The 228,115-nt window shown below is 69.5% G+C and carries 205 protein-coding genes, 9 tRNA genes, 5 pseudogenes and 1 riboswitch (2 of these 220 only partly in view); of the genes and pseudogenes, 145 read left to right on the top strand and 74 right to left on the bottom strand.

From position 1 onward, the window contains the following. From QFZ29_RS09665 to map, 5 genes are all read right to left on the bottom strand, one after another. Positions 1–642, bottom strand: partial view of a uroporphyrinogen-III synthase gene (locus QFZ29_RS09665; RefSeq protein WP_306893912.1) — the 5' portion only. Its footprint begins 498 nt before the window's first position; 642 of the gene's 1,140 nt are visible here — the first part of the coding sequence; it begins with the start codon at positions 640–642; its stop codon lies beyond the left edge, outside the window. Continuing rightward, complete coding sequence (cobA, locus tag QFZ29_RS09660) at positions 639–1,865, bottom strand: uroporphyrinogen-III C-methyltransferase (protein ID WP_306893911.1); 1,227 nt, start codon at positions 1,863–1,865, stop codon at positions 639–641. The genes QFZ29_RS09665 and cobA overlap by 4 nt, the downstream gene beginning before the upstream one ends. Next, positions 1,865–2,248, bottom strand: a complete 384-nt coding sequence (gene nirD / locus QFZ29_RS09655) for a nitrite reductase small subunit NirD (RefSeq protein ID WP_306893910.1) — start codon at positions 2,246–2,248, stop codon at positions 1,865–1,867. Before nirD ends, cobA begins: the two co-directional genes overlap by 1 nt. Further along, positions 2,245–4,830: a nitrite reductase large subunit NirB gene (gene nirB / locus QFZ29_RS09650; RefSeq protein WP_306893909.1), complete on the bottom strand. Its 2,586-nt coding sequence runs from the start codon at positions 4,828–4,830 to the stop codon at positions 2,245–2,247. The genes nirD and nirB overlap by 4 nt, the downstream gene beginning before the upstream one ends. Positions 4,831–5,086: 256 nt before the next feature. Next, positions 5,087–5,854 carry a type I methionyl aminopeptidase gene (gene map, locus QFZ29_RS09645; RefSeq protein ID WP_306893908.1) on the bottom strand — a complete coding sequence of 256 codons (768 nt, stop codon included), beginning with the start codon at positions 5,852–5,854 and terminating at the stop codon, positions 5,087–5,089. 72 nt (positions 5,855–5,926) lie between these two features. Between map and QFZ29_RS09640 the strand changes: the two genes are divergently transcribed. The 10 genes from QFZ29_RS09640 to QFZ29_RS09595 all read left to right on the top strand — a co-directional run bounded on the left by QFZ29_RS09640 (position 5,927) and on the right by QFZ29_RS09595 (position 14,198). Next, the gene (locus tag QFZ29_RS09640) at positions 5,927–6,439 is read left to right on the top strand and encodes a hypothetical protein (protein ID WP_306893907.1); all 513 of its coding nucleotides are present in this window, start codon (positions 5,927–5,929) and stop codon (positions 6,437–6,439) included. Between the two features lie 197 nt (positions 6,440–6,636). Beyond that, the gene (gene rplS / locus QFZ29_RS09635) at positions 6,637–6,984 is read left to right on the top strand and encodes a 50S ribosomal protein L19 (RefSeq protein ID WP_129522549.1); all 348 of its coding nucleotides are present in this window, start codon (positions 6,637–6,639) and stop codon (positions 6,982–6,984) included. An 86-nt stretch (positions 6,985–7,070) separates the two neighbouring features. Beyond that, positions 7,071–7,817, top strand: a complete 747-nt coding sequence (gene lepB, locus QFZ29_RS09630; RefSeq protein WP_306893906.1) for a signal peptidase I — start codon at positions 7,071–7,073, stop codon at positions 7,815–7,817. A gap of 1 nt (position 7,818) precedes the next feature. Next, complete coding sequence (locus QFZ29_RS09625; protein WP_306893905.1) at positions 7,819–8,511, top strand: ribonuclease HII; 693 nt, start codon at positions 7,819–7,821, stop codon at positions 8,509–8,511. Between the two features lie 6 nt (positions 8,512–8,517). Next, positions 8,518–8,841, top strand: a complete 324-nt coding sequence (locus QFZ29_RS09620) for a DUF2469 family protein (RefSeq protein WP_129522552.1) — start codon at positions 8,518–8,520, stop codon at positions 8,839–8,841. A gap of 106 nt (positions 8,842–8,947) precedes the next feature. Further along, positions 8,948–9,304, top strand: coding sequence for a YraN family protein (locus QFZ29_RS09615; protein WP_306893904.1), 357 nt, complete (start codon positions 8,948–8,950; stop codon positions 9,302–9,304). Beyond that, on the top strand, positions 9,304–10,845 hold the full coding sequence (locus QFZ29_RS09610) for a YifB family Mg chelatase-like AAA ATPase (RefSeq protein ID WP_306893903.1): 1,542 nt from the start codon (positions 9,304–9,306) through the stop codon (positions 10,843–10,845). Before QFZ29_RS09615 ends, QFZ29_RS09610 begins: the two co-directional genes overlap by 1 nt. Next, positions 10,842–12,131, top strand: coding sequence for a DNA-processing protein DprA (gene dprA / locus QFZ29_RS09605; protein ID WP_306893902.1), 1,290 nt, complete (start codon positions 10,842–10,844; stop codon positions 12,129–12,131). Before QFZ29_RS09610 ends, dprA begins: the two co-directional genes overlap by 4 nt. A 131-nt stretch (positions 12,132–12,262) precedes the next feature. Next, positions 12,263–13,174 (top strand): phosphodiesterase, encoded by a 912-nt coding sequence (locus QFZ29_RS09600; protein WP_306893901.1) that lies wholly within the window; start codon positions 12,263–12,265, stop codon positions 13,172–13,174. Positions 13,175–13,241: 67 nt separating this feature from the next. Further along, complete coding sequence (locus QFZ29_RS09595) at positions 13,242–14,198, top strand: tyrosine recombinase XerC (protein WP_306893900.1); 957 nt, start codon at positions 13,242–13,244, stop codon at positions 14,196–14,198. 3 nt (positions 14,199–14,201) lie between these two features. On the opposite strand, the gene QFZ29_RS09590 is transcribed toward QFZ29_RS09595, so the two are convergent. Next, complete coding sequence (locus tag QFZ29_RS09590; protein WP_306893899.1) at positions 14,202–14,801, bottom strand: murein hydrolase activator EnvC family protein; 600 nt, start codon at positions 14,799–14,801, stop codon at positions 14,202–14,204. A 259-nt stretch (positions 14,802–15,060) separates the two neighbouring features. On the opposite strand from QFZ29_RS09590, the gene rpsB reads away from it, so the two are divergent. The 9 genes and pseudogenes from rpsB to QFZ29_RS09545 all read left to right on the top strand — a co-directional run bounded on the left by rpsB (position 15,061) and on the right by QFZ29_RS09545 (position 21,838). Beyond that, complete coding sequence (gene rpsB, locus QFZ29_RS09585; RefSeq protein WP_306893898.1) at positions 15,061–16,107, top strand: 30S ribosomal protein S2; 1,047 nt, start codon at positions 15,061–15,063, stop codon at positions 16,105–16,107. A gap of 26 nt (positions 16,108–16,133) precedes the next feature. Next, a complete protein-coding gene (gene tsf / locus QFZ29_RS09580) occupies positions 16,134–16,964 on the top strand; it encodes a translation elongation factor Ts (RefSeq protein WP_129520777.1) in 831 nt (276 codons plus the stop codon). Positions 16,965–17,122: 158 nt separating this feature from the next. Continuing rightward, positions 17,123–17,854: a UMP kinase gene (gene pyrH, locus QFZ29_RS09575; protein WP_306893897.1), complete on the top strand. Its 732-nt coding sequence runs from the start codon at positions 17,123–17,125 to the stop codon at positions 17,852–17,854. A 33-nt stretch (positions 17,855–17,887) separates the two neighbouring features. After that, complete coding sequence (gene frr / locus QFZ29_RS09570; RefSeq protein ID WP_306893896.1) at positions 17,888–18,442, top strand: ribosome recycling factor; 555 nt, start codon at positions 17,888–17,890, stop codon at positions 18,440–18,442. 9 nt (positions 18,443–18,451) lie between these two features. Further along, positions 18,452–19,438, top strand: a complete 987-nt coding sequence (locus tag QFZ29_RS09565) for a phosphatidate cytidylyltransferase (RefSeq protein WP_306893895.1) — start codon at positions 18,452–18,454, stop codon at positions 19,436–19,438. Positions 19,439–19,458: 20 nt separating this feature from the next. Then, the gene (locus tag QFZ29_RS09560; protein ID WP_306893894.1) at positions 19,459–20,013 is read left to right on the top strand and encodes a DivIVA domain-containing protein; all 555 of its coding nucleotides are present in this window, start codon (positions 19,459–19,461) and stop codon (positions 20,011–20,013) included. A gap of 55 nt (positions 20,014–20,068) precedes the next feature. After that, positions 20,069–20,734, top strand: a complete 666-nt coding sequence (locus QFZ29_RS09555; protein ID WP_306893893.1) for a lytic transglycosylase domain-containing protein — start codon at positions 20,069–20,071, stop codon at positions 20,732–20,734. 57 nt (positions 20,735–20,791) lie between these two features. Further along, positions 20,792–21,100 (top strand): hypothetical protein, encoded by a 309-nt coding sequence (locus QFZ29_RS09550; RefSeq protein WP_306893892.1) that lies wholly within the window; start codon positions 20,792–20,794, stop codon positions 21,098–21,100. Next, positions 21,097–21,838: pseudogene (locus QFZ29_RS09545) on the top strand (alpha/beta hydrolase). Before QFZ29_RS09550 ends, QFZ29_RS09545 begins: the two are co-directional and overlap by 4 nt. A 61-nt stretch (positions 21,839–21,899) precedes the next feature. Here QFZ29_RS09545 and QFZ29_RS09540 read toward each other — a convergent pair. Together QFZ29_RS09540 and QFZ29_RS09535 are read right to left on the bottom strand one after the other, a co-directional pair. Continuing rightward, a complete protein-coding gene (locus QFZ29_RS09540; protein WP_306893891.1) occupies positions 21,900–22,964 on the bottom strand; it encodes an AI-2E family transporter in 1,065 nt (354 codons plus the stop codon). A 22-nt stretch (positions 22,965–22,986) separates the two neighbouring features. After that, positions 22,987–24,603, bottom strand: a complete 1,617-nt coding sequence (locus tag QFZ29_RS09535; RefSeq protein ID WP_306893890.1) for a DivIVA domain-containing protein — start codon at positions 24,601–24,603, stop codon at positions 22,987–22,989. A 209-nt stretch (positions 24,604–24,812) separates the two neighbouring features. On the opposite strand from QFZ29_RS09535, the gene QFZ29_RS09530 reads away from it, so the two are divergent. Both QFZ29_RS09530 and QFZ29_RS09525 read left to right on the top strand, forming a co-directional pair. After that, positions 24,813–26,678 (top strand): hypothetical protein, encoded by a 1,866-nt coding sequence (locus QFZ29_RS09530; RefSeq protein ID WP_306893889.1) that lies wholly within the window; start codon positions 24,813–24,815, stop codon positions 26,676–26,678. Beyond that, on the top strand, positions 26,675–27,613 hold the full coding sequence (locus QFZ29_RS09525) for a tetratricopeptide repeat protein (protein ID WP_306893888.1): 939 nt from the start codon (positions 26,675–26,677) through the stop codon (positions 27,611–27,613). The genes QFZ29_RS09530 and QFZ29_RS09525 overlap by 4 nt, the downstream gene beginning before the upstream one ends. 78 nt (positions 27,614–27,691) lie before the next feature. On the opposite strand, the gene glgB is transcribed toward QFZ29_RS09525, so the two are convergent. Next, positions 27,692–29,899 carry a 1,4-alpha-glucan branching protein GlgB gene (gene glgB / locus QFZ29_RS09520; RefSeq protein WP_306893887.1) on the bottom strand — a complete coding sequence of 736 codons (2,208 nt, stop codon included), beginning with the start codon at positions 29,897–29,899 and terminating at the stop codon, positions 27,692–27,694. Then, a complete protein-coding gene (locus QFZ29_RS09515) occupies positions 29,892–31,916 on the bottom strand; it encodes a maltotransferase domain-containing protein (protein WP_306893886.1) in 2,025 nt (674 codons plus the stop codon). The genes glgB and QFZ29_RS09515 overlap by 8 nt, the downstream gene beginning before the upstream one ends. An 82-nt stretch (positions 31,917–31,998) precedes the next feature. Between QFZ29_RS09515 and glgP the strand changes: the two genes are divergently transcribed. Continuing rightward, positions 31,999–34,587 (top strand): alpha-glucan family phosphorylase, encoded by a 2,589-nt coding sequence (glgP, locus tag QFZ29_RS09510; RefSeq protein ID WP_306893885.1) that lies wholly within the window; start codon positions 31,999–32,001, stop codon positions 34,585–34,587. A 63-nt stretch (positions 34,588–34,650) separates the two neighbouring features. Here glgP and ybaK read toward each other — a convergent pair whose 3' ends face one another. Then, the gene (gene ybaK, locus QFZ29_RS09505; protein WP_306893884.1) at positions 34,651–35,160 is read right to left on the bottom strand and encodes a Cys-tRNA(Pro) deacylase; all 510 of its coding nucleotides are present in this window, start codon (positions 35,158–35,160) and stop codon (positions 34,651–34,653) included. Further along, positions 35,160–37,223, bottom strand: coding sequence for a glycogen debranching protein GlgX (gene glgX, locus QFZ29_RS09500; protein WP_306893883.1), 2,064 nt, complete (start codon positions 37,221–37,223; stop codon positions 35,160–35,162). The genes ybaK and glgX overlap by 1 nt, the downstream gene beginning before the upstream one ends. A 79-nt stretch (positions 37,224–37,302) precedes the next feature. Here glgX and QFZ29_RS09495 point away from each other — a divergent pair, with 79 nt between their 5' ends. From QFZ29_RS09495 to gatB, 8 genes are all read left to right on the top strand, one after another. Next, a complete protein-coding gene (locus tag QFZ29_RS09495; protein ID WP_306893882.1) occupies positions 37,303–38,523 on the top strand; it encodes a cysteine desulfurase family protein in 1,221 nt (406 codons plus the stop codon). Between the two features lie 69 nt (positions 38,524–38,592). Beyond that, positions 38,593–39,699, top strand: coding sequence for a tRNA 2-thiouridine(34) synthase MnmA (gene mnmA, locus QFZ29_RS09490; RefSeq protein ID WP_306893881.1), 1,107 nt, complete (start codon positions 38,593–38,595; stop codon positions 39,697–39,699). Between the two features lie 144 nt (positions 39,700–39,843). Then, on the top strand, positions 39,844–40,545 hold the full coding sequence (locus QFZ29_RS09485; protein WP_306893880.1) for a hypothetical protein: 702 nt from the start codon (positions 39,844–39,846) through the stop codon (positions 40,543–40,545). A 64-nt stretch (positions 40,546–40,609) separates the two neighbouring features. Further along, on the top strand, positions 40,610–42,871 hold the full coding sequence (gene ligA / locus QFZ29_RS09480) for an NAD-dependent DNA ligase LigA (RefSeq protein ID WP_373426201.1): 2,262 nt from the start codon (positions 40,610–40,612) through the stop codon (positions 42,869–42,871). A gap of 46 nt (positions 42,872–42,917) precedes the next feature. Further along, on the top strand, positions 42,918–44,684 hold the full coding sequence (locus tag QFZ29_RS09475; RefSeq protein ID WP_306893879.1) for an alkaline phosphatase family protein: 1,767 nt from the start codon (positions 42,918–42,920) through the stop codon (positions 44,682–44,684). A 35-nt stretch (positions 44,685–44,719) separates the two neighbouring features. Continuing rightward, positions 44,720–45,019, top strand: a complete 300-nt coding sequence (gene gatC / locus QFZ29_RS09470) for an Asp-tRNA(Asn)/Glu-tRNA(Gln) amidotransferase subunit GatC (protein WP_306893878.1) — start codon at positions 44,720–44,722, stop codon at positions 45,017–45,019. Then, a complete protein-coding gene (gene gatA, locus QFZ29_RS09465; protein ID WP_306893877.1) occupies positions 45,016–46,551 on the top strand; it encodes an Asp-tRNA(Asn)/Glu-tRNA(Gln) amidotransferase subunit GatA in 1,536 nt (511 codons plus the stop codon). Before gatC ends, gatA begins: the two co-directional genes overlap by 4 nt. Further along, positions 46,551–48,065 carry an Asp-tRNA(Asn)/Glu-tRNA(Gln) amidotransferase subunit GatB gene (gene gatB, locus QFZ29_RS09460; RefSeq protein WP_306893876.1) on the top strand — a complete coding sequence of 505 codons (1,515 nt, stop codon included), beginning with the start codon at positions 46,551–46,553 and terminating at the stop codon, positions 48,063–48,065. Before gatA ends, gatB begins: the two co-directional genes overlap by 1 nt. A gap of 67 nt (positions 48,066–48,132) precedes the next feature. On the opposite strand, the gene QFZ29_RS09455 is transcribed toward gatB, so the two are convergent. Continuing rightward, positions 48,133–49,365: an acyltransferase family protein gene (locus QFZ29_RS09455; protein ID WP_306893875.1), complete on the bottom strand. Its 1,233-nt coding sequence runs from the start codon at positions 49,363–49,365 to the stop codon at positions 48,133–48,135. A 252-nt stretch (positions 49,366–49,617) separates the two neighbouring features. On the opposite strand from QFZ29_RS09455, the gene QFZ29_RS09450 reads away from it, so the two are divergent. The 8 genes from QFZ29_RS09450 to QFZ29_RS09415 all read left to right on the top strand — a co-directional run bounded on the left by QFZ29_RS09450 (position 49,618) and on the right by QFZ29_RS09415 (position 56,194). Continuing rightward, positions 49,618–50,274 carry a hypothetical protein gene (locus tag QFZ29_RS09450; protein ID WP_306893874.1) on the top strand — a complete coding sequence of 219 codons (657 nt, stop codon included), beginning with the start codon at positions 49,618–49,620 and terminating at the stop codon, positions 50,272–50,274. Between the two features lie 59 nt (positions 50,275–50,333). Continuing rightward, positions 50,334–51,656, top strand: a complete 1,323-nt coding sequence (locus tag QFZ29_RS09445; RefSeq protein ID WP_306893873.1) for a DNA polymerase IV — start codon at positions 50,334–50,336, stop codon at positions 51,654–51,656. 30 nt (positions 51,657–51,686) lie between these two features. Beyond that, positions 51,687–52,019, top strand: a complete 333-nt coding sequence (locus tag QFZ29_RS09440; protein ID WP_129520754.1) for a hypothetical protein — start codon at positions 51,687–51,689, stop codon at positions 52,017–52,019. A gap of 103 nt (positions 52,020–52,122) precedes the next feature. Further along, a riboswitch (TPP riboswitch) is annotated at positions 52,123–52,232 on the top strand. Between the two features lie 36 nt (positions 52,233–52,268). Continuing rightward, positions 52,269–52,907 carry an ECF transporter S component gene (locus QFZ29_RS09435; RefSeq protein ID WP_306893872.1) on the top strand — a complete coding sequence of 213 codons (639 nt, stop codon included), beginning with the start codon at positions 52,269–52,271 and terminating at the stop codon, positions 52,905–52,907. Positions 52,908–52,910: 3 nt separating this feature from the next. Further along, entirely contained in the window at positions 52,911–54,422 is a 1,512-nt protein-coding gene (locus QFZ29_RS09430; RefSeq protein WP_306893871.1) for an ABC transporter ATP-binding protein, read from the top strand. After that, complete coding sequence (locus QFZ29_RS09425) at positions 54,419–55,228, top strand: energy-coupling factor transporter transmembrane component T family protein (protein WP_306893870.1); 810 nt, start codon at positions 54,419–54,421, stop codon at positions 55,226–55,228. Before QFZ29_RS09430 ends, QFZ29_RS09425 begins: the two co-directional genes overlap by 4 nt. Then, positions 55,225–55,920, top strand: a complete 696-nt coding sequence (locus QFZ29_RS09420) for an ATP-binding protein (RefSeq protein WP_306893869.1) — start codon at positions 55,225–55,227, stop codon at positions 55,918–55,920. The genes QFZ29_RS09425 and QFZ29_RS09420 overlap by 4 nt, the downstream gene beginning before the upstream one ends. A 16-nt stretch (positions 55,921–55,936) precedes the next feature. Next, positions 55,937–56,194: a hypothetical protein gene (locus tag QFZ29_RS09415; RefSeq protein ID WP_306893868.1), complete on the top strand. Its 258-nt coding sequence runs from the start codon at positions 55,937–55,939 to the stop codon at positions 56,192–56,194. A 47-nt stretch (positions 56,195–56,241) separates the two neighbouring features. On the opposite strand, the gene QFZ29_RS09410 is transcribed toward QFZ29_RS09415, so the two are convergent. The 4 genes from QFZ29_RS09410 to orn form a co-directional block, all read right to left on the bottom strand. Further along, positions 56,242–57,504 (bottom strand): hypothetical protein, encoded by a 1,263-nt coding sequence (locus QFZ29_RS09410; protein ID WP_306893867.1) that lies wholly within the window; start codon positions 57,502–57,504, stop codon positions 56,242–56,244. Between the two features lie 24 nt (positions 57,505–57,528). After that, a complete protein-coding gene (locus QFZ29_RS09405) occupies positions 57,529–57,876 on the bottom strand; it encodes a metallopeptidase family protein (protein ID WP_306893866.1) in 348 nt (115 codons plus the stop codon). Between the two features lie 50 nt (positions 57,877–57,926). Next, positions 57,927–58,002 (bottom strand) — tRNA-His (locus QFZ29_RS09400). A 43-nt stretch (positions 58,003–58,045) separates the two neighbouring features. After that, entirely contained in the window at positions 58,046–58,666 is a 621-nt protein-coding gene (orn, locus tag QFZ29_RS09395) for an oligoribonuclease (protein ID WP_129520746.1), read from the bottom strand. A 96-nt stretch (positions 58,667–58,762) separates the two neighbouring features. On the opposite strand from orn, the gene QFZ29_RS09390 reads away from it, so the two are divergent. Next, the gene (locus QFZ29_RS09390; RefSeq protein ID WP_306893865.1) at positions 58,763–59,371 is read left to right on the top strand and encodes a phosphoglycerate transporter; all 609 of its coding nucleotides are present in this window, start codon (positions 58,763–58,765) and stop codon (positions 59,369–59,371) included. Between the two features lie 28 nt (positions 59,372–59,399). Here the strand turns inward: QFZ29_RS09390 and QFZ29_RS09385 are convergent. Beyond that, positions 59,400–59,472 (bottom strand) — tRNA-Arg (locus QFZ29_RS09385). 31 nt (positions 59,473–59,503) lie between these two features. Further along, positions 59,504–60,724 carry a cation:proton antiporter gene (locus QFZ29_RS09380; protein WP_306893864.1) on the bottom strand — a complete coding sequence of 407 codons (1,221 nt, stop codon included), beginning with the start codon at positions 60,722–60,724 and terminating at the stop codon, positions 59,504–59,506. A gap of 136 nt (positions 60,725–60,860) precedes the next feature. Here QFZ29_RS09380 and nadE point away from each other — a divergent pair, with 136 nt between their 5' ends. Further along, positions 60,861–61,682 carry an ammonia-dependent NAD(+) synthetase gene (gene nadE / locus QFZ29_RS09375; protein ID WP_306893863.1) on the top strand — a complete coding sequence of 274 codons (822 nt, stop codon included), beginning with the start codon at positions 60,861–60,863 and terminating at the stop codon, positions 61,680–61,682. 35 nt (positions 61,683–61,717) lie between these two features. Here the strand turns inward: nadE and QFZ29_RS09370 are convergent, their stop codons facing one another. From QFZ29_RS09370 to QFZ29_RS09360, 3 genes are all read right to left on the bottom strand, one after another. Continuing rightward, positions 61,718–62,362 carry a hypothetical protein gene (locus tag QFZ29_RS09370; RefSeq protein WP_306893862.1) on the bottom strand — a complete coding sequence of 215 codons (645 nt, stop codon included), beginning with the start codon at positions 62,360–62,362 and terminating at the stop codon, positions 61,718–61,720. 74 nt (positions 62,363–62,436) lie between these two features. Further along, complete coding sequence (locus tag QFZ29_RS09365; RefSeq protein ID WP_306893861.1) at positions 62,437–62,691, bottom strand: hypothetical protein; 255 nt, start codon at positions 62,689–62,691, stop codon at positions 62,437–62,439. 130 nt (positions 62,692–62,821) lie between these two features. Further along, positions 62,822–63,829, bottom strand: coding sequence for an aldo/keto reductase (locus QFZ29_RS09360; protein ID WP_306893860.1), 1,008 nt, complete (start codon positions 63,827–63,829; stop codon positions 62,822–62,824). A gap of 17 nt (positions 63,830–63,846) precedes the next feature. On the opposite strand from QFZ29_RS09360, the gene msrA reads away from it, so the two are divergent. The 5 genes from msrA (at position 63,847) to QFZ29_RS09335 (ending at position 67,910) form a co-directional block, all read left to right on the top strand. Beyond that, positions 63,847–64,371, top strand: coding sequence for a peptide-methionine (S)-S-oxide reductase MsrA (gene msrA / locus QFZ29_RS09355; RefSeq protein WP_306893859.1), 525 nt, complete (start codon positions 63,847–63,849; stop codon positions 64,369–64,371). 181 nt (positions 64,372–64,552) lie between these two features. Next, complete coding sequence (gene ssb, locus QFZ29_RS09350) at positions 64,553–65,107, top strand: single-stranded DNA-binding protein (RefSeq protein WP_306893858.1); 555 nt, start codon at positions 64,553–64,555, stop codon at positions 65,105–65,107. Positions 65,108–65,230: 123 nt separating this feature from the next. Then, positions 65,231–65,686 (top strand): DUF6993 domain-containing protein, encoded by a 456-nt coding sequence (locus QFZ29_RS09345; protein WP_306893857.1) that lies wholly within the window; start codon positions 65,231–65,233, stop codon positions 65,684–65,686. Between the two features lie 63 nt (positions 65,687–65,749). Beyond that, on the top strand, positions 65,750–67,432 hold the full coding sequence (gene ettA / locus QFZ29_RS09340; RefSeq protein WP_306893856.1) for an energy-dependent translational throttle protein EttA: 1,683 nt from the start codon (positions 65,750–65,752) through the stop codon (positions 67,430–67,432). Position 67,433: 1 nt separating this feature from the next. Next, the gene (locus QFZ29_RS09335) at positions 67,434–67,910 is read left to right on the top strand and encodes an acyl-CoA thioesterase (protein ID WP_306893855.1); all 477 of its coding nucleotides are present in this window, start codon (positions 67,434–67,436) and stop codon (positions 67,908–67,910) included. A gap of 3 nt (positions 67,911–67,913) precedes the next feature. Here the strand turns inward: QFZ29_RS09335 and QFZ29_RS09330 are convergent, their stop codons facing one another. From QFZ29_RS09330 to QFZ29_RS09320, 3 genes are all read right to left on the bottom strand, one after another. After that, positions 67,914–68,450, bottom strand: a complete 537-nt coding sequence (locus QFZ29_RS09330) for a hypothetical protein (protein WP_306893854.1) — start codon at positions 68,448–68,450, stop codon at positions 67,914–67,916. After that, positions 68,447–68,938 (bottom strand): Rieske (2Fe-2S) protein, encoded by a 492-nt coding sequence (locus QFZ29_RS09325; protein WP_306893853.1) that lies wholly within the window; start codon positions 68,936–68,938, stop codon positions 68,447–68,449. The genes QFZ29_RS09330 and QFZ29_RS09325 overlap by 4 nt, the downstream gene beginning before the upstream one ends. Positions 68,939–69,039: 101 nt before the next feature. Then, positions 69,040–69,921, bottom strand: a complete 882-nt coding sequence (locus tag QFZ29_RS09320; RefSeq protein ID WP_306893852.1) for an acyl-CoA thioesterase — start codon at positions 69,919–69,921, stop codon at positions 69,040–69,042. Between the two features lie 93 nt (positions 69,922–70,014). Here QFZ29_RS09320 and QFZ29_RS09315 point away from each other — a divergent pair, with 93 nt between their 5' ends. After that, positions 70,015–70,695, top strand: a complete 681-nt coding sequence (locus tag QFZ29_RS09315; RefSeq protein WP_306893851.1) for a hypothetical protein — start codon at positions 70,015–70,017, stop codon at positions 70,693–70,695. Here the strand turns inward: QFZ29_RS09315 and QFZ29_RS09310 are convergent. From QFZ29_RS09310 to pepN (QFZ29_RS09270), 9 genes and pseudogenes are all read right to left on the bottom strand, one after another. Next, positions 70,692–72,360, bottom strand: a pseudogene (locus tag QFZ29_RS09310) (FAD-binding dehydrogenase). The gene QFZ29_RS09315 and the pseudogene QFZ29_RS09310 overlap by 4 nt on opposite strands. 45 nt (positions 72,361–72,405) lie before the next feature. Continuing rightward, the gene (locus QFZ29_RS09305) at positions 72,406–72,819 is read right to left on the bottom strand and encodes a globin (protein ID WP_306896676.1); all 414 of its coding nucleotides are present in this window, start codon (positions 72,817–72,819) and stop codon (positions 72,406–72,408) included. Positions 72,820–72,872: 53 nt separating this feature from the next. Next, positions 72,873–73,976, bottom strand: coding sequence for a mechanosensitive ion channel family protein (locus QFZ29_RS09300; RefSeq protein ID WP_306893850.1), 1,104 nt, complete (start codon positions 73,974–73,976; stop codon positions 72,873–72,875). 11 nt (positions 73,977–73,987) lie between these two features. Further along, positions 73,988–76,576 carry an aminopeptidase N gene (gene pepN, locus QFZ29_RS09295; RefSeq protein ID WP_306893849.1) on the bottom strand — a complete coding sequence of 863 codons (2,589 nt, stop codon included), beginning with the start codon at positions 76,574–76,576 and terminating at the stop codon, positions 73,988–73,990. Positions 76,577–76,643: 67 nt separating this feature from the next. Further along, positions 76,644–77,357, bottom strand: a complete 714-nt coding sequence (locus QFZ29_RS09290; protein WP_306893848.1) for a response regulator — start codon at positions 77,355–77,357, stop codon at positions 76,644–76,646. Continuing rightward, a complete protein-coding gene (locus QFZ29_RS09285; protein WP_306893847.1) occupies positions 77,354–78,652 on the bottom strand; it encodes a sensor histidine kinase in 1,299 nt (432 codons plus the stop codon). The genes QFZ29_RS09290 and QFZ29_RS09285 overlap by 4 nt, the downstream gene beginning before the upstream one ends. A 10-nt stretch (positions 78,653–78,662) precedes the next feature. Then, on the bottom strand, positions 78,663–79,514 hold the full coding sequence (locus tag QFZ29_RS09280; RefSeq protein ID WP_306893846.1) for an ABC transporter permease subunit: 852 nt from the start codon (positions 79,512–79,514) through the stop codon (positions 78,663–78,665). Further along, positions 79,511–80,422 carry an ABC transporter ATP-binding protein gene (locus tag QFZ29_RS09275; protein ID WP_306893845.1) on the bottom strand — a complete coding sequence of 304 codons (912 nt, stop codon included), beginning with the start codon at positions 80,420–80,422 and terminating at the stop codon, positions 79,511–79,513. The genes QFZ29_RS09280 and QFZ29_RS09275 overlap by 4 nt, the downstream gene beginning before the upstream one ends. 111 nt (positions 80,423–80,533) lie before the next feature. After that, a complete protein-coding gene (gene pepN / locus QFZ29_RS09270) occupies positions 80,534–83,122 on the bottom strand; it encodes an aminopeptidase N (RefSeq protein WP_306893844.1) in 2,589 nt (862 codons plus the stop codon). A gap of 131 nt (positions 83,123–83,253) precedes the next feature. Here pepN (QFZ29_RS09270) and QFZ29_RS09265 point away from each other — a divergent pair, with 131 nt between their 5' ends. From QFZ29_RS09265 to QFZ29_RS09230, 8 genes are all read left to right on the top strand, one after another. Further along, on the top strand, positions 83,254–84,240 hold the full coding sequence (locus QFZ29_RS09265) for a DUF2332 domain-containing protein (RefSeq protein ID WP_306893843.1): 987 nt from the start codon (positions 83,254–83,256) through the stop codon (positions 84,238–84,240). Positions 84,241–84,249: 9 nt separating this feature from the next. Continuing rightward, positions 84,250–84,765: a ribose-5-phosphate isomerase gene (locus QFZ29_RS09260; protein WP_306893842.1), complete on the top strand. Its 516-nt coding sequence runs from the start codon at positions 84,250–84,252 to the stop codon at positions 84,763–84,765. 9 nt (positions 84,766–84,774) lie between these two features. After that, entirely contained in the window at positions 84,775–85,779 is a 1,005-nt protein-coding gene (locus QFZ29_RS09255) for an Fpg/Nei family DNA glycosylase (RefSeq protein ID WP_306893841.1), read from the top strand. A gap of 61 nt (positions 85,780–85,840) precedes the next feature. Continuing rightward, positions 85,841–86,485, top strand: a complete 645-nt coding sequence (locus QFZ29_RS09250) for an FMN-binding negative transcriptional regulator (protein ID WP_306893840.1) — start codon at positions 85,841–85,843, stop codon at positions 86,483–86,485. Next, positions 86,482–87,987, top strand: a complete 1,506-nt coding sequence (locus QFZ29_RS09245) for an amidohydrolase (RefSeq protein ID WP_306893839.1) — start codon at positions 86,482–86,484, stop codon at positions 87,985–87,987. The genes QFZ29_RS09250 and QFZ29_RS09245 overlap by 4 nt, the downstream gene beginning before the upstream one ends. A gap of 84 nt (positions 87,988–88,071) precedes the next feature. Beyond that, the gene (locus QFZ29_RS09240) at positions 88,072–89,625 is read left to right on the top strand and encodes a multicopper oxidase family protein (RefSeq protein ID WP_306893838.1); all 1,554 of its coding nucleotides are present in this window, start codon (positions 88,072–88,074) and stop codon (positions 89,623–89,625) included. After that, positions 89,606–91,021: a sensor histidine kinase gene (locus QFZ29_RS09235; RefSeq protein WP_306893837.1), complete on the top strand. Its 1,416-nt coding sequence runs from the start codon at positions 89,606–89,608 to the stop codon at positions 91,019–91,021. Before QFZ29_RS09240 ends, QFZ29_RS09235 begins: the two co-directional genes overlap by 20 nt. 71 nt (positions 91,022–91,092) lie before the next feature. Further along, positions 91,093–91,755, top strand: a complete 663-nt coding sequence (locus tag QFZ29_RS09230; protein ID WP_306893836.1) for a response regulator transcription factor — start codon at positions 91,093–91,095, stop codon at positions 91,753–91,755. Positions 91,756–91,809: 54 nt separating this feature from the next. On the opposite strand, the gene QFZ29_RS09225 is transcribed toward QFZ29_RS09230, so the two are convergent. From QFZ29_RS09225 to QFZ29_RS09215, 3 genes are all read right to left on the bottom strand, one after another. Then, positions 91,810–92,307: a Dps family protein gene (locus QFZ29_RS09225; RefSeq protein ID WP_306893835.1), complete on the bottom strand. Its 498-nt coding sequence runs from the start codon at positions 92,305–92,307 to the stop codon at positions 91,810–91,812. A gap of 133 nt (positions 92,308–92,440) precedes the next feature. Next, a complete protein-coding gene (locus tag QFZ29_RS09220) occupies positions 92,441–92,773 on the bottom strand; it encodes a YciI family protein (protein WP_306893834.1) in 333 nt (110 codons plus the stop codon). Between the two features lie 90 nt (positions 92,774–92,863). Further along, positions 92,864–93,445 carry a dihydrofolate reductase family protein gene (locus QFZ29_RS09215; RefSeq protein ID WP_306893833.1) on the bottom strand — a complete coding sequence of 194 codons (582 nt, stop codon included), beginning with the start codon at positions 93,443–93,445 and terminating at the stop codon, positions 92,864–92,866. Positions 93,446–93,594: 149 nt separating this feature from the next. On the opposite strand from QFZ29_RS09215, the gene QFZ29_RS09210 reads away from it, so the two are divergent. Then, positions 93,595–94,269, top strand: coding sequence for a cation transporter (locus tag QFZ29_RS09210; protein ID WP_306893832.1), 675 nt, complete (start codon positions 93,595–93,597; stop codon positions 94,267–94,269). 16 nt (positions 94,270–94,285) lie between these two features. Here the strand turns inward: QFZ29_RS09210 and QFZ29_RS09205 are convergent. After that, positions 94,286–94,359, bottom strand: a tRNA-Gly gene (locus QFZ29_RS09205). A 95-nt stretch (positions 94,360–94,454) separates the two neighbouring features. Between QFZ29_RS09205 and QFZ29_RS09200 the strand changes: the two genes are divergently transcribed. Next, a complete protein-coding gene (locus QFZ29_RS09200; protein WP_306893831.1) occupies positions 94,455–94,715 on the top strand; it encodes a nuclear transport factor 2 family protein in 261 nt (86 codons plus the stop codon). Here QFZ29_RS09200 and QFZ29_RS09195 read toward each other — a convergent pair. Continuing rightward, a complete protein-coding gene (locus QFZ29_RS09195) occupies positions 94,668–98,435 on the bottom strand; it encodes an SCO7613 C-terminal domain-containing membrane protein (protein ID WP_306893830.1) in 3,768 nt (1,255 codons plus the stop codon). The genes QFZ29_RS09200 and QFZ29_RS09195 overlap by 48 nt on opposite strands. Before the next feature lie 203 nt (positions 98,436–98,638). Here QFZ29_RS09195 and QFZ29_RS09190 point away from each other — a divergent pair. From QFZ29_RS09190 to clpX, 7 genes are all read left to right on the top strand, one after another. Next, positions 98,639–98,712, top strand: a tRNA-Pro gene (locus tag QFZ29_RS09190). 48 nt (positions 98,713–98,760) lie between these two features. Beyond that, complete coding sequence (gene tig / locus QFZ29_RS09185) at positions 98,761–100,185, top strand: trigger factor (protein WP_306893829.1); 1,425 nt, start codon at positions 98,761–98,763, stop codon at positions 100,183–100,185. A 73-nt stretch (positions 100,186–100,258) separates the two neighbouring features. Next, entirely contained in the window at positions 100,259–100,774 is a 516-nt protein-coding gene (locus QFZ29_RS20475) for a tetratricopeptide repeat protein (protein ID WP_444876251.1), read from the top strand. Positions 100,775–100,809: 35 nt separating this feature from the next. Continuing rightward, positions 100,810–101,397, top strand: a complete 588-nt coding sequence (locus QFZ29_RS09170) for an ATP-dependent Clp protease proteolytic subunit (protein WP_129521121.1) — start codon at positions 100,810–100,812, stop codon at positions 101,395–101,397. 26 nt (positions 101,398–101,423) lie between these two features. Beyond that, the gene (locus QFZ29_RS09165; RefSeq protein ID WP_129521120.1) at positions 101,424–102,092 is read left to right on the top strand and encodes an ATP-dependent Clp protease proteolytic subunit; all 669 of its coding nucleotides are present in this window, start codon (positions 101,424–101,426) and stop codon (positions 102,090–102,092) included. Between the two features lie 9 nt (positions 102,093–102,101). Beyond that, the gene (locus tag QFZ29_RS09160; protein ID WP_306893827.1) at positions 102,102–102,860 is read left to right on the top strand and encodes an AAA family ATPase; all 759 of its coding nucleotides are present in this window, start codon (positions 102,102–102,104) and stop codon (positions 102,858–102,860) included. 114 nt (positions 102,861–102,974) lie between these two features. Beyond that, positions 102,975–104,252 carry an ATP-dependent Clp protease ATP-binding subunit ClpX gene (gene clpX, locus QFZ29_RS09155; protein ID WP_306893826.1) on the top strand — a complete coding sequence of 426 codons (1,278 nt, stop codon included), beginning with the start codon at positions 102,975–102,977 and terminating at the stop codon, positions 104,250–104,252. A 39-nt stretch (positions 104,253–104,291) separates the two neighbouring features. Here clpX and QFZ29_RS09150 read toward each other — a convergent pair whose 3' ends face one another. Both QFZ29_RS09150 and sepH read right to left on the bottom strand, forming a co-directional pair. Next, the gene (locus QFZ29_RS09150) at positions 104,292–104,600 is read right to left on the bottom strand and encodes a hypothetical protein (RefSeq protein ID WP_306893825.1); all 309 of its coding nucleotides are present in this window, start codon (positions 104,598–104,600) and stop codon (positions 104,292–104,294) included. 159 nt (positions 104,601–104,759) lie between these two features. Beyond that, on the bottom strand, positions 104,760–105,833 hold the full coding sequence (gene sepH, locus QFZ29_RS09145) for a septation protein SepH (RefSeq protein ID WP_306893824.1): 1,074 nt from the start codon (positions 105,831–105,833) through the stop codon (positions 104,760–104,762). A gap of 195 nt (positions 105,834–106,028) precedes the next feature. On the opposite strand from sepH, the gene QFZ29_RS09140 reads away from it, so the two are divergent. After that, positions 106,029–106,322 (top strand): DUF4193 domain-containing protein, encoded by a 294-nt coding sequence (locus tag QFZ29_RS09140; RefSeq protein ID WP_129521115.1) that lies wholly within the window; start codon positions 106,029–106,031, stop codon positions 106,320–106,322. On the opposite strand, the gene QFZ29_RS09135 is transcribed toward QFZ29_RS09140, so the two are convergent. After that, positions 106,319–106,783, bottom strand: a complete 465-nt coding sequence (locus QFZ29_RS09135; protein ID WP_306893823.1) for a DUF3093 domain-containing protein — start codon at positions 106,781–106,783, stop codon at positions 106,319–106,321. The two genes, QFZ29_RS09140 and QFZ29_RS09135, sit on opposite strands and share 4 nt — an antisense overlap. Before the next feature lie 38 nt (positions 106,784–106,821). Here QFZ29_RS09135 and dut point away from each other — a divergent pair, with 38 nt between their 5' ends. The 4 genes from dut (at position 106,822) to acnA (ending at position 111,681) form a co-directional block, all read left to right on the top strand. Beyond that, complete coding sequence (gene dut, locus QFZ29_RS09130) at positions 106,822–107,280, top strand: dUTP diphosphatase (protein WP_129521113.1); 459 nt, start codon at positions 106,822–106,824, stop codon at positions 107,278–107,280. Continuing rightward, positions 107,277–107,906, top strand: a complete 630-nt coding sequence (locus QFZ29_RS09125) for a DUF3710 domain-containing protein (protein ID WP_306893822.1) — start codon at positions 107,277–107,279, stop codon at positions 107,904–107,906. Before dut ends, QFZ29_RS09125 begins: the two co-directional genes overlap by 4 nt. A gap of 8 nt (positions 107,907–107,914) precedes the next feature. Further along, positions 107,915–108,715: a DUF3159 domain-containing protein gene (locus QFZ29_RS09120; RefSeq protein WP_306893821.1), complete on the top strand. Its 801-nt coding sequence runs from the start codon at positions 107,915–107,917 to the stop codon at positions 108,713–108,715. A gap of 155 nt (positions 108,716–108,870) precedes the next feature. Next, complete coding sequence (gene acnA, locus QFZ29_RS09115) at positions 108,871–111,681, top strand: aconitate hydratase AcnA (RefSeq protein ID WP_306893820.1); 2,811 nt, start codon at positions 108,871–108,873, stop codon at positions 111,679–111,681. A gap of 58 nt (positions 111,682–111,739) precedes the next feature. Here the strand turns inward: acnA and QFZ29_RS09110 are convergent, their stop codons facing one another. After that, positions 111,740–112,924: a pyridoxal phosphate-dependent aminotransferase gene (locus QFZ29_RS09110; RefSeq protein WP_306893819.1), complete on the bottom strand. Its 1,185-nt coding sequence runs from the start codon at positions 112,922–112,924 to the stop codon at positions 111,740–111,742. Positions 112,925–113,102: 178 nt separating this feature from the next. On the opposite strand from QFZ29_RS09110, the gene QFZ29_RS09105 reads away from it, so the two are divergent. Continuing rightward, positions 113,103–113,912 carry a GNAT family N-acetyltransferase gene (locus tag QFZ29_RS09105; RefSeq protein WP_306893818.1) on the top strand — a complete coding sequence of 270 codons (810 nt, stop codon included), beginning with the start codon at positions 113,103–113,105 and terminating at the stop codon, positions 113,910–113,912. A 118-nt stretch (positions 113,913–114,030) separates the two neighbouring features. After that, a complete protein-coding gene (gene dxs / locus QFZ29_RS09100) occupies positions 114,031–115,980 on the top strand; it encodes a 1-deoxy-D-xylulose-5-phosphate synthase (RefSeq protein ID WP_306893817.1) in 1,950 nt (649 codons plus the stop codon). Between the two features lie 99 nt (positions 115,981–116,079). On the opposite strand, the gene QFZ29_RS09095 is transcribed toward dxs, so the two are convergent. The 4 genes from QFZ29_RS09095 to QFZ29_RS09080 form a co-directional block, all read right to left on the bottom strand. After that, entirely contained in the window at positions 116,080–118,218 is a 2,139-nt protein-coding gene (locus QFZ29_RS09095) for a 3-hydroxyacyl-CoA dehydrogenase NAD-binding domain-containing protein (protein WP_306893816.1), read from the bottom strand. Next, a complete protein-coding gene (locus tag QFZ29_RS09090; protein WP_306893815.1) occupies positions 118,215–119,426 on the bottom strand; it encodes a thiolase family protein in 1,212 nt (403 codons plus the stop codon). The genes QFZ29_RS09095 and QFZ29_RS09090 overlap by 4 nt, the downstream gene beginning before the upstream one ends. A 77-nt stretch (positions 119,427–119,503) precedes the next feature. Beyond that, positions 119,504–120,700, bottom strand: coding sequence for a ribonuclease D (locus QFZ29_RS09085; RefSeq protein WP_306893814.1), 1,197 nt, complete (start codon positions 120,698–120,700; stop codon positions 119,504–119,506). Further along, a complete protein-coding gene (locus tag QFZ29_RS09080) occupies positions 120,693–121,283 on the bottom strand; it encodes a DUF3000 domain-containing protein (RefSeq protein ID WP_129521103.1) in 591 nt (196 codons plus the stop codon). The genes QFZ29_RS09085 and QFZ29_RS09080 overlap by 8 nt, the downstream gene beginning before the upstream one ends. A gap of 117 nt (positions 121,284–121,400) precedes the next feature. Between QFZ29_RS09080 and QFZ29_RS09075 the strand changes: the two genes are divergently transcribed. Beyond that, a complete protein-coding gene (locus QFZ29_RS09075; RefSeq protein ID WP_306893813.1) occupies positions 121,401–122,588 on the top strand; it encodes an alpha/beta hydrolase family protein in 1,188 nt (395 codons plus the stop codon). A gap of 3 nt (positions 122,589–122,591) precedes the next feature. Here the strand turns inward: QFZ29_RS09075 and QFZ29_RS09070 are convergent, their stop codons facing one another. Beyond that, positions 122,592–123,029 (bottom strand): SufE family protein, encoded by a 438-nt coding sequence (locus QFZ29_RS09070; protein ID WP_306893812.1) that lies wholly within the window; start codon positions 123,027–123,029, stop codon positions 122,592–122,594. 47 nt (positions 123,030–123,076) lie between these two features. Then, positions 123,077–123,976: a sulfurtransferase gene (locus QFZ29_RS09065; RefSeq protein ID WP_306893811.1), complete on the bottom strand. Its 900-nt coding sequence runs from the start codon at positions 123,974–123,976 to the stop codon at positions 123,077–123,079. Between the two features lie 141 nt (positions 123,977–124,117). Between QFZ29_RS09065 and zapE the strand changes: the two genes are divergently transcribed. The 3 genes from zapE to QFZ29_RS09050 all read left to right on the top strand — a co-directional run bounded on the left by zapE (position 124,118) and on the right by QFZ29_RS09050 (position 127,192). Next, a complete protein-coding gene (gene zapE, locus QFZ29_RS09060) occupies positions 124,118–125,170 on the top strand; it encodes a cell division protein ZapE (RefSeq protein ID WP_306893810.1) in 1,053 nt (350 codons plus the stop codon). Between the two features lie 162 nt (positions 125,171–125,332). Continuing rightward, entirely contained in the window at positions 125,333–126,595 is a 1,263-nt protein-coding gene (locus tag QFZ29_RS09055) for an ammonium transporter (RefSeq protein ID WP_306893809.1), read from the top strand. Positions 126,596–126,829: 234 nt separating this feature from the next. Then, on the top strand, positions 126,830–127,192 hold the full coding sequence (locus QFZ29_RS09050; RefSeq protein WP_306893808.1) for a type II toxin-antitoxin system PemK/MazF family toxin: 363 nt from the start codon (positions 126,830–126,832) through the stop codon (positions 127,190–127,192). A gap of 25 nt (positions 127,193–127,217) precedes the next feature. On the opposite strand, the gene QFZ29_RS09045 is transcribed toward QFZ29_RS09050, so the two are convergent. Continuing rightward, entirely contained in the window at positions 127,218–127,577 is a 360-nt protein-coding gene (locus QFZ29_RS09045; RefSeq protein ID WP_306893807.1) for a VOC family protein, read from the bottom strand. Positions 127,578–127,707: 130 nt separating this feature from the next. Continuing rightward, a tRNA-Val gene (locus QFZ29_RS09040) sits at positions 127,708–127,780 on the bottom strand. A gap of 227 nt (positions 127,781–128,007) precedes the next feature. Here QFZ29_RS09040 and QFZ29_RS09035 point away from each other — a divergent pair. The 3 genes from QFZ29_RS09035 (at position 128,008) to QFZ29_RS09025 (ending at position 128,308) form a co-directional block, all read left to right on the top strand. Beyond that, positions 128,008–128,079, top strand: a tRNA-Gly gene (locus tag QFZ29_RS09035). A gap of 57 nt (positions 128,080–128,136) precedes the next feature. Then, a tRNA-Cys gene (locus QFZ29_RS09030) sits at positions 128,137–128,210 on the top strand. Between the two features lie 23 nt (positions 128,211–128,233). Next, positions 128,234–128,308: transfer RNA gene (locus tag QFZ29_RS09025), tRNA-Val, on the top strand. Between the two features lie 35 nt (positions 128,309–128,343). On the opposite strand, the gene QFZ29_RS09020 is transcribed toward QFZ29_RS09025, so the two are convergent. From QFZ29_RS09020 to QFZ29_RS09010, 3 genes and pseudogenes are all read right to left on the bottom strand, one after another. After that, complete coding sequence (locus QFZ29_RS09020) at positions 128,344–129,231, bottom strand: glycosyltransferase family 2 protein (RefSeq protein WP_306893806.1); 888 nt, start codon at positions 129,229–129,231, stop codon at positions 128,344–128,346. Continuing rightward, a complete protein-coding gene (gene rfaE2, locus QFZ29_RS09015; RefSeq protein WP_306893805.1) occupies positions 129,228–130,148 on the bottom strand; it encodes a D-glycero-beta-D-manno-heptose 1-phosphate adenylyltransferase in 921 nt (306 codons plus the stop codon). The genes QFZ29_RS09020 and rfaE2 overlap by 4 nt, the downstream gene beginning before the upstream one ends. 235 nt (positions 130,149–130,383) lie before the next feature. Continuing rightward, positions 130,384–130,524, bottom strand: a pseudogene (locus tag QFZ29_RS09010) (PfkB family carbohydrate kinase); the annotation flags it as partial. Between the two features lie 299 nt (positions 130,525–130,823). Between QFZ29_RS09010 and QFZ29_RS09005 the strand changes: the two are divergent. Continuing rightward, the gene (locus QFZ29_RS09005; protein WP_306893804.1) at positions 130,824–131,993 is read left to right on the top strand and encodes a glycosyltransferase family 9 protein; all 1,170 of its coding nucleotides are present in this window, start codon (positions 130,824–130,826) and stop codon (positions 131,991–131,993) included. Here the strand turns inward: QFZ29_RS09005 and QFZ29_RS09000 are convergent. Genes QFZ29_RS09000 through QFZ29_RS08970 form a run of 7 tightly spaced genes read right to left on the bottom strand, consistent with a single transcriptional unit; the run spans position 131,923 to position 138,533 of the window. Beyond that, positions 131,923–132,624: an SDR family oxidoreductase gene (locus QFZ29_RS09000; RefSeq protein ID WP_306893803.1), complete on the bottom strand. Its 702-nt coding sequence runs from the start codon at positions 132,622–132,624 to the stop codon at positions 131,923–131,925. The two genes, QFZ29_RS09005 and QFZ29_RS09000, sit on opposite strands and share 71 nt — an antisense overlap. Before the next feature lie 56 nt (positions 132,625–132,680). After that, positions 132,681–134,042, bottom strand: coding sequence for a PfkB family carbohydrate kinase (locus QFZ29_RS08995; RefSeq protein WP_306893802.1), 1,362 nt, complete (start codon positions 134,040–134,042; stop codon positions 132,681–132,683). Further along, positions 134,039–134,665, bottom strand: a complete 627-nt coding sequence (locus tag QFZ29_RS08990) for a D-sedoheptulose-7-phosphate isomerase (RefSeq protein WP_306893801.1) — start codon at positions 134,663–134,665, stop codon at positions 134,039–134,041. Before QFZ29_RS08990 ends, QFZ29_RS08995 begins: the two co-directional genes overlap by 4 nt. Continuing rightward, entirely contained in the window at positions 134,662–135,912 is a 1,251-nt protein-coding gene (locus QFZ29_RS08985) for a glycosyltransferase (RefSeq protein ID WP_306893800.1), read from the bottom strand. Before QFZ29_RS08985 ends, QFZ29_RS08990 begins: the two co-directional genes overlap by 4 nt. After that, positions 135,890–136,942 carry a glycosyltransferase gene (locus tag QFZ29_RS08980; protein ID WP_306893799.1) on the bottom strand — a complete coding sequence of 351 codons (1,053 nt, stop codon included), beginning with the start codon at positions 136,940–136,942 and terminating at the stop codon, positions 135,890–135,892. Before QFZ29_RS08980 ends, QFZ29_RS08985 begins: the two co-directional genes overlap by 23 nt. Beyond that, positions 136,939–138,000, bottom strand: coding sequence for a glycosyltransferase family 9 protein (locus tag QFZ29_RS08975; RefSeq protein ID WP_306893798.1), 1,062 nt, complete (start codon positions 137,998–138,000; stop codon positions 136,939–136,941). Before QFZ29_RS08975 ends, QFZ29_RS08980 begins: the two co-directional genes overlap by 4 nt. Beyond that, positions 137,997–138,533, bottom strand: coding sequence for a D-glycero-alpha-D-manno-heptose-1,7-bisphosphate 7-phosphatase (locus QFZ29_RS08970; RefSeq protein WP_306893797.1), 537 nt, complete (start codon positions 138,531–138,533; stop codon positions 137,997–137,999). Before QFZ29_RS08970 ends, QFZ29_RS08975 begins: the two co-directional genes overlap by 4 nt. A 112-nt stretch (positions 138,534–138,645) precedes the next feature. On the opposite strand from QFZ29_RS08970, the gene QFZ29_RS08965 reads away from it, so the two are divergent. Continuing rightward, the gene (locus tag QFZ29_RS08965) at positions 138,646–139,578 is read left to right on the top strand and encodes a glycosyltransferase family 9 protein (RefSeq protein WP_306896674.1); all 933 of its coding nucleotides are present in this window, start codon (positions 138,646–138,648) and stop codon (positions 139,576–139,578) included. Here QFZ29_RS08965 and QFZ29_RS08960 read toward each other — a convergent pair. Beyond that, complete coding sequence (locus tag QFZ29_RS08960) at positions 139,575–140,426, bottom strand: SigB/SigF/SigG family RNA polymerase sigma factor (RefSeq protein ID WP_306893796.1); 852 nt, start codon at positions 140,424–140,426, stop codon at positions 139,575–139,577. The genes QFZ29_RS08965 and QFZ29_RS08960 overlap by 4 nt on opposite strands. A gap of 111 nt (positions 140,427–140,537) precedes the next feature. Then, positions 140,538–141,137 (bottom strand): hypothetical protein, encoded by a 600-nt coding sequence (locus tag QFZ29_RS08955; RefSeq protein WP_306893795.1) that lies wholly within the window; start codon positions 141,135–141,137, stop codon positions 140,538–140,540. Positions 141,138–141,305: 168 nt separating this feature from the next. Between QFZ29_RS08955 and thrS the strand changes: the two genes are divergently transcribed. The 13 genes and pseudogenes from thrS to QFZ29_RS08890 all read left to right on the top strand — a co-directional run bounded on the left by thrS (position 141,306) and on the right by QFZ29_RS08890 (position 154,772). Continuing rightward, positions 141,306–143,252, top strand: a complete 1,947-nt coding sequence (thrS, locus tag QFZ29_RS08950) for a threonine--tRNA ligase (protein WP_306896672.1) — start codon at positions 141,306–141,308, stop codon at positions 143,250–143,252. Continuing rightward, positions 143,249–143,812 carry an HIT family protein gene (locus tag QFZ29_RS08945; protein WP_129521095.1) on the top strand — a complete coding sequence of 188 codons (564 nt, stop codon included), beginning with the start codon at positions 143,249–143,251 and terminating at the stop codon, positions 143,810–143,812. Before thrS ends, QFZ29_RS08945 begins: the two co-directional genes overlap by 4 nt. A gap of 99 nt (positions 143,813–143,911) precedes the next feature. Next, a pseudogene (gene pdxS, locus QFZ29_RS08940) lies at positions 143,912–144,830 on the top strand (pyridoxal 5'-phosphate synthase lyase subunit PdxS). Beyond that, positions 144,827–145,495: a pyridoxal 5'-phosphate synthase glutaminase subunit PdxT gene (gene pdxT / locus QFZ29_RS08935; RefSeq protein WP_373426200.1), complete on the top strand. Its 669-nt coding sequence runs from the start codon at positions 144,827–144,829 to the stop codon at positions 145,493–145,495. Before pdxS ends, pdxT begins: the two are co-directional and overlap by 4 nt. Before the next feature lie 22 nt (positions 145,496–145,517). Next, positions 145,518–146,051, top strand: a complete 534-nt coding sequence (locus tag QFZ29_RS08930; protein ID WP_306893794.1) for a DUF1697 domain-containing protein — start codon at positions 145,518–145,520, stop codon at positions 146,049–146,051. 81 nt (positions 146,052–146,132) lie between these two features. After that, complete coding sequence (locus QFZ29_RS08925; protein ID WP_306893793.1) at positions 146,133–146,891, top strand: YebC/PmpR family DNA-binding transcriptional regulator; 759 nt, start codon at positions 146,133–146,135, stop codon at positions 146,889–146,891. Positions 146,892–146,900: 9 nt separating this feature from the next. Next, the gene (ruvC, locus tag QFZ29_RS08920) at positions 146,901–147,509 is read left to right on the top strand and encodes a crossover junction endodeoxyribonuclease RuvC (RefSeq protein WP_306893792.1); all 609 of its coding nucleotides are present in this window, start codon (positions 146,901–146,903) and stop codon (positions 147,507–147,509) included. Then, positions 147,506–148,123: a Holliday junction branch migration protein RuvA gene (ruvA, locus tag QFZ29_RS08915; RefSeq protein WP_306893791.1), complete on the top strand. Its 618-nt coding sequence runs from the start codon at positions 147,506–147,508 to the stop codon at positions 148,121–148,123. The genes ruvC and ruvA overlap by 4 nt, the downstream gene beginning before the upstream one ends. Next, positions 148,120–149,151, top strand: coding sequence for a Holliday junction branch migration DNA helicase RuvB (gene ruvB / locus QFZ29_RS08910; protein WP_306893790.1), 1,032 nt, complete (start codon positions 148,120–148,122; stop codon positions 149,149–149,151). The genes ruvA and ruvB overlap by 4 nt, the downstream gene beginning before the upstream one ends. A 98-nt stretch (positions 149,152–149,249) precedes the next feature. Continuing rightward, positions 149,250–149,606: a preprotein translocase subunit YajC gene (gene yajC, locus QFZ29_RS08905; RefSeq protein ID WP_306893789.1), complete on the top strand. Its 357-nt coding sequence runs from the start codon at positions 149,250–149,252 to the stop codon at positions 149,604–149,606. Between the two features lie 64 nt (positions 149,607–149,670). Continuing rightward, entirely contained in the window at positions 149,671–151,416 is a 1,746-nt protein-coding gene (secD, locus tag QFZ29_RS08900; protein ID WP_306893788.1) for a protein translocase subunit SecD, read from the top strand. Next, positions 151,416–152,435, top strand: a complete 1,020-nt coding sequence (gene secF, locus QFZ29_RS08895; RefSeq protein WP_306893787.1) for a protein translocase subunit SecF — start codon at positions 151,416–151,418, stop codon at positions 152,433–152,435. The genes secD and secF overlap by 1 nt, the downstream gene beginning before the upstream one ends. Before the next feature lie 78 nt (positions 152,436–152,513). Continuing rightward, entirely contained in the window at positions 152,514–154,772 is a 2,259-nt protein-coding gene (locus QFZ29_RS08890; RefSeq protein ID WP_306893786.1) for a RelA/SpoT family protein, read from the top strand. Here QFZ29_RS08890 and QFZ29_RS08885 read toward each other — a convergent pair. The 3 genes from QFZ29_RS08885 to QFZ29_RS08875 form a co-directional block, all read right to left on the bottom strand. Then, positions 154,751–155,335, bottom strand: a complete 585-nt coding sequence (locus QFZ29_RS08885; protein ID WP_306893785.1) for a hypothetical protein — start codon at positions 155,333–155,335, stop codon at positions 154,751–154,753. The two genes, QFZ29_RS08890 and QFZ29_RS08885, sit on opposite strands and share 22 nt — an antisense overlap. A gap of 160 nt (positions 155,336–155,495) precedes the next feature. Further along, the gene (locus tag QFZ29_RS08880) at positions 155,496–156,728 is read right to left on the bottom strand and encodes a DUF349 domain-containing protein (protein ID WP_306893784.1); all 1,233 of its coding nucleotides are present in this window, start codon (positions 156,726–156,728) and stop codon (positions 155,496–155,498) included. 87 nt (positions 156,729–156,815) lie between these two features. Further along, positions 156,816–157,595, bottom strand: a complete 780-nt coding sequence (locus QFZ29_RS08875) for a peptidylprolyl isomerase (RefSeq protein WP_306893783.1) — start codon at positions 157,593–157,595, stop codon at positions 156,816–156,818. Between the two features lie 151 nt (positions 157,596–157,746). On the opposite strand from QFZ29_RS08875, the gene QFZ29_RS08870 reads away from it, so the two are divergent. From QFZ29_RS08870 to aroB, 10 genes and pseudogenes are all read left to right on the top strand, one after another. Continuing rightward, complete coding sequence (locus tag QFZ29_RS08870; protein ID WP_306893782.1) at positions 157,747–159,135, top strand: replication-associated recombination protein A; 1,389 nt, start codon at positions 157,747–157,749, stop codon at positions 159,133–159,135. Between the two features lie 206 nt (positions 159,136–159,341). Then, positions 159,342–159,965, top strand: coding sequence for a 30S ribosomal protein S4 (rpsD, locus tag QFZ29_RS08865; RefSeq protein WP_129521080.1), 624 nt, complete (start codon positions 159,342–159,344; stop codon positions 159,963–159,965). A 139-nt stretch (positions 159,966–160,104) separates the two neighbouring features. Continuing rightward, positions 160,105–160,308, top strand: coding sequence for a hypothetical protein (locus QFZ29_RS08860; protein ID WP_214870412.1), 204 nt, complete (start codon positions 160,105–160,107; stop codon positions 160,306–160,308). Positions 160,309–160,361: 53 nt separating this feature from the next. Then, a complete protein-coding gene (gene alaS / locus QFZ29_RS08855; protein WP_306893781.1) occupies positions 160,362–163,019 on the top strand; it encodes an alanine--tRNA ligase in 2,658 nt (885 codons plus the stop codon). Positions 163,020–163,024: 5 nt separating this feature from the next. Beyond that, on the top strand, positions 163,025–163,501 hold the full coding sequence (gene ruvX, locus QFZ29_RS08850; protein WP_306893780.1) for a Holliday junction resolvase RuvX: 477 nt from the start codon (positions 163,025–163,027) through the stop codon (positions 163,499–163,501). Positions 163,502–163,545: 44 nt separating this feature from the next. Next, entirely contained in the window at positions 163,546–165,129 is a 1,584-nt protein-coding gene (mltG, locus tag QFZ29_RS08845; protein WP_306893779.1) for an endolytic transglycosylase MltG, read from the top strand. Between the two features lie 4 nt (positions 165,130–165,133). Next, a complete protein-coding gene (locus QFZ29_RS08840; protein ID WP_306893778.1) occupies positions 165,134–165,952 on the top strand; it encodes a shikimate dehydrogenase in 819 nt (272 codons plus the stop codon). Between the two features lie 24 nt (positions 165,953–165,976). Continuing rightward, positions 165,977–167,198: pseudogene (gene aroC, locus QFZ29_RS08835) on the top strand (chorismate synthase). Positions 167,199–167,238: 40 nt separating this feature from the next. Further along, a complete protein-coding gene (locus tag QFZ29_RS08830; protein WP_306896668.1) occupies positions 167,239–167,709 on the top strand; it encodes a shikimate kinase in 471 nt (156 codons plus the stop codon). Further along, the gene (gene aroB, locus QFZ29_RS08825; protein WP_306893777.1) at positions 167,706–168,791 is read left to right on the top strand and encodes a 3-dehydroquinate synthase; all 1,086 of its coding nucleotides are present in this window, start codon (positions 167,706–167,708) and stop codon (positions 168,789–168,791) included. The genes QFZ29_RS08830 and aroB overlap by 4 nt, the downstream gene beginning before the upstream one ends. A 57-nt stretch (positions 168,792–168,848) precedes the next feature. Here the strand turns inward: aroB and QFZ29_RS08820 are convergent, their stop codons facing one another. Next, positions 168,849–171,101 (bottom strand): esterase-like activity of phytase family protein, encoded by a 2,253-nt coding sequence (locus tag QFZ29_RS08820; protein ID WP_306893776.1) that lies wholly within the window; start codon positions 171,099–171,101, stop codon positions 168,849–168,851. Positions 171,102–171,245: 144 nt separating this feature from the next. Between QFZ29_RS08820 and QFZ29_RS08815 the strand changes: the two genes are divergently transcribed. From QFZ29_RS08815 to nusB, 3 genes are all read left to right on the top strand, one after another. Next, a complete protein-coding gene (locus QFZ29_RS08815) occupies positions 171,246–171,686 on the top strand; it encodes a type II 3-dehydroquinate dehydratase (protein WP_306893775.1) in 441 nt (146 codons plus the stop codon). 138 nt (positions 171,687–171,824) lie between these two features. Further along, a complete protein-coding gene (efp, locus tag QFZ29_RS08810; protein WP_129521070.1) occupies positions 171,825–172,388 on the top strand; it encodes an elongation factor P in 564 nt (187 codons plus the stop codon). Then, positions 172,388–172,801, top strand: a complete 414-nt coding sequence (nusB, locus tag QFZ29_RS08805) for a transcription antitermination factor NusB (RefSeq protein WP_214870419.1) — start codon at positions 172,388–172,390, stop codon at positions 172,799–172,801. Before efp ends, nusB begins: the two co-directional genes overlap by 1 nt. Positions 172,802–172,860: 59 nt before the next feature. Here nusB and QFZ29_RS08800 read toward each other — a convergent pair whose 3' ends face one another. Next, the gene (locus QFZ29_RS08800; protein WP_306893774.1) at positions 172,861–173,739 is read right to left on the bottom strand and encodes an AraC family transcriptional regulator; all 879 of its coding nucleotides are present in this window, start codon (positions 173,737–173,739) and stop codon (positions 172,861–172,863) included. A 114-nt stretch (positions 173,740–173,853) separates the two neighbouring features. Between QFZ29_RS08800 and QFZ29_RS08795 the strand changes: the two genes are divergently transcribed. From QFZ29_RS08795 to QFZ29_RS08770, 6 genes are read left to right on the top strand one after another with little or no spacing between them, the layout of a single operon-like run. After that, a complete protein-coding gene (locus QFZ29_RS08795; protein ID WP_306893773.1) occupies positions 173,854–175,176 on the top strand; it encodes a cellulase-like family protein in 1,323 nt (440 codons plus the stop codon). A gap of 30 nt (positions 175,177–175,206) precedes the next feature. Continuing rightward, positions 175,207–176,535 carry an ABC transporter substrate-binding protein gene (locus QFZ29_RS08790; RefSeq protein ID WP_306893772.1) on the top strand — a complete coding sequence of 443 codons (1,329 nt, stop codon included), beginning with the start codon at positions 175,207–175,209 and terminating at the stop codon, positions 176,533–176,535. A gap of 11 nt (positions 176,536–176,546) precedes the next feature. Continuing rightward, complete coding sequence (locus QFZ29_RS08785) at positions 176,547–177,482, top strand: carbohydrate ABC transporter permease (protein ID WP_306893771.1); 936 nt, start codon at positions 176,547–176,549, stop codon at positions 177,480–177,482. Between the two features lie 3 nt (positions 177,483–177,485). Then, entirely contained in the window at positions 177,486–178,379 is an 894-nt protein-coding gene (locus tag QFZ29_RS08780; protein WP_306893770.1) for a carbohydrate ABC transporter permease, read from the top strand. After that, positions 178,376–178,960, top strand: coding sequence for a glycoside hydrolase family 36 N-terminal domain-containing protein (locus tag QFZ29_RS08775; RefSeq protein ID WP_306893769.1), 585 nt, complete (start codon positions 178,376–178,378; stop codon positions 178,958–178,960). Before QFZ29_RS08780 ends, QFZ29_RS08775 begins: the two co-directional genes overlap by 4 nt. After that, complete coding sequence (locus QFZ29_RS08770) at positions 178,858–180,483, top strand: alpha-galactosidase (RefSeq protein WP_306893768.1); 1,626 nt, start codon at positions 178,858–178,860, stop codon at positions 180,481–180,483. Before QFZ29_RS08775 ends, QFZ29_RS08770 begins: the two co-directional genes overlap by 103 nt. Before the next feature lie 46 nt (positions 180,484–180,529). On the opposite strand, the gene QFZ29_RS08765 is transcribed toward QFZ29_RS08770, so the two are convergent. Together QFZ29_RS08765 and QFZ29_RS08760 are read right to left on the bottom strand one after the other, a co-directional pair. Continuing rightward, positions 180,530–183,454, bottom strand: a complete 2,925-nt coding sequence (locus QFZ29_RS08765) for a tetratricopeptide repeat protein (protein ID WP_306893767.1) — start codon at positions 183,452–183,454, stop codon at positions 180,530–180,532. A 149-nt stretch (positions 183,455–183,603) separates the two neighbouring features. Beyond that, positions 183,604–184,584: a hypothetical protein gene (locus QFZ29_RS08760; protein WP_306893766.1), complete on the bottom strand. Its 981-nt coding sequence runs from the start codon at positions 184,582–184,584 to the stop codon at positions 183,604–183,606. Positions 184,585–184,942: 358 nt separating this feature from the next. On the opposite strand from QFZ29_RS08760, the gene QFZ29_RS08755 reads away from it, so the two are divergent. The 31 genes from QFZ29_RS08755 (at position 184,943) to QFZ29_RS08605 (ending at position 220,052) form a co-directional block, all read left to right on the top strand. Then, entirely contained in the window at positions 184,943–185,488 is a 546-nt protein-coding gene (locus tag QFZ29_RS08755) for a DoxX family protein (RefSeq protein WP_306893765.1), read from the top strand. Between the two features lie 145 nt (positions 185,489–185,633). Next, complete coding sequence (gene pyrR / locus QFZ29_RS08750) at positions 185,634–186,173, top strand: bifunctional pyr operon transcriptional regulator/uracil phosphoribosyltransferase PyrR (protein WP_306893764.1); 540 nt, start codon at positions 185,634–185,636, stop codon at positions 186,171–186,173. Then, entirely contained in the window at positions 186,173–187,123 is a 951-nt protein-coding gene (locus QFZ29_RS08745; RefSeq protein ID WP_306893763.1) for an aspartate carbamoyltransferase catalytic subunit, read from the top strand. The genes pyrR and QFZ29_RS08745 overlap by 1 nt, the downstream gene beginning before the upstream one ends. Further along, complete coding sequence (locus QFZ29_RS08740; RefSeq protein WP_306893762.1) at positions 187,123–188,466, top strand: dihydroorotase; 1,344 nt, start codon at positions 187,123–187,125, stop codon at positions 188,464–188,466. Before QFZ29_RS08745 ends, QFZ29_RS08740 begins: the two co-directional genes overlap by 1 nt. After that, complete coding sequence (locus QFZ29_RS08735) at positions 188,459–189,013, top strand: PH-like domain-containing protein (protein ID WP_306893761.1); 555 nt, start codon at positions 188,459–188,461, stop codon at positions 189,011–189,013. The genes QFZ29_RS08740 and QFZ29_RS08735 overlap by 8 nt, the downstream gene beginning before the upstream one ends. After that, positions 189,006–190,169: a glutamine-hydrolyzing carbamoyl-phosphate synthase small subunit gene (gene carA, locus QFZ29_RS08730; protein ID WP_306893760.1), complete on the top strand. Its 1,164-nt coding sequence runs from the start codon at positions 189,006–189,008 to the stop codon at positions 190,167–190,169. Before QFZ29_RS08735 ends, carA begins: the two co-directional genes overlap by 8 nt. Further along, positions 190,169–193,456 carry a carbamoyl-phosphate synthase large subunit gene (gene carB, locus QFZ29_RS08725; protein ID WP_306893759.1) on the top strand — a complete coding sequence of 1,096 codons (3,288 nt, stop codon included), beginning with the start codon at positions 190,169–190,171 and terminating at the stop codon, positions 193,454–193,456. The genes carA and carB overlap by 1 nt, the downstream gene beginning before the upstream one ends. After that, positions 193,453–194,331, top strand: coding sequence for an orotidine-5'-phosphate decarboxylase (gene pyrF / locus QFZ29_RS08720; protein WP_306893758.1), 879 nt, complete (start codon positions 193,453–193,455; stop codon positions 194,329–194,331). The genes carB and pyrF overlap by 4 nt, the downstream gene beginning before the upstream one ends. Beyond that, positions 194,324–195,247 carry a guanylate kinase gene (gene gmk / locus QFZ29_RS08715; protein ID WP_306893757.1) on the top strand — a complete coding sequence of 308 codons (924 nt, stop codon included), beginning with the start codon at positions 194,324–194,326 and terminating at the stop codon, positions 195,245–195,247. Before pyrF ends, gmk begins: the two co-directional genes overlap by 8 nt. Before the next feature lie 63 nt (positions 195,248–195,310). Beyond that, positions 195,311–195,568, top strand: coding sequence for a DNA-directed RNA polymerase subunit omega (gene rpoZ / locus QFZ29_RS08710; protein WP_129522629.1), 258 nt, complete (start codon positions 195,311–195,313; stop codon positions 195,566–195,568). A gap of 13 nt (positions 195,569–195,581) precedes the next feature. Then, a complete protein-coding gene (gene coaBC, locus QFZ29_RS08705) occupies positions 195,582–196,856 on the top strand; it encodes a bifunctional phosphopantothenoylcysteine decarboxylase/phosphopantothenate--cysteine ligase CoaBC (protein WP_306893756.1) in 1,275 nt (424 codons plus the stop codon). Continuing rightward, a complete protein-coding gene (gene metK / locus QFZ29_RS08700; RefSeq protein WP_306893755.1) occupies positions 196,853–198,046 on the top strand; it encodes a methionine adenosyltransferase in 1,194 nt (397 codons plus the stop codon). Before coaBC ends, metK begins: the two co-directional genes overlap by 4 nt. A gap of 2 nt (positions 198,047–198,048) precedes the next feature. Continuing rightward, positions 198,049–200,007 carry a primosomal protein N' gene (locus tag QFZ29_RS08695; protein ID WP_306893754.1) on the top strand — a complete coding sequence of 653 codons (1,959 nt, stop codon included), beginning with the start codon at positions 198,049–198,051 and terminating at the stop codon, positions 200,005–200,007. Positions 200,008–200,082: 75 nt separating this feature from the next. Then, a complete protein-coding gene (gene fmt, locus QFZ29_RS08690; RefSeq protein WP_306893753.1) occupies positions 200,083–201,036 on the top strand; it encodes a methionyl-tRNA formyltransferase in 954 nt (317 codons plus the stop codon). Then, positions 201,033–202,493, top strand: a complete 1,461-nt coding sequence (locus tag QFZ29_RS08685) for an RsmB/NOP family class I SAM-dependent RNA methyltransferase (RefSeq protein ID WP_306893752.1) — start codon at positions 201,033–201,035, stop codon at positions 202,491–202,493. The genes fmt and QFZ29_RS08685 overlap by 4 nt, the downstream gene beginning before the upstream one ends. 9 nt (positions 202,494–202,502) lie before the next feature. Next, complete coding sequence (rpe, locus tag QFZ29_RS08680) at positions 202,503–203,174, top strand: ribulose-phosphate 3-epimerase (RefSeq protein WP_306893751.1); 672 nt, start codon at positions 202,503–202,505, stop codon at positions 203,172–203,174. A gap of 9 nt (positions 203,175–203,183) precedes the next feature. Further along, positions 203,184–203,447 carry a phosphoribosyl-ATP diphosphatase gene (locus QFZ29_RS08675; RefSeq protein WP_306893750.1) on the top strand — a complete coding sequence of 88 codons (264 nt, stop codon included), beginning with the start codon at positions 203,184–203,186 and terminating at the stop codon, positions 203,445–203,447. A 44-nt stretch (positions 203,448–203,491) separates the two neighbouring features. Beyond that, the gene (gene hisG / locus QFZ29_RS08670; protein ID WP_306893749.1) at positions 203,492–204,331 is read left to right on the top strand and encodes an ATP phosphoribosyltransferase; all 840 of its coding nucleotides are present in this window, start codon (positions 203,492–203,494) and stop codon (positions 204,329–204,331) included. Between the two features lie 9 nt (positions 204,332–204,340). Then, complete coding sequence (gene hisF / locus QFZ29_RS08665) at positions 204,341–205,102, top strand: imidazole glycerol phosphate synthase subunit HisF (RefSeq protein WP_306893748.1); 762 nt, start codon at positions 204,341–204,343, stop codon at positions 205,100–205,102. Between the two features lie 63 nt (positions 205,103–205,165). Beyond that, positions 205,166–205,507: a phosphoribosyl-AMP cyclohydrolase gene (gene hisI / locus QFZ29_RS08660; RefSeq protein WP_306896666.1), complete on the top strand. Its 342-nt coding sequence runs from the start codon at positions 205,166–205,168 to the stop codon at positions 205,505–205,507. Positions 205,508–205,523: 16 nt separating this feature from the next. Next, positions 205,524–207,050, top strand: coding sequence for an anthranilate synthase component I (locus tag QFZ29_RS08655; protein WP_306893747.1), 1,527 nt, complete (start codon positions 205,524–205,526; stop codon positions 207,048–207,050). Beyond that, entirely contained in the window at positions 207,047–207,670 is a 624-nt protein-coding gene (locus tag QFZ29_RS08650) for a Trp biosynthesis-associated membrane protein (protein ID WP_306893746.1), read from the top strand. Before QFZ29_RS08655 ends, QFZ29_RS08650 begins: the two co-directional genes overlap by 4 nt. A gap of 125 nt (positions 207,671–207,795) precedes the next feature. Next, on the top strand, positions 207,796–208,026 hold the full coding sequence (locus tag QFZ29_RS08645; protein ID WP_306893745.1) for a DUF6704 family protein: 231 nt from the start codon (positions 207,796–207,798) through the stop codon (positions 208,024–208,026). A gap of 3 nt (positions 208,027–208,029) precedes the next feature. Next, positions 208,030–208,800, top strand: a complete 771-nt coding sequence (gene trpC, locus QFZ29_RS08640) for an indole-3-glycerol phosphate synthase TrpC (RefSeq protein WP_306893744.1) — start codon at positions 208,030–208,032, stop codon at positions 208,798–208,800. A gap of 1 nt (position 208,801) precedes the next feature. Beyond that, a complete protein-coding gene (gene trpB / locus QFZ29_RS08635) occupies positions 208,802–210,010 on the top strand; it encodes a tryptophan synthase subunit beta (protein ID WP_129521221.1) in 1,209 nt (402 codons plus the stop codon). Beyond that, positions 210,007–210,792: a tryptophan synthase subunit alpha gene (gene trpA, locus QFZ29_RS08630; RefSeq protein WP_306893743.1), complete on the top strand. Its 786-nt coding sequence runs from the start codon at positions 210,007–210,009 to the stop codon at positions 210,790–210,792. Before trpB ends, trpA begins: the two co-directional genes overlap by 4 nt. A gap of 58 nt (positions 210,793–210,850) precedes the next feature. Beyond that, positions 210,851–211,846 carry a prolipoprotein diacylglyceryl transferase gene (gene lgt / locus QFZ29_RS08625; protein WP_373426199.1) on the top strand — a complete coding sequence of 332 codons (996 nt, stop codon included), beginning with the start codon at positions 210,851–210,853 and terminating at the stop codon, positions 211,844–211,846. Between the two features lie 96 nt (positions 211,847–211,942). Continuing rightward, entirely contained in the window at positions 211,943–216,535 is a 4,593-nt protein-coding gene (gene gltB / locus QFZ29_RS08620; RefSeq protein ID WP_373426198.1) for a glutamate synthase large subunit, read from the top strand. Positions 216,536–216,588: 53 nt separating this feature from the next. Continuing rightward, positions 216,589–218,046 (top strand): glutamate synthase subunit beta, encoded by a 1,458-nt coding sequence (locus QFZ29_RS08615; RefSeq protein WP_306893742.1) that lies wholly within the window; start codon positions 216,589–216,591, stop codon positions 218,044–218,046. 74 nt (positions 218,047–218,120) lie between these two features. Then, on the top strand, positions 218,121–219,536 hold the full coding sequence (gene pyk, locus QFZ29_RS08610) for a pyruvate kinase (protein WP_306893741.1): 1,416 nt from the start codon (positions 218,121–218,123) through the stop codon (positions 219,534–219,536). A 63-nt stretch (positions 219,537–219,599) separates the two neighbouring features. Continuing rightward, a complete protein-coding gene (locus QFZ29_RS08605; RefSeq protein WP_306893740.1) occupies positions 219,600–220,052 on the top strand; it encodes an SRPBCC family protein in 453 nt (150 codons plus the stop codon). Between the two features lie 24 nt (positions 220,053–220,076). On the opposite strand, the gene QFZ29_RS08600 is transcribed toward QFZ29_RS08605, so the two are convergent. Next, a tRNA-Leu gene (locus QFZ29_RS08600) sits at positions 220,077–220,159 on the bottom strand. A gap of 36 nt (positions 220,160–220,195) precedes the next feature. On the opposite strand from QFZ29_RS08600, the gene QFZ29_RS08595 reads away from it, so the two are divergent. After that, positions 220,196–220,801, top strand: a complete 606-nt coding sequence (locus tag QFZ29_RS08595) for an ANTAR domain-containing response regulator (protein ID WP_129521215.1) — start codon at positions 220,196–220,198, stop codon at positions 220,799–220,801. A gap of 62 nt (positions 220,802–220,863) precedes the next feature. Here the strand turns inward: QFZ29_RS08595 and QFZ29_RS08590 are convergent, their stop codons facing one another. Further along, a complete protein-coding gene (locus tag QFZ29_RS08590; RefSeq protein WP_306893739.1) occupies positions 220,864–221,283 on the bottom strand; it encodes a hotdog fold thioesterase in 420 nt (139 codons plus the stop codon). 58 nt (positions 221,284–221,341) lie between these two features. Here QFZ29_RS08590 and polA point away from each other — a divergent pair, with 58 nt between their 5' ends. Together polA and QFZ29_RS08580 are read left to right on the top strand one after the other, a co-directional pair. After that, positions 221,342–224,038: a DNA polymerase I gene (polA, locus tag QFZ29_RS08585; RefSeq protein WP_306893738.1), complete on the top strand. Its 2,697-nt coding sequence runs from the start codon at positions 221,342–221,344 to the stop codon at positions 224,036–224,038. 90 nt (positions 224,039–224,128) lie between these two features. Beyond that, entirely contained in the window at positions 224,129–225,793 is a 1,665-nt protein-coding gene (locus QFZ29_RS08580) for a DUF885 domain-containing protein (protein ID WP_306893737.1), read from the top strand. Between the two features lie 10 nt (positions 225,794–225,803). On the opposite strand, the gene QFZ29_RS08575 is transcribed toward QFZ29_RS08580, so the two are convergent. Then, entirely contained in the window at positions 225,804–227,555 is a 1,752-nt protein-coding gene (locus QFZ29_RS08575; RefSeq protein WP_306893736.1) for a hypothetical protein, read from the bottom strand. Positions 227,556–227,559: 4 nt separating this feature from the next. Beyond that, positions 227,560–228,115, bottom strand: the 3' portion of a protein-coding gene (locus tag QFZ29_RS08570; RefSeq protein WP_306893735.1) for a carbohydrate ABC transporter permease. Its footprint extends 263 nt past the window's final position; 556 of the gene's 819 nt are visible here — the last part of the coding sequence; the start codon falls outside the window, past its right edge — the gene reads right to left on this strand; its stop codon occupies positions 227,560–227,562.

The following is a 228,115-nucleotide window of genomic DNA, read 5'->3' as shown; positions in this document are numbered from 1 at the left end:
CCACGCGTCGGCGCCCGGCGCTGACGTGAAGAGCACGGCGTCGTAGGCGCCCTCCGCGGCGCTGCGCACCGAACGGGCGACAAGCCCGGGATCGGGCGGAGGACCCCAGCGGTAGACGACGAGGCTCGTCACGTCGGCACCCGCGCCGCGGAAGGCCTCGTCGAGCCCGTCGGAACCGGAGCCGTGGTGCTGGACGACGACGCGGAGTCCGGAGATGCCTTCGTCGAGCAGGTACGTACCGAGCTCCGACGAGGTCTCGGACTCGGCGACCCAGTCGGCACTGAATCCGGCCTGCTGGATGGCGCCGCGGGCCTTCGGGCCTCGCGCGATGAACCTCGCGCCCGCGAGTGCGGCGTGCAGGTCGTCGAGGAGGCCGGCAGAGTCGGCGGTCTCCATCCAACCATGGAACCCGACGCCGGTCGTCGCGACGACGACGTCGGGAGGAGTGGCGATGACCTGGAGCGTCTGCTCGATGAGGGCTTCGTCGCCGATGTGCGGTTCGATCGTGAGAGCCGGGGCGTGCACGACACGCGCTCCACGCCGCTCGAGGGCGGCGCCGAGTTCCGCCGATCGGCGATCGGCGGTGATCAGGATGACGCAACCGAGCAAGGGCGTCCCAGGCGTGGGAGGGGCGTTCGTCATCCGGTGCGGCTCCGCGCGGGGTCGGAGAGTCGAGTGAGGAGTCCGGCTGCGGCGACCTCGCCTACCACGATCACGGCTGGCGCCTGCACACCGGCTGCAGCCGCGGCGGCGGCGACGGTGCCGAGGGTCGCCCGGGTGGTGCGCTGCGACGACGTCGTGCCGCTCTCGACGATCGCGACGGGCCGGTCATGCGGAGCACCCGCGGCGATCGCTGCCTCGGCGAAGCCGCCGAGCCGCTCGACGCCCATGAGCACGACGGTCGTCGTCGTGTCGTCGGCGAGTGCCGCGAGGGTCGCCTTGGTGGGGTCGTCGTGACCGTTGACGAGCAGCATCGACGCGGCGGTGCCCCTGTGCGTGACCGGGATGCCGGCGGCCTGCGGCACGGAGATCGCGCTCGAGATGCCGGGCACGACCTCGACGGCCACTCCGGCGTCGAGGCATGCGGCGACCTCCTCGCCGCCGCGGCCGAACACGAACGGGTCGCCGCCCTTCAGGCGCACGACGTGCTGGCCTGCGAGCGCCCGTTCGACGAGGATCCGATTGATCTCGTGCTGCGGAACGGGATGCCGCCCGGGGGCCTTGCCCACGTCGACGATCTCGACGCCGGGCTCGAGCTCGGCGAGCAACGCCCGCGGACCGAGACGGTCGGTGACCACGACATCCGCTTCGGCGAGTGCGCGCCGACCGCGCAGGGTGATGAGGTCGGCGGCACCGGGGCCGCCTCCGACGAGCACGACTCGACCGGGGCCGCCGGTGCGCCGGCGCCGCACGGGCAGTCGTCCCTCGGCGAGGGCGTCGGCCACGGCGTCGCGCACCGCGCCGCTGCGCCGGGGATCGACGCCGCCCTCCGAGACGACGCCGACGATGAGGTCTCCCGAGCGGGTCTCCGCCGTCATGCGAGCGGTGCCGTGGTCGCCGTGTCCGGCGTTCACGCAGAAGATCCGAGCCTCGTCGGCCCAGGCGGCGACCGCGTGATCGACGGCGGGCACGCCGGTCGCGGTGTGCACGAGCCACGCGTCGGCGAGGTCGTCGCGCACGACCGGGCGCGCTGTCCACGTGATGCGATCTTCATCGACGAGCACCGCGAGCGCCGGATCGAGTTCAGGTGCGACGACGACGACCTCGGCGCCCTCATCGACGAAGCGCGCGACTCGACGTGCCGAGACGGGGCCGCCGCCGACGGCGACCACGCGCCGTCCGGTGACGTCGATTCCGATGAGCATCAGCGTGGGTCCTTCCGGATGTGCACGATCCCCTGCTCGACCGCGACTGGCCAGGTGCGCAGGTCGTGCCGCTCCTTGCCGAGGGTGTCGAGGCACGTTCCCGTGCGAAGGTCGAAGACCTGCTTGAACATCGGGGAGGCCACGGTCGGGGCGTCGCCGCGGCTGCCCACGATGCCGCGCGACATGACGTACGCGCCGCTGTACGGGTCGCGCTGCTGGACGGCGTGGATGCTGCCGTCGTGCAGCAGGAAGAGGGCGAGCTGGTCGCCCTCGATGAGCGCCGCCGCGCCTCGTTCGACCTCGAGGTCGTCGACCCGGCACACGGGCACCCAGCTGCTCGTGCGACTCGGCTCCATGGTTCGGGCAGTGTCGGCGATGGTCATCGGCGTACCTCCAGGGTGGTTCCGGCGATGAGCACGCCACCGCTCTCGCGCTCGGCGTCGGTCGCCGGTCGGGGCTGCCCGCGCTCTGCGGTGTAGGCGAGTGAGGGGTCGGGCGTCGTCGGCGCGTTGACGAACGAGGCGAAGCGCTTGAGCTTCTCGGGGTCGTCGAGCGTCGCCTTCCACTCGTCTTCGTAGGCGTCGACGTGGAGCGCCATCGCGGCGTCGAGGTCGTCGGCGATGCCGAGCGAGTCGTCCATGATGACCGCGCGGAGGGCATCGAGGCCGCCCTCGAGCTCCTCCAGCCACGGGGCGGTCCGCTGGAGACGGTCGGCCGTGCGGATGTAGTACATCAGGAACCGGTCGATCGTGCGGATGAGGGTCTCGGAGTCGAGCCCTTCGGCGAGCAGCTGCGCGTGCCGCGGCGTGAACCCGCCGTTGCCGCCCACGTACAGGTTCCAGCCCTGTTCGGTGGCGATGACGCCGACGTCCTTTCCGCGGGCCTCCGCGCATTCGCGGGCGCATCCCGAGACGCCGAGCTTCAGCTTGTGCGGCGACCGCAGGCCGCGGTAGCGCAGTTCGAGCTCGACGGCCATGCCGACCGAGTCCTGCACGCCGAAGCGGCACCACGTGGAGCCGACGCACGACTTGACGGTGCGCAGCGACTTGCCGTAGGCGTGGCCCGACTCGAAGCCGCCGTCGACGAGTCGCTGCCAGATCTCGGGAAGCTGCTCGAGGCGCGCGCCGAACAAGTCGATGCGCTGGCCGCCGGTGATCTTCGTGTAGAGCCCGAAGTCCTTCGCGACCTGTCCGATCACGAGGAGACCCTCGGGCGTCACCTCGCCGCCGGGGATGCGGGGGACCACGGAATAGCTGCCGTCCTTCTGCAGGTTCGCCATGACGTGGTCGTTCGTGTCCTGGAGCGAGGCGCGGCCGCCGTCGAGCACGTGTCCGGCACCCTGCGACGCGAGGATGCTCGCTACGACGGGCTTGCAGATGTCGCAGCCGCGCCCGGTGCCGAACCGCGTGACGATCTCGCTGAACGTCGTGAGTCCCGCCACGCGCACCTGGTCGAAGAGTTGCGCGCGAGTGGAGGCGAAGTGCTCGCAGAGCGCGCTGCTCAGGGTCACGCCCGCGGCCTCGAGTTCGGCGCCGACGAGGCGCTTGACGAGCGGGAGGCACGAGCCGCACGCGGCGCCGGCCTTCGTGCACGCCTTGACGCCCGCGACATCCGTGCATCCGTCGTCGGTGACCGCAGACCGGATGCGCCCGGCGCTGACGGCGTTGCAGCTGCAGACGAGCGCCTCGTCGGGCAGCGGGCCGGTGGCCGGGCGGGCGCCGTCGGTCTCGGGAAGGAGGTAGGCCGACGGGTCTCCGCCGAGCTTCGCGCCGATGAGCGGCCGGAGCGAGGCGTAGGCCGTGGCATCGCCGACGAGGATGCCGCCGAGCAGGATCGAGGCGTCGTCGGAGAGCACGAGCTTCTTGTAGACGCCGGCGACCGGGTCGGCGTAGACGACGTCGAGCGCGCCGGGCGTCTCGCCGAACGCGTCGCCGAAGCTCGCGACATCGACGCCGCCGAGCTTGAGCTTCGTCGAGAGGTCGTACCCGGGGAACTCGGCTTCGCCGCCGAGCAGGCGGGTCGCGACGACCTCGGCCATCGCATATCCGGGGGCAACGAGGCCGACGCAACGGCCCTCCATCGCGGCGACCTCTCCGATCGCGTGGATCGAGGGATCGGAGGTGCGGCATCCGGCGTCGACGACGATGCCGCCCCGCTTGTCGACCTTCAGGCCGGAGATCCGTGCGAGCTCGTCGCGCGGGCGCACGCCGACCGTGAAGATGACGACGTCGGCCGGAGCGAGGCTGCCGTCGCGGAACTCGAGCTGCGCGACACCGCCGTGGGGGCCGGGGTCGAGCCTCGTGGTGATCGTCTCGGTGCGCACCTCGATGCCGCGGGCGCCGATGAGGCGCGCGAGCGCTTCGCCGCCGGCCGCGTCGAGCTGGGCCGACATGAGGCGATCGGACGACTGGATGATGGTGGCCTCGACGTCCATGCCCTGGAGTGCTCCCGCGGCCTCGAGGCCGAGGAGCCCGCCGCCGACCACGATGCCGCGAACCGGCCGGTCGAGGGCGTCCTGGCGCTCGGTCACCCACGAGGAGAGGGACTCGAGGTCGTCGAGCGTGCGGTAGACGAAGACGCCGGGCAGGTGGAAGCCGTCGACGGCGAGGGATGCGGCGTACGAGCCCGTGGCGAGCACGAGCTCGTCCCACTCGACAAGGGTGCCGCTCGCCGTGCGCAGGCGCCGCTCGTCGCGATCGAGCGCCACGACCGCGTCGCCGCGGAGGAAGGTCACGCGCTCGTCGTCGACGAAGTGCTCGCGTGAGAGGGTGAGGTCGTCGACGGTCGCACCGTCGAAGAATGCGGTCAGCCCGACGCGGTCGTAGGGGAGGCGGTCCTCCTCGCCGATCACGGTGATGCGCCAGCGGCCCTCTGGGTCGCGGGTGCGCACGCTCTCGACGAAGCGGTGGGCGACCATTCCGGCGCCGACCACCACGAGGTGACGCGTGAGCGTGTTGTCCGACATGCCGTCACGGTAAACGCTCGGCGTTGCGTCGCCGTGGCGGGAGTGTTTCGGGGGTGTGTCGTGGGCCATCCGGGTCTCCTCGTTCCGTCTCAGACGCGGGCGTGCAGGAGGCCGATGGTCGTTCGGGGCCCCCTGATCACGGACCGAGCTGTGTGACCAAGACGGTACGGAACTCGTGTTTCCTCGTCGGACGTGAGGTGTTACCCCGATGCAAACCTCTCCGCACTTCGTGCGCGAGAGGATTGTGAGAAGGCGCTCAGCTGCGCGCGGTGAGCACGATCGGCTCGCCTTCGGTGACGGCGATGGTGTGCTCGGAATGGGCGCCGCGCGATCCGTCGGCGCTCTTCAGCGTCCAGCCGTCGGCATCCGTCACGATGCGGTCCGTCGTCTCGAGGAACCATGGTTCGATCGCGATCACGAGCCCCGGCTTCAACGGCAGGCCTCGGCCCGGGCGGCCGTCGTTCGGAATGTGGGGGTCGCCGTGCATGGTGCGGCCGACGCCGTGCCCGCCGAAGTCGGTGTTGATCGAGTAGCCCTCGGCCTTCGCGACATTCGCGATCGCTCGGGAGATGTCACCGATGCGGTTGCCGGGGCGCGCGGCCGAGATTCCGGCGGCGAGGGCGCGCTGGGTGGTGTCGATGAGCCGCAGGTCTCCGCCTCGCGGCGTGCCGACGACCATCGAGAGGGCCGAGTCGGAGACCCATCCGTTCACCGACGCCGCGAAGTCGAGGGTCAGCAGGTCGCCGTCGCGGAGGGTGTAGTCGCGGGGGAGGCCGTGCAGCACCGCATCGTTCACCGAGGTGCAGATGACCTTGCCGAAGGGGCTCCCGCCGAACGAGGGGTGATAGTCGATGTAGCAGCTCTCGGCGCCGGCCGTCCTGATCATCTCGTGCGCGATCGCGTCGAGCTCGAGCAGGTTGACCCCGACCGCGGCGGCTCGCGATGTGGTCTCGAGCACGCTCGCCACGAAGCGGCCGGCAGGCCGCATCTCCTCGACCTCGGCAGGGGTTCTCAGTTCGATCACGAGTCCATTCTGTCGTCTCCGCCCTGAGTGAACACCCGGCGGCCTCGAAGGCACCGCCGTTACGCTGGAAGCATGCTGATCCGGCGTGCGTTCTACCGATGGCTGTTCATCGCGATCGTGGCGCTGCCCGTGTGGCTCGCCGTCGGATGGGCCATCTTCGGCGGTGGCGGCTGGGGCACGCTCGGGCTCGTCGTGGTCGTGCCGGTCGGGTTCCTCGCGCTCGGCGTCGTCGCGCTCCTCACGTCGCTCCGGCCGGCCGTGCGCGAGCAGCGAGCGGTGTCGTGGATGGACCTCGGCGTCATCGGCGCATGGCACGCCGCCATCGTCGCGACGGGCTTCTACGGCGCGACCGCGACGCTCTTCGCGGTGCTCGCGATCCTGCTCGCGATCGCCGCCTTCTGGATGGTCGTCTGGCAGCTCGTGCACGACGGCGCGCGGCGGGTGCAGGCGTCGATGGCAGAGTTCGAGCGACTCGCCACCCAGCAGCAGGGCGCCGCACGGCGTCCGGATGCCGCGGGCACGCGTCGCCCGCCGTTCGACGACGGCGACGACGAGGTCATCATCGTGCGCGAGGTTCGCGACTGACGGGAGCGGCGCTGCAGCGGCATCCGGGGTCCCGCTTTGCCGGGGAGTGCCGTGACATGGCACAATAGAGGATTGTGCCGCCGCGGGTCTCTGCCTCCGGGGAGCTAGCACAGCGCGACCTGGTCGCGCGGGCGGCACCATTCACTTCAATCCATGATCCGCGTTCGACCGGTGGCGGGCGCAGAGAGCGAACCATCATGCACATCCTCGACCAACTCGACGCAGCGAGCCTGAGGTCGGATGTCCCCGACTTCCGGCCCGGCGACACCGTCAAGGTGCACGTCAACATCATCGAAGGCACGCGCAGCCGCGTGCAGGTCTTCCAGGGGGTCGTCATCGGCCGTTCAGGAGAGGGCGTGCGCGAGACCTTCACGGTGCGCAAGGTCAGCTTCCAGGTCGGCGTCGAGCGCAAGTTCCCGGTGCACTCGCCCGTGATCGACCACATCGAGGTCGTCACGCGCGGCGACGTGCGCCGCGCGAAGCTCTACTACCTGCGCAAGCTCCGCGGCAAGAAGGCCAAGATCAAGGAGAAGCGCGACAACTAGTCGCCGCTGCCAGTCGCGGATCGCGAGTGTCTGGCATCCCATCGAGCTCCCCGCCCCTAGACTGGGTGGGGAGCTCGGGCGGTTAAATGACAGAAGAAACTATCACCACGCGATCAGATCGCGCGGGCTCGGCATTGGCGCGCAGAAAACGAGGCACTCTCCTCTTCCTGCGCGACCTGCTCGTCATCTTCGTGGTGGCCGTGCTCGTCTCGTTCCTCATCAAGACGTTCCTCATCAGGTCGTTCTTCATCCCATCGCAGTCGATGGAGGAGACCCTCGTGAAAGACGATCGCATCATCGTGAACCAGCTGGTTCCCGACCTCACGCCACTCGAGCGCGGCGACGTCGTCGTGTTCAAAGACCCGGGCGGATGGCTCCCGGCCCGCGTGGAGACGCCGCAGCCGCCACTCGTGGCCGCCGTCGACTGGTTCCTCGCGTTCGTGGGACTCTCGGCGCCCGACTCGAACGACCACCTCGTCAAGCGCGTCATCGGACTGCCAGGCGATCACATCGTGTGCTGCAACGCGCTCGGCCAGATGAGCGTGAACGGCGTGCCGCTCGACGAGACGTATGTGGCGCTGCCTCCGGGCGAGAGCAAGGTCTCCCGCGACGACTTCGACGTCGAAGTACGCGACGATTCGCTGTGGGTGATGGGCGACAACCGCTACAACTCGAAGGACTCGAGATACAACACCGAGACCCCGCTCGAGGGATTCGTGCCCATCGACAACGTCGTCGGCCGCGCCTTCGTCGTGAGTTGGCCCATCGACCACTGGATGTGGCTTGACAACTACCCCCAGGTGTTCGATGGTGTCGATGAGGGAACGGGCTGACATGGTTCCACCACCGGTCGCGGTGCCGACATTGCGGGCGGAGCGCGAGATCTTCGCCGGAGGCGCTTCGGTGCTGCTCGCGTGCGACGAGGTCGGCAGGGGCGCGCTGGCAGGCCCGGTCACGGTCGGGCTCGTGCTCATCGATGAGAGCGTGCGCCGCATGCCCGCGGGCCTGCGCGACTCCAAGCTCCTGAGCGAGCCGCGTCGTGAGCAGATGGCGCCGAAGGCAGCTGCATGGGTCCGCGCATCGGCGGTCGGCGACGCCTCGGCGAAGGAGATCGACGAACTGGGCATCATGGCGTGCCTCGGCCTCGCCGGAGCTCGCGCCTTCGCCGCGCTCGCATTCGCGCTCGGCGATGAGGTGAACGATGCGCCGCTCCTGCTCGACGGCAACCACGACTGGCTGAGCATCGCCATCGAGCATCGCGCCCGCGTCGTCACGCGGATCAAGGCCGACCGTGATTGCGCGTCGGTGGCTGCGGCATCCGTCATCGCCAAGGTGCATCGCGATCGTGGCATGCGTCGTGCTCACGACGACGTGCCCGTCTACAGCTGGGACGAGAACAAGGGCTACGCGAGCCGCGCCCACTTCGCCGCGATCGACGAGCACGGACCCAACGAGCTGCACCGGTCGACTTGGCTGCACGATCGCTCGGCAACGGCGCCGGCGCTCTTCGACCTCGGCGTAGGATGAGTCACGATGGATGAAGACGAGTTCGAAGACTACGACCGCGAAGTCGAGTTGGCCCTGTATCGGGAGTACCGCGACATCGTGTCGCAATTCCAATACGTGGTCGAGACCGAGCGACGCTTCTATCTCGCGAACGAGGTCGAACTCGTGCGCCGTGATACCGAGCACGACTTCTATTTCGAGCTCACCATGAAAGACGTGTGGGTGTGGGATGTCTACCGCGCCGACCGCTTCGTGAAGTCGGTGCGCGTGCTCACCTTCAAAGACGTCAATGTCGAAGAGCTCGCGACCCGGGAGTTCGAACTCCCGAAGGAGCTCGCGCTCGACGAGTAGCACTCGTCCTCGACAGCGCCGCTCCCTGCTCCGCCTTCGCGGCTGAGCGCCGCTTCGGCCCGCCCGGCGCCGCCATCGCGCGACGCTGTTCGCGGAGGTGGTGCGGATGGCGCACAACGCGGAACTCGGCCGACGCGGTGAAGAGCTCGCGGTCGATCATCTGGTCGGCCGCGGCATGGCGGTGATCGACCGCAATTGGCGGTGCCGACTCGGTGAGATCGACATCGTGGCGCGCGACGGGCGCGACACCGTCTTCATCGAGGTGAAGACCCGCACGACGAGCGACTTCGGGCACCCGTTCGAGGCCATCACCCCGGTGAAGCTCGCGCGCATGCGCCGGCTCGCGATCGCCTGGTGCGAGGCGACGGATGCCGCGGTCTCGCGAATCCGCATCGACGCCGTCGCCGTGCTCGCCCCCACCGAGGCGCCGGCACTCATCGAGCATCTCGAGGGGATCAGCTGATGCCCGTCGCCCGCACCCGCTCGGTCGCCCTGCTGGGGCTCGCCGGCTCGATCGTCGAGGTCGAGGCCGACCTCTCGTCGCAATTGCCCGCGTTCGTCATCATCGGCCTGCCCGACGCCGCACTCGCCGAGGCCCGCGAGCGAGTGCGTTCGGCTGCCGTGAACGCCGGATGCCCCCTGCCGCAGCGCCGCCTCACGGTGAACCTCTCGCCCGCGGCCCTGCCGAAGCACGGCTCCGGCTTCGACCTCGCGATCGCGATCGCGTGCCTCGCCGCCGCCGGCGAGATCGCACGCGAATCGGTAGACCGTGTCGTGCACCTCGGTGAGCTGGGGCTCGACGGCCGGCTGCGACCGATCGACGGCATCCTCCCCGCGGTGCTCGCGGCATCACGAGCCGGCCATGACACGGTCATGGTGCCCGCGGGCAATGCCGCCGAGGCGTCGCTCGTGCCCGGGGTGACGGTGATCGGGGTCGCCTCGCTCCTCGAAGCCGCCATCTGGCACGGCGGCGCCTACGAGGTGCGTGAGATCGACGCGGTCCCCTCAACGGATCGCGCCGACGAGCCCGAGCAGGTGCCCGGCGATCTCGCCGACGTGGCGGGCAACGAGGAAGCGGTTGAAGCGCTCCTCGTGGCCGCTGCCGGTGGCCATCACATGTTCCTCCTCGGCCCGCCAGGAGCCGGCAAGACCATGCTGGCGTCCCGGCTGCCGGGAATCCTGCCCGATCTCGATTCCGACGCCGCGCTCGAGGTCGCCTCACTCCGATCGCTCGCCGGGGGGCGGCTCGTCAACGGACTGTCACTGCGTCCGCCGTTCGAGGCTCCGCATCACACGGCGACCGCGGCGGCGATGGTCGGCGGCGGCAGCCGGCTCATCCGTCCTGGTGCTGCAGCACGGGCGACCCACGGCGTGCTGTTCCTCGATGAGGCACCTGAGTTTCCGGCATCGGTGCTCGACGTGCTCCGTCAGCCGCTCGAATCGGGCAGCGTCAGCATCCATCGTGCGACTGCCGTCGCCTCGTTCCCTGCGCGATTCCAGCTCGTGCTCGCGGCGAACCCGTGCCCGTGCGGGGGATATGACTCGCCGGGCAACGAATGCACGTGTCCGCCGTCCATGAGACGACGGTACCTCGGCCGCATCTCGGGGCCGCTCCTCGATCGCATCGACGTGCAACTGAAGGTGCCCCGCGTCACCGCGGCCGGGCTCCGCTTGATGGGCGAGCGCACCGGCATCACGAGCGATGAGGCCCGCGCCCGTGTCATCGAAGCTCGCGCTGCGGCATCCGACCGACTGCTCGGCACCCCCTGGCGCACGAACGCCGAGATGCCGGGCCCGTGGTTGCGCGGCGCTGGCGGGTTGCATCCCGGCGGCAAGGCGACCGCGGCACTCGATCGCGCGCTCGAACGCGGCGGCGTCACGATGCGCGGCTACGACCGGGTGTTGAAGGTCGCCTGGACCATCGCCGACCTCGACGGCGCGATGCGCCCCGGCGCCGACCAGGTGGGTCGTGCGTTCTATCTCAGGAAGGGAATCCCCGCATGAGCATCGTGAAGCATTCGGCGGCACGACTGGCCGCCGAGGTCTCCGCCATCCGCCGCGGCGACGGTGCGTCGCTCGAGGCGTTCGCCCGCTCGCTGCTCAGTTCGGTCGCTGAGCCCGGCGACGGGCTCCTCGGTCGCGTCGTCGCTGCGCTCGGCGCGGCCGAGAGCGCCGAGCTGCTGCTCGAGTCCGTGCCGGCCGAACGGCTCGCCGCTCGTGTCGCGGAGGCCGGCGAGTCGCTCGATGAACGCGAGGCGGCGGCGGGCCTCGAGCGATGGCTGCCCCGCGTCGACCACGCGGCGTTCGTCCGCTCGCTCGCACAAGCTGCGCGCGTCGACGCGCGCCTGCTCATTCCCGGCGATCCCGAGTGGCCGTCCGGCGTCGACGAGCTCGGGGTGCACGCGCCGCTTGTGCTGTGGATTCGCGGCCGCGCCGACGCCCTGAACCACGGCCGGCCGTCGCTCGCCCTCGTCGGGGCGCGTGCCGCCACGGGCTACGGCGAGCATGTGGCGATGGAGGCATCCGCAGGGCTCGTCGATCGCGGGTTCACCATCGTGTCAGGCGGCGCCTACGGCATCGACGGCATGGCGCACCGATCGGCGCTCGCGAGTGATGGTGTCACCGTCGCGTTCCTCGCAGGCGGGGTCGACCGCTTCTACCCGATGGGCCATGAAGCGCTGCTCTCACGCATCGCCGCGACCGGCGCGGTCGTCTCCGAGCTCGGATGCGGTGCGGCTCCGACGAAGTGGCGCTTCCTCCAGCGCAATCGACTCATCGCGGCCGCGAGCGAGGCGACGGTCGTACTCGAGGCGGGGGTTCGCTCGGGTTCGCTCAACACCGCCGGTCACGCCGCAGCGCTCGGGCGCCCGCTCGGCGCGGTGCCCGGACCGGTTACGAGTCCGGCGTCAGGTGGTTGCCACCGCCTCCTCCGCGAGTACAACGCCGTGTGCGTCGTCGACGCCGGGCAGATGGCCGAACTCGTCGGCGATCACGGATCCGGCGTGCGTCCGAGCGGCGAGGCCGTGGCGAATGTGCAGCGCGGGCAGGCCGCGGCCGGTGGGCATGCCGGTACGAGTGCCGGCGGTGGCCGGCGATACGCCGCCGCTGCGTCGCCCGACGCCGTGCGCGTCCTCGATGCGCTCAGCGTGCGGAGCCCGCGCTCGCTCGGTGAGGTCGCGAAGCGCTGCGGCATGGCCGCGACGGCGGTCATGAGCGTGCTCGGTGCCCTCGAGGCAGATGGGGTGGCCGTGCGACACTCCGAGGGCTGGCGGCGGGCCCGCGCGAGATGAGGGGTCGTCCGCGCGAGATGAGGGGCCCGCCCCGACATGAGGGGCCCGCCCGCGCGGCGTGACGGGGCCGTGGCGCGCCGTGAGGGCACCCGTCGGAGGCTCGGCTTAGGCTGGCCCCGAAGGGGGTCGGCATGCAGTATCCGCAGTTCGGGAGGTATCCGGCAGCGCGTCAGGTGATCGCCCACGTGAGCGACACGCACTTGCTCCAAGGCGGTGCACCGCTCGGCGGAGTCGCCGACACCGTGCGCGCGCTGGAGCAGACGGTGTCGCAGCTGCGCCGACTTGGTGACCGCCTCGACGCGATCGCCGTGACCGGCGATGTCGCGGATCTCGGGGAACCCGACGCGTACCGCATCGCCCGCGAGCTCCTCGAACCGCTCGCGAGTTCGGCCGGCGCCGAGCTCAGCTGGGTGATGGGCAATCACGACGAACGCGGTGCGTTCCGGCGCGACCTCCTCGGCGAGGCGCCGAGCGATTCCCCGGTCAATCGCATCACCGACGTGTCGGGGCTCCGCGTCATCGCGCTCGACACGACTGTGCCGGGGTACCACCACGGCCTGCTCGACGCATCGACGATCGCCTGGCTCGATGCCGCTCTCGCGGATCCCGCGCCACTCGGCACGGTACTCGCGATGCACCATGCTCCGATCGCGACGCCGCTCGCCCTCATGGACCTGCTCGAGCTGCGCGGGCAAGACGAACTCGCCGAGGTGATCGCCGGCCGTGACGTGCGGCTCATCCTCGGAGGCCACCTGCACTACGCCACCAACGGCATGTTCGCCGGCGTCCCGGTGTCGGTCGCCGGAGCAACCGCCTACACGATGGACCTCTCAGCGCCCACCCGCGAGCTCGCGGGTATCGACGGGGGCCGCTCGTTCACCCTCGTGCATCTCTTCGACGACGGCTTCACCACGTCGGTCGTGCCGATCGGTGCGTTTCCCGTGGTCACGAACTTCAGTGCCGAGTTCCTCGCCGAGATCGAGGCGCTCTCGCCAGAGGCCAGGCTGGAGCGCTTCTCGCGAAAGCCTCCCGGCGTCGCATGACCGGCGATCGCGCGCTGTTCGTGCGAGCCTCAGCACGGTATAGGCCATCGAGGGGCAGGCTGGAGCCGTGAATCTCGACACCCTGCTCGACGACTACCTCGCGCACGTGCGAACCGAGCGCGGGTACTCCGAGCACACCGTGGCGGCATACCGCGGCGATCTCATCGAGCTCGTCGCGTTCGCGGGGGAGCGGGGCGCCACCGAGGCCTCCGCGATCGATCTCGCACTCCTCCGCGACTGGCTGTGGGGCGCCACCGAGCGCGGACTCGCGCGAGCGAGCATCGCACGGCGAGCGGCATCCGCCCGCGGATTCACCGCGTGGCTCCTGCGTCGCGGCCTCATCGCGGCCGACCCGGGACTTCGCCTCAGGGCGCCGCGCGCGCAACGCACCCTGCCGAGGGTGGTCACCCAGCAGGCGCTTGCCGCTGCGCTCACTGCACTCGAGCGCGCCGCCTCGACCGACGATCCCATTGCGATGCGCGACAGTGCGATCGTCGAAGTGCTCTATGCGTCGGCACTTCGCGTCTCGGAGCTCGTGGGTCTCGATCTCGCGGCGATCGATCGTCGGCGCAGGACGGTACTGGTCGTCGGCAAGGGCTCCAAGGAACGCGTCGTGCCCTACGGCGCCCCGGCGGCCCGAGCGCTCGACCGCTATCTCGACCAGGGGCGACCCGCCATCCTCGCTGCGGCGAACGCTGCGGCTGCCGCTGCGGCGGCTGAGCCCGAGCGCGGTGCGCTCGCCGCGACGAATGCGGTGTTCCTCGGGGCGCGCGGCGCTCGGATGGGCGTCAGGAGCGTCTACCGTGTCGTGACCGAGGTGCTCTCGTCGATTCCGGGCACGGGACCGAGCGGACCGCACGCCTTCCGTCACAGCGCCGCGACGCACCTCCTCGACGGGGGTGCCGACCTGCGCGCGGTGCAGGAGTTCCTCGGTCACGCGAGCCTCGGCACAACTCAGATCTATACCCACGTCTCGGCCGAACGGCTGAAGCAGAGCTATCGCACGGCGCACCCGCGCGCCTGACGCTCACGGCCTAGGCAGGAGCACCGCTCGCGGGAGGCCGCCGAGGAACAGGAACGGCGACACGTACTCGCCGTGCACTCGCACGCCGAAGTGCACGCATTCCGACGCGCAGTGCCCGCCAGAGGCGACCGTGCCGAGCAGATCGCCCGCCGCCACGGGGGTGCCGGCCGCGACGAGCGCGTCAACGGGCTCGATGGCACTCACGACGCCGTCGCCGTGATCGATCGCGACGACCCCTCGGCCGGCGACCATGCCGGCGTAACTCACGGTGCCGGCTGCCGGAGCGGTGACGACGGCACCTGCCGCCGCCTGGAGATCGATGCCGCGGTGGCCGGCCGCATAGGGCGTCGGCGGCGCGCGGAACGGAGACACGACCTGGATGGGCGGCGGGACCGGCCACCTCCACATGTGGGGATGGCTGACCGGCGGCGATGAGGCCTCGGCCGGCTCGCCGGTACGGAGGCCGAGTGCCTCCGCGGCGGGCGGCGTCACGGCGGTGAACGCGGCAAGGGTGCCGACGATGAGGACGGATGCCGCGGCGACCGACAGTGCCGTGCCTGAACGGGCGCTGCGAGGAGGTGCCGTGACGGGGAGCTCGGTCATGTTCCGATGCTCGATGAGCGCGGAGGCATCCGTCGCGAAGGAATCGAAACGGTGGCGACCGGGCCGCCGCGCGCGGTTGGGGAGGACGAGTGCCGATGATAGAGTGTCGAGAGCACCTCGGTCCGCCGGGGTGACTACGCGTGCCATTTCGGCCGACGACTCCATTCAGTCCCCTCTTCGGAGCGGGCGGAGCCGTGCCGGGCACCAGGGCTCTCGGCCGCCGGCCGGAGCGACAACTGAGAACAAAGGAGTGCGGCTCATGGCCGTCGTCACCATCCGCCAGCTGCTCGACAGCGGCGTTCACTTCGGGCACCAGACCCGCCGTTGGAACCCGAAGATGAAGCGATTCATCTTCACCGAGCGTTCCGGCATCTACATCATCGACCTGCAGCAGTCGCTCGGCTACATCGACAAGGCCTACGACTTCGTCAAAGACACGGTCGCCCACGGCGGCACGATCCTCTTCGTCGGCACCAAGAAGCAGGCCCAGGAGTCCATCGCCGAGCAGGCGACGCGCGTCGGCCAGCCCTTCGTCAACCAGCGTTGGCTCGGCGGTCTCCTCACGAACTTCACCACGGTCTCCAAGCGCCTTGCGCGCATGAAGGAGCTCGAGGAGCTCGACTTCGAAGGCACCACGAGCGGGTTCACCAAAAAGGAACTCCTCATCAAGAAGCGCGAGCTCGACAAGCTGCACAAGTCGCTCGGCGGCATCCGCAACCTGTCGAAGACGCCGTCGGCCCTCTGGGTGGTCGACACCAAGAAGGAGCACCTCGCGATCGACGAGGCCAAGAAGCTCGGCATCCCCGTCATCGGCATCCTCGACACGAACTGCGACCCCGACGAGGTGCAGTACCCGATCCCGGGCAACGACGACGCGATCCGTTCCGTGAGCCTGCTCACCCGCATCATCGCCGACGCTGCGGCGGAGGGCCTCATCGAGCGTCACCAGAAGCCCGAGGCCGAGGGCAACGTCTCGGCCGTCGAGCCGCTCGCCGAGTGGGAGGCGGAGCTCCTCCAGGCTCAGACCCCCGAGCAGTCCTCGCCCGAGACCGCCAAGGTCGACGCCGCGACCGCTGAGGCCGAAGAGGTCTCCGAGGTCGTCGAGGCTGTTTCCGCTGAAGCCACCGACGAGGCCGCGACCGAGTCGGCCGCCGACGTCGAAGCTGCTGCACCTGAGGCCGCCGAGGCCGAGGTCGCCGCACCTGAGGCCGCCGAGGCCGAGGTCGTCGAGGCTGAGGCACCCGAGGCCGCCGAGGCCGAGGCCGCTGCACCCGAGGCCGCTGAGGCCGCCGCCGAGTCCAAGTAAGACCACGAGCCAGGAGACATCCGGATATGGCCAATTTCACTCTCGAAGACGTCAAGAGCCTGCGCGAGCGCCTCGGCACCGGCATGGTCGACACGAAGAACGCACTCGTGGAGGCCGACGGTGACATCGAGAAGGCGGTCGAGGTCCTCCGCCTGAAGGGCGCGAAGGGCAACGCCAAGCGCGCCGACCGCTCCACCGCCGAGGGCCTCGTGGCCGCCGTCGACAACGGCGACGGCACCGCGACCCTGATCGAGCTCGCGTGCGAGACGGACTTCGTCGCCAAGGGCGACAAGTTCGTCGGCCTGGCCGACCGCGTGCTCGCGGCCGTCGCCGCAGCCCGTGCGGACTCGGTCGAGGCGGCACTCGCCGCTCCGGCCGACGGCAAGACCGTCGCTGATGTGATCAACGAAGAGGCTGCGATCCTCGGCGAGAAGGTCGAGCTTCGACGCATCCGCCTCGTCAAGGGCGAGCAGTTCTCGATCTACCTGCACAAGACGTCGAAAGACCTGCCGCCGCAGGTCGGCGTCGTGCTCGGATTCGCCGGTGACGACGCTGAGACGGCGCGCAGCGTCGCTCAGCACATCTCGTTCGCCAACCCCGAGTACCTCGCACGCGAGGACGTCCCGGCTGACGCGGTCGAGAAGGAACGCGCGATCGTCGAGCAGATCTCTCGCGAGGAGGGCAAGCCCGAGGCTGCGCTCCCGAAGATCATCGAGGGCCGTCTCGGCGCCTACTTCAAGCAGGTCGCACTGCTCGAGCAGGACTACGCCAAGGACAACAAGCTCTCGGTCAGCAAGGTGGTCAAGGATGCAGGCCTCACGGTGAGCGACTTCGCTCGCTTCAAGGTCGGCGCGTAAGTGCCACAGGGGAGTCCGGATCGCAGCAGCGATCCGGACTCCTTTGCTGTCTGCGGTGCGAACACTCGTGAGCCATCCGTGAGACGGCACCACCCGGCACTGCGCCGCAGCGCACGAAGCAGTAGTTTTGACAGCCACAGTGGAAGGAACGGTCGGGCATGACTGAACACAAGCGCAGGGTGCTCCTGAAGCTCTCAGGTGAGGCATTCGGCGGCGGGTCGCTCGGGGTCAATCCCGATGTCGTCGGCGCACTCGCTCGTGAGATCGCGGATGCCGCTCGCACCGTCGAGGTCGCGATCGTCGTCGGCGGCGGCAACTTCTTCCGAGGCGCAGAACTCTCGCAGCGCGGGATGGACCGGGGCCGCGCCGACTACATGGGCATGCTCGGCACCGTGATGAACGCGCTCGCGCTGCAGGACTTCCTCGAGCAGGCGGGCGCCGAGACGCGCGTGCAGTCGGCGATCGCCATGACGCAGGTCGCCGAGCCGTACATCCCGCGCCGGGCGGAACGTCATCTCGAGAAGGGCCGGGTCGTCATCTTCGGCGCAGGCGCTGGCCTGCCGTACTTCTCCACCGACACCGTGGCAGCCCAGCGCGCCCTCGAGATCGGCGCCGAGGTCGTGCTCGTCGCGAAGAACGGCGTCGACGGCGTCTACTCCGACGACCCCCGCACCAATCCCGAAGCCCACAAGATCGACCGGATCAGCTATCAGGAGGCACTGCAGCGCGGCCTGAAGGTCGTCGACTCGACCGCGTTCAGCCTCTGCATGGACAACGGCATGCCGATGCAGGTGTTCGGCATGGAGCCGGGTGGCAACGTCACCGCGGCGATCCTCGGCGCCGAGCTCGGCACGGTCGTGAGCAACGGCGTACACGCGTCCACTCGATAGACTGTCCCGAGTAGCGAACCAGAAGGAGTTCCCGTGATCGCGGATGTACTTTCCGATGCCACCGCACGTATGAAGAAGGCTGTCGAGGTTGCCAAAGACGACTTCGGATCCGTACGCACCGGGCGGGCGAATCCCCAGCTCTTCCAGAAGATCATGGTGAGCTACTACGGCACCCCGACGCCGCTCGCACAGCTCGCGTCGTTGCAGAACCCAGAGGCCCGTACCCTCCTCGTCACGCCCTACGACAAGGGAGCGCTCCGCGACATCGAGCAGGCGATCCGCGACACCCCGAACCTCGGCGCCAACCCGTCGAACGACGGCAACATCATCCGGGTGACGCTGCCCGAGTTGACCGAGGAGCGTCGCAAGGAGTACGTCAAGATCGTGCGCGGAAAGGCGGAGGACGCCAAGGTGTCCGTTCGCAACATCCGTCGCAAGGCGAAAGACGACCTCGACTCCCTCAAGGGCGAGGTCGGCGATGACGAGGTGTCGCGCGCCGAGAAGGAGCTCGAGCAGATCACGAAGACCAACGTCGACTCGATCGACGACGCGCTGAAGCGCAAGGAAGCCGAACTTCTCGAGGTCTGAGGGAACATCATGTCGGGCGTCCCAGAAGAGGATCAGTCGGACGCCGGGGGGCATGAGCGAACCTCGCGTGACGAGTTCCGCGCGCAGGTACACGCCAGGAAGGCCGATCTCGAGCGTCAGTTCGAGGCGTCGAAGGCGCAGTTCGACCATGCGCAGGAGAAGATCAACGCCCGCACAGGCCGCAACCTGATCCTCGCCGTGATCATCGGCCTCGCCTTCGGCGGCGCCCTGCTGCTCAGCCTGCTCGTGATCAAAGAGCTCTTCATGGTCTTCGCGGTCGTGATCGCCGGCTTCGCGAGCTACGAACTGGCGCAAGCGCTTCGCAAGGGCGGCTTCCTGGTTCCCCGCATCCCGACGGTCATCGCCGCCGTCGTCGCGGTTCCGATCGCCTACTACGGGGGAGCCGGCGGACAACTGCTCGCGGTGCTCGGCGGCGTCATCGTCGTGACCATCTGGCGGCTCGCCGAACAGGCCCTTCCCGCCTTCCGGGCGACCACACGGCGAGCACTCGTGCGCGATATCGCGGCCGGCGCGTTCGTGCAGGGCTACGTCACGTTCCTCGCGACCTTCGCCGTGGTACTCACGGCGGCCGAGGGCGGCCAATGGTGGACGCTGGCATTCATCGTCACCGCGGTCTCGGCCGACACCGGCGCCTATGCCTTCGGGCTCATGTTCGGAAAGCATCCCATGGCGCCCGTGATCAGCCCGAAGAAGACGTGGGAGGGCTTCGCGGGTGGCGCCGCGACGAGCCTTCTCGCCGGGGTGCTCCTCTCGACGCTCATGCTCGGCAACACGTGGTGGTTCGGCGTCATCTTCGGAACCGCGATCTTCCTGAGCGCGACGCTCGGAGACCTCGTCGAGTCGCTCGTCAAGCGCGACATCGGCATCAAGGACATGAGCTCCTGGCTCCCGGGCCACGGCGGATTCCTCGATCGGCTCGACTCCATCCTGCCGTCGGCCGCAGTCGCGTTCGTCGCCTTCCGGATCTTCGGCTGATCGTCCGCGATAATGGTGCGGTGAACTCCACCTTCCCTCGCACACGCAAGCCCCGCCTCGGGTATGACACGAGGGAGGTCGAGGAATTCCTCCAGCTCGCTCGTCGCGCCTACGACGGCACCGCGCGACCGAATGACCCGCCCCTGACGTCGGAGCGAATCCGCCTCACCGCATTCGCCATGCAGAAGGGCGGCTATTCCACCGCGCACGTCGACGCAGCCCTCGAACGCCTGGAGGACGCGTTCGCGGCCCAGGAGCGGCAGGTGGCGGCCCGGCTCCACGGCAACGAGGCTTGGCTCCGCGAGGCCCGCACGACGGCGCAGGTCGTCGCCAACCGCCTCGCGCGCCCACAGGGCCAGCGCTTCGATCGCGTGAACCCGCTGGTGCTCGGGTACAGCACGCGCGAGGTCGATCGATTCGCCGACAAGCTCACTCGGTACTTCCGTGACGGATGGCCGATCTCGCTCGAAGACGTGCGCACGGTGGTCTTCAAGACACAGCGGGGCGGCTACCGCGAGTCGCAGGTCGACCTCGTGCTCGACGCCGTCGTCGACGTGATGCTCGCCGTTCGATGACTCCCCGCCGATCGGTTCGACGCGTCAGCGCGCCCTCCGATACACTCGACGAATTGTGGCTACGGATGCTGGGAGTGACGAGATAGGCGAAGCGCGGCGCCCGCCGTCATCGGGCACTCGAAAGCAGGGCGGACTCAAGCAAGCCGCCTCGGTCACATTCGCGTTCCTCGCGTCGGTGAGCTTTCTGCTCGTGAACGTCGTCGATCCGTACTCGGGCGCCACCGCCTCGTCCGATTTCAACCGGGACGGCGATCGCTTCGGCGGGGAGCAGCCGCAGACGGTCGAGGTCGGCGACGCGCACACGATCGCAGTCGGCCAGGAGACCTACGTCGTCGAGAAGAAGCCCGAGCCCGTGAAGCTCGCGCCGGCGAGCACCGATAGCGAGAGCGGCTGGGCGCCGCCTGCCGTGACGCCCGATCCCGGCTCCGCGCAGGCATATGCCGCAGGAGCCGTCGCGGCTCGAGGGTGGGGTTCGTCGGAGTTCGACTGCCTCGTGGCGCTGTGGAGCAAGGAATCGGGCTGGCGAGTGAACGCGTATAACGCGGGGAGCGGTGCCTATGGCATCCCGCAGGCGCTTCCAGGGTCCAAGATGGCCGTCGCCGGCGCGGACTGGGAGACGAACGCGGGAACGCAGATCGAGTGGGGTTTGATGTACATCACCGATCGCTACGGCACTCCTTGCGGAGCGTGGGCGAAATCGCAAGCAGGCGGCTGGTACTGATCCCGTCTGTGTCCGGCGCCGTGCAGGGCGCGGTCAGAGCCCGCCTAGACTGGAACCATGGTGCGCGCGAACCGATCCCGGGGCCGCGCGGCACGTGCGCGTGAGGGGCATCCCGAACTCGACGTCGAACGGCTCACGACGGGCTGGCGCCGCACCGAGGTTCGCGGCGGGCGTGAATGGAACGTGCAGCCCGTCTCCGAGGCGCAAGCCGCGAAGGCATATCTCTGCCCGGGATGCGGCCTCGAAGTCGCACCGGGCGTCGCGCATCTCGTGGCCTGGCGCGGCGACGGGGTGCTCGGCGATGCAGCCGACCTCGCGGCGCGTCGGCATTGGCACATCCACTGTTGGAGGATCGAAAGCCCGTGAGCGACAACGAAGCACCCGTCGAGATCCGCGCGGGCGTCGAACTGCCCGCCATCCGCGAGGAGATCGAGTTGCAGACCAGCGACGGACTCACCCTCGTCGGTGAGCTCGCCACGCCTGCACAGCGAGCGCCCGTCGCTACGCTCGTGACGCTGCATCCGCTGCCCACTGCCGGCGGCTTCATGGACTCGCACATCCTGCGGAAGGCGGCCGCCCGGCTCCCGGCGCTCGCCGATCTCGCCGTGCTTCGCTTCAACACGCGAGGCACCTCTTCGCCTCGCGGCACGAGCGACGGCGAATTCGGCCACGGCATCGAAGAGCGAGCGGATGTCGCAGCGGCGATGTCATTCGTCGAGCAGCGACACCTGCCGCATCCATGGCTCCTGGGCTGGTCATTCGGCACCGAGCTCGTACTGAAGTACGGACTCGAGCACCGCATCGACGGCGCCATCCTGCTCTCGCCGCCGCTCCATCGCACGAGCGAGGCGGAGCTGCACAAGTGGAACGACGCCCTCACCGCCGCTCGTCGCGCTCATCCCCGAGCACGACGACTACCTGCGACCAGCCGAGGCGGCAGTGCGATTCGCGGCACTCCCCAAGATCCGGCGTATCGACGTGGCAGGGGGCCGGCACCTCTGGGTGGGCGAGGCGCAGACACGCCGCGTACTCGACGAGATCGTCGCGACGGTGAATCCTGCCGCGGCGCCGCTGCCGACGACGTGGCCGGCCACGACCGCGTGACACCGGTCGCCTGACGTCACGACGGCACGTGGGGGGCGACGCCGGCCGAATGAGACCGGGGTCACCGCTCGTTCTGCAGCGGTACGACGACTTGCTTGATGATGAGCAGAATCGACGCGGCGACGGGGATCGCGATGAGCGCCCCGAGGATGCCGAGCAGTGAACCGCCGGCGAGCGCCGCGATCACGACGATCGCGCCCGGTACCTTCACCGCGCGGTTCATGATGCGAGGGCTCAGCACGTAGGCCTCGACCTGCATGTAGACCAGGTAGTAGATCGCGGCCACGAGGGCGGTGAGCGGCGAGCCGAGCCCGGGGATGAGGCTGACGAGCACGATGATGATCGAGCCAGTCAGCGTGCCGACCAATGGGATGAGCGACAGCAGGAAGGCGATGAACGCGAGCACGGCCGGGAACGGCGCCTGGATGATCGACAGGAAGATGAAGCTCAGGATGCCGTTGACGGCGGCGAGCGAGACCTGCCCGAGCACGTAGCGGCCGACCGATTGGGTGATCTGCTCGGTGAGATCGGCGAACCGCTCGCGGTTGGACGCCGGAACGAGCTGGTAGGTCGCGCGCTTCATCGTGTTGAGCGACGCCGCGAAGTACAGCATGAGGATGAACACGATGATGACGGCGAACACGCCGGTGCCGATGGCGACGGCCACTTGGAGCACGCCGCCGGCGAGCTCGCTCAGCTTGTCGGGGTTCGTGAAGAAGTCGGTGAGTCCGCTCGTGATCTGCGCGTTGATCTCGTCGATCGGGACCTGCGGGAACTGCTCTTTGAGCGCCTCGATCCAGTCTTCCGAGTTCACGCGAGCGACGATTCGGGGCAGCTCGTCGACGAGCTGGCTGACCTGGTCGACGATGATCGGCACGACCGCGAGCACGAGCGCGGCGACGAGGAGGCCGACCCCGGTCATGACGATGATGATCGCCGCCCAGCGCGGCAGCCCTCGGCGCTCGAGCCAGCTCATCGCTGGATCGAGGCCGAGAGCCAGGAAGAGTGCCGCGCCGATATAGGTGATGATCGTCGACAGCGTCGCGAGCGACGTGAGGATGAGCAGGCCGAGGCCGACCCCGAGCGTTCCGACGAGACCGATGCGGAACGCGTTCTGGATCTTCACTGGGGCGACGCGGTCTCTCGGTCTAGCGGCGACTCTGCGCGGCCACCTGCTCGGCCTGCGTCAGCACGCCGCGCAGGCTCTCGAAGTACCCGGCGACCGCGTCGCGCTCGATCTTGATCTGCGACAGACGGTCTTCCGCGTCGGCGACGAGGGCGCGGGTGCGTTCCTCGGCGTCGGAGATGAGCTTGCGAGCCTGCTGGTGCGCGGCGGCGATGCGGTCGCGCGCCTCGTCGTCGGCCTTGTCGCGGACCTTGGCGATCTCGGTGCGCACCTGGGTCTCGAGTCGGTCGGCCTCGGCGCGGCTCTCCGCCGTGCGGGCGACCGCCTCGGCGAGCTCGGCGTTGGCGTCGTCGAGGAACTTCTGCGTCTGGGCGACGGCCTCCTGGTGCGCTTCGAGCAGCTCCTGCTCGGCCTCGTCGCGCTTGGTGGCGAGCTCCGACTCGAGGTCGAGGTGGGCCTTCTCGATCTCGCGACGCATGCGGTTGACCTCGTGCGTGGTCTTCTTGCGCATCGCGGTGAGCTGGTTGTCGAGATCGATGCGGGCCTGCTCGGCCTCGGCGTCGAAGTCGGCGCGAGCCTGCTCCTGCTCGAGCGAGAGATCGGCGCGCATCTGCTCGAGGTCAGCGGCGTGCTTGGCGCGGATGCGCTCGAGCTCATGCTGGATCTTCAGGCGAGCCGCCTCGGCTTCACGCTCACGGTCCACCTTCGCCTGCTCGCGCTGCTCGGCGAGTTCGGCGCGGCCGGCCTCGAGCTCGCGGTCGAGGTCGGTGCGGGCCTGCTCGAGTTCGTGGACGAGGGCGGCCCGACGCTCGGCGATCTCGGCATCGATCGCGGCGCGGGCCTCGGCCGACTCGCGGGCGAGGTCGAGTCGCGCCTGCTCGGTCTCGGAGGCGAGGTCGATGCGGGCCTGCTCGGTCTCGCGAGCGAGATCTGCGCGAGCGCGGTCGAGTTCGATCGCGACCTCGGCGCGGGTCTGCTCGGTCTCCTGGGTGAGGCCGGCGGCAGTCGCACGGGCTTCGGTGGCTTCTGCGTTGGCGGCGACGAGGATCTCGGACGCCTTGCGCTCGGCTGCCGCGACCATTGCCGCGGACTCGCGCTTCGCGCTCGTGCGCAGCTCGGCGGTCTCGGTCGCGACGGCGCCGCGGATGGCTGCCGCGTCGCGTGCCGCGTCCTGGCGGAGCTGCTCGCTCGACTCCTGCGAGCGGGAGATCATGTCGTCGGCTTCGGCGCGCGCGTTCTCGAGGATGCGGCTGGCCTGGGCACGTGCCTCGGTGAGCGTGCGCTCTGCGAGCTCGTGCGCGTCGGAGCGCATGAGGTGCGCTTCGTCTTCGGCGGCGCGACGGAGCTTCTCAGCATCGATGTCGGCTTGCGCGATGAGCCTCGTGGACTGCTCTTCGGCGACCCGGAGCGTGTTCTCGAGCTTGGTGCCGAGTCCGGAGAACGTGGGACTGCCGACCTCTTCGAGCTCGGCGGTGAGCTCTTCGATGCGGGCCAGGAGCCGCTTGTTCTCTTTGGCGTTCTCAGCAGACTGATTGTTCGCGGCGATGATCTCGCGACGAAGACCATTGATGCTGTGGTCGACTTCGTCTTTGTCATACCCGCGGAACACCTGCGTGAACTCGGTCTCTTCGACGGACATTCTTCCTCCGGGATCGTGTCCCGCGTTCGTGGGGGCGCATGCGGGATGTGATCCGATTGTACGGGCCCGCGGCTTTCGCCATGACACGTCCTCCACAGGCCCCAATGACACCTCATGCACAGCTTGCGGTTAGGAGACTCCCAGACGCCGCCAGTAGTGTGGAATGTCTTTGTCGGAAGCCGCCCCCACCGCGGCACTGGAGGTAATTCGTGCGCTTCGTCTTCGCAATCGTGGCGTTCATCGCTGCGGCCGTGATGATCGGGCTCGGTATCGCCCAGCGCACCGTGCTCCTCGATCCCGACCGGGTCTCGCTCTCAGCCGAAGTCGAGGGCGACGCCGACTACATCGTCCTCGAACCCGAGGTGCTCGCAGCGCACCCGGGCAAGCAGACGCTCACCGTGTCTGGCGCAGACACCGTCTTCCTCGCCTACGGTCGCAGCTCCGACGTCGAGGCATGGCTCGGAGAATCGCCGTACATCGCCGTGCAGCACGACGCCGAGTCCGATGAGCTCGTGAGCGAGGTCGTCACCGCGGAATCCGCCGACGACGAGACGGTCGACGAGGAGCCGACGCCGACGCCGGCAACCGATGCCCCCGTCGAGACCGAGGAGGCCGCGGTGTCGCCTGCAGGCTCCGACCTCTGGCTCGACGAGTTCACCAACGAGAACAGTCTCACGACCACGGTCGACATGCCCGACGGCATCTCGGTGATCATCGCGTCCGACGGCATCGAGCCCGTACCGTCACGGTTGTCGATCGCCTGGCCGCTCGACAACTCGACACCCTGGGCAGGACCCCTCATCGCCGGTGGCGCGCTCGTCTTCCTCGCCGGTTCATGGCTCCTGATCTCCGGGTTCGCGCGGCATCGCCGCTCCCGCGGCCCGCGCCGCAACCTTCCCAAGGGGCCGCGCGGCAGGCTTCCGAGTGCACCAAAGCCGCCGTCGATGCGCCGCAGCCAGCTGACCGGCGGCCGACGCGCGATCGGGCGCTCGAAACGAGTTGCGCTCGTGCCGCTCCTCGTGCTCCCCGCGTTCGTGCTCAGCGCCTGCTCCGCCGACTACTGGCCGAGTTTCGACCAGGGCGGCGACGCCCCGGCCACGAGCGCGCCGGCGACGCCCGTTGTCACGGGCGAGCCGGCCGAAGAGTCCGAAGATGAGGGCGCCCAGCCCGCGGTCACCGTGCCCCAGATGGAGCGCATCATGCGCCGCATCGCCGTGTTCGCGAACGAGGTCGACGCTGCGGGGAATGCCGACGCGGCAGCGCAGCGCTTCACGGGTCCCGCGCTCGAAGCAAGAACGGCGAACTACGCCATCCGTGGCGCACTGCCCGAGCACCCCGCGCCGCCGGCGATCCCCGCCTCGCCGCTCACCCTGACCCTGCCGCAGCAGGCCACCGGATGGCCGCGAACGGTGCTCACGATCGCGAAGAACGCCGACGACCCCACGGTCGCGCCGACTGCGCTCGTGCTCACACAGGAATCGCCTCGCGAGAACTACCGGATCGAGTACGCGATGGCCCTCGCTCCCGACGCCGACGTTCCGGCGGTCGCGCCCGCGGTCGTCGGTGCGTCGCCGATCAGCCCCGAGTACAAGGGCCTCGTGATGCCGACGGGCCAGGTCGCCTCCGCATATGGCGACGTGCTGCTGCACGGCGACGAGTCGGCGTTCGCGCCGATGTTCGACCCAGAGGGCGACGTGCTGCGCGAGCAGCTCGGCGTCGCCGGCCAGCAGGCGATCCGTGACGGCCTGCCGCCCACGGCCGACATCAACTTCTCGAATGTGGTCGGCGACAGTCCCACCGTCGCGCTCGCGACGAACAATGCGGGAGCGCTCGTCACCGTGTCGATCGAGCAGACCGAGAAGGTCACGCCGAACGACGGCGGCACGATCGCCTTCGAGGCTGGTGCCCCAGGCGCCGCCCTGTCCGGGTTCACCGAGGCCAGTGCCAAGGGCGTGCAGCGCGTGATCGGTATCCAATTGCTCTTCTACGTCCCAGGCGTCGGCACCGGCGAAGGCGAGCAGATCCGCTTGCTCGGCTGGTCCGAGAGCCTCATCGGAGCCTCGGAGGTCCCATGACGAACCCCATTTCCCCGAACGGTCCGGGCTTGCGCGGAGCCGTCGACCTGTCGGCGCTCGTGCAGCGCCAGCAGGAGCCGGCCGGCCCGGCCGGCCCGGCGTCCGGCGACGCCATCGTCTTCGAGACGGATGACGCGGCCTTCGGCTCCACGCTCGAGCTCTCCCGTACCGTGCCGGTCGTGGTCGCGCTCTGGGCCTCGTGGAGCGAGCAGTCGCGAACCCTCGTCGAGTCGCTCGAACGACTCGTGCGAGCGCGCGACGGCCGGATCGTGCTCGCCACCGCCGATGCCGACCGCAGCCCGCAGCTCGTCCAGGCGTTCCAGGCGCAGGCGATCCCCACGGTCGTCGCCGTGATCGCGGGCCAGCCCGTGCCGCTCTTCGCGGGCGTGCAGCCCGATGACGTGATCGACCAGGTGTTCGACCAGCTGCTCGAGCTCGGTGCGCAGCACGGCGTCGCCGGGCGAGTCGAGTCGAGCGACGCCGCTGCAGAAGGCGAGGCGCAGGAGCCCGTCGAGGAGCCGCTGCCGCCGCTGCACCAGGAGGCGTACGACGCGATCGAGCGCGGCGACTTCGAGGCCGCGGCATCCGCCTATCGCACCGCCATGGCGCAAGATCCGCGCGACACGCTCGCCGTCGCGGGCCTCGCCCAGGCGAACCTGCTCGGCCGGCTCGCGGGCAAGACGCTCGACTCGATCCGCAACACCGCCGCGGCGGCGCCCCGCGACCTCGACGCGCAGCTCGACGTCGCCGACCTCGACCTGTCGGGCGGCCATGTCGACGATGCGTTCGATCGGTTGCTCACGCTCTTCCCGACCCTCGACGCCGACGGCAAGAACCGGGTGCGCGAGCGCCTCATCGAGCTCTTCGAGGTCGTCGGCACCGAGGAGCCTCGAGTGATCGCCGCGCGCCGGCGGCTCACCAACCTGCTCTACTGACGGGCAGCACGCCGAGCCGCGACGTCGCCGGCGCCGCGGCTGTGGTTTCGATACACGTCCGGCTTCGCCGGACGCTACTCAGTCACCGGAATCGAGCGTGAACCAGACCGCCGCGAGCGGCGGGAGCGTGAAATCGCCGGAGGCCGGGCGCCCCGCCCAAGGACGATCGACGGCGTCGACCCCGCCGAGGTTGCCGACGCCCGAACCGCCGAACTCCGCGGCATCCGAGTTCAGGATCTCGGTCCAGCGGCCCGCCCGCGGCAAGCCGAGTCGGAAGCCATCGTGGGGCACGCCCGCGAAGTTCACGACGCAGAGCAGCGGCCTGTGGGCGCGATCGTAGCGGAGGAACGCGATGATGTTGTGCGCCGCGGCCCCGCCCTCGATCCACTCGAAGCCTGCGGCGTCGTCGTCGAGTTCCCAGAGCTCGGGCCTCTGCCGGTAGCAGCGATTGAGCGCGCCGACGAACTCGGCGAGCTGCCGGTGGCTCGGCTGGTCGAGGATCCACCAGTCGAGGCCGCGTTCCTCGCTCCACTCGGAGAGCTGGCCGAACTCCTGCCCCATGAAGAGCAGTTGCTTGCCGGGATGCGCCCACATGTACGCGAGGTAGACACGCACGTTGGCGAGCTGCTGCCAATGGTCTCCCGGCATCTTGCGAATGAGCGAGCCCTTGCCGTGCACGACCTCGTCGTGGCTGATCGGCAGCACGAAGTGCTCGCTGAACGCGTAGAGGAACGAGAACGTGAGGTCGTGGTGATGGTGCGAGCGGTACATCGGGTCTTTCGAGATGTACTGCAGGGTGTCGTGCATCCAGCCCATGTTCCACTTGAAGCCGAAGCCGAGGCCGCCGCTCGTGGTCGGGGCGGTGACTCCGGGCCAGCTCGTCGACTCCTCGGCGATCATCACGATGCCCGGGTTCCGCTTGTAGGCGGTGGCGGTGACCTCCTGCAGGAACCCGATCGCCTCGAGGTGCTCGCGGCCGCCGTAGATGTTGGGCGTCCACTCGCCCCCTTCGCGGGAGTAGTCGAGGTAGAGCATCGAGGCGACGGCGTCGACGCGCAGGCCGTCGACGTGGAACTCCTCGAGCCAGAAGAGCGCGTTCGCGACGAGGAAGTTGCGCACCCGCGGGTTGCCGTAGTCGAAGACGTAGGTTCCCCAGTCGAGCTGCTCGCCGCGGCGCGGGTCGGCGTGTTCATAGAGCGCCTCGCCGTCGAAGCGCGCGAGCGCCCAGTCGTCTTTCGGGAAGTGGCCGGGGACCCAGTCCATGAGCACGCCGATGCCGGCCTGGTGCAGCCGGTCGATCAGGTAGCGGAGGTCGTCGGGGTGCCCGAAGCGTGAGGTGGCCGCGTAGTAGCCGGTCACCTGGTAGCCCCACGATCCGCCGAACGGATGCTCCGCGAGGGGCATGAACTCGACGTGCGTGTAGCCGAGCCACTCGATGTACTCGATGAGCTCGTCGGCGACCTCTCGGTAGCCCCTCCCGGGCCGCCAGGAGCCGAGGTGGAGCTCGTAGACGCTCATCGGCAGCTCGTGCGCGTTCGTCGACGCTCGCCGCGCCATCCACTCGCCGTCGCCCCACTCGTGGCTGCTGACGCTCACGACGGAGGCGGTCGCGGGGGAGACCTCGGCCTGCCGGGCCATCGGGTCGGCCTTCATCACCCAGTGGCCGGCGGAGGTGAGGAGCTCGAACTTGTACACGGAGGCGGGCTCGAGGTCTGGGATGAACAACTCCCATACGCCGCTCCCGCCCATGCTGCGCATCGCGTGCGCCGTGCCGTCCCAGCGATTGAACTCACCGACGACGCGAGCGGCGCGGGCGTGCGGTGCCCAAACGGTGAACGCCGTGCCGTGAACACCGCCGCCGACGCCCCAGTGCTCGCGGTGGTGTGCGCCGAGCACGCGCCAGAGCTCCTCGTGCCGGCCCTCGCCGATGAGGTGCAGGTCGAGCTCGCCGATCGTGGGAGCGAACCGGTACGGGTCGTCGCTCGTCCATTCCGACCCGTCGCCATAGCTCGCGCGCACGCGGTAGCCGACGGGACCGAACGCTCCTGCGCCTCCCCAGACGCCATACCCGAGATGCTCGAGCGGCAGGGCGATGCCATCGTCGAGCACCGCCTCGACCGATTCGGCGAGAGGACGGCGGGTTCGGATGACGGTGAGCGGCCGAGGATCGGCCGGAGCCGTGAATCCGTGCTGGCCGAGCACCGAGTGCGGGTCGGAGTGCCGCCCCTCGGCGACGGCGGCGAGCACCCAGTCGTCGATGACGGGCGTGGCGATCGTTTCAGGCATCGGGGCCCCTTCTCACGTGCAGGATATGCGCGGGGCGCGTGAACGCATCGAGCCGCACGTAGTTCGAATCGCCCCAGTCCCAGCGTTGACCGGTGACGAGGTCTTCCACCTCGAATCGGGTGCCGGGCTCGAGCCCGAGCGCGGCGAGATCGAGGTGCACCGTCGTCTCCCTGACCGAGTGCGGGTCGACGTTCGCGACGACGATGACGGTGTCGTCGACGCCGGTCGACGTGAATCGGCCCTCGAGGTGCTTCGAGTACACGAGCACCGACTCGTCGCTGCTGGAGTGGAATCGGATGTTGCGCAGCTGCCCGAGTGCCGGGTGCGCCGCGCGGATGGCGTTGAGGATGCCGAGGTACAGCGCGAGCGAGCGGCCCTCCTGGCGCTCGGCGCCGGCGAAGTCGCGCGGCTTGTACTCGTACTTCTCGTTGTCGATCGCCTCTTCGGCACCGGGCCTCGCGACCGATTCGAAGAGCTCGAAGCCCGAGTACACGCCCCAGGTGGGCGCCGCCGTCGCGGCGATCGTCGCTCGCACCGTGAAGGCCGCAGGGCCGCCGAACTGCAAGTACTCGGTGAGGATGTCGGGGGTGTTCACGAACAGGTTCGGCCGCATGAAGTCCGCGGTGTCCTCGGCGACCGAGGAGAGGAACTCCTCGAGCTCCTGCTTCGTGTTGCGCCACGTGAAGTAGGAGTACGACTGCTGGAATCCGACCATCGCGAGCGCCTGCATCATGGCTGGGCGCGTGAACGCCTCGGCGAGGAACACGACGCCGGGGTCCTCCGCATTGACCGTCGCGATCAGCTGCTCCCAGAACGCGAGCGGCTTCGTGTGGGGGTTGTCGACGCGGAAGATGCGCACGCCCTGCTTCATCCAGTGCCGCACGATGCGCAGCACCTCGTCGAAGATGCCGTTCGGATCGTCGTCGAAGTTCACCGGGTAGATGTCCTGGTACTTCTTCGGCGGGTTCTCCGCGTAGCGGATCGTGCCGTCGGGCAATTGCGTGAACCACTCGGGATGCACGGTGACCCACGGGTGGTCGGGGGAGGCCTGCAGCGCGAGGTCGAGGGCGATCTCGATGCCGAGCGCAGCGGCGCGGCGCACGAATGCGCGGAAGTCGGCGAGGGTGCCGAGGTCGGGATGCACGGCGTCGTGCCCGCCGGCCGTTCCATCGGCGAGCGGCCCGCCGATGGCCCAGGGCGAACCGGGATCGTGGGGGCCGGGATTCAGCGTGTTGTTCGCGCCCTTGCGGTTCGTGACCCCGATCGGGTGGATCGGCGGCAGGTACACGACGTCGAAGCCCATCGCGGCGACGCCGTCGAGCCGCTTCGCCGCCGTCCGGAAGGTGCCGCTCTTCCAGCCGCCGTCTTTCAGGCGCCTCGCGCCTTCGGAGCGGGGGAAGAACTCATACCACGAGCCGACCCCGGCGCGACGTCGCTCGACGAGGATCGAGTGCTCGGGGGAGTCGGTCGAGATGCGAGCGAGCGGGCGGCTCTCGAACTCGACGAGTGCGGGGTCGTCGATGAGGGGGCGGCGGACGGCGATGGATGCCGCGGCGTCGCGAAGTCCGCTCGCGATCGACGTGAGGCGCTTCCGCGCGGCGAGCGGTCGTGACTTCTCGGCGATCGCGCGGTCGAGCAGCCGCGCGCCGATCTCGAACATGAGCTCGACGTCGACACCGGCGTCGACTTTGAGCGCGGCATCGTGACGCCACGTGGCGATCTCGTCGTCGAAGCCGGTGACGTGCCAGCGCCACTCGCCGGTCTCGCCGAGGAGCACTCGCGCCTCCCAGCGATCGGTGCCGGGCGCGAGCGGAGACATCCGTTCACGCCGAGTCTCACCCGAGGGGCTCGTGAGCACGAGCATGGCGCCTACCTGATCGTGCCCCTCTCGGAACACCGTGGCACGGAACGGCACGACCTCGCCTTCGTAGGCCTTCGGCCGCCAGCGGTCGTCGGGCAGGGCGGGGGTGAGCCGCGTCACGGGAATTCGGCCTGCGAGGGTGATGCTGGTCGTCACGTTTCGACCGTAGCGCGGAATCGCGCTCGCGTCGCGACCGGCCGTTCACACATTCGACATGCACCCCACCTAATCTTGACCCGTGAAGCCGATCCGTAAGTTCACTGTCCGAGCCGTCGTTCCCGCGACGCTCGCCCCCCTGGAAGAACTCGCCGGGAACCTCCGCTGGTCGTGGCACGAGCCCACCCGCCGGCTGTTCGAGCACATCGATCCCGAACTCTGGCGAAGCTCCCATCGCGACCCCGTGGCATTCCTCGGCGAAGTCGACCCGGCTCGGCTCGACGAGCTCGCGGGCGACGCCGGGTATGTCGCGTGGGCCGAGCGCGAGCGCGCCGCCCTGCAGGAGTACCTCTCCGAGCCGCGTTGGTTCCAGACTCTCGGCACAGCGGCGCCCCGCACGATCGCGTACTTCTCACCCGAGTTCGGCATCACGGCGGCCCTGCCGCAGTATTCGGGCGGGCTCGGCATCCTCGCGGGCGATCACCTGAAGGCGGCATCCGATCTCGGCGTGCCGATCGTCGGCGTCGGGCTCTTCTACAAGGCCGGGTACTTCGCGCAGGCCATCGGCGACGACGGCTGGCAGCAGGAGCGCTATCCCGTGCTCGACCCCGACGGGCTGCCGCTCTCGGTGCTGCGCCGTCCCGACGGCGCGCCCGTGCAGCTCGCGCTCGCCCTGCCCGAAGATCGCGTACTGCACGCTCGCGTCTGGAAGGCGTCGATCGGGCGCATCCCACTGCTCCTGCTCGACACCGACATCCCGACGAACACCGACGAGCTCCGTTCGGTCACCGACCGGCTCTACGGCGGCGGCGGCGAGCACCGGCTGCTGCAGGAGCTCCTGCTCGGCATCGGCGGCGCGCGTGCCGTGCGGGCATGGACCGAGCTCAGCGGATGCCCCGTTCCCGATGTGTTCCACATGAACGAGGGTCACGCGGGGTTCCTCGGCCTCGAGCGCATCTCGACGTACATCGCAGAGGGCCTCTCGTTCGCCGAGGCGCTGCAGGTCGTGCGCGCCGGCACGGTCTTCACCACGCACACGCCCGTGTCTGCCGGCATCGACCGCTTCGACCGCGAGCTCGTCGAACGGTACCTCTCGAGCTCGCTCCTGCCGGGCGTCGACCCCGCCGACGCGCTCGCGCTCGGTGCCGAACCCGGTGCAGATCCCGAGACGAGCGCCTTCAACATGGCCGTCATGGGCCTGCGGCTCGCGCAGCACGCGAACGGCGTCTCGAAACTGCACGGCGAGGTGAGCCGGCGCATGTTCGGTGACCTCTGGCCGGGATTCGACGCCGCCGAAGTGCCGATCACCTCGATCACGAACGGGGTCCACGCGCCCACCTGGACCGATCCCGCCCTCCTCGGCCTCGCCGAGTCGAGGCTCGGCACCGGTGACACCGAGCACGCCGACTGGCTGAGCGGTGCGCTCAGCGACGGCGAGTTCTGGGCGGTGAAGCGCGGAATGCGACTGCAGCTCGTGGAGGACGCGCGCCGACGCCTTGCCGAGGCGTGGGCGGCGCAGCATCCGGGCTCCCCGGTTCCCACGTGGATCTCTCGCGTGCTCGACCCCGACACGCTCACCGTCGGCTTCGCCCGCCGGGTGCCGACCTACAAGCGGCTGACGCTCATGCTGCATGACCCCGAGCGGCTGACGGCGATCCTCACGAACCCCGAACGGCCCGTGCAGCTGGTGATCGCGGGCAAGTCGCATCCCGCCGACGACGAGGGCAAGCGGCTCATCCAGCAGCTCGTGCAGTTCGCCCAGCAGCCTGAGCTGCGCGACCGCATCGTGTTCCTGCCCGACTACGACATGGGCATGGCCGAGGTGCTCTACCCGGGCTGCGACGTGTGGCTCAACAATCCGCTGCGGCCGCTCGAGGCGTGCGGAACGTCCGGCATGAAGGCCGCGATGAACGGCGCACTCAACCTGTCGATCCTCGACGGCTGGTGGGCCGAGTACGGGGGCGACGACTACGGCTGGGTGATCCCGTCGGCGGATGCCGCGGGCGACGCCACCGAGCGTGACGCCCTCGAGGCGGCAGCACTCTACGACCTGCTCGAGCACCGCGTCGCGACCCGCTACTACGAGCGCGACGGCGACGGCGTGCCACGCGAATGGGTGCGCCGGGTGCGGCAGACGCTCGCGACGCTCGCCCCCGAGCTCGGCGCCGACCGCATGGTGCAGCAGTACGTCGAGGAGCTCTACCGCCCGGCGGCGGAGCATGCTGCTGCCGTGACGGCCGACAACGCTCGCGGCGCCCGCGAGCTCGCGGCGTGGAGTGCCAGGGTGCGCCAGGCGTGGCCCGGAGTGCAGGTGGTGCACGTCGAGTCGGGCGGCGTCGAGGAGCCGCACGTCGGCGACGAGCTGCAGCTGCGGGCATACGTCGGGCTCGACGGACTCGCACCCGACGACGTCTCGGTCGAAGTCGCGTACGGGCGCAGCCGCGACGACGACACGATCGACGGGGTGCGGCACGCAGTGCTCACGCCGGCGGTGTCGAACCCCGGGTCACCGGATGACGCAGGCGACGCGACGTCCGGCGGGCCGCGCCTCTACACGGGAACGGTCGTGCTCGACCGCGCCGGCGCGTTCGGCTACACGGTGCGCGCCGTGCCGCGGCATCCGCTGCTCCTGAGCACCGCCGAACTCGGCCTCGTGGCGGTCGCCGGCTGACGCGTCGGCGCCGGCCGACCGACGTCCGCCGGGCGCCTGCGTCACTCGTCGGCCCGTCAGTCGTCAGCCCGACGAGGCGCGAGATCGGGCGATCGCCGCGAAGCGCCCGCCGGTCACCGCGAGGAGGTCGTCGGGAGCGATCCCGAGGTCGAGGCCGCGGCGGCCCCCCGAGACGTAGATCGTCTCGTGGAGGATGGCCGACTCGTCGAGCACCGTCGGGAGCGCCGTCTTCTGCCCGATGGGACTGATGCCGCCCACGACGTAGCCGGTCTTTCGCGCGGCGAGCGCCGGATCGGCCATCTCGGCGCGTTTTGCGCCGAGGGCGTGCGCGAGCGCCTTCACGTCGAGCTGCAGCGCGACGGGAACGATCGCGACCGCGAGCTCGCCGTCGACGTTCGCGAGCAGCGTCTTGAACACCAGCGCCGGGTCGAGGCCGAGCCTCTCGGCGGCTTCGAGGCCGTACGCGGCGGCGCGGGGATCGTGGTCGTAGGCGTGGGTCGAGAACGCGATGCCCGCGCGGGCGAGTGTCGCGGTGGCCGGGGTGCCGGCCGAGGCATCCGCTCGCGTGGCCATCAGTCGCTCGCGTGCGCTCGGAACAGCCGCATCGACGGGCCGGTCATCGTGATGCGATCGCCGGGAGCGTGGTCGATCGCGGCGTCCGTCGGCGCCTCGTCGGCGGAGTCCCACAGGAGGGTGTACCCGGACACCCCTGCATGCTCGGCGAGCACGACCTCGACGTCGGACTCGTGCGCGTGCACGACGAGGAGGATGCGGTTGAACGCCTCGAACTCGGGGGTCGACGCCGCGAGGTACTGCAGCGTGCGCTCCTCGGGGGAGTTCCAGTCGTCGATTGTCATCGTGGTGCCGTCGGCGTTGAACCAGTCCATCTGCGACGCGCTCGGCGTCGCCTCGCCGAAGCGGCCGAAGCGCACGGGACGCAGCGCGGGGTTCTCGGCGCGCAGGCGGATGAGGCGCCTCGTGGTCGCGAGCAGGTCAGGCGCCGAACGTGGCCGGCCGGCGGCATCCCAAGCAAGCCAGGTGAGCTCGGAGTCGTGGCAGTACGCGTTGTTGTTGCCGCGCTGGCTGCGGCCGAACTCGTCACCGGCGGTGAGCATCGGCACGCCGGCCGAGAGCAGGAGCGTGCCGAGGAGGTTCCGGATGCTCCGCCGCCGCGCCGCACGGATCGCCCGGTCTGCCGTGTCACCCTCGACGCCGTGGTTGTAGGAGTTGTTGCTGTCGGTGCCGTCGCGGTTGTGCTCGCCGTTGCCGAGGTTGTGCTTGACGTTGTACGACGTGAGGTCGGCGAGGGTGAACCCGTCGTGCGCGGTGATGAAGTTGAGGCTCGCGAGCGGTCCGCGCTCGGTCGAGAACGTGTTCGCCGAGCCGGCCAGTCGCGTCGCGAAGCGGCCGATGCCGCTGCCGGCAGTGCCGGTTTCGCGTTCCCGGCGCAGGTCGCCGAGCCAGAAGTCGCGCATGCGGTCGCGGTAGCGGTCGTTCCACTCGGTGAAGCCTGCGGGGAAGTTGCCGGTCTGCCAGCCGCCGGGGCCGACGTCCCACGGCTCGGCGATGAGCTTCGTGGTGCTGATCACGGGATCTTCGAGCATTCCGCGCAGCAGCGGATGCTCGGGCGTGAACCCGCCGTGGTCGTCGCGAGCGAGGGTGGCGGCGAGGTCGAGGCGGAACCCGTCGACGTGCAGTTCCTCGGCGAAGTAGCGCATCGAGTCGAGCACGAGGCGCACGGGTGCGTCGCGGCCGAAGTCGAGGGTGTTGCCGCATCCGGTCGTGTCGACGTACCGGCCGTGCGCGTCGTGCCGGTAATAGGAGCCGTTGTCGATGCCGCGGAACGAGAAGACCGGCCCTTCACGCCCTTCCTCGGCCGTGTGGTTGTAAACGACGTCGAGCATGACCTCGAGGCCCGCTTCGTGCAGTCGCTTCACCATGCCCGCGAACTCGCGCCGGACCGCCTCGGGCCCTGCGGCCTGCGCGGCCGCAGAGGCGTACGGCGCGTGCGGGGCGAAGAACGAGAGCGTGTTGTAGCCCCAGTAGTTCGTCTTGCCCTGGCGGATCAGACGCGCTTCGGGCACGAACGCATGCACGGGCAACAGCTCGACGGTGGTCACGCCGAGGTTCGTGAGGTATTCGAGCGAGGAGTCGTGAGCGAGTCCCGCGTAGGTGCCCCGCAGCTCCTCGGGGATCGCGGGGTTCAGCTTGCTGAACCCGCGCACGTGCGTCTCGTACACAACGGTGTGATCGAGCGGCACATGAGGTTTGGCCGAGTCGCCCCAGTCGAGGTGGTTGCCGAGCACCGCGCCGCGCCATGAGCCGTCGTCGGCGGGCGAGAGGCCGCGTGCGTACGGATCGAGGAGCGTGTGCACGGGGTTGAACGCGTGCGAAGGGCCGGCCGGTCCGTCGACCCGCAGGCCGTAGCGGGCTCCTGGTACGAGCGCCTCGGATGGCCCGTGCCACACGCCGTGGTCGTCGCGCTCGAGCGCGACGCGGTCGGTCGCCCATTCGAGGTCGTTCGGATCGAAGATGACGAGGTCGACGGAGGTCGCGTTCTCTGACCAGATTCGGATGCGGCCGCCGTCGGCATCGGCCTGGACGCCGAGGTCGCGGAAGGGGTCGGGCGCGGACATGCGATCTACAGTAGTTCGTAGGAAGACGCCCGAAGCGACGGGGCACTCGGCCGCACGATCACGACGGGAGGGAGCAGTCATGGTCTATCTCGACCACGCCGCCACCACCCCGATGCTGCCCGAGGCCATCGAGGCGCTCACCGCAGCGCTCGCCGTCGTCGGCAATCCCGCCTCCATCCACAGCGCCGGCCAGCAGGCGAAGCGGCTGCTCGAGGAGTCGCGCGAGCAGGTCGCCGCCACGCTCGGCGCCGACGGCATCGAGGTCGTCTTCACAGGCAGCGGCACCGAAGCCGTGAACCTCGCGATCAAGGGCCTCTGGTGGCACCGGCAGGCGGATGCCTCGCGCCCGCGCCTCCTCGTGCCGGCCGGCGAGCACCACGCCACCGTCGACACCGTGGAGTGGCTCGCCGAGCACGACGGCGCGCTCGTCGAGGAGATCCCGCTCGACGAACTCGGACGGGTCCGCCTCGACGCGCTCGAAGCCGCGCTCGCCCGCGACGGGGCATCCGTCGCACTCGTCACGATGCTCTGGGCCAACAACGAGGTCGGCACGATCCAGCCGGTCGAGGAGGTCGCCCGACTCACGGCGCGCGCCGGGGTGCCGCTGCACGTCGACGCGATCGCCGCATACGGCCAGCTGCCGATCGACGTGCACGGTCTTCGACGGTCGACGGGCGCTGCACCCGGCACGGGGCTCGTCGCGCTGAGCGTCTCGGCGCACAAGATCGGCGGGCCGGCGGGCATCGGCGCGCTCGTGCTCGACCGGTCGGCGGCCGTCGAACCGCTCATCCACGGTGGCGGGCAGCAGCGCAAGGTCCGTTCGGGCACGCAAGACGTGGCGGCCGCGGCGTCGTTCGCGGCCGCGGCATCCGTCGTCGCAGCCCGGCTCGAGGCCGACGCCCGTCGCATGTCGGCGTTGCGCGACCGCGTTATCTCTGGCGCGCTCGCCGAAGTGCCCGAGACGCGGCTGAGCGGCGACCCCGACCCCCAGGGCCGGCTGCCCGGCAACGTGCATCTCTCCTTCGCGGGATGCGAGGGCGACTCGCTCCTCTTCCTGCTCGACGCCGCCGGTGTCGCCGTATCGACGGGCTCCGCATGCCAGGCCGGTGTGCCCGAGCCGTCGCACGTGCTCATGGCGATGGGGCGCTCGGAGGCGGACGCCCGCGGCGCGCTTCGCATCACAATCGGCCACGGATCGACCGAAGCCGACGTCGACGCGTTCCTCGCGGCGCTGCCTGGCGCGTATGCGCAGGCCTCGCGAGCCGGGCTCGCCGCACGCGCCACGTCGTTCGACCGTTAGATCGGCGCTGCGGCCACGCGCCCGCTGCCGTCCGGCGGGTGCTCAGGCAGGGTTGCGTACACTGGAACGGTGAAGGTTCTGGCTGCGATGAGCGGCGGCGTCGACAGCGCCGTCGCTGCTGCGCGCGCCGTCGACGCCGGCCACGAGGTCGTCGGCGTGCACCTCGCGCTCAGCCGCATGCCCGGCACGTTGCGCACCGGCAGCCGCGGCTGCTGCACGATCGAGGACTCGATGGACGCCCAGCGGGCCGCGAACGTCCTCGGCATCCCCTACTACGTGTGGGACTTCTCCGAGCGGTTCAAGGCCGACGTCGTCGACGACTTCATCGCCGAGTACTCGGCCGGCCGCACCCCGAACCCGTGCATGCGCTGCAATGAGCGCATCAAGTTCGCCGCCCTGCTCGAGAAGGCCCTCGCGCTCGGCTTCGACGCCGTCGCGACCGGCCACTACGCCTCGATCGTGACGGATGCCGCGGGCAACAAGGAGCTGCACCGGGCGAGCGCCTGGGCGAAAGACCAGAGCTACGTGCTCGGCGTCCTCACCGCCGAGCAGCTCGAGCACGCGTACTTCCCGCTCGGCGACACCCCGTCGAAAGACCTCGTGCGTGCCGAGGCGGCACGGCGGGGCCTCTCAGTCGCGCAGAAGCCCGATTCGCACGACATCTGCTTCATCTCCGATGGCGACACGAAGGGCTGGCTCGCTGAGCACGTCGGTACTGCCACAGGCGAGATCGTCGACCGCGCAGGCGCCGTCGTCGGGGCGCACGAGGGCGCGCACGCCTACACCGTCGGCCAGCGCCGCGGACTCCACCTGGGCACCCCTGCGCCCGATGGCCGGCCGCGCTTCGTACTCGAGGTGCGCCCGAAGGACAACACCGTCGTCGTCGGCCCGAAGGAGGCGCTCGCCATCGGCGAGATCGCCGGTTCGCGCTTCACCTGGGCCGGCGAGCCGCCGACGGATGCCTCGACGCCGTTCGAGTGCGAGGTGCAGATCCGTGCACACGCCGACCCGGTGCCGGCCGTGGCGGTCGTCACGGGCGGCGAGCTCGTCGTGACGCCGCAGCATCCGCTCGACGGCGTCGCCCCCGGCCAGACGGCCGTCGTCTACGTCGGCACTCGAGTGCTCGGCCAGTGCACGATCGATCGCACGGTGAGTGCCGTGCCGGTCGACGCCTGACGCAGCCCTCCGCCTGACGTACCCTTCCGCGAGGGGCGCCGATCGGCGGCCTGTCAAGGGCCTGCGGCCCCGCGCCCGCGCGGGTAGATTCGTTGTGCGCCGCGGAGGAGCGCGTATCAGGCGGCGCCTGAAGGGGGAATCGCCATGACCACTCCAAGAGACCCGGACGAGCGCTACGACCGGCCCGCAGATCGTCCGGCAGACCTGCCCCCCGAGCTGTACACGGACTCGGCCGACGCGGCAGCTCGTGATCCGAGGACGATCCCCGCGGAACGGGCCGATGTCAGGGACGAGGTCGTCGACCGCCAGCGCGAGCAGTTCGGCGGCGTCAAGATCGGTTCGGCCTTCTTCGGCTGGCTGACCGCGACCGGTATGGCGGTGATCCTGACGGCGCTCGTCGCCGCGACGAGCGCGGCAATCGGCCTCGGCATCCTCCAGGATCCCGAAGCGGCCGCAGAGGAAGCCACGCAGAACCCCGAGATGGTCGGATGGGTGGGCGGTGTCGTCCTGCTCGTCATCGTGTTCGTCGCCTACTGGTGCGGCGGCTACGTGGCCGGCCGGATGGCCCGGTTCAACGGTGTCAGGCAGGGAGTCGCCGTATGGGTGTGGGCGCTCGTGATCGCGGTCGTCGTGGCCCTGCTCACGTTGGCGGCCGGCAGCCAGTTCGACATCCTGGGTGACCTCGACGCCGCCCCGCGCATCCCCGTGAGCGAGGGGGAGCTGACCACCGCGAGCATCGTCACCGCGATCGTCGTCGCGATCGCGAGCCTCGGCGGCGCCATTCTCGGCGGAGTCGCGGGCACGAGATACCACCGCAAGGTCGACAGCGCCGGGGTCGTCGTCTAGCAGGAGCACGACCCGGCGAGACCCCGATGGCGCAGCCGTCGGGGGTCCTCCCTAGACTGTCGATGTGGTGGACGACGACATCGACCAGGGCATCAGTCTCGCCGACGCGGCCGACGAGGTGGAGCGCCTCACGATCCGCATCAACGAGGCGCGCGACGCGTACTACGAGCGCGACACCGTCATCATCTCCGATGCCGAGTACGACGAGCTCATGCATCGACTCGAGGCGCTCGAACGCAGCTACCCCCAACTGCAGAGCCAGGACAGCCCGACGCTGACCGTCGGCGGCCGCGGCGAGACCACCCTCTTCGCGCCCGTCGAGCACGCCGAGCGCATGCTGAGCCTCGACAACGTGTTCTCGCCGGGCGAGCTCGCCGAGTGGGCCGTCCGCGCCGAGGCGGCGGCGGCCAGGCCCGTGCACTGGCTCTGCGAGCTCAAGATCGACGGCCTCGCGATCAACCTGCGGTACCGCAATGGCCGGCTCGTCACGGCGGCCACCCGCGGCGACGGGCGCGTCGGCGAAGACGTCACCGAGAACATCAGGTGGATCAAGTCGATCCCCACGAGGTTGGCCGGCACGGGGCATCCGCCACTTGTCGAGGTACGCGGCGAGGTCTTCTTCCCCGTCGCCGCATTCGGCGAACTGAACGCCAAGCAGGCGGCGGCCGGTGAGCGGGAGTTCGCGAACCCGCGCAACGCCGCCAGCGGGTCGCTGCGTCAGAAGGCCGAGGGCAAGAACGCGGCCCAGCTCGAGCTCATGCGCGATCGCCTCGGGCGACTCCGCATGCTCGTGCACGGCGTCGGCGCCTGGCCGAATCCGCCGGTCGCGTCGCAATCCGAGATCTATGCGCTGCTGGCAGATTGGGGCCTGCCAACGAGCTCCCACGTACGCGTGCTCGATTCGGTCGGGGCCGTGCAGGAGTTCATCGCCTACAACGGCGAGCACCGGCACGCCGTCGAACACGAGATCGACGGCATCGTCGTGAAGATCGACGAACTCGCGTTGCACGACGAGCTCGGCGCCACGAGCCGCGCGCCGCGCTGGGCGATCGCCTACAAGTACCCGCCAGAGCAGGTGAACACGAAGCTCCTCGACATCGTCGTGAGCGTGGGTCGCACCGGCCGCGCCACGCCGTTCGCCGTGATGGAGCCCGTGCGCGTCGCCGGGTCCGTCGTGCGCCAGGCGACCCTGCACAACCAAGAGGTCGTGAAGACCAAGGGCGTGCTCATCGGCGACACGATCGTGTTGCGCAAGGCGGGCGACGTCATCCCCGAAGTGCTCGGCCCCGTCGTCGAGCTTCGTGACGGCGACGAGCGGGCGTTCGTCATGCCGACGGGGTGTCCCGAGTGCGGCACGACCCTCCGCCCCATGAAAGAGGGCGACATCGACCTTCGGTGTCCCAACGCGAAGAGCTGCCCCGCTCAAGTGCGCGGTCGCGTCGAGCACATCGGCTCTCGCGGCGCGCTCGACATCGAGGCGCTCGGTGAGGTGTCCGCGGCGGCGCTCACCCACCCGGCCGTCCCGAGCGAGCCGCCCCTTCCGACCGAGGCCGGCCTCTTCGACCTCACCGTCGCCGACCTGTTCCCGATCGAGGTCGTCGTTCGCGACGTCGAGACAGGGCTGCCGCGGCTCGACGACGACGGAACCCCCGTCTCTCGCGCGCCATTCCGTCGCCAGCGCAAGCGCACCGATCCGGCCTACGACCCTGATTCCGGCGACGTCGCGGGCGACGCGGCGAACGTGCCGTCGAAGGCGGCGTACGAGCTCGTGGCCAACCTCGAGCTCGCGAAGACGAAGCCGCTCTGGCGCATCCTCGTCGCGCTCAACATCCGGCATGTCGGCCCGGTCGCGGCTCGCGCACTCGCCGACCACTTCGGCTCCCTCGACGCGATCCGATCGGCCGGTAGGGCCGAGCTCGCCGAGGTCGACGGCGTCGGGCCGACCATCGCCGATTCGGTGCTCGAGTGGTTCGGGGTCGACTGGCACGTCGAGATCGTCGAGCGGTGGGCGGCCGCCGGCGTGCAGTTCTCGACGCCGGGCCATCCGGGCCCGGGTGCCGCGGCGGCCGCCGGCGGCGTGCTCGCCGGGATCACCGTCGTCGCCACCGGCTCGCTCGACGGCTACTCCCGCGAAGGCGCGCAAGAGGCGATCATCGCCGCGGGCGGCAAGGCAGCGTCGGGCGTGTCGAAGAACACCGACTTCGTCGCAGCCGGCCCCGGCGCCGGCTCGAAGCTCGGCAAGGCCGAGGCGCTCGGCATCCGGGTGATCGACGCTGCGCAATTCGCGGTGCTCGTCACCCGGGGGCCCGCTGCGCTCGACGAGTGACCGGGGCACAGTGACCGGGGCACAGTGACCGAGGCATGGGGGGCACATGGCAACGAACGACGAGCACGACCCTGATCAGGGAAGCGAGCACGAGCCGGGCGGCTCCACGAGGCGCGACTTCCTCAAGTTCGGCGGGGTCGCCGCGGCCGGGGCCGTCGTCGGAGGCGGCGCAGGAGCCGCGATCGGCGGTGCGATCGGGCACTCGCTGGGGTTCGCCGACGGCGTCGCCGACTTCACGCCGCTCAGCCCGCGGGTCGAGGCGGGGTTCGACCATCTCATCGTCGTGATGGGCGAGAACCGCTCGTTCGACAACCTCCTCGGTTGGCTCTACTCGAGCGACGACCTCACCGACGGGCGCCGCTTCGACGGGCTCGCGTTCGGTGACTACGGCAACACCGCCCCCGACGGCACGCACGTGGCGGCTCACGTCTACGAAGGCGCGACCGACGAGATCATGGGGCGACCCGATCCCGATCCTGGTGAGGAGTTCCCTCACGTCAACACCCAGCTCTTCGGCACGATCGACCCCGTCACGAACGCCGAACTCTTCGTCGAGCACATGGCGGCGCCGTACAACGCGCCGAAGTCCGGGAGCTCGCCCACCATGGACGGATTCCTCACCGACTACCACGTGAACTACGCCCGGCTGAAGAAGGGCGTCCAGCCCGACCCGGCCGAAGCACGGCAGATCATGGGATCGTTCTCACCCGAGATGCTCCCCGTGCTCTCCACGCTCGCGCGCGAGTTCGCCGTCTTCGACAGCTGGTTCTGCGCAGTGCCCTCGCAGACCTTCTGCAACCGCTCGTTCTTCCACGCATCGACCTCGCACGGGTTCGTCACGAACAAGCACGGCGGCGGCTACGAGAAGTGGCTCGACGCCCCCGAGGCGCCGACGATCTTCAACCGGCTCGAAGAGGCCGGCATCAGCTGGCGCATCTACTTCGATGAGATCCAGCTCGTCTCGTTCACCGGGGTGCTGCACGCGCCCGTGCTCGAGCAGTACTGGCGCACCGAGCGCTTCGCGACGATGCAGCAGTTCTACGCCGACGTGGAGAACGGAACGCTGCCGGCCTACGCATTCATCGAGCCGCGCATGATCTACAACCACAACGACTTCCACCCGCCGGTCGGCAAGCTGAAGGAGAGCGACGTCGACGGGCAGGAGGTCATCGACAGCGCGATCTCCGACGTTCGCGCGGGCGAGGCCCTCATCCACGAGATCTACTCGTCGGTCCGGGCCAGTGCCTCGTCGAGCGGCTCCAACGCCCTGAACACCCTGCTCCTCATCACGTTCGACGAGCACGGCGGATGCTACGACCACGTCGCACCGCCGGCCGCGACGCCGCCCGACGACGGCGCCGCCGCTGGTGAGATGGGCTTCACCTTCGACCGGCTCGGATGCCGCGTGCCGGCCATCGCCGTCTCCGCCTACACGCAGGCGGGCACGATCGTGCACGACGAACTCCACCATGCCGCGGTCATCTCGACCCTCAGCAGGCTGCACGGACTGAAGCCGCTCACGCGGCGCGACGAGGGGGCGAACGACCTGTTCGCTGCGATCAACCTCGACGCCCCGAGGCATCCGGTCACCTGGCCCACCACCACCCCGCAGTACCTGCCGCCGAACCCGCAGGCCGCAGCGCCCCACCCCGGCCACGCCCACAAAGACAAGCCGCTGAGCCCGCCCGCCCGGGGGCTCGTCGGCCTGCTCCTCGCCCGGTATGCGCCGGGCACCCCCGAGCCCGAGACGTACGGCGAGGCCTACGAACTGCTCCATCGGCACGGGGAAGGCCTCTTCGGCGCGCCCCGATAGAATCGGTGCATCCCATCCCGAACCGACGGAGCAGCATGTCCGAAATCAATGCGGAGCAGGTCGCGCATCTCGCGAACCTCGCGCGCATCGCGCTCACCGACGAAGAGATCGAGCACCTCACGAAGGAGCTCGTGCAGATCATGCACGCCGTCGAACAGGTGAGCGAAGTCGCCACCCCCGACGTGCTGCCGACGAATCACCCGATTCCGTTGCAGAACGTGTTCCGCGACGATGTCGTGGGGCACACCCTCACGGTCGACGAGGCACTCTCGGGTGCGCCCGAGTCCGATGGAAGCCGCTTCGTGGTCTCGGCGATCCTGGGGGAGGAGCAGTGAGCGAGCACCTCATCCGGCTCACGGCCGCAGAGCTCGGCGCGCGCATCGCCGCGGGCGACGTGTCGTCCGTCGAGGCGACGCGAGCCCACCTCGACCGCATCGCCGCCGTCGACGGCGCCGTGCACGCCTTCCTCCACGTCGAGGGGGAGCGGGCCATCGAGACCGCCGCCGACCTCGACCGCCGCCGTGCCGCCGGCGAGGCCCTGGGCCCGCTCGCGGGCGTGCCGATCGCGATCAAAGACGTGCTCGTCACGAAGGGCATGCCGTCGACGAGCGGCTCCCGCATCCTCGAGGGCTGGATCCCTCCCTACGACGCGACGCCCGTGCAGCGCGTGCGCGACGCGGGCCTCGTGCCCCTCGGCAAGACCAACATGGACGAGTTCGCGATGGGCTCGTCGACTGAGCACTCCGCCTACGGACCCACCCACAACCCCTGGGACCTCGAGCGCATCCCCGGCGGCTCGGGCGGCGGCTCCGCGGCAGCCGTCGCAGCCTTCGAAGCGCCCATCGCGCTCGGCAGCGACACCGGCGGCTCCATCCGCCAGCCCGCCCACGTCACGGGCACCGTCGGCGTGAAGCCCACGTACGGCGGGGTCAGCCGCTACGGCTCGATCGCCCTCGCCTCGTCGCTCGACCAGGTGGGCCCCGTCTCACGCACGGTGCTCGACTCGGCACTCCTGCACGACATCATCGGCGGATACGACCCGCTCGACTCCACGTCGATTCCCGAGCCCTGGCCGTCGATGGCCGAGGCCGTCAGGCGAGCGGATGTCTCGGGCCTGCGCATCGGCGTCGTGAAGCAGCTCGACTCCGAAGGCTTCCAGGCCGGGGTGCGCTCGCGCTTCCACGAGGCGCTCGAGTTGCTCGAGCGCAATGGAGCCGAGATCGTCGAGGTGAGCGCGCCGCACTTCGAGTACGCGGTCGCCGCCTACTACCTGATCATGCCCGCCGAGGCCTCGTCGAACCTCGCGAAGTTCGACTCCGTGCGATTCGGCCTGCGGGTCACGCCCGACGGCGGCGGCACGGTCGAGCAGGTCATGGCCGCCACGCGTGAGGCCGGCTTCGGCCCCGAGGTCAAGCGACGCATCATCCTCGGCACCTACGCGCTCTCGGCCGGGTACTACGACGCGTACTACGGCAGCGCCCAGAAGGTGCGCACGCTCGTGCAGCGCGACTTCGACGCCGCGTTCACGACCGTCGACGTGCTCGCCACGCCGACTGCGCCGACCACGGCGTTCAAGCTCGGCGAGAAGCTCGACGATCCCCTCGCGATGTACCTCAACGACGTCGCCACGATCCCCGCGAACCTCGCCGGCGTGCCCGGCATCTCCCTGCCCGTCGGCCTCGCCCCCGAAGACGGACTGCCCGTCGGCATCCAGTTCCTCGCTCCTGCGCGGGAGGATGCGCGACTCTACAACGTGGGCGGAGCGCTCGAGCAGCTGCTGCTCGCCGAATGGGGCGGGCCGCTGCTCGACCGGGCGCCCGACCTCTCCCGACATGAGCTCTTTGCGACCGAGGAGGGCGCACTCTGATGGCGCGTGCAGAACTGATGGACTTCGACGCCGCGCTCGAACGATTCGAGCCGGTCATCGGCCTCGAGGTCCACGTCGAGCTGAACACCAAGACGAAGATGTTCTCGGCCGCGCCGAACCCCGCCAACGCGGAGTTCCACGTCGCCGACCCGAACACGCTCATCACGCCGGTGTGCCTCGGGCTCCCGGGCTCGCTCCCGGTCGTCAACGGCCAAGCGGTGCGGTACTCGATCAGCCTCGGGCTCGCGCTCGGGTGCGAGATCGCCCCGTCGAGCCGATTCGCACGCAAGAACTACTTCTACCCCGACCTCGCGAAGAACTACCAGATCTCGCAATACGACGAGCCGATCGCGTTCGACGGCTCGGTCGAGGTGGAGCTCGAGAACGGCCGCAGCTTCACGGTGCCGATCGAGCGCGCGCATATGGAGGAGGACGCGGGTAAGCTCACGCACGTGGGCGGGTCGACCGGCCGCATCCAGGGTGCCGAGTACTCGCTCGTCGACTACAACCGCGCCGGCGTTCCTCTCGTCGAGATCGTCACGCGGCCGATCATCGGGGCCGAGGCGGATGCCCCCGCGCTCGCGCGTGCCTATGTTGCGACGATCCGCGACATCGTGCGCTCGCTCGGCATCTCCGAGGCCCGCATGGAACGCGGCAACCTGCGCTGCGATGCCAACGTCTCGCTGCGTCCTCGCGGCCAGGAGAAGCTCGGCACGCGCACCGAGACGAAGAACGTCAACTCGATGCGGTCGGTCGAGCGTGCGGTGCGGTACGAGATCCAGCGCCAGGCGGCGATCCTCGCCAAGGGCGGCTCGATCATCCAGGAGACGCGCCACTGGCATGAGGACACCGGCACGACGAGCGCGGGGCGGCCCAAGTCCGACGCCGACGACTATCGCTACTTCCCCGAGCCCGACCTGCTGCCCGTGGTGCCGACGCGCGAGCTCGTCGATGAGCTGCGGGCATCGCTCCCCGAGCCGCCCGCTGCGCGACGCCGTCGCCTGAAAGACGAGTGGGGCTTCACCGACCTCGAGTTCAAGGACGTCGTGAACGGCGGACTCCTCGCCGAGGTGACCGAGACGATCGCGGCCGGAGCATCGCCTGCTGCCGCTCGAAAGTGGTGGACCGGCGAGCTCACGCGCGTCGCGAACGCCGAGGGTCGAGACGCAGCCGAACTCGCGACGCCTGCACAGGTCGCCGAGCTCGCGGCGCTCATCGAGACCGGCGTGCTCACCGACCGGCTCGCCCGCCAGGTGCTCGAGGGCGTCGCTGCCGGTGAGGGCTCTCCGCAACAGATCGTGGAGGCTCGCGGTCTCGCCGTCGTGTCCGACGACGGCGCGCTCATCTCCGCGATCGACGACGCGCTCGCCTCCCAGCCCGACGTGCTCGCGAAGATCCGCGACGGCAAGGTGCAGGCCGCGGGTGCCGTGATCGGCGCGGTCATGAAGGCGATGCATGGCAAGGCGGATGCCGCGCGCGTGCGTGAACTCGTGCTGGAGCGCGCTCAGAGCTGACACCACGCCCGAGCGTTCCGACGTGGTCCGACCGGTTCGGCTGCGGAGAGCGGCTTGCAACCGTGCTCTACGGGGTCACGGCACTCGGGCCGCGCTCGGGCAGGCTCGCGCGGTGCGGACTCAGGAGCAGCACGGCCGCCCCGAGCACGAGCGCGCTCGATGCCGCGACCGCGAAGGGGAGTCCGAAGACGATCACGCTGAATGACGGGATCACCATGAGTCCGGCCGCGAGCCCGGTCGAAACATCCGATGCGCCGTGAACAGGTGCGGATGAGGCACGTTCCAACCCGCCGAGCAGCATCGAAATCACGATGAGCACACCGACCATGACGACGAAGATCAGCGGCCTCGTGAGCCACCACTCGGCAGAACCGGATGCCGGGGTCGGCAATGGCGTGAGCAGGAGGAGGCCGACGATGAGCGCGAGCACCGGCAGGTGCCACAGGTAGATCGTCATCAGGCGCGAGCCGACCGTCTGCACGACGAACCGCAGCGGACGCACGGCGGTGAGACGTTCCAGTGCTGGATACGCGAGCACCAGCAGACAGGTCTGTCCGACGGCGAGAGCGACGATCGCGAAGGTCGGCGGATAGAGGTTGTCGAGCATGTTGCCCGGGTATCCGACGGCGACGAGGCCGACGAGAAACAGGTACGCACCGGCCCCGAGTGCGGCGACCGTGGCGCGGGATCTGGCGCGGAACCATCCGTCGGCGATCCAGAACCCCAACTGCTGCGCGAACAGCCAGACGAACGTCATGTCGAGGAGGCCGAGCGCCTCGATGCCGGTGGAGAATCGCAGGACATCGCAGAGCACGGCGCCCGTTGCCAAGGCGGCAAGCGTCCGCCGGGGAGCCTGGGCGTGGAGCGTCGCGAGCCCCGGGAGGTAGGCCTGCGCGAATGCATAGGCCGCGAGGAACCAGAGCGGCGACGAGATGCCGAGGCCGATGAGACGGATGGCAGCCGGGTCCACACCCGTGAGATGCATCACGAGCACGGCGACCGCGAGGGCTGCGAACAGGGCGATCGAGGGGCGCGCGAGCCTGAGAATGCGTGATCGGATGTAGTCGGCCGCGGTTCCGCCAGAGGCCGCCAATCGTCGCCACGCGCCGATACCCGCGAAGCCGCCGACGACGAAGAACAGCGGCATGATCTGGGCGATCCACGAAACCGGGCCGATCCAGTCCGTCTCGAGCAGCGTGCGCTCGACGACGAGGCCGCGTCCGGGGATCACCGCCGCGCCGACCATGAGCATGTGGCCCACCACGACGACGGCCACGCAGAGCACTCGAACGAGGTCCATGACTGGATCACGCGTTGCCGCACCGGGGACGAGGCCCGCGGGATACGATGCGCTCGACTCGCTCACGGCTCCTCCGGCGTGACTTGGCTTGCCTACTGCAAGTCTGGCACGAACACGATGCAGGGAGGCGGCGACACGGGCGAACCGAGGGAGCGTCGGCGTGGCCCGCCTCGAGGCATCCCGGACTCACAGTCGGCTCAATGCTCGCGACCGTATATTGGGCGTCCCCAGACAACGAGTGAAGAGGACATCATGGGCTTCCTGGACCGCCTGTTCGGCGCATCCGATGACCGAGCTGCACAGCAGGGGCGGCCAGTGCCGCCCCCGCCGCAGCTGAGCGAGGATGAACTGGCCATCGAGCGCTACCGCTACCTGCTGCGTACGGCTCCGCCCGAATCGATCGAGGCGGTGCACGCCGAGGCGTTCGCGAAGCTCACCCCTGAGCAGCGCGCCGAGGTCTACCGCACGCTCGCGGAGCAGGCGCCGCCCGGTGAACGCATCGCCTCCGACGAACCGTCCGTGCTCGCCCGCGCCGCCACGCGCGCCGAGGTCCGCTCTCCGGGAACCATGGAGCGCGCGTTCGCCGGCGGCAACGCCGCCGAGGGCCGCGGGAACATGGGCGGCCCGTCGTTCGGCTCGATGTTCGGCGGTTCGATGCTCGGCGCGATCGCCGGCGTCGTCGTGGGTTCCGCGATCGCCCAGGCGTTCCTGCCCGACGCGTCGTCCGCCGATGCCGGCACCGACACGGGTGGTGATGCTGGAGCCGACACCGGTGCTGCCGATGCATCCGGTGCCGATGCCGGTTCGGCGGATGCATCCGGTGCCGACGCGGGTGGGTACGACGGCGGAGGCGGATTCGGCGACTTCGGCGGTGGCGATTTCGGTGGTGGCGGCGACTTCGGCTTCTGAGCAGATCAGGTGTGCGCCGCGTGGAAGCCGATGACGGCGGCACGGGTTAGGGTCGCAGCATGAGCAAGCAAGACGGCTCGTCGCGTCAGGTCACGACGGGTCCCGTCGACGACTCCGCGACGCCGATCCTGCACGTCGACATGGACGCGTTCTTCGTCTCGGTCGAACTGCTCACCCGCCCCGAGTTGCGCGGCAAGCCCGTGCTCGTCGGCGGCACCGCCGGTCGCGGCGTCGTGGCCGCCGCGAGCTATGAGGCGCGTCGATTCGGCGTGAACTCCGCGATGCCGATGTCGATCGCGTTGCAGCGCTGCCCGAACGCCATCGTGCTCCGCGGTGACTACGCGAGCTACGCGAAGTACTCCAAGCAGGTCATGGCGATCTTCGAGCAGCTCACGCCACTGGTCGAGCCGCTCTCCATCGACGAGGCGTTCCTCGATGTGTCGGGAGCCAGGCGCCTGCACGGCAGTCCGGCCGAGATCGCCTGGACCATCCGTGAGCGCGTGCGCGCCGAGACCGGGCTCACCTGCTCCGTCGGGGTCGCGGCGACCAAGTACGTCGCGAAGGTCGCCTCGAGCCGCGCGAAGCCCGACGGCATGCTCGTCGTACCGGCCGCCGACACCGTCGCCTTCTTGCATCCGCTGCCGGTCTCGGCGCTGTGGGGCGTCGGCCGGGTCACCGAGGAGTCGCTCCTCAGGCTCGGGCTCCGCACCGTCGGCGACGTCGCCACGATGCCGCACGACGCACTCGTGCGCGCAGTCGGTCCGGCGCTCGCATCGAGGCTCGAGCGGCTCGCGAACGGCATCGATCCGCGCGACGTGCACACGACCCGCGTCGAGAAGAGCATCGGCCACGAGAACACGTTCGGCTACGATCTCACCGATCCTGTCGACATCCGCCGCGAGCTGCTCCGTCTCGCCGACAATGTCGGTGTGCGGCTGCGCAAGGCCGGCCTCGTCGGCCGCACCGTGGTGCTGAAGCTCCGTTACGGCGACTTCCGCACGGTCACGCGGTCGCGCACGCTGGCCGAGCCCACCGATGTCGCGCGCCGCATCTACGACGAGGCATCCGAAGCGCTCACCGAGCTCATCGGCGACGGGCAGCGCATCCGGCTCATCGGCGTGCGCGCCGAGCACCTGCAGGTGTCGGGCAGCGGCGCGATGCTGTGGGATCCAGACGAGGAGTGGCGCGACGCCGAGCGCACGATCGACGAGGTCACGGCGAAGTTCGGCAAGGGGTCGGTGCGTCCGGCAACCCTCGTCGGCCGCAGAGGTGAGCGAGGCGAGCGGGGCGAGGCAGGTGAGCGAGGCGAGGCACGTGATGAGCAATCGCGTGCCGATGGTGACGACGACGCGTCGACCGCGGCGGCAGGGTGGGGCTGGTAGGCCGCGGCATCCCCGAGTAGCGTTGCCCGCATGGCTGAACTCGTACTGGAACTCGCAGAGACCGTTTCCGGCGTCGGCGTGAAGACGTCTTACGGCGAGACACTCGACATCGACGGCACCAAGGTGGTTCCGGTGGCGCTCGGCTACTACGGCTTCGGCGGTGGCGGTGGGAGCGACGAGAAGGGCGACCAGGGCAGTGGAGGCGGCGGAGGCGGCGTCTCCATTCCGATCGGCGCATACATCGGTCGCGGAGGCGACGTGCGCTTCGAGCCGAACCTCATCGGGCTGATGCTCGTCGCGACGCCGCTCATCTGGGTGACGGGCAAGGCCTTGAAGGTGGTCATCCGCGCGCTCAAGCGCTGACGGCTCGCAGCGCAGCCCTGCGCCGTTGCGTCGTCGTTGCTGTCGCACGGCGTCATCCAGACTGCCGGTCGTCGCAAGTCGGCGAACTCCGCGGCGTATACTCGGTGTCGAACACGGGAGTCCGGTGAGCCGGGCTGAGAGGAAGGTTCTCAACCTTCGACCGTCGAACCTGATCTGGGTAATGCCAGCGCAGGGAGGGCATCACATCTCAATCCCGTGCCTCTTTCCACGAATCGAAAGGGCACGTCAGTGCACAACGCAACCAACTCCGACACCGCCGAGACCACGCCGGCGGCCAGCCCGTCACGTTCTGGCTGGCGAGTCGTCGACATCGTCGTCGCGAGCGTCATCGGCGTCGCGACCGGCCTCGTCTTCCTGTTCTGGAACAACGTCGGCTACGCCTGGTTCGTCGCGGCCGACGCCGTGACGCCGGGTCTCGGCGGTGTCGCCGTGGGCATCTGGCTCATCGGCGGCGTGCTCGGCGGGCTCATCATCCGCAAGCCCGGCGCGGCGCTCTTCGTCGAGCTCCTCGCCGCGGTCGTCTCCGCGCTCGTCGGAAACCAGTGGGGCATCGAGACGATCTACTCGGGGCTCGCGCAGGGTCTCGGCGCCGAACTCGTCTTCGCGGCGTTCCGGTACAAGCGCTTCGGCGTGCTGCAGGCCGTGCTCGCCGGTGCGGCCGCCGGCGCGGCGGCCTGGACCCTCGAGCTCTTCCTCTCGGGCAACCTGCAGAAGTCGGCCGAGTTCCTCGGGCTCTACTTCGTCGCAGTGGTGATCTCGGGCGCGATCCTCGCCGGCCTCCTCGGCTGGCTCGTGGTACGTGCGCTTGCCGCGACCGGTGCATTGCACCGCTTCGCAGCAGGGCGGGACGTGACCGAGCGGGTCTGACCCATGTCGGAATCCTCGCTGGCACAACGACCCGTCCGCGTCGAGGCTCGCGGCTGGGGCTGGCGTCACGCCGGCCGCATCCGATGGGCGATCGACGGCATCGACTTCGTCATCGAGCCGGGGGAGCGAGTGCTCCTGCTCGGTCCGTCCGGGTCCGGCAAGTCGTCGCTCCTGCATGCCCTGGCCGGCGTGCACGGCGGTGATGACGAGGGCGAGCAGCGCGGACGGTTGCTCATCGACGGTGCTGCGGCGGGTGCGGCACGTGGGCGGGCGGGCCTCGTGTTGCAGGATCCCGACTCCCAGGTGATCCTTGCTCGGGTCGGCGACGACGTGGCGTTCGGCTGCGAGAACCTCGGTGTGCCGCGCGACGAGATCTGGCGGCGAGTGGGCGAGGCACTCGACGCCGTGGGACTCGAGCTGCCGTTCGCGCATCCCACCTCGGCGCTCTCGGGCGGGCAGAAGCAGCGGCTCGCCCTCGCCGGCGCGATCGCCATGCGGCCAGGTCTCCTGCTCCTCGACGAACCCACCGCGAACCTCGATCCTTCGGGCGTCAGCGAGGTGCGCGACGCCGTCGCACGCGTGCTCGACCGCATCGGTGCCACCTTCGTCGTCGTCGAACACCGCGTCGACGTCTGGCTCGATCTCGTCGACCGGGTGGTCGTGCTCGGCGCCGACGGGCGGGTCCTGGCCGATGGGCCGCCGGCGGAGGTGCTCGAACGGCACCGGGATGCGCTCCTCGCCGCAGGCGTGTGGGTCCCGGGCGTGCCGCTTCCGATCGTGGGCGGGGTCGATCCAGCGAGGAGGTGCCCGACCGAGTCGATCCTCGTCGGCGAGCAACTCGCCATCGGACGTCGACGCGGTGCTGTCGTACGGGCGGGCCTCGACGTCTCGCTTCCCGACGGATGCTCCACGGTGCTCACCGGACCCAACGGCGCCGGCAAGTCGACGTTGGCGCTCACCCTCGGCGGGCTGCTGGCGCCGCTCTCCGGCCGCGTCGCGGCATCTGATTCGCTGGCGTCGAGCCTTGGATCGGCCCCCATCCGGTGGCGCTCGCGTGAGTTGCTGACCCGCATCGGCACGGTGTTCCAAGAGCCCGAGCACCAGTTCGTCGCCTCGACCGTGCGTGGTGAGATAGCGGTGGCCCCGCGCGCTCTCGGCCTGCCTGCGGCCGAGATCGAGACCCGAACCGACGACGTGCTCACGAGGCTCCGGCTCGATCGGCTCGCCGGGGCCAATCCCTTCACACTGTCGGGGGGCGAGCAACGACGACTGTCGGTCGCTTCAGTGCTCGTCGCCCGTCCTCGCGTCGTGATTCTCGATGAACCGACCTTCGGGCAAGACAGGGTCACGTGGCTCGAACTTGTACGGCTCCTGCGCGACCTCGTCGACGATGGCGTGACGTTGCTTTCGGTCACGCACGATGCGGCGTTCCGTGAAGTACTCGGCGATCATCGGCTCGAGCTTGCCGGATCGGCCGAGACCGTCGCGTCGCGCCCGTCCGGAGGTGCCGTATGAGCGCGAACGCGACGGCACCGGCGGTCGGCGCCGTTCCAGCCGCACCGCGACTCCGGTTCATCGATGCGGTCAACCCGGTCACGCGCCTGGCGGCGGTGATGGTGCTCACGACGCCGCTCCTGCTGACCGTCGATTGGCTGAGCGCCGCCGTGGCCCTCGGCATCCAGCTGCTGCTCTTCGCCGTGGCCGGGGTCACACCGCGACTCCTCATCGCGCGCACGTGGCCGATCCTGCTCGCCGCGCCGGTCGCCGGCGTCAGCATGCTGCTCTACGGGCGTCCCGCGGGCACCGAGTACTGGAGCTTCTGGCTCGCCCGCGTCACCGACGGGTCGATCGATCTCGCACTCGCGATCACCGTGCGCGTGCTCGCCATCGGCCTGCCTGCCGCGCTGCTGTTCCTTCGGGTCGATCCAACGGAACTCGCCGACGGCCTCGCTCAGATCGCACGACTGCCGTCGCGTTTCGTGCTCGGTGCGCTTGCGGCGACGCGCCTTGTCGGCCTCTTCGTCGAGGACTGGCGAGCCATGGCGCTCTCGCGCCGGGCGCGCGGCATCGGCGACCACCGGACGCTGCGGCGCATCGCGACGATGGCATTCGCGCTCCTCGTGCTCGCGATCCGGCGGGGCAGCAAGCTCGCAACGGCGATGGAAGCGCGGGGCTTCGGCTCCGACATCCAACGCACCTGGGCGCGCCAGTCGCGGGTCGGCATTCCCGATGTCGCGCTGCTCGTGATCGCCACCGCGATCGCCGCGATCGCGATCGCCGTCGCAGTGTGGGCGGGCACCTTCCACCCGGTGTGGGCGTGAGGGACGACCCGCCGGGGCGGCCACCGGCCGTCGCCGTCGCCCACGCCGATGCCGTCACTGCAGAGGCATCCGACTCTCCATTCGAGCCGATCGTCGCTGCTTCCGCCGTGCGCGGCATCCTCGCCGCGGTACGGGGCCGCCGCGCGCCGATCGTGCTCATCGACGGCCCGAGCGGCGCGGGCAAGAGCACGCTCGCGGATGCCGTGCTCGATCGCTGGCCGGGCCCGGCGCCGTCGCTCGTGCGCCTCGACGACGCGTACCGTGGCTGGAACGGGCTGGCTCGCGCCGGATCCGACCTCGCCCGCACGCTCGTTCCGCCGCTGCGTCGAGGCGGCGTCGGTCGCTGGACTCGCTGGGACTGGGCGGCCGATGCTCCGGGCGCCCTCGAGCGACGACGTCCGGGCCGTGCGCTCATCATCGAAGGGTGCGGGGCGTTCGCCGCGGGTGCGCTCGCGCCGAATGCGGTGCACGTGTGGGTGGCGGCCCCAGATGCCCTCCGCAAGCGGCGTGCACTCGAACGTGACGGTGGCCGGTACGACCCGTTCTGGGCCATCTGGGAGCGGCAGTGGCGGCGGTACGTGCATCGCGCCGTCCCCGAGCGGCGGGCCTCGATCCACGTGCGCCGCACCGATGACGGGCGCCTGGAGCCGGCATCTGCGCAGAGCGCGCCGTCTGCCGCCGCACGCGCGTGAGGGATACGGTAGTCACATGACTGCAGAGACCGCAGGTGCACAATACGTCGCGGAGTTCATCGACGGGCCGCTCGAAGGGGAGTTCGAGCATCGCGTACTCGTCGGAGGCAAGCCCGAGTCACGAGTCGGCATGTTCGCCGCGGTCGACGGCCTCGAGTCGGTGTTCTGGTACGACGCCGTCGAGCAGCGGGAGGTGAACGGTCAGCTTCGTGTGCGCTTCCGCTTCGACGCCGACGACTCAGATCCGGTGGAGTCCGACGACGAGAACGACTGAGGCATCCGGCGCAGCATGAGCCTGCGCAGCTCGAATCGGATGCCCGTTCACCTCTCCTGGTCGGCGACGAACGCCGAGATGAGCTCGACCGGATGACTCAGGCGCCACAACGGCCCGGGATCGCGGATGTCGGCGCTGAGCTCGAGCGGTGACGCGATCTCTCCCGTGGCGGTCGACACCGCAGCGCGGCCCACATCGCGGCCCTTCGCCGCCGTCGAGAACGGCTCCACGGTGACGGATGTCTCGCCGAGCGCCGTGCCCCAGGCGACCGCCGTGCGCGTGGTCGACGCCACGACCTCACCGCGATCGCCCCACGGCGCCTCGACCTCGGCGTACGCAGTTCCCGAGGTGATCACGGTGATCGGTTGCGCCGCGACCTTCGTGGATTCGAGGGCCGCGAGCACGGCCGGATCGAGCGTCTCGTAGTCGGGCATGCGGAGCATCGCGCCGACGATCCGCCGTGGTTCGTCACCCTCTGCACCGGGAATCTCGGCGGTGAAGAGCAAGCAGAGGCCGGCTTGATCGGTGAAGCTGCGGGAGATCGAGCGCACGCCATCGCCTTCGAGGTGCGCGGCGATGTCGGGCACGTTCCGGGTGCCCGGGGTGGGGGTCGGGGTCGCCGACCCGTCGAAGATCTCGGCGATCTCGGGGTCGGCGAGGGCGAGTGCCACGAGGCGAGTGAGCTCCTCGGCCGTGCCGACGTTGTCGCCCGAGAGCCCGGTGGCGTCATCGACCCGGGTTGATTCGAAGCCGTTCTCGGCAAGCCACTCGTTCGCCGCCGCGACGTAGGGCTCCACGCCGCCGAACGCCCAGCGCACGAGCGTGTCGGCGTGATTGTTGCTCGACGCGAGCAGCACGGCCCGCACGACGTCGCGCTCCGTCCAGGTCTCGCCGGGCGACACCTGCAGGGTGCGCGAGCCCTCGCCCGAGTACCTCAGGTAGTCGGTGTAGTCGGCTGGACCGATGGGGATGCCGGGTCCGGCGCCCTCATCGGGCAGGGGCAGCGATTCGAGGGTGGCGAGCACTGCCACGAGTTTCGCCGCTCCACCGATCGGCACCACGCCCGCCTCGCCGCCGAGGGCGAGCGTCTCGGCCGAGCCGTCGTCGGCGATGACCGCGAGCGCGTTGGCGCCGGTGCCGGGCAGCACGATGGGAGCTGCGGGTTCGCCGGCGGCATCCGCGGCTCCTTCGACCTTCACCATGACATCGGGGAGGGGGCCGAGGAGCATCGCCGGGCCGTAGACCCCGATGCCGAGAATCGCGAGCGCGCCGACGATGATGCCGACGATGCGGCCGGGGGCGAGGCTCATGGAATCAGCGTATCCCGAGCGTCGTCATGCCCAGCCCAGCTCGTGCAGGCGGACGTCGTCGATGCCGTAGAAGTGCGCGATCTCGTGCACGAGGGTGACGTGGATCTCCTCGCGCAGTTGCTCCTCGTCGCTCGAGATCGCGAGCAGCGGCTCACGGTAGAGCACGATGCGGTCGGGGGTCTCGCCGAAGCCGTAGCGGTCGCGTTCGGTGAGCGCCCAGCCGTCGTAGAGCCCGAGCAGGTCGAGGGTGCCGTCTTCGGGGCGATCCTCGACGACGAAGACGACGTTCTCGAGTCCGTCGACCATGTCATCTGGCAATTCGTCGAGCTCGTCGACGACGATCGCTTCGAAAGCCTCGGCATCGAGTTCCACGACCAGCTCCGATCGAGGCCAACGGGATCAGGCAACTGACTAGGGGCAATTGGGGTGAGTAACGGGGCTTGAACCCGCGACCTCCTGGACCACAACCAGGCGCTCTACCGACTGAGCTATACCCACCATGTGACGACCACCGGAGTGATCAGGCAACTCAAAGAGACTACTACAACTTGCTGTCGAACTCGTCCACCACTGAGGTCGCGAGCGCCTGGAGGTCCTGGCTGGTGGGACCGGGCGCCGCCACGAAGAGCGCGCGGCGGTAGTACTCGAGCTCGCGGATCGACTCGAGGATGTCGGCGAGGGCGCGGTGACCGCCGTTCTTGGCGGGGGAGTTGAAGTACGCACGCGGGTACCAGCGTTTCGCGAGCTCCTTGATCGACGACACGTCGACGTTGCGATAGTGCAGGTGTGCATCGAGTCGCGGCATGTACTTCGTGAGGAACGCGCGGTCGGTGCCGATCGAGTTGCCGGCGAGCGGCGCCTTCTGTTCGTCGGGCACATGCTTCAACACGTACTCGAGCACCTCGTACTCCGCCTCGGCCACGCTCACACCGTTGGGGATCTCCTCGATGAGGCCAGACTCGGTGTGCATCGTGCGCACGAATTCGCCCATCGACTCGAGCGCGCTCGCATCGGGCTTGATCACGATGCTGAGTCCCGCGTCGACAGGAGTCAGGTCGTAGTCGGTGATGACGACCGCGATCTCGACGAGCTCATCGACATCGAGGTCGAGGCCGGTCATTTCGCAGTCGATCCAGACCAGTCGGTCGCTCGGTGATGCCATGCGGTGAGTCTACCGGCGGGCTGCGACACCGTCCGACGGCGTGCGACACCGCTCGACGGCGTGCGATGCGGGTCATCCGGCTCATAGGCTGGCGTGGTGTCCACACTGGAAGACGTCGTGCAGGCGATCGAGGCGCTGCGACGCCAACGGTCGCGCATCGTCGTCGGTGTGTCGGGCTTCGGCGGCTCCGGCAAGTCCACACTCACCCGGTTCCTCGTCTCCACTGTGCCGGCGATCGCCCGGATTCGCGGGGATGACTTCCTCGACCCTGATCGATCGCATCGTCGTTCGGGCGAGTGGGACGGAGTCGATCGACTGCGCCTTCGCCGTGAGGTGCTCGACCCGTTCCGGGAAGGACGTGCATCGGAGTTCCGGCGATTCGACTGGGAGCGCGGCGAGCTCGGTGCACCCGAGTCGCTCCCCACTGCAGAGGTGCTCGTCGTCGACGGCGTCGGATTGTTCCATCCCGAGCTGCACGGCGCGATCGACCTGCGGATCTGGGTCGATGTGGATCTCGAGACCGCGACGGCTCGCGGGAAGGAGCGCGACCGTGCGGCCGGCCACGACCACGATCACCTGTGGGATGACGTCTGGGTGCCGAACGAGCGCGAGTTCATGTCGGCGTTCGATCCGCGGCGAGCGGCCGACATGAGATACCAGCCCACGGATGCCGCCGCCGGTGTTCGCTCGCTCGATCGAGGCTGACGACGAGCCATTGAGACGATCGCTGCGGTGCCCCCGGCAGGAATCGAACCTGCGACCGACAGATTAGAAGGCTGCTGCTCTATCCGCTGAGCTACGGGGGCCGGCATGGCCAGCATACCGGCCTCGGTCGGATCAGCCCGCAGTCGGCGTGTGGAGGTCGTCGACCGGAGACCGGTCGGCGCCCCTCGATCGCCGCTGTCTCAGGGCGAGCGCAATGAGCGGGAACAGCAGCACCGAGAGCATGCCGGCGCCGACGAGGGCGGCGGCCGTGCCGCTCGGGAGATATCGCTCATCGACGCCGATCGCCGAGACGGCCACGATGATCGGCAGCCCGGTCGCGCCGAAGAGCGCCGTCGCCGCGAGGTCGCGTCGGCTCGATCCGGGTGGTGCGGCGAGCATCGACGGAAGCCCGCGCACGACGAGGAACAGCACGAGGAAGATTGGCAGCAACACGAGGGTGCGCGCGTCGGCGAACAGTGCCGCCAGATCGAAGGTCACCCCGGTGTTGATGAAGAAGACCGGCACGAGGAACCCGTATCCGAGCGCCTCGATCTTCGTCTCGACGATCTCGGCGTCATGCGGAGGGGCCCCCGTGAGCAGGATCCGGTAGATCACGCCGGCCGTGAATGCCCCGAGCAGCATGTCGAGGCCCAGCAGGATGCTGAGCGCGACGAGGGACAGCAGCACGAGCACCACGAGGCGCACCGCGAACTGCCCGCTCGTGTGCAGGGTCGCGGCGATGGTCGCGTGCATGCCCCGCCCGATGCCGCGCGAGGCGAGCCAGATCGCGAGCCCGGCGACCACGGCGAACGCGATGAGGAACCCCGCCGCGAGCAGCTCCGAACGACCGCTGAGGAACAGCGAGATCGCGAGGAGCGGCCCGAACTCGCCGACCGCGCCGAGCGCCATGACGGCGACGCCGAACGGAGTGCGCAGGTCGCCCGAGTCGCGCAGTACGGGCATGATCGTGCCGAGCGCCGTCGAGGTGAGGGCGATGCCGATGAAGACGGCGGCCGAGAGATCCGGCGCCAGGAGTGCCGCGATGCCGATGCCCGCGGCGAGCGACATGAGCCATCCGATCGCGGCACGGGAGATCGGCCTGCCGCGGATCGTACGGAAGTCGATCTCGTTGCCGGCGAGGAAGAAGAGCATCGCGAGGCCGAAGTCGGCGAGGAGGCCCGTGAAGTCGTCGGGCCGGACCCAGCCCAGCAGGGCAGGTCCGAGCAGCAGGCCGAGCACGATCTCGAAGACGACGAGGGGAATCGCCGCCCAGCGGCCGATCGCGCGCACGAGGAGCGGCGCTGCGACGGCGATCGCCGGCATCAGCACCATCGTGCCGAGGGACACCTCCACGCCGCGCCTCCTGCCGGCGCAGCGGTGTGCGCCTGCCGCGATGCTATCCGAGCCGCCCGGCTTGACAGGGAAGGCGAGCGGATGCCGCGACGCGCCGTGTTTCGCGCGGGAAACATGCCAGCGGTATCGTCTTGACATGCGAGACCTGCAGTCGCGAATCATCGCGGAACTCAATGTCAGTCCGGTCATCGACCCAGCCGAGCAGGTTCGCTCGCGCATCGATTTCCTGAAGGCCTACGCCCGCACCACCGGGGCGAAGGGGTTCATCCTCGGCATCAGCGGCGGGCAGGACTCCTCCCTTGCCGGACGACTCTGCAAGCTCGCCGTGGATGAGCTCATCGCCGAAGGCGACGCTGCTCGGTTCGTCGCGGTGCGCTTGCCCTATGGCGTGCAGCACGACGAGGTCGACGCGCAGCTCGCCCTCGGCTTCGTCGAACCCCACGAGACGGTCGTCTTCAACATCAAGCGGGGGGTCGACGGGCTCCTCGAGGAGTTCCTCGACGCCAACGGAGTCGCCCTCAGCGACTTCGGGAAAGGCAACGTGAAGGCGCGCATGCGGATGGTCTCGCAGTACGCGCTCGCCGGTGAGGGCGCGTTGCTCGTGGTCGGCACCGATCACGCGGCTGAGGCGGTCACGGGGTTCTTCACGAAGTACGGCGACGGCGGAGCCGACATCCTGCCGCTGACGGGCCTCACCAAGCGGCAGGGCCGCGCCCTGCTCGAGTACCTCGGCGCCCCCGAACGGCTGTCGGTCAAGGTTCCGACCGCAGACCTGCTCGACGGCGACCCCGGCCAAGCCGACGAGGCGAACCTCGGCCTCACGTATCACGACATCGATGCGTACCTCGAGGGCCGCGAGATCGACCCGGGCGTCGCCGAGCTCATCGAGGCGAGGTTCCTGCAGACGCGCCACAAGCGCGCGGTGCCCGTCTCGATGTTCGACGACTGGTGGATCTGAGACGGCGCGACCGGTTGGTCTCGCCGCCGCTGTCGTCAGCGGGGCGACTCGGTCTCGAAGGTGCGCATCGGCGCCGTCGCTGAACCCGTGTTCTCGGCGACGCTCATGGGCGCGCGGTAGCGATCGTGGTGCTGCTCGGCGACCCAGGCATCCTGCTCCTCGATCGCGGCATGCTCGGGCTCTGGCCGCTGCGAACGCCACCGGGTGAGATCGTTCTGGAACTGGCGGCGCGTGCGAGACGGATGCTTCTGCCATTCGATGAGTCGATCGCGGAACTCCACGACCGCCGGATCGAGCTGGTACCCGAACGTGGCGGAGGCGCGCTTCAACTCGTGGAGCTGATGCGCAGCCCAGTTCGCCGCGACATCCGAGCCGCGAATCGGCAGCAGTCGCATGAGGATGTCGGCTTGACCGACGTTCCGATCGGCGAGCACTTGCTCTTGGGGAGTCAGCGAATTCCATACCGAGGCTTCGGTCGCGGCATCGACCAGGGCGGAGATCGCAGCGGACTTGACCTCGCGGTCACGCTGGGCGACGACGCGTCTGATCGCGATGCTCGAGATCCAGGCGGCGAGGAGTCCGGCGGCGAGGACCGCGATGAACAGCACCACCGCCGAGAAGACCGTTGGACGGGCCGCGCTCGACGAGAGCCAGGAGAAGATGTCGTTCCACCACTGCATGGCCGTAGGTTATCCCGCGCTCGGCACGGGCGACCCGAGCCGCCGCGGCGCGCCCCGGTTCGAGTTCACCGCCGTCACCGGAAACACTCGGCGGCGTCGCGTGGAGACCAGAATTCGCCGAGATCCATCGAGCGGATGGCGCCGGGCAGCAGGCGTCTCGCACGGTAGCGCTCGACACCGCCGCCGGCATCGCGGCGCTCGATGTGCCCGAGCACCGTTCCCGCAGGCTTGGCGACGCGCCAGAGCCCGGGGCCTGCAGGTGAGATCAGGAGTCCGGGCAGGTCGATGGGGAACGGCTCGCGAGGTCGCGCGAGGGTGATGACGGACATGTCGCTCCTCTCGTCGCAGCCGGCCGGCGGGTGTGCCACGAGAGTATGGGTGCCCACCGACATCCGCCGCCGCTTTCGTAGCGAGCCGATACGCCGAGCGCAGCACCGCGATGCGGAAGTGAAGGCCCGTTCAGCCGATCGCCGTGCCGTGCACGGCGTGTGGCTCGATGCGGGCGATCTCCTCTTCGGTGAGGGGCGGAGCGTCGAGGGCGGCGACGTTCTGCTCGAGCTGGGCGACGCTCGAGGCGCCGATGATCGCGCTCGCGACGAGCGGTTGCCGGAGCACCCAGTTGAGGGCGAGCTGTGCGAGGGTCTGCCCCCGCTCGCGCGCGACGCCGTCGAGCGCTCGAGCGAGCTCGAGGTACTCGGGGCTGATGCGGTCGGCCGAGAGGAATCGGCTCGTGGCCGCTCGTGAGCCGGAGGGCACCTCGCCCGCGAGATACCGATCGGTGAGGAGCCCCTGGGCGAGCGGAGAGAACACGATGCTCGCCGCACCGACCTCCTCGAGTGCCGGGAAGAGGCCGTCTTCGACGTGCCGGTCGAACATCGAGTAGCGCGGCTGGTGGATGAGCAGCGGAACCCCTTCGGCCTCGAGGGCCGCCGCCGCCGCACGGGTCTGGTCGGGGGAGTAGTTCGAGATGCCGACGTAGAGGGCCTTGCCCTGGCGCACCGCGGTCGCGAGGGCGCCCATGGTCTCCTCGATGGGCGTCTCGGGGTCGGGGCGGTGCGAGTAGAAGATGTCGACATACTCGAGCCCGAGCCGGCCGAGGCTCTGGTCGAGCGATGCGAGCAGGTACTTGCGGGAGCCGAAGTCGCCGTACGGACCCGGCCACATGTCGTACCCGGCCTTCGACGAGATGATGAGCTCGTCGCGATAGGGCGCGAGGTCGCTCGCGAGGATGCGCCCGAAGTTCTCCTCGGCGCTTCCGGCGGGCGGCCCGTAGTTGTTCGCGAGGTCGAAGTGCGTGATGCCGAGGTCGAAGGCGCGCTGCACGATCGCGCGCTGCGTGTCGAGCGGTCGGTCGTGGCCGAAGTTGTGCCACAGGCCGAGCGAGAGCGCCGGCAGCTTCAGGCCGCTTCGTCCGACGCGGTTGTACCGCATCTGTTCGTACCGTTCGGGGGAGGCGACATAGGTCATCCAGATACTCTAGAGCGATGGAAAGCTACGTTCTCGCCGGCGGTTGCTTCTGGTGTCTCGACGCCGTGTACCGCACGCTTCGCGGCGTCCACGGTGTGGTGTCGGGCTACACGGGCGGCCAGACGCTGCATCCCGACTACGAGGCCGTCTGCACCGGCACCACCGGTCATGCCGAGGCCGTGAGGGTCGAGTTCGACCCCGAGGTCATCCCGCGCGACGTGATCCTCGACGTGTTCTTCTCGCTGCACGACCCGACGCAGCTGAACCGCCAGGGGGCCGACGTGGGCACCCAGTATCGTTCGGCGATGTTCCCGGCGAACGACGAGCAGCGAGAGCGCTTCGAGCAGGCTCGCACACGGGCCGCCGAGTGGTGGCCCGGCGAGATCGTCACGACGATCGAGCCGCTCGGCGCCTTCCACGATGCCGAGGAGTACCACCAGGACTTCTTCGCCAAGAATCCCGGTCAGGGCTACTGCCTCGCCGTCGCGTTGCCGAAGGTCAACAAGATCCGTCGCTCGTACTCCGAGTACGTGCTCGCCTAGCCGCACTTCTCCTCCACAGCGCCGCCGAGCGACCTCGCGTGCACGAGAGCCCCCGATCGCGGCCGGCGCTGCGGCCTGCGCGTGATGCTGGTGCGACGCGGGTCCGGGGCGTCGTCCGGCACGAGGGCGCCCCGGATGCCGCGAGCCGTCGATTCCGGCGGTGTCGAACCGAGGAGTGCACATGACCGACAACATCACCGTCACCGGAGTCGTGGGAAGCGACCCGAAGCACCACGTCACGAGCCAGGGGCTCGCGATCACGTCCTTCCGCCTGGCATCGACCCGGCGCTACTTCGACCGCAGCAAGGGCACGTGGGAAGACGGCGAGACCAATTGGTACACGGTCTCGGCGTTCCGCCAGCTCGCCTTCAACGCGAGCACCTCGATCGTTCGGGGCGAGCGCGTGGTCGTGCACGGGCGCTTGCGGCTGCGTGCCTGGGAGACCGGCGAGAAGTCGGGCACCGCCGTCGAGATCGAAGCCGACGCGATCGGTCACGACCTGACGTGGGGTGTCTCGAAGTTCACCAAGGTGCGGCTCGCGCGTGCCTCCGAAGGGGGCGACGACGAGCGCGCCGGCGCAGCCGCGGGCGACGGAAGTGCATGGCCCGGCGTGGCGGGAACCGCTGCGGAGCCGGATGCCGACGTGGCCGCCGAGGTGGCAGCGACCGATGCAGCTGCGGCGCTCGAGCCGTTCGAGGCCGCCGGGGAGCTCGAATCCGCAGGAGTCGCCTCCTGATCGCGCTCGGCGCGACCGCCCGGGCGCAGGTCGAGTACATTGCATAGACTCGGCTCGGGCGGTCGCCACCGCCGGACAAGGGGAACAATGGCTCGGCGAATCGGCATAACCGCGACTCTGGCGATGGCCGGAGTCGCGATCATCATCGGGGTTGCCGGGTGCACGACGCAGGCACCCGACCCGACGCCCGCGCCGACGACGACGACGGCGCCGTCTGCGTCGCCCAGCCCCGAGCCGAGTGCACCACCGGCGCTGCGGCCCGAACTGTCGGCATCCGAGAACCTCGCCTTCTTCGATTCGGTGGGCCTCGCCGTCGTCGCGGCGAACCCTGGGGCCGGCGGTCGTGATTTCATCGACGCGCTGGTCGCCGCCGGGTTCGACAAGTCGCAGATGCAGGTGACGGCCGATCGCACCACCGTCGACCTCCAAGCCGACTCGGTGCAATTCTCGGTGCTCTTCAAAGGCGAATGCCTCGTGGGCCAGTACGGGCCGAAATCGGGCGGTTACCACGGAGTGGTTCGCCCGGTGCTCGGCACCGGCACCTGTCTCGTCGGCGAGACGCGCCCCATCGATTGGTAGGCAGATCGTCCACCTCGCGTCTGGACGGGTCGCTCGCGTGATCCCCATAGACTGGAAGGCGATATGGCTGATTACATTTACTCGATGGTGCGCGCCCGCAAAGCGGTCGGCGACAAGGTCATTCTCGACGACGTGACGATGGCGTTCCTGCCCGGAGCGAAGATCGGCGTCCTCGGCCCGAACGGGGCCGGTAAGTCCACGATCCTGAAGATCATGGCGGGGCTCGACCAGCCATCCAACGGCGAGGCGAAGCTCACCCCCGGCTACTCCGTCGGCATCCTCATGCAGGAGCCCGTGCTCGACGAGACGAAGACCGTGCTCGAGAACGTGCAGGAGGGCGTCGGTCCGATCAAGGCGAAGCTCGACCGGTTCAACGAGATCTCGCTCGCGATGGCCGACCCCGACGCCGACTTCGATGCCCTGCTCGCCGAGATGGGCGCCCTGCAAGAGGACATCGACCACGCCGACGCCTGGGATCTCGACTCGCAGCTCGAGCAGGCGATGGACGCGCTCCGCTGCCCGCCCGGCGATGAGCTCGTCGCCGTGCTCTCCGGCGGCGAGAAGCGTCGCGTGGCGCTCTGCCAACTCCTGCTGCAGAAGCCCGACCTCCTGCTCCTCGACGAGCCCACGAACCACCTCGACGCCGAGAGCGTGCTCTGGCTCGAACAGCACCTCGCGAAGTACCCCGGCGCCGTGCTCGCCGTCACCCACGACCGGTACTTCCTCGATCACGTCGCCGAGTGGATCTGCGAGGTCGACCGCGGTCGCCTCTACCCCTACGAGGGCAACTACTCCACCTATCTCGAGAAGAAGCACGAGCGGCTCGAGGTCCAGGGCAAGAAGGACGCGAAGCTTGCCAAGCGCCTCTCCGCCGAGCTCGATTGGGTGCGCTCGAACGCCAAGGGCCGTCAGGCCAAGTCCAAGGCCCGCCTCGCGCGATACGAGGAGATGGCGGCCGAGGCCGATCGCACGAAGAAGCTCGACTTCGAGGAGATCCAGATTCCGCCGGGCCCGCGCCTCGGCGACATCGTGCTCGAGGCGAAGGACCTCGAGAAGGGCTTCGGCGAGCGAGTGCTCATCGACAACCTGAGCTTCTCATTGCCGCGCAACGGCATCGTCGGCATCATCGGGCCGAACGGCGTCGGCAAGACCACGTTGTTCAAGACGATCGTGGGCCTCGAGCCGCTCGACGACGGCAAGCTCAAGGTCGGCGAGACGGTGAAGATCTCCTACGTCGACCAGAGCCGCGGCGGCATCGATCCGAAGAAGACCCTGTGGGAGGTCGTCTCCGACGGCCTCGACTACATCCAGGTCGGCAAGACCGAGGTGCCGTCGCGTGCCTACGTGTCGACGTTCGGCTTCAAGGGCCCCGACCAGCAGAAGCCGGCCGGCGTGCTCTCGGGCGGTGAGCGCAACCGCCTGAACCTCGCGCTCACCCTGAAGCAGGGCGGCAACCTGCTGCTTCTCGACGAGCCCACGAACGACCTCGACGTCGAGACGCTGTCGAGCCTCGAGAACGCGCTGCTCGAGTTCCCCGGCTGCGCCGTGGTCATCACCCACGACCGGTGGTTCCTCGACCGCATCGCGACGCACATCCTCTCGTACGAGGGCACCGACGACGACCCGTCGAACTGGTATTGGTTCGAGGGCAACTTCGAGTCGTACGAGGCGAACAAGATCGAGCGTCTCGGCCCCGACGCGGCGAAGCCGCACCGGTCGGCGTACCGCAAGCTCACCAGGGACTGACATGCGCCTGCATGTGCCCACGCCACTGCGGTGGTCCGATCTCGATGCGTACGGGCACGTGAACAACGCCCGCATGCTGAGCCTGCTCGAAGAGGCCCGCATCCAGGCCTTCTGGATCAGCGACGACACGTCCGAGCACGCGGTCGGCGCGAGCACCGCGGTGCTCGACGCCACGCCTGGCGCGAACACGATCACGCTCATCGCCCGGCAGGAGGTCGAGTACCTCGCACCGATCCCGTATCAGCGCCAACCGGTCGACATCGAGCTCTGGATCGGCCACATGGGCGGTGCGAGCCTCGACGTCTGCTACGAGGTGTACTCGCCCGACGGCAACTCGCCCCGGGTGCTCTACACCCGGGCCGTCACGACGATCGTGCTCGTCGACGCCGCCACCGAGCGCCCGCGCCGCATCGACGACCGTGAGCGCGCGGCGTGGCAGCCCTACCTCGGCGAGCCGATCTCGTTCCGGCGACGCTGAGCGTCACCGCTCGAGCGGCTCGTCGCTGAACGATCCCTCCCACACGGCCCGGCTTCCGGCCTCGCCGATCTGCACGAGCGTCCACGTCGAGCCCGCGGCCACCGCGATCGCCGCAACCGTGAGCAGAGCACCCACCGCGATCCGGATGCCGCGGCCCGGCACTACCCGCTCTGGCTGCGTCGTGCGCCGGGCGACGGGCAGTTCGACCACCGCCCACGCGGCGATCACTCCTCCGAGCACGAGCAGGGTGATGAGCCACGGCACGATATTCTCACCCTGCGCGGTGTGCTCCTGGATCAGCGGCGCCGGCGGCACTCTTTGCTCGAGCCACTTGCCCGCCTCGATCGTGAAGAGACCGAGGGGGAGGAGCACCGCCGCAGCCAGGAGCAGCGGAAGCCAGAGCACGCGCCGGGCCGCCGGCCACGCCGCGATGAGCACGAGCGCGAGCGCGACGAGAGGCGTCGCCACGAGGACGACATGCACGAGGAGCACGTGCAGCGGCAAGCCGGCGAAGGTGTAGTCGAAGTCTTCCATCGTCACGACGCCGCGACGATCCGGTCGCCGGCGACGGCGACGGCGATGGGTGAGAGCGGTTCGAGGGCGGGGCCTTGGATCACGTCGCCCGTCGCCGCGTCGAACATCGATCCGTGGCACGGGCAATGGAACTCCGCCCCAGCAGCAGCCACCTTGCACTGCTGATGAGTGCAGATCGCACTGAAGGCGACCACCTGTCCCGCGGTCGGCTGCGCGATGAGCGCCGGCTTCCCGTCGATGCTCGCATCGATGCTGCCGCCGACGGGTACGTCGGCCAGGGCGGCGATGTCGCCACCGGCAGGCGGCGCGTCGGGCGCAGTGGTCGGATCAGCGGGCGCCTCGTCGGTCACCGTGGGCGAAGGAGTCGACGTCGCCGTGGGCACGGTGTCGGGGGCATCCGTCGAGCACGCGGCGAGTGCGAGAGCACCCCCGATCGCTCCGACCGACCCGATGGTCAGTGCGGTGCGCCTCGTGATGTCGGTGGGATCGGTCATCGCAGGAGCTCCTTCGCTGGAGTCGCTCGCGCAGTTTGTGCGCCCAATGCCCCAATTGTGAACTCTCCGAGCGAGGACATGTGGAATCCCACAGGATTCATTCAGTCGAATGCATCGAAGCCCGGCACGCGCACCATGCCCTCTTGGGCGACGCTCGCGATGAGCACGCCCTGCCGCGTGTAGATACGGCCGAGGGAGAGTCCGCGCCCGCCACTGGCGGAGGGCGATTCCTGCACGAACAGCAGCCACTCGTCGACGCGCGCGTCGCGGTGCCACCACATCGCGTGGTCGAGGCTCGCGACCTTGAGCCCCGGCGTCGCCCACGGCACGCCGTGCGCGCGCAGCACGGGCTCGAGGATCGAGTAGTCGCTCGCGTAGGCGAGCGCGGCGCGATGCTGCTTCGGATCGTCGGAGAGACGACCGAAGGCCTTCATCCAGACGGCCTGCCGCGGCATCCGCTCGCCCTCGACCGAGAGGTAGATCGGCGAGGGGATGTGCCGCACGTCGAACGCCCGATCGTTCGACCAGTAGCGCGCGGCGTCGTGGTCGATGCCGCCGAGCACGTCGGCGGTCGACGGCAGGCTCTCGGGGTCGGGAATGTCGTCGGGCATGTCGACCTGATGCTCGATGCCCTCGTCGCCGTCTTGGAACGAGGCGATGAGCGAGAGGATGGGCACGCCGTGCTGGAAGGCCTGCGTGCGACGAGTCGAGAACGACCGTCCGTCGTGGATTCGGTCGACCGAGAAGGTGATCGGATGCTGCACATCGCCCGGTCGCAGGAAGTACCCGTGCATCGAGTGGATCGCCCGGTCGGTGGGCACCGTGTGCATGGCTGCGACGAGCGACTGTGCGAGCACCTGCCCGCCGAAGACACGCCCGAGCGGCATCCATTGCGACGGCCCGGTGAAGATGTCTTCGGTGGTGCGAGCACCCGTGTCGGTGAGGTGCAGGGTGCTCAGCAGGCCGTCGATGGGGCTGGTCATCGTTCCTCCGTGTCGGTTGGCAGGGGCCGCCCGATCGCCGGCGGAGCGCGGGCCGCCGGTGGCGGCGGCGCACCTTGGTAGTTTAGACAGGAGATGGTTCAACAACTCACGCTCGCGGACAGCCTTTCACTCGGCGACCTGCACACCTATCTTCAACGCGCAGGCCGCGTCGAAGACGGTTCGGTGCGCCTGATCGCCGGTTCCGGCATCCTCGCGGTGTACACCGCGATCCTCTATCCGCGCGGGATCCTCGACGAGAGTCCCACGGTGCTCGGCCTGCGCACCTTCGCGCTCGCCGACGACGAGGAGTTCGACTCGGTCGTCCCGATGCGCTCCCTCGTCGACCGCATCGTGCGCGCTCGCGCCGAGGTCGGCGAAGACGACGAGTCGCGTCCGGTGTCGATGTCGCGACCACCCGAGGTGAACACGGTCACCTGGGCGGGCATCTCGCCGCCGCGAGGCGGCTGGCGGCCTCTCGGCGAGACGGATGCCGCAACACTCGAGACAGCGGCCCGACACGGCATCGACGAGGTCGCCCAGGCGATCCCGGCCGGCACGGGGGAGCAACTCGTGCAGCGCGTGCGCTCCGAGGTCTGGGGGCGCGGCGTCGAAGGGCTCGAATACGTGCCGACCGGCGCGGCGTTCGCCGCCTACAGCCTGGGGTTCCTCGGCGACGACACGGTCAAGCTATTCGAGACCGGCCCGTGGACCCGGCTCTCGTCGCGGCGCGGCCACGTGCTCGTGCGGCGCAAGCCGTGGACGCTGAAGGCCTAGGCTTTCGCGATCGACCGCCCCGCGGATCGACCGGTGAAGAGGCATCCGCCGAGGAAGGTGCCCTCGAGCGCGCGATACCCGTGTACGCCGCCGCCGCCGAACCCGGCGGCCTCGCCGACCGCGTAGAGGCCGGGTACGGGCGCGCCGTCGGCGCCGAGCGCTCGCGATTCCAGGTCGGTCTGGATGCCGCCGAGGCTCTTGCGCGTGAGCAGGTGGAGCTTCACGGCGATGAGCGGCCTGGCCTTCGGGTCGAGGATCTTGTGCGGCGTCGCGACGCGGATGAGCTTGTCGCCGCGATACTTGCGGGCCGCGCGAACGGCGGTGAGCTGGAGGTCCTTCGAGAACTCGTTGTCGAGCTCACGGTCGCGCGCCACGATCTCGCGTTCAATGTTCGCGGTGTCGAGCTCGGTGCTGGGGGAGAGGCCGCGCATGCCCTCGAGGAGCTCGGGCAGGGTCTCGGCGACGACGAAGTCGACGCCGTGCTGCTTGAACGCCTCGACGGGTGCCGGGGCTCCGGGTCGCACGCGTTGCGCGAGCAGTCGCACGTCCTTGCCCGTCAGGTCGGGGTTCTGCTCGCTGCCCGAGAGTGCGAACTCCTTCTCGATGATCTTCTGCGTGAGCACGAACCACGAATGCGCGTGCCCGGTGGCGACGATGTGCTCGAGCGTGCCGAGCGTGTCGAAGCCGGGGAAGAGCGGCACCGGCATCCGCTTGCCGTTCGCGTCGAACCAGAGCGATGACGGCCCGGGCAGGATGCGGATGCCGTGCAGCGGCCACACCGGCTGCCAGTTCGTGATGCCCTCGGTGTAATGCCACATGCGGTCGCCGTTGACGAGTCGCGCGCCTGCCGTCTCGGAGATCGGCAGCATGCGGCCGTCGACGTGCGCGGGCACGCCCGAGAGCATCGCGGCGGGGTGCCTCGCCCATGCGTTTCGGCCAGAATTGGCGGACGAGCTCGTGGTTGCCGCCGATGCCGCCCGAAGCGACCACGACGGCCGGTGCGCGCAGCTCGAAGTCGCCGGTCACGTCGCGATTGCTCGGCTCGCCGCGCTCGGCGGGATCGTCTGCCAGCACGGCGCCGCGCACGCCCACGACCGCGCCGCCCTCGACGATGAGCTCGTCGACTCGGTGACGATGGCGGATCTCGACGAGACCCGCCGCCTCGCCGGCCTTCACCCGCGCGATGAACGGCGCGAGCACGCCGGGGCCGGTGCCCCACGTGATGTGGAAGCGCGGCACGGAGTTGCCGTGCCCGATCGCGTTGTACCCGCCGCGCTCGGCCCAGCCCACGACGGGGAAGAACCGCACGCCCTTCTCGTGCAGCCAGGCGCGCTTCTCGCCGGCGGCGAACTCGAGATAGGCGTCGGCCCAGCGGCGCCCCCACTCGTCTTCGTCGCGGTCGAAGCCGGCGGTGCCGTCCCAGTCCTGTCGTGCAAGCTCGAGCGAGTCGCGCACGCCCATGCGGCGCTGCTCGGGCGAATCGACGAGGAAGAGTCCGCCGAACGACCACCACGCCTGGCCGCCGAAGGTGGCCTCGGGCTCCTGGTCGACGATCAGGATGTGCTTGCCCGCATCGACGAGTTCGGCGGCCGCGACGAGACCCGACAAGCCCGCTCCGATGATGATCGCGTCGGGCGCGGATGCAGGGGAGGGGGTAGCAGCCACATGGACTCCTTCGTCTCGGGTGGTGCAGCGGTTGCCGGTGCGGCGTCAGTCGTCGAAGGTGTTCACCATAGCGAGGGCGGCGCGCTGCAGGTAGTCCCAGAGGGTAGCCTCGGCGAGCGGCGGGAGATCGAGCGTGTCGACGGCGGCGCGCATATGCGCGAGCCAGCGGTCGCGTGCCTCGGGGTTCACCTTGAACGGCTGGTGGCGCATGCGGAGACGCGGATGCCCCCGCTGCTCGCTGTACGTGCCCGGTCCGCCCCAGTACTGCTCGAGGAACATCAGCAGGCGCTCGGCGGCGGGACCGAGGTCGTCTTCGGGATACATCGGCCGCAGTACGGGGTCGTCGGCTACCCCTCGGTAGAACTCGGCGACAAGTCGCTCGAAGGTCGGCCGTCCACCGACGGACTCGTGGAACGACTGGCCGACGGCGGCACCGTGCTCGCTGCCCCGCAACGGCACGGCCGCGGGCTGCGCAGGACCAGAGCCGGGTGTGATGCTCTGCGGTTGGTCGGTCACGCGGTGCCTCCGTTCGGCGGGTTCTTCGTCTTCGGAGCTCGAGGTGCCTTCGGCTGTCGCCCCTTGACGGCGCCGGCGTCATCGGGCCCCGCGACGACCGCGCTCGGCGCGGTCTTCGGGGGTTTCGCACCCTTCACCCGGGTGGCGCCGTCGAAGCCGGTGAGCACGACGCTGTTGAGGCTCGGAAGCTTCACGTCCATTGCATCGAGCGTACGCTTCAGGCGCATCCGGAGCTCCCTGGCGATGTCGTCTTTCGACGAGGTGCGCACCTTCATGACGATGCGGATCACCATCGCGTCGTCGGAGATCGACTCGAGCCCCCACACCTCGGGCTTCTCGAGCACGCGCGAGCGCCACTTGCTCGTCTGGGCGAGCTCGGCGGCGGTGCGGAGCATCTCGGCCTCGACCGTCTCGATGTCGGCCTCATAGGGCACCGCGAGATCGAGGATGACCCGCGACCAGCCCTGCGACATGTTGCCGACCCGCAGGATCTCGCCGTTGCGCACGAACCAGAGCGTGCCGTTCACGTCGCGCACCTTCGTGATGCGGATCTGCACCTCTTCGACGATGCCCGTGGCAGGGCCGAGGTCGACGACGTCGCCGACGCCGAGCTGGTCCTCGATGACCATGAAGAGGCCGTTGAGCACGTCCTTCACGATGTTCTGCGCGCCGAAGCCGAGGCCGGCGCCGATCGCGGCCGACAGCAGCGCGAACGAACCGAGGATGGTCGCGTCGATGACGCCCACGATCATGAGCGTGCCGACGATGAAGAGCGTCACGTTCACGACGTTGCGCAGGAGGGTGCCGAGCGTGCGGGTGCGCTGCACGAGGCGCACTGCGGCGAGCGGCGACGCCTGCAGCGCCTGGGTGTCGGTGACGTCCTGCTTCTTCTTCACCCCGGAGACGATGCGGGTGACGACCCGGTCGATGACGAAGTGGAAGACCCACCGGATGAGGAACGCGATCGCGACGATCACGGCGACCGAGACGAGCTTGCCGACGATCGTGCCCCAGTTGTCGGCCCAGAACTGCGCGATGCTCGTCCAGAAGTCGACGCTCAGCGGCGTCGGCTCGTCTGGGGGAACTTCTGCGAAGAACATGGTGTGAAAGTCTACTGAGCGTCGCCCGAGAGATCGCTGGCATCGCGAGCTTGCGCCGCGAGGGCGCGCTCGAGCTCCGACAGCTGCTCCGAGACGAGCCGGTGCAACGGGCCCGGTTCGGGGTTGGCATCGAGCCATGCACGCGTGACCGCGGCCACCTCGGGCGAGACGAGCGGCGCCGCGTAGAGGCGTGAGACGACGAGCGAGGCCATCGTGAAGCTGCGGCTCGCCCACACCGACTGCAGCTCGGCGAAGTACTCGTTCACGGTCGAGGCGAGCAACTCGGGCCACAGCGTGCGTCGCCATCCGTCGGCGATCGCGCGCGCGAGGTCGTTCGACAGGCCCGTGTCGGTGACCACCCGCCGCCACGCGGTGTCCTTCACGGCCTGGTCAGGCCGAGCGGCGAGTGCTGTCTCGACCAGCTGTCGGCCCTTCGCGGTGTCGTCGCGAGCGAGTGCGTCGTCGATCTCGTCATCGGATGCCGCGCCGAGGGCCGCGCGGGCGATCACGAGCTCCCAGCGCAGGTCGACGTCGATCTCGAGGCCATCGAGCTTGATCGCGCCGTCGAGCAGGCTCCCGAGCACGTCGGCGTGCGCCGGCGTCGCCGCGATGCGGGTGAACGCCTTGACGAACTGCAGTTGCGCGTCGGAGCCGGCGCCGGCGAGCTCGGCGAGCGCCCACACCGCGTCGCCGGTCTCGGCGGCGATCTGCTCCCGGTGCTCCTCGGCGAGATACCGGCCGACGGCGAGTTCGAGGCGCGAGAGCGCGAGTCCGCGAGCCGCGGACTGCGTTTCGTGCCCGATGCTGCCGATCACGAGCCGCACGAAGTCGCTCGCGGCGACCTCGGCGTCGCGCACTGCGTCCCAAGCGGACCCGAGCACGACCGCTCGCGCGACGGGGTCTCTCAGCTCCGCGAGGTGCGTCGTCGCAGCTGCGAGCGAGCGCGCGTCGAGGCGCACCTTGGCGTAGGTGAGGTCGTCGTCGTTCACGAGCAGCACCTCGGGCAGGGGGAGCCCGACGAGGCCGGGCACGTCGGTGGTCGCGCCGTCGACGTCGAGTTCGACGCGGTGGGTGCGCGCGAGTCCGGCGTCGCCGAGCGAGTAGCAGCCGATCGCGAGTCGGTGGGGGCGGAGCGTCGGATGCGCCGGGCTCGCCGTCTGCTCGACACGTGCGGCGGTGATCGTGCCCGCGGCATCCGTCTCGACCAGCGTTCTCAGGGTGTTCACGCCCGCTGTCTCGAGCCACAGCTCCGACCAGCGGCCGAGCTCGCGACCGCTGGCGCGCTCGAGTTCGTCGAGCAGGTCTCGCAAGGCGGCGTTCCCGCCGGCGTGGGCCGTGAGGTAGGCGCCGACTCCGCGCTGGAACGCGTCGAGGCCGACCCACGCGACGAGCTGCTTGAGCACCGACGCGCCCTTGTCGTAAGTGATCGCGTCGAAGTTCACCTCGACGTCGGCGAGGTCGCCGATGTCGGCGACGATGGGATGCGTCGACGGCAGTTGGTCCTGCTCGGCGGCGTGGGTCTTCTCGTCGCTGGCGAAGGTGGCCCAGACGCCCGTGAACTCGGTGACCTGCGAGGTCGCGAGCGTCGACGCCCACGTGGCGAACGACTCGTTGAGCCACAAGTCGTTCCACCACTTCATCGTCACCGAGTTGCCGAACCACATGTGCGAGAGCTCGTGCAGCACGACGATGGCGCGCTGCTCGCGGCGCGCGTCCGACACTCGCGAGCGGAACAGGTAGGACTCGTTGAAGGTGACGGCGCCGACGTTCTCCATCGCGCCCCAGTTGTACTCGGGCACGAAGATCTGGTCGTACTTGCCGTAGGGGTAGGGCACGCCGAAGGCCTCCTCGTAGAAGGCGAGGCCGGCTTGCACGGTCTCGAACATCACATCGGGCTCGGCGTGCTTCGCGAGCGAGGCACGCGTGAAGAGGCCGAGCGGGATGTCGCGTCCGTCGGCGCTTCGCGCGCCGGCGTGCCAGGCGCGATACGGGCCGGCGATGATCGCAACGATGTAGCTCGAGATCACCGGGCCGGGCTCGAATGACCACACCGCGGTCGACGGCCCGTTGCGCAGGTCGGACCGCGTGGCCGAAGGCGACGGGATCGGCGTCGGCGCATTGCTCAGCACCTGCCAGTGCGCGGGAGCCGTGATCGTGAAGCGGAACGAGCCCTTCAGGTCGGGCTGGTCGAAGACCGCGAAGACCCGGTTCGCCTCGGCGACCGCGAACTCCGTATAGAGGTAGGTCTCGCCGTCGACGGGGTCGACGAATCGGTGCAGGCCCTCGCCCGTGTTCGTATAACGTGCGTCGACCACGACGCGCAGCTCATTCTCGGCGTCGAGTCCATCGAGCCGGATGCGCGTGCCGTCGCTCACCGCGTGCGGTTCGAGTGTGCGCCCGTTGAGCACGACCTCGTGCACGGCGTCACTGCACGCCTCGATGAACGTCGACGCGCCGGGTGTCGCCTCGAAGCGCACGACCGTCTCGCTGCGGAACGTCTCGCCCCTGCCGCTGAGGTCGAGCAGCACCTCGTAGCGCGGGCCCCGTACGATCGAGGCGCGCTGTTCGGCTTCGGTGCGCGTGAGGTTGGCAGCGGGCATCGGCGAGTAGCCTCCATCGATCGGGTCGAACCGCCAGCCTACTGACTCAGTTCGCGAGCCTCCTGACTCAGTTCGCTGCGGCCCCCGGCGCCGGAAGGAGTCCGTTCTCGTATGCGAAGATCACGAGCTGCACGCGATCGCGCGCGTCGAGTTTCTGCAGGACCCGGCCGACGTGGGTCTTCACCGTCGACTCCGAGAGGTGGAACGCCGACGCGATCTCGCCGTTGCTCTGCCCTTGCGCCACCGCGACGAGGACCTCGCGCTCGCGCGGCGTCAACGTCGCCAGCACCATGGCACCGCGATCCGATGGCGCGTTCGGCGCGGGCAGTTGGGCCGCGAACAGCTCGATCATGCGTCGCGTGACCCTCGGAGCGAGGCTCGCGTCGCCGGCGTGCACGGTGCGGATGGCGGTGATGAGCTCTTGCGGTCGAGCATCCTTCAGGAGGAACCCGCTTGCTCCCGCCCGGAGTGCAGCGAACGCGTACTCGTCGAGGTCGAAGGTCGTGAGCACGATGACGCGGGGCGGTGCTGCGCCGCCGTGCGACACGGTCGAGACGATCGTCTCCGTCGCAGCGATCCCATCCATGCCCGGCATCCGCACGTCCATGAGCAGCACGTCGAGTTCGTGCGTGCGGGCGAGCGCGATCGCGCCGCGGCCGTCCGCGGCCTCGCCGACGACTTCGATGCCGGGCTCCGCCTCGAGCAGCATGCGGAATCCGATGCGCACGAGCGACTGGTCGTCGACGATGCCGACGCGGATGGCGATGGGTGAGGCGTTCATGCGTCCATCCCGGAGATCGTGGCGATCTCGGCACGCTCGTCGCGGGGGAGCACCACGCGGAGCCGCCACCCGCCAGCTGCGCGCGGGCCGGCCTCGAGAGACCCCCCGTAGAGCGCCACGCGTTCGCGCATGCCGATGAGGCCGCGGCCGCTGCCCTCGAACCGAGACGTCGACGGCGCGTGGCCGTCGTCGACCACGAGCACCTCGGTGGCCTCGCCACGGTACTCGATCGTCACCTCGACCCGGCTCGCCGCGCCAGCATGCCTGAGCGTGTTCGTGAGGCCCTCCTGCACGATGCGGTAGATCGTGAGCTCGAGGGCCGGGTCGGCGTCGGGGCGGCCGATCGTCGTGAGCCGCACGGGCATGCCCGCCCCGCGGAAGCCCTCGATGAGCTCTGGCAGGTCGGCGGTGCCGGGCTGCGGTGACCGCGCGGCATCCCCGGATTCGGACTCGGCGAGGATGCCGAGCATGCGGCGCATCTCACCGAGGGCGCCTCGCCCGGTGTCGGCAACGAGCCGCATGGCCTCGCCTGCACGCGCTGCGTCGCGTTCGGCCGTCGCAGCGGAGCCCTCGGCGAGCGTCACCATCACGGTGACGCTGTGCGCGACGACGTCGTGCATCTCGCGGGCGATGCGAGACCGCTCGACGGCGGTCGCGAGCAGCGCCTGCTGGTCGCGCTCGCGGGCGAGGTCGTGCGCTCGGGCGATGAGGGCGTTGAGGTAGCGGCGCCGGTTGCCGACCGTCACGCCGATGAGCGTCGCGATGAGCATGAGGATCGCCGATTGCGTCGCGGATTCCGGGGCGCCGACGTCGAAGGGGGCGACGGTGTCGCTGGCCTGTGCGATGACGACCAGGTAGGACGACACCGTGCCGACGGCCACCGAGCCACCGAACGCCATCCACGCGGCGCTCGTCGACCGGTAGACGGCCAGGGCGTACAACGCGATCAACACCGGGAACAGGTCGATCGCGCCGAACGGGTACACGACGAGGCAGCTGAACCAGGCCACTCCCATGAGGAGCCACGGCCTGCTGCGGCGGAACAGCATCGCGGCGGTGGATGCGGCGACGGCACCGAGCTGAGCGAGTCCCATCCAGAGTGACCCGGACGGTTCGAACACGAACGAGAGGGTTCCGAGGAACGTCGGCACGAAGTAGAGCGCCGCGATGAGCGAATCAGTGAGCCTCGGATGCCGCGCCCAGAACTGGCGGACGACACCTGGCGGCTTCGGCAGACGGAGCTCTCCCCCGACCACCGAAGCGGGGTAGCCGGGGGAGAGCGGTGCTTCCATCATGGACTGGACTCTACGCGTCGCGCCGTTTGAGCAGCACCGCTGCGCCGGCGACGGATGCCCCGACCCAGCCCAGCACGATGAGGAGGTTCTCCCAGGACGGCGCTGCGTCGGCCGCCGCCGTCGTGTCGGCGAACAGGCTCACGCCCGCGGTCGAGAGCACGTACGGCAACACGTCCTGCACCCAGTCGGCGGGGATCATCTGCAGCACGAGCGGGAGCACGAGGAGCACGCCGACCACGGTCGCGATGCCGCCGGCGCTCGAGCGGAGCATCGTGCCGATTCCGAGTGCGAACAACGCGACGAGGCCGAGGTAGAGCGCGGAGCCGAGCATCGGCAGGATGACGTCGGGCTCGAGCAGGTTCGCGGCGATGCCCGAGTCGGCGAACACGGCTGACGCCACGAAGAACGCACCGATGGCGGAGATCGCCCCCATCACGAAGGTCGCGGCGAACAGCACGACGCCCTTGGCCGCGAGAGCCGGCAACCGGGTGGGCACTGCCGCGAGCGTCGAGCGGATCATCCCGGTCGAGTACTCACCGGTGATCACGAGCACCCCGAGCACCGCGACGACGAGCTGGCCGAAGTACGCGCCGAACGTCGAGGCCTGCACAAGGAGGTCGGCTTGCGCCGCGCTCGGCAAGCCGGCGGCATCCGCACCGTCCAGCGGGCCGCCGCTCACGTAGCTCAGCGACATCAGGAGCGCCATGCCGAGGGCGATCACTACGAGGATGACGAACGACCAGATCGTCGAGCGGAGGCTGCGCAGCTTGATCCATTCGGAGCGGAGCACGCCGGTGAAGCTCAGCGCGGTGGTGCCGGCGCGCTGCGATGGGCGGGCAGCGGGCGTGGTGAGTGCGGTCATCGGACGGCCTCCGTACGGTATTCGACCGAGTCGGCGGTCAAGGCCATGTAGGCCTCTTCGAGCGACGCGTTCTGGGGCGTGAGTTCGTGGATCGACAGTCCGTGCAACGCGGCGAGGTCGCCGATGCCGGATGCCTCGAGGCCGGTGATCTCGAGCACTCCCGCCTCGGAGCGCACGACCGCGACCTCGGGCGCGGCGATCAGGTCGGCGAGCTGCGAGGCGTGCGGCGACCGCACTCGGACTCGGGGACGCGTGCCGCCGGCGATGATGTCGGCGACGGGTGCGTCGGCGATGATCTCGCCGCGGCCGAGCACGATGAGGTGATCGGCGGTGACGGCCATCTCGCTCATGAGGTGCGAGGAGAGGAAGACCGTGCGGCCCTCCGAGGCGAGGTGCCGCACGAACTGGCGCACCCACAGCACGCCCTCGGGGTCGAGGCCGTTGACGGGTTCGTCGAGGATCAGGGTGGCGGGGTCGCCGAGCATCGCCGCCGCGATGCCGAGGCGCTGGCCCATGCCGAGCGAGAACCCGCCGACGCGCTTGCGCGCAACGGACTCGAGCCCCGTGAGCTCGATGACCTCGTGAACGCGGCTCGCACCGATGCCGTGCGTGGCGGCCATCGCGAGCAGGTGGTTGAACGCGCTCCGGCCGGTGTGCACGGCCTTCGCGTCGAGGAGCGCGCCGACCTCGTGCAGCGGCGCCCGGTGCGCCGCGTACGGCTTGCCGTTGACCGTGACGTGGCCGTCGCTCGGCCGGTCGAGGCCGACGATCATGCGCATCGTGGTCGATTTGCCGGCGCCGTTCGGCCCGAGGAAGCCGGTGACCTGCCCCGGGCGCACGGTGAAGCTGATGTCGTTGACGGCCGTCTTCGCGCCATAGCGCTTGGCCAGTCCTTCTGCAGTGATCATGCTTGCAACGCTAGGGATCGCCGCACTCACGGACATCGGCCGGGGGAATGGTTTCGGGGCGGCGGCGGGTGGTACCGAGGTACCATCCGCCGCCGCCCCGAAGTACGGCAGCTATCGCGCGGCGTGCTCCGACGCGGCGGGCTCGAACGCACCGTGCTCCTGCGCGTCGCGCTCCTGCGCTGCGAGCGCGCGCTCGACTCCGGCGAGGTTCTCGATCACGAGGCGGCGGAGCGCCGGCGTCTCGGGGTGCGAGTCGAGCCACGCGCGCGACGCGTCGGCGAGCGAGCGGTTCGCGAGCGTCGACGGGTAGAGGCCGTCGACGAGCTTTTCGGCGATCGCGTAGCTGCGCGACTCCCAGATGTCTTCGAGCATCGTGAAGTACCGCTCGACGAACGGCTCGAGCAGCGCCGGGTCCGCGGCCCGGAGGAAGCCCAGCGCGGTCGTGCGCACGATGGTGTTCGGCGCGGTGTCGACGTCGATGAGCGAGGACCAGGCGCGCTGCTTGCCGGCGAGCGTGGGGGTGGCCGCTCGGGCGTGCGCGGCCGACTGCTGTCCGGTCGCGGTGTTGTCTTCGGCGAGGCGTGCATCGATCTCGGCGTCGCCCGCACGACCGGCGGCCACGAGTGCGATGAGCAGCTCCCAGCCGAGGTCCGTGTCGATGTCGAGCCCGTCGAGTGCGAGCGACCCGTCGAAGAGCGACTGCAGCACGTCGACGTTCGAGCCCGACTCCGCGATCGAGGCGAAGTACTTCACGAACTGGAACTGGGCGTCGCTGCCCGGGGCGGCTCGGCGTGCGAGACCCCAGAACGTGTCGGCGAGGGTGCGCAGTGCCTCGGCGCGGCGCTCAGGCGCGGTGTACGAGCTCGCGGCGAGCACCGCCTGCCCGAGCACGATGCGCAGCGTCGTCGACTCGGTCTCGGTGGCGATGTTGCCGAGCACGAGCCGCAGGTACTCGGTGGCACTCGTCTCGGCGTCGCGCGTGGCATCCCACACCGAGCTCCAGACGAGAGCTCGGGCGAGCGGGTTCTCAATGCCGGAGAGGTGCTCGGTCGCCGCCGCGAGCGACGCCTCGTCGAGGCGGATCTTCGCGTAGGCGAGGTCGTCGTCGTTCAGGAGCACGAGCGCGGGGCGGGCGGGCCCGACGAGCTCGGGGACGTCGGTTCGCTCGCCGTCGACGTCGAGCTCCACGCGATGCTCGCGCACGAGCTTGTCGCCCTTGAGGTTGTAGAAGCCGATCGCGAGGCGGTGCGGTCGGATGGTGGGGTAGTCGGCCGCCGCGGACTGCAGCACCGTGAACGCGGTGATCGTGCCCGAGGCATCCGTCTCGATCTCAGGACGCAGCGTGTTGACGCCGGCCGTCTCGAGCCAGAGCTCCGACCAGCTGGAGAGGTCGCGGCCGCTCGCCGTCTCGAGCTCTGCGAGCAGGTCGGCGAGCGTGGTGTTGCCCCACTGGTGCTTCTTGAAGTAGGCCGAGACGCCCGTGAAGAACGCGTCGATGCCGACCCACGCGACGAGCTGCTTCAGCACCGAGCCGCCCTTGGCGTAGGTGATGCCGTCGAAGTTCACGAGCACGTCTTCGAGGTCGTTGATGGTTGCGACCACCGGGTGCGTCGAGGGCAGTTGGTCCTGGCGGTACGCCCAGTTCTTCTCCATGGAGTTGAACGTCGTCCAGGCTTCGTGCCACTCGGTTGCCTCGGCGGTCGCGATCGTCGACGCCCACTCGGCGAACGACTCGTTCAGCCAGAGGTCGTTCCACCACTTCATCGTGACGAGGTCGCCGAACCACATGTGGGCGAGCTCGTGCAGGATCGTGACGACGCGGCGCTCCCTGATCGCGTCGGTCACCTTCGAACGGAACACGTAGGCCTCGGTGAAGGTCACCGCGCCGGCGTTCTCCATCGCACCCGCGTTGAACTCGGGCACGAAGAGCTGGTCGTACTTCTCGAACGGGTACGCGAGGTCGAACTTCGACTCGAAGTACTCGAAGCCCTGCTTCGTCTTCTCGAAGACGTAGTCGGCGTCGAGGTACTGCGAGAGGCTCTTGCGGCTGTACACGCCGAGCGGGATGACGCGGCCGTCGCGGCTCGTGAGCTCGTCGCGCACGACGGCATACGGGCCCGCGACGAGGGCGGTGATGTAGCTCGAGATGCGCGGGGTGGGCGCGAAGGCCCAGGTCTTGGCGTCGGCGCCGGCGGCAACGGGCTCGGGCGTCGGCGAGTTCGACACGACCTCCCAGTGCGCCGGAGCGGTGACGGTGAACCGGAACGAGGCCTTCAGGTCGGGCTGCTCGAACACCGCGAACATGCGGCGCGAGTCGGGCACCTCGAACTGCGTGTAGAGGTAGACCTCTTCGTCGACCGGGTCGACGAAGCGATGCAGGCCCTCGCCCGTGTTCATGTAGTTGCCGTCGGCGACGACCACGAGCTCGTTCTCGGCCGCGAGGTTCGACAGCTGGATGCGCACGCCGTCGCTGACCTCGGCCGGATCGAGCGAGGCGCCGTTCAGCGTCACCGAGTGCACGGCGCCGGTGATCGCGTCGATGAACGTCGAAGCGCCCTCTGAGGCGGAGAAGCGCACGGTCGTCTGGCTGCGGAACACCTCCGGACCGGTGGTCACATCGAGCACGACGTCGTAGTCGTGCACCGAGACCAGCGCGGCGCGCTCCTCGGCTTCGATTCGGGTGAGGTTCTCTCCGGGCACGTGTGGGCTCCTTCGCGGGTCATCGACGCGGCTCGTGGCCGCAGGCAATGCCCATCAGCCTAGCCCGCAGGCGGCCCGCGCAGCAGGCCCTGCGCATTGACCGCCTCGCGCCCCCGATCTACCGTGGCGATATGCACACGAGCGTCGACCCCAGCGCCCCCACGCCCGATCGGTATCGCGCGTTCGCCGAGGTCGAGTCCCGAGGAATGTCGGCGACCTATGAGGGGTGGGCGCTCGGTGCGGCGGATGACCCGGCCACGCTGCGGCTCATCGACGAGCTGCCTCCGGCGAAGCGCCAGCCGAACCTCGTGTTCGCCTCGGCGCGGTTCCAGGGTGTGCCGGCCGGGCCCTACTCCCTCTTCCGGGAATGGTTGCACGCCCATTGGGTGGAGGTGCGGGCCACCGCGCTCACCCACGCCACCCAGACGAACGAAGCCGCGCGCTGCGCGCTCCATCTCCCGGTGCTCGCCCGGCTGAACGGCCCACTCGCCCTGCTCGAGGTGGGAGCTTCGGCGGGGCTCTGCCTCTACCCCGACCGGTACAGCTACCGGTACACGGGGCATCCGCAGCTCGACCCCGTCGACGGACCGAGCGAGGTCGTGCTCGACTGCGAGGCATCCGCTGACGTTCCGATTCCCGCGCGGCTCCCCGACGTCGTCTGGCGGGCGGGCATCGACCTGAACCCCCTCGACGTGCGGCGACCCGATGACCTCGCGTGGCTTGATGCGCTCATCTGGCCCGAACACGACGATCGGAGGACCCGGCTGCAGGCGGCCGCGCGCATCGCCGCCGCCGACCCGCCCCACATCGTCGCGGGCGACCTCAACGAGCGCCTCGCCGGCCTCGCGGCCGAGGCACCCCCAGACGCGACCCTCGTCGTCTTCCACACCGCGGTGCTCGCCTACCTCGACGAGGCCGCGCGCGCGGAGTTCGTCGGCACCGTCCGCGGGTTGCCCGGTCACTGGGTCTCGGTGGAGGGACGCACGATCGTGCCCGGCATCGCCGCGCGAGAGGACTCCGCCCTCAACGGAACCGAGTTCGTGCTCGCGCTCGACGCCGAACAGCTCGCGTGGGCGCAACCGCACGGGCGCGCGCTCCGCTGGGTCGCGAATCCCTAGACTTGGCGCATGCGCATCCATATCGCGACCGACCACGCCGGCCTCGAGTTCAGCCGCACCCTCGTCGACCACCTCACCAACGGTGGCCACGAGGTGCTCGACCACGGGCCGTCGGTGTACGACCCGCTCGACGACTACCCGGCGTTCTGCATCAACGCGGCGCTCGCCGTCGTGCGAGACCAGGCCGCGGGGGTGCGCGCGCTCGGGATCGTGTTCGGCGGCTCGGGCAACGGCGAGCAGATCGCCGCGAACAAGGTGCGCGGCATCCGTGCGGCCCTCGTCTGGAGCATGGACACGGCGATTCTCGCGCGCGAGCACAACGACGCGAACGTCATCTCGATCGGCGCGCGCCAGCACACCGTCGAAGAGGCCATCCGCTACATCGACGCCTTCATCGCCGAGCCGTTCTCGGGCGACGAACGCCATGTGCGCCGCATCGCGCAGCTCGCCGAGTACGAGGAGACCGGCGACATCGCGGGCAAGGGCGTCGACGTCTCGACGGGCTCCGCCGCCGCTTCGGAGTAGAAGACCGCAATGCCCGAGGGCCACTCCGTCCACCGCATCACGCGGCAGTTCGAGCGCAACTTCGTCGGCCACGTCGTGCGAGCCTCGAGTCCGCAGGGCAGGTTCGCGGCGGGAGCGGCTGAGCTCGACGGGCGACGGATGACGGATGCCCGCGCCGTCGGCAAGCAGATGTTCCTCGGCTTCGAGGGCGACCGCTGGCTCCGGGTGCACCTCGGCATGTACGGCGCGTGGGACTTCGCCGGCGACATCCTCATGGACGCGACGATCGCTTCAGCCAACGGCCGCATGGGGCACACCGGCCAGAAGGGCACGTTCCTCGAGGGCCCGAACCCCGACGCGGTCGTGTTCGACGCGGCGGGGGAGAACTCCATCACCTCGATCGGCGCCCCTCGACGCACCCGCCTCCGGATGTCGGAGTCCGAGAAGGAGGGCAACGACCTCACGACCTTCCCGCCCGAACCCGTGGGGCAGGTGCGCGTGCGCCTGCTCACCGACACCGTGAGCGCCGACCTGCGGGGGCCAACGGCGTGCGAGGTGCTCGATCCCGCTCAGGTCGAGGCCGTCGTGGCCCGTCTCGGGCCCGATCCGCTCATCGACGAGGGCACGGCCGCAGAAGACCGGTTCGCGGCATCCGTCACGAAGAAGCCGACCCCGATCGCACTGCTCCTCATGGACCAGAACGTCATCGCGGGCATCGGCAATGTCTATCGCGCCGAGCTCCTGTTCCGCGCGCGGCAGAATCCGCACACGCCGGGCAGGCTCGTGCCGGAAGAGCACGTGCGCCACTTGTGGCGCGACTGGGCGAAGCTGCTCCGCATCGGGGTGGAGACCGGCCAGATGATGACGATGGACGACCTCGACGATGACGCCTTCCGCGCAGCCATGGCGAATCGTGCCGATCGGCACTGGGTGTACAAGCGAGAGGGGCTGCCCTGCCGGGTGTGCGGCACGAACATCGTGCTCGAGGAGCTGGGCGCCCGCAAGCTCTACTGGTGCCCGTACTGCCAGTCGTGAGTGGTCGACCGGCTCAGGCCGGCGCGTAGCGTTGAGATATCCGTTCGGAAAGGGCAGTTCGATGCGACAGAACCCGAGTTTCACCATGGCGAGTGAAGACGCCGTCAAGCGCCTGATCCGCGAAAACCCGTGGATGACGATCGTGAGCATGACGGATGCCGCGGGCCTCGTCGCCTCCCACTACCCGGTGCTCCTCGACGAGACCGCCGACGGCATCGTGCTGCTCACCCACGTAGGCCGCCCGGACGACGTCGTGCACGAGCTCGGCCGCCACGAGATCCTCGTCATCGTGCAGGGCCCGCACGGCTACATCTCGCCCGGCTGGTACGACGCGAGCCCAGCCGTGCCCACGTGGAACTTCGTGACGGCGCACCTCTACGGCACACCCGAGCTCCTGAGCGCCGACGAGAACCTGCGCGTGCTCGAAGCGCTCGTCGACCACTTCGAGGATCCGATGCCCGAACCGCGCCGCATGCGGGGCACCGCCGAGAACTCGGCCTACGCCGATTCCATCGCCACGGGAACCGTGGGCCTGCGCATTCCCATCACGCGCATCGTCGCGAAGAACAAGATGAGCCAGAACAAGCCCGCCGAGACCGTCGACCGCATCATCGCCGAGCTCGAGGGCGACGGCCCCTACGCGAGCCCCGCGCTCGCCGCAGAGATGCGCCGCACGCACGAGGCCCTCCGGGCGGCCCGCGCATGAGCGGAGCGACGCCGCTCGTTCTCGCCGGAGCCCGCCTGCCCGGCGCCGACGGCGCAGTCGACGTGCACGTCGCGCGCGGCACGGTCACCGCGATCACTCCCGCGGGGGTTGAGCCGTCGGCGCAGTCCGAACCGTCCGCGCAAGGTGCCCGACGAATCGAGCTCGGCGGTCGATTCGTCGTGCCGGGCCTCCACGACCGGCACGTGCACTTCTCGCAATGGGCGATGGTCTCGCGCCGGCTCGATCTCGCCGAGGCCCGCTCGGCCTCCGCGGCCGCGGCGCTCGTCGCGGCATCCGTCGACCGCGGCGACACCGAGGTGATCGGCTTCGGCTATCGTGACGCGCTCTGGACGGATGCCCCGAGCCGCGCGGTGCTCGACGCCGTCTCGGGTGAGGTGCCCGTCGTGCTCGTCTCCGCCGACCTGCACTCCTGCTGGCTGAACACGGCGGCGCTGCGCCGCCACGGGATCGAACACCTCGCCGACGCGAGCGGACTGCTCCGCGAGGACGACGCCTTCCGGATGCTGCGCGAGATCGACGACGTGGCCGACGACGTGCTCGACGGCTGGGTCGCAGACGCCGCACGCCGGGCCGCCGCTCGCGGCGTCGTCGGCATCGTCGACCTCGAGATGCGCTGGAACCGCGACGACTGGGCGCGCCGCGCCGCCGACGGCTCGACGGCGTTGCGCGTCGCTTTCGGCATCTACACCCAGCACCTCGACCGCGCCATCGCCGAGGGGCTGCACACCGGCGATACGGTGCCGGGAACCGGCGGTCTCGTCACCGTCGGCGGCCACAAGATCATCACCGACGGGTCCCTGAACACCCGAACGGCCTGGTGCTTCGATCCCTATCCCGGTCGCGGCCCCGACGAGCATCCCTACGGGCTCTCGACCGTGCCCTACGACGAGCTCGTGCCGCTCATGCGCACGGCCCACGAGGCGGGCATCACGCCAACCGTGCACGCCATCGGCGACCAGGCGAACGCGATCGTCCTCGACGCCTTCGAGGACGTCGGATGCCGCGGCTCCATCGAGCACGCACAGCTGCTCCGACGCGAAGACGTCGCCCGTTTCGCCGAGCTCGGCATCGTCGCGAGCGTGCAGCCCGAGCACGCCATGGACGACCGTGACGTCGCCGAACGGTACTGGCCCGGCCGCACCGACCGTGCCTTCATGCTCGCCGACCTCGCCAAAGCGGGCGTGGAGCTCGCCCTCGGCTCCGACGCCCCCGTGGCGCCGCTCGACCCGTGGATCGCGATGTCCGCCGCCGTCGGGCGCAGCCGCGACGGGCGCGAGCCCTGGCACGCCGAGCAGGCGATCGACGTGCGTGTCGCGCTCGCCGCGTCGACGGGCGGGCACGGTGCCACGGTGACGGCGGGATCGGTCGCGGATCTCGCGGTGATCGAGCTCGACCCCTTCGCGGCATCCGCCGACGACCTCAGACGGATGCCGGTGGCGGCCACCCTGCTCGCGGGCCGCTTCACGCACGACTCGCTCTGACTGCGGCGGGCGGGGGAAAACCCCCGCCCCGATCCGGGCGCACACCGGCTGGGGCGTCGAACCCCCGATCGCGAGGCTGGAGGCATGCCTGTTGCACCCCGTCTCTCGCCTGAACGCCTGCGCCGCCCGCGCGCGACGCTGAGCGCCCTCGCGGCCATCGCCGCCGGCGGCCTCGTGGCCGTGTCCTTCGCCGGTTGCGGCCTCGTCGGCCCCGCGCCGGTGTCCACCGTCGGCGACGTCGAGTTCGACACCCCGCTCAGCATTCCGCCGCTCGCCGAGTCGACCGTCGACGCCGACGGCACCCGGGTCTTCTCGCTCGACGCGCAAGCCGGCTCCACCGAGTTCGAGCCGGGGGAGCCGAGCAACACCTGGGGCTTCAACGGCAGCTACCTCGGCCCCACGATCGTCGCGAAGCGCGGCGAGCACGTACGCGTCGACCTGACCAACAGCCTCGACGAGCCCACGACCGTGCACTGGCACGGCATGCACCTCCCCGCCGAGATGGACGGCGGCCCGCACCAGATGGTGGAGCCCGGCGCCTCCTGGTCGCCCGAGTGGGACATCGACCAGCAGGCGGCGACCCTCTGGTACCACCCGCACCCGCACGGCGACACCGAGGATCACGTCGCTCGCGGTCTCGCGGGCATGTTCCTCGTGCAGGACGACGCCGAAGCGGCGCTCGACCTCCCGCGCGAGTACGGCGTCGACGATGTGCCCGTCATCGTGCAGGATGCCGGATTCTCCGCCGAGGGAGAGCAGGAGGGCCGTGGACACGGGTTCGCCGGCGCCCTCGGTGACGAGCTCATCGTGAACGGCACGCGCGGCCCGTTCCTCGACGTCGACGATGAGCTCGTGCGACTGCGGCTGCTCAACGCGTCCACCGCGCGCAGCTACGCGTTCGGCTGGTCGGATGAGCGGCCGATCGAGCTCATCGCCACCGACGGCGGGTTGCTCGAGGCATCCGTCGAACTCGACCGGGTCCTGCTTTCGCCCGGTGAGCGCGCCGAGGTGCTCGTGCGCATGGTGCCCGGCGAGCGGATCGTGCTGCAGTCGAAGATGACTCGCGAGATCGCCGGCATGCAGTCGATGATCGCGGCGAGCAACGGAGGCGCCGACTCGTTCGACGTGCTCGAGCTGCGGGCCGCCGACACGCTCGACCCTGCACCCGCCGTGCCCGAGCGACTCAATACCGTTCCACCCGTCGACGAGACCGCGGTGACGACGACCCGCACGTTCGACCTCAACGGGTTCGAGATCAACGACGACGAGATGGAGATGGGCCGCATCGACGAGACCATCACGGTCGACACGACCGAGCGGTGGATCGTGACGAACACGAGCTCGATGCCGCACAGTTTCCACGTGCACGACGTGCAGTTCCGCATCGCCTCGATCGACGGGGCGGCCCCGCCCCCTGAGCTCGCGGGCTGGAAGGACACGTTCTTCGCGCAGCCCGAGACCGAGTTCGAACTCATTCTGCGCTTCGAGGACTACGCCGATCCCGACACGCCGTACATGTACCACTGCCACCTGCTGTGGCACGAGGATCAGGGCATGATGGGGCAATTCGCCGTCGTGGAGCCCGGCCAACAGGCGACAATGACGGAGGAGACCAGCGATGAGCACCATGACCACTGAGCCGAGCACTGAGACGAGCACGATGACCCTCGAGCGAGCGGATGCCGCGCCCCGGCGGCGCCCCGGCTACGGCGCCCTGTGGGCGAGCGTGCCGCGCGAGTTCGCCTTCCTCATCCTCACGATGCCGATCGCGATCCTCGGCCTCGTCGTGCTCGCGACCACGTTCTTCACCGGGCTCGGCCTGATCTTCATCGTCTTCGGAATCTTCATCGTCGTCGCGTCGCTCTTCATCGCTCGCGGCTTCGGCACGCTCGAGCTCGTGCGCCTGAGGTGGGCGGGACGCCCCGAGGTGCGGCGACCGGCGTGGGACCACGCCGATCGCAACCAGGGCTTCTGGCGCACGATGTTCGCGCCGTTCATCGACGGGCACTACTGGCTCTACCTGCTGCACGGGATGGTCATCAATCCCATCGTCAGCGTCGTCACCTGGAGCATCACGGTCGCGTGGACCGCGGTGGCGCTCGCCGGAACCACCGGGTGGATCTGGCAGCGGTACATCCCCGACGGCGACGGACGCGACGTGTGGGTGCACGACGCCGTGCTCGACTTCCTCGTGCCGGGCAACACGTTCGACTTCGATCCGCAGGTCGGCGAGACGGTGTTCGAGATCATCCTCGGCCTGTTGTTCCTCGTCATGTTGCCGTTCGTGTTCCGCGGCCTCACGGTGCTCCACGACCTCATCGCCCGCGGGGTCCTCGGCGCCTGGCGCTCCGAGGCGCTCGAGCGCGAGGTGCGGCACCTCTCCGCGTCACGCGGTGCCGCCGTGCAGGCGGAAGACACCTCCCTCCGCCGTCTCGAGCGCGACATCCACGACGGGCCGCAGCAGCGGCTCGTGCGCCTGCAGATGGATCTCGCCGCGATCGAGCGCAAACTCGACGGCGACCCCGATTCGGCTCGTACCCTGCTCTTCGAGGCGCGCGACCAGGCGCGAGAGGCCCTCGACGAGTTGCGGGCGCTCTCGCGTGGATTCGCCCCGCCGATCCTGCAGGACCGCGGGCTCGCCGCCGGCCTCGAGTCGCTCGCGTCGCGCAGCCCGGTGCCCGTGACCCGCGAGGTCGAGGTGCCGACGGATGCCGCCCTGCCGGCCGTCATCGAACGCAACGCGTACTTCATCGCCGCCGAGCTGCTGACGAACGCCGCGAAGCACGCAGGGGCGACCGGCATCCGCTTGCGCGTGTCGACTCGCGATACGGGCGAATCCGGACACTGGCTCGACCTGTGGGTGATCGACAACGGCCGCGGCGGTGCGTCACCGGCTCCCGGTCACGGGCTCGCGGGGCTCGAGGAGCGCGTGAACGGCCTGCGCGGGGTGCTCGTGATCGACAGCCCGGTGGGCGGGCCGACCACCATCGGTGCACACATCCCGTATGTGCCGCTCGCGGCATCCGCCGACTGATCGACGAGCGACGACGACCGATGACGGGCCGTGGGCGGCTTCGCGTGGTGCTCCGCCGCTAATGTGGGGGCATGACCGACTCCGCCCGCGGCCCGTTGCGTGTCGTGCTCGCCGAGGACTCGGTGCTCTTGCGTGAGGGGCTCGTGCGGCTCTTCGACGAGGCCGGCTTCGAGACGGCCGCCGCCTACGGCGACGCCGACGAGTTGCTCGCCCAGCTCGACGAGACCCGGCCCGACGTCGCGGTGCTCGACGTGCGGATGCCGCCGACGTTCCGCGACGAAGGCGTGCGTGCGGCCATCGAGTTGCGCCGGCGCAAGCCGCGGCTCGGCGTGCTGCTCCTCAGCCAGTACGTCGAGGGCACGTATGCGCACGAGTTGCTCTCGTCAGGCGAGGGTGGCATGGGGTACCTGCTGAAGGATCGCATCGCCTCGCTCGACGAGCTGAAGGACGCCGTCGAGCGGGTGAGCGAGGGCGGCACCGTGCTCGACCCACAGGTCGTGCGCGAGCTGCTCTCGCGGCGCAGCGACCCCCTCGAGTCGCTCACCCCGCGCGAGCGCGAGGTGCTCGAGCTCATGGCCGAGGGCCGAACGAACGCGGGCATCGCGAAGCAGCTCTTCATCGGCGTGGGCGCCGTGGAGAAGAACGTCACCTCGATCTTCCAGAAGCTCGCGCTCGAGGACTCGGGCACCGATCACCGACGTGTGCTCGCGGTGATCACCTGGTTGCAGCGCTAGCGCCGAGCTTCACCTGCGGTGCCCGTCAGCCCGCCATGGCGGGTCGGCTCAGCGTTACTTCACCGAGATGTGCGAGAAGAGGAACCAGCGGTCCTTGTCGAGTCCGCGGCGGATCTCGATCGCGACGTCCTGGCTCACGGGGTCGAGCTTCTCGAGACCCTCGACCGCGTCGCCCACCTTCTCGGCAGCGAGGTCGATCTGCGCGACGACATCCGCGATCGCCTCTTCGTAGGGCTGGAATCCGAGCTTCGGGTTCGCGGCGTTGCTCTTGCTGGCCACGGTCGCGAGGCGCCCGTCGATCGGAAGGCCGAGGGCGACGACTCGCTCGGCGGCGAGGTCGGCCCACTCCTGGGCGTGCGCCACGACCTCGTCGAGGAGCTCGTGCACGGCGATGAAGTTCACGCCGCGTACGTGCCAGTGCGCCTGCTTGCCGTTCACGGCGAGGGCGACGAGCTCGTGCACGACGGGCGTCAGGAACTGCGCGACTCCCGCGGCGACGTCGGCGTTGGATCCGGTCTTCGAAGTCTTCGGTGCATCCTTGGTGTCGGTCATCGATTCCACCCTTCCCTGGCGTATGTCCTGATCAACGCTACGCCGCCCCCCGTGTATTTCAAGGAAGGAAAGCCTCGGCTCACCGGGGCTGGATGCGTGCGTCGAACGGATGCGGCGGGCCGGCCGTTTCGCCTCATTCCTCCTCTGGCGGCAGCGCCGCGGCATCGACCATGAACACCTTCATGGGGTAGAGCGTCGCGCTCTGTACGCCGGCGAAGACCGCCGGATCGGACGCCATCACGGCACGCGCCGACGCCTCATCCGGAGCGGTGAAGACCACGTCGCCGAAGAGGCGTTCGGGATCGGTCTCGTCGCTGCGACCCACGAAGATCACGCGGCCCTCCTCTCGGAGCCGCACGAGGTGGTTCCAATGCCCCTCGAGTGCCGTCGCCTCATCCGGCGTCGGACCCTCGGTGAGCAGCTCAATGCGATTGAGCCGCAACCGGTAGAGCCACGTCTGGGTCATGGGCGCCTCCGAACGCTGTCGCTTCCTCGTTGAGCGCGAGCATAGTGTCCTCGTTCGTAGGGAACTCGTTCGCGTACTCGCTGGGATCGGTCAGCGGCGCACTTGATAGCGCACGTGAAGCACCCGGTTGCCCTGAATCACCACGTCAGGATCCTCCAACAGGTGCTGCGCGTCGACCGAGCCGAAGTAGCGCTTGCCAGACCCGAACACGACGGGTACGACGTCCATGCGCACCTCATCGATCAGGCCCGCGGCAAGCACCTGGCCACCGACGTCGCCGGCGGCGACCTCGACGATGCGGTCACCCGCAAGCTCCTGCGCCTTGGCCACGGCTGCCTCGACGCCGTCGACGAAGTGAAACGGCGCCTCGGGGTCCCAGCCCTCGGGCTTCGGCCGGTGCGTCACGACGACCACGTGGTCGATCCCGCCCGGAGGCTGCCCGTCCCAGCCGTCCGTCATGTCGAAGACGTGGCGGCCGGCGATTGTCACACCGATCTGGTCCCAGTACGGCCTGGTGTAGTCGAAGGACGTCTGCGAGACCTTCAACACGCCGCTCTCGTCCAACGGGACGTCACCGCTGGTCAACCAGTCGAACAGCGGTCCGGGCTGGTCGTTCTCGTCCGCGATGAAGCCGTCTACCGACACCGAGCTGTACATGACTACTTTGCCCATGAGCGCTCCTCTCCTTGGGGGATGCCCTCAGGTTAGAGTTTCGTGGGCTGTCGCGCTTGCAGGAAAGTCAATCGGTCGGCAGCGGCCAGCCGTCCAGTACGTCGCCGGGATGCATCCGGCGCGAGGGTGGATCGAGGTAGCGTCGAGTTGTGCTTCAGACGACGGATGCCTCGCGCCGGGTGGTGCTCCAACGGCGCATCCGTGCGGTGGTCTACGTCACCATCGCCTACAACGTGATCGAGGCGATCATCGCCCTTGCCGCGGGCTCGGCCGCGTCGTCGGCCGCCCTCATCGGCTTCGGACTCGACTCGATCGTCGAGGTGCTCTCCGCGGCCGCGGTCGCCTGGCAGTTCGCGGCGCCCGACCCTGAACGCCGCGAGCGCACGGCCCTGCGCATCATCGCAGTGTCGTTCTTCGCGCTCGCCGCATGGGTCTCGGTCGACGCGATCTTCTCGCTTGCCGGGGTGCGCGAGCCCGAGCCGAGCCCCGTGGGCATCGCACTCGCGGCGGTGAGCCTCGTGGTGATGCCGGTGGTCAGCTGGATCGAGCGGCGCGCCGGCCGCGAGCTCGGCTCGGCGTCGGCGGTCGCCGACTCGAAGCAGACCCTCATCTGCAGCTACCTCTCGGCGACGCTGCTCGTGGGCCTGCTCCTCAACGCGCTGCTCGGCTGGGCGTGGGCCGACGCGGTCGCTGCGCTCGTGATCGCCGGCTTCGCGGTGCGCGAGGGCGTGGAGGCATGGCGCGGCGACGCCTGTGCCGAGCCTGTGGCGGTGCTCACGGGCGAGCGCGAGGCGCACGAGCACGACCACGACCACGATGACTGAGCGTTGTTGCCGTATCTGGAGGGGATGACGGGAATCGAACCCGCGTAATCAGTTTGGAAGACTGAGGCTCTACCATTGAGCTACATCCCCGAGCACCCGCTCACGGGCACTGCCTCATCGTAATACACGGCAGGGGTCCGTCCTTGCACGGGGCGTGTGCGGCCTCCGTTCGAAGGAGCATGCACATGAGCGGTCGAGAGACGATCGAGGCGCTGATCGCACCGCTGAACGCCGGTGACGTCGACGGAATGGATGCCGTATTCCACGAGGACGCCGTGATGGAATGGCCCCAGTCGGGCGAGCGCATCGTCGGCGGTGAGAATCGGCGAGGTGTCTACCGCGCCTTTCCGCAGTTGCCGAAGATCACACCGCGGCGAGGCATCCGTTGCGACGAGCTCTTACCGCAACTCGGCGATCAAGCGGATGGTGCCGCGCGCAAGGCGTAATTGGCGCTCGTAGGTCGCGGCGAGCACCACGAACAGCATGCCCGCGATGCCGAGCCACAGCCACCACCACACGGCCTCGTAGAGGTCGGTGATCCACGGCCAGAGCTGCACGATCGCGTGCACGAGCAGCACGCCGCCGCCGAGGAGCAGCGGCGCCTGGAGGCGACGCATGGCCCCGACGAGCACCACGAGGGCGGCGACGATGCCGAGCGCGACGTTCCGCCAGAGTTCGGGATCAGTGAAGTCGGCGACGAGCGAAGGGATCAGCAGCAGCGCGAGACCGATACCGAGCGCCGGCCAGCTGCCGACCTCGGGGGAGCGGCGCATCCGGAACCACCCTGCGCCGATGAGCGCGACGCCCACTGAGGCCGTGACGAGGTCGAACGGATCGACCTCGCCGGCCACGAGCACCGCGAGGCCGCCGAGCGCGAGCACTCCGATCGTCGCCCAACTGAAGGTGGGCCCGGCGATCGGCCGCGCGGTCGTCGCGGTGGCAGCGATGTGCGCGAGCGCGAGCAGCGGGAACAGCACCGCGGCGCGCAGCGTCGGCTGCTCGCCGGACACGATCGCGAGCACCGTCGGCACGGCTGCCAGGGCGACGGATGCCGCGAGCAACGCCTCGGCGATCCACGCGGGCCGCGATTCGACCCGCGTCCACGTCACCGCAATCGTGGCACCCGCAGCCAGCGCCACGAGCGGCCAGAACTCGACGAACAGCACGCTGTCGTCGGCGCCGGTCGCGATCGCGGAGCCGCGCACGAGCGCCGCGCCGGTGACCGCGGTCCAGCCGGCAACGACGCCGAGCAGTCGCACGGGTACGCCGCGAGCCGACTCCGGGAGGAACGCGGCGGCGACCGCCACGACGATGCCGATCGACACGAGCGCGAGGGTGCGCAACTCGGAGTCTCCGCTCGAACCCACGCTCGGCAGCACCGCGATCGCCGCAGCCGTACCGAACAGCGCGGTGCGGCCGGAAGTGCGCGAGTCATCGGTGGCTCGTCGCCAGGTGATCAGCCCGCCCGCCATGCCCAGCGCCGCCGCGAGGGGGAGTGTGTAGGCCTCGACGTTGTCGACGCCGTCACCGGCGAGCCACGCCCACACCGCCGCGACACCGAGCGCGAGGCTCAACCAGGCGAGGTGCCGGCTCGGCTGCTCGCCGCCGACAGGATCGCCGTACAGTGCCGCCATCACGATCGGCACCGGCGTGAGCAGCAGCAGCACGAGCCACAGCTCATCGTTCGCGAACGTGCCCGTTGCGGCCATCAGGAGGGCGGTGACGCCCGCGAGCCCGACCGCGGCACTCCAGGCGAACCGCAGATTCCGTATGTGTGCCGGCGGAGCCGAGTGGGCGAGTGCGGCGGAGAGCAGGGTCGCTCCAGCGACGCCGACTCCCGCGAACTCGGGCCCGAACACCTCATCGACCGCGGCTGCGGACGCGAGGGAGAGGGCGAGCGGCGTGGCGGCGGCGAACGCGATGCGCATCGCCGAGGAGAGGCCGACACGCACCCACAGGATGCCCGCGACGACGAACACGAGCGCCGGGAGCCAGCGCAAGTCGAGCTCGGGCTCGAACGCGAGGGCTGCGAGCGCTACGACGGATGCCGCGAAGAGCGGCACCACGACGGCGAGCCGGTCGCGCGGGGTGCCGCGCCGCACGAGCGTCGCACCCGCCAGCAGCACGGCCCCGCCGGTCGCGAGCCACATCCAGGGCGACGTCCACGGCGCGACGAATTCGGCCGCGGCCGCGTCGAGCCACAGCGGGATCGAGACAAGGGCGGCGGCGAGGAGCGCAGCGGCGATGGCGAGCAGCGTTGCACCGGCGCGAGGCGCGGCATCCGCGGTCCAGACCCTGTGTGCCAGCACCCTGCCCGCGATGGTGATCGCGATGACGGCGGCGATCGCCCACGGCCAGATCGCGACGCTCGCATAGCCGACCCACCACGCGAGCGCGCCTCCGCTGCCGCCCACGATGAGCAGGGTCACGAGGAGGCCGGGCACGGTGAAGCGCCGCAGGGTGGCGGCGAGGGCGAGTGCGCCGGCTGCGAGGGCGAGGAGCACTGCGGCCGAGACTGCGGTGCTCGGTGCCAGGGCGCCGGTGACGAGCACGCCGGCGAGTGCCGCGCCGACCGGGACTGCTGCGAGCCGGTGCGCGTGGCCCATGAGCCAGGTCACGACGAAAGCGCCGGCGGCGATCACGAACGGCACGAGCACAGCGCCCGAGTCGTACTCGGGCCAGATGGTCTCGATGCGTGCATCGGCGTCGAGCTGCCACGGCGGAATACTCGCGGCGAACCGCGTGAAGACCGCAATGAGGCCGAAGAACGCCCCCGGAATGGCCGCGGCGAATGTCACGGCGGCAGCGGCGATGCACGCCCGGAACGCGTCCCGTGAGACCGGCTGGGTCAAGCGGGTACCCGCGGCGATCAGCGATGCGACGGCGACGGCCGCCGCCGGGGCGAGCCAGATGGCGAGGTCGGAGTCGAGTTCGAAGGCGATCGAGACAGCGGGTGCGAGGGCGAGTCCCGCTCCGAATGCGGGAGTCGCGATCCGCGCCCAAACACGTGACATGCCCGCGCCACGGAGGTGCAACGCGACGAGCGCGAGCAGCCATGCCGCCGCGACCGCGAGGAAGGTCCACAGCTCGTTCCACTCCAGCTCGGGCAGTGCCCACGCGGCGGGCAGGAGTCCGAGCCCGCCGGCGGCGAATCCGGCGGAGAGCAGGATCACGCGCTCGGTCGAGCGCGGCAGGAGCAACGCCGCCGTGCCGAGCAGCGACGCGGCGAGGCATCCGAGCCACACGCCGGTGGCGAACTCGGACTCGGGCGCCGCCTCGAACGAGAGCAGGAAGACGCCGACGGGCGCGAGACCCGCCGCGGCGAAACCGGCGACGCGGATGCCGCTCACGGCGTGCACCCCCGAGAGCAGCAGCGCGACGACGAGCAGGGCGCCGCCCGTGTAGCCGGCAGCGCCGATCGTGTCGGTGCCGAACAACCCCTGGTCTCGCACGATCCACACGTCGAGCAGCAACAGCACGACTGCGACCGAGGCCACTCCCTCGGCCGTACCCGGCAGGCGACGCGCCCGCAGCAGCCATGCGACCCCGAGCACGAGCACGCTCGCCACCGCGATGATCACCGAGCGCACCTCGAGGCTCGCCACGAGGTAAGCGACGAAGAGGAACACGATCGCTGTGATCGAGATGAGCACGACGCCGAGCGTCAGCAGCAGCACCTGCACGCCGGAGCGGCCCGAGCGAGCCTCGCCCTGACCGGGAACGGATGCCGCGGGCGGCTGCCCCACCGCCGGCGCCGGCGGTGCCGTGGCCGCTGCCTGCACCGTCACTGCCGCGGGCACCGGCGCTGCAGCCGGCGCGGGTGCAGCCGCCGGCATGGCCGCCGGGGCGGGCGGTGCCGCCGTGGTCACCGCAGGCGCCCACGTTGCACCCATGCCTGCAGCCGCCGCCTCGGCCCGCGCCGCCTGGGCCGTGCGCATCCGCGTGATGAGCTGCTGACGTCGGCCCTCGTCTTCGTACACGCGAGTGCCCGCCGCGAGGAGCTCCGAAGCCTCGGGCGCGGCGAGGTCGAGCCCGCACGCGCCGCAGCGCGCAGACGAGAGCCGCGAGAAGCACGCCGGGCAGAGCGTGGTGTCGATGAGGTGGGCGGGCTCGGCCGGCCAGCGGCGGAGGTCGCGCAGGGGTGCGGCGGGTGGGCGGTCGCTCATGGGCACACTCTGCCACGGGGGAGCGCCCGCATGGCGGAACATCCACACTCGAATCGGCGCGACTTCATGGCCGATCGGGTGTTGAGGACCGGTGCACGCAACAGCGGGCCCGTCGGCTGTGCAGTAGACTTTCGTGGGTCCACCCGACTGACGCGTGCTTCGGCATGCCTGCGTGGGTGAATCGACGAGTTGAGTCGGCGACTCGGGGCGTAGCTCAGCTTGGTAGAGCGCCCGCTTTGGGAGCGGGAGGTCGCAGGTTCGAATCCTGTCGCCCCGACGAGTGCAGTACTCGACACGAACTTCCACACAACAGGAGATCTTCCACATGCCGACCACTTCGGTTGAGAAGCTGAGCCCGACGCGCGCCAAGCTCACCATCTCGGTGACGCCCGAGGAGCTGAAGCCCAGCATCACCCACGCTTACAGCCACATCGCCGAGCAGATCAACGTGCCCGGATTCCGCAAGGGCAAGGTGCCGCCGCCCATCGTCGACCAGCGCGTCGGCAAGGCCGCGGTGCTCGAGCACGCGGTCAACGAGGGCCTCGACGGCTTCTACCGCGCCGCCGTCGCCGAGCACGAGCTGCGCCCTCTCGGCCGCCCCGAGGCCGACATCGTCGAGTGGCCGAACGAGAAGGACTTCTCGGGCGACCTGCTGCTCGCGATCGAGGTCGACGTGCGACCCGAGATCGAGCTGCCCGACTACGAGGGCCTCGAGCTCACGGTCGACTCGGTCGAGGTCGGCGACGACGAGGTCAACGAAGAGCTCGAGCGTCTCCGCAGCCGCTTCGGCACCCTCATCACCGTCGACCGTCCGGCCAAGTCGGGCGACTTCGTCACCCTCGACCTCGTCGCCATGATCGCCGGCGTCGAGGTCGACACGGCGAGCGGCATCTCCTACGAGCTCGGCTCGGGCGAGCTGCTCGAGGGCATCGACGAGGCACTCGACACGCTCTCCGCGGGCGAGACCACGACCTTCGACTCGAAGCTCCTGGGCGGCGACCACGAGGGCGAGACCGCCGAGATCACCGTCACCGTCACGGCCGTCAAGGAGCGCGAGCTTCCAGAGGCCGACGACGACTTCGCCCAGATCGCGAGCGAGTTCGACACGCTCGACGAACTCAAGACGAGCCTGCGCGAGCAGGTCGCCGGCTCCAAGTCGTTCGGCCAGGGCAACCAGGCTCGCGACCTCCTCGTCGAGAAGCTCCTCGAGCTCGTCGAGGTGCCGATCGCGCAAGCCGTCATCGACGACGAGGTGCACCGTCACCTCGAGAGCGAGAACCGCCTCGAAGACGACGAGCACCGTGCCGAGGTCGCCGAGTCGAGCGCGAAGGCGTTCCGCACGCAGATCGTGCTCGACACCATCGCCGAGGCCGAGAAGGTGCAGGTCAGCCAAGACGAGCTGACCCAGTACCTCGTGCAGGGCGCCGCCCAGTACGGCATGGACCCCAACGAGTTCGTGCAGGCGCTCAGCCAGAACGGCCAGATCCCCGCCATGGTCGGCGAGGTCGCCCGCAACAAGGCGCTCGCGATCGCGCTCGGCAAGGCGAAGGTGACGGATGCCGCAGGCAACCCCGTCGACCTCTCCGAGTTCACGGCCGTGGCAGACGAGGCCGGAGCGACGGATGCCGCAGCCGACGCCGAGGCGCCGGCCGACTCGTCCGACGAGGCCGCTGCAGCCGAGGCCGAGCCCGCCGAGGAGCCGAAGAAGCCGGCTCGCAAGCGCGCCGCCAAGAAGGCCGACGCCGAATAAGCCAGCACACACCACCGTGAACGGGGTCAGGCCATGCGCCCGGCCCCGTTCTGCGTCTCAGGAGGAGGACTCCGTGAACGATTGGCAGCACCGCGTCGACGCCGTCTGGCAGCAGGCTTCCGCGCTCGGCGACGACGAAGTCATCAAGCGGATCGACGCGCTCGCCGCTGAACGGCCGGCGGACGAGCCGGTCGCACTGTTCGAACGAGCGGGAGCGCGCGACTCAGCCGGCCTCGAGGCCCAAGCCGAGTTGCTCTACCGCGCGGCGCTTGCGGGCGGCCTGAGCGGCCCTGAGCGCGTGCAGGCGTACGTGCAGCTCGCGTCGACGATCCGGAACCTCGGGCGTCCACTCGAGTCGATCGCCTCGACGAGATCGAGCCCGACGCGGGCGAGCTGCGCGACGCGGTGGTCGCGTTCCGTGCTCTCGCGCTCGTCGACGCGGGCGACGCCCGGCGCGCGGCATCCGACGCCCTCGCGGCCCTCGCTCCCCACCTGCCGCGCTACGGCGTGTCGCTCGCCGCGTACGCCGCAGAGCTCGCGGCATCCGCCTAGGGCGAACAGCCCGATCCGCGTGCGTTGCACCGGATAGATTCGAGTGAACGCGACAACGAAACGGAGCGACACATGGCCGAACCGACACTGGCTCCCAGTGTTTTCGATCGACTGCTGAGGGACCGCATCATCTGGCTGGGTTCCGAGGTACGTGACGACAACGCCAATGAGATCGCGGCGAAGCTGCTGCTCCTCGCCGCAGAAGACGCCAAGAAGGACATCTTCCTCTACGTCAACTCGCCAGGTGGTTCCATCACCGCCGGCATGGCGATCTACGACACGATGCAATTCGTGCCGAACGACATCGTCACCGTCGGCATCGGCATGGCCGCCTCGATGGGGCAGCTGCTGCTCACCGCAGGCACCAAGGGCAAGCGCTACATCACCCCCAACGCCCGAGTGCTGCTGCACCAGCCGCACGGCGGCTTCGGCGGCACCGCGAGCGACATCCAGACGCAGGCGCAGCTGATCCTCGACATGAAGAAGCGACTCGCCGAGATCACCGCAGAGCAGACCGGCAAGAGCGTCGCGCAGATCAACGCCGACGGCGACCGCGACCGTTGGTTCAACGCGCGCGAGGCCCTCGAATACGGCTTCGTCGACCACATCCGCGAGTCGGCACTCGACGTGGCCGGCGGCGGCGGCACCGACCAGGCGTAGGCACCGAGAGAAGAGAGAACGAGCGAATGAACATCCCTGCTTTCGGCGGCACCGCATTCCGCGGCGTCCAAGCCCCGGGCTCGCGCTACATCCTGCCGAGCTTCGAGGAGCGCACGGCCTACGGCTACAAGCGCCAAGACCCCTACGCCAAGCTCTTCGAGGACCGCATCATCTTCCTCGGCGTGCAGGTCGACGACGCGTCGGCCGACGACATCATGGCGCAGCTGCTCGTGCTCGAGTCCATGGACCCCGACCGCGACATCATCCTCTACATCAACTCGCCCGGTGGCTCCTTCACCGCGATGACGGCCATCTACGACACGATGCAGTACATCCGTCCGCAGATCCAGACGGTCGTGCTCGGCCAGGCGGCCTCGGCGGCGGCGGTCATCGCGGCGGCCGGCACCCCGGGCAAGCGACTCGCGCTGCCGAACGCCCGCGTGCTCATCCACCAGCCCGCCATGGGCGAGGCGGGTCACGGCCAGGCGTCCGACATCGAGATCCAGGCCGCCGAGATCATGCGCATGCGCTCGTGGCTCGAAGAGACGCTCTCGCGTCACTCGAACCACACGCAGGAGCAGGTCAACAGCGACATCGACCGCGACAAGATCCTCTCGGCGAGCGAGGCGCTCGACTACGGCCTCATCGACCAGGTGCTCACCTCGCGCAAGAGCCTCCCGGCGCTCGCGAAGTAACCTCTCAGCGTGACGAACGCGGCGGATGACTGGCTCTACGACAGCCGGGCCATCCGCCGCGTCGCGCTGTACTCCGATGCCCTGCTCAACCCCTCGGCGTGGCCGGCGACGGTCCCGGCCGTCGCCCAGCTGATCGCCGAGGGCGGCTTGGAGTTCGCGCCCGGACTCACGTTCCTCGTCGGCGAGAACGGCAGCGGCAAGTCGACGCTCCTCGAGGGCATCGCGATGGCCTACGGGCTTCCGCCCGAGGGCGGCAGCAACAACGGCGGCCGCTCCACGCGCGAGAGTGAATCGCCGCTCGCGAGCTGGCTCCGCATCGAGCGGAGTCCGACGGCACCGCGATGGGGCTTCTTCCTGCGCGCCGAGACGATGCACGGGTACTACAGCTATGCCGAGTCACTGCCCGGGAATCCCGACCCTGCGTTCCACGCCATGAGCCACGGCGAGTCCTTCAACGAGCTCCTCGACGTGAAGCTCAATCATCCGCAGTTCCTCGCCGGCCTCGTCTGCCTCGACGAGCCCGAGGCGGCACTCTCGTTCAATTCGATGCTCGCGTGGATCGCCGGGCTCGATCGCATGGTGGCCCGAGGCACGCAGGTGATCTGCGCGACGCACTCGCCGATCCTCGCCTCCGTGCCGGGCGCGACGATCCTCGAACTGGGGGAGTGGGGCATCCGACAAGTCGAGTGGAGCGAACTCGAGCTCGTCTCGCATTGGCGAGCCTATCTCGACGATCCCCGGCGCTATCTGCGTCATCTGCTCGACTGAACGGCCCGGTTCGCGGCCGGCGAAACGCGGTTCGTGTCGAATCCGCGGGCGCTACCCACCATGTGCCCGATCTCGGGCTAGGCTCGGAACAGACTCGTTGAGAGGGAGGCTGCGATGGCACGCATCGGGGAGAGCGCCGATCTGCTCAAGTGCTCCTTCTGCGGAAAGAGCCAGAAGCAGGTCCAGCAGCTCATCGCCGGTCCCGGCGTCTACATCTGCGACGAGTGCGTCGAGCTCTGCAACGAGATCATCGAGGAGCGACTCGCCGAGGCAGGCGAGACCGAGTCGAGTGAGTTCGAACTGCCGAAGCCGAAAGAGATCTTCGGATTCCTCGAGGAGTACGTCATCGGACAAGAGGCCGCCAAGCGCGCCCTCGCCGTTGCCGTCTACAACCACTACAAGCGCGTACGCGCCCGCACCACGCTCACGTCGGCCGACCACCAGCGCGACGATGTCGAGATCGCCAAGTCCAACATCCTGCTCATCGGGCCCACGGGTTGCGGCAAGACCTACCTCGCGCAGACCCTCGCGAAACAGCTCAACGTCCCGTTCGCGGTCGCCGATGCGACGGCGCTCACCGAGGCCGGCTACGTCGGTGAAGATGTCGAGAACATCCTCCTGAAGCTCATCCAGGCCGCCGACTACGACATCAAGCGAGCCGAGACGGGCATCATCTACATCGACGAGGTCGACAAGATCGCGCGCAAGGCCGAGAACCCCTCGATCACGAGAGACGTCTCGGGCGAGGGCGTGCAGCAGGCACTGCTGAAGATTCTCGAGGGCACCGTCGCATCCGTGCCGCCGCAAGGTGGCCGCAAGCACCCTCACCAGGAGTTCATCCAGATCGACACGACGAACGTGCTGTTCATCGTCGCGGGCGCGTTCGCGGGGCTCGAGGACATCATCTCCTCACGCGCCGGCAAGCGCGGCATCGGCTTCGGCGCCCCCTTGCACAACAAGGAGGACGAAGCCGACATCTTCAGCGAGGTCCTCCCCGAAGACCTGCACAAGTTCGGCCTCATCCCAGAGTTCATCGGCCGTCTCCCGGTCGTCGCCACGGTCGGGCCGCTCGACCGCGACGCTCTCATGGAGATCCTCACGGTGCCGAAGAACGCGCTGATCCGGCAGTACCAGCGCATGTTCGAGCTCGACGGCGTCGAGCTCGATTTCGAGGAGCCTGCGCTGCAGGCCATCGCCGATCTCGCGGTGCTGCGTCAGACCGGCGCCCGTGGGCTCCGCGCCATCATGGAAGAGGTGCTCGGGCCGATCATGTTCGAGGTGCCGTCCTCCACGGGCGTCGCCCGCGTGGTCGTGACGAAGGCCGCCGTGCTCGACAACGCGGCGCCGACGATCGTGCCCCACAAGCCGCGCCGCGCAGAGAAGTCCGCGTAGCGACGCGAGCCCGGTGTCGAGCGCGAGCTCGACGCGAGATTAGTCGTAGACCCGAAGAACCTGCCAGCGGGCGCCGTCGTATGCGACGTCGAAGACGTGCGTCTCGCCGTCGTCGGCACTCGCCTGGAAGCGCCAGCCCGAGATCTCGAGCGGAACCCGGCCCGGGGAGACGTCGTGTTCCGAGAACGGACTCCACCAGTCGCACGGGCCCACGAGCGGGCAGTCGCACGGGCCCACGAGCGGGGTGGGCATGTCGGTCACGCGGAAGCGCCGCGAGCGCCAGACGAGCCGCTCGGGTTCGCCCGCCTCGCCGGACCAGATCTCGACGATCTCCTGCACGCGCGGCATGCGCACCTCCACCGACATTCGAAGATATGTTCGATGGTAACACCGCGTGGTGAATGCGACGGAACGTGACCCTGAAGTTGTCGGATGCGTGCTGATCACCGAAAACGTCGACCCTGAACGACCGCGGCAGTGCCGACGGGAGTGACGGAGAGCGGCGGGTCAGGCCAGATCGTCGTCAGTTCGTGCGCCGAAGACGATCTCGTCCCAGCTCGGCATCGACGCGCGGCCCTTCTTCGAACCGCGAGTCCCCACAGGGCCCGTGCCCGACTTGCCGCCCCAGAGCGTGCGTGCGGCCGTGCCGGGCTTGTCTTCGGGCTTCGGCTCGGCAGGCGCCGGGTTCTGGGATTCTGCGGGTGCTGGGGGTGCGAACGGCGACGGTGTCGGAAGCTGCTCGCTCGCTGCCTCGCGTTCGCCCCGGCGGCGCCGGAGGGCCTCGAGCAGGTCGGCGGTCTCACCGAGGGTCTGCTGCGGTTCGTCCGCTCGCTTGATCGCGGCACGAGCTGCGGCCGGGCTCGACGTCGATTGCGCATTGCGCGCGTACGGCAACGGCTCGAGGTGCGGCGCGGTGTCGAACTCGCCCTGCTCGTTCTCCTCGAAGGTGAAGGCGCCGCTGTCGAAACGCGACTCGTCGGCGTCGGGCCCGACGGCGCGCAGGCGGGGGATGAGCCCGCCCTTCAACTCGCCCTGCTGCGAGAGCGTGACCGCCTCGGTGTTCAGCGGCTGCAGCGACTGCTTTCTCGGCTCGAAGCTCCAGCGTGCGTCGTGGTCGATCGTGTCTGCGGTGAACTCGAGCTTGACGATCCAGCCGCGCTCGTCGTCTTTCCAGCTCGCCCAGCGTTCGCCGTGCGCACCGAGCTTGGCGAGTCGCTCACGGATGACGCCGCCGAACGATGCCGGCTCTTCGGCCGCATCGACCTCGGCCACGACGTGCACAGGGACCGCGAGCGCCGATGTCACGACGTGTTCGCGCTCAGCAAGCACTGGTCCCTCGAACCTGCGAATGTACTCCACAGAGGCACCAGTGACCTGTGCGACCTCTTCTGCGGAGAGTCCTGAGCGGATCTGGGACTGCACCTCGCGCGGCGAGGGCTTCGGCCCGGTGTGCTGCTCGGGCTGTGCCTGGCGGATCCGCGACTGCAGTACTTCGTCGATCTCGATCCGGAAGCGTGCGCCATCGTCGGATGCGGCGAGCAACGCGCCGTTCTCGACTCCGATTACCTTCAGTTCCTGCATCGCGGAAGCCCTTCCGTGCCCTCGTCTCCGCCTTAGGATGCCACGTATCAAGCGGTCCCGTCGGGAATAGCGCGGGCGCGCCGGAAGTTGCACGTGAGCGCCGGCCGCAAAGGTCGACCGAATGGTTTGCTTACGCTGACGATTTGATGCAGACTATGGCCGCCGAATCTTCGGCAATAGAGGAAATGGACGGGAATGGCAACGGATTACGACGCACCGCGGAAGACCGAAGACGACTCTGAGTCGATCGAGGCCCTCAAGGAGCGCGTCCCCGACAAGATGTCGGGAGTGGTGGATGTCGATGACGCCGACAACCCCGGAGGATTCGACCTTGCCGGTGCCGACCTCTCCGACGTCGAACTCGACGTCGTGGTGCTCCCACCGCAGGCCGATGAGTTCACTTGTGTGAACTGCTTCCTCGTGAAGCACCGCTCGCAGATCGACCACGAGACGAAGCTCGGGCCGATCTGCCTGGAGTGCGCCTCTTAGGCGCCGCGCTCCGTAGGCTCAGGCCGTCGCGATCCATTGATCGCGGCGGCCAGTTCTGTCGGATGGCGCGTCGACAGGAGCCAGTACGGCGCCGGGTCGGCGGGGTCGGTGATCGGCACGCGCACGACGGGCTGCACCCAGCCGCGGATGACGAGGAAGGCACGGGCGTCGAGGCCGGTGCCGCGTTCGACGCGCGCCGCGGCATCCGTGGCGCCGACGGCGGTTCCCGTGTACTCGAGTGGGATCTCGGCGCGACCTGCGCGCAATCGGCCCTCGTGCACGTCGATGACGGGTGCCGTGAACGACAGCGCGCCCACGGTGGCGAAGTAGAGCACGATGCCGGTCGCCACGCCGGCGGGCAGCGAGACGGGCGCGAGCACGAGGATGCTGGCGGGCACGAGCAGCAGGCTCACGGCGTAGATCCACGGCGTCGGCCAGAGTCTCTCGTGGTAGTCGGGCATGGGACTATTCGATCAGACTTCTGCACTACCCTCGAACAGTGACCGATTCCGTCGATGTTCTGATCACGGCCGACCGCCTCCCGTCGTACGCCCATCCGGGTGATGCGGGCGCCGATCTCCACGCTGCCGAGTCCCTTGTACTCGCGCCCGGAGAGCGTGCCACGGTCGGCACGGGAGTCGCCGTGGCACTGCCCGACGGGTACGTCGCGTTCGTCGTTCCGCGCTCCGGACTCGCGTTCAAGCACGGCATCACGATCGTGAACGCTCCGGGCACGGTCGACGCCGGTTACCGGGGCGAGATCAAGGTCGCCCTGTTGAATACGGATTCGAGCGAGCCCTACCCGATCGAGGTCGGCGATCGCATCGCCCAGCTCGTGGTGATGCCGGTGAGCCGGGCGAGATTCGTCGAAGTCGAGCGTCTGCCGGGAAGTCTTCGCGGCGAAGGGGGATTCGGCTCGACGGGATTCGGGGAGCACAAGTCAGGAGTGAACGCGTGAGCGACATCGAGAACATCGACGACACCCCCGTCGACCAGCCCAAGTCGGCGCCAGACGACCGTGAGGCCGCCGGCCCGTTCGACGAGGCCGAGGCGAACCCGGTTCGTCCCTATGTTGACCTCGGCGGCGTGAAGGTGCTGCCCCGCGAGGGCCTGCAGTTGCGCCTCGAGGTCGAGGAGGGCACGAAGCGCGTCGTGGCGATCGGGCTCGACTACGCCAATTCCACGCTGCAGGTGCAGCCCTTCGCTGCACCTCGCTCGAGCGGGCTCTGGCACGAGATCCGCGCGCAGATCGCCGACCAGATCGCCCGCCAGGGCGGCACGACGACCGTGCGCGAGGGCACCTTCGGACCCGAGCTGCTCGCGCAGATCCCCGTCGCCGCAGGCGAGGGCCAGGCGGGGCACATGGGCCTCGCTCGGTTCATCGGCGTCGACGGCCCGCGCTGGTTCCTCCGCGGAGTGATCGCGGGCGAGGCGGCCGTCGAGCCTGCAGCCGCCGCGCAGATCGAAGACCTCTTCCGTTCGATCGTCGTGGTGCGCGGCAACACGCCCATGCCGCCGCGCGACCTCATTCCGCTTCGCATGCCCGCGTCGTCCGCCGGCAGTCCCACCCCTCCCACTGCATAGGCCCTGCGATGACGGATGCCGGCGCAGAGCGCGACCCCAGATCCGATGAGCGAGCGGATGCCGCGGCATCCGCCGGCGAGCCGAGCGCGCGCCCGAGCGGTGACAGCGTGACCGGCCCCGGCACCGACGCGGGGGAGTTCGGGCGCCAGGTGGCGGCAGCCGCCGAGCGATCCGGCCTCGGCCTCGCGCGCGGCGAGACGCTCACCGGCCGCGACCTGATCGGCGCGCTCGGCGGCGTCCGCGGGCTCGCCGAGGCGATCCTGCCCGGGCTCGTCTTCCTCGTCGTGTACACGCTCACGCGCGAGCTCGTGCCCTCGCTCGCTGCGTCGCTCGGCCTCGCGGTCGTGTTCACGATCGTGCGGCTCGCACGCCGCAGCTCGCCGACGCAGGCGATCGCCGGTCTCGTCGCCGTCGGGGCATCCGCGGCGCTCGCACTCTGGACGGGCCGCGCCGAAGACAACTACGTACTCGGCTTCTACACCAACGCCGCATACGGCCTCGCGCTGCTCATCTCGCTCCTCGTGGGGTGGCCGCTGCTCGGGCTCATCGTCGGATTCCTCATGGGCGACGGCACCGCGTGGCGGTCCGACCGGCGCAAGCTCCGCGCCATGCAGCTGCTGACCCTCATCTGGCTCGGCCTGTTCACGGCGCGCCTCGTCGTGCAGGTGCCCTTCTACTTCGCGGGCAACGTCGAGGCGCTTGGTGCCACGCGGCTCCTGATGGGCGTGCCCCTCTATGCGCTCGTGCTGGTGTTCTCGTGGCTCGTCGTGCGGGTCGTGTACCCGTCGGCGGCGCGCCTGCGTGAGTGATAGAGTTATCTCGACGTCAAGATAAATCCGCAGTTGTGCGGGGCCCGCCCAGCGGCGAGGCGCTTAGGTTACCCTTGCTGGAACAGCCCCTGTCTGACGGAGAAGATGGAGTGCCGCTCGCGTGTTCGGGCCGCATCCGCGAAGGAGAGGACATCGTGTCTGCAGTGAACAGTTTCGGGGCGAAGGACACGCTCCACGTCGGTGAGCAGTCCTACGAGATCTACCGTCTCGACACCGTGCCGGGTCACGACAAGCTCCCGTTCAGCCTCAAGGTGCTCCTCGAGAACCTGCTGCGCACCGAAGACGGTGCGAACGTCACGAAAGACCAGATCGAGGCGCTCGGCTCGTGGGTTCCCACCGCGGAGCCCGACACCGAGATCCAGTTCACGCCCGCGCGCGTCGTGATGCAGGACTTCACCGGAGTTCCCTGCATCGTCGACCTCGCCACTATGCGCGAGGCGGTCGAAGCGCTCGGCGGTGACCCCAAGAAGATCAACCCGCTCGCGCCGGCCGAGATGGTCATCGACCACTCGGTCATCGCCGACCTCTTCGGCACCGAGAACGCACTCGAGCGCAACGTCGAGATCGAGTACGAGCGCAACGGCGAGCGCTACCAGTTCCTCCGCTGGGGCCAGACCGCGTTCGACGACTTCAAGGTCGTGCCGCCCGGCACCGGCATCGTGCACCAGGTGAACATCGAGCACCTCGCCAAGGTCACGTTCACCCGTACGGTCGACGGCGTGCTGCGCGCCTACCCCGACACGTGTGTCGGCACCGACTCGCACACGACGATGGTCAACGGCCTCGGCGTGCTCGGCTGGGGCGTCGGCGGCATCGAGGCCGAGGCGGCCATGCTCGGCCAGCCCGTCTCGATGCTCATCCCCAAGGTGGTCGGCTTCAAGCTCTCCGGCGCGATCCCCGCCGGCGTCACCGCCACCGACGTCGTGCTGACGATCACCGACATGCTGCGCAAGCACGGTGTCGTGGGCAAGTTCGTCGAGTTCTACGGCTCGGGCGTGGCATCCGTGCCGCTCGCCAACCGCGCCACCATCGGCAACATGAGCCCCGAGTTCGGCTCGACCGCAGCGATGTTCCCGATCGACGACGTCACGCTCGACTACCTGCGCCTCACGGGCCGCAGCGAAGAGCAGGTCGCCCTCGTCGAGGCATACTCCAAGGTGCAGAAGCTCTGGCATGACGCCGACAGCGAGCCCGTCTTCAGCGAGTACATGGAGCTCGACCTCAGCACCGTGGTGCCCTCGATCGCCGGCCCGAAGCGTCCGCAGGACCGCATCGAGCTCAGCGTCTCGAAGGCGTCGTTCGAGAGAGACCTCCTCGACTACGCGAGAGTCGACCACGACCTCGTCGACCTCGAGGGCGCGGAGTCCTTCCCGGCCTCCGACCCGCCCGGCAACACGCCCGAAGACGAGCACAGCCACCACGAGCACCACCACAAGAGCCATGCGCCGGCAACCGCGTCCAACCCGACGCCGGTGAAACTCGCGGACGGCCAGCAGTTCACACTCGACCACGGCGCCGTGGCGATCGCGGCGATCACTTCGTGCACGAACACCTCGAACCCCTCGGTCATGCTCGCGGCCGGGCTCCTCGCACGCAACGCGGCGAAGAAGGGCCTGAAGGCCAAGCCGTGGGTGAAGACCACCCTCGCGCCGGGCTCGAAGGTCGTCACCGACTACTACGAGAAGGCCGGCCTCACGAGCTATCTCGAAGACCTCGGCTTCTACACCGTCGGCTACGGCTGCACGACCTGCATCGGCAACTCCGGCCCGCTGATCGACGAGATCTCCGCAGCGGTCAACGAGAAAGACCTGGCGGTCACCGCCGTGCTCTCTGGCAACCGCAACTTCGAGGGCCGCATCAACCCCGACGTGAAGATGAACTACCTCGCGAGCCCGCCGCTCGTGATCGCCTACGCCCTCGCGGGGTCGATGAACTTCGACTTCGAGGTCGACGCGCTCGGCACCGACACCGAGGGCAACGACGTCTTCCTGAAAGACATCTGGCCCGACGCGACCGAGGTGCAGAACACGATCGACAGCTCGATCAACAAGGACATGTTCACGTACCAGTACGCGAGCGTGTTCGAGGGCGACGAGCGGTGGCGCAACCTCGAGACGCCGACGGGAGCCACCTTCGAGTGGAACGCGGCGTCGACCTACGTTCGCAAGCCCCCGTACTTCGACGGCATGACCATGGAGACCACGCCGGTCACCGACATCGTCGGTGCCCGCGTGCTTGCCAAGCTCGGCGACTCGGTCACGACCGATCACATCAGCCCCGCAGGCTCGATCAAGGCCGACAGCCCCGCCGGCAACTACCTCACCGACCACGGCGTCGACCGCAAGGACTTCAACTCCTACGGGTCGCGTCGCGGCAACCACGAGGTGATGATCCGCGGCACCTTCGCGAACATCCGCTTGAAGAACCAGCTCCTCGACGGCGTCGAGGGCGGCTACACGCGGGACTTCACGCAGCCGGATGCCCCGCAGGCGTTCATCTACGACGCGAGCCAGAACTACCAGGCACAAGGCACGCCGCTCGTCATCTTCGGCGGCAAGGAGTACGGCTCCGGTTCGTCGCGTGACTGGGCGGCGAAGGGCACGAGTCTCCTCGGCGTGAAGGCCGTCATCACCGAGAGCTTCGAGCGCATCCACCGCTCGAACCTCATCGGCATGGGCGTCGTGCCGCTGCAGTTCCCGGCCGGCCAGTCGGCCGACTCGCTCGGGCTCGACGGCACCGAAGTGGTCTCCATCACGGGCCTCGAGGCGCTGAACGACGGCGACACTCCCCACACGGTGCACGTGGTCGCCTCGCCGACGGAGCACTCGCCTGCGGGCAAGCAGGCGATCGAGTTCGACGCGGTCGTCCGCATCGACACGCCCGGTGAGGCCGACTACTACCGCAACGGCGGGATCCTGCAGTACGTGCTGCGCAGCCTCGTCTGACGCACGCGACGACACGGCGGGGCCGGACTCCTCGGGGTCCGGCCCCGCCGTCGTTCGTTCACGGCGCTCGCCACGACGTGACCCCGAGGTCGGCGAGCGCCATGGCGAATCGGTCGCCGAGCTGCTCGAGGCGCGGCACGGGTTCGCGGCTGAAGACCAACCGCAGATGGCGGTCGGCGATCGGCCCGCCCCACCCGGTCATGGGAGTGGCGGCGACGCGATGCCGGAGGAGCGCGTGCGACAGCGCGCTGGATTCTACTCCGAGCGCACGTGAATCGAGAATCTGCGCCCAGCCGCCTGCTGCGGCGAGCATGGGCAGGCCTCGCAGCTGTTCGCAGACAGTGTCGCGTCGGTGCTGCCACTCGGCGAGACATCCGGCAAGACCGTCGTCGTCGGCGGTGAGTGCGGCGAGCGCGCCGGCCTGCGCGATACCGCCGGCAACGACGCCGTTGTAGATGTGCACCACCGACAGGTCGGACATGACCGCCTCGGGGGCGACCATCCATCCGATCCGCCATCCGATCATGCGCTGTTCCATGGAGACGCTGCCCACGATGATGGTGCGCTCGCGCATTCCCGGATACGACGCAGGATGGATCACAGCGCCGCCGTCGAAGACGATGCCCTCCATGAACGCCCAGTAGATGAGCCACAGGTCGTGCTCGACGCAGAGTCGAGCGATCTCCCGCCATTCGGCGTCGGTGAGCAGATATCCCGAGGGGAACGACGGATTCTGCAACATGATCGCCCGCGTCGCGGGTCCGACGGACGCCGCGAGTTCTTCGAGGTCGAGCCGCCACGCGCCTTCCACGGCACGCATGGGCACCAACCGTGGCCGAGCCCCTGCGAGGAGGACGCGGTTCAGGATCCCCGCGTAGGTGGGATCGGTGATGATGACTTCGTCCCCGTGGTCGGTCACGGCGAGCAGTGCGTCGAGCAGGCCATCCCCATCGCTCGACGTGATCACGACCTCGCTCTCGGGATCGTATTCGACACCCGATCGCGCGCGCACCCGATCTGCGACGGCGCGACGGAGGTCGTGGCGTCCGGTGAACGGCAGATACGAGTTGGCCGACGGGTCGGCGACCGCGGCCTTCGTCGCCTCGACGGCCTCTCGCGGCGGGGGCGAGTCGGTGTCGAGGTTCTCGAGCCGGAGGACGTCGGGATCGTCACCCGCCGCTGTCGCGACCCGGTCGATGCTGAATCCTGCGACGTCTGCGAGTCGCGCTGGGCGGACCGTCATGACAGCCTCCAGTCGGCCCGCATCATCGTCGGACCACGACGTCATTCTCCTCTCCGATCAGCGCCGTGCACCAGAGTCGAGTGAGCGACAAAACGGCGTCGCGTGGAAATCGATGCAAATCTCACCGGGGCTTGGTGATAGAGAAGTGACGTGCGAGTTTGCCGGGAGAAGGGTAGCCATGGCAGTTGTGCGAGATGATTTCTCGGCCACTGCGCTGGCCGACGCCATCGAGGAGAACGGCGCCGAATTCCTCATGACCATGGGTCGCGCCGGCGGCGGTGAGGAGCGAGACGACGACAAGCTGCGCTGGACCATCGGAGGCTCGCCCATCGACTACCACAACGCCGTGGTTGCGGCGAACCTCGATGCCGCCGGCGCCGATGCCGCGATCGCGGCTTCTCTCGCCGCGATGCGGGCCCATCGCGTGCCGGGAAGCTGGCATCTGGGGCCGGGTATGAGCCCCGTCGATCTCGGCGGGCGGCTGGTGGACCGCGGCTTCATTCATGCCGGCGACGATATCGGCATGGCCGTCGAGCTCCATGAACTGCGGCCTTTGCAACTGCCCGCCGGCCTCGCGATCAGCCGTGTCCGGACGCCTGACGATCTCGCGGCCTGGGTGGCGACCCTTGGCAAGGGGTTCGGTGAAAGTCCGAAGGAGGCGGAATGGGTCGGGGAGATCTTTGCGACCCTCGGCCTCGAACACGCTTCGTGGCGCCACTATCTGGGCCGGCTCGACGGCGAGCCGGTCGCCACTGCAACCCTGTTCCTCGGCGCCGGCGTCGCCGGCATCTACTTCGTCTTCACCGTGCCCGAAGCCCGGAACCGGGGGATCGGTGCAGCCCTGACCATGGCGCCGCTGCTCGAGGCACGGGCGCTGGGCTACCGCATCAGCGTCCTCGGAGCCTCCATGATGGGCGAGTCGGTCTATCGCCGTCTCGGCTTCCGGGAATACTGTCGCATCGGGTTGTTCGAGTGGCGGGAGGCGTAAGCGTCATTCCCTCCCGGTCAGCGCCCTGCACGAGCCTCGAGTGAGCGACCAAAACAGCGTCGCGTAGAATCGATGGATGCCCCCGCCTCCGCTGGGCTTGGTGAAAGGTGCTTCCCGGATGACCCTGCTCGAGACCATCTCCGGACCGCGAGACCTCGATGCGCTGAGTACCGAACAGCTTGAGCAACTCGCACGCGAGATTCGCGAGTATCTCGTGGCATCCGTGTCGCAGACCGGGGGTCACCTCGGCCCGAACCTGGGCGTCGTCGAGCTCACGATCGCCATGCACCGGGTCTTCGACTCGCCGCGCGATGCGATCGTCTTCGACACCGGGCACCAGTCGTACGTGCACAAGCTCCTCACAGGACGCAGAGACCTCTCGACACTTCGCCAGACCGGTGGCCTCGCGGGCTATCCGCAGCGCTCGGAGTCCGAACACGACATCGTCGAGAGCTCGCACGCGTCGAGCTCGCTGTCATGGGCCGACGGCATCTCGAAGGCGTTCGAGATGACCGGGCAGCACGACCGGCACGTCATCGCCGTCGTCGGCGACGGTGCCCTCACTGGCGGCATGACGTGGGAGGCGCTCAACAACATCTCCGACGACAACACGCGCAAGCTCATCGTCATCGTCAACGACAACGGACGCTCGTACGCTCCGACCATCGGCGGCATGGCGCGGTTCCTCAACACCGTGCGCACGAAGCAGACCTACCGCAACCTGCACCTGTCGAGCCGTCGGGCGTTCGATCGCCTCGGCGAGCCCGCGCGTGCCTTCTACCGCGGTGTGCGAGGCGGCCTGCACGGGTTCCTCAGCCGTTTCACTGGCAACGAAGCGCTCTACTCGAACCTCGACATCAAGTACATCGGCCCGATCGACGGCCACGACGAGCACGCGATGGAAGCCGCACTGCGCCAGGCGCGCGAGTACGGCGCTCCCGTGATCGTGCACGCCATCACCGACAAGGGCCGCGGCTACGAGCCCGCGCTCCGCGACGCCGCCGACCAGTTCCACGCCGTCGGCCAGATCGATCCCGAGACGGGCGAGTCCCTCGAGCCGGCGTCGTCGCCGTCGTGGACCAATGTCTTCGCCGACGAGCTCGTGAACCTGGCCGAGCACAACGAGCGGCTCGTCGGCATCACGGCGGCGATGCTGCGACCCACCGGCTTGCACCGCATGGCGGAGCGCTTCCCGACCCGCGTCTTCGACGTCGGCATCGCCGAGCAGCACGCCGCCACGTCGGCGGCCGGGCTCGCGTTCGGCGGGCTGCATCCCGTCGTCGCCGTCTACGCGACCTTCATCAATCGTGCGTTCGACCAGGTGCTGATGGATGTCGCGCTGCACAAGGCGGGCGTGACGTTCGTGCTCGACCGAGCCGGCGTCACCGGTCCCGACGGGCCGAGCCATCACGGCGTATGGGACCTCTCGATCCTGCAGGTGGTTCCGGGTATCCGCATCGCGGCGCCGCGAGACTCCGTGCGCCTCGCGGAAGAGCTCGCCGAGGCGGTCGCCGTCAATGACGGGCCGACCGTGCTGCGGTTCCCCAAGGGCACCGTCGGCGTCGACTACGACGCGTTGCGCCGCACCGACGACGGTGTCGACGTGCTCGCCGAATCGGGCCGCAACGACGTGCTCATCGTCACGGTCGGACCGATGGCCGGCATCGGCCTCGCGGTCGCCGAACGACTCGAAGCGCAAGGCATCGGTGCGACCGTCATCGACCCGCGGTGGGTGGTGCCCGTACCTCGAAGCCTCATCGACCTCGCCGCCGAGCACCGCATCGTCGTGAGCATCGAAGACGGCATCCGCGTCGGCGGCATCGGCACCCGCATCCGTCAAGACCTGCGCCAGGCCGGCGTCGACACCGCGGTGACCGAGGTCGGGCTGCCCGACGAGTTCCTCGACCACGGGTCGCGCGCCGACATCCTCGACCGCGTCGGCCTCACGCCGCAGCACATCGCGCGCGACGTCACGGCCATGGTGCTCGGCTCGAAGCTCCCGCACGCCCGCGGCGTGTCGACCGACACCGGATCCACCACCGTGCGCGCAGGCTCCGGCGACCGCTGAGCCTCCGCCGTCTCCCGGCTGTGGCCACCGCCCGCACCGCGAGCATGCACGCAACGAAAGCGGCCCCCGACTTCCGTCGAGGGCCGCTTCGGCGTTCGGCTACGCGCCGACACCCTTGATCGGCGGGTGGTGGAACGTGTCGCCGAAGACCCGTTCGCTCGCACCCACGCGGTCGAGGTAGGGCGTCACGCCACCCATCTGGAACGGGAAGCCCGCGCCGAGGAGCATGCAGAGGTCGATGTCCTCGGGCGCCTCGACGACGCCGTCGTCGAGCATGCGGTGCACCTCGTCGGCGAGGCCGTCTTGCAGGCGGTTGAGGATCTCATCGGCCGTCAACGGGTTCTTGCCGCCCGACACGAGCTTCAGCGCGTCCTTGTCGAAGCCCTTGACCTTGCCCTTGTCGTCTTTGTCGAGGAGCTTGCCGTAGTCGGCGAGCTTGTGCAGGTTCTCGCTGCGGTAGAACCGGTCGGGGAATGCCGCGTGGTGAGTGTCGAGCACGTGAGCGCCGACCTTGAGTCCCACGAGGTCGAGCAGCTGCGACGGAGGCATCGGCAGCCCGAGCGGCGCGATGGCCTCGTCGACGACCTCGAACGAGGTGCCGTTGTCGACGGCGTACATCGCCTCGCCGAGGAGCTTCGCGAGCACGCGATTGACCACGAAACCGGGAGTATCGGCGCTGATCACGGCGTTCTTCTTCAGGTTCTTCGCTGTGACCATCGCGGTCGACAGCGTCGCGTCATCGGTGTGCGGGGTCTTCACGACCTCGATGAGCGGCATGACCGCGACGGGCGTGAAGAAGTGGAATCCGACGACGCGCTCGGGATGCTTGAGCTTCGCCCCGATCTGCTCGACCGAGAGCGACGACGTGTTCGTGGCGAGCACGGCTTCGGGGGAGACGAACTGCTCCACCTCGGCGAACACGCTCTGCTTGATCTCGAGCTCCTCGAAGACCGCCTCGATCACCCAGTCGCAGTCCGCGAAATCGGCCTTGTCGGTGGTGCCGGTGACAAGTGCCTTCAACCGGTTCGCCTCATCGGGGGAGATGCGGCCCTTGCCGAGGAGGGCGTCGATCTCGTCGGTGATGTGGGCGACACCCTTGTCGACGCGCTCCTGGTCGAGGTCGGTGATGACGACCGGAACCCGCAGACGGCGCACGAACAGCAGAGCGAGCTGGCTCGCCATGTATCCGGCGCCGAGCACGCCGACCTTCGTGACCTTCTTCGCGAGCGCCTTGTCGGGCGCGCCGGCGGGCCGCTTCGCGCGCTTCTGCACGAGATTGAAGGCGTAGACGGATGCCTGGAGCTGGTCGCCCGCGATGAGTTCGGCGAGCGCCTCGTCTTCACGCGCGAACGCCTCGGCCTTCGTGCTGTTCTTCGCGGCCTTCAGCAGGTCGAGGGCGACGTAGGGCGATTTCGGCACTGATCCGATGCGGCTCTTCAGCATCTTCGAGGCGATGCCGATCGCGACATCCCACTTCACGAGCCGCTCGACCTTGCCGGGCTCGTTCGGGCGCTTGACCTTGATGCGGCCGGACACGACCCCTTCTGCCCACCTGATCGAGTCCTCGAGGAAGCTCACCGCCGGGAACAGTGCGTCGGCGATGCCGAGCTCGAGCACATCCGACGCCTTCAGCGTGCGGTTCTGCTTCAGCGGGTTCTCGATGACGACCTTCAGCGCATTCTCGATGCCGATGAGGTTCGGCAGCAGGTAGGCGCCGCCCCAACCCGGGATGAGCCCGAGGAACACCTCGGGAAGCGCGACGGCCGGAACCGAGGCATCCACCGTGCGGTAGTCGGCGTTCAGTGCGATCTCGAGACCGCCGCCGAGCGCGAGGCCATTGATGAAGGCGAACGACGGCACGCCGAGTTCAGAGGCCTTGCCGAGCGCGTAGTGCCCGAGCTGTCCCATCTTGCGGGCGGTCTCGGCGTCGGGGATCTCGGCGACCTTGGTGAGGTCGGCGCCCGCGGCGAGGATGAACGGCTTGCCGGTCACCGCCACGGCGTGGATCTCGCCCGCCGAGGCACGCGCCTTCAGGGCGTCGAGCGTCTTCGCGTACTCGAGCAGCGAGACCGGGCCGAGGGTGTTCGGCCGAGTGTGGTCGCGTCCGTTGTCGAGCGTGACGAGGGCGAGCGTCTTGCCGCCGGAGAGGGGGATGTCGCGCACGAACGAGCGCGTGACCACCTCGTCGTCGGAGAGGGCGGCGAGCGAATCGAAGTCGATGGTCGTGTAGTCGGTCATCCGCGGGCCTTCTTCGCCTTCTTGTGGAAGTTCGGGTTCTCCCAGATCATGGTGCCGCCCTGGCCGAGACCGACGCACATGCTCGTGATGCCGTAGCGCACATCGGGGCGCTCGGTGAACTGGCTCGCGAGCTGGTTCATGAGGCGTACGCCCGAGGAGGCGAGCGGATGCCCCACCGCGATCGCACCGCCCCACGGGTTGACCCGGGTGTCGTCGTCGGCGATGCCGTAGTGATCGAGGAACGAGAGCACCTGCACCGCGAACGCCTCGTTCATCTCGAAGAGGTCGATGTCGTCGATGGAGAGGCCCGCCTTGCGCAGCGCCTTCTCGGTGGCGGGAATGGGGCCGATGCCCATGATCTCGGGGTCGACTCCGGCGAAGGCGAAGCTCACGAGCTTCATCTTCGGCGTCAGTCCGAGCTCCTTCGCCGCGGTGCCGGAGGCGAGGATCGCCGCCGTCGCGCCGTCGTTCAGGCCCGAGGCGTTGCCCGCAGTGATGCGGCCGTGCGGACGGAACGGCGTCTTCAGCGTGGCGAGGCCCTCGAGCGTCGTCTCGGGGCGCATCATCTCGTCACGCGTGGCGAGGCCCCAGCCCTCCTCGGTGCGGATCGCGATCGGCACGAGGTCCTGCTGGATCTTGCCGGCGGCGTACGCGGCAGCCGTCTTCTGCTGGCTCGCCATCGCATACCGGTCGCTTCGCTCCTTCGTGAGCTGCGGGAACCGGTCGTGGATGCGCTCGGCCGTCGCGCCCATCACGAGGGCGTCTTCGCCCACGAGGCGCTCGCTCAGGAAGCGTGGATTCGGGTCGACGCCCGAGCCCATGGGGTGGTGGCCCATGTGCTCGACGCCGCCCGCGATGGCGAGGTCGTACATGCCGTACCCGATCGACCCCGATATCATCGCGGTGGCCGTCATGGCGCCGGCGCACATGCGGTCGATGGAGAAGCCCGGCACGGTCTTCGGGAGCCCTGCGAGCAGCGCCGCCGTACGACCGATGGTCAGGCCCTGGTCGCCGGTCTGCGTCGTGGCCGCGATCGCGACGTCGTCGATGCGTTCCTTCGGCACGTTCGGGTTGCGTTCGAGGAGCGCGACGATCGCCTTCACGACGAGGTCATCGGCTCGGGTGTTCCAGTACATGCCCTTGTCGCCGGCCTTGCCGAACGGGGTGCGGACCCCGTCGACGAACACGACTTCAGCTTGATCAGCCACGCTGCAGCTCACTTTCGATCAGGATGTCTCCGATCCTACGAAGGGCGTTGTGGGGCCGCTGAATCGCTTGACGGAACCTACGAAACGCTCGTCGCGGCGTCCTCGACGGTTTGTGCCGCCTCGACAAAGGCATCGGCGATTGTCTGTGAGGTTGCCTCAATCTGCCACGGTCGGGCGCCGAGCTTCGCGAGCACCTCGCCGATGGCCTCAGCCGTGACCTCGGCGGGCGGGCTCCACGCGACGCGACGCAAGTGGTCGGGAGTGAGCAGGTTCTCGACCGGCATCTCGACCTGCTCGGCGATGTCGAGGATCCCGGCACGTGCGATGCGAAGCCGCGCGTCGGCCTCGGGGTTGCGCGCCGCCCAGGCGCGCGGCGGAGGTGGTGAGTCGCTCGGCACGCGCACAGCCGGCAGGTCGGTGGTCGTGAGGCCGCGCTCGATGGCCGCCCACCAGCGATCCAACTCGGAGCGGCTCGCTCGCCCGTTGAACTCGCGGAGGTCGGCGAGGGCGCGTCGGGTCGTCGGCATCACGCGGGCCGCGGCCAGCAGGGAGGCATCCGGAACCAGGCGGCCCGGTGCCACGTCGAGCTCGGAGGCGAGCGCATCACGTGTCAGCCACAGCTCGCGCGCGACCGCCAGGTTGCGGGGGTTCCGCATCGCGTGGATGCCCGAGAGTCGTCGCCACGGCTCGGCCGCCGCGGGCTTCGCCTCTTTGTGCAGCACGGCGTCGAACTCCTGCCCGGCGATGTCGGCCTTGCCGGTCTCGTCGAGACGTGCGCCGAGCTTCTCGCGGATGTCGATGAGCAGCTCGACGTCGAGCGCCGCGTAGCGGAGCCACGACTCGGGCAACGGCCGGGTCGACCAGTCGGATGCCGAATGCTCCTTCGCGAGCCGGATGTCGAGGAGCTCCTCGACGACCGAGGCGAGCCCGACGCGCGGCATCCCGAGCAGTCTCGCGGCGAGCTCGGTATCGAAGATGCGCTCGGGATCGAGGCCGACCTCACGGAGGCATGCAAGGTCTTGGCTCGCCGCGTGCAGCACCCATTCATCGGAGTGGATGGCGCCCTGGAGGGCCGAGAAGTCGGGGATCTGCGGCGGATCGAAGAGGAACGTCCCGGATCCGCGGCGATACATCTGAATGAGGTAGGCGCGCTGTGAATAGCGGAAACCGCTCGCGCGCTCGGCGTCGACGGCGATCGGACCCTCGCCGCCGGCGAGACGCGCGACGGCGTCATCGAACTCGGCGGGAGACTCGATCACCCGGAATTCATCCACGGTTGGACCTCCGACGGGGAAGGGCGGTCACCCCTTCCGATCTGGGCGGCAGTCCTGCCAACATGCACAACAACTCGCTCCAGCCTTCCACATGTGCGCCCGCAGACGAATCGAGGGGGGTCCAGGAGGCCCGCAACTCGATCTGCGCACCGTCGCCCTGGCGTGCGAGTTCGCCGAATCCCGTGGAGAGGATCTTCGTCGCGGTGCCGGATGCCGCGATGTATCGTGCGCCGCGAGCGTCGAGTGCGTCGACGAGCCACGACCACGCGACATCCGCGAGGAACGGGTCGAGTCCGATGTCGGTCTCGAGGGGTGCCTGTGCGAAGCACACGACCCGGAACCGGCCGCCCCACGCCTCGGGCTCACTGGGATCGTAGAGGAGCACGAAACGCCCGGTGCCGAGTTCTGAGTCGTCGCCGTGGCGGCTCGGCATGACATCCGCCGACAAGGCCACGGCGTACGGCGCGAGCGAGCCCGGCGCCGGAATCTCGGTGACCACGAGCTCAGGACGTGGCGAGGCCGCACGCAGCGAGTCGAGTGCGGCCGCGAACTCGGGCGGCGGAGCGATCGCAGAGTCGGGCACGAGTGCAGACTAGAGTCTCGACTGGGGCGGATGTCGACGGCACGCCGCACCGCATGCACACGATGACCGCTTCGCTCTGGGAGGGCACGGATGAGTCGGCGCGAGAGCACGGCAAGGATGATCGGGATCGCAGCGGGAGCCTCGGCTCTCCTCATCGCCGGGGTCGCCGCCCTGACCGCGGCCGTGACGGTGCGCTTCGCGCGCAAGGTCGTGATCCCGATCTCGACTCGGGAGGAAGACGTGCGCATTGTCGGGGTCGATCTCGCGAGCGGTGAGATCACGCTCGCGGCATCCGACGAGGCCCGCATGGGCGGACGCTACGGCTTCTGGTTCGACCGTGACGCCGGACACGCCCGCTTGGGCGACGTCATCGAGGAGGAGCAGCGAACGGTGCGTCGCCGCATCGAGTCCGTCGACTTCGGGCGCCTCGAGCGCACGTCGCGTGGGCGCATGAACGCGTCGTTCCACCTCGGACCGTGGGAGCTCGACCACCCGTATGAGAACGTGCTTGTCGACACGTCGCTCGGCCCGGCGCCTGCGTGGCTGGTGCCCGCGGAATCGCCGTCGGGCCGGTGGGTGATCCAGGTGCACGGCCGGGGCGCGACGCGTCATGAGGCCCTTCGCGCGGTGGAGCCCGCGCGGGAAGCGGGGTGGAACTCCCTGCTCATCTCCTATCGGAACGACGGCGAAGCGCCCGAGAGCGAGGATCGTCGCTATGGGCTCGGTGGAACGGAGTGGGCCGACGTCGTCGCCGCCGTGAAGTTCGCGGTCGACCACGGGGCACAGCACGTGGTGCTCATGGGGTGGTCGATGGGCGGATCGATCGTGTTGCAGGCGGTGCTCCGCTCCGCTGCGGTGCGCGAGCGGCTCGTCGGCATCATGCTCGACTCGCCGGCGATCGACTGGGTCGACATCCTGAGGTTCCAGGGGCGGGCCGAGGGATTGCCGAACGGCATGGCCGATGCGGTGGCGCGTGTGCTCGGTGGACCGTTCAGCGGTGGCCTGACGGGGCTCGCAGCCCCCATCACGTTCGCCGAGCTCGACCCGGTTGCACGCGCCGAGGAGTTCGCGGTGCCGATCCTGCTCATGCACAGCGTCGACGACGGATTCGTGCCGATCGACGGTTCCCGACGATTCGCCGCCGCGCGGCCCGATCTCATCGAATTCGAGGTCTTCGAGGGTGCGCGGCACACGAAGCTCTGGAATCACGACCCCGAGCGATGGACGAATCTCATCGCAGGCTGGCTCGCGCGGCGCGCAGAGGGCGTCGAACGACTCGGCGACGAAGCGCAGATCGTCGGCTGAGGATCAGGCCGCGAGGCGCTGACGCAGCTGCCGCTTGGTGCGGGCGAGCATCCCCGTCATGCCGCGGACCCGCAGCGGGGAGACGGCCTCGCCGAGTCCGAGCGACTGCGGGTAGTCGTCGGGGATCGCGAACACCTCGTCGACTGTGAGGCCGTCGAGGCCCTGGGCGAGGATCGAAGCGAACCCGCGGGTCGTCGGCGATTCGGGCGGCGCCGTCGCATAGAGGTGCACGAGCCCTTCGTCGACCTCGAGGAAGATGAACACCGGGGACTGGCACTCCTCGACCCGCTCGAGCAGGTCGGGGTGGTCGGCGTATCGCGCCGGCAGGGAAGGTAGCTCGTTGGAGAACTCGAGCAGCAGCTGCAGGCGATCGCGCACGTCGAGCGCGAGGAAATCCTCGCGGGTCTCGGCGAGTCGTGCGGGCAGGGTCGTGGCATCCATCGGTTCTATTGTCCCACTCCAGTCTGCGGCCCTGCCCACGCCGCCGCTCAGCGGCTGGGAACCTCGCCGCGCTCGGCGCCCGTGACGATCGGCACGCGCACGGCGCTGCCCCACTCGGTCCACGAGCCGTCGTAGTTGCGCACGTTCTCGAAGCCGAGGAGGTGCGTGAGCACGAACCACGTGTGGCTCGAGCGCTCACCGATGCGGCAGTACGCGATCACGTCGTCGCCGTCGGTCAGGCCGACCTCGGCGCGGTAGATGGCATCGAGCTCTTCACGCGTCTTGAACGTGCCGTCGCCGGCGGCCGCACGAGCCCACGGAACGGATGCCGCGGTGGGGATGTGTCCGGCGCGCAGCGCGCTCTCTTCGGGGTAGGCGGGGGCAGTCGTGCGCTCTCCGTTGTACTCCTCGGGCGAGCGCACGTCGATGAGCGGGTTGCCGAAGTGCGCGAGCACGTCGTCCTTGAATGCGCGGATGGCGGAGTCATCGCGGTTCACCACGGGGTACTCGACGCGCGTCACCTGAGGGACGTCGGTCGTGATCTCGCGGCCCTCGGCGATCCACAGGTCGCGGCCGCCGTCGAGGAGGCGCACGTCTTCGTGGCCGAAGAGCGTGAACACCCAGAGGGCGTATGCGGCCCACCAGTTGTTCTTGTCGCCGTAGATGACGACCGTCGAGTCTCGCGAGATGCCCTTCGAGCCGAGCAATGCAGCGAACTCCTCGTCGTCGACGTAGTCGCGGACGACGGGGTCGTTGAGGTCGGTGTGCCAGTCGATCTTCACCGCTCCCGGGATGTGTCCGGTCTCGTAGAGGAGCACGTCTTCATCGGATTCGACCACGACGAGGCCGGGTTCACCGAGGTGTTCGGCGAGCCACTGGGTGGTGACGAGACGCTCTGGGTGGGCGTACTCGGCGAACTTCGCTGCGGAGTCGAACTCGGTGGACATGGGACCTCCTGGGATCGTCCGATCGGACGGGCTGTGCGGGGGAGCGGACTAGGCTGTTGACCTGTCCACCTCGAATCTACGCGGCGCGGCGGTCGAAGTCAGTACCCCCGTCATCCGGTGCAATACGGGAGCCACTCAAGCATGACCTCGGCATCGACCAACGTCCTCATCCGCCTCATCGAGCGCAACCCGTCGATCTCCGGTGCCGAGATCGCCTCCGAGCTGGTGCCGCCGCCGCAGTTCGAGCACGCGTCGTTCGAGTCCTATCGGCCCGACCCCGACTTCCCCTCCCAGCAGGAGGCGCTCGATCGGCTCGGCGAGTTCGCCGCCGTCTGGCGTGCGCAGCGGCCCGGCGGATTCTTCTCGCGGAACCGCAAGCCAAAGGCCGAGCTGCCCGGCGTCTACCTCGACGGCGGGTTCGGTGTGGGCAAGACGCACCTGCTCGCCGCGCTCTGGCACATTGCGCCAGGACCCAAGTACTTCGGCACCTTCATCGAGTACACGGCGCTCGTCGGCGCGCTCGGCTACGTGCCCGCGCTGCAGCTGCTGAGCGGCGCCCGGCTCATCTGCATCGACGAGTTCGAACTCGACGATCCGGGCGACACGATGCTCATGACGAGGTTCCTCGGCGAGCTCATGGCCGGCGGCACGCGAGTCGCGGCGACGTCGAACACGCCCCCGAACGCGCTCGGTGAGGGTCGCTTCGCTGCAGCCGACTTCCTGCGCGAGATCCATGCCCTCTCCGCGAACTTCCAGACGCATCGCATCGATGGCCTCGACTACCGGCGCCGCGACACCGAGGGGCACGCGGAGGCCCTTCCCGACACGGCCGACGTCACCCGCACCGCCGAGGCCCTCGCGTCACGCGGGCACCTCGTCTCGCTCGACGGGTTCGACGAGCTCATCGCACATCTCGCCACGGTGCATCCGGCGAAGTACATCAAGCTCATCGACGGCGTCGAGATCATCGCGCTCGAGGGCGTGCACGAGCTCAATGACCAGAACGCCGCCCTGCGACTCGTCGCGTTCATCGACCGCGTCTACGACGCCGAGGTGCCCATCGTCGCGAGCGGCATCCCCCTCGACGAGGTCTTCGACGGCGAGATGATGGCCGGCGGCTACCGCAAGAAGTACCTGCGCGCGATGTCGCGGATGATCGCGCTGACGACGGGCGAATTGCCGCCGCACGACTGACTCACGGCTCGATTCACATCGAACGCCCCGCGATCCGAAACATGCTGTTTACATTTTGCTCGTTTACGTAACGACCCGGAAACGGAACACGGTCCGAACCGAAACCTCCGCTGGTGAAACTGAGGCCCACAGGATCCCCCTGATTTCCGAGAGAGGTTCGAGATGGATCAAGGCAATACTGCGTTTCTCCTGATAATGGCGGCCTTGGTGCTGCTCATGACTCCGGGACTCGCGTTCTTCTACGGTGGCCTCGTCAAGGCCAAGAGCGTCATCAGCATGATGATGATGAGCTTCGGCGCCATCGGCCTCATCGGAGTGCTCTGGGTGCTGTACGGCTACGCGATCGCCTTCCCCGGGTCCGAGGGCGTCGTAGCGCCGTGGACCATCGACTGGTCGGCGCTCGGCCTGAACAGCCTTCTGGAAACTGCCGAAGATGCTGCCTACCCGCCGCTCGCATTCGTGGCGTTCCAGGCGACCTTCGCGATCATCACGGTCGCGCTGATCTCGGGTGCGATCGCCGACCGTGCGAAGTTCGGCGCGTGGATGATCTTCGCCGGAGTCTGGGCGACGATCGTGTACTTCCCCGTCGCGAGCTGGGTGTTCAACTTCGGCCTTGCAGATGACGGAAGCTTCGCGTACGGCGGCTGGATCACCTACGGCATGCAGGAGTTCTTCGGTGTCGGTGCACTTGACTTCGCCGGTGGCACGGCGGTGCACATCAACGCCGGTGCCGCGGCGCTCGCCCTTGCGCTCGTCCTCGGCAAGCGCGTCGGCTTCTCGAAGGGCGCGCACGTGCCTCACAACCCGCCGTTCGTGCTCCTCGGCGCCGGTCTTCTCTGGTTCGGATGGTTCGGCTTCAACTCGGGCTCTGAGCTCGCTGCCGACGGCGCCGCGGCGCTCGCGTGGGTCAACACCCTCGCGGCTCCTGCCGCAGCGCTCCTCGCGTGGCTCGTCGTCGAGAAGATCCGCGACGGAAAGCCGACCTCCGTCGGTGCCGCCTCGGGTGCGGTCGCGGGTCTCGTTGCGATCACCCCGGCCTGTGCATTCCTCACCCCGTTCTGGGCGATCGTTCTCGGCATCGTTGCGGGTGCCGTCTGCGCCCTGGCCATCGACCTGAAGTTCAAGCTCGGCTTCGACGACTCGCTCGACGTCGTGGGCATCCACCTCGTCGGCGGTGTCATCGGTACCCTCTACCTGGGCTTCTTCGCCAACGGCACCGGCCTCATCTACAGCGGCAACTTCACGCAGCTGCTGGTACAGGCGATCGCGGCCTTCTCAGTCATGATCTACTCGTTCGTGCTGGCCTACGCCATCGGCTGGATCATCCAGAAGACCATCGGCTTCCGCGTGAAGAACGAGGACGAGCTCGCGGGCATCGACCTCGTGGTGCACGGTGAAGAGGGCTACAAGCTCGAGACCGTCTGATCGACCGCTTGGTCCCTCGGGGGACCCGAGGGCGGTGGGGTAGTGTGCGGGTGTGTCGAACACCAGCCGCTTCCTCACCGCCCTCGGGCGTGTTATCAGCTCGTTCTCCCGAGGCGGTCGCGGCAGGGTTCGACGGATGTCACGAGTCACGCGTCCGTCGGAGTCGACGACCGTTCTCCGGGGCAGTCGGGCGCGTTCGCCACGGTCGAGATCGATCCGCGCCGGCTCCGCCGCGTGCAGCTCGCCTACGCGCCGACGCGCGACGGCGATCCCGATCCCGGTGAGATCGTCTGGACGTGGGTGCCGTTCGAGGAGCGCGACGGCCGCGGCAAGGATCGCCCGGTCGTGATCGTCTCGGCGACTCCCGGCGGGGGATTCCTCGCCGTGCAGCTCACGAGCAAGCCGCACGACGGCGACCCCGACTTCGTCTCGCTCGGCGACGGCGCGTGGGATTTCGCGGGGCGGCCGAGCTGGGCCCGCATCGACCGCGTCTTCCGCGTGCACGCCGACGGCATGCGCCGTGAGGCGGCCTCGCTCGATGCCGATCGCTTTCGGCTCCTGGCCGACGTGCTGCGCCACCGCTACGGCTGGACCTGACGCCGTCGTGCACCGCCGCGAGCCGTCAGTGACGCGGCGGGCGATGCAGTCCGAACGGCGAGCCCTGGTCGTTGCGGCAGAGCCGGAACTCGCCGTAGATCGCGACGGATTCCTCGTCGCCGGCATCAGCGACCGGCTCCGCAGTGCCGCCGAGGCGTTCGACTGCCGCGACCGCGGCGTCGAGGTCGTCGACCCGGAAGAAGACGTACGGTGAGGCTCCTTCGTCGCCGCCGTGAACACCCGCGGGTACACCGACTCCGCCGATGACGTACCCGTCGCCGCCCGGGCCGGGTTCGAACGACCAGCTGAAGAGCTTCCCGTAGAACGATCGGGCCGTCATGGCATCCGTCGCCCCGAATTCGATGAACGACACTTCGCCGGGCATGGTGCCTCCTCACCTCGATGCGATCCTCTGCGTCACGCTAGACGCCAGGAGGTGATGCCACAACGGGGTGGCGCGGGGCCGGAGAGAGGGGAGGAACTGAAGAACGCCCCCAGTGGAACGGGGGCGTACGTGGGCGATGCCGGGCTCGAACCGACGACCTCTTCCGTGTGAAGGAAGCGCGCTACCAGCTGCGCCAATCGCCCAAATGCTGCGGTTTCAGAACTCGTCGTGACCGCGGATTCGATACTAGCCGACGCGACGGGCCGAATGCACATCGGGCGCGACCGGGGGACAAGTGGCCATCGACACGCCCGGGAACCGGGCCCCGAATCCGCGACTGATCGGGCGGAACAGGCCACACGGCCGCCTCGGTTTGTGAATCGATCGGGGAATCCGTTAGAGTCTCTCTGCACGCAGAAATGCGGGCAATGCGGATGTGGCGCAGTGGTAGCGCATCACCTTGCCAAGGTGAGGGTCGCGAGTTCGAATCTCGTCATCCGCTCTGATCAGGATCGGGCGAAAGCCCGATTCCTGTTCTTTTGGTGGTGAACCCATACACGGTGGATTGGCCGAGAGGCGAGGCAGCGGCCTGCAAAGCCGTATACACGGGTTCGAATCCCGTATCCACCTCCAAGCTGAGAACCCGTTCTCGACTTGGGCGATTGGCGCAGCGGTAGCGCGCTTCCCTGACACGGAAGAGGTCACTGGTTCGATCCCAGTATCGCCCACCACGAAGCCCCGGCTGCATGCCGGGGCTTTCTCTGTTTCATCGAGAGGTCGTCTCGTCGAACACGACCTCGGTTGCATTGACCTTGCGGTCGGGAACCGTGGTCGCGGCCTCGAGGTGCACGGCACCGCTCGGCACGATCCCGGCTCCGCCGTGCCGTTCCATGACCCGCCATTGCGCGGCCACGTCTTCGCCGGCGTGCATCGACGGCAACCTCGACCAGAAGTCGAACCCGCCGGCGTCGACGAGGGCTGCTCGGTCGTACATGGTGCATCCGCCGACCCAGGCCACCTGATACGCCCGCCATTCACCGGGCTCGAGGTCGAGCTCGGCTGCGACGTGCACGAGGTTGGCCGCGTTGTGCAACTGCCACCGCTCGAACTCCGTCGTGCCGGGGCGCACCCGCTCCGGCGTGACTGCGCCATGCCACAACTCGAACGGCTCGCGCTCGCTCGGCCGGTCGTCGTCGAGGTGCGAGAGCCCCTGTACGGCCTGACCGACGTAGCCGCATCCGAGGCTCACGATCGCCGAGCGCATCCGCTCGAGCGCGCCGGGCTCGAGCCACACGTCGTCATCGAGGAAGAGCACGTAGGGAGCCGTCGCCCGATCGAGCAGGAACTGACGCTGCTCAGCGAGCCCACGGCGCTCGGGCCGGTGCACGAGCACGACCTCCCGGCCCTCGACCTCGAGGACGCGCATCATCGTGCGCACCGTCGGATGCGACTCGACGGATTGGCCCGCCGACTGGTCGCCGATGAGCACACGGAACCGCGGCGAGTCCTGCGCGGCGAGACCCGAGAGGGTCACGGCGAGCTCAGCGACGCGGCCGACGGTCGGGATCAGCACGTCGACTTCGGCGCGTTCACGCGTGACCGGGTCACCCCAGGCGCCCGACCAGCGCCGAGACCCGGTTCCGGTTGCCGTCACGGCTGCCGCCCGAGCTCTCCCGTGCGGATCCGGTCCACGAGCTCCGTCGTCGAGTGGGCGGGCACGTAGTCGACCATCCGGACCTCGCCGCCGTAGCCGCGAACGACCTGGGTCTCGGCGAGCATCTCGGGCGAGTAGTCGCCGCCCTTGACGTAGACGTCGGGCCGGAGCTCGCGGAGGAGCGGGATCGGGGTGTCGTCGTCGAAGATCGTGACGTAGTCGACGCACTCGAGTGCCGCGAGCACGGCGGCACGGTCCGCCTCGCCGTTGACGGGCCGATCCGGGCCCTTCAGCCGCCGCACCGACGCGTCGCTGTTCATGGCGACGACGAGGCGATCGCCGAGTTCTCGAGCCTGCCGCAAGTAGGACGTGTGCCCGAAGTGCAGCACGTCGAAGCATCCGTTCGTGAAGACGATCGTGCGGTCGTGCTCACGGTCACGCCGAATCATCGCGGCGAGCGCCTCGGCGGAGAGCACTGCGGGAGGCGCGCTGACGGTGCGCGCCGCGAGCTCGTCGGACGTGCACACCGACGTGCCGAGTCGTTCGATCGCGACGTCGGCGGCGAGTTGGGCGAGTCGAGTCGCGTCCTCGAGCGATGCCCCCGCGGCGAGGGCGGCGGCCAGGGCCGCGGTGAAGGTGTCGCCGGCGCCCGACGCGTACTTCTCGGAGACGGGATGCGCGTGCGTTGCGATCGGATCGGCGTCCTGCCTGAGCAGCAGGGCTCCGTCGCGGTCGATCGTCACGATGACGGCGCGCGCCCCCGAGCGGTCCAGGAGCCGGGGAGCGGATGCCTCGGCCGCGCGCACGCGCTCGGGCCCGTTGCCGAGCGGCTCGCCGAGGAGCGCCGCTGCCTCCTGGGCGTTCGGAACCACGACGTCGGGGGCGAGCCACCGCCAGGAACCCCGGATCGTGAGCATCGACGATCACGTGGCCGGGCCGCGGCATCCGCTCGAGGGCCGAAGCGACGGCCTCGTGCACGAGACCCGAGCCGTAATCGCTCACGACGAGTGCCGTCGCGCCTGCGAGCGCCCGTGCCAGTGCGGCACCCAGATCGCTCGTGAGCCCGGCGTGCACAGCGGCCGCGAGGTCGAGGGGGTTCTCGTCGGCGCGCACGAGCACCTGCTCGTCGGCCACGATGCGCGTCTTGGTGACGGTGCGGACGGGCGGGGACCGCAGCACCCCGGTGACATCGACCCCTGCCGAGTCGAGGAGATCGAGTATCCGGTCGCCGGCGGCATCCGTGCCGATCACCGTGATGAGCCGTACTTCTGCGCCGATCGCGCGCAGGTTCATGGCGGTGTTGGCGGCGCCGCCGGGCGCGTCGATCTGCGTCGTGAGCTCGACGATCGGCGCGGGCGCTTCGCGACTGAGCCGCCGGCTGCCCCCCATCCACCAGCGATCGAGGATGGCGTCGCCGACGACGGTGACGACGGGCGCGCCGACACGGATGCGACGTGGGAGATCTTCGATTCGGTGCACAGCTTCGGCATACCCACCGATGCTCCGAGGTATGCATGCCATTCGACACGTTTCGCCAGGTCGGAGACGGGGAATGGGTGGATCGACACCGCTGCCGACCTCGGGAAGGCCACATGCCCGCTTTCGCCTCCGTCGACGCGCCGTTCGAACGCGTGCGGCGGATAGCCGTGCTCCGCGGCGGCGGACTCGGCGATCTCCTGTTCGCCATGCCGGCGATCGACGCACTCGCGGCGACGTATCCGGGCGCCGAGATCCTGCTCCTCGGGAGTCCGGTGCATGCGGCCTTCCTCGAGGGGCGACCGTCGTCGGTGGCTCGCGTCGAGGTGCTGCCCGTCGCCCGCGGCGTGCGTGACGTACCCGGCGAAGAACCCGATGCCGTGCAGGCAGCCGAGTTCCGGGCGAGGGTGCGCCGGCTCGGGCCGATCGACCTCGGCGTGCAGCTGCATGGCGGCGGACGCCACTCGAACCCGTTCCTGCTCGGACTCGGCCCTCGCCACACGGTGGGGTCGGCGACCCCGGATGCCGCGCGCCTCGAACGCACACTGCCGTACGCGTACTACCAGCACGAGGTCGTGCGCGGCCTCGAGGTCGCCGGGCTCGCCGGCGCCGAACCCGTGACGCTCGAGCCACGGATCTCCGTGACGGCGGCGGAACGCCGCGCGGTGGCGCAGCATCTGCCGCCGGACGATGCACCGCTCGCCGTCGTGCACGCGGGAGCGAGCGATCCGCGCCGCCGGTGGCCGACGGAGCGATTCGTGTCCGTGATCGAAGGGTTGCTCGACGCAGGTGCCTCGGTTCGCCTCATCGGCGACGCGGGCGACAGGCCCCTCGCCTCGTCGATCGCGCGCCGCGTTGAGGCAGGCAGACCGGGCAACTCGTCACGCATGTCGGTGGTCGCCGGCTCCCTCTCGCTCGGCGAGTCGGCGGCGTTGCTCGCGGCGGCGGACGTCGTCGTGGCCAACGACAGCGGGCCGCGCCACCTCGCGCAGGCCGTCGGCGCAGCCACCGTCGGCGTGTTCTGGTTCGGCAACGTCGTGAACGCCGCGCCCTTCTCGCGCGGTCGTCACCGGGTGCACCTCGCGTTCACGGTGACGTGCCCGGTGTGCGGCATCGACGTCACCCAAGTGGGCTGGACGGCGGAGCGCTGCGAGCACGACGTCTCGTTCGTTTCGGATGTCGAAGCCCCGCCGGTGCTCGTCGATGCCCTTCAGCTCATGGCCACGAACTCTCCTCGGAGTGACTCACCAGGAGCTCACGGATCTCGGAACCGTCAGGCTGGCTGAGCGCGAAGACGACGGCCTGCGCGACGTTCGCCGGGTCGTTGAGCTTCGCATCGGTACCGGGGCGGTACTCCTCATCGCGATCATCGAAGAAGTGCGTGCTCATGCCGCCGGGGATGAGCGTCGTGACGCCCACTCGTCCCTTGGTCTCGGCGGCGAGCGCACGCGAGAATCCCAGCACTCCGAACTTCGACGCGCAATACGCGCTGGCCCCGGCGGCGCCCTTCAGGGCGAGCGTGGATGCGACGGTGACGACTCGGCCGCCCGACGCCTCGAGGTGGGGGAGTGCCGCGCGCACGGTGGCAGCGGTGCCGAGCAGGTTCACCCGGATGACGCGTTCCCACTCCGTGGCGTCGACGTCTTCGAGGTGACCGGGCCGGTCGATCCCGGCTGCGGTGACCACCCCGTCGAGGCCACCGTGCCGCTCCGCGATGCCATCTATCAGCGCCTCGAGCTCGCGCGTCTCACTGACGTCGGCCTCATAGGTCTCGTGGGGTGCCTCGCCGGGCACCACCCGGTCGAGCACGATGGGGGTCCCGCCTGCCGCGGCGACGGCGTCGGCGATCGCCGCGCCGAGGCCGCTCGCGCCGCCGGTGATGACGATTCGTCCGATGGTCGAGCCAGCATCCGTCATGTGTCTGTTCCTTCCTCGCCGCGTCGGGCGATCGGTGGTCGCTTTTCCTGAATCGCTCAGCTCACGGCCGCGAGCGCTGCAGCGAGTGCGGACGTCGAGCGCGCGGGGTGGTACGGCACGGTCACGGCGCGACCACCCACTTCGGCGAGCGCGACGGACTCGGCGAGCTCCTCGGTGCGGTAGTCGCCGCCCTTGACCCAGAGGTCCGGCTCGAGCCGGCGAACCGCATCGGTCGGCGTGTCCTCGTCGAAGACGAGCACCGCGTCGACGCATTCGAGCGCGAGCAGGAGGTCTGCGCGATCGTGCTCGGTGATGATGGGTCGTTCAGGGCCCTTCAGCCGTCGCACGGAGTCGTCGGAGTTCAGGCACACGATGAGACAGTCGCCGAGCTCGCGCGCGGCCTGGAGAGTCCGAACGTGGCCGGCATGCAGCAGGTCGAAGCATCCGCCGGTGGCGACGACGGTGCCGCCCGCTGCCCGAGTGGCACGGGCGACGGTGATCGCGTCGGTGTGACGGCTCGACAGGGGAGTCGGGTCCGGCGGGCGATGCAGCGAAGCGACTCCGCCCTCGCGGAGATACGCGCTCGCACGGGCGACTCCGCGCTGCATGGCCTCGTGCACGTCGAGTCCGAGTCCGAGGGCGACAGCGGCCGAAGCGGCGAGGCGGTCGCCGGCCCCGCACGGGTCCGCAGCGGCCACGCGCTCCGCCGGCAGCACCGCGGGAAGGGCGCCGGCTGCGGCGAGCACGGCTCCGTGGCGGCCGAGCGTCACGCCGACGGCATCCGCGCACCACCGCTCGCGCAAGAGCGCGGCGGCATCCATCGCCTCGGCGACTCCACCGACGGGCATCCCGGCGAGTGCTGCCGCCTCGATACGATTCGGGGTCGCGAGCGCGACGCCGGGAACGGGCACCGCGCCCTGCGGGTGCGGGTCCCAGACGACCGGCACGAGGTCGGCACGGTCCATGACGGCTCGCCGGATGTCTATGGCGGCGAGCATGCCGCGGCCGTAGTCGGCCGCGATCACGACCTCCGCTCCGGCGATCGCCTCGAGCTGTGCCGCCCCGACCGAGAGCTGGGCCGGCTCACCGCACCCCTCATCGAGGCGGGCGATCGCATGGCCCTCCGCCCGCACCCGGGTCTTCACGGGAGTGGGGCCGTCGAGCCGTCCCGCGACGACGCGCACTCCCGTGAGCGCGTCGCGCAGCCGGCGTCCGGCGTCGTCGTCGGCGAGCGCGGTCACGAGTGTCACGTCGACGCGGTCGCGGGCCAGCATCGTCGCCACGAGGCCGGCCCCACCGGCGCGGTCGACGGCTCCCGTGACGTCGATGACCGGCACTGGCGCGTCGGGACTCAGTCGCTCGGCCACTCCGGTGAGATCGACGTCGAGCAGGCAATCGCCGACCACGGTGATCTTCACCGCTCGACCTCCTCTTCGGCACCGACGAGCGCGTCGAACGCCACGCAGAGCGCGTGCACGGCCACGAGTTCGGCCTCCTGCACATTCGGAGCGGCGCCGGGAAGGGCGATCGTGTCGTCGCATTCGATTGAGAGCGGGTTGGGTGCCGGCCCCGTGATCGCCCAGGTCACGGCGCGACACTCCGCTGCGGCCCGTGCAGCGGTGACGAGGTTCGGGCTCGCTCCGCTCGTGGAGAGCAGCAGCACGATGTCTCCCGGGCGAGCGTGCGCCCGCACCTGCCGTGCGAACACCTCCTCGTACCCGTAGTCGTTCCCGATCGCCGTGACGGCGGAGGAATCCGAGTTGAGCGCGATCGCCGCGTACGGCCGGCGCTCATGCCGGAAGCGGCCGACGAACTCCGCCGAGAGATGCTGCGCCTCGGCGGCCGAACCGCCGTTGCCGGCGATGAGCAGCCGCCCACCGGCCTCGAGGCGCTCGGCGAGCTGCATCGCCCACCGGGCGAGGCGCGGCGCCGCGTGCTCGAGGGCGACGAGCACGGGGCCAACGCCGCTGACGTGGTGGATCACCGCATGTGCGGCCCACTCCTCGGCGATGGAGCGGGTCTCAGGCTCGTGCAGGGTCATCGCGCGCCTCCCTTCGCTCGGCGGCGCACCGGTGCCGCCGAGCCGTTCGCGGCGGCGATGGTCGCGCGATAGCTGCGCTCGGTGTCGGCCGCGATCCGGCTCCATGCGTAGCGCGCCGTCATCCGCTTCCTCCCGTTCGCGCCGAGCTGCCGGCGCTGCGGTTCGTCGAGCAGGAGTCCGCGCACCGCGTCGGCGACCGCGCCGGCATCCCTCGGCGGCACGTGACGCCCGGTACCCCCGTCGACGACGCTGTCGATGAGTCCGCCGACGGATGACGCGACGACGGGGATGCCGCAGGCCATCGCCTCGAGCGGCACGATGCCGAACGGTTCGTACCACGGCGCGCACACGACGACGTCGGCGGAGCGGTACAGCTCGGGCAGCGCCGACTGGGGCACCTGGCCGCGAAGCTCGATGCGCTCGCCCGCGCCCGTCTGCCGTGCGATGCCGGCGAGCCGTTCGAGCTCGGGATCGCGCCCGCCGTTCGAGGCGCCGCCGCCCACGACGACGAGTTCGACGTCGATTCCCTCGGCGGCGAGCGCCCCGATCGCCTCGATGACCGTTCCGACCCCCTTGCGGGGCACGAGCCGGCCGACGCTCAGCACGCGGTGCCGCCGCCGTCGTGACTCGTGCGGCCCATCGGGCGTGAAGTGGGCGAGATCCACCCCGCACGGGATCACGCTGATGTTCCGTGGCGGCACGCCGAGCTTCTTCAGCTCGAACGCCTCGTCGGAGCATGTCGCGACGACGCCGTCGACCCGGCGGCCCACATCGGGCTCGAGCCATTCGCGTTCGGCAGGGCTCGTATCGTCGGCGCCCTGGTGACGTCGCTTGACGACGCCGAGCGCGTGGAACGTATGCATCACGCGCGGTGCGCTCGCCATGCGGGAGACCGCATCCAGCGCGGCCACGCCCGACATCCAGAAGTGACTGTGCACGACGTCGGGGGCCCAGTCGGTCCAGTCCGCGGCGATTCCCGCGGCGAGTGCCGGCATGTACGGGAGCATGTCGTCCTTGGGTACGTGGCGGGTCGGTCCGGCGGTGACGTGGACGACCTCGACGCCAGGCGCGAGCAGCACCCGCTCGGGCGAGACGGCGTCGTCGCGGCGAGTGTAGACGCGAACCTCGTTGCCCCGTCGAGCGAGCTCGATCGAGAGTGCGGCGACGTGCACGTTCTGTCCGCCCGCGTCGACTCCTCCGAGGGTGGCGAGCGGGCTCGCGTGTTCAGAGACCATGGCGATGCGCATCGATGCTCCTTTCGATCGTCAGGGCGGCAGGCATCTCCACCGCGATCCGGCGGCCGGTGCGCCGGGGTCGTTCCACGAGGTCCGCGAAGAGGGTGTCCCAGTCGCGCAGGAACCGGCCGAGGTTGTAGCGTTCGATCGCCGCGTCGCGAGCGGCGGCGCCGAGGCGCGCTGCGGCATCCGGATCCTCGAGCAGAAGTCTCGCCGCCGCCACGAGCTCGTCGACGCTCGTCGACAGGAACCCGGCGCCGGGCGGCACGGCACGCGCGGCCTCGGTCGTCTGCAGGGCGACGACGGGCAGGCCGAGGTGCATGGCCTCGAGAAGCGAGAGCCCCAGCGAGGTCCAGCGTGCCACGTGGAGATAGAGGCGCCGCTCGGCGAGTGCCGAGTGCAGTGCGTGGGGCGTGAGGTCGCCGACCGGGGTCACCAGCCCACCGGCGAGGCCGAGTGCTCCGGGGAGCTCTTCCACGCCCATGCCGAAGGCGTCGATGCCGCCGGCGCTCGCGAATCGGGGCAGCAGGTCGCTCCCGGCGATGCGCCACCGGCGAACGGGTTCGTTCACGACGACGGCCATGCGCTCGATCGCTCCGGTGTAGCGGAGGCCCGGATCCCGGATGCCGTGTTCGATCACGACCGTGCGGGCCTCGCCGTTGTCCCACATGAGCTCGTTGAAGTGCGTGACGTGCACGATCGGGATGTCGGCTCGATCGGCGAGCGGATGCCGCGTGGTCACGGCGTGCGGCTTGGGCGTGTTGTGCTCGAGGAAGACCGCCGGCACGTCGCTGCCGAGACGTCGGCCGAGGAGCCGTTCGGCTCGCTCGAGCTCTTCGGTTCGCTGCAGCAACACGAAGTCGATCGCCTCGCCGGCGAGGTCGTCCTGGTCGACCTCGATCGCGGCGGCGGGCCAGTCGCGACCGCCGCGGCCGAGCCCCCACGGCCCACGCTCCGGGTCGGTGGGGAACAGGTAGTCGTGGTCGCCCTGCACGAAGGCATCGGTCCAGCCGCCGTGCACGTGCCAGAGCAGTATCCTCATGCCGGCACCGCCTCGGTTGCCACTGCGCCGAATTCAGCCGACCGCTGACGACGGATCGCGAAGACGGCTTCGACGACGTGCTTCGGTTCGATGTCGGCGAGGCACGGATGTCCCGGGACCGGGCACTCCCGCGCCCTCGTGCCGGCGCACGCGGTGTCGGTGCGTCCGAGGAGCACGGTCGGCACGCCGAAGGGACGCCAGCACGTCTCGTCGACGACGGGGGAGAACAGGCTGACGACGGGGGTGCTGACGGCGGCGGCGAGGTGCGCGGCGCCCGTATTGCCAACGACGACCGCGTCGGCGGATCCGAGCACTCCTGCGAGGACCGCGAGATCCGTGCGCCCGCCCAGGTCGACGGCGATATCGCCGGCGACGCGAGCGGTCTCGCCGCGTTCGCCGGCCGACCCGGTCACGACGACGCGGAGACCGGCATCGGCGAGGGCGCGCACCGCGGCGACGTGGTGCGTGACGGGCCACGCCCTGGCGGGCACCGCTGCTCCAGGATGGACGACGACGTATGGCTCGCGTCCCACCAACGGCGCCGGGTCGGGTGTGGGCCGGACCGCGAGACGCCCATCGTCACCCGGCGGCAGTTCGTAGCCTGCGGCGGCCGCGATGGTGAGCGCCCGGGTCACCTCCGACTGCGATTCGGGAAAGTCCTCGCCCGGTCGGAGCCGCACATCCAGCAGGCTTCCGGCGTAGTCCACGGATGCCCCGCTGAGGCGCTCGATGCCCGCGAGCCGCAGCAGCAACGCGAGCGGCAGCGGGCTCTGATGGAACGAGGTGAGGATCACCGCCTCGTCGGGCCTGACGGTCGCGACGATCGCGTTGAGCTCGTCGACGGCCTCGACGCTCGCTGGACGTGCGGGGTTGCCGATCCACGGGCAGTCCCACTCGTGCACGTGCCGCACGCCGGGCAGGAGGCGGCCGGCAGGGGCGCCCGTCGGACCGCAGAGGAGGTCCACCTCGGCGCGCGCAGCGACGGCGCGGACCGCGGGGCCGGCAAGCAGGACGTCCCCGACACTGTCGAGTCGCACGATGAGCACGCGGCGGCTCACGGGACCGGCTCCAGCGCCAGCACGAGCTCCACCGCGGCGAGTACGGTCGCTGCGGCCATCGGGGCGTCGCGAATCTCGTCGAAGCGAGTCACCGGCGTGGGCACGAGCACCGCCCGGCAGCCCGCGGCCGTGGCCGCAGCCACATCCGATCCGATGTCCCCGATCACGACGGCATCCGCGGGCGCCACCCCGAGCGCCCCCACGGCGGCGAGCACGAGGCCGGGCGCTGGCTTGCGGCATCCGCAGCCCTCATCGACGCCGTGCGGGCACACCGCCCAGACGTCCATCGCACCCAGCAGTTCCTCGACACGTGCATTGACGGCCGTGACCTGGTCTCGAGTGATGAGTCCACGCGCCACGCCAGACTGGTTGGTGACGACGCCGACGGCGATGCCATTGCGCCGCAGCAGCGCGAGCGCCGGGCGCACCGTCGGCATCGGCTCGACCAGATCGGGGTCGCCGTTGTACGGCACATCCCTGATGAGGGTGCCGTCGCGATCGAAGAGCACCGCACGCGGAGGTCGGGTCACCATACCCGGCTCGATACCCACTTCTCCTCCTCCTAAACGTGCAGCCAGGGGGCTTCTCCGGCGGCGGCCGATCTGGAAGGGTGGAGAAGTGCGCGCCTCGGAACCGCGCCCGGTGATGCTCGTGCTCCGGGCACTCAAGCTCGGCGACCTCCTTGTCGCCGTGCCGGCACTCACGGCCCTGCGACGCGGGTTTCCCGAGCACCGGATCGTGCTCGCGACCTCCGGCTGGCTCGCTCCGATCGTGGAGCTCCTCGGTACCGTCGACGAGTTGCTTCCCACTCCCGGGCTGTCCCGGCCGCTCGACGTGACGGCGGGGAGTGTCGACATCGCGGTGAACCTGCACGGCCGCGGCCCGGAGAGCGGGACGCTGCTCCACGCCGTGCATCCGCGGCGGCTCATCGCGCACGCGCCCGACGCGCCCGACGGCCCCGAGTGGATCGACGGCCTCCTCGAGCGGGAGCGCTGGGCGCGGCTGGTCAGGTCGACGGGAGTACCCGCCGATGCCGATGAGGTGGCGATCCCCGCGCCCGACACAGTGCCTTCGGTGGTGGGCGCGGCGGTCGTGCACGTCGGCGCCTTCTACGGGGCGCGGCGGTGGCCCGCGGCCCGCTTCGCTGAGGTCGCCCGCGCGCTCGCGGCGCGCGGAGAGCGAGTGGTCTTCACGGGTGGCGCAGAGGAGCGAGAGCGCGCCGCCGAGGTTGCCGCGCTCGCCGGGGTGCCGGTCACGGAAGTGCTGGCGGGCCGGCTCGACCTCACGGGCTTCGCGGCCGTCATCGCGGCTGCTCGGCTCGTCGTCACCGTCGATACCGGAGCGGCGCATCTCGCCTCGGCATACCGGGTGCCGTCGGTCGTCATCTTCGGGCCGGCTCGGCCCGAGGAATGGGGCCCGCCGACCGCCGGACCGCACATCGTGCTCACGGATCCCTCCTGCAGGCGCGGTGACGTGTTCGCCGACGATCCCGACCCGGCGCTGCTGGCAGTGACCGCCGCCGACGTGGTCGACGCGATCGAGCGACTCGGGATCGGGCGGGTCGAGGCGGCCGTCTAGGCCGTGCGACGCTCCGCCACGCTGCGGTCTCCCGCGTCCGGGGCTTCGCCCAGCTGGTCTTCGAGCTGTGCCTGCAGGCGATCCATGATCTTCGAGAGGAGCCGTGACACCTGCATCTGGGTGACGCCGATCTCACGGGCGATCTCCTGCTGGGTGCGCTCCTCGATGAACCTGAGGTAGACGATGCGGCGTTCCCGCGGAGTCAGTGTCGAGAGCGCCATCCGCAGGGAGAGGCGCAGGTCGGCGCGCTCGAGTCGATCGTCGACGCGTCCGATCGTCGAGCCGATCGAGGGCTCGTCGTCGCTGAGGCCGGCGTCGAGTGAGACGGGGTGGAGGCTCGTCCGCGTGTCGACGGCCTCGGCGACCGTGGCGCGTGGCGTCTGGAGGTATTCGGCGATATCCGTGACCGTCGGCTCCCGATGCAGCGTCTGCGAGAGCTCGGGCATCGCCGTCGAGACGGCGAGACGCATCTCCTGCATCCGTCGCGGCGGTCGGATGAACCAGCCGTTGTCACGGAGATAGCGCTTGATCTCACCCGCGATGGTGGGCACGGCGAACGAGATGAAGTTGTCGCTGCGCTGCGGATCGAATCGGCGAACGGCGTTCATGAGCCCGATGCATCCGACCTGGCGCAGATCGCTCTGGTCGCGGTAGCCCGAGGCGATCCGGCGCACGAGTCCGTCGACGAGGTCGAGATGCTCCAAGACGATCGCGTCCTCGGCGGCACGTCGCGGTCGTCCACGCAGCGGCTTCAACTCGTCGAATCTCGCTCGGGTCCATTGCTGTCGCGCATCCCACTCCTCGTTCCGCCGGTCGTTCCTCGTCCGGACTCCTGCGTCGTGGCCCATGTCGTGCCTCCCCTCGCCGTCCAAAGCGGTGCCCGACGGGCAAGCCGTCCTTGGCAGTGAAGCACCGCACTGCACTTCTCGAAAGGCGATTGCGACCGAGGAGAAGAAGCGCTATAACGACGCGATCTCGAGCACCAACGGCGGATGGCTGATCCGGGTGCTGTACCACGACCACGACTCACCGGCGGTCTGCTCGATCGATGCCGAGACCTCTTGGCTCGCGGGCACGTTCCGCAGGATGACCGTGATGACACGCCGACCGCTGAAGCTGATCGATCCCGGCGCGTCGACAGTGCCGGCGCCCGCGTATCCGGCGGGAGAGAAAGTGGCCCGCGCCGGGGCATCCACCGCGAATGCGAACACATAGGTGCCGGTGCCCGCGATGCCATACGCACCGGGGTGGAAGTGCACGGAGACGACGGGGTTCCGGTTCGGCGACTCGCGCCGGTCGAACCCGGCGTAGGGGGTCGCGGCGTCGGTCTGCACGATCGTCGGCCTGATGAGCGTGAGGTTGGTGCGCCCGCGCCCGACTGTGATTGTGGGGGAGAGCACCTCGATCGGCGCCCAGAAGATCGGCCCGCGGCCGAGGTCGCCTGCGCGGTGCTTCGTGGCCCAGTCCTCGGGGCTGAGGTCGGTTTCGAACGCGGCGATGTCCACGACCTGCCGGTCGAACTCGTCGCGTTCTCCTGTTGACGGTTCGGAGGTATGCATGAGGAAAACTCTAGAATCGGGCGGGCCGCGATGCATCAGGGCGGGCACCGAGCCGGGCGGGGGTCGGCGCGGCGCCGCACTACAGTTGAAGGGTTCGTTTCGACTCACAGGGAGTGGTACACAGTGGCCGACGGCTTCGAGCTCTTCACCGATCGATCCGTTGTCGCGATGCGCGTCAACGGCGAGCTCAAGGACCTCGCGACGACGGTGACCGAGACTGATGTCGTAGAGCCGGTGACGATCGACTCGCCCGACGGCCTCGACATCCTCCGGCATTCCACTGCCCACGTTCTGGCGCAAGCCGTGCAGGCGGTCAATCCCGACGCGAAGCTCGGCATCGGCCCGCCCGTCACCGACGGCTTCTACTACGACTTCGACGTCACCGAGGCGTTCACGCCCGAAGACCTGAAGGCGCTCGACAAGGAGATGGCCCGAATCATCCGTGCCGGCCAGCGCTTCATGCGCAGGGTCGTGACGGATGACGCGGCGCGCGAGGAACTCGCGAGCGAGCCCTACAAGCTCGAGCTCATCGGACTGAAGGGCGCGGCAGGACACGGCGAGTCGAGCGGCGACGACCACGAGTCGGTCGAGGTCGGCGCGGGCGAGCTCACGATCTACGACAACATCGACCCGAAGAGCGGCGAGACCGTCTGGAAAGACCTCTGCCGCGGCCCGCACCTGCCGAACACCCGCATGATCGGCAACGGGTGGGCGCTCACTCGCATCGCCGCCGCCTACTGGCGCGGCTCCGAGAAGAACCCGCAGCTGCAGCGCATCTACGGCACCGCATGGCCGACGAAAGACGAGCTTCGCGCCTACCAGCACCGACTCGAAGAGGCGGCGAAGCGCGACCACCGCAAGCTCGGGCGCGAGCTCGACCTGTTCAGTTTCCCCGAGGAGATCGGCTCCGGGCTCTCGGTGTGGCACCCGCGCGGCGGCATCGTGCGCATGGAGATGGAGCAGCACGCGCGCCGTCGCCACATCGCCGACGGCTACACCTACGTCTACACGCCGCACATCTCGAAGGAGGATCTCTTCCTCCAGTCGAACCACCTCATCACCTACAAAGAGGGCATGTTCCCGCCCATCCGCATGGACGAGGAACGCGACGCCCACGGCAACGTCACGAAGCAGGGCCAGGACTACTACCTGAAGCCCATGAACTGCCCGATGCACATCCTCATCTACAAGGAGCGCGGCCGCAGCTACCGCGACCTCCCGATGCGGCTCGCCGAGAACGGCACCGTGTACCGGAACGAGCTCTCGGGCGCCCTCCATGGGCTCACCCGGGTGCGCGGCTTCACGCAAGACGACTCGCACCTCTTCGTCACCCCTGAACAGCTCGAAGAGGAAGCCACCAAGGTCATCGCATTCGTCATCTCGATGCTGCGCGACTTCGGCCTCGACGACTTCGAGCTCGAGCTCTCGATGCGCGATGACGAGAAGGACAAGTGGATCGGCTCCGAGGAGTTCTGGGAGTACTCCACGAACGCGCTCCGCAACGTCGCCCGCGCGAGTGGACTCAAGCTCACCGAGATGCCCGGTGAGGCGGCGTTCTACGGACCGAAGATCGACTTGAAGACACGTGACGCGATCGGCCGCACCTGGCAGCTCTCGACGGTGCAGGTCGATCCCAACCTGCCCGAGCGCTTCGAGCTCGAGTTCACCGATCGCGACGGCCAGCGGAAACGCCCCATCATGATCCACCGGGCGCTGTTCGGCTCGATCGAGCGGTTCTTCGCCATCCTCCTCGAGCACTATGCGGGAGCGTTCCCGGTCTGGCTCGCACCGGTGCAGGTCGTGGGCATCCCCGTCGCCGACGAGTACGCCGACTACCTCGGCGACATCATCGAGCAGCTGAAACGCGCCGGCGTGCGAGCGGATCTCGACACGAGCGACGATCGCATGCAGAAGAAGATCCGCACGCACACCACGCAGAAGATTCCGTTCCAGCTCATCGCGGGCGAGAACGATCGCGCGGGTGAGACGGTCAGCTTCCGATTCCGCGACGGCAGCCAGGAGAACGGCGTGCCCATCTCCCAAGCGGTCTCGCTCATCCTCCTCGCCATCGACGATCGCCGACAGGTGACCACGAGGGACGACTTGTTCGCATGACGGCCTACCAGCCCGACGAGTTCGATGGCGTGCCGACGGATGCCGCGGCAGATCTCGCCGGCGTGCCCGATGCATTCCAGCGCCTCTGGACGCCGCACCGGCTCGTCTACATCCAGCACGGGCAGCAGCCCGACGAGCACGCCTGTCCGTTCTGCCGCGCGCCCGAGATGAGCGACGAGCAATCGCTCATCGTCGCTCGAGGCGAGCACGCCTACGTCCTGCTGAACCTCTACCCGTACAACAGCGGTCACCTGCTCGTGTGCCCGTACCGCCACGTCGCGACCTACGACGAGGCGACGCCCGACGAGATCGCCGAGATCGGCGAGCTCACGCAGATCGCGATGCGGGTCGTGAAGCAGGTCTCGCACTGCGACGGGTTCAACATCGGCATGAACCAGGGCCGCATCGCCGGGGCCGGCATCGCCGAACACCTGCACCAGCACCTCGTGCCGCGCTGGGCGCTCGACTCGAACTTCTTCCCGATCATCGCCGGCACGAAGGCGCTGCCGCGCCTCCTCGGCGAGGTGCGGCAGGAGATCGCCGACGCCTGGCCGGCCTGAACCCGCGCGAGCGCGGTGTGGACGCCACGTCCAACGAGCGCTCCCGCGCACTCCACCGCGGCAGAGACCGCATCCATTCCGAAGACTAGGATTGACCCCATGACCGAGAGCTCCGTTCCCGCGCCCGTCGGCACGTCACTGACCGGCTCGAGCCGTGTCAAGCGCGGCCTCGCCGAGATGCTGAAGGGCGGCGTCATCATGGACGTCGTCACCGCCGAGCAGGCGCGCATCGCCGAAGACGCTGGCGCCGTCGCCGTGATGGCCCTCGAGCGCGTCCCCGCCGACATCCGCGCCCAGGGGCGGCGTGGCCCGCATGAGCGACCCCGACCTCATCGAGGCGATCATCGCCGAGGTCTCGATCCCCGTCATGGCGAAGGCCCGCATCGGGCACTTCGTCGAGGCGCAGGTGCTGCAGGCCCTCGACGTCGACTACATCGACGAGTCCGAGGTGCTCTCGCCGGCCGACTACGTCAACCACATCGACAAGTGGGCGTTCAACACCCCGTTCGTGTGCGGTGCCACGAACCTCGGCGAAGCGCTCCGCCGCATCAACGAGGGCGCCGCGATGATCCGTTCCAAGGGCGAGGCCGGCACCGGCGACGTGTCCGAGGCGACCAAGCACATCCGCAAGATCACGGGCGAGATCAACCAGCTGAAGTCGATGTCGCGCGACGAGATCTACGTCGCGGCGAAGGAGCTCCAGGCTCCCTACGACCTCGTGCTCGAGGTCGCCGAGACCGGCAAGCTCCCGGTCGTGCTCTTCACGGCCGGTGGCGTGGCGACGCCGGCGGATGCCGCGATGATGATGCAGCTCGGCGCCGACGGCGTATTCGTCGGCTCCGGCATCTTCAAGTCCGGCAACCCCGAGGCGCGAGCGGCGGCAGTGGTGAAGGCGACGACGTTCTACGACGACCCCTCGGTGATCGCCGATGTGTCGCGTGGCCTCGGCGAGGCGATGGTCGGCATCAACGTCGTCGATCTCGCGGCGCCGCACCGCCTCGCAGAGCGCGGCTGGTGACCGGCAACCTCCGCAGCGAATCGATCGCGCCCGACGATGCGGTCCACGTCGGACCACGCGTCGGCGTGCTCGCCTTGCAGGGCGACTTCCGCGAGCACGCACATGTGCTCGGACGACTCGGCGCGCACGTGTCGCTCGTGCGACGCCCCGAGGAACTCGACGCCGTCGACGGCCTGGTGATCCCGGGCGGTGAGTCGAGTGTCATGGACAAGCTGTCGCGCACGTTCGGACTCGCCGAGCCGCTGAAGGAGGCCATCGCGGGCGGGATGCCGGTCTACGGCACCTGTGCGGGCCTCATCATGCTCGCCGACACACTGCTCGACGCGATCGCCGGCCAGGAGAGCCTCGGCGGGATCGACGTCGTGGTGCGCCGCAATGCCTTCGGCTCGCAGAACCAATCGTTCGAGACCGACCTCGAGGTCCCTGCGCTCGGCGAGCCGCCGGTGCACGCCGTGTTCATCCGCGGCCCGGTCGTCGAGTCGGTCGGTCCGGCCGCGACGCCGCTCGCCTCGCTCGCCGACGGGCGCGTCGTGGCGGTCGAGCAGGGCAACCTCCTCGGCACGAGCTTCCATCCCGAGATCACGGGGGAATACCGCTTCCACGAGTACTTCCTGGCGAAGGTCCGTGCCCGCAGCGGCCCCACCAGCATCTCGCAACGGGCTTGAGGCCGGCCGATACGCTGGCGCCATGACGCAGTACATCGCCCTGCTCCGCGGCGTGAACGTCGGGGGCATCACCGTGAAGTCGGCCGAGCTGCGGAACCTCTTCGAGGAACTCGGCTTCGACGAGGTGCGCACGGTGCTCGCGAGCGGCAACGTCGTGTTCGAGGCGACGACCGGGCCCGCGGCATCCGGAACCCTCAAGCGACAGATCGAACAGGCGCTCCGCGACCGCTTCGGCTACGACGCGTGGATCGTGCTGGTCACGCGCGAGCAGGTCGAGCGAGTGGTCGAGGCGTTCCCGTTCGACGCATCCGACGCCGATCGCCAGCCGTGGGTCGTGTTCGGGTCGGAGGAGGCGGTGCTCGATGAGCTCGTCGCGTCGGCGGGGGAGCCCGACCCCGACGTCGACCCCATCGCCCGCGGTGACGGCGTGGTCTACTGGAACCCGGTCAAGGGCACCACCGTCCAGACTCCCTTCGCGAAGCTGCTCGCCAAGCCGCGCTTCAAGCCGACGACCACGAACCGCAACCTCCGGACCCTGCGGAAGCTGCTCGCCTGACCGGCCGCGGCACCGGCGCTGACCTAGAATGGCTGGGCACGGCACGCGATGCCGCGCACGAGGATTCGATTCAGGAGACGCATGTCCGGGCATTCCAAGTGGGCGACGACCAAGCACAAGAAGGCGATCATCGACTCGCGCCGTGCGAAGTCGTTCGCGAAGCTCATCAAGAACATCGAGGTCGCTGCGAAGATGGGCGGCGCCGACCTCTCGGGCAACCCCACCCTCGTCGACGCCGTGCAGAAGGCGAAGAAGACCTCCGTCCCGAACGACAACATCGACCGGGCGATCAAGCGCGGCGCCGGCCTCACGGGTGAGTCGATCGAGTACATCACGATCATGTACGAGGGCTACGGCCCCAACGGTGTCGCGCTCCTCATCGAGTGCCTCACCGACAACAGGAATCGCGCCGCGGCCGAGGTGCGCACCCTCATGTCGCGCAACGGCGGCACCATGGCCGATCCCGGCTCGGTCGCCTACAACTTCGCCCGCAAGGGCGTCATCGTCGTCGCCAAGACCGACGGCCTGACCGAAGACGACGTGCTCGGTGCGGTGCTCGACGCCGGCGCCGAAGAGGTCACCGACGAGGGCGAGACCTTCGAGGTCATCACCGAGGCATCCGACATGGTCGCCGCACGCACGGCGCTGCAGGAGGCCGGCATCGACTACGACTCGGCGGATGCCGCGTTCGTGCCCTCGCTCAAGGTCGAGATCGACGCCGAGACGGCCCGCAAGGTGTTCCGTCTCATCGACGCGCTCGAAGACAGCGACGACGTGCAGAACATCTACAGCAACTTCGATCTGACCCCCGAGGTGCAGGCCGAACTCGAGGCGGAGTAGCGCATCGCCGTGCGCGTGCTCGGCATCGACCCCGGCCTGACGCGATGCGGCGTCGGCGTCGTCGATGTGGAACCGAACCGCACGGCACGGCTCGTCGACGTCGTCGTGCTCCGTTCACCTCCTGACCTGCCGATCGAGCAGCGCCTCGCGCGCATCGCCGACGGCATCGAGGCGATCATCGAGGAGCACCGTCCGCACGCGGTTGCCCTCGAGCGGGTCTTCGCCCGCAGTGACGTCTCGACGATCATGGGCACCGCGCAGATCTCGGGCGTCGCGATGCTCATCGCCGCGCGGCGGGCGCTTCCGGTCGCCCTGCACACCCCCAGCGAGGTGAAGGCCGCGATCACCGGATACGGCCGGGCCGACAAGAAGCAGGTCGGCGCGATGGTCGCCCGCATCCTCGGGCTCGACGAGGTGCCGAAGCCGGCGGATGCCGCCGACGCACTCGCACTCGCGATCTGCCACGCCTGGCGCACCGGCGGTGTCGCGGGCGCCGCCGTTCGCGACGGCCGCGCCGGACTCACCGAGGGCGCCGGGCTCACTCCGGCCCAGCGTGCATGGATCGCCGCCGAGCGCTCCGCCGCCGTGTCAGGGGCGGCCCGTAGGCTGAAGGAGTGATCTCCTCTCTTCGCGGCCGCGTGCTCACCGCAGCCGGCAGCTCGGTCGTGATCGAGGTCGGCGGCGTGGGATTCCACGTCAACACCACTCCAGCTCTCGCGCTCGCGAGCCGTGAGGGCCACGAGCTCGCGGTGCACACGACGCTCGTCGTCCGAGAGGACTCGCTGACGTTGTTCGGCTTCGCCTCACGGGCCGAGCTCGACGTCTTCGACCTGCTCATCGGCGTCACCGGCGTCGGCCCGAAATCCGCACTCGGCGTGCTCTCAGCGCTCTCACCCGAACAGGTCGCGCTCGCCGTGCAGCACGACGACGATGCCGTCTTCCGCAAGGTGAGCGGCATCGGCCCGAAGACGGCCAAGCTCATCACCGTGTCGCTCGCCGGCAAGCTCGTCGCGACCGCCCCGCCAGCTGCGTCCACGGTCGTCACCGGCGGCGTCGCCGAGAGCGTGCTCACAGCGCTCACCGGGCTCGGCTGGTCGGAGCGGGTCGCGGCCGAGGCGGTCGAGGAGACCATCGGCGCGGCATCCGACACCGAAGCGGCCTCCGTGCCCACACTTCTGCGGTTGACGCTCTCGCGGCTCGGCCCGGCGCAGCACTCAGGCAGGTCTCGATGAGTGACGCAGACCTCGACCTCACCGACCCCGTGCTCTCCTCCGAGGCCGAGCTCGCGTTCGAAGGCGCGCTCCGCCCGAAGAGCCTCGAGGAGTTCGTCGGCCAGACCCGGGTGCGCGGGCAGTTGCAGCTGCTCCTCACCGCGGCCACGATGCAGCAGCGCACGCCCGACCACATCCTGCTCGCCGGTCCGCCGGGGCTCGGCAAGACGACGCTCGCCATGATCGTCGCGTACGAGGGCGGGCGACCGCTGCGCATGTCGAGCGGCCCCGCGATCCAGCACGCGGGCGACCTCGCGGCGATCCTCAGCTCGCTCGTGCCGGGCGAAGTGCTCTTCATCGACGAGGTCCACCGCATGGCGCGGTCGGCCGAAGAGATGCTCTACCTGGCCATGGAGGACTTCCGCATCGACATCATGGTCGGCAAGGGAGCCGGGGCGACCTCGGTGCCGCTCGACCTCGCGCCATTCACGCTCGTCGGCGCCACGACCCGCTCCGGACTCCTCCCCAATCCGCTGCGCGACCGATTCGGGTTCACGGCGCACCTCGAGTTCTACGACGAGGCCGAGCTCGAACAGGTGCTCGTTCGCGCGGCGACGATGCTCGGGCTCGATGTCGATCGCGAAGCGCTCGCCGAGATCGCCGGGCGCTGCCGTGGCACACCTCGCATCGCGAACCGGCTGCTGCGGCGGGTGCGCGACTACGCCCTCGTGCACGGCGGCCGCGCCGACCTCGGTGCGGTGCGTGCCGCGCTCGACCTCTACGACGTCGACCCGCTCGGCCTCGACCGCCTCGACCGAGCCGTCATGGAGACGATTCTCACGAGGTTCGGCGGAGGGCCGGTGGGCCTCAACACGCTCGCCGTGTCGGTGGGCGAGGAGTCCGAGACCATCGAGGCGGTGGTCGAGCCGTTCCTCGTGCGCATCGGCCTCATCACGCGCACGCCCCGCGGGCGAATGGCGACACCTTCGGCCTGGCGGCACTTCGGCATCCCCGAGGTCGGAGCCACCCTCGCCATCGATGACCTATAATCCTTTGAGGCGAAGCCCTCGCCGCCAATGACTTCGTGCGGTCGCCGCACACCGGAAGGTTCCTCCCCCTCATGCCGTTCGATCCCTTCACTCTCATCATGCTCGCCGTCCTGGCGGTGCTGATCTTCTTCATGTTCCGCAACTCGCGCAAGCGTCAGGCCGATGCCCGCAACCTGCAGGCGAAGGTGCAGCCCGGAGCGAAGGTCATGACCAATTTCGGCGTGTTCGGCACCATCCTCTCGATCGACGAAGAAGAGAACCAGGTGCTGCTCGAGACCTCGCCCGGCACGGTGCTCACGGTGCACCGCCAGACCGTCGCACGCGTGGTGGAGCCTGAAGCCGCCGTCGTCGCCGACGACGAGCCGGCGGTGCTCGAAGACGGTGAGCCCGCGTTCGGTGAGCGCGTCGACGACGCGGCCGACGAGACGCCCGACACCAAGAAGTCGGAAGACTAAGCTCCCAACCCCCGAGGCTCGGCTCGCGCGTCGTCGCGCGGGCTCCTGCAGAGAAAGCAGAAACGTGGCTGCACCATCGAAGCGGTCATCCCGCCCGACGCCCGTCCGGAAGGCCTGGCGTTCACTCACCTGGCTGGGCGTCATCATCGCCTTGCTCTTCGGCATCAACGCGGCCGGAGTGATCTGGGGCGACGGATCATGGTCGCCGAAGCTCGCCCTCGACCTCGAGGGCGGCACCCAGATCATCCTCGCGCCCAAGGTCGAGAGCGGTGAGACCGTCTCGCAGGAGCAGCTCGACCAGGCCGTCTCGATCATCCGCCAGCGCGTCGACGCGTCCGGTGTGGCCGAGGCCGAGATCAACACCGAGGGCTCGAACGTCGTCGTTCGCATCCCCGGAGAGCTCGACGACCAGACTCGGGCGCGTATCGAGCAGTCGGCGAAGCTCGAACTGCGCGCCGTGCTCCTCGCGGATGTCGCCACGAACGAGTCGATCGATCCGAGTGCGAGCCCCGAGCCCACCGACGGCGCGGCCGAGGAGCTCGAGTCGACCCCGACGGCGGAGCCCACCGACGGCAGCGACCTCGCGTGGATCACCCCCGCACTGCAAGACGAATTCGACAGCTTCAATTGCTCGACGATGGATGAAGCGTCCACGAATGTCGCGCCGACCGACGAGCCGCTCGTGACGTGCGACGTCGCACGCAGCGCGAAGTACCTCCTCGGACCCGTCGAGGCGAGCGGCGAGAACATCGTCGACGCGACGAACGGCACCGTGTCGACCCAGACGGGCGCCTCGACAGGCCAGTGGGCGGTCAACATCGTCTTCGACGCCAAGGGCACCGATGACTTCGCCAAGGTCAGCACCCGGCTCTTCGGCCTCCAGGGCGAAGGCGCCTCGCCGCGCGACCAGTTCGCGTTCGTGCTCGACGGAGCCGTGCTCACGGCACCTCAGATGAACGGTGCGATCACCGACGGGCGACCGCAGATCACCGGCAGCTTCACGCAGGAGTCGTCGAAGGCGCTGGCCGACCAGCTGAAGTTCGGCGCATTGCCGATCAGCTTCACGGTGCAGTCGTCCGACACCATCTCGGCCACGCTCGGCACGTCGCAGCTGCAGAGCGGCCTCGTCGCGGGCCTCATCGGCCTGATCCTCGTGGTCATCTACACGCTCTTCCAGTACCGCCTGCTCGGCACCGTGACCATCGCGTCGCTCATCATCGCCGGCATCATCACCTATCTCCTGATCACGATCCTGTCGTGGCGTCAGGGCTATCGACTCTCGCTCGCCGGCATCGCCGGACTGATCGTCGCGATCGGATTCACGGCCGACTCGTTCATCGTCTACTTCGAACGCGTGCGAGACGAGCTTCGCGACGGCAGGCCCATCGTCGGCGCCATCGAAGCCGGCTGGAAGCGCGCCTTCCGCACGGTGCTCGCGTCGAAGGGCGTGAACCTCCTCGCGGCGGTCGTGCTCTTCATCCTCGCGGTTGGCAACGTGAAGGGCTTCGCCTACACGCTCGGACTCACGACGATCATCGACGTCCTCGTCGTGATCCTCTTCACCCACCCCATGCTGCAGTTGCTCGCGCAGACGAGGTTCTTCTCGAGCGGTCACCCGTGGTCCGGACTCGATCCGAACGCCCTCGGCGCGGTCTACCGCGGCCGTGCTGAGTTCCGCAAGCCCGTCGCGGTCGCACCGCGAAAGGTGGCATCGAGCTCGAAGGAGGCGCAGCGCCGCCAGACCATCGCCGAGCGCAAGGCCGCATCCGTCGGTGCCGGCTCTACGTCGAACGACGGGAAGGAGTCCTGATGGCCAGCCGCCTCACGACCTTCGGCAACGACCTCTACACGGGCAAGCGCTCGTTCAACTTCGTCGGTGGACGCAAGAAGTGGTACGCGATCGCCGGCGTGCTGATCATCCTCTCAGTGCTCGTGCCGGTGGTGAGCGGATTCCACTTCGGCATCGAGTTCCGCGGCGGTTCGCAGTTTCAGATCTCCGGTGCTGCGGATGCCGCTCCTGAGCCCGCGATCGAGGCGGTCGCCGAGATCGTGCCCGACACGGCGGCCAAGGTCACCATCGTCGGCTCCGAGGGCGTGCGCGTGCAGACCGACCAGCTCGCGCAAGACGATTCTCGAGCCGTCACCTCGGCACTCGCCGAGGCCTACGGCGTGGCCGAGTCAGAGGTCACGTCCTCCTTCATCGGACCGAGCTGGGGTGCGGATGTCACCCGGCAGGCAGTCGTCGGCCTCGTCGCGTTCCTGTTGCTCGCCTTCGTCATCATGGCGCTCTACTTCCGCACGTGGAAGATGTCGGTTGCCGCGATGCTGGCGTTGCTCGGCGACCTCGTCGTCACGGTGGGCGTCTATGCCGCCGTCGGCTTCGAGATCACGCCCGCCGCCATGATCGGCGTCCTGACGATCCTCAGCTACTCGTTGTACGACACGGTCGTCGTGTTCGACAAGATCCGAGAGAACACGGCAGAGGACGGCACCGAATCGCGTCGCACGTTCGCCGAGTCGGTGAACCTCGCGGTGAACCAGACGCTCGTGCGTTCGATCAACACGAGCATCGTGGCGGCACTGCCGGTCGCGGCGATCCTGTTCATCGGGGCGGGAGTGCTCGGGGCCGACACGCTCCGCGACATCTCGCTCGCATTGCTCATCGGCATCATCGTGGGCACCTGGTCGACGGTCTTCATCGCCGCTCCGCTCTACTCGCAATTGCGCGAGGGTGAGGCCGCGATCAGCCGGCACGACCAGAAGGTGCTGAAGGAGCGCGAGCGCGCGACTTCCGCGAATGCCGACCTCGAGGCGTTGCCCGCCACATGATGTTCGCGTCAGGCGTCAGCCTGCCGGCGGGGGCGGCACTCCGGAACGGCGATAATTGAGTTCTGGAGGTGCTGAGCGATGACGGAGACCGGGGTCAACTCGACGGCATCGCTGCGCCGTCTGGTGCCACGCATCTTCTCGAAGGCGCAGCCCTCCGGGGCCGTCGACACGCTGCTGCGCACCGTGCGGATGCATCACCCGAAAGCTGACATCTCGCTCGTCGAGCGCGCCTACACTGTCGCGGAGCGCGCGCACGAGGGCCAGAAGCGCAAGAGTGGCGAACCCTACATCACGCATCCCGTCGCGGTCGCGCAGATCCTCGCCGACCTCGGCATCGGGTCGAAGACCATCGCTGCGGCGCTGCTGCACGACACCGTCGAAGACACGTCGTACACGCTCGACCAGGTGCGTGCCGACTTCGGCGACGAGATCGCGATGCTCGTCGACGGCGTCACGAAGCTCGACAAGGTCAAGTACGGCGACTCCACGCAAGCGGAGACCGTTCGCAAGATGATCGTCGCGATGTCGAAGGACATCCGGGTGCTCATCATCAAGCTCGCCGACCGGTTGCACAACGCCCGCACGTGGGGATTCGTCCCTGCGGAGTCCGCGGCGCGCAAGGCCACCGAGACGCTCGAGATCTATGCGCCGCTCGCGCACCGGCTCGGTATCCAGGCCATCAAGCTCGAGCTCGAAGACCTCTCGTTCGCGGTGCTGTACCCGAAGCTCTACGCCGAGATCGAGAGCCTCGTGAAGCAGCGCACCCCGCAGCGCGAGGAGTTCGTGCAGAACGTCATCGACCTCGTGAACGACGATCTGAAGAGCGCGAAGATCCGTGGCAAGGTCGTGGGGCGCCCGAAGCAGTACTACTCGATCTACCAGAAGATGATCGTGCGCGGCCGGGACTTCGACGAGATCTACGACCTCGTCGGCATCCGCGTGCTCGTCAACTCGGTGCGCGACTGTTATGCCGTGCTCGGCGCGATCCACGCACGATGGACCCCGCTGCCCGGTCGTTTCAAGGACTACATCGCCACACCGAAGTTCAACCTGTACCAGTCGCTGCACACGACTGTCATCGGCCCGAAGGGTCGCGCGGTCGAGATCCAGATCCGAACGCACGACATGCACCAGCGCGCCGAGTTCGGTGTCGCGGCGCACTGGAAGTACAAGGAGCGGCTCGCCACGGGGCGTACCGCCGACAAGCAGGCCGGCGGCCAGAGCGAGACCGACATGGCCTGGCTCGCGCACATCTCCGATTGGCAGGCCGAGACCGCCGATCCGGGGGAGTTCCTCGACTCGCTGCGGTTCGAGATCGGCGCCAAGGAGGTCTACGTCTTCACGCCGAAGGGCCGCGTGATCGGCCTTCCCGCCGGCTCCACCCCCGTCGACTTCGCCTACGCGGTGCACACTGAGGTCGGGCACCGTACGATGGGCGCGAAGGTCAACGGCCGGCTCGTGCCGCTCGAGAGCGAGCTGTCGAGCGGCGACGTCGTCGAGGTGTTCACGTCGAAGAACCCCGACTCCGGCCCGAGCAAGGACTGGCTGGGCTTCGTGAAGAGCCCGCGTGCCCGGAACAAGATCCGCCAGTGGTTCACGAAGGAACGACGCGACGAGGCGATCGAGCAGGGCCGCGATGCGATCGCACGTGCCATGCGCAAGCAGAACCTGCCGCTGCAGAAGCTGATGAGCCAGGAGTCGTTCGCCGAGGTCGCAGCACAGCTGCACTACGACGACGTCTCGTCGCTGTATGCCGCGGTCGGCGAGGGGCACGTCTCGACCCAGTCGGTGCTCGAGAAGGTCGTCGCGCTCGTGCGCGACGTCGATGAAGGCGACGAACCCGACCTGCCGATCCCGGTGCGCTCGCGCCCGCTGCCACGCAGCTCCGACTCGGGTGTGCTCGTTCGCGGAGCCCCCGACATCCTCGTGAAGCTCGCGCGTTGTTGCACACCGGTTCCCGGTGACGCGATCGTCGGCTTCATCACGAGAGGCTCGGGCGTCTCGGTGCACCAGGCGAACTGCCACAACGTGCAGTCGTTGATGCGCGAGCCCGAGCGCATGATCGACGTGGAATGGGCGCCGAGCTCGAAGAGCATCTTCCTCGTGCACATCCAGATCGAGGCCCTCGATCGTGCCGGATTGCTGTCGGATGTCACGCGCGTGCTCTCGGAGCACCACGTCAACATCCTCTCGGCGAACGTCTCCACCTCGACCGATCGCCTTGCGATCAGCCGATTCGTCTTCGAGATGGGCGACACGACGCACCTCGACCGCGTGCTCAACGCCGTGCGCCGCATCGATGCGGTCTACGACGTCTATCGGGTGAGCGACGGTTGAGCCTGCCGCACTGACCCGGCGATCCGCGCACGGTCGAGACGTTCGAGCGCGCGCAGCTTGTGCGGCATCCGCCGGGCTTCGTCGAATCGCAGCTGCACCTCGTCGGCAAGGCCGGGGCGGTCGGAAAAGAGCGCCGCGACGACGGATTCGGACTCGTCGTCGGTGAGCGCGGACTCGCGCAAGAGGTCGAATGCGGTGCGGGCGACGGACGTGCAGCGGGAAGCGCCGAAGTCGACGATGTCGGCCTCGTCGATCGTGACCTCGCGAACGATCGACCGATGATCGCTGATGACCGCGATCCTCGACCGGTGCGGCACGCAGAACTGCGCGATCGCCGGGGGAGCGTGCAGCGCGCCGTGCACCCAAGCCGCGGACAGGCGCTCGATCACGAGTGCCCGTGGTGCGCGAAGCGCTACGACGGCCGCGCGAAGCGAGGGGAGGTCGGGCTCGTCGATCGGGCTCCAGCCGTCGTCGATCGCGACGAGCTCGCCGTCGATGCGCGCCGCGCAGAGTTCGGCCAGTGGGAGGTCATCGGTGCCGAGCACCGCGGGAAGTCGAGCCATGGAGCCCATGCTGCGGCAATCCGGACCTCGGAATGCCGTCGCGCCCTGATCTGTGGACAACCGCAGGCCACGGCGTGACGCCGCGGCAGAGTCAGCGGCGCCGAGCGGCCCGCGGGGCCGCTCGGCGCTCGGAGGTCGGACGTGAATCGCCCGCGGCGATTCAGCCGCCGACGGCCTTCAGCCACGCGCGTCGAGCCTCGAGCGCTTCGCGGGCGGTGTCCGCCGCTTTCGCGTCACCGGATGCCTCAGCGGCGGCGAGTTCATCTTCGAGTTTGGCGATGGCGTCTTGGAGCTGGCCGAGCATGCCCTCGGACCGAGCCTTCTTCTCGGGGTCTTCGCGCTGCCAGTGCTCGTCTTCGAGCGACCGCACGTGCGTCTCGACCTTGCGGAGTCGGTCTTCGACGACACGGATCTGGTCACGGGGGACCTTCCCGATCTCGTCCCATGCGCGCTGGAGGCGGTTCAGGGACGAACGCGCCTGCTTCGGGTCGCGCTCGGTGAGGAGTTTCTCGGCCTCATCGAGCAGCGCGAGCTTCTCGGTGAGGTTCGCCTGGTAGGCCTCGTCCTCTTGAGCGTCGATCTCGGCCTTGGCCTGGAAGAGCACGTCGCCAGCTGCCTTGAACTTCGCCCACAGCGTGTCGTCGAGCTTCTTGCCGGCGCGGCCCGCGAGCTTCCACTCGTCGAGCAGGCTGCGGTAGTCGGCCACGGCGTCGGCGCCACGAGGCGCGAGGGCCTCGGCACGCTCGATGAGCTGCTGCTTACGCGAACGCACGTCGCGATGGGCGGCGTCGAGTTCGGCGAAGAACGCCTTGCGGTGCTGCTCGATCGTCGATCGTGCGGTGCGGAAGCGCTTCCAGAGTTCGTTGGCCTCGTTCTTCGGCAGGCGGGGACCGTCTTGCTGCTGGCGCTGCCACGTCGCGAAGAGCTCGTCGAGCTCGGCGGTCGCCTGCTTCCACTGCGTCTTGGCGGGATCTTGCGCGGCCAGCGCCTCGGCCTGCTCGACGACCCTGGTGCGCTCGGCGATCGCCTCGGCCACCGCGGCCTTCGCCTCAGCCTGCTGCTGCTCGGTGAGCTCCTGTGCGGTGCCGGACAGCGCCTCGAGGCGGCGCGCGAGTGCCTCGAGGTCGCCGACGGCTTTGGCCTCGGCGACCGACTCGCGGAGCTTCGTCACGGCCTTCGCGACATCCGTGGCCGGAGCGCCCCTGCGAACGCGCTGCTCGAGCAGGGTCACCTGTCCGGCGAGATCGGCGTACTTGCGCTCGAAGTACGCCATGGCCTCCTCAGCCGAGCCGTCGGGATATTGACCGACGGCACGCTCGCCCTCGTTCGTCCGCACGAAGACGGTGCCCGTCTCGTCGACGCGGCCCCACGGTTGCTGCTCTGATTCGGACACGGCCTCACCTTGTCATAGGTCGGGTGCCGCCCGGGGGCGGCGTTGCGGCATCAAGCCTATTGCACCGCCCACAGGCGGCGCGGATCGTCACTCGATCGTGAACCCGCTGATCGTGACGGGCACCGCGGGGGCGCCGTCGCTCTGGCCGTCGGCCGTGCCGGCGTCGGTCACGCCTGCGCGAAGTGCGTCGAGCCCGCTCGTGACGCGGCCGACGACGGTGTAGCCGCCGGCCTCATCGGCCGTGAGCGTCGTGTCTTCGTACACGATGAAGAACTGGCTGCCCTGGCTGTAGGCGTTCTGCTGCTGACGGGCGATCGCGATCGTGCCGGCGGGGTACTGGTTGTCGGCGGGCGCGTTCTCGATGGGGCCGTAGCTGTAGCCGGGACCACCGCTGCCGTCGCCGACCGGGTCCCCGCACTGGAGCACCCAGATGTTGTCTTTCGTCAGGCGGTGGCAGCCGAGCCCGTCGTAGAAGCCCGCCTGGATCAGGCTGATCTCGCTCGAGGCGGCCTGCGGCGCGGCGGCACCGTCGAGCTCGATCCCGAGTGGGATGTCGTTGAGCGTGAGCGTGCCGGTCCAGGTGCGACCCTCTGCGAGGTCGGCGGAGGGCACGTCGCCCTGGTTCTCGCCGGGAGGCGTGGACGGCGCGGGCGTCTCGGTCGCTGCCGGCTCGGTCGCGCCCGGTCCGCCGCTGAAGTAGAAGAGCTGTGCGCCCGTCGCGAGGGCGAGCACCACGACGAGCGCGAGGCTCGCGATGACGTTGTCGCGAGTGCGGCGGCGCTGCTTTCGGACGTGCACTTCCTGCCGGGCCTGGTAGGTGCGCAGGCGCGCTCGTTCTTCACGCGCCTGTCGGTCGTTCGATGCCACGCATGCTCCTTCTCGGGACTCCTGCGTGCCGACTCTACGCAAGCCCCGGTGTGCGCACCAATCGCCGCCCCGCCGGCACTCTCGAACATCGACGTTGCGCGGCTTCCCCGCACCGGTTTCCATGTCGGATGCCGCGACTACGCTGAGAAGCATGGTGGACTCCGGCCCGGGGCTGCGCTCCGGCGCTACCCCCCTCGCGGTGCGCATGCGACCGACGAGCCTCGACGAGGTCGCCGGCCAGCGACACCTCCTCACCCCGGGTTCGCCGCTCGTGGCACTCGCCGGCGACCGCTCGGGCGAGTCCGGGTCGGTCTCCGTCATCCTGTGGGGGCCGCCCGGAACGGGCAAGACGACGCTCGCGCAGGCGATCGCGCGCTCATCGGGGCGCAAGTTCGTCGAGCTCTCGGCCGTGAGCGCCGGAGTGCGCGACGTCCGCCAGGTGATGGAGGAGGCGCGAGCGAGCCGCGATCTGTACGGGCTCTCAACGGTGCTCTTCCTCGATGAGATCCACCGCTTCTCGAAGGCCCAGCAAGACGCCCTGCTGCCGGGCGTCGAGAACGGCTGGGTCATCCTCGTCGCCGCGACCACCGAGAATCCGTCGTTCTCGGTCATCTCGCCGCTCCTGTCGCGCTCCCTCCTGCTCACGCTCGAACTCCTCACCGACGACGACCTCGGCCTGCTCGTCGACCGCGCGGTCGAAGATCTGCGCGGGCTGGCAGGCAGGTTCGAGCTCGCCGCCGAGGCACGTGCGGCGATCATCCGGCTCGCCTCGGGCGACGCCCGCCGGGCGCTCACGGCCCTCGAGGCGGCATCCGTGGCGGCCTCGCAGTCCGTGCCGGCGGCCGAAGCAGAATCGGCGGCGACCGACGACGCCGAGACGGATGCCGCAGCACCCGCGAAGCCCGTCATCACCGCCGACATCGTGGCGCGCGCCGTCGACCGCGCGCTGCTCCGCTACGACCGCAACGGCGACGAGCACTACGACGTCATCAGCGCGTTCATCAAGTCGGTGCGGGGGAGCGACGTCGATGCGTCGCTGCACTACCTCGCCCGCATGATCGAGGCGGGTGAAGATCCGCGGTTCATCGCACGGCGCATCATCGTGCTCGCCTCCGAAGACATCGGCCTCGCCGATCCGAGTGCGCTCGGCGTCGCGGTGGCCGCTGCAGATGCCGTGCAGTACATCGGCATGCCCGAGGGGCGCATCCCCCTCGCGCAAGCGGTCGTGCACCTGGCGACGGCGCCGAAGTCGAACGCCGCGTACCTGGGCATCGACCGAGCCATCGCCGACGTGCGCGAGGGCAAGGCGGGGCGGGTGCCCAAGCACCTCCGCGATGCGCACTATCCCGGCGCCAAGCGGCTCGGGCACGGCAAGGGCTATCGGTATCCGCACGACGATGCGATCGGCGTCGTGGCACAGGAGTACCTGCCCGAGTCGCTCCGCGGGGCGGTCTATTACGAGCCGACCGAGCACGGCAACGAACGCGACGTCTCGGCCCGCCTCGCGAAGATCAGGCGCATCGTGCGCGGCGAGCGCTGATGCGGGCAACGACGCGTGGCACGGGGCCTTCGGCGTGATAGCATATCGGTTGGCCTGAAGCCTGATTCTCGCGTGCGGCTGCGCGGTTTCCACGGTGAAGGGGCGAGACCTGTAGCCGGTCTGCCCGTGGCGAACCCCTCTGACAAGACTTCCGGCGCCCGGCGCGCCTGGAACCAACCGTTTGAGATTCTTCCGAAAGGACATTCGTGTCGAACCAGTCACGCAGCAAGACCCGCCTCTCCCGCGCACTCGGCGTCGCCCTGACCCCGAAGGCCGCCCGCTACATGGAGAAGCGTCCCTACGCTCCCGGTGAGCACGGCCGCACCAAGCGCAAGACCGACTCCGACTACGCCGTGCGTCTGCGCGAGAAGCAGCGTCTTCGCGCCCAGTACGGCATCCGCGAGAAGCAGCTCCGCATCGCGTTCAACGAGGCCCGCCGCACCGAAGGCCTGACGGGTGAGAACCTCGTCGAGCTGCTCGAGATGCGTCTCGACGCGCTCGTGCTCCGCGCCGGCTTCGCCCGCACCATCACGCAGGCTCGCCAGTTCGTGGTGCACCGCCACATCCTCGTCGACGGCCAGCTCGTCGACCGTCCCTCGTTCCGCGTGAAGCCGGGCCAGCTCGTGCACGTCAAGGCACGCAGCGAGGGCACCGAGCCCTTCCAGGTCGCGGCCGCCGGCGGTCACGTCGACCTGCTCCCGCGGGTCCCCGGTTACCTCGAGGTCGAGCTCGACAAGCTCCAGGCCCGCCTCCTGCGTCGCCCGAAGCGCGCCGAGGTCCCCGTCACGTGTGACGTGCAGCTCGTCGTGGAGTACTACGCCGCTCGCTGACGCAACGGCATCAGAACAGGGGTCGCGGGGTTTCCCGCGGCCCCTGTTCCGTCTTCGGCGCCCGCATTGCGCGCCACTAGACTGGTTCGAGGCGTGCCGAGCGCACCGCATCGGCGAGAGATCGAGCAGGGAGCATTCCGTGAAGAGCATTCTGTGGTTCACCGCCGGCGTTGCAGCCGGGTTCGTCGTCGCGCACCAGATGAACCAGACCAAGCAGGGTCAGGACTTCTTCTCATCCATCGACGCGAAGGCCCGTGCATTCGGCAACGCCATCGCCGAGGGGTACCACGCCCGCGACGCCGAGCTGCGAGCCGAATCGGGCGACGCAGCCCCGGGTCGCTGAGCGCCCGACCACGTTGAGGCCCGGATGACCCGGGCGTGATCCAGAACGGAACCATGCAGACTGCCGACATCCGCCAGCGTTGGCTGGACTTCTTCGCCGAGCGCGGACACGCCGTCGTGCCCTCGGCCTCGCTCGTCTCCGACGACCCGACGCTGCTCTTCACGGTCGCCGGAATGGTGCCGTTCGTGCCGTACCTCACGGGACTCGTTCCCGCGCCGTACCCGCGGGCCACGAGCGTGCAGAAGTGCATCCGCACGAACGACATCGAGGAAGTCGGCAAGACTCCGCGACACGGCACGTTCTTCCAGATGAACGGCAACTTCTCGTTCGGCGACTACTTCAAGGAAGGCGCCATCGCCATGGCGTGGGAGCTGCTCACCACTCCCGAGGCCGATGGCGGATACGGCTTCGACCCGAACGACCTCTGGGTCACCGTCTACAAAGACGACGACGAGGCGATCGAGCTCTGGAAGCAGATCGCCGGCCTGCCCGAGGAGCGCATCCAGCGCCTCGACAAGGACACGAACTACTGGCACACCGGCCAGCCCGGCCCGGCCGGCCCGTGCTCAGAGATCTTCTTCGATCGCGGTCCCGCGTATGGTGTCGACGGCGGCCCGGCCACCGATGACGACCGCTATGTCGAGATCTGGAACCTCGTGTTCATGCAGTACCTCATCGACGATGTGAAGTCGAAGACCGACTTCCGCATCGTCAGGGAGCTGCCGAAGAAGAACATCGACACCGGCATGGGGCTCGAGCGCGTCGCGTTCATCAAGCAGGGCGTCGAGAACATGTACGAGATCGACCAGGTGCGCCCCGTGCTCGATCGCGCGGCGGAGCTCTCGGGTCGTCGGTACGGAGCCGATCACGACGACGATGTGCGAATGCGCATCATCGCCGACCACATCCGCTCGGCGCTCATGCTCATGAGCGATGGCGTGAGCCCGTCGAACGAGGGGCGCGGCTACATCCTCCGCAGGCTCCTGCGTCGCAGCATCCGTGCCATGCGCCTCCTCGGCGTGGAGGGTCCGACGTTCCGTGAGCTGTTCGCGGCATCGCGTGACGCGATGAAGGCGGCCTACCCCGAGGTCGCGACCGACTACACGCACATCGAGCAGCTTGCGCTCGGCGAAGAGGAGACGTTCCTCCGCACGCTCACCGCGGGCACGGGCATCCTCGACCTCGCCGTCGAGAAGACCAAGCGCGCGGGCAGCGCAGAGCTCGCCGGCGACACGGCCTTCCTTCTGCACGACACTTACGGATTCCCGATCGAGCTGACGCTCGAGATGGCCGAGGAAGCCGGCCTCGCGGTCGATCGAGGGGCGTTCGACTCGCTCATGACCGAGCAGCGCAGCCGTGCGAAGGCCGACGCGAAGTCGAAGAAGAAGGTGCTCGCCGACCTCTCGGTGTACGCGGACTTCCGCGCCAAGGGCGAGACGATCTTCACCGGATACTCCGACCTCACCACGCAGTCCAGCGTGCTCGGGCTCCTCGTCGACGGCCGGCCCGTCTCTCGAGCGAGCGCGGGGCAGACGGCCGAGGTGATCCTCGCCGAGACCTCGCTCTATGCCGAGTCCGGCGGCCAGGCGCCCGATCAGGGCCGCATCGTCGGCGACGGCTTCGAGCTCGAGGTGCTCGACGTGCAGAAGCCGATCAAGGGCCTCATCAGCCACACCGTGAAGGTCAGCCTCGGCGAGGTCGGCGTTGGAGTGCCCGCGACGACGCTCGTCGACGAGCAATATCGGCGGGGCGCCACCCAGGCGCACTCCGGCACCCACATCGTGCACGCGGCCCTCCGCCAGGTGCTCGGGCCGAACGCACACCAGTCGGGATCGTTCAACAAAGCGGGCTACCTCCGCCTCGACTACGGCTGGAACTCGGCACTCTCGTCCGAGACCCGCAGCGAGATCGAGGAGATCTCCAACGCTGCGATCCGCGACAACCTCGAGGTCCGCACCCGCGAGATGCCGCTCGACGAGGCGAAGTCCCTCGGCGCGATGGCGCTCTTCGGCGAGAAGTACGGCGACGTCGTACGTGTCGTCGACATCGGCGGGCCATGGTCGCGCGAGCTGTGCGCCGGCACTCACGTGTCGACGAGTGCCGAGATCGGCATGATCAACATCGTCGGCGAGTCATCCGTCGGCGCCTCGAATCGTCGAGTCGAATCGCTCGTCGGGCTCGAGGCGTTCCGCCGGTTCGCCGCCGAGCGAGCGCTCGTCTCCGAGCTCACCTCGACCCTGAAGACCAGGCCAGAGCAGCTTGTCGACCGCGTCGGCGAGCTCGTCTCGAGCCTGAAGGCAGCCGAGAAGCGCATCCAGGCCTTCGAGTCGAAGGCGCTGAACGACCGGGTGCCGGCACTTGCGGCGAAGGCCGTGCGCACTGGCGACGTGCTCCTCGTGGCGGAATCGGTCGGGAAGCTCGGCTCGGGCGACGAGCTTCGTTCGCTGGCCCTCTCCGTGCGAACCCAGCTCGGCGCCGTGGCATCCGTCGTAGCACTGGCCGGGGAGGTGGGCGGCAAGCCGCTCGCCATCGTGGCGACGTCGCCTGCGGCTCGAGACGCCGGCGCGAACGCCGGTGCGATCGCGAAGGCGACGGCTGCGGTGCTCGGCGGCGGTGGCGGCGGCAAGCCCGACCTCGCGCAGGGCGGGGGCAACGACGTCTCAGCGATCCCTGCAGCACTCGACGCCGTACGACGAGAGCTCGGCCGGTAGACGCTATGCGACTGGGCGTGCGGCTCGGCATCGATGTGGGGCGAGCACGCATCGGTGTCGCACGTTGCGATGCTGGGGCGCTCCTCGCTGTGCCTGTGGAGACGGTTCCGCGCGCGCCCGATGGCGACGCCGACGTCCGCCGCGTGCTCGAGCTCGCGGAGGAGTTCGGCGCTTTCGAACTCGTGGTGGGGCACCCGCTCTCGTTGTCGGGTGCGGCGACCGCATCGACCGACGATGCGGTCGCCTTCGCCGAGCGTCTGGCACGGGCTGGGGCATCCGTGCGACTCGTCGACGAGCGGCTCTCCACTGTGAGTGCCCAGCAGGCGCTTCGGGCCTCGGGGCGGTCGAGTCGCACCCAACGTCCAGTCATCGACCAAGTTGCTGCGATTATCATTCTGCAACACGCCATCGACACGGAGCGGGCGTCGGGCGCGGAGCCCGGCCGGACGCTCACGACAGACGAAGGGTCGTCCCCCCTGTGACCCACCCTCCTGCCTCGCCGGCCGGCGGATCCGAGCGCCCCCCGATGACCCGTCGCGAGGCCCGGGAGGCCGAGCAGCGCAGGGCTGCCCTGCTGCAACAGGAGGAGCAGCAGGAGCAGCAGGAGCAGGGAGCCGGCCGGTCGTCGTCGTCGACGCCGCCGCCGCCGCCGCCGCCGCCGCAAGCGCAGTACCCGACCGAGCAGCGGATGGCCCAAGAGGCCGCCGAGCGACAGCTGGCGTCCGACATGCCGTCCGATGACCGGCATACGCGACCGTGGCCGGCTGAACAGCAGGCAGCTTCACAGTGGGAGGCGGGTCAGCGGGGCGTCCCGCCACACCAGACGGCGCACGAGGCCCCGTTCCAGTGGCAGCTCGATGCCCCCGACTCGGGGTCGAAGGAGCATGAGGAGGACATCCTTCTGCCATGGGACGAGGAGTCACAGCCGTGGTCAGGCGCCCCTGATGACGACGAACCCACCTCGCATCGATTGAGCCGTTCGGAGCGGCGCGCCCTCAAGCACGGCGGGTATCACGACGACGACAAGCCCCGCAGGAAGGGACCGTGGGGGTGCCTGGTCGGACTCCTCGTCGTCGCCGCGCTCGCGGTGGGCGCGTTCTTCTTCCTCCAGGGCCCGATCAACGCGCTCATCGAGCGATTCACTCCCGCCGAGGACTATACGGGAGCCGGCACCGGCGAGGTGATCTTCATGATCCACGAAGGCGACACCGGCGCCGATATCGCTGAGAACCTCGTCGACGAGGGCGTCACCGCCTCCTACGACGCCTTCTACGATCTGCTGCTCGAGCAGTCGCCCGATCCCGAGTTCCATCCCGGTGCGTACGAGTTGGCCGAGCAGATGAGCGCCCGGGCAGCGCTCGACGCGCTTCTCGACCCGACGAAGAAGCTCGAGAACACCTTCGTCATCCAAGAGGGGATGTGGGCGAAGAACGCCCTCGCCGAGGCGGCGGCCGTCTCCGAGATCCCGATCGAGGAGCTGCACGCCGCGGCCGCCGACCTGCCGGCACTCGGTCTGCCTCCCGAGGCGACGAGCGTCGAGGGATTCCTGTTCCCCGCCACGTACACCGTCGCTCCGGGCATGACGGCCCCCGACCTCGTGAAGATGCTCGTCGATCGCTCGTTCCAGGCGCTCGATGCCGCGGGAGTCGCGCCCGAGGATCGGTGGCGCACCGTCATCAAGGCGTCGCTCATCGAGCGGGAGGCCGGGGCCCGCGGCGACGACTACACCGACTACTTCAAGGTGTCGCGGGTCATCGAGAACCGGCTGAACCCCGAGCTCTTCGAAAGCGGCCTCCTGCAGTTCGACTCGACCGTGCACTACGGCGTCGGCGACGACTCCGTCGTCACGACGACCGAGGCCCAGCGCTCCGACCCGGCGAACCCATACAACACCTACGTGCATCCGGGCCTCCCGCCGGGGCCGATCGGCAATCCCGGCGACAAGGCGATCGAGGCGGCGATCAACCCGGTCGACGGACCGTGGCTGTACTTCGTGACGGTCGACCTCGACTCCGGTGAGACGGTGTTCTCGTCGACGATCGAGGAGCACGAGGCCGCCGTCGTGCGCTTTCGCGCCTGGCTCGACGAGCACCCCGAGTACGGGGACTGACGCCATGCGCCGACTCGCGGTGCTCGGTTCGCCGATCGCCCACTCGAAGAGCCCAGGACTCCACCGCGCCGCCTACCGGCTGCTCGGCCTCGATTGGGAGTACTCCGCGATCGAGATGCGCGGCGATGGCCTCGCCGCATTCATGGAGGGACTGGATGACTCGTGGCGGGGGCTCTCGCTCACGATGCCGCTCAAGCAGGACGTGCTTCCGCTGCTCGACGACGTCGAAGAGCTCGCGGTGCTTGCCGGTGCAGCGAACACCGTGCTCTTCGACGACGGCAGGCGGCGCGGCTTCAACACCGACGTCGCGGGCATCGTGCGCGCGCTCGGTGAGGCGGGCGTCGCCCGCGTGCGTCACGGGGTCGTGATCGGCGGCGGCGCGACCGCCGCGTCCGCACTCGTCGCAATGGCCGAGCTGGGCGCCGCGCACGTGCGGGTGCTCGTTCGGCGGCCTGGCGCCGCCGCGGAGCTGATCGCGCTCGGCTCGCGACTCGGCCTCGTGGTCGACGAGGCACGCATCGACGAGCTCGCACTGGCGCGCGAGGCCGAGCTCATCGTGAGCACCGTTCCCGGTGGCACGGACCTCGGCGTCGCGGCATCCGACAGCCTCGTGCACAGCGCGGCCCTGCTCGACGTCGCATACGACCCGTGGCCGTCGCCGCTCGCCGCCGGCTGGATCGCCGCGGGCGGCACGGTCGTGCACGGACTCGGGATGCTGCTGCACCAAGCGCTCATCCAAGTGCGGATCTTCGTGCACGGCGATCCGCTCGCACCGCTTCCCGACGAAGACGCCGTGCTCGCCGTCATGCGCGAATCCCTGTAGCGCGGCTGTGGAAGGATAGAGGGCATGCTCCGTTGGCTCACTGCCGGAGAGTCGCACGGTCCTGAGCTCGTCGCGATTCTCGAAGGTCTTCCCGCCGGTATCCCCGTCTTGCTCGACGATATTCGCGCCGACCTCGCGCGCCGCAAGCTCGGCTACGGCCGGGGCGCGCGCATGAAGTTCGAGCAGGACGAACTGTCCATCTCGGGTGGGGTGCGCCACGGACTCAGCCTCGGCAGCCCGGTCGCCCTGCGCATCGGCAACACCGAATGGCCCAAGTGGTCCGAGGTGATGAGCCCTGAGCCGGTCGATCCCGACTCGCTCGGCCGAGGCCGCGGCGCCCCGCTGACCCGGCCTCGACCCGGGCACGCCGATCTCGTCGGCATGCAGAAATACGGCTTCGACGAGGCGCGCCCCGTGCTCGAGCGCGCCAGCGCGCGCGAGACCGCGGCCCGCGTCGCCCTCGGCGCCGTCGCTCGCTCGTTCCTCGCCGAGCTCGGCGTGCGCCTGGTGGCGCACACGCTCGCGATCGGCCCCGTGCGAGTTCCCGAGGGCCGGCCGCTGCCGCTGCCCGACGATGTCGATCAGCTCGACGCCGACCCGCTGCGGTGCTTCGACCCCGAGACCTCCGCGGCGATGGTCGCCGAGGTCGACGCGGCGCACAAAGACGGCGACACCCTCGGCGGCGTCGTCGAGGTGCTCGCCTACGGCGTGCCGCCCGGACTCGGCTCCTACGTGCACTGGGACCGTCGACTCGACGCGCAACTCGCCGCGGCACTCATGGGCATTCAGGCGATCAAGGGCGTCGAGGTCGGCGACGGATTCCTCACCACGACGCGTCGCGGCTCGGTGGCGCACGACGAGCTCCACCAGGGCGAGGGTCGCATCCTGCGCGGCAGCGACCGTGCCGGAGGCACGGAGGGCGGCATGAGCACCGGCACCGTGCTGCGGGTGCGCGCCGGCATGAAGCCCATCGCGACCGTTCCGCACGCACTGCCGACGGTCGATGTCGCCACGGGCGAGCCCGCTGTGGCGCACCACCAGCGTTCCGATGTCGTCGCAGTGCCGGCGGCCGGGGTCGTGGCCGAGGCCATGGTCGCCCTGACCCTCGCGAACGCGATGGTCGAGAAGTTCGGCGGCGACTCCGTGGCGGAGACGCGGACGCAACCTCGACGCCTACCTCGCCGCGATCCCCGCTACGCTCCGCACCGCGGGCGCTTCGGAGGCCGCCGCGGCCGATCGTGCCTGACGAGCGCCGCCCGGGCCTGCCGATCGTGCTCATCGGCCCGATGGGTGCCGGCAAGTCACGCGTGGGCCAACGGCTCGCCACGGCCATCGACGCCCCCTTCATCGACACCGACGCCCGGATCACCGAGCGCTACGGCCCGATCGACGAGATCTTCGATCGCGAGGGCGAGGAATACTTCCGCATCATCGAGCGCGAGATCGTCGCCGACGCGTTGCGGGAGGAGTCCGTGATCTCGCTCGGCGGGGGCGCCGTGCTGCACCCCGAGACGCAGGCCGACCTCGAGGACCTGGCGGTCGTGTGGCTGCAGGTCTCGCCCGAGGCGGTGGCACCGCGACTCTCGGGCAGCACCCGACCGCTCCTCGCCGAAGGCGGCATCGGGGCGTGGAAGGCGATCCTCGAGTCGCGGCGGCCCGTGTACGAGGCGCTCGCCGACCTGCGCATCGACACCTCGCGCCGCTCGGTCGCGCGGATCGTCGAGGAGATCACCGAGTGGTTCGGAGGAGCACGATGACGGCGAGCGAGACGCGAACGACGATCCACGTCGGGGGCGACGACGAGTACGACGTCGTGATCGGGCGAGGGGTGCTCGCCGAGCTCCCCGAAGTGCTCGGCACGGCACCGAAGAAGGTGCTCGTGGTGCATCCGTCGACCCTCGGCGCTCGCGCCGCGGCCCTGCGCGAAGAGCTGCAGGGCCGGTATGAGGTGCTGCTCGCCGAAGTGCCCGACGCCGAGGCGGCCAAGCGCGTCGAGGTCGCCGCGTTCTGCTGGCAGGTGCTCGGCCAGGCCGACTTCACGCGCAGCGACGCCGTCATCGGGCTCGGCGGCGGCGCGATCACCGATCTCGCCGGCTTCGTCGCCGCCACGTGGCTGCGGGGCGTGCGCGTCGTCCAGGTGCCCACGACCGTGCTCGGAATGGTCGACGCGTCGGTCGGCGGCAAGACCGGCATCAACACGAACGAGGGCAAGAACCTCGTGGGCGTGTTCCACGCGCCCGCGGCGGTGCTCTGCGACTTCGACCTGCTCGACACCCTCCCGAAGAACGAGATCCTGGCCGGATTCGCCGAGATCGTGAAGGCGGGGTTCATCCGCTATCCCGAGATCCTCGACGTGATCGAGGCCGACCCCGAAGCTGCGACCGACCCGGCGACGCCCGAGTTCCGTCGCGTCGTCGAGCTCGCCATCCGCATGAAGGCCGAGGTCGTGAGCGAGGACTTCACCGAGCAGGGCCTGCGCGAGATCCTGAACTACGGCCACACGCTCGGGCATGCGATCGAGCACGCCGAGCGCTACCAGTGGCGCCACGGCGCGGCGGTCGCGGTCGGCATGATGTTCGCCGCCGAGCTCGGCCGGCTGAACGGACGCCTCTCCGACGAGGTCGTCGATCGGCATCGCCGCGTGCTCGAGCTGCTGAGCCTGCCGACGACCTATCCGGCAGGCCGGTGGAACACGCTGCTCGCCACCATGCAGCGCGACAAGAAGGCCCGCGGGGGAGCACTGCGGTTCATCGTGCTCGACGACATCGCGCGGCCGACGGTGCTGCACGCGCCCGACCAGTCGCTGCTCTTCGCCGCGTACCAGGAGATCGGCTCCTGACAGGCAGCGAGGGTGGGGATGCCACGGCATCCCCACCCTCGCTCCGGGCCGCGCTGCTCAGTCGATGGCCGCGACCGCGACGTCGGGATTGTCGCTGAACAGTCCGTCGAGGCCTGCCTCGACGAAGACCCGGATCTCGCCGCCGAGGTCGCCGATCCCGGCGGGGTCGGCGCTGGATCGAAACTCGGCAGGGAGGAAGGCGTTCTCGCGGCGGAAGGTCCAGCCGTGCACGTCGAGGCCTGCTGCGTGCGCGTCGGCGATGACGGGGGTCGGCGTGCCGAGCGTGCCGTCGGCGTTGCGCGGGATCGCGACGCTCTTCTCGATGCCGATGCCGTCGGCGTAGCTCGCGATCTCGGCGAGCCCGGCGGGGGTCACGAGGTCGGCATAGGTGCGCGCATCGCCGGCGACGGTGAAGTCGTACGGCCGGCCGATCGAGCTGATGAGCTGGGCGAGGGCGACGTCCGTCAGCCCGTCGAGCTCCTTCAGGTTCGCAACCTCGAAGCTCTGCACGATGACCGGGGTATCGGCGTCGTCGACGCCGTTCCGCGAGAGCTGGGCGACGAGCGGCTCCTCGAGCGAGAGGCCGATCGAGTCGAAGTACGTCGGGTGCTTCGTCTCGGGGTACACGCCGATCGGCTCACCCTGGCAGCTCACCGAGTGCCGCGCGAGGTCGATGACCTCGTCGAGCGTCGGCACCTGGTAGAGGCCGTTGAACGCGGTGTTCTGCGGACGAATCTGCGGGAGGCGCTCGATCGCGCGGAGGGTCTTCAGCTCGGCGAGCGTGAAGTCCTCGGTGAACCAGCCGGTCACCGTGGCGCCGTCGATCGTCTTCGTGGCCTTGCGGGAGGCGAACTCGGAGCGGGACGCGACATCCGTCGTGCCGCTGATCTCGTTCTCGTGGCGGGCGACGAGGACGCCGTCCTTCGTCGCGACCACGTCGGGCTCGATGAAGTCGGCGCACTGCGTGATCGCCGTCTCGTAGGCCGCGAGGGTGTGCTCAGGGCGGTAGCCGCTCGCACCACGGTGGCTCACGACGGTGATGTCCGAGGAGGGGACGCGCTCCTTCTCGAGGTCGATGAGATCGAACTCGGTGTCATCCGGCGTACCGGTGATGCGTGCGTCATTGCCCGGGTAGTTGTTGTCGTTGCCGATGAGGAGGCGCCCGTCGCGCAAGCGCACGACGGTCTCGAACGACTGCACCGGCAGCGAGAACACCTCGCCCGTTCCGTAGCCGTCGCCCGCGCCGAGGAGGTCGGGGTTGGCGATGCGCAGGGCGTCGAGCACGAGCGACTTCTCGACGTAGCCCTCATGATCGGTACGCGAGAGGTCGATCTCATAGACGCGCTTGGTGACCGCCTGCTCGCCCTCGAAGTCGTCGCGCTCGACGAGGAGCAGCACGTCATTGCGCACGGTGAACGCGTCACCGACGACGTTCGCGTCCTGGTCGGCCTGGTAGTTCCACGTGCGTCCGGTGTAGGAACCGGAGGTCGTGTCGAACTCGAGGATCTCGCGACGCCGGAGGTCGGGGTCGTCGGCGTATGCGCCCTCCAGCACCGGGTAGAGGTGTCGACCGCTCGTCGATCCCGCGAGCGCCTCGAACCCGCGGCTCGCGCGCACCCGGGGCGTCTCGCCCGCAGCGAGATAGGGGTTCTGCGGCGACTTGGCGCCGCCCGGCAGCGGGACCGGCTTCTCGAGGAGCGTGCCGTCGGCGTCGAAGTGCAGGAGGAACGGGCCGAACTCCTCGCCGACCCAGAACGAGCCGTCCTTCGCCTGCACGATCGACTCGATGTCGAAGTCCGCTCCCGTCAGCAGTCGCTCGGGGGTCGACTCGTTCACGATCGGGAAGTCGAGCACGTGGTTCGCGTCGTTGTAGGAGATGAAGCGCTCGATCGCGATCGATCCGTCGCCACCGCCGGCCGTCTCCCAGTCGGGGCGCACGAGGTAGCTGCGCAGCAGGAAGTCGGACGAGTTCGCCTTCGAGCCGAAGCCGTTGTCGGGCTGGGCCCAGAAGGTGCCGTCGCCGTTGTCGATCATCGCGGAGAAGCCCGGCACGACCTGTCCGGCGAACGGGCCGGTGCGGCCGTTCGCAGCCGAAGCCAGCGCGCCGGACGGCGGCCCCGCCTCGAGGTGGTCCGCCGAGAGCGTCGCGCGGGCGACGAGCGTCGGCTCGACGATCTTGGCCGAAGGGCCCTGCGGCTCGCCGTTGCCGGCCGCGATCGCGGGAGAGGGGACGAGGATGAAGGCCGCGGTGGCGGCCGCCGCGGCTAGGGCGAGGAAGCGCATCTGCGCGCGAGCTGAGCGATGTGGCATGCACGCAACCCAATCGGGTGGAGCGCACGCGGAAATGGCCGTCGGCGATCCCGATGTCGACGAATGGGTGAACACGAGACTCGTTCGACGAGTGACGTGCAGTCCCCGTCATCCTCCCGTTCACCGGATGGATAGGCTTGCCGCGTGACCTCCACGATCCTCGTCCTCAACGGACCGAACCTCGGCCGGCTCGGCACGCGCGAGCCCGAGGTGTACGGCAGCGAGACGCTCGCCGACATCGAGACGGCGCTCGCGGCATCCGTGCCCGACGGGGTGTCGATCGACCTCAGACAGACCGACGACGAGGCCGAGCTCATCGCGTGGATCCACCACGCCGTCGACGAGCGAGTGCCGGTCGTGCTGAACCCGGCTGCCTTCACCCATTACAGCTATGCGCTTCGGGATGCCGCCGCGCAGCTCAGGCAAGCGGGCGTGCCGCTCGTCGAGGTGCACCTCTCGAACCCGCACACGCGCGAGACCTTCCGGCACACGAGTGTCATCTCGGGGGTCGCCACGGGCGTCATCGCGGGCTTCGGATCCGACTCCTACCGGTTGGCCGTCGATTGGATTCTGCGACACGCGTGAGCCGGGATTCTGCCGCGCGCGTGGCAGGGGTGCCTGCATTGGCGCCGTCCGACGGCAGCGACTACACTCGACCGACTGAACTCTGTGTTCCGGCCGACTCCGGCCGAGCAATTTCGCAACTGAACGGATCACATTCGCATGGCAAGCACCGCTGACATCAAGAACGGCGTCGTCCTGAACATCGACGGCCAGCTCTGGAGCGTCATCGAGTTCCAGCACGTCAAGCCCGGCAAGGGCGGTGCGTTCGTCCGGACGAAGCTGAAGAACGTGGTCTCGGGCAAGACCGTCGACCGCACCTACAACGCGGGCACGAAGATCGACGTCGAGAACGTCGACCGTCGCGACTTCACCTATCTCTACAACGACGGCGAAGCCTTCGTCTTCATGGACGCGAGCGACTACGACCAGCTCACGGTGCCCGCCACGGTCGTCGGCGACGCGGCGAACTTCATGCTCGAGAACCAGTCCGTCACGATCGCCCTGAACAACGGCAATCCGCTCTACGTCGAGCTCCCGGCATCCGTCGTGCTCGAGATCACCTACACCGAGCCGGGTCTGCAGGGCGACCGGTCCACCGGCGGAACGAAGCCGGCGACCGTCGAGACCGGCTACGAGATCCAGGTTCCGCTCTTCCTCGAGACGGGCACCAAGGTCAAGGTCGACACACGTACCGGCGACTACCTCGGCCGCGTGAACGACTAGTGAGCGCTCGCACCAAGGCGCGCAAGCGCGCGCTCGACATGCTGTACTCGGCCGACATGCGGCAGGTGCCGGTCGAGCAGATGCTCGTCGTCGAAGCGGAGAAGGCCGTCAGCGAGCCCGAGCGCGCGGCTTCGTGGCTCTACGCGCGCGAGATCGTCGACGGCATCGTCGACCACCGCGCCGAGATCGACGAGCTCATCGAGACCCACTCACGCGGGTGGACCCTCGACCGGATGCCGGCGGTCGACCGGGCGCTCCTGCGCATCGGGGTCTGGGAGATCCTCTACAACGACGCGGTGCCCGACCCCGTCGCGATCTCCGAAGCCGTCGAAGCGGCGACCGTGCTGTCGACGGATGACTCGGCCGGGTTCGTGAACGGCCTGCTCGCGGCGATCTCGCACTCCAAAGGGTAGGTCGTCTTCGGGCAGGGTCGGCCTGCGAATGAAAGGCGGCAGGATTCCTGTCGCGTTCCTCAGATCAGTTCGCGACGCGACCTCGAGCGATACTCGGTCGGGCTCATGCCGTTGACCGAGCTGAACTGGCGCGAGAAGTAGAACGCGTCGCTGTAGCCGACGGCGGAGGCGATCTCGGCGACGAGGGCGTCCGTGGTGATGAGCAGCTCGCGGGCGCGCGCGATGCGCAGCCGCTTGACGTACTCGACGACGCCCGTGCCGGCGGAGGCTTTGAAGAGTGCGGCGAAATGCGACGTACTCATGCCAGCCAAGCGGGCCAGCGCGGGCACGCTCATCGGCTCGGCGAGGTGGGCGCGCAGATGGTCCTGCACGAGGTGGATGCGATCGACCGACCCGGCCCGGCCCCGCAGCCGGTCGGCGGCGAGTTGCGCGAAGAGGTTCCAGGCGGGACCGACCGCTGCGTAGAGACTCGCTCGGGTCTCGTCGCGCTCGACCTCTGACACGACCTGCCGGGCGAGCGCGACGGCGCCGAACATGTCGCGCACGGGGAGGACGGGTTGCCGGTCGGCGCCGAGCACCGCGTCGACGAGCGTCGGCACGTCGACGCCTTCAGCGTGCAGCCACCAGATCGACCACGGGTCGCGCTGGTCGGCGCCGTACCGGTGCGGCACGTCGGGCGGGATGAGTACTGCATCGCCGGCCGAGATCGTGTGCTGCGCGCCGTGCATCGTGAGCCACCCACTGCCCTCGGTGCAGAGGATGAGGATGGCCTGTCGGACACCATCCGGCCGAGAGCGGCCGTGCGAGGTCGCATGCGGGAAGTGTCCAGCATCGGTCACGAGCAGGCGACCCGTGAGCGGGTCTTTCAGCGCCGCCTTGATGAGCGGCTGCGGGAGAACACGGAGCCGCTGGCCCGGGAATCCGTCGGGGATGAGCATGGCGACTAGGCTACGCCCAATCGGCGAATCGTCCAGCAGAACCATTGGATCACGCATTCAGGCGTCGCAAGCGGCTCTCTAGCATGACCATATGCTCGAGGACGAGTTCGAACTGTGAACGGCTACCGACCGGTCCCCATCCCGGCCCATCTGCCCGACAGGCTGACGATCAGCCTGTGGGATTTCTCCTGGTACGTGCGCACCGGATCCGGCGAGCCGTTCGAGGATCTCGACCGCTCCGCGGCCGAGGCGGTCGACCGCGGCTACAACGCGGTGCGCATCTGCGCGATGCCGTTCCTGCTCTTCGGCTCGGGGCTCGACACGAGCGCGCTGCGCCTCGATCGGCTCGGCGGCGACTACGCCCAGCGGGTTCGGTGGTACGACGTCGGCGCCGCCACGGTGATCGACGCACGCGAGCACCTCCTCGCGCTGTTCCGTGCGCTCGACGCGCACGGCCTCGTGGCCATCCTGTCGTCGTGGGAGTACCAGCAGTCGTCGTCGTTCGCCGTCGAGCGGGACTGGTTCGACGCGCTCATGGCCGTGCCGCCGGGCGAGCGGCCGCTGCGGCTCGCCGACGCGATGGCCGACCTCATCGACTTCCTCACGATCGCTGGACTCGACCACTGCATCGCCTTCACCGAGCTGCACAACGAGGTGCAGTTCACGCACCTCGTCGACGGCCTGGAGGCGGAGTGGGGAGAGGATGGCGGCAACGCCGCCATCCTCGAGCTGAAGCAGTCCCTCACCGCCGCGCTCGACCGGTTCCACGGTCGGCACCCCGATCGCCCGGTCACGGTCAACTACGCGCATGTGCCGGTCGGCGTGATGCGCGGCATCCCCGACAACGTCGACGTGCTCGTCGTGCATCCGTACATCTACGGCGTGCTCGACGAGACGACGGCCGCGTTCGACCTGCGGGGTTCCCTCGAGGACTTCCCGCGCGAGCAGGTCGACGCCTTCGGGCTGTTGCGCGATGGCGCGCCGGCGGCGACCGAGTGGATGCTCCCACCCGACTCATCGTGGAAGCTCGAGGCGACCATCGTCGGCAAGCCCGAGATCTTCTTCCACGACTGGGTCGATCCCGACGCCTTCGACCGGTTCCTCTACGAGCGGTACGAATCGCACCGCAACGAGATGGACCGCACCCTCGTTGACTGGATCGCCGTCGCCGCCGATCACGCCCTCAGCCGCGACATCCCTGTCGTCTTCGGCGAGGGCTGGATCGGCTACACCCCGCTGCACGGCGATTTCGAGGAGGGCCCGGTCGGCGCCGAGTTCTGCCGTCGTGCCGTGCGCGAGTCGCGGGGCGTCGGCGCGTGGGGCACGATCGTGTGCTCCAACGCCGCACCGCATCATCCGATGTGGGCGGATGTCGCGCTCCAGCGTGAATGCAATGCCCTCTTCACCGCACCATCCGTTCCATCCCTGCACCAGTGATCGCTCCCGACCCTCAACGAGGAGGACCCCATGGCCACTGACCACCGAATCCCCACTCCCAGTTCGCTCGGCCCGTTCGGATCGCTCGTGGATGCGTCGATCACCCGCCGAGGGCTGCTCGCCGGCACCGCCGGAGCCGGAATGCTCGCCTTCCTCACCTCGTGCATGGCGGGCGGGGGCGGTGGCGGTGCATCCCAGACCGGCGTCGTGCTGCAATCGTCCCTCTCGGACCCAGCGCCCAAAGCGGCACTCGAGCAGATCGTGAAGGCGTTCGGCGGTGACGTCACGCTCAACACCGTCGCGATCGAGCAGTTCCGAGCGCAGCTGTCGACCTACCTCAGTTCGAGCAACCCGCCCGACGTGCTCACCTGGTACGCCGGCTCCGTCGCGCGCGACTACGCGAGCGAGGGCTTCCTCCTGGACCTCTCGGACATGTGGGAGGGCGACGGCGCCGCCGCGAACTACTCGCCCGCGCTGCGCGATCTCTCGTCCGATGATGACGGGCGGCAGATCTTCCTGCCGACGAACTACTACTGGTGGGGCGTCTTCCACCTGAAGTCCGCCTTCCAGGAGTGGGGCGTCTCCGCGCCCACGACCTGGGACGAGTTCATCACCCTGTGCGAGACGGTCAAGTCGAACGGCATCAACCCGCTCTCCAACGGCATCGGCTCGACGCCGTGGATGGCGTCGGGCTGGTTCGACATCCTCAACCTGCGGGTGAACGGCGCCGACTTCCACAAGCAACTGCTCGCAGGCGAGGCGTCGTTCGACAGCACAGAGGTCAAGGACACGATGCGGTACTACGCCGACATCGTGCCGTTCTTCGACCCCAACATGACCTCCTACGCGTGGCAGGACGCGGTGACCCCGCTCGTGCAGAAGAAGAACGGGATGTACCTCACCGGCGCGTTCATCAGCCAGAACCTGGTCGACTCCGATCCCGACGACCTCGACTTCTTCTCGGTGCCGGTCATCGATCCCTCCATCCCGACCGCCGAGGAAGCTCCGACGGACGGGTACTTCGCGAGCGCGAAGACGAAGAATCCCGACGCGACGAAGGAGTTCCTTGCGTACCTCGCGGGCGCCGAGTCGCAGCAGGCGTTCATCGAGGCGGCGCAGTCGTCGAACCTGCCGACCTCGCCCGACGTCGACACCTCCGGCTTCTCGCCGCTCGTGCAGAAGGGACTCAAGATGCTCGGCGAGACCGAGCAGATCACGCAGTTCTTCAACCGCGACTCGTCGGACGCGCTCCAGACGACGGCCGACACGGCGCTCACGAAGTTCCTCGCGAACCCCGGCGACGTCGACGTCATCCTCACGGAGTGGCAGACCGCCGCCGAGCAGGTGTTCAACGGGTGACCATCGCACCGATGGATCGTGAGACCCTTGCCGTCGAGACCGCTTCCCCGCCCGAGCGGCGGGGAGGCAGCCCTCGACGGCGACGTCTCCACCGAGTGCCGACCGTCGTCTGGTTCTTCCTGCTCATCCCGCTCGCGGTCGAGCTCGCGTGGGTGTTCTGGCCGGCGATCAACAGCTTCTGGCTTTCGCTCACGCGCTGGAACGGCATCGGCGACCCGGAGTTCATCGGACTCGGCAACTTCGAGCGACTCCTCTCCGACCCGATCTTCGGACAGGCGATCCTCAACAACGTCATCTGGGTGATCGGGTTCGGCGGCTTCTCGGTCGTCGTCGGGCTGTCGCTCGCGGTCGCGCTCAACAAGCCCCGACGCGGTGTCGGCTTCTACCGCAGCGCGATCTACCTGCCGATGGTGTTCTCGCTCGCCGTCACGGGCCTCTTCTGGCGTGTCATCTACCAGCCGGACGGTGCGGTCAACGCGTTCCTCGGGTCGATCGGCCTCGGTTCACTGGAAACGCAATGGCTCGCGAATCCCGACACCGCGCTCTACGCCGTGCTCGTGGCAGCCGTCTGGCGCCAGGTCGGCTACATCATGGTGCTGTACCTCGCGGGGCTCAAGGGTGTCGACCCGACGCTCGAGGAGGCTGCCGCGGTTGACGGCGCGAGTCCGTGGCAGCGGTTCTGGCGCATCGTCATGCCGCAATTGAGCGGGGTCAACAGCGTCGTCTTCGCGGTGACGGTGATCGACTCGCTGCGCACCTTCGACATCGTCTGGGCGATGACCCGTGGCGGGCCGTACAACTCGACGCAGCTGCTCTCGACGTACATGTACCAGACGAGCTTCACCGTGCTCGACCTCGGCTACGGCTCGGCGATCGCCGTCGTCATCTTCGCGCTCGCGATCGTCTTCATCATCAGCTACCTCGCTCGCGCTTCGAAGGAGGAGTGAGGAATGTCCACGGCACCCGTGCTTCCGGTCCGCTCCGATGGTCGATCGACCGACGTTCCCGCCGACGGCGCTCGGCGCAATCGACGTGGCGGATGGCTCTTCCACGCGATCATGACGCCGCTCTCGCTGCTCTGGATGGCGCCCATGGTCTTCGTCGTCTTCGTGGCGGTGCGCTCGTTCGGCGACCTCACGGAACGCGGCCTCGCTGCGCTTCCGCTCTCGATCGACTGGAGCGGGTTCGTGACGGTCTTCACGGCGGGGCTCGTCGGCGAGGCGCTCGTCAACAGCGCGATCGTCACGATCGCGACCGTCTTCCTCACGCTGCTGCTCGCGACGTGGGCCGCGTTCGCGCTGAGTCGGTTTCACATCCCGTTCCGGCGCACGATCCTGCTCGTGATGCTCGCCGGCAACCTGCTGCCGCCCCAGATCCTGCTCATCCCGGTCGCGCGCATCACGGAGGGGCTCGGCATCTACGACACGCTCGCCGCGCTCGTGATCGTGCAGGTCGGCTTCGGACTCGGGTTCTACACCTTCGTGCTCCACGGCTTCATGCGCGCCATCCCGTCCGAGATCTTCGAGGCCGCTCGCGTCGACGGGGCGGGGGAGATCCGCACGTACTGGCAGGTCGTGCTGCCGCTGTGCCGTCCGTCACTCGCGGCCCTCGCGGCACTCGCGACGACGTGGATCTGGAACGACCTCATCTGGGCGCTCACGGTGCTGCGCACCGAGACGAACTTCCCGATCACCGCCGCCCTGCTCAACATCCAGGGTGGCTACGTGAGCCAGTGGAACGTCGTCGCCTCCGGCGCGATCGTGGCCGCGCTGCCGACGGCGATCGTGTTCTTCGCGTTCCAGCGCCACTTCGTGTCGGGCCTCACGCTCGGTTCGGGGAAGTGAGCACGCAAGCGCGGCTCCGCACACGCACGACCGAGTACGTCGTGAGCGTGCTGCCCGACGGCTCGGGACTGGTGCTCGATCACTGGGGGGAGCTGGTCGACGGGCCGGTCGAGGCGTGGTCCGAGCCCGATCGCATCGTCTCCTTCGCCACGACAGCGGATGCCGCTCCGCTCGAGTTCGCCTCGGCGGGTCAGCGACATGTGCAGTTCTCCGAGCTGCTCGTCGACCGGGGCGACGGTTGGCTCGGCGCCGCCTGGACGCTGCGGGGCGAGCTCGAGACCGTGTCATCCGTTGACGGCACGGGTCTCACCGCCGAGTTCGCCGACGAGACCGGCACCCTCGTGCTCGTGCTCGAGTACGAGACCTCGACACGGCACGACGTCGTGCGCCGCCGGATGACCGTGCGGAACGAGGGCACGACGCGGATCGAGCTGCCCGCGCCTTCTCTGCCGGGTGGAACCTGCCACTCGGCCAGGCGGTGCACGTCGACTACCTCGCAGGGCGGTGGGCGACCGAGTTCCAGCGGCGCTCGATCGAGCTGCAGTGGGGCACGTTCTCGATCGGCAGCCGGCAGGGCGTGACGGGGCTGCTGTTCAGCCCCGTCGTCGCGATGACGGCCGCGAACAGCGCCGCGGGTCACCCACTCCGCCACGCATACGGCGTCGCGCTCGAGTGGAGCGGATCGTGGCGCCTGCAGGTCGACTCGACGTCGATCGGGGCGCACACGCGTGTCTCGTGCGGCGTCGACGAGGACACGACGACCGTGACGCTGCTGCAGTGGGAGTCCTTCACTTCGCCGTGGTCGGCGGGCATCATGAGCCCCGAGGGGCCCGAGGGCCTGACGCGCGAGTGGCACCGGTACCAGCGCGTCGCGCTCGCACGCGACCTCTTACCGACGACGCGACCGATTGTCTACAACTCCTGGTACGCGACCGGGTTCGACGTGCGCGAAGACCACCAGCTCGAGCTTGCGCGCATCGCCGCCGGGCTCGGCGTCGAGGCCTTCGTGGTGGATGACGGCTGGTTCGCGGGCCGAACGTCGGATCGCGCGGGACTCGGCGATTGGACGCCCGATCCGTCGAAGTTCCCGCGCGGGCTCGGGCCGTTCGCCGACGAGATCGTGGCGCTCGGCATGCGGTTCGGGCTCTGGATCGAACCGGAATGCGTGAACCCCGACAGTGAGCTGTACCGCGCGCATCCCGACTGGGTGTACCGCGCGGGCGACCGCCCGCTCGTGACCGTTCGCAACCAGCTCGTGCTCGATCTCGGTCGCGCCGAGGTCGTCGAGTGGATCGAGCATCGTCTGCGGGAGCTGCTGGGTTCTGCGCCCATCAGCTACCTGAAGTGGGACATGAACCGGCCCGTGAGCGACGGTGGGCGCCCCGGCGACCGGCATGGCGGCGAATGGTCGGTGCAGCACACCCGCGGGTACTACCGGGTGATGCGGATGCTTCGAGACGAGTACCCGCACGTGACGATCGAGGCGTGCGCGAGCGGCGGCGGACGCATCGACAACGCCGTGCTCGCGCTCTCCGACATCGTGTGGACGAGCGACCAGGTCGGGCCGAGGGACCGACTCGTCATTCAGCACGGCTTCCTCGACGCGTACCCCGCCCACGTCATGAGCTCGTGGGTGGCGGATGACCCGGGCCAGCGTGACCGCATGCCCGTCTCGCTCGGCTACCGCTTCGCGGTCGCCATGTCGGGCGTGCTCGGCATCGGAGCCGACCTCGGACGGTGGACGGAGGCGGAGCGCGCCGAGGCGGCGAGGCTCGTCACGCGCTATCGCGACATCCGGTCGGTCGTGCAGCGCGGGCAGGTCGTTCGCCACGGCGATCCGCACGGCGACCTCTACGCGATCGAGTACGCAGGGCCGGCCGACGACCCTCGCATCGTTGTGCTCGTGTACGACCGGGACCGCGACCGAACGCGCGACCTTGAGCGGCCCTGCGTGCACCCGACTCAGCTCGCCCCAGGCGTGCGGTACAGAGTCGAGGGCACCGATCGGGAGGTCACGCGCGAGTCGGCGCGGTCACTCGGCATCGAGGTGCCGTTCGAGCTCGCGCCGGACGCCGACCTGCTGGTGCTCCAGCCGATCGGCTGAAGCCGAAGCTGAGGCCGAGGCCGAGGCCCGGCCCGCCGGACCCCATTCACTCCCGCGCGAACAGCAGCAGAGCGGGCAGGCTCGTCGCGAAGTAGTCCGTGCTGCCGTCCGCACGCGTGGCCGCGGGCGCCGGAACGACGGGCCGTGCCTCCCCGAGATTCGCCGGCGGGTCGATGCGGGGGAGTCCGGCGGCGGCGCGGGCCCGATCCCAGGCAGCGAGCACGCGACCCTCGCCGCCCTCCCATGGCTGGAACGCGCGCGACTCGACGATCCCGACCGCTTCGTCCGCGCGGCCGGCGTCGACGAGCAGTCCGGCGTACTCGATCGTCAGGTCGTCGCGGCCCAGCACGAGCTCGCGGTCGGCCTCGAGTCGTGCGAGCCGTTCCCGCGGGTCGTGCTCGAGCCGGGCGGCGAGCTGATCGAGCTCGTAGAGCAGTCGCCCGTCGTGCGGATCCAGGCGCCGGGCGCGCTCGTACGACGCCCAGGCGAGCTCGTCGTCGCCGAGCACGTTGTAGGCCGCGAGTCCGAGGTTGCGCGCCGTGACGGCGTCCTCGTCGCCGAGCTCGATCGCCCGTCGCCACTGCTCGGCCGCCTCCGTCTTGCGGCCTGCGTCGAACAGGAGCATGCCGAGCAGCGCGCGCGGTACCGGATCACCGGGCTCGGCCGCGATCGCCGCGAGCAGTGCGTCGTGTGCGTCGAGTCCGGCCGGGAACGCCCAGCGCCGGTCGGCGCGACTCGCGGCCTCGCGCTCGGCGCGCGCCTCGTCGGCACGGCCCAGCTCGTCGAGCAGCTGCGCCCGAAGGTAGTGCGCGACGGGCCGCACGTTGCCGGCGGCGGCCGATGCCTCCGTCGCCGCGCGCGTGAGGAGCGCGAGCGCGACATCCGCTTCACCGGCTGCCCGCAGGTCGGACGCGACGTCGAGCAGCACGTGCGCGTCACTCGGGAGCACGTGCTCGCCCGCGATCACGCGCAGGGCGACGTCGAGCGGGTCGAGCCCCCTGGCCTCGGCGAGCAGCGCATCGGCCTCGTCGGCGCGGCCGACGCGTCGCAACAGCACCACTCGGAGCGCCACAACCCGAAGGTCATCGGCATCGAGCCGTGCGGCCCCCTCGAGATCAGCCAGCGCGCGGTCGACGTCGCCGGCTCTCGCCCCGAGGCGCGCGAGCTCGACGAGCGCGGGTGGCGCCCACTTGCGGTCCCACGTGGCTCGGCCGAACGCGGATGCCGCGGCATCGAGCCGTCCACGCCGCGCCTCGATGAGTCCGAGCAGGTAGAGCGCCTCGGTGTCGGCGGGGTTGAGGTTTCGCGCCGTGAGGCGCGCGACGGCCGCGCGCGCATGCTCGGCCGCCGTGTCGTAGTCGCCCGCCCGGTACGCCGTGTCGGCGAGCGCGAGGTGCGAGCCGATGTGGCCAGGGTCGCGTGCGACCGCCTCCCGCCAATAGGGCAGGGGAGAGCGTGTGGGGTGCCGGTACTGCCGGAGGTGCACGCCGATGAGGTGCAGTTCCTCGACACTCGCGACGTCGCGCGGGCGCGGTGGTTCGGTCGCGGTCCACGGCTCGGGTCGCTCACCGACGGGTTCGGGGGAGACGACGAGCAGGTTGCCGGCGCGGTCTTCGACGAGCACGCGCGCCGAGCCCGGGACATCCGCTGCCATGACGACGAAGGGACGCGCGGGGTCGAGGTCGACGACCCAGCTCGCGAGCTCGTGCCCACCGTCGACGATGCGCACCGCAGCCTCGGGCAGCTCGCGGGTCGCGCCGACGCCGATGCGCAGCGAGCGGGCATCGCCATCGCGCGACACGTGCAGGGCGGTATCGAGGGTCGCCGCAACCGGGACGCCGATGCGGCTGATGGGGAACCAGTACTGGCTGAAGGACTTCGTCTCGCCCGGCATGAGCCAGGAGAAGTCGGGCTGATTGTCGGTGTAGACCCCGGCCATGAGCTCGACGTAGGGGCCGTCGCCGTCGGTGAGGTGGGCGTCCCACGCGTGGCCGAAGGGCGCGTCGCCCCACGTCCACTGCTTCTTGCCCGGGGAGATGCGCCGCTCGGCCCAGTGCACGAAGCCGGCGTCGGCGGCGTGGTCGTAGCCGCCGAAGAACTCGCCGTCGGAGTCGACGATCATGTACGAGGTCGGCACGGGGATGTTGCGATAGAAGTCGATACGGTCGGCGCCGGGCTGGTCGGCGGCCCGGGCGGGGTAGTCGACGCCGTAGTACGGCCGGTCGGCGGTCGGGAAGGCCGTGAGCGCGCGTCGCGCGTGGTCGGCGACGAAGCGCACGTCGGTCGGGAAGAACGACTGGTAGTCGTCGTGCACGCGTGCCGCGACGTTCGCCCACCAAAGGAACGTCTGCCGTTCGCTCGTGCGGTTGTGCAGGCGCACGACGAGTTCGACGACCGCGCGATCGGGGTGCAGCCGTATGCCGTGCATGCCCTTCATGCGGGCGAACGGCTCGTGGTCGCTGCACCACACGGTGACGGAGCCGTCGTCGCCGTGCTCGATCGTCCATTCGACCGGCAGGTACGTCGCAGGCCGGTGGTGCTGCGGCCAGTTGAACTCGACGCCGCCGCTGAGCCATGGCCCCGCGAGGCCCACGAGGGCGGGCTTGATGACGTTGTTGCGGTAGAAGAAGTCGTAGCCGGCGCTCTTGTCGTACCCGACGTGGATGCGCCCGCCGAGTTCAGGCAGCACCATGAGGCGCACCCACCGATTCTCGAGGTGCACAGCGGTCCAGCTCGCCGGGGCGGCCTCGGACGCGATGCGGTCGATGAACGGCAGCGGGTACACGCGTCCGCTCGAGCCCTGGTAGACCCGGCGGTCGAGGAACATCGGGTATCGGCTCGGCTCGCCGGGAGCGTAGGTGGGCAACTCGACGGGCTGCTCCCACACGACGGCGCCGCCTCGGTCGAGCTCGCGCTGCAGCTCGGCAGGGGCATCGGGCAGTGTGAACCGGGCGACGTCGGTGGCTCGCATGCCGTCACCCTACGATCGGCCGCGGACTCCCGGAATGGGGGGATCGATGGCAAGGCCTGCACGATTCGATGGTCACAGCATGTGGATGTCCCTTCTACGGCCGCGCTCGCCGCTGCCTCGCCTGCACGAACCGCCCGATCGTGGCGTGCCTACCGCGTGGCCGACCGTGTGGTCGACCGAGCGATCCAGCGGATGCCGAGCTCCGTGCTTGCGCCGGGCTCGAGCGTGACGAGCGGGCCGAGCACCTCGAGCTCCGTGAGCCGCGCGTCGACGCGCATGCCGCTCAGCGACGGCAGTGGATCGGGCAGCGGTGCCTGCATCCACACCTCGGCGCGCGAGCCGTGATCGGGATACTCGGCATGCGGCACGGGTTCGAAACGCAGTTCGAGTCCCTCGCCGTCGGGTCCGCGCCAGGCGATCGATCCGGTGGCATCGGCGAAGCCCCGCTTTCCGATCGCGTCCTGCACGGGGATCTCGACATGCCCGTCGACCCGCCTCGTGGCGAGCGTGCCGTGATGGTCCCCGAGATGGATCGGCTCGAGCGCGCCCTCGACCGCGACGACGACCGCCGCTCCGTGCGCACCGGCGCCAGCGCCGGTGTCGATGTCGACCTGGCAGACTTCCCACGGCGCCCACCGCACGGGGTGGTCCGACGCATTCGTCAGCGCGAGCGTCTCGGCGAACTCGGCTCCCGCGCGCGGAATCTCGAACCGTCGCTCGATGCGCAGGCCCGTGCGCGGGTCGTCCGCGCTCGTGAGGCTCACCTGCACGCCATCGTCGGTCGGCGATTCGCGCCAGGCGTACTCGCCGGAGTCGAGCACGGCGTCGGGTGGTCCCTGCCACCGATCCGGCCCGTCCCAGCCCTGCGGCGCGGGCCACGACTTCGAGCCGCCGACATTGGCCCAGCTCGCGAAGGTGCCGTCGACGACCGGCCATGACGACCGTGGCACGACTGCCCGCAACTCATCGTCGAGCAAAGCCGGGTTGTGCCAGAGCAACTCGCGTCCGTCGACGCGCAGGGAGACGAGCCGTCCGCCGACCGTCGGCAGGAAGACGAGCCGCAGACGGTCATTCGAGACCGCGTGCAGCGGCAGAGCCGGATCCCCGGAGTCGAGCGTGCGGCTGAGCATCCTCTCAGGCTACGAGCGGTCAAGGGGAGGCGGAATCGGCGATCTCACGACGGACCTGAACGATTCGACGGACGATGGTCCGATTCCCATGGGCGCGACGTGCTCGTGGAACGGCAGCACGGCCGATCATCACTTCGGCCATGTTCGATTCGATCACCACATCGGGCCGAGCGACGGGCCCAGTGTGAGCCCGAAACGGGTGCCAGTGCTCGCACCCATGCGTGCTGGGTGGTAACCCTCGGCGGATTCCCGAGTTCACCCGGATCACGCGCCCGGTCGCGGCCGATTCACTGGTTGACGGTGCCGAACACGGCATCCGACCACAACCCGTGAACCGCTCTGGAAGGAGCACCTGACCATGTCGTCCATCTCCGCCCCGACTCCCGGCCTGCAGCCCGTCGGTACCCGTCCCGCCCCCGTCGGCCGGATCGCTCTGCTCGAGCGCGTCCACTCGGCCGAGGCCATGTTGAAGTCGCTGCTCGAGCGCTGGAGCGCTCCTGCGCTGCGCATCGCCCTCGGCACGGTGTTCGTCGTCTTCGGCGTCCTCAAGTTCTTCCCCGGAGTCAGCCCGGTGGAGTCGCTCGTCACCGCGACCTGGGGAGTGCTGACCTTCGGCGTCGTCGGCGGGCAGCTCGCCCTCGTGCTGACGGCGGCCATCGAGACCGTCGCCGGCCTCGCGCTCATCTCGGGCGTCTTCGCGCGCTTCGGTCTCGTGATGCTCGCCGTCGCGTTCGTCGGCATCTTCTCGCCGCTCGTGTTCTTCCCGGCCGAGCTGTTCGCCGACGGGGGACCGACGCTGCTCGGACAGTACGTGCTGAAGAACATCGTGCTCGTCGCGGCGGCGCTCGTCGTCGCCTCGCGCGTGCTGCACGGACCGTCGCGATCGTCACGTTCGTCGCGATGATCGCGGATCCCCGTGATCCGGACGGGAGGGCGAGGCGCAGAGCGCCTCGCCCTCCCGCATGTCCGGGCGGGGCACGGTGCCGCTGATATGATCGAGCAACTGACAACCTTGAAGCCCGTCCTGTGAGGCGGAGAAGGGAGTCCGCATGGCTGTGCGCATCGTGCTGCAGCAAGCTGACCTCGACCGGGCGCTCACTCGCATCGCCCATGAGATCCTCGAGTCGAATCGCGGGGCCGAGGGCCTCGTGCTCCTCGGCATTCCCACTCGCGGCGTCGTGCTCGCCGAGCGGCTCGCCGCGATCGTCGGCCGTATCGCGGCATCCGAGATCCCATCCGGCGCCCTCGACGTCACGATGTACCGCGACGACCTGGGCCGCAACCCGGTGCGTGCGCCGCAACCGACGGCCGTCCCCGAAGGCGGCATCGACGGCAAGACCGTCGTGCTCGTCGACGACGTGCTCTACTCGGGCCGCACGATCCGGGCGGCCTTCGACGCGCTCGCCGACCTCGGCCGCGCTCGCGCGGTGCGTCTCGCGGTGCTCGTCGATCGCGGTCACCGCGAGTTCCCGATCCGGGCCGACTTCGTCGGCAAGAACCTCCCGAGCTCGGCGCGTGAGCGCATCAACGTGCGGCTCGCCGAGATCGACGGCGACGACGCCGTCACGATCGACGGGGGCGACGACTGATGCGGCACCTCCTGAGCACGCGCGATCTCGAGCGCCCCGAGGCGATCGGCCTGCTCGACGTGGCTGAAGACATGGCCGCCGTGCAGGAGCGCGAGGTGAAGAAGCTCCCGACCCTCCGCGGCAAGACCGTCGTGAACCTCTTCTTCGAGGACTCGACGCGGACCCGCATCTCGTTCGAGGCCGCGGCGAAGCGGCTCTCGGCCGACGTCATCAACTTCAGCGCGAAGGGATCGAGCGTCTCGAAGGGCGAGAGCCTGAAGGACACCGCGCAGACCCTGCAGGCGATGGGCGCCGACGGCGTCGTGATCCGGCACCACGCCTCGGGCGCGCCGCAGATGCTCGCCACGAGCGGCTGGATCGACGCGGGCGTCGTGAACGCCGGCGACGGCACGCACGAGCATCCGACCCAGGCGCTCCTCGACGCGTTCACGCTCCGGCGCCGCCTGCACGGGCCGGCCTCACGCGGGCGCGGCCTCGACGGCACCCGCGTCGTGATCGTCGGCGACATCCTGCACTCCCGCGTCGCCCGATCGAACGTGTGGCTGCTCACCACACTCGGCGCCGAGGTCGAGCTCGTCGGGCCGCCGACCCTCATGCCCGTCGACACGAGCGCATGGCCGGCACGAATCGGCTACGACCTCGACGCCGCGCTTGATGAGGCGCCCGACGCCGTCATGATGCTCCGCATCCAGGCGGAGCGCATGCACGCCGCGTATTTCCCGAACAGCCGCGAATACGCGCGCACCTGGGGCCTCGACGACGCCAGGTTCGACCGGCTGCCCCCGACTACGATGGTCATGCATCCCGGCCCCATGAACCGCGGGTTGGAGATCGCTGCCCGCGCCGCTGACTCGCCCCAGTCCACGGTGCGCGAGCAGGTCGCGAACGGAGTATCAGTGAGAATGGCCGCCCTCTATCTGCTGTTGTCGGGCGAACGGGGGGAGTCGTGATGCGCGAGTCGCACCTCATCACCCGCGCGACCCTGCCGAACGGCGAGCGCGCCGACATCCTCCTCGAGAACGGCCTCATCGCGAAGGTCGGCACGGTGACGGATGCCGCCGGCGCGACCGTCGTCGACGGCGACGGCCTCATCGCACTGCCCGGACTCGTCGACCTGCACACGCACTTGCGCGAACCGGGCTACGAGCAGAGCGAGACGGTGCTCACCGGCACGCAGGCCGCCGCAGCGGGCGGGTTCACGGCGGTCTTCGCGATGGCGAACACGTTCCCGGTCGCCGACACGGCAGGCGTCGTCGAGCAGGAGGCGAGCCTCGGCCGCGCCGCCGGCTACGCGACCGTGCAGCCCATCGGCGCGGTCACGGTGGGCCTCAAGGGCGCCGAACTCGCCGAGCTCGGTGCCATGGCCCGCTCCCGCGCGAACGTGCGCGTCTTCTCCGACGACGGCTTCTGCGTGTCTGACCCGCTGCTCATGCGCCGCGCGCTCGAGTACGTCAAGGCCTTCGACGGGGTCATCGCCCAGCACGCCCAGGAGCCGCGCCTCACCGAGGGCGCGCAGATGAACGAAGGCGCCCTCTCGGGCGAGCTCGGCCTCACGGGCTGGCCCGCCGTCGCCGAGGAGTCGATCATCGCACGCGACGTGCTCCTCGCCGAGCACGTCGGCAGCCGCCTGCACGTGTGCCACGTGTCGACCGCGGGCTCGGTCGAGGTGATCCGCTGGGCGAAGGCGCGCGGCATCGACGTGACCGCCGAGGTCACGCCGCATCACCTGCTGCTCACCGAAGACCTCGTGGCCGGCTACGACCCGCGCTTCAAGGTGAACCCTCCGCTGCGGCGCACCGAAGACGTGCAGGCGCTGCGTGCCGCCCTCGCCGACGGCACGATCGACATCGTCGCGACCGATCATGCGCCGCATCCGGTCGAGGCGAAGGAGAGCGAGTGGGACGCCGCCGCGAACGGCATGGTGGGCCTCGAGTCCGCCCTCGCCGTCGTGCACGCCGCGGTTGTCGAGACGGGCCTCATGGGGTGGGCGGATGTCGCGCGAGTGCTCTCCGAGGCGCCGGCACGCATCGGTCGCCTCCGCGGCCACGGCGGTGCGCTCGTCGCAGGGTCGACGGGTGAACTCACGCTCTACGACCCGAACGCGGCATCCGCGTTCGATCTCGATCGCCTCGCCGGCCGGAGCATGAACTCGCCGTATCTCGGGCGAACCCTGCCGGGCGCGGTCGTCGCGACGTTCCACGCCGGGTACCCGACGTATCTCGACGGAGTCCTGCGCCCCGCCGACGAGGTGGCGCAGCGCGCCGCCGAGGCACCGGAGGACGCCCATGGATAAGTGGATCGGCGCGATCGTCTGCCTCGTCATCGTCGCCGTCGCCGTCTGGCTGATGTACCGCTCGTGGCGGCGCCGCACGGTGCGCGACGAGTCGCTCTCGGCCTACCCGGTTCCCGCGAGCCATGCGGAGCCGCTCTTCGAGACCGAAGTGCTCTACGTCGCGACGACGCCCGTCGGCGAGCCGCTCGAGCGGCTCGCCGTGCACGGGCTCGCGTATCGCGGCTCCGCGCGGATCGAGGTGCTCCGCGAGGGCATCATCCTCCGCATCGCGGGGGAGTCGACGAGCTTCATCCCCGCCGACCGGCTGTCCGGCGCCGAGATGGCGAGCTACGCGATCGACCGCGGCGTGGAGCCGGAGGGCCTCATCGCCGTGACCTGGATCGCCAGCGAGCGCGACACCACCGTGGCTTCGCCACGCGTCGACAGCTACCTCCGGGCCAGGTACCCGGGCGACCCGGCCCGGATCATCCAGGCCATCAACGACATCGCCGCCGCGCCCGTCGCGCGGCCGAAGCAGAAGCAGGAGAGTGAGGCCTCGGATGACTGAGACCACCACCACCGCGCGCACGAGCGAACCCGCCGTGCTCGTGCTCGAAGACGGACGCCGCTTCGAGGGACGCGCCTACGGGGCCCGCGGACGCACGCTCGGCGAGGCCGTCTTCGCCACCGGCATGACGGGCTACCAGGAGACCCTCACCGACCCGTCGTACGCCGGGCAGATCGTGATGATGACGGCGCCGCACATCGGCAACACGGGCATGAACGACGAAGACATGGAGTCGGCCCGCATCTGGGTCGCGGGCTTCATCGTGCGCGACCCCTCCCGCGTCGTCTCCAACTTCCGCTCGCAGCGGAGCCTCGACGACGATCTCGCCGAGGCGGGCATCGTCGGCATCAGCGGCATCGACACCCGCGCCGTCACCCGCCACCTCCGCTCGGCGGGCGCGATGCGTTCCGGCATCTTCTCCGGAGAGGATGCCTCGCTCACGGCGGGCGAGCAGCTCGACCTCGTTCGCGGCTCCGCCGAGATGACCGGGCGCAACCTCTCGGGCGCGGTCTCGACGCAAGAGCCCTACACGCTCGACGCGGAAGGCGAGCGGATCGGGTCGGTCGCGGTGCTCGACCTCGGCGTGAAGACGTCGACACTCCGCTACCTCGCCCAGCGCGGCTTCGACGTGCACGTGGTGCCGCAGTCGATCACCGCTGAAGAGGTGCTCGCGATGGCGCCCGACGCGCTGTTCTTCTCGAACGGACCCGGCGACCCAGGAGCATCCGATCGCCATGTCGACCTGCTGCGCACGACGCTGCGCGCGGGCCTGCCCTACTTCGGCATCTGCTTCGGCAACCAGCTGCTCGGCCGCGCACTCGGCTTCGGCACGTACAAGCTGCCCTTCGGACACCGCGGAATCAACCAGCCCGTGCTCGACAAGGCCACCGGCCGGGTCGAGATCACGTCGCACAACCACGGCTTCGCGGTCGACGCGCCCATCGAGGGCGTGAGCGACTCGAGTGAGGGATTCGGCCGGGTCGAAGTGAGCCACTACGACCTGAACGACGACGTGGTCGAGGGCCTCAACTGCCTCGACATCCCGGCGTTCTCGGTGCAGTACCACCCCGAATCCGCCGCCGGGCCACACGATGCCAACTACCTCTTCGACCGATTCCGCGACATGGTGCTCGCCAGCAAGGAGACCGAAGTCTGATGCCCAAGCGCGACGACATCAACAGCGTCCTCGTCATCGGCTCGGGTCCGATCGTCATCGGCCAGGCGGCCGAGTTCGACTACTCGGGCACCCAGGCCTGCCGGGTGCTGCGAGCCGAGGGCGTGCGCGTCATCCTCGTGAATCCGAACCCGGCCACGATCATGACCGACCCAGACTTCGCCGATGCCACGTACATCGAGCCGATCACGCCCGACATCATCGAGTCGATCATCATCAAGGAGCGCCCCGACGCGGTGCTGCCGACGCTCGGCGGGCAGACGGCGCTGAACGCCGCGATCGCGCTGCACGACGCGGGCATCCTCGAGAAGCACGGCGTCGAGCTCATCGGCGCCAAGGTCGAGGCGATCCGCAAGGGTGAGGACCGCCAACTCTTCAAGGACCTCGTGATCGAGGCCGGCGCGGATGTGGCGCGCTCCCATGTCGCGAAGACGCTCGACGAGGCCAAGGCCTTCGCCGAAGACCTGGGCTACCCCCTCGTGGTACGTCCGTCCTTCACGATGGGCGGACTCGGCTCGGGCTTCGCGTACACCGAGGAAGACCTCCTGCGCATCGCCGGCCAGGGCCTGCACGACTCGCCGACGAGCGAGGTGCTGCTCGAGGAGTCGATCCTCGGCTGGAAGGAGTACGAGCTCGAGCTCATGCGCGACACGCACGACAACACGGTCGTCGTCTGCTCGATCGAGAACGTCGACCCCGTCGGCGTGCACACCGGCGACTCCATCACCGTCGCGCCCGCGCTCACCCTGACCGACCGCGAATACCAGCAGCTGCGCGACATCGGCATCGACATCATCCGCGCCGTCGGCGTCGACACCGGCGGCTGCAACATCCAGTTCGCGATCGACCCGGCCGACGGGCGCATCATCGTGATCGAGATGAACCCGCGGGTGTCGCGTTCGTCGGCGCTCGCCTCGAAGGCCACGGGATTCCCGATCGCGAAGATCGCCGCGAAGCTCGCGATCGGCTACCGGCTCGACGAGATCCCGAACGACATCACGCGCGTCACGCCCGCGAGCTTCGAGCCGACGCTCGACTACGTCGTGGTGAAGGTGCCCCGCTTCGCGTTCGAGAAGTTCCCCGCAGCCGACCCCACGCTCACGACGACCATGAAGTCGGTCGGCGAGGCCATGGCGATCGGCCGCAACTACGCGACGGCGCTGCAGAAGGCGCTCCGCTCGCTCGAGAAGCGCGGTTCGTCGTTCCACTGGGGCGACGAGGAACGCAGCGCGGACGAGCTCGTCGAGGCATCCCGCATCCCCACCGACGGGCGCATCGTGCTCGTGCAGCAGGCACTGCGCAAGGGCGCCACGGTCGCCGAGCTCTTCGAGGCGACGAAGATCGACCCCTGGTTCCTCGACCAGATCGTGCTGATCAACGAGGTCGCCGAGACCGTCGCCTCCGCCGAGAACCTCGACACCGACCTCCTCATCCTCGCGAAGGACCACGGCTTCTCCGACGCGCAGATCGGCCAGCTCCGCGGCTTCGGCGAGGCTGATGCGCGCGAGGTGCGCCACATCCTCGGCATCCGCCCGGTCTACAAGACGGTCGACACGTGCGCGGGGGAATTCCCGGCGCTCACGCCCTACCACTACTCGAGCTACGACCTCGAGACCGAGGTCGAGCCCTCCGACCGGCGCAAGGTCGTCATCCTCGGCTCGGGGCCGAACCGCATCGGCCAGGGCGTCGAGTTCGACTACTCGTGCGTGCACGCGTCGTTCGCACTCTCGGCCGCGGGCTTCGAGACGATCATGATCAACTGCAATCCCGAGACCGTCTCGACCGACTACGACACGAGCGACCGGCTCTACTTCGAGCCGCTCACGCTCGAAGACGTGCTCGAGGTGATCCACGCCGAGTCGCAGACGGGCGAGCTCGTCGGCGTCGTCGTGCAGCTCGGCGGCCAGACCGCACTCGGCCTCGCGAAGGGCCTCGAGGCGGCGGGCGTCCCGATCCTCGGCACGAGCCCCGACGCGATCGACACCGCCGAGGAGCGTGGGCTCTTCTCCGGCATCCTCGATGCAGCGGGGCTGCTCGCCCCGAAGAACGGCACCGCGATCGACGTCGCGGGCGCCGTGCACGTCGCCGAGGGCATCGGCTACCCGGTGCTCGTGCGACCGAGCTACGTGCTCGGCGGCCGTGGCATGGAGATCGTGTACGACTCGGCGTCGCTCGCCGACTACTTCGTGCGCATCGAGGGCCAGGGCATCGTCGGCCCGACGCATCCGCTGCTCGTCGACCGCTTCCTCGACGACGCGATCGAGATCGACGTCGACGCGATCTACGACGGCACCGACCTCTACATCGGCGGCGTCATGGAGCACATCGAGGAAGCCGGCATCCACTCCGGCGACTCGAGCTGCACGCTGCCGCCCGTGACCCTCGGCCGCGCCGAGGTCGACCGCGTACGCGAGGCGACCCGTGGCATCGCCGAGGGGATCGGCGTGCGGGGCCTGCTCAACGTGCAGTTCGCCGTCGCGGCGGGCGTGCTCTACGTGCTCGAGGCGAACCCCCGCGCAAGCCGCACCGTTCCCTTCGTCTCGAAGGCGCTCGGCATCCCGCTTGCGAAGGCGGCCTCTCGTGTCATGGTCGGCGCGACGATCGCCGAGCTCATCGACGAGGGCATGCTCCCCGCGTCAGACGGGTCTCGAGTGCCGCTCGATGCCCCGGTGTCGGTGAAGGAGGCCGTGCTGCCGTTCCACCGCTTCCGCACGCGCGAGGGCACCATGGTCGACTCCGTCCTCGGCCCCGAGATGCGCTCGACGGGCGAGGTCATGGGCATCGACAAGGACTTCCCGACGGCGTTCGCGAAGAGCCAGCTCGCCGCGTACGGCGGCATGCCGCTCTCGGGCACCGTGTTCGTGTCGGTCTCCGATCGCGACAAACGGGCGATCATCCTTCCCGTGCTCCGGCTCAAGCAGCTCGGCTACGAGATCGCGGCGACCGAGGGCACCGCCGAGGTGCTCCGCCGCAACGGCATCGAGGCCGGCGTCGTGCTGAAGTTCAGCGACAAGCCCTCGCCCGATGCTGCATCCGTCGTCGAGCTGATCCACCGCGGCGAGATCGACGTCGTGGTGAACACGCCGAGCGGCCGATCGGCCCGCGCCGACGGCTACGAGATCCGCGCAGCGGCCGTGGCATCCGACATCCCGCTGTTCACCACCATCGCCGAGCTCTCGGCGGCGGTCGCGTCGCTCGACGCGGTGCGCACCGGATTCGAGGTCACGAGCCTGCAGGAGTACCAGGCCCGGCGGGAGGCGCACGTATGAGCGGCCCGACGTCGTTCGGCGATCGACTCGACGCGATCTTCGCGATCCGGGGGCGGCTCTGCGTCGGCATCGACCCGCACGCATCGCTCCTCGCCGAGTGGGGCCAGTCCGACTCCGCCGAGGGCGTGCGCGAGTTCGGCCTGCGCGTCGTCGAGGCCGCTGCGAACCACACGGGCATCGTGAAGCCGCAGGTCGCCTTCTTCGAACGCCACGGCGCGGCGGGCTATGCGGCCCTCGAGCGGGTCATCCGCGAAGCGCGTGCCGCCGGGCTCCTCGTGATCGCCGACGTGAAGCGCGGCGACATCGGCTCGAGCGTCGAGGCCTACGGCGAGGCGTGGCTGCGACAGGGCTCCCCGCTCGAGGCCGACGCGATGACGATCAGCGCCTACCAGGGCCTCGGCTCGATCGAGTCGGTGCTGGTCGCGGCCGAGTCCGCGAACAAGGGGCTCTTCGTGCTCGCCGCGACGTCGAACCCCGAGGCTGCGGCCATCCAGCGCGCAGTGCTCCAGCAGTCGAGTCGTGCCGGTTCAACGGTCGCCCAGGCGATCACGGCGGGCGTCATCGCCTGGAATGAGGGGCGAGCGGATGCCGCGACCCGATCACTCGGCTCGGTCGGCGTCGTGCTCGGCGCGACCAGCGAGCTCGCCCTCGCCGGCATCGACACCGAATCGGAACCCTCGCGTCCGGGACTCCCGGTGCTCGCGCCGGGCTTCGGGTACCAGGGCGCCGAGCTCTCCGACTTCCGCAGGATCTACGGGTCGCTCGGTACGGGCGTGATCGTGAGCGAGTCGCGCTCGATCCTCGGCGCCGGCCCCGACGGCATCGCCGACGCGATCGCGCGTCGCGTCGACCAGGTCGGAGCCGCGAGTGCCTGAGCGGGTATCGGTCTCACCGTCGTCGCCGCCCGAGGTCGATCGCGTCGCGGCATCCCGCGCGGCGGTGGCGGCGCGCCGCGCCCGTGCTGCGGTGAAGGCCGACGTCGCGAGCGCGGCGCGGAGCCCGCTCGACGTGCTGCGCGAGGCGTACGCATCGCCTGAGGGCGTCGAGGGGCGCTTGCGCGTGAGCGAGTTCCTCACGTCGATCCCGGCGATCGGCGCGACGAAGAGCGCACGCATCATGCATGAGCTGCAGATCTCGACGTCGAAGCGGCTCGGCGGCCTCGGCCGCCTGCAGCGCAGGCGGCTTCGCGAGTTCGTCGCCGACTGGGTCGCTGCGCATGGCGGCACCGGCGACCGGCTCGTCGTGCTCGCCGGCCCGACAGCGGTGGGCAAGGGCACCGTCGCCTCCTATATCCGGCGCCACTATCCCGATGTGCAGCTCTCGGTCTCGGCGACGACGCGCGCGCCACGGCCCGGCGAGGTCGAAGGGGAGAGCTACTTCTTCGTCGACGACGCCGAGTTCGACCGCATGATCGCGGCCGGCGAGCTGCTCGAGTGGGCGACCGTGCACAACGCCTCGCGATACGGCACGCCCCGTGCGGCCGTCGAGCGGGCTATCGCCGCAGGCAATAGCGTGCTGCTCGAGATCGACATCCAGGGTGCGCGTGCCGTGCGCCGGGCCATGCCCGACGCCACGCTCGTGTTCCTGCTCCCTCCGAGCTGGGAAGAGCTCGTGCGCCGCCTCGTCGGCCGGGGCACCGAGAGTCCCGCCGAACAGCAGCGCCGGCTCGAGACCGCGAAGGTCGAATTGGCGGCCGTCGACGAGTTCGATCACCAGGTGGTCAACCACGACGTCGCCGACGCCGCTCAGAAGGTCGTAGACTTGATGAGACCTCGCAAGGGTCGGCGTTGAGCTGCCCTCGCCACGACTTTTCGCGCACTGAGGGTGCGCACCCCACGATCAAGGAGTCTTTCCATGGCTGAGAAGCTGTCCGGAATCATCGACCCGCCCATCGACGACCTGCTCTCGAAGGTCGATTCGAAGTACCAGCTCGTGATCTTCGCGTCGAAGCGCGCACGTCAGATCAACGACTACTACGCCGACCTGCACGAAGGCAGCCTGTTCGACAACGTCGGCCCGCTCGTCGACTCCTCGATCGACGACAAGCCCCTCTCGGTCGCTCTGCACGAGATCAACGAAGACAAGCTCCGGCTCCGCCCGATCGCCGACTGAGCCAGGGGGCCCGATGTCGCCGCTCAACATCGTCGTCGGCATCACCGGGGGCATAGCGGCGTACAAGGCCGTGGGCGTGGTGCGCGCGCTCGTGCTCGCCGGTCACGACGTGCACGTCGTCCCGACTGAGGGAGCGCTCCGTTTCGTCGGGCGCCCCACTCTCGAGGCGATCTCGCGCAACCCCGTGCACACCGACCTCTACGAGGGCGTCGCCGAGGTGCGGCACGTAGCCATCGGCCAGGCCGCCGACCTCATCGTGATCGCGCCGGCGACCGCGAACTCCATCGCCAAGCTCGCGACCGGCCTCGCCGACGACCTGCTCGGCAACACGGTGCTCGCGAGCGAAGCGCCCGTGGTCATCGCGCCGGCCATGCACACCGAGATGTGGCGGCATCCGGCCACGAGGGCGAACATCGCGACCCTCCGGTCCCGGGGCGTCACCGTCGTCGGCCCGGCCGTGGGGCAGCTCACCGGCAGCGACAGCGGTCCCGGCCGCATGGCGGAGCCCGACGTCATCGTCGCGGCCGCACTCGACCGGGTGGCGGCATCCGATTCCGCTGCAGCGCAGCACCACAGGGGCGATCTCTCAGGGCGACGCATCGTCGTCTCCGCCGGCGGAACGCGCGAGCCGCTCGACCCCGTGCGCTTCCTCGGCAATCGATCGAGCGGCAAGCAGGGCATCGCGATCGCCGAGGCGGCGCGATCCCGAGGAGCCGAGGTCACCCTCATCGCGGCGAACCTCGAGGTGGCCGACCCCGAGGGCTGCGATGTCCGCCGGGTCTCGACGGCGCTCGAGCTCCGCGACGCGGTCGTCGGCGCCGCGCAGGGCGTCGATGTCGTCGTGATGGCCGCGGCCGTCGCCGACTACCGGCCGGTGAGCGTGAGCGACGCGAAGATCAAGAAGGACGAGGGCGACGGGGGCCTCACGCTCGAGCTCGTGCGCAATCCCGACATCCTCGCAGGCCTCGGCAGCGAGCCGCATCCCGGAACCCTCCTCGTCGGCTTCGCCGCCGAGACCGAGTCCGACGACGAGCACCTCCTCGCGCTCGGGCGCGCCAAGCGCGAGGCGAAGGGCGCCGACCTGCTCGTCGTGAACCGCGTCGGATGGAACGAGGGATTCGCGAGCGACGAGAATGCGGTCGTCGTGATCGGCGCCGGCGGTGACGTCGTCACACGAGCACACGGAACGAAACTGTCGGTGGCGCACGACATCCTCGACGTGGTTGTCTCAGAGCTGACGACCACGGCGCGAGCCGCGACGACACCGAAGGAATCCAAGCCCATATGAGCGCACTTCGCCTCTTCACGTCCGAGTCCGTCACCGAGGGCCATCCCGACAAGATCTGCGACCAGATCTCCGACTCGATCCTCGACGCGCTGCTCACGGTCGATCCGCACAGCCGGGTCGCCGTCGAGACGCTCGTCACGACGGGGCTCGTGCACGTGGCCGGCGAAGTGACGACGTCGGGCTACGTCGAGATCCCGGCGATCGTGCGTGAACGCGTGACCTCGATCGGCTACAACTCCTCCGACGTGTGGTTCGACGGCCGTTCGTGCGGCGTCTCGGTGTCGATCGGCGGACAGTCGCCCGACATCGCGCAAGGTGTCGACCACGCCTTCGAGGCGCGCGAGCGCGCGAGCATCGACGCGCTCGACCTGCAGGGCGCCGGCGACCAGGGCATCATGTTCGGCTACGCCACGCGCGAGACGCCCGAGCTCATGCCCGTGCCGATCTGGCTCGCGCACCGGCTCGCCGAGCGGCTCGCCACCGTTCGCAAGGCCGGTGAGCTCGACTACCTTCGTCCCGACGGCAAGACCCAGGTCACCGTCGGCTACGAGGGTCAGGTGCCTCGCACGATCGAGACGGTCGTGCTGTCGACGCAGCACTCGCCGATCGTGTCCACCGAGCAGCTCCGCGCCGAGGTCGAGGAGCTCGTGATCCGGCCGGTGCTCGACCTCGTCGAGCTCTCCCGGCCCGAGCTCGCGGTGCTCATCAACCCCACAGGCCGGTTCGAGATCGGCGGCCCGCAGGGCGACGCCGGCCTCACGGGCCGCAAGATCATCATCGACACCTACGGCGGCGCGAGCCGGCACGGCGGCGGCGCGTTCAGCGGGAAGGACCCGTCGAAGGTCGACCGCTCCGGAGCGTACGCGATGCGCTGGGTCGCGAAGAACGCCGTCGCCGCGGGCCTCGCCGATCGACTCGAGGTGCAGGTCGCGTACGCCATCGGCAAGGCCACGCCGGTCGGGCTCTACGTCGAGACGTTCGGCACGGCGCACGTTCCCGAAGAGCGCATCATCGCCGCGATCCGCGAGGTGTTCGACCTGCGCCCCGCCGCGATCATCCGCGACCTCGACCTGCTCCGCCCCATCTACGCGCAGACCGCGACCTACGGACACTTCGGCCGCGAGCTTCCCGACTTCACCTGGGAGCAGCTCGACCGCGTCGACGACCTGCGCGCCGTCGCCGGGCTCTGACGGTGCCGGGCGGCCCGATCGCCAGGGTGCTCGTCGACTCGCCGCTGCCGCAGCTCGACCAGCTCTTCGACTATCACGTTCCCGATCGGCTCCGCGAGGCGGCCCAAGCGGGCGTGCGTGTGCGCGTCCCGATCCGCTCGGGGGGCCGCATCGCCAACGGCTGGCTCGTCGAGCTCGTCGAGTCGAGTGAGTACGCCGGCACGCTGAGCGAGCTCGAAGACGTCGTCTCCGAGGTGCCGCTCCTCACGCCCGAGGTCTGGGCGCTCGTGCGCGCTGCGGCCGATCGTGCCGCGGGCAATGCGAGCGACATCCTCCGGATCGCCGTTCCGAACCGCTACGTGCGCGTCGAGCGCACGTGGCGAACGGCCGAGTCCGATCCCGGCGAGCTGCCGGCGGCACCGGCGCCGATCACGGGATACGAGGCGGGTCGTGTCGAGAAGGGCATCGACGACGGCGAACGGATGGCGCTCGCAGCCGACCCGCGACCGGTGCGCCTGCCCTCGGGCGAATGGGTCGGCGCGTGGGCGGTGACGCTCGCACACGCCGCTGCATATACGCTCGCCGCCGATCGCTCGAGCCTGCTCATCGTTCCCGACTACCGCGACCAAGCGCAGCTGCAGGCCGCCCTCGCCGCGTTCGTCGACTCGCGGCGCGTGGTGCGCACCGACGCACGGCAGACGGGCGGCGAGCGATTCCGATCCTTCCTCGAGTCGACGGGCGAGCACGCCCGCGTCATCATCGGCAACCGGTCGACCGTCTACGCCCCTGCCGCCCGGCTCGGCCTCATCGCCTTCTGGGACGACGGCGACAGCCTCCAGAACGAGCCGCTCGCTCCGGGCGTGCATCCGCGCGACGCCGCACTCATCCGGCAGGGGCAGTCCGGAGCCGCGCTGTGCTTCCTCGGCCACACCCGCAGCGTCGAGGTCGAGCGACTCGTCGAGATCGGCTGGGTGCACGCGATTCCCGCCGTGAAGCCAGTGCGGCCGCGAGTCATCCCGACCGAGCAGCAGGCCAATCCCGAGCCGGGGTCTGCGCGCATCCCGTCCGCGGCCTGGCGGCAGGCGCAGGAGGCCGTGCGCGAGGGTCCAGTGCTCGTCCAGGTGGCTCGGCCCGGTCATGCTCCGCTCCTCGTCTGCGACCGTTGCCGCGAACCGGCGCGCTGCAACGCGTGCGGCGGTGCGATCACGGTGCCCCGCAGCGGCGGCGACGCCCGGTGCGTGCTGTGCGGAACGAGTGCGAGCGTCTGGCGCTGCACAGTGTGCGAGGCGACGAAGCTCCGCGCCGCCACCGTCGGGGCGAGTCGCACCGCTGAAGAGCTCGGCCGGGCCTTCCCACGAGCGCGCGTCTTCCTCTCCGACGGCGAACATCCGCTCCTGCGGGTCGGCGCCGAGTCGGCACTCGTCGTCGCCACGCGCGGTGCCGAGCCCATCGCCGACGGCGGCTACCGCGCCGTGCTCCTCCTCGACGGCGAGCGGATGCTGCTGCGCGAGTCGCTCCGCGTCGCCGAAGACTGCCTGCGCTGGTGGTCGAACGCGACCGCCCTCGCCGCTCCGGGCGCCCCGGTGTTCCTCGTCGGGGTCGCGGGCGCGCTCGCGACCGCGCTCTCGACGTGGCGGCAGGCGGAGTGGGCGGCCACCGAGCTCGAGTCGCGGCGGGCTCTGCGCTTCCCGCCGTCGGTGCGCGTCGCGAGTGTGACGGCACCGCCCGCTGCCGTGGCTCGCGCGCTCCACCAGGCCAACGCCGCGGCCGACGAGGTCGACGCACTCGGGCCGACAGCGTTCGGTGAGGGACTCGAGCGGGCGATCGTGCGGTTCGACTACTCCGCCGGCGCCGCGGTCGCCAAGGCGCTCCGCGCCGAGATGATCCGAGCGGCCACCGAGCGCCGGCGGCCGGTCGGCGGGCGACCGCCGAAGCGTCCTCCCGTGCTGCGGGTGCGGTTCGACGATCCCGACGTGCCATAGCCGCCCGGTGGTGTGCACCGGGCGCGCAGGGCAGCGGGCGTCGAGCCGCTGCATCCGAGTCGGCGACAATGGAGTGTGCAGAACCTTCGCCTCGTCTTCGCCGGCACTCCGGCCGCCGCCGTCCCGGCGCTCGAACGCCTCGCTGCGAGCGACCATGAGCTCGTCGGCGTCGTGACGAGGCCGGCGGCGCCGCTCGGACGCAAGCGCGTGCTCACGCCGTCGCTGGTCGCCCAGGCGGCCGAGCGGCTCGGGCTGCCTGTGATCGAGGCCGCCCGGCTCGGAGCCGAGCCGACCGCCGCGATCGAGGCGCTCCGTCCCGATCTCGGGGTCATCGTCGCCTACGGCGGACTCGTGCGCGAACCGCTGCTCTCCGCTCCGACCCACGGCTGGGTGAACCTGCACTTCTCGCTGCTGCCCGCATGGCGCGGCGCGGCGCCCGTGCAGCACGCACTCATCGCTGGCGACGCCGAGACCGGGGCATCCGTGTTCCGGCTCGTGCCCGAACTCGACGCTGGCGACGTGTTCGCGATGCGGCCGCGCGAGATCGACGGCAGTGAGACCTCGGGCGAGCTCCTCGAAGATCTCGCGGTGTCGGGTGCCGAGCTGCTCAGCGAGGTGGTCGACGCGATCGCCGCCGGAACCGCGGTCGCGACGGCGCAATCCGGAGAGCCGAGCTTCGCTCCCAAGCTCACGATCGACGACGCGCGCCTGGACTGGCGGCTCCCGGCTGCGGAGGTGCTCGCGCGGTTCCGCGGCGTGACGCCCGAGCCCGGCGCCTGGACGACGCTCGATGAGCAACGACTGAAGGTGCTCGAGCTCGCGACCACCGCGGATGGCGCGGATGCCGCGGACACTGCAGATGCCACGGCGATGCCGCCCGGCATGATCGCCATGCACGATCGCCGCGTACTCATCGGCACCGCCACCGCGCCGCTCGAGCTCCGGCGCGTGCAGCCGTCGGGCCGCACCGCGATGGCCGCCGCCGACTGGTGGCGCGGTGCCGCACGCGAACAGGCGGTCGCGCGATGAGCGGCGGCGCGCGATCGAACTCCCGTGGCGGGGGAGCGGAGCGCGTCTCACCGGCGCGCCGCGTCGCCTTCGAGGTGCTCGAGGCCGTGCGGACCGACGAGGCCTACGCGAACCTCCTGTTGCCCACGCGCATCAGCCGGGCCGGCCTGAATCGTGCCGACGCGGCCTTCGCGACCGAGCTCACCTACGGCACCCTGCGCATGCTGGGCTTCTACGATCTCGTCCTCGAGCTCGCGGCAGACCGGCCCACCTCGAGCATCGACCCGGGAGTGCTCGACGTGATGCGGCTCGGGGTGCACCAGTTGCTCGCGACCCGGGTGCCGACGCACGCGGCGGTCTTCGAACAGGTGGCCCTGGCCCGCAAGGTCGCTCCGAAAGCCGCAGGATTCGCCAACGCCGTGCTGCGCACCGTCTCGCGCACGTCGGCCGACTCCTGGCGCGAACTCGTCGGGGCGGGTGCCAAGGACCGCGACGACCGGCTCGCGCGCCTCTCGAGCCACCCCGCGTGGATCGTGCGCGCGTTCCGCACCGCGCTCGCCCGCGAGGGTCGAGAACCCGAGCTCGAGGCGCTCCTCGAGGCCGACAACGACTCGCCCCGGGTCAACCTCGCGGTGCTTCCGGGCTTCGACGACGCCGACGCAGAGACTGCTGACGGCGTCACGCTCGAGCCCGACCGCTATTCGCCCATCGGCGCGGTCACCGATGACCCGATCGGAGTCGCGCGATCCTCGGGCGGCCGCATTCGCGTTCAAGACGAAGGCTCGCAGCTCGCGGCGCTCGCCCTCACCCGTGCGACTCCCATCGCACCGGGGGAGCGCTGGCTCGACCTCTGCGCCGGCCCTGGCGGCAAGACCGCCGTACTCGCCGCCGAGGCGCTCGGCGGCGGCGCGAGCGTCGTCGCGAACGAGGCGGTGCCGGCGCGCGCCGACCTCGTGCGGAATGCCGTGGCCGGAGTGCCGATCGAGGTCGACGTGCGGGTCGGCGACGGCCGCGAGCTCGACCTCACCGCGCTCGGCGCCCCCGACGGCTTCGACCGCATCCTCCTCGATGCACCGTGCACCGGCCTCGGCGCCCTCCGTCGCCGGCCCGAGGCGCGATGGCGCAAGTCGCCGGCGGATGTCGCCGAGCTCACGAAGCTCCAGGGCGACCTGTTCGACGCCGCGGTCGGCGCACTCGCGCCCGGCGGCATCCTCGCGTACGTCACATGCTCCCCGCACACCGCCGAGACGCACGGCACGTTCGGCGCGGCGCTCGCCCGGTGGGGCGATCGGGTCGAGCAGCTCGACACGCGATCGGTGGTGGAGGCGTTGTCGCGGCATCCGCTCGACCTTGCCGGCGACGCTGACACCGTGCAGCTCTGGCCGCACCGGCACGGCACCGATGCGATGTTCATCGCCCTCGTCCGGCGCCCGGGCGCCGATGCCACCGGCGTCCATGCCGCCGTCGCCGATCGATAGGGTGAATCCATGACGACGCGGATCAACCCGAGCATCCTCGCTGCCGACTTCGCGAACTTCGAGCGAGAGCTCGGTCGCATCGCGAGCGCCGACCTCGTGCACGTCGACATCATGGACAACCACTTCGTGCCGAACCTCACGTTCGGCCTGCCGATGGTCGAGCGGCTCCAGCAGGTCTCGCCCATCCCGCTCGACGTGCACCTCATGATCGACGACCCCGAGCGCTGGGCGCCGGGGTATGCCGAGGCTGGCGCGTTCTCCGTGACGTTCCATGTCGAGGCCGCGTCCGACCCGGTCGGGCTCGCCCGGCGACTCCGCGGGCTCGGCGCACGGGCCGGCATCGCCCTGAAGCCGGGCACCGAGGTGGAGCCGTACCTCGAGCTGCTGCCCGAGTTCGACCAGGTGCTCGTGATGACCGTCGAGCCGGGCTTCGGCGGCCAGTCGTTCCGGCCCGAGACGATGCCCAAGCTCGAGCTCGTCGCCGACACGGTGCGCTCAGCCGGTCTCGACGTGTGGCTGCAGGTCGACGGCGGCATCTCGCTCGAGACGATCGGCATCGCCGCCGCAGCAGGGGCGAACACGTTCGTCGCCGGATCGGCCGTGTTCGGCGCGGATTCGCCCACCGAGCAGATCGAGGCGCTGCGCCGGGCTGCGTCCGTCCACCCTCACGTGCACCGGTAGCCTAGACGGGTGAAGACATTCGACGACCTCTTCGTCGAGCTCAGCGAGAAGGCCCGCACCCGCCCAGCGGGGTCCGGCACGGTGCGCGAGCTCGATGCCGGCGTGCACGCCATCGGCAAGAAGATCGTCGAGGAGGCCGCCGAGGTCTGGATGGCCGCGGAGTACCAGAGCGACGAAGAGACGGCTGAAGAGATCTCCCAGCTCGTCTATCACTTGCAGGTGCTCCTGCTCGCGAAGGGGCTCACGCCCGCCGACGTGTACCGACATCTCTGATCACGCTCATGACCGATCAGTACCGTCGACACGAAAGTCAGGGAATGCTCCGAATCGCCGTGCCCAACAAGGGCTCGCTCTCCGAGACCGCCGCGCAGATGCTGTGGGAGGCCGGGTACACCGGCCGCCGCGACCCCCGCGACCTGCACACCGCCGATCCGCGGAACGGGGTCGAGTTCTTCTATCTCCGTCCGCGTGACATCGCCACCTATGTGGGGTCGGGCGCGCTCGACGTCGGCATCACGGGCCGCGACCTCCTGCTCGATTCCGGATCGGATGCCGCCGAGATCTCCTCGCTCGGATTCGGCGACTCCACCTTCCGCTTCGCGGGGCCGGCGGGCGACTTCAGCGAGCTCGCGCAACTCGACGGAGTGCGGGTCGCCACGAGCTATCCCGGCCTCGTCGGCGGGTTCCTCGCGGGCCACGGCGTGACGGCGAATCTCGTCAAGCTCGACGGAGCGGTCGAGTCGGCCGTGCGACTCGGTGTCGCCGACGCCGTCGCCGACGTGGTCTCCACCGGCTCCACGCTCCGCCAGGCCGGCCTCGAGATCTTCGGCCCGGTCATCCTCGAATCCGAGGCCGTGCTCATCGGCTCCGGCGTCGAGCGGCCGGGCACCGACACCCTCGTGCGGCGCCTCCAGGGCGTCCTCGTCGCCCGCCAGTACGTGCTCCTCGACTACGACGTGCCGGTCGAGCACCTCGAACGCGCCACCGCCGTGGCGCCCGGCTTCGAGTCGCCGACCGTGTCGCCGCTGCACGATCCCGAGTGGGTCGCCGTCCGCGTCATGGTCCCTCGCGTCGACATGAACCACGTGATGGACGAGCTCTACTCGCTCGGCGCACGGGCGATCCTCGTGAGCGCGATCCACGCGGCACGGTTGTGAGGTGACCGGATGTCGCTAGCCGTCCGCGTGATCCCGTGCCTCGACGTGGCTGCCGGCCGCGTCGTCAAGGGCGTCAACTTCCAGAACCTCCGCGATGCAGGAGATCCCGTCGAGCTCGCCGCCCGGTACGCCGATCAGGGCGCCGATGAACTCACGTTCCTCGACGTCACGGCGACCGTCGACGACCGCTCCACGACCTACGACATGGTGCAGCGCGTGGCCGAGCAGGTGTTCATCCCCCTCACGGTGGGCGGCGGCATCCGCTCGGTCGACGACGTCGCGCGACTGCAGGGGCACGGCGCCGACAAGATCGGCGTGAACAGCGCCGCGATCGCGAGGCCGCCGCTCATCGGCGAGATCGCCGATCGCTTCGGCGCGCAGGTGCTCGTGCTCTCGCTCGACGTGAAGCGCTCGCAGCGCACTCCCTCCGGATTCGTCGTGACGACGCACGGCGGTCGCACCGAGACCGACCTCGACGCCCTCGAATGGGCGCGACTGGCCATCGAGCTCGGCGCCGGCGAGCTGCTCGTCAACTCGATCGACGCCGACGGCACGAAGGCCGGGTTCGACCTCGAGCTCACGGCGCTCATGCACGAGCTCGCGAGCGTGCCCGTGATCGCCTCGGGCGGCGCCGGACACGTCGCCGACTTCGCGCCGGCGATCGCAGCCGGCGCCGACGCGGTGCTCGCGGCATCCGTGTTCCACAACGGCGAGGTGACGATCGGCGAAGTGAAAGCCGCCCTCGCGGCCGACGGAAGGATCGTGCGATGAGCGAGGCCGGGCGACGAGGAACTCGAGCGCGACGAAGAGCCGTGGACCGACGGAGCGACGGCGATCGACCGAGCGGCGTTCACCGCCGACGGGCTCCTCCCGGCGATCATCCAGCAGTGGGACACGGGTGAGGTGCTCATGCTCGGCTGGATGGACCGCGAGGCGATGCGCCGCACCCTCACCGAGGGGCGAGTGACCTTCTGGTCGCGTTCGCGCCAGGAGTACTGGCGCAAGGGCGACACCTCGGGGCACGTGCAGTACGTGCGGTCGGCGGCGCTCGATTGCGACGCCGACACCCTGCTCGTGCAGGTCGAGCAGGTCGGTGCGGCGTGTCACACGGGCACCCGGCGCTGCTTCGACGGCGACCCCATCGCGGTCGTCCAGGGCTTCGCGCCGGCAGACTGACGACGAGGAGAGACCGTTGGCCGACGCCACCACCCGTTTCGAGGACTTCACCGCGCTCCTGGCCGGGCGACGGGTCGTGCCCGTCGTGCGCGAGCTCTTCGCCGACGGCGAGACACCGGTGGGCATCTACCGCAAGCTCGCGGGCGGCCGGCCCGGCACCTTCCTCCTCGAGTCCGCCGAGCAAGGCGGCATCTGGTCGAGGTACTCGTTCGTCGGCGTCTCGTCGTACGGGGTGCTCACCCAGCGCGACGACGACATCGAGTGGCTCGACTACGGACTCCCGGCCGAGCGCGCGCTCGGCGATGCCGCCGGCCTTGCGCCCCTCGCCGCCCTCGAGGCGCTCTACGAGCGGTGGCGCACCGAAGACGTTCCGGGCGCGCCCCCGCTGACCGGAGGACTCGTGGGGTTCATCGGCTGGGAGGCGATCCGCCAGATCGAGCGCCTGCCGAACCGGCCTCCCGCCGAGTTCTCGATGCCGGGCCAGGCGTTCGCCTTCGTCTCCGAGCTCGTCGTCATCGACCATCGCACCGGGACCGTGCAACTCATCGCCTCGACCCTCAACGACGACGTCGATGCTCCAGAGCGGCTCTGGGCCGACGCGCAGGAGCGCCTCGACCGGATGCAGCGCGACCTCTCGCGGCCGTCAGAGGCCTGGCTCGCCGAGATCGACCTCACTCGCGCCGCCGATCCGGTGCATCGCACCGAGAAGGCCGACTTCCTCGCTGCCGTCGAGCGGTCGAAGGAGTACATCCGCGAGGGTGACATCTTCCAGGTGGTCATCTCGCAGCGCTTCGAGCAGGAGGCGACGGCGCATCCGATCGACGTGTACCGGGTGCTCCGCAGCCTGAACCCGAGCCCCTACATGTACCTCTTGCACCTCGAAGACACGACCGGGGAGTCGTACTGGATCGTCGGCTCGTCACCCGAGGCGCTCGTGAAGGTGCAGGACGGACGCGTGTTCACGCATCCGATCGCCGGTTCGAAGCCGCGCGGAGCGACACCCGAGGAAGACGCCGACCTCGAAGCCGAGCTCATCGCCGACCCCAAGGAGCAGGCCGAGCACCTCATGCTCGTCGACCTCGCGCGCAACGACCTCGCGAAGGTGTGCACGGCGGGCTCCGTCGAAGTGACCGAGTTCATGCGGGTCGAGCGGTTCAGCCACATCATGCACCTCGTCTCCTCGGTCGAGGGCGACCTCACACCCGGCGCGAACGCCGTCGACGTGTTCCGGGCCGCCTTCCCGGCGGGCACGCTCTCGGGCGCGCCGAAACCGCGGGCTCTCGAGATCATCGACGAGCTCGAACCAGCGCAACGCGGCCTCTACGGGGGAGTGGTGGGCTACTTCGGGTTCGGGGGAGACGCCGATCTCGCGATCGCCATCCGCACGGCGACCATCGCGGGCGGCGTCGCTCGGGTGCAAGCAGGCGGCGGGCTCGTCGCAGACTCGGACCCCGAGTCCGAGTTCCGCGAGTCGCAGAACAAGGCCGCCGCTCCGCTTCGAGCCGTCGCGGTCGCCAACGCGATGCGACGGGTGGAGCCGTGAACTCCTCGCGCATGAAGTCGCCCGCGATCATCGCGACGGTCGTCGGCGCCGGGCTCACGCTGCTCTCGTGGAGCCAGAACTGGTTCGATCTCCGCCTCGCCGACGGGGCAGGCGCAGGCACGGGCGCCGACCCCATTCCGGTCGCCGGGAGCATCGCCTCGCCCGCCCTCGCGGCGCTCGCGCTCGCCGGGCTCGCACTCGTCGCCGCACTTGCGCTCGCCGGCCCCGGCCTCCGCATGGTGCTCGGCGTGCTCGAGGTGCTCCTCGGCGCGTGCATCGTGTTCGCCGCGTCGACCTCGATCGGCGATCCGGTCGCGGCCGTGTCGCCGGCGGTGACGGATGCCACGGGCGTCTCGGGCGCCGGGCCGACCGCCGAGCTCGTGGCATCCATCACCGCATCAGCCTGGCCTGCCGCAGCGATCGCGGGCGGAGCGATCGTGGTGCTCGCGGGCATCGTCGTGCTCGCGACGGGCACGAAGTGGCCCGCCTCCTCTCGTCGCTACCGCGGTGTGCGGCTCGCCGAGACCGACGACCACACCGAACCCGCGCCTCGAGCGGCCTCGGACCGCGCCATCGACGACTGGGACGAGCTCAGTCGCGGCGACGACCCCACGGGGTGAGCGGATGCCGCCGCGGGCCGGGAGCGTCGCCTCGCGCGGAGCTGATCGGGGGCTGGTTCCCCGATTCTCAGCGGCAAGTCCGCGCCCGGTAGACTTGCCGTCGAATCTTGCAACGAAGGAGCATCATGAGCACTGAGACCGACGATCCCGGCCACGGACACTCGCCCGCGGCGTGGACCTCTGTCACGATCATGCTCATCGCCTTCGTGATCGGCACGGTTGCGTTCTTCCTCGACGTGCAGTGGCTCGTCTGGGCCTCGGCGGTGCTGCTCGTCATCGGTCTCGTGGTCGGCTGGGTCCTCGCGCGCGCCGGCTACGGCGTCGGCGGCGACAAGGTCACCACGAAGGTGCACTGAGACGTGCTCTCCGAACTGACCGCGAACGCGGTCGCCGACTCACTCGTGCGCCGCGAGGCGCGCCCCCTCGCTGAGGTGGAGGCAGCCGCGCTCGTGCGCCCGGCCGCGCTCGATGCGCTCGAGGCGCTCCGGCGGTCGTCGCACGTGAAGGTGATCGCCGAGATCAAGCGGTCGAGCCCGTCGCGCGGCGCGCTCGCGACGATCGGCGACCCGGCGGCACTCGCGCGCAGTTACGAGCTCGGCGGTGCGAGCGCGATCAGCGTGCTCACCGAGGGGCGCAAGTTCGGCGGATCGCTCGACGACCTCGAGGCCGTGCGTGCGGCGGTGGCGCTGCCCATCCTGCGCAAGGACTTCATCGCGACGCCCTACCAGGTGTTCGAGGCGCGCGCCGCCGGCGCCGACCTCGTGCTCCTCATCGTCGCAGCCCTCGACGACCGTGAGCTCCGCGAGCTCTATGACCTCATCGTCGAGCTCGGCATGACCCCGCTCGTAGAGACCCACTCGGCCGAGGAGCTCGAGCGAGCCGCGGCGCTCGGCGCCAGGCTCATCGGCGTGAACGCCCGCGATCTCTCGACCTTCGAGCTCGATCGCGACCTGTTCGGCCGGCTCGCCGCTCGCTTCCCCGCGGGCGCGATCCGCGTGGCCGAGTCCGCGGTGAAGTCTGCCGACGATGTCGCCCACTATCGCGCAGCGGGCGCCGACGTCGTGCTCGTCGGCGAGGCCCTCGTGACGGGCGACCCGATTGCCAACCTCTCAGCTTTCCTGGCGGTGTGACATGGCGCTCAGAGCGCAGACCGGTCCGTACTTCGGCGACTTCGGCGGGCGATTCGTGCCCGAGTCGCTCATCGCAGCACTCGACGAGCTCGGCGAGGCCTACGACCTCGCGAAGCTCGACCCCGGATTCGGAGCCGAGCTCGCCGAGCTCGGCCGCAGCTACACCGGGCGCCCGTCGATCATCACCGAGGTGCCGCGATTCGCCGCGCACGCCGGCGGTGCCCGAGTCATCCTGAAGCGCGAAGACCTGAACCACACCGGCTCGCACAAGATCAACAACGTGCTCGGCCAGGCGCTGCTCACGAAGCGCATCGGGAAGACCCGCGTGATCGCCGAGACCGGCGCGGGCCAGCACGGCGTCGCAACGGCGACGGCCGCCGCCCTCTTCGGCCTCGACTGCGTCATCTACATGGGCGAGGTCGACACCGAGCGCCAGGCGCTGAACGTCGCCCGCATGCGCCTGCTCGGCGCCGAGGTCGTCGCGGTGAAGGCGGGATCGCGCACCCTGAAAGACGCGATCAACGAGGCCATGCGCGACTGGGTCACGAATGTCGCCACGACGAACTACATCTTCGGCACGGTCGCCGGTCCGCACCCGTTCCCCGAGATGGTGCGCGACTTCCAGAAGATCATCGGCGAAGAGGCCCGCCAGCAGGTGCTCGACCTCACCGGTGCGCTGCCCACCGCCGTCGCCGCGTGCGTCGGCGGCGGCTCGAACGCGATCGGCATCTTCCACGCGTTCCTCGACGACACCGACGTCGCCCTCTACGGCTTCGAGGCCGGCGGCGAGGGCGTCGACACCGAACGCCACGCCGCGACCATCACGCGCGGCCGCCCGGGCGTGCTGCACGGCGCCCGCAGCTACCTCCTGCAAGATGACGACGGCCAGACGATCGAGTCGCACTCGATCTCGGCGGGCCTCGACTATCCGGGCGTCGGCCCCGAGCACTCCTGGCTCTCGGCGATCGGGCGGGCGACGTACCGGCCGGTGACGGATGCCGCTGCCATGAACGCGCTGCGCCTGCTCACCCGCACCGAGGGCATCATCCCCGCGATCGAGTCGGCGCACGCGCTCGCGGGCACCCTCGAGCTCGGACGCGAGCTGGGCCCCGACGCGACGATCCTCGTGAACCTCTCGGGCCGCGGCGATAAAGACATGGACACGGCGGCGACGTACTTCGAGCTCTACGACCAGGAGAACCCCAAGTGAGAACCGCTGGTCCCGTCATCCGCCGGCGCAACGACGAGGCGAATGGCGCGCTCATCGGCTACCTGCCGGTCGGATTCCCCACCCTCGACGAGAGCGTGGAGGCTGCTGTCGCGCTCGTCGAGAACGGCGTCGACGTGCTCGAGCTCGGCCTCCCGTATTCCGATCCCGTCATGGACGGCCCGGTCATCCAGGCCGCGACCCAGCAGGCGCTTGCCAACGGTTTCCGGCTCACGCACGGGTTCGAGGCGGTACGCCGCATCACTGAGCGCACGGATGCCCCTGTGCTCATCATGACCTACTGGAACCCCGTGGTGCAGTACGGCGTCGACCGGTTCGCCGACGATCTCGCAACCGCCGGGGGAGCGGGGCTCATCACCCCCGACCTCATTCCCGACGAAGCGGCCGAATGGATCGCCGCAGCCGAGCGCACCGGACTCGACCGCGTCTTCCTCGCCGCCCCCACGTCGAGCGACGCCCGCATCCGGCAGGCCGTCGATGCGAGCCGCGGTTTCGTCTACGCGGTGTCGACGATGGGCATCACCGGAGCCCGCACCGACGTCGACCAGGCGGCGCGCCGGCTCGTCGCGCGCCTCTCCGACGCAGGCGCCCCGGCGAGCTGCGTCGGTCTCGGCATCTCGACCGCGGCCCAGGTGGCCGAGGTGCTCGAGTACGCCGACGGTGCGATCGTCGGCTCGGCACTCGTGAACGCACTCGCGACGGGCGGCGTTCCCGCGGCCGGCGCTCTGGCCGCGGAGCTCGCGCGCGGCACCCACCTCGAGTGAAGTACGCTGACTGAGGCCCTCGCGGCCGCCAGTCGTCTGAGGAAAGGCAGCAGCCCGAGTGATCGCACCGTTCAGCATCCCGAGCCCCGATGAGGCATGGCGGATTCTTTGGGAAATCCCGCTTCCATGGGGCGGCGTGATCGCTATCCACACATATGCGCTGTGCATCCTGCTCGGAATGGTCCTCGCGGTGATCATCACGTCGCGGCGACTGACCACGCGCGGCGCGGAGCCCGGCGTCGTGCTCGACATCGCCCTGTGGGCGGTGCTGCTCGGCATCATCGGCGCGCGGGTCTACCACGTGCTGACCCACCCGGCCGACTACTTCGAAGGCCAGGAATGGTGGCGCGTCTTCGCGATCGCCGAGGGTGGGATTGCGATCTATGGGTCGCTCCTCGGCGGTGCGGTCGGCGTCTTCATCGGGTGCAAGCAGACTGGTATCCGGTTCCTGTCGTTCGCCGACGCGCTCGCCCCAGGCCTGCTCGTCGCGCAGGCCACCGGCCGCCTCGGCAACTGGTTCAACCATGAACTCTTCGGCATGCCCACCGACCTGCCCTGGGGCCTTGAGATCGACTCGGCCAACCCGGCATTCCCGGCGGGCCTGCCCGACGGCACGCTCTTCCACCCGACGTTCCTCTACGAGATCATCTGGAACCTCGCCGGAGCGGCGCTCATCATCTTCCTCGGGCGCAAGATCAACCTGCGCTGGGGCAAGGCGTTCGCCGTCTACCTCATCTGGTACGGCCTCGGTCGCTCGTTCTTCGAGTCGATCCGGGTCGATCCCAGCGAGATGTTCCTCGGCATCCGGGTCAACGTGTGGGCGTCGTTCGCGGCCATCCTGCTCGGCATCGTGATCTTCGTGGTACAGAGCCGAAGGCACACCGGCGACGAGCCGACGCCCTACGAACCGGGCCGTGAATGGAAGGGCGCCGACGCTGAGGTAGACTCGGACGAAACCGAGTCCGACTCCGACTCTCTCGACGATGACGTCGAGGGCGGGAACGACACGGGCGAGACCGCAGCCACAAGCTCGAGCCGGTCACCCTCACCGTAGGACGCCCATTCACCACGTTCACCGAACGCGACGCCGCACCATGCGCCGCGACATCCCCTTGCAGGGCCGACGACGTCCCCCGCTGACAACTAGTTGATGAGGACGGTCCACGTGTCGCTCACCCCACCCTTCTCGAGGTTCGGCTCCATTCCCGCCGCGCAGGGCATGTACGACCCTGCCGACGAGAAGGACGCCTGCGGCCTTGCGATGGTCGCGACCCTTCGCGGCACGGCGGGTCATGACATCATCACGACGGCGCTCGATGCGCTCCGCCACCTCGAGCACCGCGGCGCGGTCGGATCCGACGCCGGCACCGGTGACGGCGCGGGCATCGTCACGCAAGTGCCCGACGCATTCCTGCGGGCCGTCGTGCCTTTCCCCCTGCCCGCCGCCGGCGCCTACGCGGTCGGCAATGCCTTCCTCCCCGTCGACCCGACGTCGCGCAGCTCGGTCAAGCAGCGCGTGCAGGAGATCGCGGCATCCGAAGGCCTCTCGGTCATCGGATGGCGCGAGGTGCCGGTGCGACCCGATGAGCTCGGCACGCTCGCCCGCGCCGCGATGCCCGTCGTGCAGCAGTTGTTCGTGCAGTCGTCGGCCACGACGTCGACGGGGGAGCACCGCGAGGGCATCGCCCTCGACCGGTTGGCATTCCGCTTCCGCAAGCGGGCCGAGCGCGAGCTCGAGCTCTACTTCGCGTCGCTGTCGTGCCGAACCATCGTCTACAAGGGCATGGTCACGACGCTCCAGCTCGAGCCGTTCTACCCCGATCTCTCCGACGAGCGGTTCGCCTCGAAGCTCGCACTCGTGCACTCGCGCTACTCCACCAACACGTTCCCATCGTGGCCGCTCGCGCAGCCGTTCCGCATGATCGCGCACAACGGCGAGATCAACACGATCCAGGGCAACCGCAACTGGATGCGCGCCCGTCAGTCGCAGCTCGAGTCGGAGCTGCTCGGCGACCTCGCGCCCATCCTGCCGATCGTGACGCCCGGGGCGAGTGACTCGGCGTCCTTCGACGAGGTCGTCGAGCTCCTGACCCTCTCCGGACGCAGCCTTCCCCACGCGATCATGATGATGGTGCCAGAGGCGTGGGAGAACCAGACCGAGATCGCACCCGCCCGTCGTGCGTTCTACGAGTACCACTCGATGCTCATGGAGCCGTGGGACGGTCCGGCGGCGATCGTGTTCACCGACGGCTCCCTCGTCGGCGCCACGCTCGACCGCAACGGGCTCCGCCCGGGGCGCTACGTGGTCACCGACGACGGGCTCGTGGTGCTCGCGAGCGAGATCGGCGTGCTCGACATCGCGCAGAGCAAGATCGTTCGCAAGGGCCGACTGCAGCCCGGGCGCATGTTCCTCGTCGACACCGAGGCGGGGCGCCTCATCGAAGACGACGAGATCAAGGCCGAGCTCGCCGCATCCGAGCCGTGGGACGAGTGGCTCGAAGAGGGCCGCATCCGGCTCACCGAGCTTCCCGAGCGCGAGCACATCGTGCACCCGCCGGCATCCGTCACGCGTCGTCAACGCACCTTCGGCTACACCGAGGAGGAGGTCAAGATCCTGCTCGCGCCGATGGCGCGCACCGGGCAGGAGCCCCTCGGTGCCATGGGATCCGACACGCCGATCGCCGTGCTCTCCGAGCGCCCGCGACTGCTGTTCGACTACTTCACGCAGCAGTTCGCGCAGGTCACGAATCCGCCGCTCGACTCGATTCGCGAAGCGGTCGTCACCTCGCTCGGCTCGTCGCTCGGCCCCGAGCGCAACCTGCTCACGGCCGGGCCCGACCACGCCCGCCAGGTGTCCCTCGACTTCCCCGTGATCGACAACGACGAACTCGCGAAGATCGTGCACATCGATCCGCACGTCGGCTCGTCGAAGACGAAGACGCTCAAAGGCCTCTACCGAGTCGACGACGGTCCTGAGGCGATGAGGGCCCGGCTCCACGCGCTCTGCGCCGAGGTCGACGAGGCGATCGACGAGGGCGCGTCCTTCATCGTGCTGAGCGATCGCGACTCCACGAAGGACCTCGCGCCGATCCCGTCGTTGCTCATGCTGTCGGCAGTGCACCATCACCTGATCCGGTCCGAGAACCGCATGAAGGTCGGGCTCGTCGTCGAGGCCGGCGATGTGCGCGAGGTGCACCACGTGGCGCTGCTCGTGGGCTACGGGGCATCCGCCGTGAACCCCTACCTCGCGATGGAGACGTGCGAAGACCTCGTGCGTTCCGGCGTCATCACGGGCGTGACTCCCGAGCAGGCCGTTCGCAACGTCATCAAGGCGCTCGGCAAGGGCGTGCTGAAGATCATGTCGAAGATGGGCATCTCGACGATCTCGTCGTATGCCGGCGCGCAGGCGTTCGAAGCGGTGGGCCTCTCGCAGGAGTTCATCGACGAGTACTTCACCGGCACGACCTCGAAGCTCGGAGGCATCGGCATCGACGTCGTCGCGGCCGAGAACCTCGACCGGCATGCCGCCGCGTACCCTCAAGACGCCGCGGTGCGCGCCCACGAGCGGCTTCGCACCGGTGGCGAGTACCAGTGGCGTCGCGACGGCTCGCCGCACCTCTTCAACCCCGAGACGGTCTTCCGCCTGCAGCACTCGACCCGCAATCGCCGGTACGACGTGTTCCGCGAGTACACCTCGATGGTCGACTCGCAGGCCGAGGAGCTCATGACGCTGCGCGGCATGTTCGCGCTGCGCACCGGCACCAGGCCCGCAGTGCCGATCGACGAGGTGGAATCGGTCGAGTCCATCGTGAAGCGGTTCTCGACCGGGGCGATGAGCTACGGCTCCATCTCGCAAGAGGCGCACGAATCGCTCGCGATCGCGATGAACCGACTCGGCGCGAAGTCCAACACCGGAGAGGGCGGCGAAGATCTCGACCGTCTGCTCGACCCCGAGCGCCGCAGTGCCATCAAGCAGGTGGCGTCGGGTCGCTTCGGTGTGACGAGCATGTACCTCACGCACGCCACCGACCTGCAGATCAAGCTCGCTCAGGGCGCCAAGCCCGGCGAGGGCGGCCAGCTGCCCTCGACCAAGGTGTACCCGTGGATCGCGCGCACACGGCACGGCACCGCAGGCGTCGGCCTCATCTCGCCGCCGCCGCACCACGACATCTACTCGATCGAAGACCTGAAGCAGCTCATCTTCGACCTGAAGCGGGCCAACCCCAAGGCGCGCATCCACACGAAGCTCGTGAGCCAATCGGGCATCGGCGCCGTCGCCGCGGGTGTCGCGAAGGCGCTCTCCGACGTCATCCTCGTCTCGGGGCACGACGGCGGCACGGGTGCGAGCCCGCTCAATTCGCTCAAGCACGCCGGCACGCCCTGGGAGCTCGGTCTCGCCGAGACGCAGCAGACGCTCATGCTCAACGGCATGCGCGACCGCGTCGTCGTGCAGGTCGACGGCCAGCTGAAGACCGGCCGCGACGTCATCATCGGCGCGCTGCTCGGCGCAGAGGAGTTCGGGTTCGCCACGGCTCCGCTCGTCGTGCAGGGTTGCGTCATGATGCGCGTCTGCCACCTCGACACGTGCCCGGTCGGCGTCGCGACGCAGAACCCCGAGCTCCGCAAGCGCTTCACGGGCAAACCCGAGTTCGTCGTGAACTTCTTCGAGTTCATCGCCCAGGAGGTGCGCGAGTACCTCGCGGCGCTCGGCTACCGCAGCATCGACGAGATCATCGGGCGTCGCGAGCTGCTCGACATCGACCGCGCCGTGTCGCACTGGAAGGCGTCGGGGCTCGACCTGTCCCCGGTGCTCGTCGGTCCCGACTTCGCGGAGTCGGAGCCCCGCCGGAACGCCCGGTCGCAAGACCACGAGCTCGACGAGCACTTCGACAACGAGCTCATCCGCCGCAGCCAGCTCGTGATCGACGGCGGCGGGAGCGTGCGCATCGAACTGCCGATCAAGAACACCGAGCGCGCGGTCGGAACGATGCTCGGCCATGAGGTCACGGTGCGTCGTGGCGAGCACGGTCTGCCCCCGGGCTCGATCGACGTGACGCTCACCGGCTCCGCCGGGCAGTCCTTCGGCGCCTTCCTGCCGAGCGGCATCACCCTGCGCCTCGAGGGCGACTCCAACGACTACGTCGGCAAGGGCCTCTCGGGCGGCCAGCTCGTGCTGCGTCCCTCGCGCGACAGCGGCTTCGTCGCCGAGCACAACGTCATCGCCGGCAACGTCATCGGCTACGGCGCCACGCAAGGCAGCATGTTCATCCGCGGCATCGTGGGCGAGCGGTTCCTCGTGCGCAACTCCGGTGCGACCGCGGTCGTCGAAGGCGTCGGCGATCACGCGCTCGAGTACATGACCGGCGGACTCGCCCTCATCCTCGGCGAGACCGGCCGCAACCTCGGTGCCGGCATGTCGGGCGGCACCGCCTACGTGCTCGGATTGCGAGAGGGCCGCGTGAACAATGAATCGCTCACGAGCGGCGAGCTCGAGCTACTGCCGCTCGGCAGCGCAGATCGCGAGATCGTGCGCGACCTGCTCGAGCAGCATCTCGAGACCACCGACTCGGCGGTCGCGGCGCAACTCCTCGCCGAGGGCGACGCGGCGCTCGATCGCTTCACCAAGGTGCTGCCGCGCGACTACGCGGCGGTGCTCCGTACCCGCCAGAGCGCCGTCGACGAGGGGCTCGACCCCGACGGCGACGTCGTCTGGACAAGAATTCTGGAGGTGACAGGTGGCTGACGCAATGTCCGTCTGGACAAGAGCTGTGCCCATGAACCGCATGGAGGTGACAGGTGGCTGACCCGAAGGGCTTTCTGAAGGTCACCGAGCGCGAGCTGCCCAAGCGGCGGCCCGTTCCGGTGCGCATCATGGACTGGAAAGAGGTCTATGAACAGGGCGACCCCGCCCAGCTCCGCCGCCAGGCCGGGCGCTGCATGGACTGCGGCATCCCGTTCTGCCACCAGGGCTGCCCGCTCGGCAACCTCATCCCCGAGTGGAACGACCTCACGTGGCGCGGCGAGGGCCGGGCCGCGATCGAGCGGTTGCACGCGACGAACAACTTCCCCGAGTTCACGGGCCGGCTGTGCCCGGCGCCGTGCGAGTCGGCGTGCGTGCTCGCGATCAACCAGCCGGCCGTGACCATCAAGCAGGTCGAGGTGTCGATCATCGACGAGGCGTTCGGCAACGGCTGGGTGCAGCCGCAGCCCCCCGGCCGGCTCACGGGCAAGACGGTGGCGGTGGTCGGCTCTGGACCCGCCGGACTCGCCGCGGCCCAGCAGCTCACTCGTGCCGGCCACACCGTCGCCGTCTACGAGCGCGATGACCGCATCGGCGGCCTGCTGCGCTACGGCATCCCCGACTTCAAGATGGAGAAGAAGCACATCGACCAGCGTCTCGCGCAGATGACGGCCGAGGGCACCCGGTTCCGTGCCGGCGTGGACATCGGCGTGGACATCACGTGGGAGCAGCTCCGCGCGCGTTACGACGCCGTGGTCGTCGCGACGGGTGCGATGGTGCCTCGCGACCTGCCGATCCCGGGTCGCGACCTGCCCGGCGTGCACTTCGCCATGGACTACCTGACGCAGTCCAACCGCCACCTCGCCGGCGACAACGTGTTCGACCAGATCACCGCGGAGGGCAAGCACGTCGTCGTCCTCGGCGGCGGCGACACCGGCGCCGACTGCATCGGCACCGCGCACCGGCAGGGTGCGCTCTCGGTCACGAACCTCGCGATCGGCAAGGAGCCGAGCGCGGTCCGCCCGCCCGAACAGCCCTGGCCGATGCATCCGACGATCTTCGAGGTCCAGAGCGCCCACGAGGAAGGCGGCAACCGCCACTACCTCGTCTCGACCGTCGAGTTCGTCTCGAACGACGTGGGCGAGCTGCGGGCGATCCGCGTCGCCGAGACCGAGTACCTCGACGGGCGCCGGGTGCCCAAGGTCGGCACCGAGCGCGAGATTCCCGCCGACCTCGTGCTCCTCGCCCTCGGCTTCACGGGCCCCGAGACCCGTACGCTCGACGAGCAGCTGCAGCTTCCGGTCACCGATCGGGGCAACATCGCCCGTGACGACGACTACGCCACGGCGCAGCCGGGAGTGTTCGTCGCCGGTGACGCCGGCCGCGGCCAATCGCTCATCGTGTGGGCGATCGCCGAGGGGCGCGCTGCGGCATCCGCCGTCGACCGGTACCTTGAAGGCGAGACGCTGCTGCCGAGCCCCGTCCCCGCGACGGCTCGCGCGTTCTCCATCTGAACCCCGACGCGCCGCACGGCGCGCCCCGACCCCCGAACCAGCGCTTCGGCGCGGAACACCAGGAGCACAACCACATGAGACGAGCGAAGATCGTCGCCACCCTCGGCCCGGCGACGTCGAGCTACGAACAGATCCGGGCGATCATCGATGCGGGCGTCGACGTCGCTCGCATGAACCTGAGCCACGGCACCTACGACGTGCACGAGGGGGTCTACCAGAACATCAGGAAGGCCGCGAACGACTCGGGCCGGGCGGTTGCCGTGCTCGTCGACCTGCAGGGGCCGAAGATCCGGCTCGGCAAGTTCGAGGGCGGGCCGTACGAGCTCGCCGAGGGCGACACCTTCAAGATCACGACCGACGACATCGTCGGCACGAAGGAGATCGTCAGCACGACCTACAAGGGCCTGCCCGACGATGTGCGCGCGGGCGACTTCCTCCTCATCGACGACGGCAAGGTTCGCGTCGAGGTGCTCGAGACCGACGGCACCGTCGTCACGACCCGAGTCGTCGTGGCCGGCCCCGTGTCGAACAACAAGGGCATCAACCTCCCGGGTGTCGCGGTCAACGTTCCCGCGCTCTCCGAGAAGGACGAGGACGACCTCCGCTGGGGCCTCGAACTCGGCGCCGACCTCATCGCCCTCTCGTTCGTGCGGAACGCCTCCGACATCAGGCGCGTGCACGAGATCATGGACGAGGTCGGCCGGCGGGTGCCGGTGATCGCGAAGATCGAGAAGCCGCAGGCCGTCGACGCGCTCGAGGAGATCGCGGAGGCGTTCGACTCGATCATGGTCGCGCGAGGCGACCTCGGCGTGGAGCTCCCGCTCGAGGCCGTGCCGATCGTGCAGAAGCGCGCGGTCGAGATCGCCCGTCGCCTTGCCAAGCCCGTCATCGTGGCGACGCAGATGCTCGAGTCGATGATCCACAGCCCGGTCCCGACGCGAGCCGAGACCTCCGACGTCGCGAACGCAGTGCTCGACGGCGCCGATGCGGTCATGCTCTCCGGAGAGACGAGCGTCGGTGAGTATCCCGTCGTCACGGTGCAGACAATGGCCCGCATCGTCGAGTCGACCGAGCAGCACGGGCTCGACCGCATCCTGCCGCTCGGCACCAAGCCGCGCACGCAGGCCGGCGCGATCACGCTCGCGGCCGTCGAGGTCGCCGACTTCGTTCGCGCGAAGTACCTCTGCGTGTTCACCGAGTCGGGGGAGTCGGTGCGCCGGATGTCGCGGCTCCGCTCCGAGATCCCCATCCTCGCCTTCACGCCCGACCCCGCCATCCGGCGCCGTATGGCGCTGAACTGGGGCGTCGAGTCGTTCGTGGTCGACCGCGTGACCCACACCGACCAGATGGTCGGACAGGTCGACGACGTGCTCGCGAAGACCGGCAAGGCGGCCAAGGGCGAGAAGGTCGTCATCATCTCGGGTTCCCCTCCCGGAATCCCCGGCACCACCAACGACGTGCGCGTGCACGTCGTGGGCGAGGTGCTCTAAGCCGCAGCCCGTCGGGCCCGGCACCCAGGGGGTGCCAGGCCCGACGCATGCCAGAATGCGGGTATGACCGTCGAGTTCGAATGCCGCACTCGCCTGCCGCTGAGTGTGCACGAGTCATTCGACCGGTCGAGGAGCATCGACGCGCACACGGCGTCGATGGCCGCCTCGCGCGAGCGTGCCGTCGCGGGCGTCACCTCGGGCCTCATCGGCCTCGACGAGGAAGTGACCTGGCGCGCTTGGCATTTCGGGGTGCCGATCCGCCTGACGAGCCGAATCACGCGGATGTCGCCCCCCGACGTATTCGTCGACGAGCAGGTGAAGGGGCCGTTCCGGTCCTTCCGTCACGAGCACCGGTTCGTGCCCGATCCCGACGGCGGAACCATCATGATCGACCGGGTGCGCCTCGTGGCGCCGCTGGGAGTGCTCGGACGGCTGGCAGAGCTCGTCGTCGGCCCGTACCTTCAGCGTCTCATCGAGCGACGCAATGCGTTTCTCCGCGACGCCGCCGCGGGCTGAGCGCTCGTGAGCGCCGGTCATCGGTGCCGGTGGTGGGGGTCGAACCCACACGCCCTTTCGGGCAAAGCATTTTGAGTGCTCCGCGTCTGCCATTCCGCCACACCGGCCAAGGGCCCTGCTCAGAATACCGTAGGCTTTCCTCCGTGACAGACACCGAAAGCACCCAGTCGGCGCCACGGCGCGTGGTCGTGGCGGAGGATGAGTCGCTCATCCGCCTCGACATCGTCGAGATCCTTCGCGACAACGGATTCGAGGTCGTCGGAGAGGCCGGTGACGGCGAGACCGCGGTGGCACTCGCGACTGAGCTTCGTCCCGACCTCGTGATCATGGACGTGAAGATGCCCCAGCTCGACGGCATCTCCGCGGCCGAACGCCTCTCGAAGGGCCACATCGCCCCGGTCGTGCTCCTCACGGCGTTCAGCCAGAAGGAGCTCGTCGAGCGCGCGACCGAAGCCGGCGCCCTCGCCTACGTGGTGAAGCCGTTCACGCCGAACGACCTGTTGCCCGCGATCGAGATCGCCTTGGCCCGCCACGCCCAGATCATCGCGCTCGAAGCGGAGGTCGGCGACCTCGTCGAGCGATTCGAGACCCGCAAGCTCGTCGACCGGGCGAAGGGCCTGCTCAACGAGAAGATGGGCCTCACCGAGCCCGAGGCGTTCCGCTGGATCCAGAAGGCGTCGATGGACCGCAGGCTCACGATGAAAGACGTCTCGCAGGCGATCATCGAGCAGCTTTCGCAGAAGAAGTAACGCAGACCCGATCATCGGATGCCGCGACGACACGTTCGTCGCGGCATCCGTCGTCTGCGGGGTTAGGCCTGCTGCAGGTCCCGGATCAGGTTCGTGATGCGGATCGTCGAACACCGTCGACCTTGATCGTCGGTGACCGCGATCTCGTGCGTCGTGAGCGTGCGGCCGAGGTGGATCGGCGTGCAGACAGCCGTGACCCAGCCGCTCGAGGCCGAGCGCGTGTGCGTCGCGTTGATCTCGATGCCCACCGCGAGCCGGCCCTCGCCCGCCCAGAGGTTCGCGGCCATCGAACCGAGCGATTCGCCGAGCACGACGTACGCCCCGCCGTGCAGGAGCATCGCGGGCTGCGTGTTGCCCTCGACCGGCATCTTCGCGACCGAGCGCTCGACGGAGAATTCGAGGAACTCGATGCCCATCTTGTCGGCCAGCGCGCCGATTCCCCGGGCCTGGAGGTAGTCGATGGGATCGGTCGTCTGCGTCATACTCGCCTTCGAGATCGGGCCGGCGAACCGTGTCGTCGGTCGCTTGTAGGCTTGGGGGGTGTCGGACGCAGAAAAGCCTACCCTCCTCGTGATCGACGGCCATTCGTTGGCGTTCCGGGCGTTCTACGCCCTCCCGGTCGACAGTTTCCAGACCCGTGACGGACAGCACACGAATGCTATTCACGGGTTCCTCTCGATGCTCCTCCTGCTGCTGCAGAACGAGAAGCCCACGCACCTCGCGGTCGCGTTCGACATCTCGCGGTTCTCCTTCCGCAACCGCGACTACGCCGAGTACAAGGGCACCCGCAGCGAGACGCCGCCTGAGTTCAAGGGGCAGGTGCCCCTGCTGCAAGATGCGCTGAAGGCGATGCGCGTGCGCACGATCGAGAAGGAGGACTTCGAGGCCGACGACATCCTCGCGACGCTCGCCGCGCGCGGCGTGGCCGAGGGCTATCGCGTGCTGCTCGTCTCGGGCGACCGCGACACCATCCAGCTCGTGAACGACGACGTCACGCTGCTGTACCCGAACACCCAGGGCGTCTCGCAGCTGAAGCGCTACGACACCGCCGCGGTCATCGAGCGCTACGGCATCCGCCCCGAGCAGTATCCCGACGTCGCGGCGCTCGTCGGCGAGTCGAGCGACAACCTCATCGGCATCACGAAGGTGGGCGAGAAGACCGCCGTCAAGTGGCTCGGCCTCTACGGCGACCTCGACGGCATCCTGGCGCACGCCGACGAGATCAAAGGCGTCGTCGGGCAGAACCTCCGCGACGAGAGGGAGAACGCGATCCGCAACCGGCGGCTCAACAAGCTCGTCACCGATGTGCCGCTCGACGTCTCGATCGACGAGTTCGCCACCCAGCCGATCGACGAAGACGCCGTGCGCGAGCTCTTCGGCCGTCTCGAGTTCCGAACGCTGCTCGAACGCGTCATGAAGATCGCCGCGGCGAACGGCAACGGCGGCATCTCGGCGCCGGCCGAGGTCGAGGCCATCGAGCCCGTCGCCGAGGCGGTGGCAGCGCCATCCGCCCCCAACCCTCGTCTCCTGCTCGACGAGGAGCTGGCACTCTGGCTCGAGCGCGCGGTCGCGGCCGAGCCGGCAGGTCTCGGGCTCAGTCTCGAGATCGTCGATGGCAAGGTCATCGGCGCCGGCATCGCGACCTCCGACGAGACCGTTCACCTGCACTGGCAGCCGGGGCGGGCCGACTACGCCGCGTTCGAGTCGTGGCTCGCGAGCGATTCGCCCAAGATCATGACCGATGCGAAGACGCAGTTGAAGGCGCTCACCCGGTCGGGGCTCGCGTTCGACGGACTCGTCATCGACACGCTCGTGGCCGGTTGGCTCGTGCGCCCGATCCTCGCCGAGAAGACGCTCGCCGACCTCGTGTCGCAATACCTCGGCGAGACCGTCCCGCAAGCAGACCCGACCCAGTTGCTGCCCGAAGAAGGCACCGACGCAGGTGCCCCCGAGTATGCCTGGTACACGTTGCGGCTCGCACCCGTGGTGCTGCGCTCGCTGTCCGAGAGCTCCCGCCGCCTCCTCGCCGAGGTCGAGATGCCCCTCGTGCCCGTGCTCTCGGCGATGGAGCTCCGCGGGGTCACGGTCGATCATCCTGAACTGGCTTCGCTCTCCAGCCAGCTCGCGGAGCGAGCAGCGGGGCTTGCCGAGGCGGCGTTCGCCGAGATCGGCCGCGAGGTCAACCTCGGCTCGCCGAAGCAATTGCAGGAGGTGCTCTTCGACCAGCTCGGTATGCCGAAGACCCGCGCGACGAAGACGGGCTACACGACCGACGCGAGCGCACTCGCCGACCTGCAGGAGTCGAACCCGCACCCGTTCCTCGGCTACCTGCTCGAGCACCGCGACGCGACGAAGCTCCGCCAGATCGTCGAGTCGCTCGACAAGGCGATCGCCACCGACGGTCGCATCCACACGACCTATTGGCAGATCGGTGCGGCCACCGGCCGCATGTCCTCGAACGACCCGAACCTGCAGAACATCCCCATCCGCACTGAAGAGGGCCGCCGCATCCGCAAGGCGTTCCGGCACGGCCCCGAGTACACCGAGCTCCTCACGGCCGACTACTCGCAGATCGAGATGCGCATCATGGCGCATCTCTCCGGCGACCCGGGGCTCATCGAGGCGTTCAACGCCGGCGAAGACCTGCACCGATTCGTCGGTGCCCGGGTGTTCTCGGTCGATCCGGCCGACGTGACCCCGCTCATGCGCACGAAGGTGAAGGCGATGTCGTACGGCCTCGCCTACGGGCTCAGTGCGTTCGGCCTGTCGAAGCAGCTCCGAATCGACCGGGCAGAGGCGACGCAGCTCATGAAGGAGTACTTCGAGCGCTTCGGCGCCGTGCGCGGCTACCTCCGCGGCGTCGTCGAGCAAGCGAAGATCGACGGATACACCGAGACCATCTTCGGCCGGCGCCGCGCGTTCCCCGACCTCGCGAGCCCGAACCGCGTCCACCGCGAGAACGCCGAGCGTGCTGCGCTCAACTCGCCGATCCAGGGGTCCGCCGCCGACATCATCAAGATCGCGATGTCGCGTGTCGAAGCCGACATCGCCGCTCGAGGGCTCGGCAGCCGCATGCTCATGCAGGTGCACGACGAGCTCGTCTTCGAGGTCGCGCCCGGTGAGTCCGAAGCGCTCGAAGAGGTCGTGCGAGATCGGATGTCCAACGCCGCCGAGCTCCTCGTTCCTCTCGACGTGCAGATCGGTCGGGGCGCCAACTGGGACGACGCGGCGCACTGAGCCGAGCAACCTGCATGCCGAGGCATCCGTCGTCGTGGCGGTGTCCGATCGTGCCGCGCGAGCGTCGGAGGAGTGTCATAGGCTCGCTCCATGGCAGCGAGTGAACGCATCCCGACCGATATCGACCGCATCGCCGAGGAGTGGGTCGACACCCTTGTCGAGTTGAGCCCCACACTCGGCACGTACATCGGTCGTACCGAGGCCGATTCGCGCTTCGGCGACTACTCGCCTAATGGCCTCGAGCGCTCGGCCGAGGCGGTGCGTGGCACGCTCGCGCAGCTCGATGCAGCGACGGCGGTCGATGAGATCGACGCCGTCACCCTCGCCGACCTGCGCAGCGAGCTCACGCTCGACCTCGAGGCGCACGAAGCGGGCCTGCCGTTGCGCGACCTCAACGTCATCGCGAGCCCGGCGCAGGAGATCCGCGAGGTCTTCGATCTCATGGCGACCGACGACGTCGACGACTGGTCGACGATCTCCACTCGCCTGGCCGCCCTGCCCGGTGCACTCGATGGCTACATCGAGACGCTCAAGCTCGGCATCGAGCGCGGCGTCGTCCTCGCGGCGAGGCAGGTGCGCGAGGTCGCGGCGCAAGCGCACAAGCTCGAGCGCAACGACGGGTTCTTCGGCGAGTTCACCGGGGGAGCGCCCACCGAGTTGCCCGCCACCCTGCGCGCCGACCTCGCCGGTCGTGCCGCCGAAGCGGGAAGCGCCTACGGCAGGCTCGCCGCCTTCCTCGAGCAGGAGCTCCTTCGGGTCGCAGGCGAGCACGACGCCGTCGGCCGCGAGATCTACGCCCTCCAGTCGCGCCGCTTCCTCGGCGCCGTGATCGACCTCGACGAGACCTACGAGTGGGGCATCGAGGAGCTCGCCCGAATGGTCGACGAGCAGGAGTCCATCGCGCGCGAGATCGTGCCCGGGGCATCCGTCGCGGAGGCCATCGCCTTCCTCGACGGCGACCCGAGCCGAAAGCTCCACGGCACCGAAGCCCTGCAACGCTGGATGCAGGAGACGAGCGACCGGGCCGTCGCCGAACTGGGCGCCACGCAGTTCGACATTCCCGCCGACATTCGCACTCTCGAGTGCATGATCGCGCCGACGCAAGAGGGCGGCATCTACTACACGGCGCCGACCGACGACTTCAGTCGGGCCGGCCGCATGTGGTGGTCGGTGCCCGAGGGCGTCACCGAGTTCGACACCTGGCGCGAGCTCACGACGGTCTACCACGAGGGCGTTCCCGGCCATCACCTGCAGATCGGCCAGGCGGTCGTGAATCGCGGCAAGCTCAACACCTGGCGCCGGCAGCTCGCGGGTACATCGGGGCACGCCGAGGGCTGGGCGCTCTACGCAGAGCGGCTCATGGAGGGCCTGGGCTACCTCGACGACCCCGCCGACCGGCTCGGCATGCTCGACGGCCAGCGCATGCGTGCGGCCCGCGTCGCGCTCGACATCGGCGTGCACCTCGGCAAGCAGCGCCCCGACGGCGAGGGGGTCTGGACGGGGGAGTACGCACTCGAGTTCCTCCGCCAGAACGTCAACATGAACGAGGGATTCGTGCGATTCGAGGTGAACCGCTACCTCGGCTGGCCCGGCCAGGCGCCGTCGTACAAGGTCGGCCAACGCATCTGGGAGCAGCTCCGCGATGAGGTGAAGCGCCGTGAGGGCGCCGCGTTCGACATCCGCGAATTCCACCGGCGCGCGCTCGACCTCGGCGGCGTCGGCCTCGACACGCTCCGCACGGCGCTACTCGGCTGAGCCGAGCGGCTCAGGCGCGGCGGAGCCGCACCGTGACGCTTCCGGGTGAGCTCCACGTCGCATACAGGCGAGTGCCGCCCATCGCATCGGTGCCATCGAGGAAGGTGTACGCCTCGCCGGGGTGGTAGTGCGGGGCGGGCGCCGCGCCCGTGGATCCGTCGAGGTCGACCCGCAAGGTGGTTCCTGCGACCGTCACGGTGGCCTCGTCGTCGCCGAGGTGGAAGCGCCCGTTGCCGAGCGGTGCTGCGCCGGCGACATCCGGTTCATCACGCAGCCCGATCTCGAGCGCATGCGCCGCCACCGGGCCGTGGGTCGTGACCGTGAGCTCGGCGCCCTCGTCGGTGAGCTCCACCGTCACCGAGGTGCGCAGGGGGAGGAGGTCCACCGACCGCTCGCCGAATGCCATCGCCGCTGCGAAGCGTCCCTCGAATTCGAGCGGGTACGCGCCGTTCGACTGTCGGAGTTGCTCCGGCAGGGGCTGGTAGTAGCCCGCGGCGAGTTCCTCGCGCATCACGAGCCTGCCCGGGTCGACCGGGTCGTATGCGACGGATGACGCGCGGAACGGTCCGAGACCGAAGAAATCACGACTGAGGCGCACCGACGAGACCTCCACGCCCCCGAGCGCGAGCCGCAGGAAGGTCGGATTGCACGCGAGGCCCGAGGCGATCCGCCGTGCGACGGGCACGTCCGACCCGCCGTAGACGGTGGCCCAGTCACGCCCACGGGTGCGGCGAAGCAGCCGAACGCCGCCGAACCAGCGCACGGTTCCCGTCGACTCGTCGACGGCTCGAGCGACCTCCGCGGCCCGCCCAGCATCGCCCTTCTCGGCAGCGCCGGCGAGTAGCCCCGCGCCCACCTCGTCGTCGAGCATCGCCTGAGCGAGCACGTCGACGGGGTCGACTCCTGGCAGGGTGATCGCCCACGCCGTCGCCGCGCGGCATCGCGCACACGACACCGCGAAGCGAGCGAACTGCGCCGCGAACGATCCGAGCGGGAACACCCCGTACTTCTGGTCCTGGCGGCGCGAATGCACCGTCTCCACCTCACCGCCGGGCGAAGTGAGATCGAGCTGCGAATGCAGGTTGCGATGCACGAGCTCGAGCAGGTCGATGCGGTCGAGCACGTCGGCGAGCGAGAGGAGCGACGGGTTCGACACGTGGGCCGCGTAGTTCGCGCTGCGTTCGGAGTAGAGGCCGTCGTGGTCGATGTCGACACCCTCGGCGAGCCATTCCCGAGCCCGCTCGAGCGCGGGGTCCTTGAAACGGGCCTCGAGGAGCTCGCCGGCGCGCGCGAGGGCTCCGGAGAGTTCCCACCGATGATTCGGGGTGTGCACGCCGCCCACGATGAGCGCGGGCATCGCGCGGCGCAGCATCCGCTCGAGTCGCTCGCCGAGGTCGTCGGGCCAGGCTCCGGGACCCGCCGTACGGAGCACCCGCAGCACGAGGGCGGCGTCGGAGATCGTGAAGGCCGAATCGGGCGGCGAGGCGAGGTTGTCGCCGGACGAGAACAGCCCCGTCGCCGTCTGCAGCTCCTCCAGCTCGCTCAGCCAGCCGGCGGCGCCGGCCACCTCCGACGAGGTGGGCGCGACGGCATGCACTCCCGACACGACGGCGGCCTTCACCATGGCCATGAGGCCGCGGTGACCGCGGCGCCGTTGCTCGTCGGCCTCGTCGCCCTCGGTGAGCAGCGCCGCAACATGTGCACGGGCATCCGCCGCCAACCGGGCGAGGCCCGCTTCGCTCGGGGTCGGGGCACCGGTCACGCGGTCAATCCTTGAGGCCGGAGTTGATGTCGGCGCTCAGGATCTGGCGCTGGAAGATCGCGAACAGCACCACCATCGGCACGAGCGAGATGACGGATGCCGCCAGCAGCACCGACCAGTCGATATTGTCGGCGCCGACGATGCTGCGCAGCGCGACCTGGAGGGTGTAGCGCTCGGGGTCGCGCAAAATCAGGAGCGGCCAGATGTAGTCGTTCCATCGCCATTGGAAGGAGAAGATCGCGAGCACGACGGCGATCGGCTTGGCGAGCGGCAGCATGATCTTGAGGAACAGGCGGAACTCGCCGACCCCATCGATACGAGCTGCCTCCATCAGTTCGTCGGGGATGGTGGAGAAGTACTGGCGGAACATGAAGATGCCGGTCGCGGTGATGATCGACGGCACGATGATGCCCGCGAGCGTGTCGTACAGCCCGAGATCGCGGACCACCGCGAACGAGCTCGGCATGATGACCTCGGTCGGCAGCATCGTCGTGGCGAGGATGCAGATGAAGAAGCCCCGGAGCCACCACGACGTGTACTTCGCGAAGGCATACCCCGTC

The organism is Agromyces albus (assembly GCF_030815405.1).
Lineage (GTDB): Bacteria > Actinomycetota > Actinomycetes > Actinomycetales > Microbacteriaceae > Agromyces > Agromyces albus_A.
Note: the sequence above shows the minus strand (reverse complement) of the source record. Positions and strands in the feature narration are given on the sequence as shown.

What these genes read in the sequence shown, in the direction of transcription:
- nirD (WP_306893910.1), bottom strand. Translation starts at nt 2,248, where the DNA reads ATGACCATCGCCGACACTGCCCGAACCATGGAGCCGAGTCGCACGAGC.
- rplS (WP_129522549.1), top strand. Translation starts at nt 6,637, where the DNA reads ATGCACATCCTCGACCAACTCGACGCAGCGAGCCTGAGGTCGGATGTC.
- QFZ29_RS09590 (WP_306893899.1), bottom strand. Translation starts at nt 14,801, where the DNA reads ATGACCGAGCTCCCCGTCACGGCACCTCCTCGCAGCGCCCGTTCAGGC.
- QFZ29_RS08830 (WP_306896668.1), top strand. Translation starts at nt 167,239, where the DNA reads ATGGGTGCCGGCAAGTCACGCGTGGGCCAACGGCTCGCCACGGCCATC.
- QFZ29_RS09215 (WP_306893833.1), bottom strand. Translation starts at nt 93,445, where the DNA reads ATGGGCAAAGTAGTCATGTACAGCTCGGTGTCGGTAGACGGCTTCATC.
- QFZ29_RS09335 (WP_306893855.1), top strand. Translation starts at nt 67,434, where the DNA reads ATGCGCCTGCATGTGCCCACGCCACTGCGGTGGTCCGATCTCGATGCG.
- pyrH (WP_306893897.1), top strand. Translation starts at nt 17,123, where the DNA reads ATGACTGAACACAAGCGCAGGGTGCTCCTGAAGCTCTCAGGTGAGGCA.
- ettA (WP_306893856.1), top strand. Translation starts at nt 65,750, where the DNA reads ATGGCTGATTACATTTACTCGATGGTGCGCGCCCGCAAAGCGGTCGGC.
- rpoZ (WP_129522629.1), top strand. Translation starts at nt 195,311, where the DNA reads ATGGCTGAGAAGCTGTCCGGAATCATCGACCCGCCCATCGACGACCTG.
- ybaK (WP_306893884.1), bottom strand. Translation starts at nt 35,160, where the DNA reads ATGGCCACGCGAGCGGATGCCTCGGCCGGCACCCCGGCCACCGCGACA.
- QFZ29_RS09415 (WP_306893868.1), top strand. Translation starts at nt 55,937, where the DNA reads ATGACTGCAGAGACCGCAGGTGCACAATACGTCGCGGAGTTCATCGAC.
- glgB (WP_306893887.1), bottom strand. Translation starts at nt 29,899, where the DNA reads ATGCCTGAAACGATCGCCACGCCCGTCATCGACGACTGGGTGCTCGCC.
- thrS (WP_306896672.1), top strand. Translation starts at nt 141,306, where the DNA reads ATGCGCGTCAACGGCGAGCTCAAGGACCTCGCGACGACGGTGACCGAG.
- QFZ29_RS09120 (WP_306893821.1), top strand. Translation starts at nt 107,915, where the DNA reads ATGACGGATGCCGGCGCAGAGCGCGACCCCAGATCCGATGAGCGAGCG.
- QFZ29_RS08930 (WP_306893794.1), top strand. Translation starts at nt 145,518, where the DNA reads ATGACGCAGTACATCGCCCTGCTCCGCGGCGTGAACGTCGGGGGCATC.
- QFZ29_RS09235 (WP_306893837.1), top strand. Translation starts at nt 89,606, where the DNA reads ATGAGCACCATGACCACTGAGCCGAGCACTGAGACGAGCACGATGACC.
- QFZ29_RS08685 (WP_306893752.1), top strand. Translation starts at nt 201,033, where the DNA reads ATGAGCGGCGGCGCGCGATCGAACTCCCGTGGCGGGGGAGCGGAGCGC.
- yajC (WP_306893789.1), top strand. Translation starts at nt 149,250, where the DNA reads ATGCTCGCCGTCCTGGCGGTGCTGATCTTCTTCATGTTCCGCAACTCG.
- QFZ29_RS09150 (WP_306893825.1), bottom strand. Translation starts at nt 104,600, where the DNA reads ATGCCGCGCGTGCAGGAGATCGTCGAGATCTGGTCCGGCGAGGCGGGC.
- QFZ29_RS08735 (WP_306893761.1), top strand. Translation starts at nt 188,459, where the DNA reads ATGGATAAGTGGATCGGCGCGATCGTCTGCCTCGTCATCGTCGCCGTC.
- QFZ29_RS09445 (WP_306893873.1), top strand. Translation starts at nt 50,334, where the DNA reads ATGAGCAAGCAAGACGGCTCGTCGCGTCAGGTCACGACGGGTCCCGTC.
- QFZ29_RS09000 (WP_306893803.1), bottom strand. Translation starts at nt 132,624, where the DNA reads ATGACGGATGCTGGCTCGACCATCGGACGAATCGTCATCACCGGCGGC.
- ssb (WP_306893858.1), top strand. Translation starts at nt 64,553, where the DNA reads ATGACCGACAACATCACCGTCACCGGAGTCGTGGGAAGCGACCCGAAG.
- QFZ29_RS08890 (WP_306893786.1), top strand. Translation starts at nt 152,514, where the DNA reads ATGACGGAGACCGGGGTCAACTCGACGGCATCGCTGCGCCGTCTGGTG.
- lepB (WP_306893906.1), top strand. Translation starts at nt 7,071, where the DNA reads ATGACAGAAGAAACTATCACCACGCGATCAGATCGCGCGGGCTCGGCA.
- QFZ29_RS09550 (WP_306893892.1), top strand. Translation starts at nt 20,792, where the DNA reads ATGGTGCGCGCGAACCGATCCCGGGGCCGCGCGGCACGTGCGCGTGAG.
- hisG (WP_306893749.1), top strand. Translation starts at nt 203,492, where the DNA reads ATGCTCCGAATCGCCGTGCCCAACAAGGGCTCGCTCTCCGAGACCGCC.
- QFZ29_RS09070 (WP_306893812.1), bottom strand. Translation starts at nt 123,029, where the DNA reads ATGGATGCCACGACCCTGCCCGCACGACTCGCCGAGACCCGCGAGGAT.
- QFZ29_RS09410 (WP_306893867.1), bottom strand. Translation starts at nt 57,504, where the DNA reads ATGAGCCTCGCCCCCGGCCGCATCGTCGGCATCATCGTCGGCGCGCTC.
- aroB (WP_306893777.1), top strand. Translation starts at nt 167,706, where the DNA reads ATGACGGCGAGCGAGACGCGAACGACGATCCACGTCGGGGGCGACGAC.
- rfaE2 (WP_306893805.1), bottom strand. Translation starts at nt 130,148, where the DNA reads ATGCTCACGATCCGGGGTTCCTGGCGGTGGCTCGCCCCCGACGTCGTG.
- QFZ29_RS09565 (WP_306893895.1), top strand. Translation starts at nt 18,452, where the DNA reads ATGTCGGGCGTCCCAGAAGAGGATCAGTCGGACGCCGGGGGGCATGAG.
- QFZ29_RS09055 (WP_306893809.1), top strand. Translation starts at nt 125,333, where the DNA reads ATGGATCAAGGCAATACTGCGTTTCTCCTGATAATGGCGGCCTTGGTG.
- msrA (WP_306893859.1), top strand. Translation starts at nt 63,847, where the DNA reads ATGGAAAGCTACGTTCTCGCCGGCGGTTGCTTCTGGTGTCTCGACGCC.
- QFZ29_RS09165 (WP_129521120.1), top strand. Translation starts at nt 101,424, where the DNA reads ATGAACATCCCTGCTTTCGGCGGCACCGCATTCCGCGGCGTCCAAGCC.
- QFZ29_RS09425 (WP_306893870.1), top strand. Translation starts at nt 54,419, where the DNA reads ATGAGCGCGAACGCGACGGCACCGGCGGTCGGCGCCGTTCCAGCCGCA.
- QFZ29_RS09525 (WP_306893888.1), top strand. Translation starts at nt 26,675, where the DNA reads ATGACGAACCCCATTTCCCCGAACGGTCCGGGCTTGCGCGGAGCCGTC.
- QFZ29_RS09105 (WP_306893818.1), top strand. Translation starts at nt 113,103, where the DNA reads ATGGCAGTTGTGCGAGATGATTTCTCGGCCACTGCGCTGGCCGACGCC.
- gatB (WP_306893876.1), top strand. Translation starts at nt 46,551, where the DNA reads ATGGCGCGTGCAGAACTGATGGACTTCGACGCCGCGCTCGAACGATTC.
- nadE (WP_306893863.1), top strand. Translation starts at nt 60,861, where the DNA reads ATGCGAGACCTGCAGTCGCGAATCATCGCGGAACTCAATGTCAGTCCG.
- alaS (WP_306893781.1), top strand. Translation starts at nt 160,362, where the DNA reads ATGCAGACTGCCGACATCCGCCAGCGTTGGCTGGACTTCTTCGCCGAG.
- QFZ29_RS09220 (WP_306893834.1), bottom strand. Translation starts at nt 92,773, where the DNA reads ATGACCCAGACGTGGCTCTACCGGTTGCGGCTCAATCGCATTGAGCTG.
- QFZ29_RS09075 (WP_306893813.1), top strand. Translation starts at nt 121,401, where the DNA reads ATGATCGGGATCGCAGCGGGAGCCTCGGCTCTCCTCATCGCCGGGGTC.
- QFZ29_RS08765 (WP_306893767.1), bottom strand. Translation starts at nt 183,454, where the DNA reads ATGCGAGCCACCGACGTCGCCCGGTTCACACTGCCCGATGCCCCTGCC.
- QFZ29_RS09260 (WP_306893842.1), top strand. Translation starts at nt 84,250, where the DNA reads ATGCGCATCCATATCGCGACCGACCACGCCGGCCTCGAGTTCAGCCGC.
- QFZ29_RS08990 (WP_306893801.1), bottom strand. Translation starts at nt 134,665, where the DNA reads ATGACCCTGCACGAGCCTGAGACCCGCTCCATCGCCGAGGAGTGGGCC.
- QFZ29_RS09195 (WP_306893830.1), bottom strand. Translation starts at nt 98,435, where the DNA reads ATGAGCGACCGCCCACCCGCCGCACCCCTGCGCGACCTCCGCCGCTGG.
- QFZ29_RS09610 (WP_306893903.1), top strand. Translation starts at nt 9,304, where the DNA reads ATGCCCGTCGCCCGCACCCGCTCGGTCGCCCTGCTGGGGCTCGCCGGC.
- tig (WP_306893829.1), top strand. Translation starts at nt 98,761, where the DNA reads ATGCCGACCACTTCGGTTGAGAAGCTGAGCCCGACGCGCGCCAAGCTC.
- QFZ29_RS09625 (WP_306893905.1), top strand. Translation starts at nt 7,819, where the DNA reads ATGGTTCCACCACCGGTCGCGGTGCCGACATTGCGGGCGGAGCGCGAG.
- QFZ29_RS08960 (WP_306893796.1), bottom strand. Translation starts at nt 140,426, where the DNA reads ATGGGCCACGACGCAGGAGTCCGGACGAGGAACGACCGGCGGAACGAG.
- QFZ29_RS08885 (WP_306893785.1), bottom strand. Translation starts at nt 155,335, where the DNA reads ATGGCTCGACTTCCCGCGGTGCTCGGCACCGATGACCTCCCACTGGCC.
- QFZ29_RS09535 (WP_306893890.1), bottom strand. Translation starts at nt 24,603, where the DNA reads ATGTCCGTCGAAGAGACCGAGTTCACGCAGGTGTTCCGCGGGTATGAC.
- QFZ29_RS09485 (WP_306893880.1), top strand. Translation starts at nt 39,844, where the DNA reads ATGACCACTCCAAGAGACCCGGACGAGCGCTACGACCGGCCCGCAGAT.
- QFZ29_RS08870 (WP_306893782.1), top strand. Translation starts at nt 157,747, where the DNA reads ATGGTGGACTCCGGCCCGGGGCTGCGCTCCGGCGCTACCCCCCTCGCG.
- QFZ29_RS08820 (WP_306893776.1), bottom strand. Translation starts at nt 171,101, where the DNA reads ATGCCACATCGCTCAGCTCGCGCGCAGATGCGCTTCCTCGCCCTAGCC.
- QFZ29_RS09245 (WP_306893839.1), top strand. Translation starts at nt 86,482, where the DNA reads ATGAGCGGAGCGACGCCGCTCGTTCTCGCCGGAGCCCGCCTGCCCGGC.
- QFZ29_RS08970 (WP_306893797.1), bottom strand. Translation starts at nt 138,533, where the DNA reads ATGGTGACCCGACCTCCGCGTGCGGTGCTCTTCGATCGCGACGGCACC.
- gatC (WP_306893878.1), top strand. Translation starts at nt 44,720, where the DNA reads ATGTCCGAAATCAATGCGGAGCAGGTCGCGCATCTCGCGAACCTCGCG.
- pyrR (WP_306893764.1), top strand. Translation starts at nt 185,634, where the DNA reads ATGGCTGTGCGCATCGTGCTGCAGCAAGCTGACCTCGACCGGGCGCTC.
- QFZ29_RS09110 (WP_306893819.1), bottom strand. Translation starts at nt 112,924, where the DNA reads ATGACGGTCCGCCCAGCGCGACTCGCAGACGTCGCAGGATTCAGCATC.
- rpe (WP_306893751.1), top strand. Translation starts at nt 202,503, where the DNA reads ATGACGACGCGGATCAACCCGAGCATCCTCGCTGCCGACTTCGCGAAC.
- QFZ29_RS08945 (WP_129521095.1), top strand. Translation starts at nt 143,249, where the DNA reads ATGACGGCCTACCAGCCCGACGAGTTCGATGGCGTGCCGACGGATGCC.
- mltG (WP_306893779.1), top strand. Translation starts at nt 163,546, where the DNA reads ATGACCCGTCGCGAGGCCCGGGAGGCCGAGCAGCGCAGGGCTGCCCTG.
- QFZ29_RS09285 (WP_306893847.1), bottom strand. Translation starts at nt 78,652, where the DNA reads ATGATGGAAGCACCGCTCTCCCCCGGCTACCCCGCTTCGGTGGTCGGG.
- QFZ29_RS08740 (WP_306893762.1), top strand. Translation starts at nt 187,123, where the DNA reads ATGCGCGAGTCGCACCTCATCACCCGCGCGACCCTGCCGAACGGCGAG.
- pyk (WP_306893741.1), top strand. Translation starts at nt 218,121, where the DNA reads ATGAGACGAGCGAAGATCGTCGCCACCCTCGGCCCGGCGACGTCGAGC.
- QFZ29_RS09065 (WP_306893811.1), bottom strand. Translation starts at nt 123,976, where the DNA reads ATGTCCACCGAGTTCGACTCCGCAGCGAAGTTCGCCGAGTACGCCCAC.
- QFZ29_RS08745 (WP_306893763.1), top strand. Translation starts at nt 186,173, where the DNA reads ATGCGGCACCTCCTGAGCACGCGCGATCTCGAGCGCCCCGAGGCGATC.
- QFZ29_RS09495 (WP_306893882.1), top strand. Translation starts at nt 37,303, where the DNA reads ATGGTCTATCTCGACCACGCCGCCACCACCCCGATGCTGCCCGAGGCC.
- zapE (WP_306893810.1), top strand. Translation starts at nt 124,118, where the DNA reads ATGACCTCGGCATCGACCAACGTCCTCATCCGCCTCATCGAGCGCAAC.
- secF (WP_306893787.1), top strand. Translation starts at nt 151,416, where the DNA reads ATGGCCAGCCGCCTCACGACCTTCGGCAACGACCTCTACACGGGCAAG.
- QFZ29_RS09225 (WP_306893835.1), bottom strand. Translation starts at nt 92,307, where the DNA reads ATGACCGACACCAAGGATGCACCGAAGACTTCGAAGACCGGATCCAAC.
- QFZ29_RS08790 (WP_306893772.1), top strand. Translation starts at nt 175,207, where the DNA reads ATGGCCACTGACCACCGAATCCCCACTCCCAGTTCGCTCGGCCCGTTC.
- QFZ29_RS08985 (WP_306893800.1), bottom strand. Translation starts at nt 135,912, where the DNA reads ATGCGCATCGCCATGGTCTCTGAACACGCGAGCCCGCTCGCCACCCTC.
- QFZ29_RS09345 (WP_306893857.1), top strand. Translation starts at nt 65,231, where the DNA reads ATGGCCGGAGTCGCGATCATCATCGGGGTTGCCGGGTGCACGACGCAG.
- ruvX (WP_306893780.1), top strand. Translation starts at nt 163,025, where the DNA reads ATGCGACTGGGCGTGCGGCTCGGCATCGATGTGGGGCGAGCACGCATC.
- QFZ29_RS09200 (WP_306893831.1), top strand. Translation starts at nt 94,455, where the DNA reads ATGAGCGGTCGAGAGACGATCGAGGCGCTGATCGCACCGCTGAACGCC.
- orn (WP_129520746.1), bottom strand. Translation starts at nt 58,666, where the DNA reads ATGGCATCACCGAGCGACCGACTGGTCTGGATCGACTGCGAAATGACC.
- QFZ29_RS08955 (WP_306893795.1), bottom strand. Translation starts at nt 141,137, where the DNA reads ATGCATACCTCCGAACCGTCAACAGGAGAACGCGACGAGTTCGACCGG.
- QFZ29_RS09320 (WP_306893852.1), bottom strand. Translation starts at nt 69,921, where the DNA reads ATGACCAGCCCCATCGACGGCCTGCTGAGCACCCTGCACCTCACCGAC.
- glgX (WP_306893883.1), bottom strand. Translation starts at nt 37,223, where the DNA reads ATGTCCGCGCCCGACCCCTTCCGCGACCTCGGCGTCCAGGCCGATGCC.
- QFZ29_RS09290 (WP_306893848.1), bottom strand. Translation starts at nt 77,357, where the DNA reads ATGAACGCCTCACCCATCGCCATCCGCGTCGGCATCGTCGACGACCAG.
- QFZ29_RS08645 (WP_306893745.1), top strand. Translation starts at nt 207,796, where the DNA reads ATGAGCACTGAGACCGACGATCCCGGCCACGGACACTCGCCCGCGGCG.
- QFZ29_RS08800 (WP_306893774.1), bottom strand. Translation starts at nt 173,739, where the DNA reads ATGCTCATCCCCGACGGATTCCCGGGCCAGCGGCTCCGTGTTCTCCCG.
- QFZ29_RS09315 (WP_306893851.1), top strand. Translation starts at nt 70,015, where the DNA reads ATGGTTCAACAACTCACGCTCGCGGACAGCCTTTCACTCGGCGACCTG.
- QFZ29_RS09135 (WP_306893823.1), bottom strand. Translation starts at nt 106,783, where the DNA reads ATGCCCGACTACCACGAGAGACTCTGGCCGACGCCGTGGATCTACGCC.
- metK (WP_306893755.1), top strand. Translation starts at nt 196,853, where the DNA reads ATGAGCGCACTTCGCCTCTTCACGTCCGAGTCCGTCACCGAGGGCCAT.
- ruvB (WP_306893790.1), top strand. Translation starts at nt 148,120, where the DNA reads ATGAGTGACGCAGACCTCGACCTCACCGACCCCGTGCTCTCCTCCGAG.
- clpX (WP_306893826.1), top strand. Translation starts at nt 102,975, where the DNA reads ATGGCACGCATCGGGGAGAGCGCCGATCTGCTCAAGTGCTCCTTCTGC.
- QFZ29_RS09300 (WP_306893850.1), bottom strand. Translation starts at nt 73,976, where the DNA reads ATGTTCTTCGCAGAAGTTCCCCCAGACGAGCCGACGCCGCTGAGCGTC.
- QFZ29_RS09230 (WP_306893836.1), top strand. Translation starts at nt 91,093, where the DNA reads ATGACCGACTCCGCCCGCGGCCCGTTGCGTGTCGTGCTCGCCGAGGAC.
- QFZ29_RS08580 (WP_306893737.1), top strand. Translation starts at nt 224,129, where the DNA reads ATGGCAGCGAGTGAACGCATCCCGACCGATATCGACCGCATCGCCGAG.
- QFZ29_RS09360 (WP_306893860.1), bottom strand. Translation starts at nt 63,829, where the DNA reads ATGACCTATGTCGCCTCCCCCGAACGGTACGAACAGATGCGGTACAAC.
- QFZ29_RS09370 (WP_306893862.1), bottom strand. Translation starts at nt 62,362, where the DNA reads ATGCAGTGGTGGAACGACATCTTCTCCTGGCTCTCGTCGAGCGCGGCC.
- QFZ29_RS09440 (WP_129520754.1), top strand. Translation starts at nt 51,687, where the DNA reads ATGGCTGAACTCGTACTGGAACTCGCAGAGACCGTTTCCGGCGTCGGC.
- hisF (WP_306893748.1), top strand. Translation starts at nt 204,341, where the DNA reads ATGTCGCTAGCCGTCCGCGTGATCCCGTGCCTCGACGTGGCTGCCGGC.
- dxs (WP_306893817.1), top strand. Translation starts at nt 114,031, where the DNA reads ATGACCCTGCTCGAGACCATCTCCGGACCGCGAGACCTCGATGCGCTG.
- QFZ29_RS09450 (WP_306893874.1), top strand. Translation starts at nt 49,618, where the DNA reads ATGGGCTTCCTGGACCGCCTGTTCGGCGCATCCGATGACCGAGCTGCA.
- QFZ29_RS09615 (WP_306893904.1), top strand. Translation starts at nt 8,948, where the DNA reads ATGGCGCACAACGCGGAACTCGGCCGACGCGGTGAAGAGCTCGCGGTC.
- carB (WP_306893759.1), top strand. Translation starts at nt 190,169, where the DNA reads ATGCCCAAGCGCGACGACATCAACAGCGTCCTCGTCATCGGCTCGGGT.
- QFZ29_RS09325 (WP_306893853.1), bottom strand. Translation starts at nt 68,938, where the DNA reads ATGACCGATCCCACCGACATCACGAGGCGCACCGCACTGACCATCGGG.
- nirB (WP_306893909.1), bottom strand. Translation starts at nt 4,830, where the DNA reads ATGTCGGACAACACGCTCACGCGTCACCTCGTGGTGGTCGGCGCCGGA.
- QFZ29_RS08840 (WP_306893778.1), top strand. Translation starts at nt 165,134, where the DNA reads ATGCGCCGACTCGCGGTGCTCGGTTCGCCGATCGCCCACTCGAAGAGC.
- QFZ29_RS08605 (WP_306893740.1), top strand. Translation starts at nt 219,600, where the DNA reads ATGACCGTCGAGTTCGAATGCCGCACTCGCCTGCCGCTGAGTGTGCAC.
- tsf (WP_129520777.1), top strand. Translation starts at nt 16,134, where the DNA reads ATGGCCAATTTCACTCTCGAAGACGTCAAGAGCCTGCGCGAGCGCCTC.
- efp (WP_129521070.1), top strand. Translation starts at nt 171,825, where the DNA reads ATGGCAAGCACCGCTGACATCAAGAACGGCGTCGTCCTGAACATCGAC.
- QFZ29_RS09255 (WP_306893841.1), top strand. Translation starts at nt 84,775, where the DNA reads ATGCCCGAGGGCCACTCCGTCCACCGCATCACGCGGCAGTTCGAGCGC.
- QFZ29_RS08780 (WP_306893770.1), top strand. Translation starts at nt 177,486, where the DNA reads ATGTCCACGGCACCCGTGCTTCCGGTCCGCTCCGATGGTCGATCGACC.
- QFZ29_RS08785 (WP_306893771.1), top strand. Translation starts at nt 176,547, where the DNA reads ATGGATCGTGAGACCCTTGCCGTCGAGACCGCTTCCCCGCCCGAGCGG.
- QFZ29_RS09140 (WP_129521115.1), top strand. Translation starts at nt 106,029, where the DNA reads ATGGCAACGGATTACGACGCACCGCGGAAGACCGAAGACGACTCTGAG.
- carA (WP_306893760.1), top strand. Translation starts at nt 189,006, where the DNA reads ATGACTGAGACCACCACCACCGCGCGCACGAGCGAACCCGCCGTGCTC.
- pepN (WP_306893849.1), bottom strand. Translation starts at nt 76,576, where the DNA reads ATGCCCGCTGCCAACCTCACGCGCACCGAAGCCGAACAGCGCGCCTCG.
- QFZ29_RS09170 (WP_129521121.1), top strand. Translation starts at nt 100,810, where the DNA reads ATGGCCGAACCGACACTGGCTCCCAGTGTTTTCGATCGACTGCTGAGG.
- dprA (WP_306893902.1), top strand. Translation starts at nt 10,842, where the DNA reads ATGAGCATCGTGAAGCATTCGGCGGCACGACTGGCCGCCGAGGTCTCC.
- QFZ29_RS09265 (WP_306893843.1), top strand. Translation starts at nt 83,254, where the DNA reads ATGCACACGAGCGTCGACCCCAGCGCCCCCACGCCCGATCGGTATCGC.
- cobA (WP_306893911.1), bottom strand. Translation starts at nt 1,865, where the DNA reads ATGCTCATCGGAATCGACGTCACCGGACGGCGCGTGGTCGCCGTCGGC.
- coaBC (WP_306893756.1), top strand. Translation starts at nt 195,582, where the DNA reads ATGTCGCCGCTCAACATCGTCGTCGGCATCACCGGGGGCATAGCGGCG.
- QFZ29_RS09240 (WP_306893838.1), top strand. Translation starts at nt 88,072, where the DNA reads ATGCCTGTTGCACCCCGTCTCTCGCCTGAACGCCTGCGCCGCCCGCGC.
- QFZ29_RS09250 (WP_306893840.1), top strand. Translation starts at nt 85,841, where the DNA reads ATGCGACAGAACCCGAGTTTCACCATGGCGAGTGAAGACGCCGTCAAG.
- QFZ29_RS09365 (WP_306893861.1), bottom strand. Translation starts at nt 62,691, where the DNA reads ATGTCCGTCATCACCCTCGCGCGACCTCGCGAGCCGTTCCCCATCGAC.
- trpB (WP_129521221.1), top strand. Translation starts at nt 208,802, where the DNA reads ATGGCGCTCAGAGCGCAGACCGGTCCGTACTTCGGCGACTTCGGCGGG.
- QFZ29_RS08980 (WP_306893799.1), bottom strand. Translation starts at nt 136,942, where the DNA reads ATGAGGATACTGCTCTGGCACGTGCACGGCGGCTGGACCGATGCCTTC.
- QFZ29_RS09600 (WP_306893901.1), top strand. Translation starts at nt 12,263, where the DNA reads ATGCAGTATCCGCAGTTCGGGAGGTATCCGGCAGCGCGTCAGGTGATC.
- gltB (WP_373426198.1), top strand. Translation starts at nt 211,943, where the DNA reads ATGAGGACGGTCCACGTGTCGCTCACCCCACCCTTCTCGAGGTTCGGC.
- QFZ29_RS09280 (WP_306893846.1), bottom strand. Translation starts at nt 79,514, where the DNA reads ATGACCGCACTCACCACGCCCGCTGCCCGCCCATCGCAGCGCGCCGGC.
- QFZ29_RS08760 (WP_306893766.1), bottom strand. Translation starts at nt 184,584, where the DNA reads ATGCTCAGCCGCACGCTCGACTCCGGGGATCCGGCTCTGCCGCTGCAC.
- QFZ29_RS09005 (WP_306893804.1), top strand. Translation starts at nt 130,824, where the DNA reads ATGCCCGCTTTCGCCTCCGTCGACGCGCCGTTCGAACGCGTGCGGCGG.
- QFZ29_RS08755 (WP_306893765.1), top strand. Translation starts at nt 184,943, where the DNA reads ATGTCGTCCATCTCCGCCCCGACTCCCGGCCTGCAGCCCGTCGGTACC.
- QFZ29_RS08925 (WP_306893793.1), top strand. Translation starts at nt 146,133, where the DNA reads ATGTCCGGGCATTCCAAGTGGGCGACGACCAAGCACAAGAAGGCGATC.
- QFZ29_RS09475 (WP_306893879.1), top strand. Translation starts at nt 42,918, where the DNA reads ATGGCAACGAACGACGAGCACGACCCTGATCAGGGAAGCGAGCACGAG.
- rpsB (WP_306893898.1), top strand. Translation starts at nt 15,061, where the DNA reads ATGGCCGTCGTCACCATCCGCCAGCTGCTCGACAGCGGCGTTCACTTC.
- QFZ29_RS08590 (WP_306893739.1), bottom strand. Translation starts at nt 221,283, where the DNA reads ATGACGCAGACGACCGATCCCATCGACTACCTCCAGGCCCGGGGAATC.
- QFZ29_RS09045 (WP_306893807.1), bottom strand. Translation starts at nt 127,577, where the DNA reads ATGCCCGGCGAAGTGTCGTTCATCGAATTCGGGGCGACGGATGCCATG.
- pyrF (WP_306893758.1), top strand. Translation starts at nt 193,453, where the DNA reads ATGAGCGGCCCGACGTCGTTCGGCGATCGACTCGACGCGATCTTCGCG.
- QFZ29_RS09455 (WP_306893875.1), bottom strand. Translation starts at nt 49,365, where the DNA reads ATGGACCTCGTTCGAGTGCTCTGCGTGGCCGTCGTCGTGGTGGGCCAC.
- sepH (WP_306893824.1), bottom strand. Translation starts at nt 105,833, where the DNA reads ATGCAGGAACTGAAGGTAATCGGAGTCGAGAACGGCGCGTTGCTCGCC.
- QFZ29_RS09095 (WP_306893816.1), bottom strand. Translation starts at nt 118,218, where the DNA reads ATGACCGACTACACGACCATCGACTTCGATTCGCTCGCCGCCCTCTCC.
- QFZ29_RS09275 (WP_306893845.1), bottom strand. Translation starts at nt 80,422, where the DNA reads ATGATCACTGCAGAAGGACTGGCCAAGCGCTATGGCGCGAAGACGGCC.
- QFZ29_RS08965 (WP_306896674.1), top strand. Translation starts at nt 138,646, where the DNA reads ATGCTCGTGCTCCGGGCACTCAAGCTCGGCGACCTCCTTGTCGCCGTG.
- QFZ29_RS09640 (WP_306893907.1), top strand. Translation starts at nt 5,927, where the DNA reads ATGCTGATCCGGCGTGCGTTCTACCGATGGCTGTTCATCGCGATCGTG.
- QFZ29_RS09620 (WP_129522552.1), top strand. Translation starts at nt 8,518, where the DNA reads ATGGATGAAGACGAGTTCGAAGACTACGACCGCGAAGTCGAGTTGGCC.
- QFZ29_RS09430 (WP_306893871.1), top strand. Translation starts at nt 52,911, where the DNA reads ATGTCGGAATCCTCGCTGGCACAACGACCCGTCCGCGTCGAGGCTCGC.